Origin of the sequence: Pseudarthrobacter sp. YAF2, assembly GCF_052113345.1 — a bacterium.
Taxonomy (GTDB): domain Bacteria; phylum Actinomycetota; class Actinomycetes; order Actinomycetales; family Micrococcaceae; genus Arthrobacter.
Genome location: NZ_JBFRDA010000014.1, coordinates 55,992 through 229,372 on the forward strand (window position 1 = coordinate 55,992; position 173,381 = coordinate 229,372).

Annotated in this window: 153 protein-coding genes, 5 tRNA genes, 1 other RNA gene, 1 pseudogene and 1 riboswitch; of the genes and pseudogenes, 55 read left to right on the top strand and 105 right to left on the bottom strand. The window is 66.4% G+C overall.

All coding sequences use genetic code 11. The annotated features are described in order from the left end of the window. Positions 1–16 precede the first annotated feature (16 nt). Complete coding sequence (gene leuD, locus AB4Y79_RS15070) at positions 17–619, bottom strand: 3-isopropylmalate dehydratase small subunit (protein WP_441863353.1); 603 nt, start codon at positions 617–619, stop codon at positions 17–19. A gap of 8 nt (positions 620–627) precedes the next feature. Next, positions 628–2,100: a 3-isopropylmalate dehydratase large subunit gene (gene leuC, locus AB4Y79_RS15075; protein WP_308930641.1), complete on the bottom strand. Its 1,473-nt coding sequence runs from the start codon at positions 2,098–2,100 to the stop codon at positions 628–630. 113 nt (positions 2,101–2,213) lie between these two features. Between leuC and AB4Y79_RS15080 the strand changes: the two genes are divergently transcribed. Beyond that, a complete protein-coding gene (locus AB4Y79_RS15080) occupies positions 2,214–2,933 on the top strand; it encodes an IclR family transcriptional regulator (protein WP_009356552.1) in 720 nt (239 codons plus the stop codon). Positions 2,934–2,990: 57 nt separating this feature from the next. Then, positions 2,991–3,539 carry a DUF1697 domain-containing protein gene (locus AB4Y79_RS15085; protein WP_441863357.1) on the top strand — a complete coding sequence of 183 codons (549 nt, stop codon included), beginning with the start codon at positions 2,991–2,993 and terminating at the stop codon, positions 3,537–3,539. 141 nt (positions 3,540–3,680) lie between these two features. Here AB4Y79_RS15085 and AB4Y79_RS15090 read toward each other — a convergent pair. Together AB4Y79_RS15090 and AB4Y79_RS15095 are read right to left on the bottom strand one after the other, a co-directional pair. Further along, a tRNA-Glu gene (locus tag AB4Y79_RS15090) sits at positions 3,681–3,756 on the bottom strand. Positions 3,757–3,885: 129 nt separating this feature from the next. Continuing rightward, positions 3,886–3,957: transfer RNA gene (locus AB4Y79_RS15095), tRNA-Gln, on the bottom strand. Between the two features lie 298 nt (positions 3,958–4,255). Here AB4Y79_RS15095 and AB4Y79_RS15100 point away from each other — a divergent pair. After that, a complete protein-coding gene (locus AB4Y79_RS15100; RefSeq protein ID WP_441863360.1) occupies positions 4,256–5,860 on the top strand; it encodes a hypothetical protein in 1,605 nt (534 codons plus the stop codon). Between the two features lie 49 nt (positions 5,861–5,909). On the opposite strand, the gene AB4Y79_RS15105 is transcribed toward AB4Y79_RS15100, so the two are convergent. From AB4Y79_RS15105 to AB4Y79_RS15120, 4 genes are read right to left on the bottom strand one after another with little or no spacing between them, the layout of a single operon-like run. After that, positions 5,910–6,656, bottom strand: a complete 747-nt coding sequence (locus AB4Y79_RS15105) for an HAD family hydrolase (RefSeq protein ID WP_441863362.1) — start codon at positions 6,654–6,656, stop codon at positions 5,910–5,912. Beyond that, entirely contained in the window at positions 6,656–8,170 is a 1,515-nt protein-coding gene (gltX, locus tag AB4Y79_RS15110; RefSeq protein WP_441863365.1) for a glutamate--tRNA ligase, read from the bottom strand. The genes AB4Y79_RS15105 and gltX overlap by 1 nt, the downstream gene beginning before the upstream one ends. Positions 8,171–8,227: 57 nt before the next feature. Continuing rightward, a complete protein-coding gene (locus AB4Y79_RS15115) occupies positions 8,228–9,004 on the bottom strand; it encodes a fumarylacetoacetate hydrolase family protein (RefSeq protein ID WP_441863368.1) in 777 nt (258 codons plus the stop codon). A 10-nt stretch (positions 9,005–9,014) separates the two neighbouring features. Beyond that, the gene (locus AB4Y79_RS15120) at positions 9,015–9,836 is read right to left on the bottom strand and encodes an MBL fold metallo-hydrolase (protein ID WP_441863371.1); all 822 of its coding nucleotides are present in this window, start codon (positions 9,834–9,836) and stop codon (positions 9,015–9,017) included. Positions 9,837–9,978: 142 nt separating this feature from the next. Between AB4Y79_RS15120 and AB4Y79_RS15125 the strand changes: the two genes are divergently transcribed. Further along, positions 9,979–10,575: a hypothetical protein gene (locus tag AB4Y79_RS15125; protein ID WP_441863373.1), complete on the top strand. Its 597-nt coding sequence runs from the start codon at positions 9,979–9,981 to the stop codon at positions 10,573–10,575. A gap of 72 nt (positions 10,576–10,647) precedes the next feature. Here the strand turns inward: AB4Y79_RS15125 and AB4Y79_RS15130 are convergent, their stop codons facing one another. From AB4Y79_RS15130 to ilvD, 10 genes are all read right to left on the bottom strand, one after another. Continuing rightward, positions 10,648–11,760, bottom strand: coding sequence for a branched-chain amino acid aminotransferase (locus AB4Y79_RS15130; protein ID WP_441863376.1), 1,113 nt, complete (start codon positions 11,758–11,760; stop codon positions 10,648–10,650). 104 nt (positions 11,761–11,864) lie between these two features. Continuing rightward, a complete protein-coding gene (locus AB4Y79_RS15135) occupies positions 11,865–12,917 on the bottom strand; it encodes a 3-isopropylmalate dehydrogenase (RefSeq protein WP_308930632.1) in 1,053 nt (350 codons plus the stop codon). Positions 12,918–13,005: 88 nt separating this feature from the next. Continuing rightward, positions 13,006–14,559 (bottom strand): methionine--tRNA ligase, encoded by a 1,554-nt coding sequence (gene metG / locus AB4Y79_RS15140; RefSeq protein WP_441863379.1) that lies wholly within the window; start codon positions 14,557–14,559, stop codon positions 13,006–13,008. Positions 14,560–14,595: 36 nt separating this feature from the next. Continuing rightward, a complete protein-coding gene (locus AB4Y79_RS15145) occupies positions 14,596–15,351 on the bottom strand; it encodes an ABC transporter ATP-binding protein (protein ID WP_441863381.1) in 756 nt (251 codons plus the stop codon). Then, a complete protein-coding gene (locus AB4Y79_RS15150; protein ID WP_441863383.1) occupies positions 15,348–18,146 on the bottom strand; it encodes an ABC transporter permease in 2,799 nt (932 codons plus the stop codon). The genes AB4Y79_RS15145 and AB4Y79_RS15150 overlap by 4 nt, the downstream gene beginning before the upstream one ends. A 217-nt stretch (positions 18,147–18,363) precedes the next feature. Further along, a complete protein-coding gene (serA, locus tag AB4Y79_RS15155) occupies positions 18,364–19,953 on the bottom strand; it encodes a phosphoglycerate dehydrogenase (protein ID WP_109045023.1) in 1,590 nt (529 codons plus the stop codon). Positions 19,954–20,078: 125 nt separating this feature from the next. Then, entirely contained in the window at positions 20,079–21,104 is a 1,026-nt protein-coding gene (ilvC, locus tag AB4Y79_RS15160) for a ketol-acid reductoisomerase (RefSeq protein WP_285243951.1), read from the bottom strand. 83 nt (positions 21,105–21,187) lie between these two features. After that, complete coding sequence (ilvN, locus tag AB4Y79_RS15165; RefSeq protein WP_018760055.1) at positions 21,188–21,700, bottom strand: acetolactate synthase small subunit; 513 nt, start codon at positions 21,698–21,700, stop codon at positions 21,188–21,190. 2 nt (positions 21,701–21,702) lie between these two features. After that, the gene (locus AB4Y79_RS15170; protein ID WP_441863388.1) at positions 21,703–23,610 is read right to left on the bottom strand and encodes an acetolactate synthase large subunit; all 1,908 of its coding nucleotides are present in this window, start codon (positions 23,608–23,610) and stop codon (positions 21,703–21,705) included. Between the two features lie 386 nt (positions 23,611–23,996). Continuing rightward, the gene (gene ilvD, locus AB4Y79_RS15175) at positions 23,997–25,715 is read right to left on the bottom strand and encodes a dihydroxy-acid dehydratase (protein ID WP_441863390.1); all 1,719 of its coding nucleotides are present in this window, start codon (positions 25,713–25,715) and stop codon (positions 23,997–23,999) included. Between the two features lie 256 nt (positions 25,716–25,971). Between ilvD and AB4Y79_RS15180 the strand changes: the two genes are divergently transcribed. The 3 genes from AB4Y79_RS15180 to AB4Y79_RS15190 all read left to right on the top strand — a co-directional run bounded on the left by AB4Y79_RS15180 (position 25,972) and on the right by AB4Y79_RS15190 (position 28,230). After that, positions 25,972–26,964: a sunset domain-containing protein gene (locus AB4Y79_RS15180; protein WP_441863392.1), complete on the top strand. Its 993-nt coding sequence runs from the start codon at positions 25,972–25,974 to the stop codon at positions 26,962–26,964. A gap of 118 nt (positions 26,965–27,082) precedes the next feature. Next, entirely contained in the window at positions 27,083–28,039 is a 957-nt protein-coding gene (locus AB4Y79_RS15185; protein ID WP_441863679.1) for a PQQ-dependent sugar dehydrogenase, read from the top strand. Positions 28,040–28,154: 115 nt separating this feature from the next. Then, positions 28,155–28,230 (top strand) — tRNA-Lys (locus tag AB4Y79_RS15190). Positions 28,231–28,436: 206 nt separating this feature from the next. Here the strand turns inward: AB4Y79_RS15190 and AB4Y79_RS15195 are convergent. Then, positions 28,437–28,892, bottom strand: coding sequence for a MarR family winged helix-turn-helix transcriptional regulator (locus AB4Y79_RS15195; RefSeq protein ID WP_441863681.1), 456 nt, complete (start codon positions 28,890–28,892; stop codon positions 28,437–28,439). Between the two features lie 96 nt (positions 28,893–28,988). Between AB4Y79_RS15195 and bcp the strand changes: the two genes are divergently transcribed. From bcp to AB4Y79_RS15235, 8 genes are all read left to right on the top strand, one after another. Beyond that, entirely contained in the window at positions 28,989–29,462 is a 474-nt protein-coding gene (gene bcp / locus AB4Y79_RS15200) for a thioredoxin-dependent thiol peroxidase (RefSeq protein ID WP_441863394.1), read from the top strand. 100 nt (positions 29,463–29,562) lie between these two features. Next, positions 29,563–29,644, top strand: a tRNA-Leu gene (locus AB4Y79_RS15205). Positions 29,645–29,877: 233 nt separating this feature from the next. Next, complete coding sequence (locus AB4Y79_RS15210) at positions 29,878–30,570, top strand: fasciclin domain-containing protein (RefSeq protein WP_441863396.1); 693 nt, start codon at positions 29,878–29,880, stop codon at positions 30,568–30,570. Positions 30,571–30,733: 163 nt separating this feature from the next. After that, positions 30,734–32,401, top strand: coding sequence for an ABC transporter substrate-binding protein (locus tag AB4Y79_RS15215; RefSeq protein ID WP_441863399.1), 1,668 nt, complete (start codon positions 30,734–30,736; stop codon positions 32,399–32,401). Between the two features lie 79 nt (positions 32,402–32,480). Then, positions 32,481–33,983, top strand: coding sequence for a malate:quinone oxidoreductase (locus AB4Y79_RS15220; RefSeq protein WP_441863401.1), 1,503 nt, complete (start codon positions 32,481–32,483; stop codon positions 33,981–33,983). Positions 33,984–34,049: 66 nt separating this feature from the next. Beyond that, positions 34,050–37,283, top strand: a complete 3,234-nt coding sequence (locus AB4Y79_RS15225; RefSeq protein WP_441863404.1) for an efflux RND transporter permease subunit — start codon at positions 34,050–34,052, stop codon at positions 37,281–37,283. A 192-nt stretch (positions 37,284–37,475) separates the two neighbouring features. Continuing rightward, positions 37,476–38,585 (top strand): LLM class flavin-dependent oxidoreductase, encoded by a 1,110-nt coding sequence (locus tag AB4Y79_RS15230; RefSeq protein ID WP_441863406.1) that lies wholly within the window; start codon positions 37,476–37,478, stop codon positions 38,583–38,585. Further along, complete coding sequence (locus AB4Y79_RS15235; protein ID WP_441863408.1) at positions 38,585–39,052, top strand: MarR family winged helix-turn-helix transcriptional regulator; 468 nt, start codon at positions 38,585–38,587, stop codon at positions 39,050–39,052. The genes AB4Y79_RS15230 and AB4Y79_RS15235 overlap by 1 nt, the downstream gene beginning before the upstream one ends. A gap of 29 nt (positions 39,053–39,081) precedes the next feature. Here AB4Y79_RS15235 and AB4Y79_RS15240 read toward each other — a convergent pair whose 3' ends face one another. Both AB4Y79_RS15240 and AB4Y79_RS15245 read right to left on the bottom strand, forming a co-directional pair. Then, positions 39,082–39,888 (bottom strand): transglutaminase-like domain-containing protein, encoded by an 807-nt coding sequence (locus tag AB4Y79_RS15240; RefSeq protein ID WP_441863410.1) that lies wholly within the window; start codon positions 39,886–39,888, stop codon positions 39,082–39,084. 71 nt (positions 39,889–39,959) lie between these two features. Beyond that, a complete protein-coding gene (locus AB4Y79_RS15245; RefSeq protein WP_441863412.1) occupies positions 39,960–40,766 on the bottom strand; it encodes a hypothetical protein in 807 nt (268 codons plus the stop codon). 171 nt (positions 40,767–40,937) lie between these two features. On the opposite strand from AB4Y79_RS15245, the gene AB4Y79_RS15250 reads away from it, so the two are divergent. Both AB4Y79_RS15250 and AB4Y79_RS15255 read left to right on the top strand, forming a co-directional pair. After that, a complete protein-coding gene (locus AB4Y79_RS15250; protein WP_441863415.1) occupies positions 40,938–41,600 on the top strand; it encodes a DUF1684 domain-containing protein in 663 nt (220 codons plus the stop codon). A 100-nt stretch (positions 41,601–41,700) separates the two neighbouring features. Beyond that, positions 41,701–42,189 carry a GtrA family protein gene (locus AB4Y79_RS15255; RefSeq protein WP_441863417.1) on the top strand — a complete coding sequence of 163 codons (489 nt, stop codon included), beginning with the start codon at positions 41,701–41,703 and terminating at the stop codon, positions 42,187–42,189. Positions 42,190–42,246: 57 nt separating this feature from the next. Here AB4Y79_RS15255 and AB4Y79_RS15260 read toward each other — a convergent pair whose 3' ends face one another. The 5 genes from AB4Y79_RS15260 to AB4Y79_RS15280 are packed head-to-tail and all read right to left on the bottom strand — an operon-like array spanning position 42,247 to position 48,185. Next, a complete protein-coding gene (locus tag AB4Y79_RS15260) occupies positions 42,247–43,413 on the bottom strand; it encodes a cysteine desulfurase family protein (RefSeq protein ID WP_441863419.1) in 1,167 nt (388 codons plus the stop codon). A 3-nt stretch (positions 43,414–43,416) separates the two neighbouring features. Continuing rightward, complete coding sequence (nadC, locus tag AB4Y79_RS15265; RefSeq protein ID WP_441863422.1) at positions 43,417–44,334, bottom strand: carboxylating nicotinate-nucleotide diphosphorylase; 918 nt, start codon at positions 44,332–44,334, stop codon at positions 43,417–43,419. Further along, positions 44,327–46,156: an L-aspartate oxidase gene (locus tag AB4Y79_RS15270; protein WP_441863424.1), complete on the bottom strand. Its 1,830-nt coding sequence runs from the start codon at positions 46,154–46,156 to the stop codon at positions 44,327–44,329. The genes nadC and AB4Y79_RS15270 overlap by 8 nt, the downstream gene beginning before the upstream one ends. After that, positions 46,156–47,460, bottom strand: coding sequence for a quinolinate synthase NadA (gene nadA, locus AB4Y79_RS15275; RefSeq protein ID WP_441863426.1), 1,305 nt, complete (start codon positions 47,458–47,460; stop codon positions 46,156–46,158). The genes AB4Y79_RS15270 and nadA overlap by 1 nt, the downstream gene beginning before the upstream one ends. Beyond that, on the bottom strand, positions 47,457–48,185 hold the full coding sequence (locus AB4Y79_RS15280; protein ID WP_441863428.1) for an NUDIX hydrolase: 729 nt from the start codon (positions 48,183–48,185) through the stop codon (positions 47,457–47,459). Before AB4Y79_RS15280 ends, nadA begins: the two co-directional genes overlap by 4 nt. Positions 48,186–48,444: 259 nt before the next feature. Here AB4Y79_RS15280 and AB4Y79_RS15285 point away from each other — a divergent pair, with 259 nt between their 5' ends. The 3 genes from AB4Y79_RS15285 (at position 48,445) to AB4Y79_RS15295 (ending at position 51,499) form a co-directional block, all read left to right on the top strand. After that, positions 48,445–49,842: an amino acid permease gene (locus AB4Y79_RS15285; RefSeq protein WP_441863683.1), complete on the top strand. Its 1,398-nt coding sequence runs from the start codon at positions 48,445–48,447 to the stop codon at positions 49,840–49,842. 79 nt (positions 49,843–49,921) lie between these two features. Next, positions 49,922–50,749, top strand: a complete 828-nt coding sequence (locus AB4Y79_RS15290; protein ID WP_441863430.1) for an alpha/beta fold hydrolase — start codon at positions 49,922–49,924, stop codon at positions 50,747–50,749. Positions 50,750–50,818: 69 nt separating this feature from the next. Beyond that, entirely contained in the window at positions 50,819–51,499 is a 681-nt protein-coding gene (locus AB4Y79_RS15295) for a phosphoribosyltransferase (protein ID WP_441863432.1), read from the top strand. Between the two features lie 50 nt (positions 51,500–51,549). Here the strand turns inward: AB4Y79_RS15295 and AB4Y79_RS15300 are convergent, their stop codons facing one another. After that, on the bottom strand, positions 51,550–52,884 hold the full coding sequence (locus AB4Y79_RS15300; protein WP_441863434.1) for an MFS transporter: 1,335 nt from the start codon (positions 52,882–52,884) through the stop codon (positions 51,550–51,552). Positions 52,885–53,133: 249 nt separating this feature from the next. On the opposite strand from AB4Y79_RS15300, the gene AB4Y79_RS15305 reads away from it, so the two are divergent. Then, the gene (locus AB4Y79_RS15305) at positions 53,134–53,868 is read left to right on the top strand and encodes an IclR family transcriptional regulator (protein WP_441863436.1); all 735 of its coding nucleotides are present in this window, start codon (positions 53,134–53,136) and stop codon (positions 53,866–53,868) included. Positions 53,869–53,899: 31 nt separating this feature from the next. Here the strand turns inward: AB4Y79_RS15305 and AB4Y79_RS15310 are convergent, their stop codons facing one another. The 4 genes from AB4Y79_RS15310 to AB4Y79_RS15325 all read right to left on the bottom strand — a co-directional run bounded on the left by AB4Y79_RS15310 (position 53,900) and on the right by AB4Y79_RS15325 (position 60,683). Next, entirely contained in the window at positions 53,900–55,243 is a 1,344-nt protein-coding gene (locus AB4Y79_RS15310; protein WP_441863439.1) for an MFS transporter, read from the bottom strand. Positions 55,244–55,326: 83 nt separating this feature from the next. Continuing rightward, a complete protein-coding gene (locus AB4Y79_RS15315) occupies positions 55,327–58,428 on the bottom strand; it encodes an AAA family ATPase (protein ID WP_441863442.1) in 3,102 nt (1,033 codons plus the stop codon). Next, on the bottom strand, positions 58,425–59,603 hold the full coding sequence (locus AB4Y79_RS15320) for an exonuclease SbcCD subunit D (protein WP_441863444.1): 1,179 nt from the start codon (positions 59,601–59,603) through the stop codon (positions 58,425–58,427). Before AB4Y79_RS15320 ends, AB4Y79_RS15315 begins: the two co-directional genes overlap by 4 nt. A 57-nt stretch (positions 59,604–59,660) precedes the next feature. Further along, complete coding sequence (locus tag AB4Y79_RS15325; RefSeq protein ID WP_441863446.1) at positions 59,661–60,683, bottom strand: aquaporin; 1,023 nt, start codon at positions 60,681–60,683, stop codon at positions 59,661–59,663. A gap of 213 nt (positions 60,684–60,896) precedes the next feature. On the opposite strand from AB4Y79_RS15325, the gene AB4Y79_RS15330 reads away from it, so the two are divergent. Continuing rightward, on the top strand, positions 60,897–61,979 hold the full coding sequence (locus AB4Y79_RS15330) for an ADP-ribosylglycohydrolase family protein (protein ID WP_441863448.1): 1,083 nt from the start codon (positions 60,897–60,899) through the stop codon (positions 61,977–61,979). On the opposite strand, the gene AB4Y79_RS15335 is transcribed toward AB4Y79_RS15330, so the two are convergent. Together AB4Y79_RS15335 and AB4Y79_RS15340 are read right to left on the bottom strand one after the other, a co-directional pair. Continuing rightward, positions 61,960–62,439 carry a DUF4395 domain-containing protein gene (locus AB4Y79_RS15335; protein WP_441863450.1) on the bottom strand — a complete coding sequence of 160 codons (480 nt, stop codon included), beginning with the start codon at positions 62,437–62,439 and terminating at the stop codon, positions 61,960–61,962. The genes AB4Y79_RS15330 and AB4Y79_RS15335 overlap by 20 nt on opposite strands. Positions 62,440–62,518: 79 nt before the next feature. Next, positions 62,519–63,541, bottom strand: coding sequence for an exonuclease domain-containing protein (locus AB4Y79_RS15340; protein ID WP_441863452.1), 1,023 nt, complete (start codon positions 63,539–63,541; stop codon positions 62,519–62,521). 137 nt (positions 63,542–63,678) lie between these two features. Between AB4Y79_RS15340 and AB4Y79_RS15345 the strand changes: the two genes are divergently transcribed. Beyond that, positions 63,679–64,419, top strand: a complete 741-nt coding sequence (locus AB4Y79_RS15345; protein ID WP_441863686.1) for a DedA family protein — start codon at positions 63,679–63,681, stop codon at positions 64,417–64,419. A 60-nt stretch (positions 64,420–64,479) separates the two neighbouring features. Here AB4Y79_RS15345 and rdgB read toward each other — a convergent pair. The 6 genes and pseudogenes from rdgB to clpS form a co-directional block, all read right to left on the bottom strand. Next, positions 64,480–65,076, bottom strand: a pseudogene (rdgB, locus tag AB4Y79_RS15350) (RdgB/HAM1 family non-canonical purine NTP pyrophosphatase); the annotation flags it as partial. Next, a complete protein-coding gene (gene rph / locus AB4Y79_RS15355) occupies positions 65,073–65,831 on the bottom strand; it encodes a ribonuclease PH (RefSeq protein ID WP_441863454.1) in 759 nt (252 codons plus the stop codon). The pseudogene rdgB and the gene rph, both read right to left, overlap by 4 nt. A gap of 28 nt (positions 65,832–65,859) precedes the next feature. Continuing rightward, positions 65,860–66,657, bottom strand: a complete 798-nt coding sequence (locus tag AB4Y79_RS15360) for an MBL fold metallo-hydrolase (protein ID WP_441863456.1) — start codon at positions 66,655–66,657, stop codon at positions 65,860–65,862. Beyond that, positions 66,654–67,664, bottom strand: coding sequence for a glutamate racemase (gene murI / locus AB4Y79_RS15365; RefSeq protein ID WP_441863689.1), 1,011 nt, complete (start codon positions 67,662–67,664; stop codon positions 66,654–66,656). Before murI ends, AB4Y79_RS15360 begins: the two co-directional genes overlap by 4 nt. Positions 67,665–67,787: 123 nt before the next feature. Further along, positions 67,788–68,354: a DUF2017 domain-containing protein gene (locus AB4Y79_RS15370; RefSeq protein WP_308930593.1), complete on the bottom strand. Its 567-nt coding sequence runs from the start codon at positions 68,352–68,354 to the stop codon at positions 67,788–67,790. Further along, positions 68,347–68,730 carry an ATP-dependent Clp protease adapter ClpS gene (clpS, locus tag AB4Y79_RS15375; protein WP_441863458.1) on the bottom strand — a complete coding sequence of 128 codons (384 nt, stop codon included), beginning with the start codon at positions 68,728–68,730 and terminating at the stop codon, positions 68,347–68,349. The genes AB4Y79_RS15370 and clpS overlap by 8 nt, the downstream gene beginning before the upstream one ends. A gap of 38 nt (positions 68,731–68,768) precedes the next feature. On the opposite strand from clpS, the gene AB4Y79_RS15380 reads away from it, so the two are divergent. Beyond that, positions 68,769–70,097 (top strand): nicotinate phosphoribosyltransferase, encoded by a 1,329-nt coding sequence (locus tag AB4Y79_RS15380; protein ID WP_441863460.1) that lies wholly within the window; start codon positions 68,769–68,771, stop codon positions 70,095–70,097. Positions 70,098–70,106: 9 nt separating this feature from the next. Beyond that, on the top strand, positions 70,107–70,739 hold the full coding sequence (locus tag AB4Y79_RS15385) for an isochorismatase family protein (protein WP_441863462.1): 633 nt from the start codon (positions 70,107–70,109) through the stop codon (positions 70,737–70,739). Positions 70,740–70,742: 3 nt separating this feature from the next. Here the strand turns inward: AB4Y79_RS15385 and AB4Y79_RS15390 are convergent, their stop codons facing one another. The 5 genes from AB4Y79_RS15390 to AB4Y79_RS15410 all read right to left on the bottom strand — a co-directional run bounded on the left by AB4Y79_RS15390 (position 70,743) and on the right by AB4Y79_RS15410 (position 76,118). Further along, positions 70,743–72,521: a DEAD/DEAH box helicase gene (locus tag AB4Y79_RS15390; protein ID WP_441863464.1), complete on the bottom strand. Its 1,779-nt coding sequence runs from the start codon at positions 72,519–72,521 to the stop codon at positions 70,743–70,745. Continuing rightward, positions 72,521–72,859, bottom strand: a complete 339-nt coding sequence (locus AB4Y79_RS15395) for a DUF3039 domain-containing protein (RefSeq protein ID WP_110541018.1) — start codon at positions 72,857–72,859, stop codon at positions 72,521–72,523. The genes AB4Y79_RS15390 and AB4Y79_RS15395 overlap by 1 nt, the downstream gene beginning before the upstream one ends. Before the next feature lie 110 nt (positions 72,860–72,969). Continuing rightward, positions 72,970–73,749 carry a glucosamine-6-phosphate deaminase gene (gene nagB, locus AB4Y79_RS15400; RefSeq protein ID WP_441863466.1) on the bottom strand — a complete coding sequence of 260 codons (780 nt, stop codon included), beginning with the start codon at positions 73,747–73,749 and terminating at the stop codon, positions 72,970–72,972. Between the two features lie 21 nt (positions 73,750–73,770). Then, positions 73,771–75,342 (bottom strand): transporter, encoded by a 1,572-nt coding sequence (locus tag AB4Y79_RS15405; RefSeq protein WP_441863469.1) that lies wholly within the window; start codon positions 75,340–75,342, stop codon positions 73,771–73,773. Next, positions 75,324–76,118 (bottom strand): ABC transporter ATP-binding protein, encoded by a 795-nt coding sequence (locus AB4Y79_RS15410; RefSeq protein ID WP_441863471.1) that lies wholly within the window; start codon positions 76,116–76,118, stop codon positions 75,324–75,326. Before AB4Y79_RS15410 ends, AB4Y79_RS15405 begins: the two co-directional genes overlap by 19 nt. A gap of 52 nt (positions 76,119–76,170) precedes the next feature. Here AB4Y79_RS15410 and AB4Y79_RS15415 point away from each other — a divergent pair, with 52 nt between their 5' ends. Continuing rightward, on the top strand, positions 76,171–78,048 hold the full coding sequence (locus AB4Y79_RS15415; RefSeq protein ID WP_441863473.1) for a Na+/H+ antiporter: 1,878 nt from the start codon (positions 76,171–76,173) through the stop codon (positions 78,046–78,048). An 80-nt stretch (positions 78,049–78,128) separates the two neighbouring features. Here the strand turns inward: AB4Y79_RS15415 and AB4Y79_RS15420 are convergent, their stop codons facing one another. From AB4Y79_RS15420 to AB4Y79_RS15430, 3 genes are read right to left on the bottom strand one after another with little or no spacing between them, the layout of a single operon-like run. Then, on the bottom strand, positions 78,129–79,226 hold the full coding sequence (locus tag AB4Y79_RS15420; protein ID WP_441863475.1) for an NADH:flavin oxidoreductase/NADH oxidase: 1,098 nt from the start codon (positions 79,224–79,226) through the stop codon (positions 78,129–78,131). Beyond that, positions 79,226–80,230, bottom strand: coding sequence for a co-chaperone YbbN (locus tag AB4Y79_RS15425; protein WP_441863478.1), 1,005 nt, complete (start codon positions 80,228–80,230; stop codon positions 79,226–79,228). Before AB4Y79_RS15425 ends, AB4Y79_RS15420 begins: the two co-directional genes overlap by 1 nt. Before the next feature lie 52 nt (positions 80,231–80,282). Further along, positions 80,283–81,935, bottom strand: a complete 1,653-nt coding sequence (locus AB4Y79_RS15430; RefSeq protein WP_441863691.1) for a hypothetical protein — start codon at positions 81,933–81,935, stop codon at positions 80,283–80,285. Between the two features lie 234 nt (positions 81,936–82,169). Here AB4Y79_RS15430 and AB4Y79_RS15435 point away from each other — a divergent pair, with 234 nt between their 5' ends. After that, a complete protein-coding gene (locus tag AB4Y79_RS15435) occupies positions 82,170–83,483 on the top strand; it encodes an AI-2E family transporter (protein WP_441863481.1) in 1,314 nt (437 codons plus the stop codon). 35 nt (positions 83,484–83,518) lie between these two features. On the opposite strand, the gene AB4Y79_RS15440 is transcribed toward AB4Y79_RS15435, so the two are convergent. Further along, positions 83,519–84,316, bottom strand: coding sequence for an alpha/beta hydrolase (locus AB4Y79_RS15440; protein WP_441863484.1), 798 nt, complete (start codon positions 84,314–84,316; stop codon positions 83,519–83,521). A 66-nt stretch (positions 84,317–84,382) separates the two neighbouring features. After that, positions 84,383–84,730, bottom strand: a complete 348-nt coding sequence (locus AB4Y79_RS15445) for an ATP/GTP-binding protein (RefSeq protein ID WP_441863487.1) — start codon at positions 84,728–84,730, stop codon at positions 84,383–84,385. A gap of 102 nt (positions 84,731–84,832) precedes the next feature. Here AB4Y79_RS15445 and nucS point away from each other — a divergent pair, with 102 nt between their 5' ends. Together nucS and AB4Y79_RS15455 are read left to right on the top strand one after the other, a co-directional pair. Then, positions 84,833–85,528, top strand: coding sequence for an endonuclease NucS (nucS, locus tag AB4Y79_RS15450; protein WP_026264238.1), 696 nt, complete (start codon positions 84,833–84,835; stop codon positions 85,526–85,528). A gap of 307 nt (positions 85,529–85,835) precedes the next feature. Then, positions 85,836–86,039: a cold-shock protein gene (locus AB4Y79_RS15455; protein ID WP_011692441.1), complete on the top strand. Its 204-nt coding sequence runs from the start codon at positions 85,836–85,838 to the stop codon at positions 86,037–86,039. Positions 86,040–86,184: 145 nt separating this feature from the next. On the opposite strand, the gene AB4Y79_RS15460 is transcribed toward AB4Y79_RS15455, so the two are convergent. The 26 genes from AB4Y79_RS15460 to argS form a co-directional block, all read right to left on the bottom strand. Further along, positions 86,185–88,755: a bifunctional lysylphosphatidylglycerol flippase/synthetase MprF gene (locus tag AB4Y79_RS15460; protein WP_441863490.1), complete on the bottom strand. Its 2,571-nt coding sequence runs from the start codon at positions 88,753–88,755 to the stop codon at positions 86,185–86,187. Continuing rightward, a complete protein-coding gene (locus AB4Y79_RS15465; RefSeq protein WP_441863493.1) occupies positions 88,749–90,077 on the bottom strand; it encodes an alpha/beta hydrolase-fold protein in 1,329 nt (442 codons plus the stop codon). Before AB4Y79_RS15465 ends, AB4Y79_RS15460 begins: the two co-directional genes overlap by 7 nt. Before the next feature lie 4 nt (positions 90,078–90,081). Next, positions 90,082–90,513, bottom strand: a complete 432-nt coding sequence (locus AB4Y79_RS15470; RefSeq protein ID WP_109045054.1) for a DUF2550 domain-containing protein — start codon at positions 90,511–90,513, stop codon at positions 90,082–90,084. Between the two features lie 10 nt (positions 90,514–90,523). Then, positions 90,524–90,808, bottom strand: coding sequence for a F0F1 ATP synthase subunit epsilon (locus AB4Y79_RS15475; RefSeq protein WP_018760117.1), 285 nt, complete (start codon positions 90,806–90,808; stop codon positions 90,524–90,526). Position 90,809: 1 nt separating this feature from the next. Next, positions 90,810–92,264: a F0F1 ATP synthase subunit beta gene (atpD, locus tag AB4Y79_RS15480; protein ID WP_441863497.1), complete on the bottom strand. Its 1,455-nt coding sequence runs from the start codon at positions 92,262–92,264 to the stop codon at positions 90,810–90,812. Positions 92,265–92,346: 82 nt separating this feature from the next. Continuing rightward, positions 92,347–93,237 (bottom strand): F0F1 ATP synthase subunit gamma, encoded by an 891-nt coding sequence (locus AB4Y79_RS15485; RefSeq protein ID WP_308930579.1) that lies wholly within the window; start codon positions 93,235–93,237, stop codon positions 92,347–92,349. Between the two features lie 73 nt (positions 93,238–93,310). Further along, entirely contained in the window at positions 93,311–94,948 is a 1,638-nt protein-coding gene (gene atpA, locus AB4Y79_RS15490) for a F0F1 ATP synthase subunit alpha (protein WP_441863500.1), read from the bottom strand. A 78-nt stretch (positions 94,949–95,026) separates the two neighbouring features. Beyond that, on the bottom strand, positions 95,027–95,854 hold the full coding sequence (locus tag AB4Y79_RS15495) for a F0F1 ATP synthase subunit delta (RefSeq protein WP_441863503.1): 828 nt from the start codon (positions 95,852–95,854) through the stop codon (positions 95,027–95,029). Further along, positions 95,854–96,405 (bottom strand): F0F1 ATP synthase subunit B, encoded by a 552-nt coding sequence (locus tag AB4Y79_RS15500; protein WP_308930576.1) that lies wholly within the window; start codon positions 96,403–96,405, stop codon positions 95,854–95,856. Before AB4Y79_RS15500 ends, AB4Y79_RS15495 begins: the two co-directional genes overlap by 1 nt. Before the next feature lie 55 nt (positions 96,406–96,460). Beyond that, entirely contained in the window at positions 96,461–96,679 is a 219-nt protein-coding gene (gene atpE, locus AB4Y79_RS15505) for an ATP synthase F0 subunit C (protein ID WP_003804776.1), read from the bottom strand. 110 nt (positions 96,680–96,789) lie between these two features. Next, a complete protein-coding gene (atpB, locus tag AB4Y79_RS15510) occupies positions 96,790–97,590 on the bottom strand; it encodes a F0F1 ATP synthase subunit A (RefSeq protein WP_441863508.1) in 801 nt (266 codons plus the stop codon). Positions 97,591–97,671: 81 nt separating this feature from the next. Next, a complete protein-coding gene (locus AB4Y79_RS15515) occupies positions 97,672–98,010 on the bottom strand; it encodes an AtpZ/AtpI family protein (protein WP_441863511.1) in 339 nt (112 codons plus the stop codon). Beyond that, entirely contained in the window at positions 98,003–98,485 is a 483-nt protein-coding gene (locus AB4Y79_RS15520) for a hypothetical protein (protein WP_441863514.1), read from the bottom strand. The genes AB4Y79_RS15515 and AB4Y79_RS15520 overlap by 8 nt, the downstream gene beginning before the upstream one ends. 99 nt (positions 98,486–98,584) lie before the next feature. Then, entirely contained in the window at positions 98,585–99,610 is a 1,026-nt protein-coding gene (locus AB4Y79_RS15525) for an MraY family glycosyltransferase (protein ID WP_441863517.1), read from the bottom strand. Next, the gene (locus AB4Y79_RS15530; protein ID WP_441863520.1) at positions 99,607–101,475 is read right to left on the bottom strand and encodes a polysaccharide biosynthesis protein; all 1,869 of its coding nucleotides are present in this window, start codon (positions 101,473–101,475) and stop codon (positions 99,607–99,609) included. Before AB4Y79_RS15530 ends, AB4Y79_RS15525 begins: the two co-directional genes overlap by 4 nt. A gap of 99 nt (positions 101,476–101,574) precedes the next feature. After that, positions 101,575–102,537 carry a glycosyltransferase gene (locus AB4Y79_RS15535; RefSeq protein WP_441863523.1) on the bottom strand — a complete coding sequence of 321 codons (963 nt, stop codon included), beginning with the start codon at positions 102,535–102,537 and terminating at the stop codon, positions 101,575–101,577. Between the two features lie 7 nt (positions 102,538–102,544). Then, a complete protein-coding gene (locus AB4Y79_RS15540) occupies positions 102,545–103,456 on the bottom strand; it encodes a glycosyltransferase (protein ID WP_441863526.1) in 912 nt (303 codons plus the stop codon). Between the two features lies 1 nt (position 103,457). Next, the gene (locus AB4Y79_RS15545; protein WP_441863528.1) at positions 103,458–104,210 is read right to left on the bottom strand and encodes an L-threonylcarbamoyladenylate synthase; all 753 of its coding nucleotides are present in this window, start codon (positions 104,208–104,210) and stop codon (positions 103,458–103,460) included. Then, entirely contained in the window at positions 104,207–105,106 is a 900-nt protein-coding gene (gene prmC, locus AB4Y79_RS15550) for a peptide chain release factor N(5)-glutamine methyltransferase (RefSeq protein ID WP_441863531.1), read from the bottom strand. Before prmC ends, AB4Y79_RS15545 begins: the two co-directional genes overlap by 4 nt. Positions 105,107–105,122: 16 nt before the next feature. Continuing rightward, positions 105,123–106,196 carry a peptide chain release factor 1 gene (gene prfA / locus AB4Y79_RS15555; RefSeq protein WP_285242417.1) on the bottom strand — a complete coding sequence of 358 codons (1,074 nt, stop codon included), beginning with the start codon at positions 106,194–106,196 and terminating at the stop codon, positions 105,123–105,125. 261 nt (positions 106,197–106,457) lie between these two features. Continuing rightward, entirely contained in the window at positions 106,458–108,608 is a 2,151-nt protein-coding gene (gene rho, locus AB4Y79_RS15560) for a transcription termination factor Rho (RefSeq protein WP_441863535.1), read from the bottom strand. Between the two features lie 298 nt (positions 108,609–108,906). After that, positions 108,907–109,881 (bottom strand): homoserine kinase, encoded by a 975-nt coding sequence (gene thrB / locus AB4Y79_RS15565; protein WP_441863538.1) that lies wholly within the window; start codon positions 109,879–109,881, stop codon positions 108,907–108,909. Between the two features lie 2 nt (positions 109,882–109,883). Further along, the gene (thrC, locus tag AB4Y79_RS15570) at positions 109,884–110,990 is read right to left on the bottom strand and encodes a threonine synthase (RefSeq protein WP_441863541.1); all 1,107 of its coding nucleotides are present in this window, start codon (positions 110,988–110,990) and stop codon (positions 109,884–109,886) included. Beyond that, complete coding sequence (locus AB4Y79_RS15575) at positions 110,991–112,307, bottom strand: homoserine dehydrogenase (protein WP_441863544.1); 1,317 nt, start codon at positions 112,305–112,307, stop codon at positions 110,991–110,993. It abuts the gene before it with no gap. Further along, positions 112,308–113,786, bottom strand: a complete 1,479-nt coding sequence (lysA, locus tag AB4Y79_RS15580; RefSeq protein WP_441863547.1) for a diaminopimelate decarboxylase — start codon at positions 113,784–113,786, stop codon at positions 112,308–112,310. Beyond that, complete coding sequence (gene argS / locus AB4Y79_RS15585; protein ID WP_441863550.1) at positions 113,783–115,447, bottom strand: arginine--tRNA ligase; 1,665 nt, start codon at positions 115,445–115,447, stop codon at positions 113,783–113,785. The genes lysA and argS overlap by 4 nt, the downstream gene beginning before the upstream one ends. 139 nt (positions 115,448–115,586) lie before the next feature. Between argS and AB4Y79_RS15590 the strand changes: the two genes are divergently transcribed. From AB4Y79_RS15590 to AB4Y79_RS15605, 4 genes are all read left to right on the top strand, one after another. Beyond that, positions 115,587–116,105, top strand: coding sequence for an FMN-binding protein (locus tag AB4Y79_RS15590; protein ID WP_308930561.1), 519 nt, complete (start codon positions 115,587–115,589; stop codon positions 116,103–116,105). Between the two features lie 3 nt (positions 116,106–116,108). Beyond that, positions 116,109–116,981, top strand: a complete 873-nt coding sequence (locus AB4Y79_RS15595) for an FAD:protein FMN transferase (protein WP_441863553.1) — start codon at positions 116,109–116,111, stop codon at positions 116,979–116,981. Further along, complete coding sequence (locus AB4Y79_RS15600; protein WP_441863556.1) at positions 116,978–118,549, top strand: ferredoxin--NADP reductase; 1,572 nt, start codon at positions 116,978–116,980, stop codon at positions 118,547–118,549. Before AB4Y79_RS15595 ends, AB4Y79_RS15600 begins: the two co-directional genes overlap by 4 nt. A gap of 109 nt (positions 118,550–118,658) precedes the next feature. Continuing rightward, positions 118,659–118,734, top strand: a tRNA-Arg gene (locus AB4Y79_RS15605). Positions 118,735–118,752: 18 nt separating this feature from the next. Here the strand turns inward: AB4Y79_RS15605 and AB4Y79_RS15610 are convergent. Further along, positions 118,753–119,739, bottom strand: coding sequence for a cation diffusion facilitator family transporter (locus tag AB4Y79_RS15610; protein ID WP_441863558.1), 987 nt, complete (start codon positions 119,737–119,739; stop codon positions 118,753–118,755). Positions 119,740–119,865: 126 nt separating this feature from the next. Here AB4Y79_RS15610 and AB4Y79_RS15615 point away from each other — a divergent pair, with 126 nt between their 5' ends. The 4 genes from AB4Y79_RS15615 to AB4Y79_RS15630 all read left to right on the top strand — a co-directional run bounded on the left by AB4Y79_RS15615 (position 119,866) and on the right by AB4Y79_RS15630 (position 126,376). Next, entirely contained in the window at positions 119,866–120,915 is a 1,050-nt protein-coding gene (locus tag AB4Y79_RS15615) for a M4 family metallopeptidase (RefSeq protein WP_441863561.1), read from the top strand. Between the two features lie 61 nt (positions 120,916–120,976). Beyond that, the gene (locus tag AB4Y79_RS15620) at positions 120,977–121,315 is read left to right on the top strand and encodes a protealysin inhibitor emfourin (protein ID WP_441863564.1); all 339 of its coding nucleotides are present in this window, start codon (positions 120,977–120,979) and stop codon (positions 121,313–121,315) included. Between the two features lie 63 nt (positions 121,316–121,378). After that, the gene (gene hrpA / locus AB4Y79_RS15625; protein ID WP_441863567.1) at positions 121,379–125,365 is read left to right on the top strand and encodes an ATP-dependent RNA helicase HrpA; all 3,987 of its coding nucleotides are present in this window, start codon (positions 121,379–121,381) and stop codon (positions 125,363–125,365) included. A gap of 27 nt (positions 125,366–125,392) precedes the next feature. Continuing rightward, on the top strand, positions 125,393–126,376 hold the full coding sequence (locus tag AB4Y79_RS15630) for a beta-ketoacyl-ACP synthase III (RefSeq protein ID WP_441863570.1): 984 nt from the start codon (positions 125,393–125,395) through the stop codon (positions 126,374–126,376). A 2-nt stretch (positions 126,377–126,378) separates the two neighbouring features. Here the strand turns inward: AB4Y79_RS15630 and AB4Y79_RS15635 are convergent, their stop codons facing one another. The 3 genes from AB4Y79_RS15635 to AB4Y79_RS15645 are packed head-to-tail and all read right to left on the bottom strand — an operon-like array spanning position 126,379 to position 128,851. Further along, positions 126,379–126,807 carry an HIT family protein gene (locus AB4Y79_RS15635; protein ID WP_441863573.1) on the bottom strand — a complete coding sequence of 143 codons (429 nt, stop codon included), beginning with the start codon at positions 126,805–126,807 and terminating at the stop codon, positions 126,379–126,381. Continuing rightward, complete coding sequence (locus AB4Y79_RS15640) at positions 126,804–127,961, bottom strand: NAD(P)-dependent alcohol dehydrogenase (protein WP_441863576.1); 1,158 nt, start codon at positions 127,959–127,961, stop codon at positions 126,804–126,806. Before AB4Y79_RS15640 ends, AB4Y79_RS15635 begins: the two co-directional genes overlap by 4 nt. Continuing rightward, positions 127,958–128,851: a sulfurtransferase gene (locus tag AB4Y79_RS15645; protein ID WP_441863579.1), complete on the bottom strand. Its 894-nt coding sequence runs from the start codon at positions 128,849–128,851 to the stop codon at positions 127,958–127,960. The genes AB4Y79_RS15640 and AB4Y79_RS15645 overlap by 4 nt, the downstream gene beginning before the upstream one ends. A gap of 109 nt (positions 128,852–128,960) precedes the next feature. On the opposite strand from AB4Y79_RS15645, the gene AB4Y79_RS15650 reads away from it, so the two are divergent. Next, positions 128,961–130,076 carry a PLP-dependent cysteine synthase family protein gene (locus AB4Y79_RS15650; protein ID WP_441863582.1) on the top strand — a complete coding sequence of 372 codons (1,116 nt, stop codon included), beginning with the start codon at positions 128,961–128,963 and terminating at the stop codon, positions 130,074–130,076. Here AB4Y79_RS15650 and AB4Y79_RS15655 read toward each other — a convergent pair. Further along, entirely contained in the window at positions 130,073–130,729 is a 657-nt protein-coding gene (locus AB4Y79_RS15655) for an MBL fold metallo-hydrolase (RefSeq protein WP_441863584.1), read from the bottom strand. The genes AB4Y79_RS15650 and AB4Y79_RS15655 overlap by 4 nt on opposite strands. Before the next feature lie 90 nt (positions 130,730–130,819). On the opposite strand from AB4Y79_RS15655, the gene AB4Y79_RS15660 reads away from it, so the two are divergent. Then, positions 130,820–131,281 (top strand): Fur family transcriptional regulator, encoded by a 462-nt coding sequence (locus AB4Y79_RS15660; protein WP_441863694.1) that lies wholly within the window; start codon positions 130,820–130,822, stop codon positions 131,279–131,281. Here AB4Y79_RS15660 and AB4Y79_RS15665 read toward each other — a convergent pair. From AB4Y79_RS15665 to AB4Y79_RS15685, 5 genes are all read right to left on the bottom strand, one after another. Beyond that, on the bottom strand, positions 131,259–132,143 hold the full coding sequence (locus tag AB4Y79_RS15665; RefSeq protein WP_441863587.1) for a metal ABC transporter permease: 885 nt from the start codon (positions 132,141–132,143) through the stop codon (positions 131,259–131,261). The two genes, AB4Y79_RS15660 and AB4Y79_RS15665, sit on opposite strands and share 23 nt — an antisense overlap. Beyond that, complete coding sequence (locus AB4Y79_RS15670) at positions 132,143–132,961, bottom strand: metal ABC transporter ATP-binding protein (RefSeq protein ID WP_441863590.1); 819 nt, start codon at positions 132,959–132,961, stop codon at positions 132,143–132,145. Before AB4Y79_RS15670 ends, AB4Y79_RS15665 begins: the two co-directional genes overlap by 1 nt. Beyond that, positions 132,958–133,935: a metal ABC transporter solute-binding protein, Zn/Mn family gene (locus AB4Y79_RS15675; protein WP_441863593.1), complete on the bottom strand. Its 978-nt coding sequence runs from the start codon at positions 133,933–133,935 to the stop codon at positions 132,958–132,960. Before AB4Y79_RS15675 ends, AB4Y79_RS15670 begins: the two co-directional genes overlap by 4 nt. Positions 133,936–134,006: 71 nt before the next feature. Next, positions 134,007–135,086, bottom strand: coding sequence for a hemolysin family protein (locus tag AB4Y79_RS15680; protein WP_441863595.1), 1,080 nt, complete (start codon positions 135,084–135,086; stop codon positions 134,007–134,009). After that, entirely contained in the window at positions 135,083–136,417 is a 1,335-nt protein-coding gene (locus AB4Y79_RS15685) for a hemolysin family protein (RefSeq protein ID WP_441863598.1), read from the bottom strand. The genes AB4Y79_RS15680 and AB4Y79_RS15685 overlap by 4 nt, the downstream gene beginning before the upstream one ends. Before the next feature lie 549 nt (positions 136,418–136,966). On the opposite strand from AB4Y79_RS15685, the gene AB4Y79_RS15690 reads away from it, so the two are divergent. The 5 genes from AB4Y79_RS15690 to AB4Y79_RS15710 all read left to right on the top strand — a co-directional run bounded on the left by AB4Y79_RS15690 (position 136,967) and on the right by AB4Y79_RS15710 (position 143,073). Beyond that, a complete protein-coding gene (locus AB4Y79_RS15690; protein ID WP_441863601.1) occupies positions 136,967–140,767 on the top strand; it encodes a multifunctional oxoglutarate decarboxylase/oxoglutarate dehydrogenase thiamine pyrophosphate-binding subunit/dihydrolipoyllysine-residue succinyltransferase subunit in 3,801 nt (1,266 codons plus the stop codon). 142 nt (positions 140,768–140,909) lie between these two features. Further along, positions 140,910–141,509 carry a GDSL-type esterase/lipase family protein gene (locus tag AB4Y79_RS15695; RefSeq protein ID WP_308930545.1) on the top strand — a complete coding sequence of 200 codons (600 nt, stop codon included), beginning with the start codon at positions 140,910–140,912 and terminating at the stop codon, positions 141,507–141,509. 82 nt (positions 141,510–141,591) lie between these two features. Continuing rightward, positions 141,592–142,419, top strand: a complete 828-nt coding sequence (locus tag AB4Y79_RS15700) for a DUF4097 family beta strand repeat-containing protein (RefSeq protein WP_441863604.1) — start codon at positions 141,592–141,594, stop codon at positions 142,417–142,419. Beyond that, positions 142,419–142,880, top strand: a complete 462-nt coding sequence (locus AB4Y79_RS15705; RefSeq protein ID WP_441863607.1) for a PadR family transcriptional regulator — start codon at positions 142,419–142,421, stop codon at positions 142,878–142,880. The genes AB4Y79_RS15700 and AB4Y79_RS15705 overlap by 1 nt, the downstream gene beginning before the upstream one ends. Positions 142,881–142,998: 118 nt before the next feature. After that, complete coding sequence (locus AB4Y79_RS15710) at positions 142,999–143,073, top strand: 50S ribosomal protein bL37 (protein WP_369299106.1); 75 nt, start codon at positions 142,999–143,001, stop codon at positions 143,071–143,073. A gap of 119 nt (positions 143,074–143,192) precedes the next feature. On the opposite strand, the gene rsrA is transcribed toward AB4Y79_RS15710, so the two are convergent. Then, positions 143,193–143,453: a mycothiol system anti-sigma-R factor gene (rsrA, locus tag AB4Y79_RS15715; protein WP_441863610.1), complete on the bottom strand. Its 261-nt coding sequence runs from the start codon at positions 143,451–143,453 to the stop codon at positions 143,193–143,195. Further along, positions 143,450–144,223, bottom strand: coding sequence for a sigma-70 family RNA polymerase sigma factor (locus tag AB4Y79_RS15720; RefSeq protein WP_441863613.1), 774 nt, complete (start codon positions 144,221–144,223; stop codon positions 143,450–143,452). Before AB4Y79_RS15720 ends, rsrA begins: the two co-directional genes overlap by 4 nt. A 276-nt stretch (positions 144,224–144,499) precedes the next feature. Between AB4Y79_RS15720 and AB4Y79_RS15725 the strand changes: the two genes are divergently transcribed. The 8 genes from AB4Y79_RS15725 (at position 144,500) to AB4Y79_RS15760 (ending at position 152,160) form a co-directional block, all read left to right on the top strand. Beyond that, on the top strand, positions 144,500–145,048 hold the full coding sequence (locus AB4Y79_RS15725) for a DoxX family protein (RefSeq protein ID WP_441863616.1): 549 nt from the start codon (positions 144,500–144,502) through the stop codon (positions 145,046–145,048). 6 nt (positions 145,049–145,054) lie between these two features. Next, a complete protein-coding gene (gene aroA, locus AB4Y79_RS15730; protein ID WP_441863619.1) occupies positions 145,055–146,443 on the top strand; it encodes a 3-phosphoshikimate 1-carboxyvinyltransferase in 1,389 nt (462 codons plus the stop codon). Then, on the top strand, positions 146,427–147,542 hold the full coding sequence (gene rsgA, locus AB4Y79_RS15735) for a ribosome small subunit-dependent GTPase A (protein WP_308930538.1): 1,116 nt from the start codon (positions 146,427–146,429) through the stop codon (positions 147,540–147,542). Before aroA ends, rsgA begins: the two co-directional genes overlap by 17 nt. A gap of 44 nt (positions 147,543–147,586) precedes the next feature. Beyond that, positions 147,587–148,411, top strand: a complete 825-nt coding sequence (gene hisN, locus AB4Y79_RS15740; protein WP_308930537.1) for a histidinol-phosphatase — start codon at positions 147,587–147,589, stop codon at positions 148,409–148,411. A gap of 141 nt (positions 148,412–148,552) precedes the next feature. After that, positions 148,553–148,666: riboswitch (SAM riboswitch) on the top strand. Between the two features lie 37 nt (positions 148,667–148,703). Next, entirely contained in the window at positions 148,704–150,122 is a 1,419-nt protein-coding gene (locus AB4Y79_RS15745) for an aminotransferase class V-fold PLP-dependent enzyme (RefSeq protein ID WP_441863623.1), read from the top strand. Positions 150,123–150,219: 97 nt separating this feature from the next. After that, positions 150,220–150,978 (top strand): class I SAM-dependent methyltransferase, encoded by a 759-nt coding sequence (locus AB4Y79_RS15750; RefSeq protein ID WP_441863626.1) that lies wholly within the window; start codon positions 150,220–150,222, stop codon positions 150,976–150,978. 19 nt (positions 150,979–150,997) lie between these two features. After that, complete coding sequence (locus tag AB4Y79_RS15755) at positions 150,998–151,702, top strand: metal-dependent transcriptional regulator (protein ID WP_441863628.1); 705 nt, start codon at positions 150,998–151,000, stop codon at positions 151,700–151,702. A gap of 80 nt (positions 151,703–151,782) precedes the next feature. Continuing rightward, positions 151,783–152,160: a hypothetical protein gene (locus tag AB4Y79_RS15760; protein WP_441863631.1), complete on the top strand. Its 378-nt coding sequence runs from the start codon at positions 151,783–151,785 to the stop codon at positions 152,158–152,160. 41 nt (positions 152,161–152,201) lie between these two features. Here AB4Y79_RS15760 and AB4Y79_RS15765 read toward each other — a convergent pair whose 3' ends face one another. Further along, positions 152,202–153,185, bottom strand: coding sequence for a S1C family serine protease (locus tag AB4Y79_RS15765; protein WP_441863634.1), 984 nt, complete (start codon positions 153,183–153,185; stop codon positions 152,202–152,204). Between the two features lie 215 nt (positions 153,186–153,400). On the opposite strand from AB4Y79_RS15765, the gene AB4Y79_RS15770 reads away from it, so the two are divergent. From AB4Y79_RS15770 to AB4Y79_RS15780, 3 genes are all read left to right on the top strand, one after another. Next, positions 153,401–153,865, top strand: coding sequence for a pyridoxamine 5'-phosphate oxidase family protein (locus AB4Y79_RS15770; RefSeq protein ID WP_441863636.1), 465 nt, complete (start codon positions 153,401–153,403; stop codon positions 153,863–153,865). Positions 153,866–153,944: 79 nt separating this feature from the next. Beyond that, positions 153,945–154,415 carry a pyridoxamine 5'-phosphate oxidase family protein gene (locus AB4Y79_RS15775; RefSeq protein WP_441863639.1) on the top strand — a complete coding sequence of 157 codons (471 nt, stop codon included), beginning with the start codon at positions 153,945–153,947 and terminating at the stop codon, positions 154,413–154,415. 16 nt (positions 154,416–154,431) lie between these two features. After that, positions 154,432–155,448, top strand: a complete 1,017-nt coding sequence (locus AB4Y79_RS15780; protein ID WP_441863641.1) for a zinc-dependent alcohol dehydrogenase family protein — start codon at positions 154,432–154,434, stop codon at positions 155,446–155,448. A gap of 37 nt (positions 155,449–155,485) precedes the next feature. Here the strand turns inward: AB4Y79_RS15780 and AB4Y79_RS15785 are convergent, their stop codons facing one another. The 17 genes from AB4Y79_RS15785 to AB4Y79_RS15865 all read right to left on the bottom strand — a co-directional run bounded on the left by AB4Y79_RS15785 (position 155,486) and on the right by AB4Y79_RS15865 (position 172,452). Beyond that, positions 155,486–156,511, bottom strand: coding sequence for an ATP-dependent 6-phosphofructokinase (locus AB4Y79_RS15785; RefSeq protein WP_441863643.1), 1,026 nt, complete (start codon positions 156,509–156,511; stop codon positions 155,486–155,488). Further along, the gene (locus AB4Y79_RS15790; RefSeq protein WP_441863646.1) at positions 156,508–159,693 is read right to left on the bottom strand and encodes an HAD-IA family hydrolase; all 3,186 of its coding nucleotides are present in this window, start codon (positions 159,691–159,693) and stop codon (positions 156,508–156,510) included. Before AB4Y79_RS15790 ends, AB4Y79_RS15785 begins: the two co-directional genes overlap by 4 nt. Before the next feature lie 68 nt (positions 159,694–159,761). After that, complete coding sequence (locus AB4Y79_RS15795) at positions 159,762–160,226, bottom strand: pyridoxamine 5'-phosphate oxidase family protein (RefSeq protein WP_441863648.1); 465 nt, start codon at positions 160,224–160,226, stop codon at positions 159,762–159,764. Positions 160,227–160,384: 158 nt separating this feature from the next. Further along, positions 160,385–160,753: a transfer-messenger RNA gene (ssrA, locus tag AB4Y79_RS15800) on the bottom strand. A 73-nt stretch (positions 160,754–160,826) separates the two neighbouring features. Further along, on the bottom strand, positions 160,827–161,300 hold the full coding sequence (gene smpB, locus AB4Y79_RS15805) for an SsrA-binding protein SmpB (protein WP_050054575.1): 474 nt from the start codon (positions 161,298–161,300) through the stop codon (positions 160,827–160,829). A gap of 83 nt (positions 161,301–161,383) precedes the next feature. Then, entirely contained in the window at positions 161,384–162,814 is a 1,431-nt protein-coding gene (locus AB4Y79_RS15810) for a peptidoglycan DD-metalloendopeptidase family protein (protein WP_441863651.1), read from the bottom strand. Between the two features lie 27 nt (positions 162,815–162,841). Continuing rightward, the gene (gene ftsX / locus AB4Y79_RS15815; RefSeq protein ID WP_441863653.1) at positions 162,842–163,756 is read right to left on the bottom strand and encodes a permease-like cell division protein FtsX; all 915 of its coding nucleotides are present in this window, start codon (positions 163,754–163,756) and stop codon (positions 162,842–162,844) included. After that, positions 163,753–164,541, bottom strand: coding sequence for a cell division ATP-binding protein FtsE (gene ftsE / locus AB4Y79_RS15820; protein ID WP_441863656.1), 789 nt, complete (start codon positions 164,539–164,541; stop codon positions 163,753–163,755). The genes ftsX and ftsE overlap by 4 nt, the downstream gene beginning before the upstream one ends. A gap of 184 nt (positions 164,542–164,725) precedes the next feature. Then, positions 164,726–165,841 (bottom strand): peptide chain release factor 2, encoded by a 1,116-nt coding sequence (gene prfB / locus AB4Y79_RS15825; RefSeq protein ID WP_308930522.1) that lies wholly within the window; start codon positions 165,839–165,841, stop codon positions 164,726–164,728. Positions 165,842–165,920: 79 nt separating this feature from the next. Continuing rightward, complete coding sequence (locus AB4Y79_RS15830; RefSeq protein WP_308930521.1) at positions 165,921–166,331, bottom strand: pilus assembly protein TadG-related protein; 411 nt, start codon at positions 166,329–166,331, stop codon at positions 165,921–165,923. 35 nt (positions 166,332–166,366) lie between these two features. After that, the gene (locus AB4Y79_RS15835; protein WP_441863658.1) at positions 166,367–166,825 is read right to left on the bottom strand and encodes a TadE/TadG family type IV pilus assembly protein; all 459 of its coding nucleotides are present in this window, start codon (positions 166,823–166,825) and stop codon (positions 166,367–166,369) included. A gap of 124 nt (positions 166,826–166,949) precedes the next feature. Continuing rightward, the gene (locus AB4Y79_RS15840; protein ID WP_441863660.1) at positions 166,950–167,366 is read right to left on the bottom strand and encodes a TadE/TadG family type IV pilus assembly protein; all 417 of its coding nucleotides are present in this window, start codon (positions 167,364–167,366) and stop codon (positions 166,950–166,952) included. Between the two features lie 3 nt (positions 167,367–167,369). Then, positions 167,370–167,621, bottom strand: coding sequence for a hypothetical protein (locus tag AB4Y79_RS15845; RefSeq protein ID WP_441863662.1), 252 nt, complete (start codon positions 167,619–167,621; stop codon positions 167,370–167,372). A gap of 70 nt (positions 167,622–167,691) precedes the next feature. Further along, on the bottom strand, positions 167,692–168,633 hold the full coding sequence (locus tag AB4Y79_RS15850; protein ID WP_441863699.1) for a type II secretion system F family protein: 942 nt from the start codon (positions 168,631–168,633) through the stop codon (positions 167,692–167,694). Beyond that, on the bottom strand, positions 168,633–169,490 hold the full coding sequence (locus tag AB4Y79_RS15855; RefSeq protein ID WP_441863664.1) for a type II secretion system F family protein: 858 nt from the start codon (positions 169,488–169,490) through the stop codon (positions 168,633–168,635). Before AB4Y79_RS15855 ends, AB4Y79_RS15850 begins: the two co-directional genes overlap by 1 nt. Then, positions 169,487–170,710: a CpaF family protein gene (locus AB4Y79_RS15860; RefSeq protein WP_441863702.1), complete on the bottom strand. Its 1,224-nt coding sequence runs from the start codon at positions 170,708–170,710 to the stop codon at positions 169,487–169,489. The genes AB4Y79_RS15855 and AB4Y79_RS15860 overlap by 4 nt, the downstream gene beginning before the upstream one ends. A gap of 659 nt (positions 170,711–171,369) precedes the next feature. Next, positions 171,370–172,452: a hypothetical protein gene (locus tag AB4Y79_RS15865; RefSeq protein WP_441863666.1), complete on the bottom strand. Its 1,083-nt coding sequence runs from the start codon at positions 172,450–172,452 to the stop codon at positions 171,370–171,372. Between the last annotated feature and the right edge of the window lie 929 nt (positions 172,453–173,381).

Genomic DNA, 173,381 nt, shown 5'->3' on the forward strand with positions numbered 1-173,381 from the left:
GGCCCGTCCCCGCGCGCTAGGACAGCCGGGCGGGCAGCGTCTTCGGCTTGAAGCTGGGGCGGGTCGCCTCATAGGCCGTGATGTCGGCCTCATGCTGGAGGGTCAGCCCGATGTCGTCCAGGCCTTCCAGGAGCCGCCACCGGGTGTAGTCGTCGATCTCGAACGGCGCAACAATGTTGCCGCAGACTACGGTCTTGGACTCAAGGTCCACGGTGACCTCGGTTCCCGGCGCGTTTTCCAGCTCTTTCCAGATCAGTTCGATGTCGTCCTGCGCCACCTGGGCGGCCAGCAGGCCCTGCTTGCCGGAGTTGCCCCGGAAGATATCGGCAAAGCGGGATGACAGCACGGCCTTGAAACCATAGTCCTTCAGTGCCCAGACGGCGTGTTCGCGGGAGGAACCGGTACCGAAGTCCGGACCTGCCACGAGCACCGACCCGGCGGTGAAGGGCTCCTGGTTGAGGATGAACGAGGGATCCTTGCGCCACGCAGAGAACAAGGCGTCCTCGAACCCGGTGCGGGTGATGCGCTTGAGGTACACCGCCGGGATGATCTGGTCGGTGTCGACGTTGCTCTGGCGCAGCGGGACGCCGATTCCGGTGTGCTTGGTGAACTTTTCCATGGCTTGTCCTAGGCTGCGTGGCTTGCGGATGGGGTTTCGACAGGCTCAACCACCGGTTCGGGGGCCGGCTCAAGGTCCGACGGCGAGCTGAGCGTGCCGCGGACCGCTGTGGCTGCGGCCACCACCGGGGAAACCAGGTGGGTGCGGCCGCCCTTGCCCTGCCGTCCTTCGAAGTTGCGGTTGGACGTCGAGGCGCAGCGCTCCCCCACCTCCAGCTGGTCCGGGTTCATGCCCAGGCACATGGAGCAGCCGGCGAAGCGCCACTCGGCGCCGAAGTCCTTGAAGACCTTGTCCAGGCCCTCTGCTTCGGCTTCAAGCCGGACGCGTGCGGAACCGGGCACCACCAGCATCCGGATGTTGGGGTCCTTTTGGCGGCCTCGGATGATGTCGGCCGCTGCACGGAGGTCTTCCATCCGCGAGTTGGTGCAGGAGCCCAGGAAGACAGTGTCCACCCGGATCTCCTTCATCGGCGTGCCGGCGGTCAGGCCCATGTACTGCAGGGCCCGTTCAGCGGCGGCCTTGGCATTCTCGTCGCCGAAGTCCGCCGGGTTGGGGACGGACTGGGAGAGGGAGACGCCCTGGCCGGGGTTGGTGCCCCAGGTGACGAACGGCTCCAGCGTGTCGGCGTCCAGGTCCACCTCGACGTCGAACGTGGCGTCGTCGTCGGTGCGCAGGGTGTTCCAGTATTCGACGGCGGCATCCCATTCCGCTCCCTGCGGGGCGTGCGGGCGGCCATGCATGTAGTCGTAGGTGGTCTGGTCCGGCGCCACCATGCCGGCCCGGGCGCCGGCCTCGATGGACATGTTGCAGATGGTCATCCGCGCTTCCATGGAGAGCGCACGGATGGCGGAGCCGCGGTACTCCAGGACGTAGCCCTGGCCGCCGCCGGTGCCGATCTTGGCGATCACGGCGAGGATAATGTCCTTGGCAGTGACGCCGGGACGCAGCGTGCCCTCGACGTTGATGGCCATGGTCTTGAACGGCTTCAGGGACAGGGTCTGGGTGGCCATGACGTGCTCCACCTCAGAGGTGCCGATGCCCATGGCCAGGGCACCGAAGGCTCCGTGGGTGGAGGTGTGCGAGTCGCCGCAGACCACCGTCATTCCGGGCTGGGTCAGGCCCAGCTGCGGCCCAACCACGTGCACGATGCCCTGCTCGGCGTCGCCCAGGCTGTGCAGGCGGACGCCGAACTCGGCGCAGTTGTTGCGCAGGGTCTGGATCTGGGTGCGGCTGGTGAGGTCGGCAATGGGCTTGTCGATGTCCAGCGTGGGGGTGTTGTGGTCCTCTGTGGCGATCGTCAGGTCCGGCCGGCGCAGCGGGCGGCCGGCGAGCCGCAGGCCTTCGAATGCCTGCGGGGACGTGACTTCGTGGACCAGGTGGAGATCGATGAAGAGAAGGTCGGGCTGGGCGTTGGCGCCTTCGCCGTCCCCTTTGCGCACCACGTGCGCGTCCCAGACTTTCTCGGCCAATGTCTTTGCCATGGCCATCTCCCTTCACTGCTGTTTGGCTGATTAGTCCAACTGAATCAGGACGGCTCCGCACTGCGCCAGCCGAAAGATTTGCATCTCAGATATTGAGACGGCAATATCATTACATGGACAATTCTAGTGGAGTCGGCGTCATTGATAAAGCAGCCCAGGTGCTCGATGCACTTGAGGCCGGACCCACCACGCTGGCACAGCTTGTGGCCGCCACCGGCCTGGCCCGGCCCACCGTCCACCGGCTCGCCCTGGCACTCGTCCACCACCGACTGGTCAGCCGCGACATCCAGGGCCGGTTCGTCCTTGGCAGCAGGCTCGTGGAACTCGCCTCGGCCGCGGGCGAGGACCGCCTGATCGCCTCCGCCGGGCCCGTCCTCATGCAGCTGCGCGACGCCACCGGCGAAAGCGCTCAGATCTTCCGCCGGCAGGGCGACTGGCGTGTGTGCGTTGCATCCGCCGAACGCCCCATCGGCCTGCGCGACACCATCCCCGTAGGCACGCAGCTGTCCATGAAGGCAGGTTCCGCCGCCCAGGTGCTGCTCGCCTGGGAGGACCACGACAGGCTCCTCGAGGGCCTGCAGTCCGCGCGCTTCACACCCACCGTCCTGGCAGGCGTACGACGACGGGGCTGGGGCCAGAGCCTGGGCGAACGTGAGCCCGGGGTCGCCTCCGTCTCCGCACCGGTACGGGGACCGTCCGGCCGGGTGATCGCCGCCGTCTCCATTTCGGGCCCGATCGAGAGGCTGACCCGCCAGCCCGGACGCCTGCACGCAGAAGTGGTCTGCAACGCCGGCCGCATCCTGACCGAAGCGCTGCGCAAAAACAACGACTAAGGGGTTTCGGGGCCCGTTTTCCGCTCGTTCGGACGGCCCGGCCACTAGGCTTTCGCCATGGGCAGCTACGCAATGTTCCTCCGGGGAATCAATGTTGGCGGTATCAATATCAAGATGGCGGACCTCCGGGACGCACTGAAAGACGCGGGCTTCGCGGATGCCAAGACGTTGCTGGCAAGCGGGAACGTCGTCCTCTCCAGCAACCTGGGCGCAGCCGGCGTCAAACGCGAGTGCGAGAAATGCCTCCGCACGACCTTCGGCTATGAGGCGTGGGTCGTCGTCGTGCCAGCCGGACGGGTGGCGGAACTGGTGGACGCCTGCCCGTATCCGGAGGACGACAAGTCCACCCACACCTACATCACCTTCTCCTCCGATACCGCCGTCCTGGACGAGCTCGAAGCGGCCGGCGCAGCGATTGACGGGCAGGACCAGAAGCGCCTGGGACCGGAAGCGCTGGCATGGCTGGCCCCGGCGGGCGGCACCTTGGACAGTCCCTTCAGCAAGATCAGCTCGAAGCCCAGGTTCAAGGCCGCCACCACCACGCGCAACCTGCGCACGCTGATCAAGGTCCGGGAGGCAGCCGCCGCCCTGGCGCCGGCCTCCTAGGCGGTCCCAGCAGGACATTCCCCGCAACAAGGACCACTCCCCGCCGAACGGCGAGGGGTTTTGTCCATGTGGAGGGGATTGTCCGCGATCCGTTTCCGGAGAAACAAAAATGGCCCCGGGCTGATGCCCGGGACCATTTGATGGTGACCCCAGCGGGATTCGAACCCGCGTTACCGCCGTGAGAGGGCGGCGTACTAGGCCGCTATACGATGGGGCCGCGTACTTTCCGGCAGCGTTTCCGCTGCTCGGCTCAGTGAGTATTTCACACACTTTGCCGTGGTTTCAAATCGGCGAACCGAGTGGAAACCTCCTGTTTTGTGGCCCCCGAAGGGGCTTCAAACCAGAGCTGGGATACCAGGACTCGAACCTAGAATGACGGTACCAGAAACCGTAGTGTTGCCAATTACACCATATCCCAATGGCACTTTCGGGCCGGATTTCAGGGCGTTTTCCCTGCTCCGTGCGCCTCAGCACGAGAAATTACTTTACCCGAGACTTCGGGCTCGCACAAATCCACGGCGGGCCGGGCCCCCGATCCTCGAAAAAGGGAACCGCCCAAACCTTGCCCACCGTCCAACGTTATGGTTACCCTCGAGTAAGTTACCGATCGGTAACAAGTTCCCCGCCCTGTCACTACGGGCACCCACGAGGTCGAGGGACCGCCCTGCCAATCCCGGTTTCGCCACCGGACATCGCTGTCCGGTGGAAGTTAGGAAGTGTCAGCGTTGACAACCCGTATAGCAACCATTGAATCCGCAACCCGCAAACCCCGGCCACAGTTCATCGCCATCACGGCCCTCTCCCTCCTGTTGGTCCTCTTCCTTGCCTTTTACACATATCTCACGGGCCAGATCTCCAACGGCGCCGCTCAACTGATGGACGGGGCGGAACAGGCCGCGGCAGGCGCCGCCCAGCTCAAGGACGGGTCGGGCAAGCTGGCGGCGGGTGCGGGAGCGGCCAATAAGGGCGCCGCGCAAGTGCAGGACGGATCGATCAAGGTCAAGGACGGAACCAGCCAACTCAATACCGGTGCCCTCGCCCTGCAGTCGGGCGCGGGCAGGATCTACTCAGGCGTCCGGGACCAGCTCGCCCCGGGCGTGGACAAGCTTCATGCCGGCACCACCAAGCTGCAAAATGACGTCCTGAACAAACTCGTGCCGGGCGTTTACCAGGTGGATGACGGTGCCCGGAAGCTCCAGGCCGGCGCCGTGGCGCTCTCCGCCGCACTCACCCCAACGGCGGCCGGCAATGCACCGAACAACCTTGCCGACGGTGCCGGGCAGCTCGCGGCGGGGACCGGGCAGCTCGCCGCAGGCGCCGGCCAGCTGGACGCCGGCGCCACCAACCTGACGTCCGGGACGGCAGCACTCAAGAGTGGCGCGGACCAGCTTGCGGCCGGTGCGGGACAGCTCAAGGGATACCCCGGGGCCGGCAACGATCCCACGAAGGGCGATGGACTGGCTGCGCTCAGCCAGGGGCTGGACCAGCTGGAAGCCGCGGCGAACGGACCCCAGGGCCTGGTGCCCCTGGCTGTCCTGAAGGACCAGATCGCGAAACTGGCCGACGGCGGCCGCAGGGCCTATGCGGGTGCGGCCCAGCTCGACGCCGGGGCGGCAAAGCTCGACGCCGGGGCCGGCGCCTTGAACGACGGCGCCGGGCAACTGAAGGCCGGTACGGGGAGGCTGAACACGGGAGCCGGACAGGTGAATGACGGAGCCGGCCGGCTGAAAGCGGGCTTCGCTACCTTGGCGGAGAAGCTCAACGCCACGGATCCCCAGAACCCCGGCGTCGTCCTGGGTACCTCCATGCTGGCGGACGGCACGGCGAAAATCCGGACCGGAATGGACGGCGTCCCCGGCGATCCGGACAGCCCCGGCCTGATCTACGCCGCCAACAACCTCCAGGACGGCACCACCAAGCTCAGTGCGGGCGTCAACGGCGACGGGGACCCGGCCAGCCCGGGGCTCCTGGCCGGGACCGAGGCCCTGTCGGAGGGCACCACCACCTTGAGCCACGGCGCCGGGCAGCTGCAGTCGGGGTCCGCCCAGCTGGCGGATGGAACCGGGAAACTCGCCGACGGCAACGGGAAGCTTGATGACGGTTCGGGCAAGCTCGCCGACGGCGCCGGCAAGCTGGCCGAGGGCAATGCCAGAATCGCGGCCGGAACGCAGGAGCTGCACACGAAGGTGGCCGCCGTGTCGCCGTCGTCCTGGCTGGACAGCCCCGTCACAGCACTGCTGCTGATAGCGCTGCTGGTGGGAGCCGCCATCGGCGGATATCTCATCCTCCGCCGCCGCGCCGCCCGGCTGAAGACTGCCTGACAAAGACTGCCTGACGAAGACCCGCTGGCAAAGACTGCCTGACCAGGACCTACGCGAAGAGCGGGAGCAGATCCGCCAACGTGGTGACCGCGGTTCCACCAAAGTGGGCCGCGGTCTCCGCGTTCCGGTTAAGCCAGACGCCAACCAGGCCGGCCGCCGTCGAGCCTTCCGCGTCCAGCAGCCGGTTATCGCCTACGTACAGCGTCTCGGCAGGGACGGTGCCCAGGAGCCTGACGCCTTCCAGGTATATGGCTGGATCCGGCTTGGCCACACCCAGGGTGTCCGTCCCCACGAGGTGCTTCACGCGTTCAAGGCCGGCGCCGTCCAGCTTGGCCCGCTGGTAATCATGGACGTTGTTGCTGACGGCGCCGTACGGAATCCCCGCGGCGTCCAAAACGTCAAGAAGCGGCGCAACGTCCGGGAACGGCTTCACGTACGAGGGTTGCTTTTCCACGTACGCGGCCAGCCAGCGGTGCGAATCATCGCCATCTGCCAATTCCACGCCAAAGTGGCCCAGCGCGGCGCGGCCCCGGAGCAGGCGCTGTTCGTTGAACGTCAGCTCGCCGGCCAGGTAGCGGTCGTAATAGTGCGTGGTTTCATGCGTGAAAATCCGCCCGAACCGCTCCCACCCGGCCTGGTCCAGGCCGGGCAGGAGGTGTTCACTGACCTCGCGCAGGGCGGTGGTCATCGAGTATTCGAGGTCCACCAGGGTGTCGTCGATGTCGAACAGGACGCCCCTGACCACGCCATAAGGCGTGTGCGGGGCATCCGCCGGGGCTTCGCTTGGCGCCGTCATCAGCCGCGGAAGGCGCGGAGCCTGCGCAGGGAAGACTCCTTGCCCAGGATCACCATCGACTCGAACAGCGGCGGCGAGATCCGCCGGCCGGAAACCGCCGTACGAACGGGTCCGAACGCCAGCCGCGGCTTGATGCCGAGGTCCTCCACCAAGGCCTGCTTCAGGGCTGCCTGGATGCCCTCGGCTGTCCAGTCTGCCACCGGTTCCAGCGCGGTAAGTGCCGCATCCAGCACCTCGGAAAGGTTCTCCGGAAGGCCCTTGCGGGCGTCGTCGGCGACGTCGACGGCGTCGTCCGCCTTGAACAGGAAAGCCAGCATGTCCGGCGCCTCACCCAGCAGCGTGATGCGTTCCTGGATCAGCGGCGCGGCCTCGGTAAGGATCTCTTCCTCGCGGTCGGTGAGGATCTCCCCTACGAGGCCTGCGTCGCGCAGGTAGTGCGCCACCCGGTCGCGGAAGACCTTGGGCTCGAGCATCCGGACGTGCGTGCCGTTGATGGCCTCGGCCTTCTTCAGGTCGAAACGCGCGGGGTTGCCCAGGACGTCGTGGATGTCGAAGTGCTCCACGAGCTGTTCGACGGTGAAGATGTCCTCGTCGGCGCTCAGCGACCAGCCAAGCAGGGACAGGTAGTTCAGCAGACCTTCCGGGATGAAGCCCCGCTCCCGGTGCAGGAAAAGGCTGGACTCGGGGTCCCGCTTGGAGAGCTTCTTGTTGCCCTGGCCCATGACATACGGCAGGTGGCCGAACTCGGGCATGTATTCGGCAACCCCCACCGCGTACAGGGCCCGGTACAGGGCCACCTGGCGCGGTGTGGAGCTGAGCAGGTCCTCGCCGCGCAGCACATGTGTGATGCCCATGAGGGCGTCGTCCACCGGGTTGACCAGGGTGTACAACGGCGCGCCGTTGGCCCGCACCACGGCGAAGTCGGGAACGGATCCGGCCTTAAACGTGATCTCGCCGCGGACCAGGTCGGTGAACGTGATGTCCTCATCCGGCATGCGCAGTCGGAGGACAGCCTGCCGGCCCTCCGCCCGGTACTGTGCCAGCTGCTCCTCCGTCAGGTGCCGGTCAAAGCCGTCGTAGCCAAGCTTCGGGTCCCGGCCGGCGGCGCGGTGGCGTGCCTCGATCTCCTCGGGGGTGGAGAAGGACTCGTAGATGTATCCGGCGTCGTACAGTCGCTTGATGACGTCCTGGTAGATGTCGCCGCGCTGGGACTGCCGGTACGGCTCGTGCGGGCCGCCCACCTCGACGCCCTCGTCCCAGTCGATCCCCAGCCACTTCAGGGCGTCCAGGAGCTGGTGGTAGCTTTCCTCGCTGTCCCGCGCCGCGTCCGTGTCCTCGATCCGGAAGACCAGGGTGCCCTTGGTGTGGCGGGCATAGGCCCAGTTGAACAGGGCGGTCCGGATCAGTCCTACGTGCGGGGTGCCCGTGGGCGAGGGGCAAAACCGGACCCGGACGGGCGTCTCGGCAGTGACGGGCGGAATGGAGGCGGCAAGCGACGAAGAAGCGATAGTCATAGTGGCTTCAACTTTACCCGCCTGGCTGCCTTCCGGCCTTCCGGCCGCCAGCCGGGGTCAGCGGCGGACGATCGGGTTGGACAGCCGGCCGATTCCTTCGATTTCCACCTCAAAGCGGTCGCCTTCCTTGACCAGTCCGACGCCGGCCGGTGTTCCGGTCATGATGACGTCGCCGGGCAGCAGGGTGAACGCGTGCGAGACGACGGACACCAGTTCCCGGACGCCGCGGATCATCTGGCTGGTGCTGCCGTCCTGGCGAACTTCCCCGTTAAGCCGGCCCTGGATCTGCAGGTCTTCGGTGTCGAGGTCGGTCTCAATCCACGGGCCAAGCGGGGCGGAGGTGTCGAAGCCCTTGGCGCGGGTCCACTGCAGGTCGGTCTTCTGGACATCGCGGGCGGTGAGGTCGTTGCCGCAGGTATAGCCGAAGATGACGTCATCAACGCGGTCCTCGGGGACGTCCTTGCAGATCCTGCCGATTACCACGCACAGTTCGGCCTCGAAGGAGATCTCTTCCGAGAACTCGGGCAGCACCACGGGATCATTGGGCCCCACCACCGCGGTGTTGGGCTTCAGGAACAGCAGCGGCTGGGCCGGAACCTCGTTGCCGAGCTCATGCGCGTGCTCCACGAAGTTCCGGCCCACCCCGATGACCTTGCTGCGCGGGATGATGGGCGCCAGCAGCCGGACGTCTTCCAGCTTGTGGCGCACAGAGGTGCGCTCCACGCCGTTGAAGAACGGGTCGCCGTGGATGACAGTGATTTCTTCACTGCCGCTATCACCTTCCACAACGCCGTACAGGGGATCGGAATCGACAACAAACCTCGCAATACGCATGGTCCCTACCCTACCGTTTCGCCGGCACCGCCCCGCCTCCGCTTTCGTGGCCGCGCAGGTAGGAAAGCTGTGCGGCCACGGACAGTTCGGCAGCGCGCCGGACGGAAGGGTCGACGTCGGCATAGACGGCGTCCGTCACCTCACGCACGGATGCGTCCCGGCCCAGCCGGTCAAGCACGGCGCGGATTTGGGCAAGCCGTTCCTCCCGGTGCCGGCGGTAGCCCCGGACGGTGTCCTGCAGTGATGGCAGCACCGGGCCGTGCGCCGGGAGCACTGCTGTGGCCCCCAGCGACTCCAGCCGGTCCAGGGTGGCGAGGTAGTCGCCCAGCGTGCCGTCCGGGTAGTCCAGGACGGTGGTGCCCCTGCCCAGGACGGTGTCGCCGGTCAGCACTGAGCCGTGCTGACCGTCGGCGGCCAGGTGGAAGCAGACGGAATCGGAGGTATGCCCGGGCGTCGCCAGCACCGTGATATCCACTCCTGCGGCGTGGATCACTTCGCCGTCGGTCAACGGCGCTCCCCCGCCGTGGCAGTGGCCCGGGTCGGCGGCACGCACCGGCGCTCCGGTCAGCTCGTGCAGCCGGGCGGAACCCGCAGTGTGGTCCGCATGCCGGTGGGTCACGAGCACCAGTTCGACGACGCCGGACCGGGCAAGTGCGGCCAGGTGGGCTTCGTCCAGCGGGCCGGGATCCACCACGACGACGGACGGGTGGCCGGGGGCACGCAGGACATAGGAGTTGGTGCCGTCCAGGCTCATGGGGCCGGGGTTGGGTGCCAGGATGAATTGGGTGAGCCCGGAGCTGCGCTGCAGGCCGGGGCCGGTAACTGGGGTCACTGACCCATCCTTACATCCAGGTCCGCCACTCCCCCAGCACGTGCCGCTGGACGCCGCAAAATTGCCACAGCGGAATAGAACACCGGCGGCCCCGGGTTGGCACGAGTGACAACCCATCTCCCGAGGAAGCCGGATACCGCCAATGACCACCCCAACGCTCGCAGACCTTCTCGCCCAGGCGGACGCAGACGGCCACGACCACTCCGCGACCGAAAATGCCACCGGCCTCCTGCATATCCACAACCACGCGACCGGCAGCATCGTCTGGTTTCCCACGTGGAAGAAGTTCCGCGAAACAACCGACTGGACGGACGCTGTCACCGGCATCACGGCGGAACTGGCCGCCGCCCCCGCGCCCGCTGACCAGGCCGGCGCCGCGCTGATCGCCTCGGATCTGGAAATGCTGCTGGAGCAGGCCTCCCGCTCCGGTGATGCCACTGTCTTTGTGCAGGAAAACCTCACCCGCCACCTGACGCGGACCTGGGCTGTGGGCGACGCGGTGGCAAAGGCGGACGGCAAGGATTTGTTCACCAGCGGCCCGGCCCCCTCTGTCTTCGCCGGCTACCCCTACGACGTCTACGCCCAGGACGGCGGCGTTTTCGCCACCACGCTGTGGAACGACATCATCGACGCCCGGCGTCACCGGGCCCTGGCGGAGGAAGCTGCCCGCAAGGCACTCAAGCCGGTTTCGCGCAAAGCCATGAAGAACGCCGCCCGCAAGGCGTCATCCCGCCGCTAGGCAGCCGCGGCTGGAACGCAGAACGGCGCCTGCCGGACCTCAGTCCGGCAGGCGCCGTCGTACGTGCAGAGCCTAGGCCAGGCGGGTCAGCCAGCCATGGGTGTCCGGTTCGGCACCGGTCTGGATGCCCAGAAGCTTTTCGCGGATGGCCATGGTGGTTTCCCCGGCCTTGGCGTCCTCGGAGCCGATGAACTCGGTGGCGTCCTTGAGGACTCCTATGGGGGTGATGACGGCTGCGGTGCCGCAGGCGAAGACCTCCGCGATCTCACCGGAGGCAACGCCGTCGCGCCACTCGTCAAGGGTGATCTTGCGTTCGGAAACCTCGCGGCCCATGTCCTTGGCCACCTGGATCACGGACATCCGGGTGACGCCCTCAAGGATGGTGCCGGTGAGCGCCGGCGTAACCAGCGAACCGTCCTTCATGACGAAGAACACGTTCATGCCGCCCAACTCTTCCACGGCGTTGTCGTTGGCCTGGTCGAGGAACAGCACCTGCTTGCAGCCGTTGGCTTCAGCCTCCTGCTGCGCGATAAGTGAGGCTGCGTAGTTTCCGCCACACTTGGCGTCGCCGGTGCCACCGCGGCCGGCACGGGCGTACTGGCGCGAGATCCAGATGGAGACCGGCTTCAGCTCGCCGCCGAAGTAGTTGCCGGCGGGTGAGGCGATCACCCTGAATGACACTTCGCGGGCGGCGCGGACACCAAGGAACGCCTCGGTGGCGATCATGAAGGGCCGCAGGTAGAGGGCTTCGCCGTCGCCGGAGGGCACCCATTCCTTGTCGGCCGCCACCAGTTCGCGGATGGCACCGAGGAAGTATTCGGCCGGCAGTTCGGGCAGGGCCAGCCGGCGGGCCGACTTGTTCAGCCGCGCCGCGTTCGCCTCGGGCCGGAAGGTCCAGACGGAGCCGTCAGCGTGCCGGTAGGCCTTGAGTCCTTCGAAGATTTCCTGGCCGTAGTGGAAGACCGCCGCGGAGGGGTCAAGGACAATCGGTCCGTACGGCTCGATCCGGGCATCGTGCCAGCCGCCGTTGCCGTCCGCGTCCACGCTGTAGTCGACGATGGCGGTGTGGTCGGTGAAGTAGTTGCCGAATCCCGGGTTTGCCAGGATGGCTGCACGCTCTTCGGCGGACTTCGGGTTTGCCGAAGGCTGCCGGGTGAATTCGACGCCATGGGCGGTCTGAGTCATGGTTCCTCCACGATCGGCCGCCCCGGGGTTCAGCGCTGAACAGCGAGGCGGCATTTGGTGATTCGAGTCAAGCTTACGCCCGATGCCGGGGCCCCCGGCGTGGGCTAGAGTCCGGCGGCGATGGCGTCGCCGACGGCGCTGGTGCTGCGGGCGGTGCCGTCGCGCTTTTCGACGTCCGCAACCACAGCGGCTTCGATCCTGCGTGCGGCTTCGGCGTAGCCCAGGTGGTCCAGCAGGAGTGCCGCGGAGAGGATGGCAGCGGTGGGGTCCGCCTTGCCCTGGCCGGCGATGTCCGGCGCGGAACCGTGGACGGGCTCGAACATGGAGGGCGCGGTACGGTCCATGTTGATGTTGCCCGATGCCGCCAGGCCGATGCCGCCGGTTATGGCAGCGGCGAGGTCGGTGATGATGTCGCCGAACAGATTGTCAGTGACGATCACGTCGAAGCGGGACGGGTCCGTGACCATGAAGATGGTGGCGGCGTCAACATGCAGGTAGTCGTGGGTGACCCCGGGGAATTCCTTGGCGACGGCCTCGACGGTGCGCTTCCAGAGATGCCCGGCGAAGACCAGGACGTTGTGCTTGTGGACCAGGGTGACGTGCTTGCGTTCCCGAAGGCTGGCGCGGCGGAAGGCATCGCGGACCACGCGCTCCACACCGTGGGCGGTGTTCAGGGAGACTTCGGTGGCTACCTCGTGCGGGGTACCTGCCCGCAGCGTGCCGCCGTTGCCCACGTAGGGACCCTCGGTGCCTTCACGCACCACGATGAAGTCGATAGTTCCGGGGTTTGCCAGCGGACTGCCAACGGTTCCGTAGAGCCGCGAGGGCCGCAGGTTGACGTAGTGGTCCAGGCTGAAACGGAGCTTGAGGAGCAGTTCGCGCTCGATGATGCCGGACGGGATGCGGGTATCGCCCGGGGCGGCGCCGACAGCGCCGAAGAGGATGGCATCGCGCGTCTTCAGGTCCGCCAGGACGTGGTCCGGCAGGGTTTCGCCGGTGGCAAGCCAGTGCTCGGCGCCCAGGTCGTAATGCGTCGGTTTGAGCTGCACGCCCTCCGCGGCCACAGCCTTTTCGAGGACTTTGAGGGCCTCGGCAATGACTTCGGGGCCGATGCCGTCGCCGGGGATAACTGCAAGATCGATGGAGGATGCGCTCATGATTTCAGGGTAGCCAAGACATCCATATGCTGGTCAACCCATCCCAAAATGTGGACAGGGGCGAATCCTCCCCGAGTGTTTTGGCTCCCTATTCGGCCGGTTCCTCGAATTTGGGGAACACGGGCGCGGGAGCGGGCAACGCCGTGCCCGGAACGATCGGAGTCGCGATCGCGGCGAACTGGCGGGCGCCTTCGGGCTGGCCCAGTGCGTCCAGGAGCTTCGCGGTGGCGCCGGGCATGACCGGCTGGGCGAGGACCGCCACAATCCGGAGCACCTCCAGCGTCACGTACAGCACCGTGTTCATGCGCTCGACGTCGGTCTTCCGGAGCACCCAGGGCGCCTGCTCGGCAAAGTAGGCGTTGGTGTCCCCCAGCACGGCCCAGATGGCCTCCAGCGCACGGCTGAATTCCTGTTTGTCGAAGGCGGCGCGTGCGGCGTCGAGCAGGCCGTTGGCCTGGGCCAGGATGGCGGTGTCGGCCGCGGTGAACTCACCGGGTTCGGGTACGGCAGCACCGCAGTTCTTGGCCACCATGGACAGGGAGCGCTGGGCGAGGTTGCCGAAGTTGTTCGCCAGGTCAGAGTTCATCCGTCCCACGATGGCCTCGTGGTTGTAGCTGCCGTCCGCGCCGAACGGGACCTCCCGCAGGAAGAAGAACCTTACCTGGTCCAGGCCGTAGCGGGCCACGAAGTCGGCGGGGGCCACCACGTTGCCCAGGGACTTGGACATCTTGACCCCGTTGTTGTTCAGGAATCCGTGGATCATGACGCGCTTGGGCAGTTCCAGCCCGGCGCTCATCAGGAACGCCGGCCAGTAGATGGCGTGGAACCTGGAGATGTCCTTGCCAATCACGTGGACGTCGGCCGGCCAGAACCTGCGGAACTTCTCCGAGTCGACGTCCGGGTAGCCGACGCCGGTGAGGTAGTTGGTCAGCGCATCCACCCACACGTACATGACGTGCTTGTCGTTGCCCGGGACGGGGACACCCCAGTCGAAGGTGGTCCGGCTGATGGACAGGTCCTCCAGGCCTCGCTTGACGAAGCTGATGACCTCGTTGAACCGGTACTGCGGGGCGCCGAATTCGGGGTGCGCCTCGTACAGCGCCAGCAGTTTGTCCTGGTAGGCGGACAGCCGGAAGAAGTAGCTCTCCTCCGCCGTCCACGTCACCTCGGTGTCCGTCTCTTTCGAGTAACGCACGCCGTCGTCCTTCACCACGGTGTCATCCTCGCCGTAGAAGGATTCGTCCCGGACGGAGTACCAGCCTTCGTACTTGGAAAGGTAGATGTCGCCGTTCGCTTCCATCTTCTTCCAGATGGCCTGCGACGCGGTGTAGTGGTCCTCGTCCGTGGTCCGGATGAAGCGGTCGTAGCTGATGCCCAGGGCAGCGTGCGCCGCCTTGTAGATTTCGGCGTTCCGGTTCACCAGATCCTTGGGCGCGATGCCTTCCTTCTCCGCGGCCTGGGCGATCTTCATGCCGTGCTCGTCGGTGCCCGTCAGGAACATCACGTCATAGCCGTCCAGCCGCTTGAAGCGCGCCATGGCGTCGGTTGCTATGTACTCGTAGGCGTGGCCGATGTGCGGCACGCCGTTGGGGTAGGTGATGGCCGTGGTGATGTAGAACGGCGTTTTCTCTGAAGCAGTCACGGTCGGACGTTTACCTTCGGTGCGTAAGTGGGTGGGCTAGATCAGTTCTGTCAGGGTATCGCTGAGCCGGACCAGTTCGTGGTCGTGCGAGGCCACCAGGACGGCGATGCCGTCGGAGGTGGTGTCCTTCAGGATGCTGATGATGCGGTTGGCTGAGGCGCGGTCCAGGCTGGCGGTGGGTTCGTCCACCACCAGGACCCTGGTGCCGAGGATCAGGGCCCGCGCAATGGCCACGCGCTGCCGTTCACCACCGGACAGCTGGGCCGGGCGGTGCCGCATGCGGCGGCCCAGCCCCACCAGGTCCAGCAGGTCCTTGGCCATGTCCCGCCGCTGGTCCACCTCGCCGTCGGGGACGGCGGGCAGGAGGACGTTCTCGAGGGCGCTCATGCCGTCAATCAGGGCACCACCCTGGTCCACGTATCCGATGAGGGCACGGCGGCGGTCGGCGATTTCGTCGTCGCCCATGCTTTCGAGCGAGTCTCCTTCCCAGAACACCCGGCCCGACGTCGGCAAGGTGAGCCCCGCGCCGACGGTCAGGATGCTGGTCTTGCCCGAGCCGCTTCGGCCGGCAACGCAATGCATCTCCCCCGCGTGCAGGGTCAGGTCGAAGCCCTCCACCACGCTGACGGCGTCGGCGCCGCCCTTTCCGCCGCCGTAGCGGATGGTGATATCGCGCATCTCGAGCGGGGTGGCGTGATCGGCCGACTTGACGATGGTATTGGCCCGGGTCTGCAGGGGGACCTCATTGGAGCCGCCCCGGCGGCTGCGCTGGACATTCGTCGGGTTTGTCATTGGACCACTTTCGTTGCAATCGGTATCCAGCAAAGTACAGCCACCAGCCCGGCCACCGCTGCCCAGATGGCCGCGTAGGGTGCCAGCAGCAGGCCGATGCCCAAGGCGCCCAGCACGCCCAGCGGCAAGGCCACGGTTCCCACGAGCGCGTTTTCGAACAAACGCACCTGACGGAGCATGTCCGGGTTCCAGCCCATCGCCTCGAGGATCCCCAGGTATTGGCGCTTGGCGTTGAGCTCAAAGCGGCCGGTCACCAGGGTAAGCACCAGCCCCACAGCCACGCCGGCAAGAGCCAGCAGGATGCTCGGCAGCGTCACGCTCGCCGCGGCAAGGCCACTGAGGGCGCTGGCACCCGCGGCCCGTGGAATGTCGATCAGCAAGGAGATCAGGCCGCCGACCGCGGCACCGAAGACACCCACCGCCACGGCCAGCGACAACGTGTTGAACTTATTGGTGCCCAGCTGCCGGTTGGCGAAGGTCAGCGGCGAATCGACGGGGATGAGCCGTTCGTCATGCTGCGGTTCCTGGTCCACCACGTCGCGGTGGCGGAGCTGCTGCGCGGCGAACAGGGCCGCGCCGCAGTAGAGGACCACGACGGCGGCGCACACCAGGGCGGTCGGCAGGCTCCAGCTCAACAAGCTCAGCAGGATCCCGGCGGCGGCAAGCAGCACGGCGCCAACGCCGAACTCCTCAAGGACCCAGCTGCGGATCCGCCGCTGCGTCCAGCCCATGGCCCGCAGGGTTCCGGCCTCGCTGCGGCGTTTCCGGATGTAGCTGACAGTTGACGCCCCGGTCAGCAGGGCCGCGCCGCACAGGGTCAGGAACAGCAGGGTGACGTTGGTGCCGGACAGGGATCCGGCCACGGCGTCGGCTGCGTTCTGCCGGACCCAGGACTGCTGGACGGTTCCCAGCGGGGACTCCTTGCCCGCCCCGTCCTTGGAGTAGCCGGGGACGGCGATGCTGGTGTCCTCGCGGGCCGAACCTGCCACGATCGTGGCGTCCAGTCCCATGTCGCGGATTTCGGCGGCGAGCTTCTCCACCTCGGGCTGGGCTTCTTTCCAGCTGCCCGGAGCCTTGGCGCGGACGCGGACGGCATCGATTACTGCAGCGTTCTGCTTGTAGCCCCGGGCTGCGGCCAGGCCGTAGTAGTCGGTGATCGCACCGGCGGACTGGCTCGCCAGGCCGGTGGCACTCAGGGACGGCTTGAGTTCCGCGGCGGGGACGTCCTTGCCTGCGGCGTCCTTGACCAGGGTGAACGGCGTAGGGTCATAGCCGCCCAGCGGCAGCTTGTTGACGTCGCCGGAAGCGGCGGCCACGGCAGCGGGGTCGAACGTACCGTACACCATGGGCAGCGGCTGGGCCGGCTGCTGCTGGCCCGTGGACAGGTTGTCCCGGTAGGAGCGCTCGTCCACCGGGTCCCGCTGCGTCTGGTCGACGGGGGCGCCATTGGCTGCCTTGTCCGGCAAGCGGTTCACGGTGACCCAGTCACCGGGCACGGCAGTCTTGTCCACGGCACCGTTGGCCGCGGTGTCGCCATCGGTGTACTTGGGGGCGCCGGCGAAGTTGGTGCTCCACTTGGCGGGCGTGTACAGGCCCTGGTTGAAGTTGCCGTTGTTGCCCAGCAGGGACGAGTGGTCGGTGGAACCGGGCCACGACAGCACGAAGGGGTCCTTGGAAACGAACGGCAGGTAATCCTTGCCCAACGACTTCGAAACGGTGCCGACGTCCTTGACTACCTTGCCGGCGTCGTCGATCTCCTCGATCTTGACGTTGTACTTCAGGTCCAGCGACGTGCCGGAGCGCACGATCAGCGGAACGGCCTGCGAGCCGCCCGTCAACTGGCCGGTGCGCTTGGCCTGCTGGTATTGGGTCATCAGGGGCGCCCAGTACTTGAGCTTCACGCCGAGGAAGTCGGGTCCTTCCTTGAGCTGGTCCATGCTGATGCCGCTGGTGAAGAGCCCTTCCAGGTACCGGCCCACTGCGCCGGCGTCACGTGCGTCGGCGGGCGGCGCCTTTTCCAGCGGGGCCAGGAAGTCGCCCGCAGAACCCAGCAGGGCCCGTTCGGCGGCGGGGTCCACGGCCACGACGGATTCGGTGACCTCGGGGGCGAGTGGCAGGGCCACGGAGAGGTTGAAGAGGTTGTGTTCGGAGCCGCCGGCGGGGGCGGGGAACTTGATGCCTGTCTCGCCCGCAGGTGCGGCGATGCGGATGCTGCTGCCGCCCTGGGCCTTTTCCTCGACGAGGCGCGCCTTGCCCAGGGTGCCTTCGGCAGTGGTTTTGAAGAGGGTCTGCTCGGAGTTGCCGTCGGAGCTCACGGCGCTGGCGGTTAGGCGGTACTTCTTTGCACTGTCGCTGAGTACCGATTCGGCCGCCGGCCACTGGTTCGGGGCGGTGGCACCCGCGGCCTGGTCAGCCGTGGCAGTGCCGGCGAGCCCCGCGTTGTAGCCGAGGTAGTCCATGGCGTCGAGCCGGGGTGTTTCAAGGTTCTGGGTCACCCGCGAAACGAGGCTGATCGGGGCTGCCACTGACGTTCCGGAGAGTTTGCGGATGGAGTCCAGCTGGTCGAATCCAATGCCGCCGGCGCCATTGGCGATCTCGGGCTGGAGGAGTGCTCCGGAGGGCGCCTTGGCCTGGACCAGGATGTCGTAGAGCCCCCTCGAATTTTCGTCGATTGTCCGGTTGAGCGCGGCCTGTGACTGGCTTTGGACAACGACCGACAAGCACATGGCTGCGATCAAGATGGCCGCGGTCAACAGCAGCACCCTGCTTCTGATGAACCTCTGGACGGCGTTCATGGAACTCCCTGAAACCTGGATTGCGTGCGCACACTTCCAACCGCCCGGGCAGACGTGGGCAATGGCGGACGGATGTGCAAAAGGTATTGGCCGGTCTGCCGGCTACGGTCCTGAACCAGGACCAAGCCATTGTAAGCAGACCGGCCAATCATACGTGGCTGCGCCGGGGCGTGCCCGCGCGGAGGAGCGGCTACGGCGTTTCGGCCGGTGTGTCGCGTTAGTCTTCCAAGTCCACTTCCCGGACCATTTCAGCGCCGATACCGGCCTTGATGGCGTCCAGCACCTGCTGGGGAACGGAGCTGTCGATGGTCAGCAGGGCGAGCACCTGGCCGCCTTCGTCGGAACGGGCAACCTGCATGCCGGCGATGTTGATGTTGTTCATGCCCAGGATGTGGCCGATGGTGCCGATGACGCCGGGGCGGTCGGTGTAGGCCACCACCACCAGGTGCTCGCTGATGGGGATTTCAACTTCGAAGCCGTTGATGCCCACCAGCTTCTCCACCTGCTTGGGGCCGGTCAGGGTGCCGGCCACGGAGATCTGGCTGCCGTCGCTCAGGGCACCGCGGAGCGTCAGGACGTTGCGGTACGACTCGGTGTCCGGGGTGGTGATCAGGCGGACGTTGATGCCGCGCTGTTCGGCGATGACGGGTGCGTTGACGTAGGACACCTGCTCGGTCACGATGTCGGCGAAGATGCCCTTCAGCGCTGCCAGCTCCAGCACCTTGACGTCGAGGGACGAAATTTCGCCGGCCACTTCGACGTCGAACTGGGTCAGGGAGGCATGGGTCAGCGCGGTGAAGATGCGGCCCAGCTTTTCGATCAGCGGGATGCCCGGGCGAACGTCGGGTGCGATGACGCCGCCGGCAACGTTGACAGCGTCCGGCACCAGTTCGCCGGCGAGGGCCAGACGGACGGACTTGGCCACGGAGACGCCGGCCTTTTCCTGGGCTTCATCGGTCGAGGCGCCCAGGTGCGGGGTCACCACCACGTTGTCGAGCTTGAAGAACGGCAGGTCGGTGCTGGGTTCCTTGGCAAAGACATCGACGCCGGCACCGGCGATTTCGCCGTCCTGCAGGGCCGTGAACAGGGCTTCCTCGTCCACCAGTCCACCGCGGGCCACGTTGACCACGTAGGCCGTGCTCTTCATCTTCTTGAAGGCGTCTGCTCCGAGCATGCCCACGGTCTCGGGCGTCTTGGGCATGTGGATGGTAATGAAGTCGGACTGGGCAAGGAGTTCGTCCAGGGTGACCAGCTGCACGCCAAGCTGCGCTGCCCGGGCGGAGGTGATGTAGGGATCGTAGGCGAGGATCTTGGTGTCGAAGCCCTTGAGCCGGGCTGCCACGAGGGCACCGATCCGGCCGAGGCCAATGATGCCGATCTTCTTTTCGAACAGTTCGATACCGGTGTACTTGGAGCGCTTCCACTCGCCGTCCTTCAGGGCGGCGCTGGCCTGCGGAATGTGGCGGGCCAGGCTGAGGATGTGGCCCACGGTCAGTTCGGCCGCGGAAACGATGTTGGACGTCGGGGCGTTGACCACCATGACTCCGGCCTGGGTGGCGGCCTTGATGTCGACGTTGTCCAGGCCCACGCCAGCACGGGCGATGACCTTCAGGTTCTTGGCCGCGGCGATGGCTTCGGCGTCCACCTGGGTGGCGGAGCGGACCAGGATCGCGTCTACGTCACTGATCGCCGAGAGCAGCTGGGAACGGTCGGCGCCGTCAGTCTGGCGGATTTCAAAGTCCGGGCCGAGGGCCTCGACGGTGGCGGGGGAAAGTTCTTCGGCGAGCAGTACTACGGGTTTTGACACGGCTGATCCTCTGCGTTGCAGTCCTGGGGATGGAAACAAGTCTAGGCCGACGGAAAGGCCGGGCTCACATTGTTAAGTGTGAACCCGGCCTCACCATTGCGGTCCAAGTGGTTGGGCTTGCGGCCTTAGCGGGCTGCGGAGCCTTCCACGTAGTCAACGTCCTGCTGCTGCCAGGAGAACAGGGAGCGCAGCTCGCGGCCAACAGCCTCGATGGGGTGCTGTTCAGCCTTGGCGCGCAGTTCCTTGAACTCGACGCCGCCGTTGTCCTGGTCCTCGATGAAGCGCTTGGCGAATGCACCGGACTGGATGTCGGCCAGGACGGCCTTCATGTTTTCCTTCACCTCGGGGGTGATGACGCGCGGGCCGGACACGTAGTCACCGTACTCGGCGGTGTCGGAAACGCTCCAGCGCTGCTTGGCGATGCCGCCTTCCCACATGAGGTCAACGATGAGCTTGAGCTCGTGCAGCACCTCGAAGTAGGCGATCTGCGGCTGGTAGCCGGCTTCGGTGAGGGTTTCGAAGCCGTACTGGATCAGCTGGGACACGCCGCCGCAGAGCACGGACTGCTCGCCGAAAAGGTCTGTTTCGGTTTCTTCGGTGAAGGTGGTCTTGATGACGCCCGCACGGGTGCCGCCGATGGCCTTGGCGTAGGACTTGGCCAGTTCCCAGGCGGAACCGGAGGCGTCCTGCTCGACGGCGATGATGTCCGGGATGCCGCGGCCGGCTTCGAACTCGCGGCGGACGGTGTGGCCCGGAGCCTTCGGGGCGATCAGGATGACGTCGACGCCCTCGGGGGCCTGGATGTAACCGAAGCGGATGTTGAAGCCGTGGGCAAAGGCAAGGGCCTTGCCGGGGGTCAGCTTGTCCTTGATGGAGTCGTTGTAGATCGCGCGCTGGTGCTGGTCCGGCGCCAGGATCATGATGACGTCGGCCCATTCGGCGGCGTCGGCAACGTTCTTGACCGTGAAGCCGGCGTCTTCGGCCTTGGCGATCGACTTGGAGCCCTCCTTCAGGGCGATAACAACCTCGACGCCGGAATCGCGCAGGTTCAGCGCGTGGGCGTGGCCCTGCGAGCCGTAGCCAACAATGGCAACCTTGCGGCCCTGGATGATGGAAAGGTCGGCGTCGTCGTCGTAGAACATTTCAGTCACTTGCGTAACTCCTCTTGAGTGGTTGTAGATAGTGGTCTTGCGGTGCTGCGGTTACGGGCGCCAGGTCCCGCCCGGGCTGGTGCCTAGGCGGAACGGAGGGCCCGGTCACTCATGGAGCGGGATCCCCGTCCAACGGCCAGGGTGCCGGACTGCACGATTTCGCGGATACCGAAGGGCTCCAGCACTGAAAGCAGGGCTGTGAGCTTTTCCGGATGGCCGGTGGCCTCAATGACGACCGAGTCGGTGGAAACGTCCACCACTGAGGCGCGGAACAGGTCTGCGGCTTGGGTTACCTGCAGGCGTGTTGCGGCATCCGCACGTACCTTGACCAGGATGTGGTCGCGCTGTACGGAAGTTTCTGGGGTCAGCTCAACGATCTTGATCACGTTGACCAGTTTGTTGAGCTGCTTGGTGACCTGCTCGATGAGGTCGCCATCGGCGTCGACCACCACCGTCATGCGGGACACGCCCGGCACTTCGGTGGGGCCGACGGCCAGGGAGTTGATGTTGAAGGCGCGGCGGGCGAACAGGCTCGCCACGCGGGTCAGGACGCCGGGCTTGTCCTCAACCAGGACGGAAAGTGTGTGGCGGCTCATGCTCAGTCTTCCTCTTCCCATTCCGGGGTCATGTTTCGGGCGACCTGGATTTGGTCATTGCTCACTCCGGAGGGCACCATCGGCCACACCATGGAGTTGGGGCTCACCACGAAGTCGATGACCACGGGGCGGTCGTTGATCTCGAGTGCCTTCTGGATGGTGGCGTCGATGTCCTCTTCGCGTTCGACGCGGAACGAGGCACAACCATAGGCCTCCCCCAGCTTGACGAAGTCCGGGATCCGGACGGTGTCATGGCCGGTGTTGAGGTCGGTGTTGGAGTAGCGGCCCTCGTAGAAGAGGGTCTGCCACTGCCGCACCATGCCCAGCGATGAGTTGTTGATGACGGCAACCTTGATGGGGATCTTGTTGATGGCGCAGGTGGCCAGTTCCTGGTTGGTCATCTGGAAGCAGCCGTCGCCGTCGATGGCCCAGACCACCCGGTCAGGCTCGCCCACCTTGGCGCCCATGGCCGCCGGGACGGCGTAGCCCATGGTGCCGGCGCCGCCGGAGTTCAGCCAGGCGTGCGGGCGCTCGTACTTGATGAACTGGGCAGCCCACATCTGGTGCTGGCCAACGCCCGCCACGTAAACGCCTTCGGGGCCGGTTAGCTGGCCGATCCGCTCAATGACCTTCTGCGGGGCGATGAGGCCGTCATCCGGCTCGGTCCAGCCCAGCGGGTAGGTTTCCTTGAGGTTGTTCAGGAAGGCCCACCAGGTGGTCAGCTCAGGCGTGCCGGAAGCTTCGAACTGGCTGCGGACGGCCTCTGTCAGTTCCGGAATGATCTCCTTGACGGAGCCGACGATGGGCACGTCCGCGGTGCGGTTCTTGGAAATTTCGGCGGGATCGATGTCGGCGTGGATGACCTTGGCGTGGGGTGCGAAGGTCCGCAGCACGCCGGTAACGCGGTCATCGAAGCGGGCGCCGAGCGTGATCAGGAGGTCTGACTGCTGCAGGGCGGTCACGGCGGAAACACTGCCGTGCATGCCCGGCATGCCCACGTGCTGCGGGTGGGAATCCGGGAACGCGCCCTTTGCCATCAGGGTGGTCACCACGGGCGCACCCGTCGCTTCGGCGAGGGCGAGCAGTTCCGCCGAGGCATGCGCCTTGACCACGCCGCCGCCCACGTAGAGGACCGGCTTGGAGGCAGCAGCGATAAGTTTCGCCGCCTCGCGCACCTGCTTGTTGTGTCCCCGGGTTACGGGACGGTAGCCGGGCAGGTCGATCTTCGGCGGCCAGGAGAACGTCATCTGGCCCACCTGGGCGTCTTTGGCAACGTCAACCAGGACGGGGCCGGGGCGGCCGGTGGAGGCGAGGTGGAAGGCCTCGGCCATGACGTGCGGGATGTCGTTGGGGTCTGTCACCAGGAACGAGTGCTTGGTGATGGGCATGGTGATGCCCACGATGTCGGCTTCCTGGAAGGCATCGGTGCCGATGACGCCGCTGGCGACCTGGCCGGTGATGGCCACCAGGGGCACGGAGTCCATGTGGGCGTCCATGATGGCGGTAACGAGGTTGGTGGCGCCGGGGCCCGAGGTGGCGATGCAGACGCCAACCCGCCCGGTGACCATGGCGTAGCCTTGCGCGGCGTGGCCGGCTCCCTGTTCGTGACGGACCAGCACGTGGTTCATGGTGGAGGCCATCAAGGGGTCGTAGGTGGGCAGGATCGCGCCACCAGGCAAACCGAAAATGTCGTCGACGCCGAGTTCTTCGAGCGAGCGGACGATTGCTTGCGAGCCGGTCATCACCGTCGGGGGTACAACGTTGTTCGGCCCAAGGACAGGAGAGACGGCAGCAAGGTCGGCGACGACGGCGGCATGCTCGGCCGTCCGGTCGGCGCGTTCCGGAGCCTTGGCGGCTCCAGCGGACTTGGTGGCCATCAGCGAGGGGCTGATGGGCGATCCTTTGCTCATCGGACTCTTCCTTGTGGATCTTCTCTGGTGTTGGAACTTTGACTGGAAAGGCGGAAAATAAAAAAACCCCTCAGCCTGGTGGCTCTGTGAGGGGTTCGCGCGTGACGGTTCGTTACCAGTGGAGGCTAATGTGCCACGCGCTTGGTAAGGACGACGACGATGCCGGTAACGAAGGTCATGCGTTCAGTTTTCCCTCTTGGCAAGACGGGTGTCAACGAGCGAGCACCGTATCTCACCATGTGGACAACACTGTCCACTCTTTGATCCTATCTCGGAAGGACCAGCCGAAACCGAACCGCGGAGGGCAGCAGGGCTTAGTAAGGGGGATCCCGAGGGCCCCAAGTGATGCGGCGGCCCCGCCGCATCACTTGGGTAGGGATCACCCGTCAGCCTGTGTAAGCGCCCTGGCTGGCGCTGTGCACCAGCTTGGCGTACTTGGCGAGCACTCCCTTGGTGTAGCGGGCCGGGAGCGGCTCCCAGCCCACTTTGCGGGCCTCAAGCTCGGCGCCGTCCACCAGCAGGTCGAACGTCCGCGCGGCGATGTCCACCCTGATCCGGTCGCCGTCCTTGACGAGGGCGATGGGGCCGCCGTCGACCGCTTCCGGTGCAACGTGGCCGATGCACAGGCCGGTGGTTCCGCCGGAGAAGCGGCCGTCGGTCAGCAACAGGACGTCCTTGCCCAGGCCGGCGCCCTTGATGGCACCGGTGATCGCAAGCATTTCCCGCATGCCCGGGCCGCCCTTGGGACCTTCGTAACGGATGACGACGACGTCACCGGCCTTGATCTCACCGTTATCGAGCGCGTCCAGGGCACCCTTCTCGCGTTCGAAGACACGGGCCGAGCCCTCGAAGACGTCGGCGTCGAAGCCGGCACTCTTGACGACGGCGCCTTCCGGAGCCATCGAGCCGTGCAGGATGGTGATGCCGCCGGTTTTGTGGATCGGGTTGTCCAGTGCGCGCAGGATCTTGCCATCAACGTCCGGCGGGTTGATCGCCTCGAGGTTTTCAGCGACAGTCTTGCCCGTGACGGTGAGGCAGTCGCCGTGCAGCAGGCCGGCGTCGAGCAGGGCCTTCATGATCACCGGCACGCCGCCGATCCGGTCGACATCGGTCATCACGTAGCGGCCGAACGGCTTGAGGTCGCCCAGGTGCGGGATCTTGTCGCCGATGCGGTTGAAGTCGTCCAGGGTCAGCTCCACCTCGGCTTCGCGGGCGATGGCCAGCAGGTGCAGGACGGCGTTGGTGGAACCACCGAAGGCCATGGTGACGGCGATGGCGTTCTCGAAGGCCTCCTTGGTCATGATGTCGCGCGCAGTGATGCCCTTTCGCAGCAGGTTGACCACCGCTTCACCCGACTTGCGGGCGAATTCATCACGACGGCGGTCTGCCGAGGGCGGGGCGGCGGAGCCGGGCAGGGACATGCCAAGGGCTTCGCCGATGCAGGCCATGGTATTGGCCGTGTACATGCCGCCGCAGGCGCCCTCACCCGGGCAGATGGCCTTTTCGATCCGGGTGAGGTCCTCCATGCTCATCTTGCCGGCCGCGCATGCACCGACGGCCTCGAAGGCGTCGATGAGGGTGACTTCCTTTTCGGAGCCGTCTTCGAGCTTCACCCAGCCGGGCATGATGGAGCCGGCGTAGAGGAAGACGCTGGCCAGGTCCAGGCGGGCGGCAGCCATGAGCATGCCGGGCAGGGATTTGTCGCAGCCGGCCAGCAGGACCGAACCGTCGATCCGTTCCGCCTGCATGACGGTCTCAACGGAGTCGGCGATGACTTCGCGGGAGACCAGTGAGAAGTGCATTCCCTCGTGTCCCATGGAAATGCCGTCCGAGACTGAGATGGTGCCGAACTGCATGGGGAACCCCCCACCTGCGTGGACGCCTTCCTTGGCGCCCTGCGCGAGGCGGTTCAGCGAGAGGTTGCAGGGGGTGATCTCGTTCCATGAGCTCGCCACGCCAATCTGCGGTTTGGCGAAGTCGTCATCGCCCATGCCGACGGCCCGGAACATGCCGCGCGCGGGCGCCGCATGGATTCCATCGGTGACGACGCGGCTGCGGGGCTTGATATCAGGCGTGTTCTCAGTTGTGGTCTGGGCGTCACTCATAGGGGAAAGTCTAGGGCTCACGCCGTGGCCGGACGACCGTAAGTGCCGGTTCCCGGTGAAATAGCGGCAAAATCCAGCCAAATAGTGGACTGGGATCTCATATTCTGAGCCGCCCGGGGGCGCCGGGCGGGCTCTTGCCGCGCCGCGCCCACGGCCCGGGCCTCCGCGTTCCGCCTGCTGCATCTCTGGACAGCAGTGGCCGCCCGACGTAGCGTCGGGACAGGACACCCCCGCCGCCCGGATCGAGAGGCCTGCCATGGACATTCTTTTCTGGATCATCCTCATCGTCGTCATCGCGGCAGTCATTTGGTGGCTGCTGAACCGCAACAAATCGGCCAACGCGCCGGGCGCATCCGGCACGAGGTCGGACGGCGCACTGGAGGGAGGCAGCGCCGCAGCATCGGCTGACGCTGCCGCGACCACCGGCATACCCACGGCGGCCGGCTTCGGCGCGGCCGCCGGACCGGCCGCCCCCGCAACGGCAGAGGAGCCGGCGGACTCGTCGGCGTCACCACGGGCGACGCCCCCAACTGCCGAGGCACTCGACACCCCGGTCCGGGACTCTTCCGGCGCCGGTGATGGCACGGACTCTTCCCGTGCCGGCGATGAGCGCCGGCGGCAGGACGAAGCCGAGTGGGCAACCCAATGGTCCGAGGCCGGACCGTCCGGATCACGGCCCGCACCAGCCTCCACCGGCCCTGCACCGGCAACGGCCGCAGCACCGGTGGCAGCCGCGCCCACGGCCGGGGCTGCACCAGGGGAAACAGACACCGCGCAGCCGGCATCCGTGGAGCACGACTCCCCCACGCCCGTCCACCCCCGGCACCATGACGAATACACGGCACCCCACGCCCCGACGCTACCCGGCGCCGAAACCGCCGCGGTGGAAGAAACGGCAGCGGCCGAAATGATGGCCCGCGCAGAATCCTCCGCCCTGGTGGAGGAGGCGGGAGCGCAGTACCAGGAATTGGCCCCGCTGCAAGGTGAAGCGGCAGGAGAACCGACCGGGCACCTCGCGGCCGACGAACCCTACGGGGCAGGCTCGGCCTCGCCCGCCGCCGATGGAAGCGGGCCGGCGGACTACAGCGTCAAGGCGGACGCCGCTGCGATGGTCTACTACGAAGAAGGACATCCCGACTATGAGCAGACCCGGGCGGAAGTCTGGTTTGAGTCTGCAGCGCACGCCGAGGCCGCCGGTTTCCGCGCTCCGCGGCGCAGGCGGCTCCAGCAGGAGGACGGGCCGCTTTAAGGCCCCGCGCCAATGCTGGACGCTGTTCCTGGCGTTCCTGCTGGCGGCGTGCACCGGCACGCCGCCAGCCCCAACGCCTGGAAGCAGCGCCGGCACCACGACGGAACCGTCCGTCTCCATACCCGCGGTGCAGGAGAAACTCGAGCTGCAGCTGAATGTCCCCTGGGCAGCGGTCTTCCTTCCGGACGGCACGGCCGTCATCTCCGAGCGTGGAACCGCGTTGTTGAAGGCAGTCCGCAATGGACAGGCCACCACCGTGGGGAAAGTCCCGGGCGTGGTGCCCGGTGGCGAAGGAGGCCTGCTGGGCCTGGCTCTGTCTCCGCATTTTGATGTTGACCACTACCTCTACGCCTATGTGACAGGCCAGGAGGACAACCGCGTGGTCAGGCTGACCCTCGAAAGAGACGCTACCGGGACTCTGGTCCCCGGGCCGCCGCAAACCGTCTTTGCCGGCATACCGAAGGCCACGACGCACAACGGCGGAAGGATCCGGTTTGGACCGGACGGCTTTCTCTATGTGGGCACCGGCGATGCCCAGCACCGGGAACAGCCCCAGGACCCGAACGCTTTGGGCGGCAAGATCCTGCGGCTTGCCCAGGACGGCAGTCCCGCGCCCGGGAACCCGTTTGGAAATGCCGTTTACAGCCTTGGACACCGGAATGTCCAGGGGTTGGCCTGGGGCAGCGACGGCCGGCTGTGGGCCAGCGAATTCGGCCCCGACGTCAATGACGAGCTCAACCTGATCCTTCCCGGCGCCAACTACGGCTGGCCGGAAGTGACGGGCGCACCGCACCGGCCGGGATTCCAGGATGCAAAGGTCGTGTGGCCGGCCACAAGCGAATCGTCGCCCAGCGGCCTGGAAATAGCCGGCGGCACCGCGTACCTGGGAGCGCTTCGCGGGGAGAGGCTGTGGGCAGTCGCCCTCCACGGAACGGAGGCAGGCAATCCTGTGGCCTATTTCACAGGGATGTACGGGCGGATCAGGGATGTGATCCGGACCCCGGAGGGCGAATTGTGGCTGCTGACCAACAACGAAAACCCTGATTTCGTGCTGGTTTTGAGGCTGCGGAAGTGACGGGGACACGTCCCCCCGCGCCGATTTCACTTGCACCAAAAGTTCGTGTAGAGTTTCATGTCGTTGCGGAGATCAACGGGAAAGAAAAAGCCCGAAAGATTGAAGCAAAGAAGATGCACCTCTAGCTCAATTGGCAGAGCAATTGACTCTTAATCAATGGGTTCCGGGTTCAAGTCCCGGGGGGTGCACCACTGGGAAAACAGCCTCCGGCTCGCGGCAACGCGAGCCGGAGGCTGTTTTGTTTTGTCGGCTGAATTTATCGACTGCGAAGGCAATGGCCCAGCAACGGATGGAGCCGCGGGAACGTGCGACGGCCGGCGGGCCGCCGGGCACAAAAAAGCGTGGCCCCGTCAATTGATTGCCGGGGCCACGCTTTAAGGCCGAGAGAAAATGCCGGTTACTTGGCCGAGTCCACCAGGGCCGAGGCATTGCTGGGCGTTGTGGCGAACTGGCTGGCGAGTTCGCGGACCACAGCTTTAAGTTCCTGGCGCAGGACCTCGGGGTCGATCGATGCGGACGCCAATACGGAGCGCTCCATCTCCACTGCCTGGGCCACAGCTTCCTTGCCCCGCTCGGTCAGCGACACCACGTGGCTCCTGCGGTCCGAGGTGCTGCGCACCCGGACAATGTGGCCATGGGACTCAAGCCGGCTGAGCGTCTTGCCCATGGTCTGGGCCTGGACGCGGACGTACTGGGCAAGCTGGGCCTGGGTCATGGGACCTTGGGCGGCCAGCACTTCGATGGCGATGACACCGGCATGGGTGAGTCCGATGGCGCCAAGTTTTTCGTTCCAGGAGTGTTCAACGAGGCGCGCAGCAGTGGACAGGAGGCGCCCTGTGGGCCAGTGATCCATATCAGGCATAGCAGCAAGTATAGCCAAGTGCCGATTAGCACTCGCCCCACCTGCTTACTAGGCTGTTGTGTCCCGCCCGCAACAAGGAGAAAAACATTGGCTGAAAGACTCGTCACCGGCGACAAAGCACCCGCGTTCACCTTGCAGGATTCAAGCGGCAAGGAGGTCAGCCTGGCCCCGGCCTCCGGCCGCTCCACCATTGTCTACTTCTACCCGGCAGCGTCCACACCCGGCTGCACCAAGGAAGCCTGCGACTTCCGCGACAGCCTTGCCTCCCTGCAGGCCTCCGGATACGACGTCCTCGGCATTTCGCCTGACCCTGTGGAAAAGCTGGCAAAATTTGCCGCCAATGAAGCCCTGACATTCCCCCTGCTCTCGGATGAGGACCACGCAGTAGCCGAGGCTTATGGCGCCTGGGGCGAAAAAAAGAACTACGGAAAGACATACCAGGGCCTGATCCGCTCCACCATCGTGGTGGATCCCGACGGCACGGTGTCCCTGGCCCAGTACAACGTCAGGGCAACCGGCCACGTGGCCAAGCTGCGGCGGGACCTCAACCTGGACGCCTGACCGCGCCGCTGCGCCCGCCGGAACACCCTGCCGGAGCGACGCTACAATGGACACTGGCATCCCGCCGTCGAACGCTGTGCGTTCATGGCAGGAAGCCTGCGCGCGAGTGGTGAAATTGGCAGACACGCAGGATTTAGGTTCCTGTGCCTTCGGGCGTGGGGGTTCAAGTCCCCCCTTGCGCACATAGCGGATCCCCCGGCTTCGGCCGGGGGATCCTTCGCTTTAAGCCGTGCCCTCCCCTGCCGGTCCATGCCCCGAATCGAAAAACTCCAAAGATCCACCCATCCGCTTCCGCGCACCGGCCGAATAGCCAATGAGACACCAGCCAAGGGCAGGTGCTTACCCCCCAAGTCAGACTGCAAGCCGCGGACACAATTCCAAGGGCAGCAGGCGAAACGATCCAAGGAGAACTGAAATGCAGACCTTCAAGCGCACCACTTTCACCGTCGCAGGCGTTGCAGCGGCCGCTCTGCTCAGCCTCACCGCATGTGGCGGTTCAGGCAGCACGTCCGGGTCCTCGGCATCTTCGGCGCCGATGTCCTCCGCCCCCAGCTCCAGCATGGCCTCACCGTCCGCCAGCGCATCGGCAAAATCTTCCGCAAGCAGCATGGACCCGGCAGCAAACCTGGTCGGCCCCGGCTGCGCCGCCTACGCCCAGCAGGTTCCCACCGGCGCAGGTTCGGTAGCGGGCATGGCCCTGGATCCGGTGGCCGTCGCGGCTTCCAACAACCCCATCCTCACCACGCTCACCGCGTCGGTTTCCGGCAAGCTCAACCCCAAGGTCAACCTGGTTGACACCCTCAACGGCGGCGAATTCACCGTCTTCGCACCGGTGGATGACGCCTTCAAGAAGATTGACGCCGCCACCATCGACACCCTCAAGACGGACGATGCCCTGCTGAGCAAGATCCTGACCTACCACGTTGTTCCCGGCCAGATCACCCCCGACAAAATCGCCGGCACGCACGCCACCGTCGAGGGCGGCTCCGTCACCGTGACCGGCAGCGGCAACAACCTCAAGGTGGACAACGCCAACGTCATCTGCGGCGGCGTCAAGACCAAGAACGCCACGGTCTACCTGATCGACTCCGTGCTGATGCCCAAGTAGCCGACTCAGGCAACAGGCGTTCTTCGACCAAGCCGGGTTCCGCTGGTTTTCCAGGGGCCCGGCATTGGCGTGTCCGCCTCCAGGCAACGTTCAAGTCCTGTCCACTAGACTGGGTCCCGGCCCGCAAGCGGCGGAGCCGGCAGGATCCAGAGGTGATAAACGAGTGCCCAGCAGTACATCGCGGCGGACTGCCATCAAGGCCGGCGCCGTCCTCATGGCGCTGGGCGTCACATCATGCACAGGCACACCGTCGCCCTCTCCCGCGCCCGGCCAGAACAACTCCACACCGGCGGATCCGGCAGCAACGTTCAGCTTCGGTACGGCCGCCCAGCCATTGGGCCTTGACCCGGCGTTGTCCAACGACGTCGAATCCCAGCGCATCACGCGGCAAATCATGGAAGGCCTCGTGGGCGTGGACCAGACCACCGGCAAGCCCACACCACTGCTGGCCACCGAATGGAACGAATCCAACGAGGGCCGCACCTACACCTTTAAACTCCGGACCGGCGTCACCTTCCAGGATGGCACCCCGTTCAACGCCGACGCCGTCTGCACCAACTTCAACCGCTGGTTCGCCTTTCCCGCTGAACTGCGGAAGCAGGCACCGGGAAGCTCCTTCAAGGGCGTCTTCAAGGCACACTCGGACGAAGCAAGCCTCTCAATCTTCAAGAGTTGCACCGCGGTGGCAGCGGACACCGTGCAGATCGACCTCACCCAGCGCTTCACCGCGTTCCTCCAGGCGTTGACCCTGCCCGCCTTCGCCATCGCCTCCCCCGCAGCCCTCGCAGCCGGCAAGGCCGACGTGCTGGACCAAAACCGTGGCGGCCAGGCCTTGTCCGTTTTCGCCACCAACCCGGTGGGCACGGGCCCCTTCTCGTTCGCCGCGTGGGGCAGCGACAGTGTCACCCTCTCCAGCAACAAGACCTACTGGGGCGACCGCGGCCAGATCGCCACCATCAATTTCCTGGCCTACAACTACCCGCAAACCCGCCTCCAGGCCCTCCTGGACGGCAAGATCGACGGCTACGACGCCGTGACGGTGGGGAATTTCGACCAGCTGGTCAAGCGCGGCAAGCAGATCGTCCAGCGCGACCCCTTCTCCGTGATGTACGTGGGCATAAACCAGGACGTCCCGGTGCTCCAGAACCAGAAGATCCGGCAGGCGGTGGAGCTCGCGATCGACAAGGAAACCCTGATCCGGAAGTTCTTCATCGACAACACCGCCAAAGCCACGCAGTTCGTCCCGCCCAAGATCAGCGGCTTCAACAACGACGCCCCGGAGCTGGGACATGATCCGGAGAAGGCCAAGAGCTACCTCAAGGAGGCCGGTTACGCGGGCGAGGAACTGAAGTTCTACTATCCCTTGAACGTCACCCGCCCCTACCTTCCTACCCCCGAGAAGGTCTACGCCGAGCTCAGCCGCCAGCTCACCGCGGTCGGCTTCAACATCCGGCCCGTCCCGGTCGACTGGTCAGACGGCTACCTCCAGAAGGTCCAGTCCCCCGGCGACCACGCACTGCACATCCTCGGCTGGAACGGCTCCTACTCGGACGCCGACAACTTCGTCGGCCCGCTGTTCGGCGAGAAGAACGGCGAATTCGGGTACCAGGATCCGCAGGTGTTCTCGAAGATCAACAGGGCCCGCGGCCTGCCGGACGGCAAGGAGCGTGATGACTTGTATCACACCATCAACTCCCAGATCGCGGCGACCGTGCCGGCCGTTCCCATCGCCTTCCCCATCTCTGCCCTTGCCCTTTCAGACCGGGTCCTGAACTACCCGGCGTCACCGGTCTTAAATGAAGTTTTTACGAAGGTCCAACTAAAGCCTTGACGGGCCGGTCCAATTTCAGTATGTCGGCTGCGCGGGGATATTCTGTGACAGCCAGAGCCGCTGCAATCGGAGACTGATCGTGACCTTCATTTCCAAGACCCCACATGCCGACGTTGTCCTGATAGGCGGCGGCATCATGAGCGCAACGCTGGGGGCATTCCTCAAGCAGCTGGAGCCGGACTGGACCATCTCCTTGTTCGAACGGCTGGACCAGCCGGGGCTCGAAAGCTCAGATCCCTGGAACAACGCGGGAACGGGCCACGCGGCCCTCTGCGAACTGAACTACTCCCCCGCAGCCAAAGACGGCTCGGTCAGCCCCAACAAGGCGCTGCTCATCAATGAACAGTTCCAGCTTTCCCGCCAGTTCTGGTCCCATCTGGTGGACAACAGCCTGATCGGTTCCCCCAAGGGCTTCATCAACACCGTCCCGCACATGAGCTTCGTGATCGGCGAGGACCACACCCGGTTCCTGAAGACGCGGTACGAGGCCCTGAAGCCGCACACCCTGTTCCGGTCCATGGAGTACTCCGAGGACCACGCACAGATCGCCAAGTGGGCGCCGCTGATCGTCAAGGGCCGCGACCCCCAGCAGCGCGTTGCCGCCACCCGCGCCGCCGAGGGAACCGACGTCGACTTCGGGGCACTGACCCGTGAACTCACCGGCTACCTGGGGAACAACGGCGTCGAAATCAACTACGGCCATGACGTCACCGGCATCTCCCGCGCGTCCGACGGCGGCTGGGACCTGGCGCTGAAGCACCCGCGGTCAGGGGAGCACGGCAAGATCCACGCCAAGTTCGTTTTCGTCGGCGCCGGCGGCGGCGCTCTGCACCTGCTCCAGGCTTCCGGCATCCCCGAAAGCAAGGGCTACGGCGGATTCCCCGTCTCCGGGCAGTTCTTCCGCTGCACGGATGAGACGATTGCCGCCCAGCACAGCGCCAAGGTGTACGGCCAGGCCTCCGTCGGCGCCCCGCCGATGTCCGTACCGCACCTGGATACCCGCTATGTCAACGGCAAGCGCTCGCTCCTGTTCGGACCGTACGCCGGCTTCTCCACGAACTTCCTCAAGAACGGCTCCTACCTGGACCTGCCGCTGTCCATCCGGCCCAGCAACATCATCCCGATGCTCGCCGTGGCCAAGGACAACATGGACCTCACCGCATACCTGGTCAAGGAAGTGGCCAAGCGGCACGACCAGAAGGTCGGGGCACTGCGCGAGTACTACCCTGAGGCAAAGGGCGGAGACTGGGAACTTATCACCGCCGGCCAGCGTGTGCAGATCATCAAGAAAGATCCGCAAAAGGGCGGCGTCCTTCAGTTCGGAACCGAAGTGATCGCCGGCCGCGACGGCTCCATCGGCGCGCTCCTGGGCGCGTCGCCCGGAGCCTCCACCGCTGTCCCCATCATGATTGAACTGCTGCAGAAGACGTTCCCCAGGAACTTCAAGGGCTGGCAGTCCAAGCTCAAGGACATGATGCCCGGTTACGGGGTCAAGCTGGATGAAAATCCTGACCTGGCCGCGGAGCTGGAACGGGCCACGGCCAAGTCCCTCCAGCTGGAGAGCGTTTCCGCCAGCCATTGACCCTTCCGGGGCCAGCGGCTGGCACCCAGGGCATGTACCAGTCACTCGACCCCCAGGAGGGCACCCATGTTCCGGCTGGCGCACCTTTCCCTTGCCAACAGGGCCCTGATCGCGCTGATCACCGTCTTCGCCTCGGTGTTCGGCGTGATCACCATGTCCTCGCTGAAGCAGGAGCTCATCCCATCCATTGAGTTCCCGCAGATCACCGTGCTCAGCGCCATGCCCGGCGCCTCGCCCGAAGTGGTGGACAAGCAGGTCAGTGGCCCGCTGGAGAAGGCGCTGAACGGCGTGGAGGGGCTGGAATCCACCTCCTCCACGTCGCGCACGGGCGTCTCGCAGATCACCATGGTGTTCACCTATGGTTCGAACCTGGACCGCGCCCGGAACCAGATTGACCGCGCGATCTCCAATGCCAAGCGCACCCTCCCCAGCGACGTCCAGCCGCAGGCCATCGCTGGAAGCATCAGCGATTTCCCCATTGTTTTCCTGGCCGTCTCGTCGGACAAGCCGCTGAGCGAATTGAACGCCGACCTCCAGCGCCTCACGGTGCCCCGGCTGCAGAAGATCGACGGCGTCCGCAGCGCCGACGTTACCGGAGGGGCGTCGCAGCACATCGAAATCCTGCCCAGGGCCGATGCCGTTGCGGCCGCAGGCACAAGCCTCACGGCAATCCGCGATGCCCTGTCCAACAATGGGGCGCTGGTTCCGGCCGGAACACTCCAGGACCAGGGAAAGACCCTTTCGCTGCAGATCGGCAGCCCCGTCGATTCGCTCGACACCATCAAGGCCCTGCCGCTGGCCGGCGCCAAGAACGCAGCCACCATAGGTTCCGTTGCCGACGTATCGCTCAAGGACGACGAACGCACCTCCATCACCCGCACCAACGGGGTTGAGACCCTGGCCGTTTCGGTCACCAAGAAACCCGAGGGCGACACCGTGGGGATTTCCCACGCGGTGCGGGACTCCCTGCAGGATCTGCAGGCGGAACTGGGCTCAAACGCAAAGTTCACCCCCTTCTTCGACCAGGCACCGTTCATCGAAAAATCCATCAAGGACCTCACCACCGAAGGCCTGTTGGGGCTGGGATTCGCGGTCGCGGTCATCCTGCTCTTCCTGATGTCGGCCCGGTCCACCCTGGTCACCGCCGTGTCTATCCCGCTCTCGCTGCTCATCACGTTCATCGGCTTGTCGGGCACCGGCTACTCGCTGAACATCCTGACGCTTGGCGCGCTCACCATCGCAATCGGCCGCGTTGTGGACGATTCCATCGTGGTCATCGAAAACATCAAGCGGCACCTGAGCTACGGCGAGGAAAAGTCCGCGGCCATCCTCACCGCCATCAGGGAAGTGGCAGGGGCCATCACTGCATCCACCCTGACCACCGTGGCGGTCTTCCTGCCGATCGCTTTCGTGGGTGAACTGGCCGGCGAGCTCTTCCGGCCGTTCGCGCTGACGGTCACCATGGCGCTGCTCGCCTCGCTCCTGGTCTCCCTGACCATCGTCCCGGTTCTCGCCTACTGGTTCCTCAAGAACCCAGCAGGCGCGCCCGGCGGAGTTCTTGCCGGGTCCCCGGAGGCCCGCAGGATGGCCGACGAAGCAAAGGCAAAGGCCCACGACGCCGAGCAGCGCGGCCGGCTGCAGCGCGGCTACCTCCCGATCCTCCGGTCCACCCAGAAGCATCCGGTCATCACCCTGGTGGCCGCCGTCCTGGTGCTCGGCGCCACCGGCGCCATGACGCCGCTGCTGGCGACCAACCTGCTGGGGAATTCGGGACAGAACAGCCTGACCGTGCGCCAGGCGCTGCCGGCCGGGACCAGCCTGGCAGACACCAGCGCCGCCGCCATCCGCCTTGAGGAGGTCCTGCGCGGCATCGACGGCATCAAGGACGTCCAAGTGACCTCGGGCAACGCACAGGCCGGCTTCGCGGCACTCACCTCCAGCGGATCCTCGAACTCGACTTTCACCGTGGTCACCGACGAAAAGGCCAACCAGGAACGGCTCCAGGACACTGTCCGGTCCGAGCTGGCCAAGGTGCCTGGTTCCGGCAAGATCTCAGTGGGCACCCAGCAGGGCGGCTTCGGCACCTCATCCACGGTGGACGTCACCCTGAAGGCCGCCACCAGTGCCGACCTCCAAGCCGCCAGCGACACCATGGTTGCCGCCATGTCCGGCGTTCCCGGCACCAGCGAGGTGGCCAGCAACCTGGCCGCCAGCAACCCCGTGGTGCAGGTCAAGGTGGACCGGGCCAAAGCAGTGGCCGCCGGGCTGAATGAGGAACAGGTGGCCGGGGTCCTGGCTTCCACCATCAGCCCCATCCCTGCCGGGACGGTCCGCATCGACACCAATGACTACCCGGTCCGCATCGGCCAAGGCACCAAGTTCACCAGCATCGACGCGGTCCGCAACATCCCGTTGCCGGCCGGCGGCCGTCCTGTGACGCTGGGCAGCATCGCCTCCGTGGAGCAGGTGGATGTCCCCGTTTCCATTACGGCCAGCAATGGCGAGCGGACTGCCAAGGTGTCCATCACGCCGTCGGGCTCCAACCTGGGCGCGGTGAACACCGAAGTCCAGAAGCGCCTGGCGGACGTGCAGCTGCCGGCGGGCGTCACGGCCGAAATCGGCGGTGCCACCACCCAGCAGGCGGACTCGTTCCGGCAGCTGGGCCTGGCCCTGCTGGCTGCCATCGCCATCGTCTACGTGATCATGGTGGCCACCTTCAAATCCCTCATCCAGCCGCTGATCCTCCTGGTCTCCGTCCCGTTCGCGGCCACCGGAGCCGTGGCGCTCCTGCTGCTGACCGGGGTGCCGCTGGGCCTGCCGTCGCTGATCGGCATGCTGATGCTGGTGGGCATCGTGGTCACGAACGCAATCGTGCTGATCGATCTCATCAACCAGTACCGGCAGCCGCGGGACGGCAAGCCCGGAATGAATGTGGCGGACGCGATCACGAACGGCGCCCGGCAGCGCCTGCGGCCCATCCTCATGACGGCGCTGGCCACGGTCTTCGCGCTGACCCCTATGGCCCTTGGCCTCACCGGCGGCGGCGGCTTCATCTCCCAGCCGCTGGCTGTGGTGGTGATCGGCGGCCTGGTGTCCTCCACGGCGCTGACCCTGGTCCTGGTCCCCGTGCTGTACCGGCTGGTGGAGGGCCGCCGGGAGAAGAAGGCCCTGCTTCGGGATCTGCAGGCCCGTCCGGCGTTCGGGCCTGCGTCCGACGTCGACGCCGAGTTCAGGGATTGGACCACCGGTCAGATTCCCAAAGTCAGCGGCCGGCGCGCGGCCCCCGGCGGCGCTGAATAGGCTCCGTATTGCCCGCGATGCCCGTTCCGCCTCGGCGGTGCGGGCATCGCTGTGTTCCGGGGCTGTCGGGGCTTCCGTAGCTGTGGGAATATTCCGTCCAGCCGGGCGTTACAGCAGGCGATAGATGCAAATGCATCTAATTTGGTTTACACTTAAACCAAGCCAGCAAGTCCAGGAACGGAAAGGCACATCATGCAGATCGGTGTTTTCAGCGTCAGTGACATCACCACGGATCCCACCACGGGCCGTACCCCCACCGAGCACGAACGCATCAAGGCCTCGGTGGCCATCGCCAAGAAGGTCGAGGAAATCGGCATGGATGTCTACGCCCTGGGCGAGCACCACAACCGGCCCTTCTTCTCCTCCTCCCCCACCACCACGCTGGCCTACATCGCAGCGCAGACCGAGCGCATTATCCTCTCGACGGCCACCACGCTGATCACCACGAACGACCCCGTGAAAATCGCCGAGGACTTCGCAATGCTCCAGCACCTGTCCGACGGACGCGTGGACCTGGTCCTGGGCCGCGGCAACACCGCGCCCGTCTACCCCTGGTTCGGCAAGAACATCCAGGACGGCGTAGAGCTGGCCATCGAAAACTACAGCCTGCTGCGCAAGCTCTGGGACGAGGACACCGTGAACTGGTCCGGCAAGTTCCGCACCCCGCTGCAGAACTTCACGTCCACGCCGCGGCCGCTGGACGGCGTGGCCCCCTTCGTGTGGCACGGTTCCATCCGGACGCCGCAAATCGCCGAGGTGGCCGCCTACTTCGGCGACGGCTTCTTCGCCAACAACATCTTCTGGCCCAAGGAGCACTACCAGCAGCTGATCAGCCTCTACCGCGAGCGGTACGAGCACTACGGCCACGGCACAGCGGACCAGGCGATCGTTGGCCTGGGCGGCCAGTTCTTCATGCGGAAGAACTCCCAGGACGCGGTGAAGGAATTCCGCCCCTACTTCGACAACGCCCCCGTGTACGGGCACGGTCCGTCCCTGGAGGACTTCAGCTCGCAGACGCCGCTGACGGTGGGCAGCCCGCAGGAGGTCATCGAGAAGACCCTGACCTTCCGTGAATACTTCGGCGACTACCAGCGCCAGCTGTTCCTGATCGACCACGCGGGACTGCCGCTGAAGACCGTCCTGGAGCAGCTGGATCTGTTCGGCGAGGAAGTCCTGCCCACCCTGCGCAAGGAGTACGCGGCGCGGAAGCCCGCACAGGTTCCCGAGCCGCCCACCCACGCCGGGCGGGTCGCCGCTCTGCTGGCCGCCCAGGACGCCGAAAAAGCCGCCTCGGAGGCATGATGGCCGCGAAAGGATCCGACTCGCCGGTCCGGCTGGCGGCCGAAACATGGGAGTCGCTGTTCCGGGCCCAGGTTGCGGTGATGCGCAAACTGCAGTCCGGACCGGCGTTCCGCAAACTGGCCGTCAACGAATACGACGTCCTCTTCACGCTGTCCCGCTGCCCCTCGGGCTGGCTGCGGCTCAACGAGCTCAACGACAACGTCCTGCTCAGCCAGTCCAGCCTCAGCAGGCTGGTGGACCGGCTTGAAAAGCGCGGACTGGTAGCAAGGATGGCGGCACCCGAGGATGGCAGGGGCGTGCTGCTGCAGCTGACGGACGAGGGGCGGGAGCTCCAGAAGGAGATCGGCCGCGAGCACGTCCGCGATATCTCCGCGCTGGTGGCGCCCGCGCTGACGACGGCGGAACAAAAGGAACTCAAGAGGCTCACCGACAAGCTCCGCGCCTCACTGGGTACCGTTCCCCGGTAGGGCGGGCGGGTAGCCCGGCGTGCGCGGTGTCAGCCCAGCGCGACCAGCCGGGACGGGTCCTCAACGGGCAACCCGCCGTTGACCACTGCCGTGACGCGCAGCTGGGTCAGGGTCAGGCTGCCGCCTACCGTGGAAAGGAACGCCGTGTCCGATGAGTCCCGGCCGGCGGTGATCCTGAGCATCGATTCCCGCGGGGCAAGCCCGGTGGGGTCGATGACATGCCAGGCACCTTCAACGTAGGCTTCGGCCACCGCGTGGAAGTCCATGGGGCTCAGGCCGGGCGCATAGACGGCCGCAAGGCGTGCCGGAATGTCCTTGGAACGCAGCAGGGCGATGGCCAGGTGCGCGAAGTCCCGGCACACACCACGGCGGCTCAGCAGGGTCTCCACTGCCCCGTCCGTGCCGCGGGAGGAGCCGCTGATGTAGCGCAGCTCGCCGTTGACCCAGTTCCGGACCGCATGCAGCAGCCCGGCCCCGTGGATCCCGCCGAATTCGGCGTAGGCGGTAGGCAGCAGCCGGTCGGATTCGGCGTAACGGCTGGGGCGGACGTACCGGATCCGGTCCGCCAGCTCCGCCTCTTCCGGGACGGCGCGCCCGGTCACTGTAGCGGCGTATTCCACGGCAACCTCGGTGGGTTCGTCGAACTCCATGTAGTGGAGGCGGCCGCCGTGGTGATCGGATACCTCCGTGAGCGGCACGTCCGTTCCTCCTGCCATAACGGACAGGGATTCTTCAAAGGATGAGTAGCCACTGTTCCTCGCCGCGGCAATGGCCATGGCCACTTTGGTATGGGCTGTGGTCCTGAAGGCCAGGCGTGCGGAAACAGAGCGTTCCATGTCTCTCCGGGGGTGTTGGGGGCGGACGGACAGTCGCGGTCCCCGGCACCTGGTGGGTGCGGGCAGCGGGACTAGTTTTTGACCTTCAGCGACATTAGCATCCGCTGTACGTTGGCGAAGTCCGAACTCTCATTGACGTACTGGGCGGCCTGGGCGAGGGTATCGAACCCCATCGCCGGGGCCACTTTCTCGTCCGGCGAGAAGGCCTTCAGTGCAACCAGGTCGCCAAAGGAGTAGTCGCCCTTGCCGGCAGGCCCGCGCACCACGTTGCGCAGCTCGCACGCCTGCCCGTCGGTTCCGCCCACCAGGTTGGTGATGCCGTAGGAGCCGAAGTAGCGGTAGCCCTGGATCACCCGGTAGACCATCCGCGGCGGGATGGTTCCCTCCCCGCCTTGGGCGGCCAGGTCGAAGGGCACGCTGCTGATCACCGTGTAGGGGTGCCTGGCGTTGTCCGGGCAGTCGGTGGACGACGACGGCAGTCCGGTCCGCAGCGCGGCGACGAACGTTCCGTCGGGCTTCTTGACCTCGACCTTCAGGCCGCCGGGAAGGACACCCTCCTCGGGCGCCACCGACTGGGCTATCCAGTCCTGCGGCAGGTCGAAGCTCACTGCCTTGGCCGGATCCGAGTAGGTCTTCCAGGATGACGCCGTGGCGGCGGCCTGGGGTTCGGTGGCTGTGCCGGACGCCGAGGCGGGCGTGCTGCCGGACGCGCCCGGCGATGCCGTTGCCGCGCCGGATGCGACGGCTCCGGAGGCGTCCGGCTGTGCTGTCCAGCCCGGTCCGCTGCCGGCCTGGGGTCCCGAGCACCCCGCCAGCAGGACCGCGGCGGCGGCCAAGGACATCCGGGAAAGAACGGTCAATGTTGCCTTGCCTGTCATGGGAGCCAGCCTAACCGTGCCGGGCCGCCTTCCGGCGGCGGCCCGGCGGTGTTTCCGGGCCGCCGCCCCGGATGCCGCCCCGGGGTGCCACCTCGGTTCCGCGACCCGGGCGCCCTGCCGGCGTGTCGCCGTCGGACGCTCCTGCCCTGGCCGGGGACTAGGCTGGAGGCTATGGCGGAAGAGCAGCACGGCGCAGCCGAAGAGAACCCTGCGGAAATGTCCGCCCTTGACATCGCCGACTGGCGGCTGAGGACGTTTGCCCTCTATGACAACGTCCGCAAGATCTCCGCGGAGGACCCGGCCGAGGCGCACTCGTACTGGCGCCATCAACGCGACCTCATGTTCGCCACCCACCCTGCATCCGCCCTCACCGCGGCGGACAAGGCACGCTTCTCCGGGCTGAAGACGGCCGACTACGATCCGATCTACCGGTTCCACGTCCCGCTGACCAAGGAAGGCGCCGGCCGGCAGATGAGCGTGGACACCGGGACGGACGGCGTGGTCCACTTCGTCCGGCTGGGCACGTTCGACCTCCCCGAAATGGGCCAACTGGGGGTCTGGAAGATCCACGGATACGGCGGCGGCATCTTCGTCCCGTTCCGGGATGCGACCGCGGGCCAGCCGGGGGGAACCTACGGGGCCGGCCGCTACCTGCTGGATACCATCAAGGGTGCTTTCCACGGCGTCCAGGGCACCGGTCCGGACGCCACGTTCGTTGTGGACTTCAACTTCGCGTACAACCCCTCCTGCGCCTACAACGAGGCCTGGGCATGTCCGCTGCCCGGCCCGTCCAACCGGCTGGCCGTGGAAATTCCTGTGGGCGAGCTGTACTGACCATGGCCGGCTCCCCCACGAGCGCGCGGCACGCCGTGTCCCCGCTGGATCGCCCGCTGTCCCCGGCCCGAGGCGCCAACGGCGCCCCCGGTGGAACCGCGTGACGGACGGAACGTCCGCCCCCGCCATCCAGGAAACGCCGACCCGCCGCTTCCCCGCCACCCGGCACTACCGCGGAGTCCTGCGCTTCCCGGCCATCCGTCAACTGCTCCGCTTCACCGGCGTCGGCGTCATCTGCACGGCGGCCTCTCTTGGACTGTATGCCCTGCTTCGGCCATGGCTGGGCGCGCAGCTGGCCAACGCGGTGGCACTGGTCCTCACATCCCTGTTGAACACGGCCTTGAACCGGCGGCTGACGTTCAAGATTGCCGGCGGCCAGCGGCGGACCCGCGACCACCTCAACGGCCTGGTGGTGATCGCCGTGGCGCTGGTCATCACGGGCAGCAGCCTGGGCGTGCTGCACTGGTTCAACCCGGACGCCACGGTGGGGGATGAACTGGTGGCAACCACCCTGTCCGGCTTCCTGGCCACCGCCGTGCGGTTCTGCATGCTGCGGCACTGGATCTTCCGCCGCGCGCGCCACCGCTGATATGTAGGTTTCCGCGGATGTTCAGGCCGCGCGGCCGGCAGGTGCCGGGCGGCCCGGCTAGCGGCCCTGGCCGGCGCCGAGGTTCCTGACGCCGGCGACGGCGGCCCTGACGGCTGCCGCAGCCTGGTCCAGGTCCTGCCGGGCTACGGATGCGTCGAAACTGAAGCGGACAGCGGTCTGGGCAAGCTCCGCGGGCATCCCCAGGGCCGTGAGGACCGGCGACGGAGCATCGGAGCCGGCAGCGCAGGCCGAGCCGCTGGAGCAGACCACTCCGCGGCGTTCCAGCTCCAGGAGGACTGACTCGCCACTGGTTCCCGGGAAGCAGAACGACGCCACTGACGGCAGCCGTTCGGAGGGATGGCCGGTGAGGACGGCGTCCGGCACGCCCTCCAGCACCGCCCCGATGAACCGGTCGCGCAGGGCAGCCACCCTGTCACGCTGGTCCTCCTGCCCCGCATGGGCCAATGTCAGCGCGGTGGCCAGGCCCACCGCACCGGCCACGTTTTCGGTGCCCGAGCGGCGTCCCCGTTCCTGGCCCCCGCCGTGGATCACCGGTTCGACCCTGGTGCGGCTGCGGACGTAGAGCATCCCGCACCCCTTGGGGGCTCCCAGCTTGTGTCCGGAGATGCTCATTGCGTCCACGCCCAGCGCCCTGGTGTCCAGCGGCAGCCAGCCGGCCGCCTGGACGGCATCTGTGTGGAACGGGATGCCATGGCTGCGGGCCACTTCCGCCAGGGCGGCGATGGGCTGCACGGTGCCGATCTCGTTGTTGGCGTACATGACGCTGACCAGCGCTGTTTCCGGGCCGAGCACCGCGGCAAGCGCGTCCTGGCTGACCAGGCCGGACCCGTCGACGGGCACCACGTCCACCACGAAGCCGTGGAAGCGCTCAAGGTAGCTGGCGGATTCCTCCACCGCCGGGTGCTCGACGGCGCTGATCACCACGCGGTTAAGGCGTGGGTTCGCGGCCTGCCGGGCCAGGGCGATTCCTTTGACGGCGAGGTTGTCCGCTTCCGTACCGCCGGACGTGAAGACCACTTCCCCGGCCCGGCAGCCAAGGATGCCGGCCACGGCGGACCGTGCCCCGGCGAGTGCCGCTGCCGCCGCCTCACCGAGCGTGTGGTGGCTGGAGGGGTTCCCGAACCCGCCGGTGAGGTACGGCCACATGGCGTCCAGCACCTCGCGGCGGACGGGCGTGGTGGCGGCGGCATCAAGGAAGATCACGGGTCACCCGGCAGTCAGTTCGACATCCAGGCCCAGGTCCAGGGCGGCCACGGTGTGCGTGAGTGCCCCCACCGAGATGACGTCCACGCCGGTGGCGGCGATCGCCGCGACGGTTTCGAGGTTGACGTTGCCGCTGGCCTCCACCAGTGCCCGTCCGGAAACCAGGGCCACCCCGGCCCGCAGCTCCGGCACCGTGAAGTTGTCCAGCATGATGGTGTCCACCCCTGCTGCCAGGACGGGCTCGATCTGGTCCATCCGGTCGACTTCCACTTCGAAGTGGGTGGTGTGTCCCAGCTGTGCCTTGGCCGCCAGCAGGAGCCCGGTGAGTTTAGCCGGGTCACCGCCGGTCATCACGGCCAGGTGGTTGTCCTTGGCCAGGACAGCGTCAGACAGGCTGTACCGGTGGTTGGAGCCACCCCCGCACCGGACGGCGTAGCGTTCCAGGACACGCAGCCCCGGGGTGGTTTTGCGGGTGTCGGTGATGCGCGCCCGGGTACCCTCGGTGAGCCGCACGAACCCGGCGGTCTTGGTGGCGATCGCGGACATCCGCTGGACCAGGTTGAGCGCCACCCGTTCCGCCAGCAGCACCGAACGCGCGGTTCCGCTGACCCGGGCCAGGTGCGTGCCGGCGTCGAACGCCTGGCCGTCCGCCACGAGCAGTTCCACCTGCGTGGCGGGGTCCACCAGCTGCATGGCGTCCCGGAAGACGGTGGCCCCGCTGAGGATGCCCGGGACGCGGGCATTGAGGACGGCGGTGGCGCGTGCCCCGGCGGGGATCAACAGTTGGGAGGTGATATCGCCGGAGGGGGCGTCCTCGGCGAAGGCCCGTTCCAGGATGTCCCGCACGGGGGCCGCCGGAAGGGCCAGATCGAGGGAGGGTCGCACGGCAGCGGCCTGGTCGATTACGGCGGGTTCAGTCATGGAGCAGGCTCGCTTTCGGGCGCGGAGGGCAGGTGTTTTCAGGTTCGGCAGCTTCATCGCTGCGGTAATGGGCGCCCAGCGACTCGGTGCGGTTCAGCGCGGCAGCCACCAGCAGCCGGGCAGCCAGCAGGAGGTTCCGGTCCTCATGCACCACAGGATCACCCGAGGAGGTGTCACCGTCAGGACAAACGACGCCGGCCCACCGGTCAAGCGTCCGGGCAGCCCGAGCCAACAACTCCCCGGACCGCAAAACCCCGGCGTTGGCAGTCATCAGTGAGCGGAGCGCGTCACGGGAGAAGGGTTCCCCGGCATCCCCACCCCTACCGAAGCTGGACGGCCAACTCCCGCCCGGCGCACCTGAGCGACCCGCCGCGCCTTCTAAAGCAGCAGGGATGGTGACACGGGCACTTGCGTCTGGCGGCAGGGGTGCGGAAGCGTGCGTCAAGCGGAGGCCGCCCGCGGCCGAGGCAGCACGCGGAGCATCGCTGCCGCGGGACGCGTCCCAGCCCGGGACACCAGAGAGGAAGTCTTCAACAGCGCGGCGGCCGAAGACGAGTCCCTCCAGTAGGGAGTTGCTGGCCAACCGGTTTGCCCCTTGGACCCCGGTGCACGCAACCTCGCCGGCGGCGTAGAGGCCGGGGACGGTGGTGCGGGCGGAGAGGTCGGTGGCCACCCCGCCCATCCAGTAGTGGGCGGCGGGGGCGACGGGGACCAGTTCGCGGGTCCAGTCGATGCCGGCGTCGACGGTTTTCCGGGTGAGGGTGGGGAACCGCCGGCCCAGGAACCCCTCGCCTTTGGCCTGTTCGATGCCGCGGGCGTCGAGGTAGACGTGGCCGTTGGGGTCGCCGAGTTTGGCCAGGTGGAGCGCGATGCTGCGTGAGACGACGTCGCGGGGCGCCAGTTCGGCGTCGGGATGGTAGGCCTGCATGAAGCGCCTGCCGCCGGCGTCCAGCAGGGTGGCCCCTTCGCCGCGGACCGCCTCGGAGATCAGCAGCGGACCGTCCAGCCGGCCGGGGTGGGCGGTGGCGGAGCTGACCAGGCAGGTGGGGTGGAATTGGAAGAATTCGAGGTCTTTGACGGCTGCCCCGGCGCGGACGGCGAGCGCCAGCCCGTCGGCGGTGGCCACGCCGGGGTTGGTGGTTTGGGCGAACAGCTGACCTGCTCCGCCGCTGGCCAGCAGGACGGCATCGGCGGCCAGGCTGGACTGCCGGCCCGCCTGGAGGTAGTCGACTCCGCTGACGTTGCCGTTCGTGGTGACCAGGGCGGTCACCTGCGCCAGGGGAAGGAGCGTGAGCCTGCCCTGGTCGTGCCGGGAGAGCACGGCCTGGATGAGCGCGGCGGCCACCCGCGCACCCGTGGCGTCCCCGCCTGCGTGCAGGATGCGCGGGGCACTGTGTGCGGCTTCAAGCCCAAGCGCCGGGCCGTCGTCGTGCGTTCCGTCTCCGGCGTCGGTGCGTCCTGATCCGGCGGGCCGGGGTGTGCCCGGCGCGGCGTCGAAGGCGACCCCGTACCGTTGGAGCCCGGCGATATCCCGGCGCGCCTGGGTGCACATCAGCCGGACGGCGGCCTCGTTGCAGTGGCCTGCCCCGGCCCGGAGCGTGTCGGCGATGTGTGCGGCAACGGTGTCTCCGGGCGACGGTTCGCCGAGCACTGCCGAGATGCCGCCCTGGGCGTACCAGGTGTTGCTGTCCTCCAGTGCGCCTTTGGTCAGCAGCACCACGTCCGCACCGGCGTCGGCTGCAAGCAGCGCAGCATAAAGGCCGGCGATGCCGCTTCCGACGACGGCGAGGCGCCGGGCGGGCGCGACGGGCTGGCGGGTCATTACGGCCTCGCAGCGAGCATGCGCTCGAGGGCCGTCCTGGCGTTGGCCTGAACGTCCTCATCCACGGTGATGCGGTTGACGATCCTGCCGGCGACCAGTTCTTCCAGGACCCAGGCCAGGTAGCCGGGGTGAATGCGGTACATCGTGGAGCAGGGGCAGATGACCGGGTCCAGGCAGAAGATGGTGTGCTGCGGGTACTCGGCGGCGAGCCGGTTCACCATGTTGATCTCGGTTCCAATGGCGAACGTGGTGGGCTCGGTGGCGGCCGCGATGGCTTTCTTGATGAAGTCGGTGGAGCCGGCGGAATCGGCGGCGTCCACCACTTCCATGGGGCACTCGGGGTGCACGATCACCTGGACGCCGGGGTAGTCGGCGCGGGCCTTGTCGATCTGCGCCACGTTGAACCGCTTGTGGACGGAGCAGAATCCGTGCCAGAGGATGACGCGGGAGTCAAGGAGTTCCTGCTCCCCGTTGCCGCCGAGGTCCTTGCGCGGGTTCCACATGGGCATCTGCTCCAGGGGCACGCCGAGCGCCTTGGCGGTGTTGCGGCCCAGGTGCTGGTCCGGGAAGAACAGCACCCGCTGTGCCCGCTCGAAGGCCCACTCCAGGACGGTCCTGGCGTTGGAGGAGGTGCAGACGATGCCGCCGTGTTCGCCGCAGAACGCCTTCAGGGCTGCGGAGGAGTTCATGTAGGTGACGGGGATGACCGGAACCCGGCCGTCGGCGTCGGGCTCGGTGCCGAAGATTTCCGCCAGCTGGTCCCAGCATTCTTCAACGGAGTCCTCGTCCGCCATGTCCGCCATGGAGCAGCCGGCGGCAAGGTTGGGCAGGATGACTGCCTGCTCCGGGGTGGACAGGATATCCGCGGTCTCGGCCATGAAGTGGACCCCGCAGAAGATGATCGCTTCCGCCTCCGGCCGGGTCAGCGCTGCGTTGGCGAGCTGGAACGAGTCCCCCACGAAGTCGGCGTACTGGACCACCTCATCGCGCTGGTAGAAGTGTCCCAGGATGACGGCACGCTCACCGAGGGTGGCCTTTGCCGCCTTGATCCGTTCGCCCAGTTCGGCATCGCTGGCCAGCTTGTATTCCTCCGGCAGCTGACCCTGGCGTGGCGTGGAGGCGGGAGCGGGGTCGGCGCTTGATGCGCCGGGACCGTACGCCGGGATGCCTGCGAGCGCCTCGGCGAGGTCGTAGTCCCAGGGCCCCTTCGCCAGGGCCGGGCTGCAGGTGCTGGGTTCCGCGGCGGCGCCTTTTTCGGCCTGTTCGCGCGTGATCAGCTGGATTGCCGTGTTGACGCTGCTCATGGTGTGCTCCTGTTGTCTGGGTCAAGGCCTGGCCGGCCGGTGTAGCGGTAGAGGCGTGGCGGGCGGTGTTTGCCGCCCTGGAGGTATTCCCCGGTTTCTTCGATTTCCGGGGTGGACTTGAGTTGGCGGCGGAAATTGGCTGGATCCAGTTGGCGGTCCAGGACGGCTTCGTAGACTTCGCGGACCTGGGCCAGGGTGAAGTACTCCCCCAGCAGGTGGTAGGCGATGGAGCCGTAGGCGAGCTTGTTGCGCAGGCGCCAGAGGGCGTAGTCGACGATCGCATTGTGGTCGAAGGCCAGGTCCCCCAGGCGGTCGGCCCGGAACCATCTGACGTTCTCGGATTCATCCGCGAGCGCCGCCTCCGTGGGCTGGACCAGGGCCCAGTAGACGATCGAGACGACGCGCTGGGTGGGTGAGCGGTGCAGGCCGCCGAAAGCGTACAGCTGCTCGAGGTAGCTGGGGCTGAGGCCCGTGGTTTCCTGCAGGTTCCTGGACGCGGCGTCCTGCAACGACTCGTCGTGGCTCAGGGGGCCACCCGGCAAGGCCCAGAGTCCCTTGAAGGGTTCCCTGATACGGCGGACCAGCGGCAGCCACAGCGTGGGCCGGCCCGAGGTGGCGCTGGGGCGCAGGGCAAAGATCACCGTGGAGATGGCGAGCGACGGCGGCGCGGCCTGCCGCTCGGACACGTTGGCTGAGCTGTAGTACACCGTCACACCGCCTTTCATTACCCCGCCATCGGGGCCGCCCATCCTAGTTATAGTCACTCTGACCAAAACTAATTTTACGGCCAGCCGGACGGAAAGGGAAATGTTTCCGCGGCAGCGGCTGACGCACCGCCGCGGCGGCGGGAAGCTGCGGCCGGACGCCGGGACGGGCGTGCGTTTTTGGCCGGCTGCCGGACGCGGTAAATTCAAGTGGTCCCAAAAGGACCTCCGGACCCCCGGGACCGGACCCCGAACCAACCCCAAGAAGGTTTACCGCCCCATGACGATGAAGTCCGCCCCGGCCACATCCACCACAGCGCCACACAAGGCTCCGGCAGGCCACAGCATGAAGCCGCGCCAGCTCACCATGATGGGGCTCGGGAGCGCCATCGGTGCGGGATTGTTCCTGGGATCGGGCGCCGGAGTGCAGGCTGCAGGCCCGGCGGTCCTCATCTCTTACCTGGTGGCGGGCACGCTCATCATCCTGGTCATGTGGGCCCTGGGTGAGATGGCAGCCGCGAACCCGAACAGCGGAGCGTTCTCGGTCTACGCCGAGCGCGCGCTGGGCCGGACCGCGGGAGCCACCATCGGGTGGCTTTGGTGGCTGCAACTGGTGGTGGTGATCGCGGCCGAGGCCCTGGGCGCGGCCGGCCTGCTGTTCTCCGTCTGGCCCGTGGTTCCGGTCTGGGCGCTGGCACTGCTGTTCATGGTGGTGTTCACCGGCATCAACCTGGCAGGCGTCCGGAACTTCGGCGAATTCGAGTTCTGGTTCGCCATCCTCAAGGTGGCCGTCATCGTCCTGTTCCTGGCAGTTGGCGCTGCCTTGCTCCTTGGCCTCCTGCCCGGCGTCGATTCCCCCGGCGCGGGCAACCTCACGTCCAACTTTGCGCCGCAGGGACTTGGCGGGGTGGCCGCGGCCCTCTTCGTGGTGATCTTCGCGTTCGGCGGCACCGAGATCGTCTCCGTCGCCGCAGCCGAGACCGAGGATCCCGAGCGCAGCGTCGGCAAAGCCATCCGGACCGTGGTGTGGCGGATCCTGGTGTTCTACATCGGTTCCGTCTTCGTCATCGCGGCGGTCCTTCCCGCAACGTCCAAGGGCCTTGCCTCCCCCTTCGCCGGAGTGCTCGATGCCGCCCGGATCCCCGGCGCCTCCACCGCCATCACCCTGGTGGCCGTCGTCGCCCTCCTCTCGGCGCTGAACGCCAACCTCTATGGCGCGTCACGCATGGCGTACTCGCTGGCGCAGCGGGGTGAGGCGCCGCGCGTCCTTGCCCGCCTCACCGGCGCCGGTGTCCCCATGCTTGCCGTTGCGGTATCGGTGGCCTTCGGTTTCATCGCCACCGTGCTGGAACTGCTGTTCCCGGACCGGGTCCTGCCGGCACTGTTCCAGCTAGTGGGCTCCACCTGCCTGGTGGTGTGGGGCAGCGCGCTGGTCTCCCAGCTGATCCTGCGGCGCCGCGCCGACCGCGACGGGGTCCCGTTGCCGCTGCGAATGAAGGGCTTCCCCGGGCTGACCATCCTGGGCCTGGTCCTGCTGGGCCTGATCTTCGCCGTCGGCTTCAGCGCGGAAGCCAGCCGTGTCCAGCTCCTGAGCACCTTTGGCCTGATCGCCGGCATCGCGCTGGCCTGTGCTGCAGGCGCCCGGCTCACCCGTCGGAACCGGCCTGCCAACAGGTAGAGTGAAGCTACCTTTCCAAGGAAGACGCACCGACGCGCCGGGTCAGCCCGGGCGCCGTACCTGATGAGGAACTGACACCATGAGCGGCAGGCACACCGGACAGCAGCAGGCGCACACCGTCGAGGGAATCGACCCGCAACTCTACGTGGCGGTGCACCAGCCCGCCACGGACGCCGGGCTCCGGCCGGTGCTGCTGCTGCATGGCTTCTCCTCATCGTCCAAGCTCAACTGGGAGGACACCGGATGGGTGGCCGCGCTGCTCGAAGCCGGGCGCCGGGTCATCACCGTGGACCTGCCCGGCCACGGCCGTAGCGGCGCCCCGGAAGACCGGGACTCCTACTCCCCCAGCAGAATCAGAGCGGACCTGCTTCAGGCAGCGTTCGACGCCGGTGCGCGCCTGCTGCACGACGGCGACCCTTCCAGCGGGCTGGACGTGGTGGGATATTCCCTGGGTTCCCGGCTCGCCTGGGAGTTTGCCGCAACCCAACCGGAGCTCGTCCACAGGTTGGTGCTGGGTGGTCCCAACAACACCGATCCGCTGGCGGAGTTCGACCTTCGGGCCGCCCAGGACTACCTGGCGGACGGCACGCCGATCGCCGACGAATCAACGGCCCAGCTGTTGAAGATGGCGCTGCTGCTCCCGAGCAACAACATCTTCGCGCTGCTGTCGCTCGTGGAAGCCATCAAGGCAGAACCCTACGACCCCGCCGAGGCGGTGCCGCACGTTCCAATGCTCCTGGTTGCCGGGGACAAGGACGAACGGGCCGGCATATTGCCCCACCTCGCCGAGCTGGCGCGCGGTGCCGGGTCCATGGCCGAGCAATTGCTCCTCCCGGGCCGGAACCACACCAACGCCATCACCAGCAGGGCCTTCAAGCAGGCCGCGATTTCCTTCCTGGGTGTCTAGGGGCCGGCGGGCACCCGGCGGCCCCCAGGGCTTAAGCTGACCTCAGGCCGGACCGGCGGGAAGGGACAGATGGCTACGCGTTTCGAGGATCGCGCGGAGGCCGGCGGGCACCTGGCGGCCGCGCTTGCCACGTTCCGTGAACGGCCGGACGCCGTGGTCCTTGGCCTGGCCCGCGGCGGCATCCCGGTAGCGGCGGCCACTGCCAAAGCCCTCAGCCTTCCCCTGGGCACCGTCCTGGTGCGGAAGCTCGGCATCCCCGGCTACGAGGAAACGGCCTACGGCGCCCTGGCCTGGGCGCACGGACGGATCGTCCGGCTGATCAACAAGCCTCTGCTGGAGCGGGTGCTCCAACACGGCGTGCGCCAGGAGTGGCTGGACGACGTGGAGAACCGCGAACGCACCGAAATCCTGCGCCGGGCCGGCCTGTACCCGGGAACCATGACGGACCTGGCCGGCAAGGCCGTCCTGCTGGTGGATGACGGCCTGGCCACCGGCGCAACGATGCGGGCCGCCGTCGAGGCCGTGCGCGCCGATGGTGCGGCAACCGTGGTGGCCGCCGCTCCGGTGGGTTCCGTTGATGCCGAAGCCTCGCTGGAGCGCGTGTGTGACGCCGTCGTGTGCCTGCACCTGCCGGGCAAGTTCCGGGCCGTGGGCAGCTTCTACCGGCACTTCGGGCAACTCACCGACGACGACGCCGTCAACCTGCTGAACCAAGAGCAGCCCCTGCAGCACGACGCAGGCCCGGAGTAACGTCCGGGCCCGCGAGGCTGAGGAGAAGGCGGCCGGGTTGAGTGACGGCGCTAGTGGTGGCTGCTGACGCCCAGCGGCCGGCCCTTGGTTTCCTTGGCCAGCACCACGCCCACGGCCGAGATCACGCACAGGACCATGATGTAGATGCCGATCGAACCGGCCCACTTAGTGGACTGCAGCAGGGATTCGGCGATGGTGGCGGCAAAGGCTCCGCCGAGGATGGCGCCAAAGGCGTACCCGATGGAGATGCCGGAGTACCGCACGTTGGCGGGGAACATCTCGGCGTACATGGCGGACATGGGGCCGTAGGAGAGGCCCAGGCCGACGGTCAGGACAAACAGGGCCACGCCGTACAGGACGATGTCCTTGGTGTCGATCAGCGCGAACATGGGGATCATCCAGGCGAACACGATGGCGTAGCCAATCAGGAACGTCTTGACGCGGCCGATCCGGTCGGACAGCCAGCCCCCCACCAGCGTGAAGATCAGCCAGCCGAAGGACGCCAGGGTGGTGGCGAGGAGGATCTGCGGGGTGGGCATCTTCAGCGTCTTGGTGGCGTAGGAGATGAAGAATGCGATGAGCAGGTAGCCGGCCGCGTTGTTGCCGATGAAGATCATCGTTGAGTAAAGGACGGGCTTCTTGTGGTTGCGGACCAGTTCGCCCAGGGGCGCCTTGCTTTCCTTCTTCCGCAAGGCCATTTCCTGGAAGACCGGGCTCTCCGCCACGGCGCGGCGGATCAGGTAGCCCACCACGATCAGCACGATGGAGAGCAGGAACGGCACCCGCCAGCCCCAGGCAGCGAAGTCTTCCTTGGACATACCGGTGTTAAGGAAGAACAACAGGCCGGTGGCCAGAATCATGCCCACCGGGACACCGATCTGCGGGTAGGCGCCGAACAGGCCGCGGCGGTTCAACGGTGCGTGTTCAACGGCCATCAGCGCCGCCCCGCCCCATTCACCGCCGGCCGAGAAGCCCTGGATGATGCGAAGCACGATCAACAGGACTGGGGCCCAGGCGCCGATCTGCGCGTAGGTGGGCAGCACGCCGATCAGCGCGGTGGCAGCACCCATCATCACCAGGGTGAAGACCAGCATGGCTTTGCGGCCCAGGCGGTCGCCGAGGTGCCCGGCAACAACGGCGCCCAGGGGGCGGAACAGGAAGCTGATGCCGATGAGTGCGAAGGAGAGGATCTGCGCCAGGCCCGGGTTGGACTCGTTCAGCGGAGCCAGGAACAGCGGTGACAGCAGCGTTGCGGTCAGCTGGGCAAAGATGAAGAAGTCGTACCACTCGATAGTGGTGCCCACGAGGGTGCCTGCGAGGACTTTGCGCTCCTCCGCCCGGCTGCTGGGACCGGCGGGGGTGTCCACCTTGGAAGGTGTGGTCATTTAAAACTCCATTGTTTCTATTGGGCGGCGGTGCCGCCCGAACGCCTCAGAGATTACCGACAGAACGGTCAGTTAGTTAGCAGGGTACTACGGAAACGTGATGCGGAACACGGCATGCAGGGGGGAGGATCCCGCCGCGGACAATGTGTTCTATATTGGAACTAACTGTTCGTATAGAGGACAATACCCCCACGACGCGGCGAGGACAAGAGTCCTGTGCCCGCAGTTTCCGCAACCTAGGATGGACACATGACTCCTCCCGCCGCAGCGCAGGCCGGAGCGGCCCTGCCGCAGGCTTCCCCGTCCCAGACCCTGTCGCGCGGTATCCGTGCCCTTGAGATCCTGGCTGCTGCGCCGGGACCATTGACCATCGCAGAGCTTGCCGATGCCATGGGTGTCCACCGCTCTGTCGCATACCGGATCCTGCGGACCCTGGAAGACCATTCCCTCCTGGTGCGCGATGACGCGGGCCGGGTGCAGCCCGGCCCGGGACTCGCGGTCCTGGCCCGCGGCGTGTCTCGCAACCTGCAGAGCGCCGCGCTTCCGGAGCTGACCCAGCTGGCAAACTCACTGAATATGACAGCGTTTGTGGCTGTATGGGACCACCACGATTGCATCACGCTGGTAACAGTGGAGCCCCGGCACTCAGGAGCCACCGTCGCCCAGCACCCGGGGACCCGGCACCCCATCAACGCCGGCGCACCCGGGATCGCCATCCAGTCGGCCCTGACGGAGGCGGAGTGGAACAGGCTGGAGACCGGGATCCCCTACCGTCCGGAGGCCACGGAGGCGCGCCGGAAGGGATACTCGGCCAGCCATGACGAGGTCATCGCCGGAGTTTCCTCATTGGCGGCGCCGGTGCGGGTGCCCGGCGGCCGGCCGGCGGCCCTCGCCGTCGTCTATATCCGCTCGACCCACGACCCCGACGCCGTGGGCGCCGCCATCGCCGAGAGCGCGGCCAGGATCGAGAGCCAACTGGCCTAAGGCGTCGGACCGCCGGGCACAGGCGCGGGCGTCAGCGCCGCCGGCGGAGTACGACGGCGGTTCCCGCACCGAGCAGCGCCAGCGCTGCCGCCGCGCACACCGGGACCAGGAACGCCGCGCCGGACCCGTGGAGCTGTGCCAGCTGCCCGCCAACGGCTGAGCCGACCGCCGTTCCGGCGACAATGCCGCTGGCCAGGCCGGTCATGACAGTGCCGAGCCGGCCTGCGGGAGCCAACGTTCCGCCGACGGCAAACACGGTGACCATGACCGGCCCCACCGGAAGTCCAAGGACCAGCAGGACTGCCGCCATCATGGGCAGGGACGACGGCAACAACAACAGGACCGCCAACGCCGCCATGAGCACCGCGCACAGCACCCAGCGCAGTGCCAGGCCTGCCCTGCGCGGCCAGTAGGCAACCGAGAGCGCAGCGGCCGCCGAACTCAGGCCCATGACCGCGTACAGCAATCCCGCGATTTCCGCGCCCGCCAGGCCGGCGGAGAAGGCACTAAGGGCCGCCTGGGTGGAACCGAAGAACGTACCCATGCAGACCATCGCCATAACGGGCAGCGCCACGGCCAGGGGCAGCTTTCGGGATGTCGCAGCACCCTCGCCTTTCCTGCCCCGGGCATGGGTGACCGGCACGGCCCGGTGGGTAGGGTGCACGGCGAAGGCCGGGACAAGCGTGATGGTCATGGCCGCGGCCAGGGCCAGCGGCAACCAGGGCGCCACCAGGCTGGCAAGCACTCCCACCAGCGCCGGCCCGAGGACAAAGGTCACTTCGTCGGCCGTGCTTTCGTAGGAGAGCGCGGTGTCCAGATCGCGTGCGGCGCTGCCGGCAGAGGCGTCCGCGCCTCCACCGGCAGCTGTCAGCGACATCCATCGAACCCTGGCCAGCGGGCCCACCTGCGGGCATGTTGCACCGGCAGCAAAGGCCGCGGCCAGGACGGCCAGGGGGAATCCGCCGGTCCTTCCGGTGGCAAGGGCGGCCAGGACCAGCACCAGCACGGCCACCGTATTGAGGACTGCCGACACCAGCAGTACGGGGCGTTGCCCCTGCCTGTCGGCCAGTGACCCAAGGAGGGGGGCGCCCAGCGCGGAGCCGATGCCGACCGCGCCAGCGGCCGTCCCGCCAACCGCAAAGGAGCCGCTGACGGAGGTGACAAGGGTAAGTGTGCCGACCGTCAGCATGGCCAGCGGCAGCCGCGCGAAAAGTCCCAGCGGAAGAAATGCCCGGCCGGCGAGTTCGGGGAGGCGAGCGAATCGGCCCGCTGCTGCCGTTCGTCCGGCGTCCCTGGCGGCCTCTTCCCGGGCGGGAACGTCTTTGCCCCGGGCCGGGACGTCCTGGGTGGCTGAAGGGGTAGTTTGAGGTGTCAATTCCGGGCTCGTTCAGTAAGTGCGCATCGTCCCTCCTCCCGATGCGCGCAACCCGGTAACGCGGTCAAGTATATCCGCCGGGGTCAGGGAAGTGCGTCAACGCTTTCAGATATCCGCAGCGTGGAGCCGTTCCGGTTCTTGAGTACCTGGAGCTGGGTGCCGATCCGCTGTTTCATTTCGGCCACATGGCTGACCAGCCCCACTACCCTGCCGCCGTCGCGAAGGCTTTCCAGGGCGTCCATGACTTGCTCCAGGGACTGTTCGTCCAGGCTGCCAAAGCCCTCATCAACGAACAGGGTCTCGATTTCCACGCCGCCGGACTCCTGCTGGACCACGTCCGCCAGGCCCAGGGCCAGCGACAATGAGGCCATGAAGGATTCACCGCCGGACAGTGTGGAGGTGTCCCGGCGGTAGCCCGTCCACTGGTCCACCACTTCAAGGCCCAGTCCCGATTTGGCGCCGCGCGCCGCCTTGGCATCGGTATGCTGCAGCAGGTAGCGTCCATCGCTCATGGCCACGAGGCGCTCGGACGCGGCGAGGGCCACCTGCTCCAGCCGCGCGGCCAGGACATAGCTGTTCAGGCTCATCCGGTAGGTGTTCTCACCCCTGCCTGCTGCGGCTTCGGCCAGGCCGGCGAGCATTTGGGCCCGCTCCGCCGGCTCCCGGGACGAGGACACCAGGTCCTCGTATTCCGCCGCGATGGAGGTAAGTGCCGTCAGGCACCGGCGTGCCAGGCCTGCGGCGAGATCGGCCTCCCGGGCATCATTGTGCGCGGCGGAAGCTTCCGTGCGTAGTGCTTCCAGCCGTTCAGCATCGGCCACAAAACCGTCGCCGGCTTCGGCCATGGCCAGCACCAGGTCTTCGGACTCGAACAGTCCGGCCACCCGGGCAGCTTCATCCCGGGCCGCGCGGACGGCAGCTTCGAGTGCTGCCACGTCCACTGCTCCCAGGAGTTGGCTGCGCACGTCGCCGACTGTGGCGAAACCTGCCCCCGGCAGGGCCAGCTCAAGGTCCTCTCGCGCCTCCGCGGCCTGCGACCGGGCGGTCTCCAGCCGTGATTGCGCTTCAACGGCTTTGTCCAGAACTGCCACCGCGTCCTCAAGCATCCGCAGCCGCCGGTTCAAGCTGGGGTGGTTTCCCCGCAGGCCGGCCAGGGCATTGTCCAGGGCAGCAGCCTGGTCTGCGAGGTCGGCGAGCAGGACAGCGGTTTGGGACAGCTCCGCCTCTGCGTCTGACAGCGCGGCGCGGGCCTGTTCGATCCCGGCATCGAGTGTGTCCAGTCGTCGTCGCCTGTCCTGGAGCTCCTGCGCGGCCTGCTCGGCAGCACCTGCCGCAGCAAGTGCCTGCTCCGCGCCGGCCCGGGCCTCGGCCAAGGGTGTGGTCCCGCCCTGTCCGGCGAGGACGGCCACCGTTTGCTCCGCCTCGGCATGTTCGGCGCTGACCGCGCCATGGGCTGCCTCGGCGGCTTCATAGGCAGCGTGGGCGTCTTCCTCGGCCTGGGCCAGGGCCGGGCCTCCTGTGCCGGATCCTGCCGGTGCCGGATGATCCCCGCTTCCGCACACAGGACATGGCTCGCCGGCCACCAGTTTGGCAGCAAGCTCGGACGCCGCGTTGGCAAGGCGAACCTCCCGCAGGTCCAGCCAACGGCCTTTCGCCTCCAACAGGTTCTCCCGCGAGTCTTCGTGGCGGGCTTTGACGAGGTCCCGGCGCTCCACAGCCGCCCCATACCGCTGGACGACATCGAGCAATTCCGCAGCGGCAGCTGCCTCCTTGCGGCGGAGTGCGGCCTCGGCGGCACGGGACTCCAGCTGGTCCATGGTCCCGGCCAGCAGTTCCCGGTCCGGGAACAGCTGCCCTGCCCGGTTTTCCAGTGTCGCCACGTCAAGCCGGAGCCCGTCCTGCCTGCCGGCCAGGCCACGGTGGCGCTCACGCAGGTCCTGCAGCCTCTGCTCATCCGGGAGCCGTGCCTCGACGACGGCCAGCAGCGACCGCAGCCGGCCCAGCTCCTGGGCGGCCCCGGGCACGATCTCCCCCGCGTCGACGGTGCCGGCATAGCCGGTTTCGCCCGGCGCGGCAGCTGCGGCCTCAGTTGTTCCCAGGCCGAGCTGGGCGAGTTCGGTGCCGTCCGCGGCAGCCATCCTGAGCAGGGTCATGGCGGACTCAGCGGCGGCCTCGGCGCTGCGCACTTTGCCAGCCGCTGTGTCCACAGCCTGCAACTGCCCCTTGAGAACCTCCGCCTCGCGGTGCCGGCCGAGCCGGGCGGCGAGTTCTTCCTGCCGGGGCGCCCCGTCCTGCACGGCCTGTTGCCGTACGGTGGCCCCCTGGAGTTTCCGGGCCCGCTCGTACCGAGCGGTTTCCCGTTCCACGTCACTGCGGCGGTCCTGGCTGAGGGACGCCGCTGTTGCCGCGTGCTCCGTGAGCTCTGCCAGGCGCCCCGCAACAGCGGCCTGCAACCAGTCAAGCCGCCCGGTGGCGTCTTCCACCGCCGGGGCCCCCTCCTGCGGAAGCTGGAGCGGCGCGGCCTCGGCTTCGGCGCGGGAGGCAAGGATGCCCAGCTGGCCGCCCAGGGCCGCAACGTCTTCCTTGGCCGCGGCGGCTTGCCGTGACAGTTCCTGTTCGAGCGCTTCAAACCGCTGCGTCCCGAAGAGTTTCTGCAGCAGGTCAAGGCGGTCGGCAGCCTTGGACCTGAGGAAGGCGGCGAAATCGCCCTGCGGCAGCATGACTACCCGGGTGAACTGCTCACGGTCCATGCCCAGCAGGGCCATGATTTCCGCGCCGGCCTCGTCATTGCGGGCAGATTTTTCCACCCAGGTTCCGCCGATCCGTTCACGGAGCAGGGTTTTGGCCTGCTGGGTGGTGAAGCCGTTCCTGCCGCGGGCACTGGGCTTGTCCCATGCCGGCGAACGGGCCACCTCGAAGCGGCGCCCCTGGGCGGAAAATTCACAGGTGACGGCTGGTTCCTGGCCGGGCTCCGCATGGTCACTGCGGAGCCGTTTGCCGTCCTGCCGGGCACCGGGAACTGATCCGTACAGGGCAAAGCAGATGGCATCGAGAACGCTGGTCTTGCCGGCGCCCGTGGGGCCGTTCAGCAGGAACAGGCCGTGGGCGCTGAGGCGGTCGAAATCAATGTCTTCGGTTCCGGCGAACGGGCCGAAGCCGGAGATGCGCAGATGATGGATCCTCACCGCGAGGCCTCCAGCAGCCGGACGTTCTCCAACGCGGCGGCGAGCGCCGCTTTTTCGTCCTGGTCGGCGCTGCGTCCGCGCACGTGTTCCAGGAAGCCGCAGCAGACGGCGAGGTCGTCCGGGGCGTCTGCGAGCCTGCTGCTGTAGCTGGCCCGGGCCGCGTCATTGCCGCCCTGGGGATCGAACGCCAGGACCAGGGTGTCAGGGAACCGTGCGCGGAGCCGCTCCATGGCCCGCACGGGGCGCTGGGCATCGGTGAGGGTGACCTGGCAGTAGGCGGTTTCAGCCCAGGCGTGCCCGGGCTCTTCCAGGAGCTCGGTCAGGGTGCCGCGCAGCACGGCAAGGGTTCGCGGCGCCTCCCACGCGACGTCCGTCACCGACGTGACTCCGTCCGGCCCCAGGTCCACGAGCCAGGCACCTTTCCGGTGCGTGGACTCGGAGAAGGAGTAGGCCAGCGGGGATCCCGAATAGCGCACCCGGTCAGACAGCTCCTGCCGGCCGTGGAGGTGGCCGAGTGCGGTGTAGGTAAATCCGTCAAACAGGTCCAGGGGCACGGCACCCACGCCGCCGATGCTGAGGTCACGCTCGCTGTCCGAGCTGATGCCGCCGCTGGCGAAGGTGTGGGCCAGGATCACTGAATGGACGGTGACGGCGCCTGTGCGCCGTGCGACGTCAGCCCGGATAAGGCCGGTGGCCGCCCGGGTCACCTCGAAGTGGCTTGCCGTCTCCACACCAAGCTGGTCGGCAACGAGCCGGGGTTCAAGCCAGGGAATGCCGTACACGGCCAGAACCGCTTCCTGTCCGGCGGCGTCCGTTCCCAGCGGCAGCAGGAACGGTTGGTCGAGCTCGGCCACCTTGGTGCGCAGGTGCACTCCCCCGCGTTCCAGCAACCGGGAGGCGAAACCAAGCCGGATCGCCGAGTCGTGGTTGCCGCTGGTGAGGACCACCTTGGCTCCGGCGGAGGTGAGCCTGACCAAGGCGTCATCAAGCAGGTGGACGACGTCCACCCCGGGCAGTGCCCGGTCGTAGACGTCGCCGGCGATCAGGACGACGTCAATGCCCTCCCGTTCCACCGTTGCCACCAGCTGGTCGATGAAGGCCCGCTGGGCGTCCAGCATGCCAACGCCGTGGAAGGAACGGCCCAGGTGCCAGTCCGAGGTATGAAGTAACCGCATATTCCTACGCTATCGGCAGCCACTGACAGTGGAGGAAACCGCCGCGGCGCGGACTGCTCAGGATCGCTTGCCCTCGAAAAACTCCTGGGCCTCGCTGACGTTTCGCGCCGGCTTGTCCGGTGCGGCGGTGCGTGCCGCGGGGAGGTGCGGCTCCGCCCCCGAAGCCTCGCCGCCGTCGTCGTCCCCGGCCGGAACTGACGAAGCCCCGGCATCCGGGCCGGCTCCCCCGGCAGCTGTTCCGGCGCTTGCGGCGTCGTCGTACGCGGGGGCATCCGCCACCGCGGCGGCGTGCATGGGGTCAGCCGTGCCTGAAATCCGGAACACCAGCCCCGCGATGGCCGCGCCGGCCAGCGGCGCCACGAGGAAGACCCACAGCTGTTCCATGGCCGAGCCGGAGCTGAAGACTGCCGAGGCGAGGGCCCGGGCGGGGTTGAACGGCAGGTTGCCGACAGACTGGCCCACCTGGAGCAGGGCTGCGAAGGACAGGCCCACGGCAACAGCCGCCACCGTCCGGCTGTTGCCGTCACCGCCGGCGTTGTCCGGCAGGCCGTTGTCGCGGCCGGCGGCGCCAAGGAAGATGGCCACGATGATCGCGGCTCCCAGCAGTTCCAGGAGCACCACTGCGGCGAGGGGCGCCTGGATGATGGAGTGCTCGCCGAAGCCGGCGGACACCGTATCGAAGGCGGTCCGGCTGTCGGGAATGCTGGGCAGGGTGCGCAGGATGCCGAACAGGGCAAGGGCACCCACCAGAGCTCCCACCACCTGTGCGGCGGCGTACGCTGCTGCCGCACCCGCCCGGATCCGTCCGGCCAGGAGGTGGCCCAGGGTGATGGCCGGGTTGAAGTGGCCACCTGAAATATGTCCGAAGGCGAGCATGGCCGCGGTGATGGCGAGTCCGGCAGCCAGGGCGGCGGGCACCGGGCTGGACTGCGGAATGCTGAACAGCGGTACGCCCAGCCCGGCCACCGCCAGGAAGAGGCTGCCAAAAGCCTCGGCTGCCAGGCGGGGCAACAGGCCGCGGCGGGCGGAATCCGTGCCGCCGGGCTGCAGTGCGTCGCGGGCTGGGACAGGGGTGCTCATGGTGGGACCTTTGCTTGTTGGGTGCTTTGTTGGATTCCGGAACCGCCCCGGCCGGCGGGTGCGGCAAGTGCGGCGCCGGGGAACCCGAGCAGTATTCCAGCCCAGGCTGGGCGTTTGCTGGACAAGGGCTGTCCGTAACCCGCCGCCTGCGCGCGGCCCTGCGCGCGGCGGCCCCAACCGTTCGGAGCGCGTCGGGACGGTAAATTTGTCTCCATGAGCATCGACCACGGCACGTCCACGCCCTCTCCCAAGTCCCGGATCCATGGTTCCCTGCTGGGCGGGGCGCTGGGAGATGCGCTGGGCTACGCCGTGGAGTTCGATTCCATCGAGGAGATCCGCCGGCGTTTCGGCGCACATGGCCTGACAGGCTTTGAAGACCTCTCCGGCCCCTGCCACTTCTCCGACGACACACAATTGACCCTGTACACCGTGGACGGACTGGTGGAAGCACTGGAATGGGCCAACTCCGGTGTGGGCGCGGACGTCAATGCGTGCGTATGGCTGGCCTACCTGCGCTGGCTCGGCACGCAGGGTGCGGACGCCGGGCCGTCCGCACCGGCGCCCCAGCCCCGCTGGATAGACGGCAATGACGTGCTCCGGCAGCGGCGGCACCCGGAGCAGGACTGCATCAGCGGCCTGGCCACCGGCGAGATGGGAACCTCGGTGCGGCCCGTCAACCCGGACTCGAAAGGTGCCGGCACAGTGATGCGCTCGGCGCCGTTCGGGCTGATCCCGCACATCTCGCCCGAGGCCGCCTACAAGTTGAGCTCCGATGCCGCGTCACTGACGCACGGCCACCCGGCGGCGCGCCAAAGCTCCGGTGTCTTCAGCCTCCTGATCCACCGGCTGGTCGCCGGAGAGGACCTGCGGGAAGCCGCCGCCGTCATCGCCCACGCGGCCACCATGCCGCACGTGGCACCGGAGCTGCCCGAGCGGCTTGAGGCGGCCCTGCGGCTGGCAGACAAGGCGGTTGTTCCGCCCGAGGAACTGGTCCAGGCGCTCGGCGACGGCTGGTTCGCGGAGGAGGCCTTCGCCCTGGCGCTCTACGCCGTTCTCGCCACGCTTCCGGCAGACGGCGCACCTGTGCTGCCGGAACAGCATTTCCGGGACGCCGTGGCGGTGGCGGTGAACCACAGCGGCGGCAGCGACACCGCCGGGTCCCTGGCCGGCAACATCCTGGGCGGGTGGTACGGGGAGGGCTGCCTGCCCGCCCCGTGGCTGGCTGCCCTGGAAGGCGCGGAGGTGATCCGTGGGATGGCGGATCAGCTGGTGGGGGTCACGACCGGCGAAGGCTGATGTTGTTGCACGCCTCGCAGACGTCCTCGGGAATCACTCCGCGGCGCTGCAGGAACCCGAAAATCGTGCAGCCCAGGCAGAACCCGGCGAAGGCTTCAAGCGATGCCGCCACCACCAGGACCCCGAGCAGCAGCCATGCTCCCGGGCCCATGCCGGATGCGAACAGCAGCAGGGCGGCGGTGGATACGGCGGCGCCGATGCCCTGGGCAAAGCGCTTTGGCGGCCCGGGAACGAGCTTCACCTTTCCCAGCCGCGGGGTGATGACCTTCACGGAGAGGACCGCCAAGGGTGAGATCCGCGGGCCGAAGAGCAGCCGGAGCCAGAACCCGACGGCGATGGCCACCAGGCCCCACACCGAACCTGTCACGGCCGTGACCACCGCAAGCAGGACCACCAGGGCTGCGGTGGTGCGGGCCGCGAACTCGTTGACGGGGTTGGGAAAAGCGAACAAGGAGCTCATCACACAAGGCTAGGAAGGGCCGGCCCCGCGGCCAAGCTTTGTTGCGTCGGATGAACGCCGGCAGGCCGGCGCTGCTGGCTCAGGCGTTGACGGCCGGCGCGAACGAAACGTCCGCACTGCCCACCATCTGCAGGAACTCACCCTCGGACAACACCTCGATGGCCTGTCCGCGCTCATGGAGTTCCAGGACGCGCCGCGCCTTTCCGGTGAGCCGACCCGAGCGCAGGTCCGAGGCCACGAAGCCGTCCCCCACCACCAGGACGGTGGTGCGGCCGGTCACCCGGCTTTCAGTGCGGGCACCGTGGTGGGCCGAGCGGAGCTTGGCATCCGGGCGGCCGATGGAAAGCTGACCGGTGAAAACGACCGTCTGGCCATACAACGGATGGCCAGGCTCGGCGTCGATGTTTGGCTCAGGATTCAGCCCCTCCTCGGGCCAGCCGGACTGGAACCGCCGTACCAGCGCCGCGCCGTTGCCGGAAGCACCGGACATGGCCGCCAGGCTGGGCTTCGACAGTTCACCGGTGGCAGGATCGAAGGCCTGCTGGCGCGGCATGGTAAGGCCCAGGGAGAGATACAGTTCGGCGATGCTGTTTGCACCGTTGCGCGCGGCGATATCGATGAGGATGCCGGCGCAGGCGCGGGCATCCTCGGCGGCGTCGTGGTGGTTCACCAATGGCACGCCGGCTTCCTCCGCGGCAAAAGGCAGGGAGTTTGAGACCAAGGAGTAGCAGCGTCGCGACAACATGACTGTGCAGACGTAGTCGTAGGCCGGCCCGGGAAGCCCTGAGACTTCCAGGGCCGAGCGGATCACCCCAAGGTCGAAGGCGGCGTTGTGCGCGGCCAGCACGTCCTCGCCGATGAAGGCCCCGATTTCCGGGAACAGCTCACCGAAACGCGGCTGCACCGCCACGTCGGCAGGGGTGATTCCGTGGATCCGCACATTGTGGTGGTCAAAGTGGTCGTAGCCGGCCGGCGGCCGCATCAGCCAGGAGGCCTCGGCGACAATCTTCCCGCCCCTTACCTTCGTCAGGCCCACGGCGCACGGAGAGCCCCGGAAGCCGTTTGCTGTTTCGAAGTCGATCGCCGTAAAGTCCAAACCCACGGCCCCTACCTTACCGCCGCAGGCCGCCACGGCCCGGGAGGGACAGGCCCGTCAAGTACGCTTGAGGGGTGAACTTTCCTGTGACTAACCACCTCGCTGTGTCCCTGTTGGGCGGTGCGGGTCCGGTGCAGCCGGCAATGGCCTCCTTCCTGCCCGACTGGCTGAACCCCCAGGTCTTCCTTGCCGATCCCGCGCTCGCCCCGTGGGTGGTACTGCTGGTGTGCGGCATCGTGTTCGCCGAGACGGGCCTGCTGGTGGGATTCTTCCTTCCGGGTGACTCCATGCTGTTCACGGCAGGCTTGCTGGTGGCCACGGACACCATCAAGTTCAACATTTGGCTCCTGGCCCTGCTGATCATCGTCTCCGCCATCATCGGCAACCAGGCGGGCTACCTGATCGGTTCCAAAGCGGGCCCCGCCCTCTTCAACAAGCCCGACTCCAAACTCTTCAAGCGCGAGAACGTCGAAAGCGCACACGCCTTCTTCGAGAAGCACGGCGGCAAGGCGCTCATCCTGGCCCGTTTCGTTCCCATCATCCGGACGTTTGTCCCCGTGATCGTTGGCGTGGCGCAGATGAGCAAGCGCAAGTTCTTCATCTACAACGTCATCGGGGCGGTGCTCTGGGGCGGCGGGGTGACCCTGCTCGGTTTCCTGCTGGGGGACACGGTTCCGTGGGTCCGGGACAACCTGGACATCATCTTCATCGCCATCGTGCTGGTCTCAGTGGTGCCCATCGGCATTGAACTCCTGCGCGGCATGTCCGCCAAGCGCCAGGCCCAGGCTTACGGTACCGACACCGTCGACGAATACATCGAAGAGCACGAACCGGAGCAGGAGCAGAAGACTCCGCGCAAGCTCCCCGGCGGCCGGCAGGAGTAGGCAGGCCACACAGTCGAAAGAGGTGCGCCACCCCCCCGGGGGCCCCCCACACCCCGTCAGTGCCTTGCCGCGGTGGCTGATGGCGTTCTTTTCCTCTGCCGAGAGCTCTGCGCAGCTGCGGTCCTCGCCGGCGGGCTGCAGGACCGGGTCGTAGCCGAAGCCTCCGGCGCCGCGCGGCTCGCGCAGCAGGACGCCCTCCAGCTGGCCGTACTCCACCACTTCGCGGCCCGGGCCGTCCGCACCGTCCGGCATCGCCAGGGCGGCAGCGCAGACGAACGCTGCGCCGCGGTGCTCATCAGGAACGTCCGAAAGCTGGTTCAGCAGCAGTTCCAGGTTGGCGGCGTCGTCTCCGTGCCGTCCCGCCCAGCGGGCGGAGAAGATTCCCGGCGCCCCGCCCATGACATCCACGGCGAGCCCGGAGTCATCGGCGATGGCCACCAGGCCGGTCGCCCCCGCCACCGCACGCGCCTTCAGCAGCGAGTTCTCGGCGAAGGTCACGCCGGTTTCGACGACGTCCGGCGCACCTGCCGCCGCCGCGTCCACCACCTGGGTGTCGACGTCGAGCCCGGGCACTTGCCCGCGCAGCAGTTCACGGAGTTCGCGCAGTTTCCCTTTGTTGTGCGTGGCGAGCACGAGCCTTGGTGAGGGTGTGCTCACAGGGTGTCCGCCAGGGTTTCGCGCTGGATGGCGGCCAGCTGCGTGGTGCCCAGCAGGGCCAGGTCCAGGAGCTGGTTCAGCTCCTCCCGGTCAAACGGGGCACCTTCCGCGGTGCCCTGCACCTCAACGAACTTGCCGGAGCCGGTGACCACAACGTTCATGTCCGTTTCGGCCCGCACGTCCTCCACATACGGCAGGTCCAGCATGGGAACGCCGTCGATGATGCCCACGGAAACAGCAGCGATGGTATCCAGGAGGGGCTGGGCGTTCTTGGCGATCAGCTTGGTGTCGCGGGCGAACCGGATGGCGTCGGCCAGGGCCACGTAGGCGCCGGTGATCGCCGCGGTGCGTGTCCCGCCGTCGGCCTGCAGCACATCACAGTCCAGCACGATGGTGTTTTCGCCCAGCGCCTTGGTGTCGATGATGGAGCGCAGCGAACGCCCGATCAGGCGCGAGATCTCGTGCGTGCGGCCGCCGATCTTGCCCTTGACCGATTCCCGGTCCGAGCGCGTGTTGGTGGCGCGGGGCAGCATGGCGTACTCGGCGGTGACCCAGCCGCGGCCCTCGCCCTTGAGCCAGCGCGGGACGCCGGCAGTCAGGGAGGCCGTGCACAGCACCCGGGTGTTGCCGAACTCGATCAGCGCCGATCCCTCAGCCTGGTTGGACCATCCGCGGGTGATGCTGATGGGCCGGAGCTGGTCGGGGGCACGGCCGTCGGCGCGCACAATGGGCACTGCAGTTGCTTCAGATGTCATGCCTTTAGCTTATCCAGTGCCGCTGGTGCTAGATGGTGTAGTGGACACCGGCAACGGCCACGGCCACGTCGCCGGGAAACACCGGACGTGCCTCGGCCATGACGGTGGTCGGGGATGTCCAGACCGGAATGTGGGTCAGCAGGAGCCGGCGCGCCCCGGCGAGCGCCGCGGTCTCCCCCGCCCGTTTTCCGGTCAGGTGGACGTCCTTGATGCCGTCGTCGCGGCCTTCCTCGAAGGCTGCCTCGCACAGGAACAGGTCTGCGTCCTTGGCGGCTTCCTCAAGCCCGGCGCAGGAATCGGTGTCACCGGAATACGTCAGGGTCCGGGTTACGGGGACGCCGTCCTTGCCGGGTTCCACCACCTCCACCCGCAGGGCGTAGGCCTCCTCGATGGGGTGGTTGACGGCGAAGGGCGTGACCGTAAACGGCCCAACGGTCACGGCCTCGCGTTCGGTCCAGTTGGTGAAGTCGAATTCCTCGTGCATGCCGGGGTCCGGGTCCAGTCCGTAGGCGGTGGCCATCCGGTTGGCCGTCGCGGCCGGCCCCCAGACCGGGATGCGGCCGCGGCCCCAGCCGCCGGGTTTCCAGCGGATGGCGACGTGCAGGCCGCACAGGTCCATGCAGTGGTCCGGGTGCAGGTGGGTGAGGAAAATCGCGTCGATGTCCTCCAGGTCGGTGTAGCGCTGGATGGCGCCCAGCGCACCGCTGCCGAGGTCCATCACCACCTTCCACGTGCGGTCGCCGTCGGTGGCGGTCAGCAGGTAGCACGACGCCGGGGAGCCGGGCCCGGGAAACGAGCCCGTACACCCCACAATGGTCAGCTTCACGGGCGGGGTCCTCCGGTTCGGCCGGCGTCGGCGAATCCGCCGCCCACGAAGTTGGAGATCCTGGGGCGCCCGCGCGCTGCCTGCGCAGCGGCGATCATCTCGGGAGTAATGCGGGCCAGGCTGCCGGTGGGGTATTGCGCGGCGACGTGGTCCACGTGCCGGACCGAAAGGACCTCGGGCCCCAGGAACCTGCGGGCGAGCGCCTCAAACTGCCCGGCGTCACCCGTGGCCACGAAATGGTGCTCGGGCGGGGTTGCGGAGGGGCGTTGCAGGTTGTGGGTGGCCAGCGCACGATAGACGTCCTTGGCTGTTTCCTCGGCGCTGGAAACCAGGGTGACGTCCCCGCCCATCACGTAGGAGATGACGCCGGTCAGCAACGGGTAGTGTGTGCAGCCCAGGACCACCGTGTCCACCCCGGCCGCCTTGAGGGGCGCAAGGTATTCCTCCGCGACGGCCAGCAGAGCCGGCCCCGTGGTGATGCCGGCTTCGACGTAGCTGACGAATTCGGGGCATGCCACGGAGGTGATCTCCAGGTCCGGAGCCGCGGCGAAAGTGTCCTCGTAGGCGCGCGAACCCACCGTGGCGGAGGTACCGATCACGCCGACTCTTCCGCTGCGCGTGGCGGCGACGGCGCGCCGCACGGCAGGCTGGATGACCTCGATGACGGGAATGCCGTACTTGGCGGTGTACCGCTCGCGGGCATCCCGGAGGACCGCGGCCGACGCCGAGTTGCAGGCAATGGTGAGCAGCTTGACGCCGGAGTCCACCAGTTCGTCCATGACGCCCAGGGCGTTGGCCCGCACCTCGGCGATGGGCAGCGGCCCGTAGGGTCCGTTGGCGGTGTCCCCGACATAAAGAACTGATTCGTTGGGCAGCTGGTCGATGATGGAGCGGGCCACCGTGAGTCCGCCAACACCGGAATCGAAGATGCCGATGGGCCGGGTTTCCGGGGCGGCGGCCGGTAGGTCACCGTTGGCGGCAGGCTGCGCTTCCAACGGCGGGTCCATGCTCGAGGCTGTTGTCATGATTATTCGAGGATAGGTCTTCCCGGAAGGCTCAGCCATCATCTTGTGTCCAGCGACTCATGTCGAATGTGTCACAACCAACGGCCTCCCCCGGACCGCCACAGCTCACCGGCGGGTTTCCATCGACTGCAGCATGGCCTGGACCACGGACTCCTGCAGCCAGGTGGTGAAGTTGTAGACCAGGGCCAGGTAGCTTTCCACATCCTCGGCCTGGGACCAGTCCTGCATGCGGTGGACGTGCTCGGCGTCGGCCTCGTCGCGGATGTCCAGCCTCTCTGCCAGGACAAGCCGCACATCGTTCAGTGCCATGGACCAGTGCTTGGCACCCTCGGGTGTCAGGACGATCTCGTCCTTGTCCAGGTCCAAAGCCGCCGCGCGCAGTGCCCCGATCTTTGTTTCCCGCAGCGAGCGCTCGGTGAGCTGCCGGAACTCAAGGGACGCGGCGTCGTCGTTCTTCGTGACGTTGGGGAGGAGCCGCTTGACGGCGCGGTCCGTGGGTTCTGCAACGTCCATGTCCAGGCCAATGAGGGCGGCCAGCGGATCCTGGCCGTCACGATCCTCCGGCTCGAGCATGGAGATGACGTCGTCGATCAGGCTGCGCAGCAGGTCCCGTTCTGCAGGTTCCAGGAAGCCGGTGATGCCCTTAAGCCCGTATTTGAATGCCTTAGCCACGCTTCCCCTTACCCTGGCCCGAACCGCCGGACTTCCCGGCCTTGCCGCCCTGGCCGCCGCTGGCCTTTTCCACCGTGGCCCACAGCCCGAACCCGTGCATGGCCACCGCGTGGCGTTCCACCTGCTCCTTGCTGCCTGCGGCAACGATGGAGCGGCCCTTTTTGTGGACCTCCATCATGAGCTTGTTGGCTTTGGTCTCGGAGTAGCCAAAATAGCTTTGGAAGACGTAGCTGACGTAACTCATGAGATTGACGGGATCGTTCCAGATCACCAGGTTCCAGGGGATGTCCGGCGCGGTGAGGGAGTCGGTGGACTCCGCAGTGCCGGTCCGGACGCCCTCCCGTGTATCGGGGCCGGGCGCAACGCTTATGGTCATCTGTCCATTCTATGGGGCTGGCTACTAGAGTGACTTTCGTGAGCACCTCCGCCGGCTGGGACCATCCCCGCACGTCCTTTTACACCGACCACTACGAGCTGACCATGCTGCAGGCATCCCTCCATTCGGGGGCGGCGCACCGCAAGTCGGTGTTCGAGGCATTCGCCCGGCGGCTGCCGGACGGCCGCCGCTACGGCATCGTGGCGGGCACGGGACGCCTGCTGGAGGGCATCGCAAGCTTCCGGTTCGGCGAGGCCGAGCTGGACTTCCTGGAACGTACCCGGGTGGTTAATCAGGAGACGCTGGAGTACCTGGCCAACTACAGGTTCTCCGGGGACATCTGGGGCTACGCCGAGGGCGAAGCCTACTTCCCCAACTCCCCCATCCTGATCGTCGAGGCCTCGTTCGCGGAGGCCTGCATGCTGGAGACGTACTTGCTGTCCGTCCTGAACCACGACAGCGCGATTGCCTCCGCCGCGTCCCGGATGGTCAGTGCGGCCGGCGGCAGGCCCTGCATCGAAATGGGTTCGCGCCGGACGCACGAGGAAGCCGCAGCGTCCGCCGCCCGGGCTGCGGTGATCGCCGGCTTTGACAGCACCTCCAACCTGGAAGCGGGCGCACGCTACGGCATCCGCACGGTGGGTACGGCCGCCCACTCGTTCACGCTGCTGCACGATACCGAGCGCGAGGCTTTCGAAGCCCAGATTGCCTCGCTGGGTGAGGGCACGTCCCTGCTGGTGGACACCTACGACGTCGAAAAGGCTGTCCGCGCGGCCGTGGACCTGGCAGGGTCCCGGCTGGGGGCCGTCCGGCTGGACTCGGGCGACCTGGTGGCCCAGGCGCAGTGGGTGCGCCGGCTGCTGGACGACCTCGGCAACGAGCACACGAAAATCGTGGTCACGTCCGACCTCGATGAGTACGCCATCGCGGCGCTGCAGTCCGCCCCCGTCGATTCCTACGGGGTGGGGACCTCCCTGGTGACCGGCTCCGGGGCCCCCACCGCCAGCATGGTGTACAAACTGGTCAGCCGGACAGACGATGCCGGAAACTTCGTGTCCGTGGCCAAGGCGGCCAAGAACAAGGCCAGCGTGGGCGGCCGGAAATACGCGCTGCGGAAGCTGGACGAGCGCGGCATCGCCACCGCCGAGGTGGTGGGTGTGGGCCACCGGCCGGAGGATGACGGCAACGACCGGCCGCTGCTGCAGCAGTTCATGAAGAACGGCGAGCTGCTGCCGGGCTGGACCGGGCACGAAGGCGTGGTTCGCGCACGGCAGCGCCACGCGGACTCCATGGCGGAACTGCCTCCGGTGGTGAACCGCCTGCAGCGGGGCGAGCCCGCCATCCCCACTCTCTATGAAGACCACTGAGGAGCACTGATGTCCCGCGCACTGATCATCGTCGATGTCCAGAACGACTTCTGCGAAGGCGGCTCGCTCGCCGTTGAGGGCGGTGCTGCCGTGGCCGGCGCCATCAGCGAGTACCTGGACGCCCACCACGGCGAATTCGACCATGTGGTGGCCACCCAGGACTGGCATATCGATCCCGGCAGCCATTTCTCCGAGACGCCCGATTTCAAGGACAGCTGGCCCCGGCACTGCGTCGCCGGCACCCGCGGCGCCGAGCTCCACCCGGACCTGGACACCGAATACATCGACGCGTACTTCCGGAAGGGCCAGTTCGCGGCCGCCTACTCCGGCTTCGAGGGGCTGCTGGCGCCCGAGGATGCCGTTCCCACCGGGGAGCGCCAGGCCGGCGGAATGGCCGGGCCCGCGGACGGGTCCGGTGTCGACGAGGATGCGATTGGCCTGGATGACTGGCTGCAGAGCCACGACGTCGAGGACGTGGTGGTAGTGGGCATCGCCACCGACTACTGCGTGAAGGCAACCTCCCTCGACGCCGTCCAGGCGGGCTACGGCGTCACCGTAGTGCGGTCGCTGACGGCAGGGATTGCCGACGACCTCGAAGACGCGGCAGCCGAGATGGAACTGGGCGGCGTCGATTTCGCCTGAGCCCTATTTGCGGCCGATGAACCAGTCCTGAAGCTTCCGCAGCCTGGACTGCAACTGCTCCTCGTTGGCCTGCGCCACCGGGGGGCCGCCGCACACGGTGCGCAGCTTGGTGTGGACCACGCCGTGCGGGGTGCCGGTCCGGGCCGCCCAGGCGGCCACATTCTTGGCCAGCTCATTGCGCAGGTCCATCAGCATCCGGTGGTCCGGCACGGCCGGAGCCTGGCTTTCGGCGGCAGGGGCCTTCCGGTTCTTCCGGTTCAGTTGCTCGTGCTGGCGCTGGCGCAGGAGGGTCCCCACCTGCTCCGCGTCGAGCAGGCCGGGGATCCCCAAAAAGTCCATTTCGTCGTCGGACCCCACCTCGCCGCCGGTACCGAACTCGCCGCCGTCGAACAGGACACGGTCAAAGGAGGCCTGCGAGTCCAGGGCCTCGAATTTGCCCTTGGTGAGGCTGTCGGAGGCTTTGTCCTCGCGGTTGGCCTCCTCCATCAGCGAATCTTCCGGGTTGAAGAGGCCGTCACCGTCCTCTTTCTCGGGCCGGTCCAGCGCGTGGTCGCGTTCCATTTCCATGGAGTTGGCCAGGGCCATCAGCTGCGGCACGGAGGGCAGGAATACCGACGCCGTTTCGCCCCTCTTGCGGGCACGCACGAAGCGTCCCACGGCCTGGGCAAAGAACAGCGGGGTGGAGGTGGACGTCGCGTAGACACCCACGGAGAGCCGGGGCACGTCCACGCCTTCGGACACCATGCGGACGGCAACCATCCAGCGCTTGTCGCCGGCGGAAAATTCCTCGATCTTGCTCGAAGCCTTGGCGTCGTCGGACAGGATGACGGTGGGTGATTCACCGGTGATTTTCTTCAGCTGCCCGGCATAGGCGCGTGCATCCTCGTGGTCCGTGGCGATCACCAGGCCGCCGGCGTCCGGGACGGTGCGCCGGACCTCGCTGAGCCGTTTGTCAGCGCCGGCCAGGACGGCAGGGATCCACTCGCCTGCCGGGTTCAGCGCGGTCCGCCAGGCGTGGCTGGTGATGTCCTTGGTCACTGCCGCCTCACCGAGCGAGGCGGCCATCTCTTCGCCCGCGCTGGTGCGCCAGCGCATCTGGCCGGAGTAGGCCATGAACATCACAGGCCGGACCACGTGGTCCCGCAGGGCGTTGCCGTAACCGTAGGTGTAGTCCGCCTTGGAACGGCGGATGCCGTCGCGGTCCTCCGCGTACTCCACGAACGGGATGGGTGAGGTGTCCGAGCGGAAGGGGGTACCGGTCAGGGACAGCCGCCGGACGGCAGGGTCGAACGCCTCGCGCAGGCCATCGCCCCAGGACAGGGCTTCGCCGCCGTGGTGGATCTCATCAAGGATCACCAGCGTCCGGGCGGCCTCCGTCTTGGCGCGGTGCAGCATGGGCTTGCTGGCCACCTGCGCGTACGTTACGGCGACCCCGATGAACCCGCGCCCGTGCTGGCCGTCGGAGTTCTTGAAGTTGGGATCAATGGCGATGCCCACCTTGGCGGCGGCGTCGGCCCACTGCCGCTTCAGGTGGTCCGTGGGCGCCACGATGGTCACCCGGTTCACGGCTCCTGAATCGATCAGCGTCGAGGCAATCCGGAGTGCGAAGGTGGTTTTACCGGCACCTGGCGTTGCCACCGCGAGGAAGTCGCGGGGACTGTTCGCCAGGTAGAGATCGAGGGCTTGCTGCTGCCAGGCACGGAGTTTGGGAGCGGTTCCCCAGGCTGCACGTTCCGGATAAGCCGGAGGCAGGGTGGGGCCGCCAAAGAGCGTCTCCGTCACTACTTGTTGTTGCCCGAGTCTCCCGGACCCTTCCCGCCGTCGTTGCCCGGGCGGAGGCCCTCGTAGACTTCCTTGCACTCAGGGCACACCGGGAACTTCTGCGGGTCCCGGCCTGGGGTCCAGACCTTGCCGCACAGCGCGATGACGGGCTCGCCTGTCATGGCCGACTCCATGATCTTTTCCTTGCGCACGTAGTGGGCAAAGCGCTCCCGGTCGCCCGGTTCCACCTCTTGGCGCAGTTCCTCGCGTTCGATGGTGGCTGTGGACGTTCCAGCCCCGGAAAGCTCGCGCATCGGGTCGTTTTCGAGAGGGTCCGTCATGCTAGTCATGGCATCCATCTTAGCCGTTCCGGCGGCCGGACGTTCGACGGCGGCACGCCCGCGCCGGGCTACGGCACCGGCCGTCGTCGTCCCCTTTTAGCCATGCAAGGGATGGCACAGTACGCCGGCTACAGCCCCTGCCAGCCGGGCTTGTTCTCATAGGTGTGGCGGTAGAAATCCGCCAGTTTCAGGGCGGACGCGGCGGCCTCGTCCAGCAGGATCGTGGCATGCGGATGGAACTGCAGGATGGAGGCCGGACAGATGGCCGCCACCGGTCCTTCCACGAAGTCGCGGACAGCTTTGGCCTTTTGCGCCCCGGTGGCGAGGAGGATCACATGCCGTGCGGCCATGATGGTGCCCAGGCCCTGGGTGAGTACGTGGTGCGGGACGTCGGCGAGGCTGTCGAAGAACCTGGCGTTGTCCCGGCGTGTCTGTTCGATCAGGCTCTTGATCCGGGTCCGTGAGGCGAAGGACGAGCCCGGTTCGTTGAAACCGATATGGCCGTCAGTTCCCACCCCCAGCAGTTGCAGGTCCACTCCGCCGGCCGCGGCGATGGCGTGCTCATAAGCATCGCAGGCCGCCGGAATGTCCTGGGCGGTTCCATCCGGCCCGTGGACGTTGTCCGGCGCGATGTTCACCCGGCTGGTGAATTCGCGGCGGATCACCTCGCGGTAGGACTCCGGGTGGCCGGCCGGCAGGCCCACGTACTCATCCAGCGCGAACCCGGAGGCGCTGCTGAAATCCAGGCCCTGCTGGTGCCGGGCAGCGAGTTCGTCATAGACCGGCAACGGTGAGGACCCGGTGGCCAGCCCAAGCACCGCACCGGGTTTGCGCCGGACCAGTTTCTCGATCGCATCGGCCGCGAGTTTTCCAAGCTGCCTGCTGCCACCGAGGATGACGATTTCCATGCTCTTCCCTCCCGGGGTTTGTCAGCGGTTGACGGAAACTTGCGCCAGCAGTTCCGGGCCCCCGACGTCGAGCCATTTGCCGCCAAGGCGGACACCGGCCGCGAAGAGGCCCAGGCCCAGGAGGATGCCAACAGCCAGGTTGATCCACCCGAACAAGGCACTGCCCGTAACAGTTTGTGCCACCAGCAGGGCTGCCTCGGGGAGCACCAGGACCAGCAGGACCAGCATGCCCACGAACTGCACCGCCAGGGTCTGCCCGACGTTCCCGGGCGGCTTCTTGAACGGGCTGTCGCCGGGCAGCGGAACCGTAACCGTGTACCGGGCCGATACCACCGAGGACAAGCCCAGGCCGCTGAAGAGGATCCCCAGGCTGAGCCCCAACTGGCCGGGCAAGACAGCCCAGTCACGGCTCAGCGCAGCGGCCCCTGCCGCGAACACCAAGACCACCGGCAGGGCGAACACAAGGCAGGCAAGGGACCGGCCCAGCCTGTCCGCCAGGCCGCGGACCCCGATGGCCACGTGCAGGGCGAACGCGGTGTTGTCGTAGGACACGTCCGCGGAGATGGACCAGGCAAGGATAAAAGCCGACACCGGGGCAAGGAACGCCACGCTCCCGTAGTGTCCTGTCTGCGCACCCTGGAACAGCAGGATCACGGGCAGCAGCGGGATCACCACAAGGGAACCCGAGTACCGCGGGTCCCGGAGCCAGTAGGTGAGGGACCTCGCCATCACGGCGCCTGCCGGGGTGGGCGGAAGCACGCCGAGCAGCCCAAGGCGGCCGCCTTTCCGTTTGCCTGCACCGGCATACGGCGGGGTGACGAGCGCCCTCTCCAGCAGGAGCTTCCAGCACCAGGCCAGGCCGGCAAGGACCGCCACCGACACCAGCAGCTTCACGGCAGCCTCACCCGGGCGGCCGGCAGCGACGTCACCGCCAAGCGCCCACGGCGCGCCGAGCGGAGTCCAGGACAGGGTCCCGGCGAAATCGGGCAGGAATCCGGTGGAGGCAGAAATCCCGCGGCCGACGCCCGCCACGATGGGACCGAGCAGGACCAGCGGCACCATGAAGGCGATGGCGCTGATGTCCTTGAACCGCCGGGACGCGGCGAGGCCCGCCGTGGCGGTGGTGACAACCTTGGCCAGCACGACGCACGTCATCACGCCCAGGCACGCGCCGACGAGGGCCGCGAAGGCCGACAGGACACCGCGGGACCAGGTGGCCACGGTGGCCAGGGCAACGAGGGCGGTGGCAAGGCCCGGGATGCCGATCAGGCCACCCAGGGCAAGGCCAGCCAGGAGCTGCTTCATGGGGATTGCATAAGTAGTGAAGCGGGCCGGATCCAGGGTCATGTCCGTGGCGGAGGCCACCACAGGTATGACGCCCCAGCCGAGCACGGCGGCGGAGCCGCCCAGGACCACGGCCGTGTGGGCGGTTCCGATGCCGGCGTTTCGGAGCAGGACGAGGGCGATGACGAGCGTGGCCACCACGCCCAGCGCATAGAGCCCCGCGATGGCCATGCCCACCAGCTGCCACGGGCTGCGGCGCAGTCCGTTGCGCAGCAGCGTGAGCTTGAGCCTCAGAAGGTGCGCAACCATTCCAGCCCTTCCGTGTGGCTGTGGCCGCCCACCAGTTGCACGAACCGGTCCTCGAGGGACGCCCCTGCCCGGACCTCGTCCACCGTCCCAGCTGCCAGGAGCCGGCCGCGGGCCACCACGGCAACGTGGTCGCACATGCGCTGCACCAGGTCCATCACGTGGCTGGACACCATGACGGTGCCTCCCGACGCCACGTACCGGTCCAGGATGGAGCGGATATTGGCTGCGGAGATTGGGTCCACGGCTTCGAAGGGTTCGTCCAGGACCAGGACCCGCGGGGCGTGGATCATGGCGGAGGCAAGGGCGATTTTCTTGGTCATGCCGGCGGAGTAATCCACCACCAGGGTCCCGGCGTCCTGGGTCAGGTCCATTGCGGCGAGCAGCTCCCCCACCCGCGCAGCCACCACTGCCTTGTCCATGCCACGCAGCAACCCGGCGTAGGTAATGAGCTGCTCTCCGGTGAGCCGGTCAAAGAGCCGCACGCCGTCGGGCAGGATCCCCATCAGCCGCTTTGCCTCCAGCGGGTGCTGCCAGACGTCCACGCCATGGACCACCGCCGTGCCAAAGTCAGGGCGCAACAGGCCCGTGGCCATGGACAGTGTGGTGGTCTTGCCCGCGCCGTTGGGGCCCACGATGCCGAAGAATGAGCCTGCCGGAGCTTCCAGGCTGATGCCGTCCACCGCTATTTTTCCGCCGAACCTCTTGGCCAGCCCGCGGATGGAAAGGGCCGCAACGGGCCCTGGATTGGACACCTGGTCTGGGATCGGAGCAGTCATGGTGCCAGCCTAGCCCGCGGAGCGGCGCTGAGCGGGGTGGGAGACTATCGTCATGGACATCGCGTTGGGCCTGCTGGTGATCGTTGCCGTGGTGTGCGCCGGCAGCGCCATCGGCCGCAGATTCAATATCCCCGTGCCGCTGCTGCTGATCCTGGCCGGAGTGGCGGCCTCGTTCCTGCCTTTCATTCCACCCGTTGAGCTGAATCCCGAACTGGTGCTGGTGGGCTTGCTGCCTCCCCTGCTGTACGCGGCCTCGTTCCGGACGTCGCTGTTCGACTTCAGTTCGAACCGCCGTTCCATTGGCTTGTTGTCCGTGGGATACGTCATCTTCGGCACCGTGGCCGTCGGCTTGGTGGTGTGGTGGCTGTTTCCGGAAATCCCGCTGGCCGCAGCCATTGCCTTGGGCGCAGTGGTGGCACCCCCGGATGCCGTGGCCGCGACGGCGATCGCCCGGAAAGTGGGCATGCCCCGGCGGATCGTCAACATCCTCGAGGGTGAATCCCTACTCAACGATGCCACGGCGCTGGTATGCCTGCGCGCGGCCGTGGCTGCGATCGCCGGATCCGTCTCGGCCCTGGATGTGGCGGGGGGTTTCGTGCTGGCTGCCGGCGGCGGCCTGGTGGTGGGCCTCGCCGCAGCGTACCTCCTCACGGAAATCCGGAAGCGGATCAGCAACGTCGCCATCAACACCTCGGCGTCGCTGATGGCACCGTTCGTTGCGTTCCTCCCCGCCGAAGCCATCCACGCGTCCGGGGTGCTCGCCGTCGTCGTCACCGGCCTGGTCATGGGCACCAAAGCGCCATCCATGCCCAACGGCGCGGCGCGGCAAAGTGCCCGGAGCAACTGGGACACCGTGCAGTTCCTGCTGGAGAACTCTGTGTTCCTGCTCATCGGCCTGCAGGTACGGACCATCATCGACAGCGTCCAGGATGATTCGCTGGGTGCAGGCCGTGTGTGGCTCGGCTGCGCCGTGATCCTGCTGGCCGTGCTGGTGCTGCGCCCCATCTGGGTATTCCCCGCCACCTACCTGCCGCGCCTTATCCCTTCCGTGCGGCGGACCGATCCCGCACCGCCCTGGCAATTTCCCGCCATCGTGTCCTGGGCAGGCATGCGGGGCGTGGTCACCCTGGCCGCCGTCCTGACGCTGCCGGATGGCCTGGAGCACCGCAACGTCCTGGTCCTGGCGGCCATGGTAGTGGTGGCCGGTACCTTGGTGCTGCAGGGATTCACGCTGCCCGCCCTGGTCCGGGCCCTGCGCGTGCCCGGACCGGACAGGCGGGAGGATGCCTTGAACCAGGCCTCCCTGATGCAGCTCGCCACCGCCGCGGGGATGGAGCGGCTGGACCAATTGCGGCGCGAGAGCGATCCCCCGGAGGTCATGGACATGCTGCGGCGGCGGACGCAGGAGCGGGGCCTGGCAGCCTGGGAACGCCTGGGCCGGCCGACGGCGGAGTCAGCCACGCCCAGCCAGCGCTACGCCCAGCTGCGGATGGCAATGCTTGAAGCGGAACGGGACAAGGTCCTGGAGCTGCGCCGCGGCGGTGACTTCGCCCATGAAGTCCTCAGCGAAGTCCTCGAACGGCTGGATATTGAAGAGTCCATGCTGGACGCTTCCCTCAACGAGCTCGATTCCGCCACGGATTCCGGCGGCGGCGAGGGATTGGCCCAGCCAGGCGGCGTCTGCGACCATCTGACGGCGGCCATGCTGTCCCCGGTCCCCGGCAACCCGTCCTGCGCAGGCTGCGAACGGGAGGGGACAACACCGGTGCACCTGCGCATGTGCCTGGCGTGCGGGCAGGTGGGCTGCTGCGACTCGTCCGCGGGGCGGCACGCCAGCCGCCACTTCAAGGAAACCGGGCACCCGGTCATGCGTAGCATCGAACCCGGCGAACAGTGGCGTTGGTGCTACGTGGATGACCTGCTGGGCTGACCTGCGCAGGACCCGGGCTCGCGGTCAACGGAGGATGGCCCGTGGTGGCCCTGCCGGTTGTCCATTGGCTCTGGCGGCCATCAGAAGGAGCGCCGCGGCACTGCGCGCTCGTACTGGGGCGGCCAGGGGATGTCGTAGCCGAGTTCGAAGGCCGCGCGCAGCCACCAGTGCGGGTCCCGGAGGGCCGCCCGGGCGATGAAGACACCATCCGCCTGTCCGGTGGCAATGGCGTGCTCCGCCTGGCCCGGGGTGGTCAGGAGTCCCACCGTGCCGGTGGCCACTCCGGCCTCTTGCCTGATGGCCGCAGAAAATCCCGTTTGGTAGCCAAGCCCCGGTTTGATCTGCTGGTGCGCCACTGCCCCGCCGCTGGAAACATCCACCAGGTCCACGCCGTGAGCGGCGGCTTCACGGGCCAGGCGGACCGAAGCCGCCTGGTCCACCCCGCCGGGCGCCCAGTCGGTGGCCGAGATCCGCAGCAGCAACGGCATGGAATCGGGAATCACGGCCCGGACGGCGTCGACCACCGCAATTGTCAGCCGGTTTCGGCCGGCTTCGTCACCGCCCCATTCGTCGTCGCGCTCGTTGATCAGCGGGCTCTGGAACTGGTGCAGGAGATAGCCGTGCGCTGCGTGGATCTCCACGGTGTCAAAGCCGGCGTCCACGGCGCGTACCGCGGCGGCGGCGAAGTCGGAAATGACATCCTGGATTTGGTGGACGGTCATGGCGGCAGGGGCCGCGTAGCCCTCGAAGGCGGTTTCCGACGGGCCCAGGGTCGCCCAGCCGCCCTCAGGTTCCGGAACGCTGCCGTGCTTGCCGGAGAACGGCCAATACGTGGAGGCCTTCCGGCCGGCGTGGGCCAGCTGGACGCCGATTTTGGCATCGGAGGCGCCGTTCCGGTGGACGAAGGAGGTGATCCGCTGCCAGGCCCCGGCCTGCGCGTCGTTGTACAAGCCTGCATCGCGGGGGCTGATCCGGCCCTCGGCGTTGACGGCCGCCGCCTCCGTGAGGATCAGCGCCGCGCCACCGGTGGCAAAGCCGCCCAGGTGGACCAGGTGCCAGTCGTTTGGAACCCCCGGACCGTCGTCGGGATCGCAGCTGTACTGGCACATGGGCGAAACCCAGCCCCGGTGCTTCAGCTCCAGCGACCTCAACGTCAGCGGCTGGAACAGGGCGGGCACTAGAACAGCACCCGTGCGAGCGCCTGGCGCGCCTTGGCCACGCGCTCGTCTGCCGCGCCCACCACGTCGAACAGTTCCAGGAGCCGGACGCGCACTGTTTCCCGCTCCGGGCCGAAGTTCCTGCCGATGAACGCCACCAGGCGGTTCAGGGCATCCTCCACGTGGCCCCCGGCCACATCGAGGTCAGCAACGGCAAGCTGGGTGTCAAGATTGTCCGGTTCGTTCGCCGCCCGGGCGCGAAGCGCCTCGCTGTCCTGGGCGGACAACGGTTGCAGCCGGCCCATCAGTTCCACCTGCGCCAGCCCGGCCTTCGCCTCGTGGTCCGCTGGCATTTCCCGCAATGCCTGGCGGTAGGCCTCAGCGGCGGCGGCGTAGTCGCCGGCTTCAATGGCGTCGAAAGCGGCCTGGTGCAGCGGCGGCAGCGGCGCGGGTTCCTGTTCGCCGGCCGGTCCGCCGTCGAGGCTTCCGGTCACCCCGTTGGCGGCGGCCACTTTAAGGAGCTCGTCGAACAGGCTGCGCACCTGCTGTTCGTCCGCTGCGCCCTGGAAAAGCGGCACGGGCTGCCCTTTGAGGACGGCGACGGCGGTGGGGACGGCCTGCACCTGGAAGGCCTGGGCAAGCTGCGGGAAGGCTTCGATGTCCGCGGCGCCCAGGACCAGGCGGCCGCCGAAGGAGGCCACCACGCGCTCAAGGGTCTCCAGCATCCTGCCGGACTCCGGGGAATACGACGCCCACAAGGCAAACACCACGGGAACCTGGGCGGAGAGTTCCACCAGTTGCTGGAAGTTCGCTTCGGTGACGTTGACCGTAAGCTCCGGTCCGCCTTCCGGTGCCCCCTGGCCGGGCGCCGGCGCAGGGCTCGACGAGGCCGCCGGCGGTCCGGCAGGTGCCACAGGGCCGGCGGGAGCAGCGGGCCGCTTCAGTGCGGAAAGGTCGACGGCGCCGCGCAGGTTAAGCAGGTTGGCAGCGGCGGGAGGGACTGGGCGGGAAGCTGGCGAACTCATGTTTCCCACTCTAGCCACTCCGGCCGCTGCCGGTGGTAATACAGTCAGGGGCCTACTTGAAGCTGGCTCCCACCAGGCCGCGGGTGGCAGCCACGAGCTTCATCGGGTCCGTCGATCCGGCCGGCGGCACGTAGACGGCCATGGATTCAGCGAAGCTCAGGACCATGCCGGTGGTGGTTTCCTTGCCGCCGGCAAGGGCCGCGGCGTCGTCACCGATGCTGAGCTTGTCCCCGGCAGCCTTGGGGGTTCCTTCGAAGCCGAAATTGATCCGGCCAAGGACGAGTGCTCCGCCGTCAGAGGTACGGAATACGACGGTGCTTTCCGGCACCACCTTGTGGGTGAACGAGAAGTTGCCGTTCTCGCCGGCCTTCACCACCTCTGCCTGATAGGACAAGGTGTCAGTGATGTACGGAGAGGACGAGCCCTCCACCAGTTTGTCCTTGAAAGGCGAGTCCGCGGAGGTGAGCCTGTCGGCCAGGCCGGACATGGCTTCCTCACCGCTGTACAGCAGCCCGTACTTGTCAGATGGCGCCAAGGTCTGCGTACCGCCGCGGCCGAGGGTCGGGAGCGTCGTGCCCGGCTGCAGGGGGGTGGTCTCCATCAGCTTGTAGTTCTCGCGAGGGGACTTCTGGACCAGCGTCAGGATTTGCGGGACCACGTTGCCCTCGCCCTGGGTCACGGCCAGCACCGACCGCGGCCAGTCACGGCCGCTGGTGATCACCGTGGTCAGCAGCTTGGTGGAGCGGACAGGCATGCGGGGCTCGTACGAGCCGACCTGGGAGCGGATCTTGTAGTTCTGGGTCCGGATCTCAAGTTCGGGACCGGCCACGCGGTCGCCAAGCTTCGCCGCATCCTTGGCAGCATCGCCGGCATCGGTGGCGCTGGAGACCTGCTCAAGGATCCTGCGGAATTGGGCTTCAAGCACAACCGGAGAGCCGGTTCCGTCCTTGGCCGCCGGTGACGACGCACTGCCTGAAGGCTGCGGGCTGGGGCTGGCGGCCTGGGCCGCGGTGCCGGATCCTGCCAGGACCACCGCCGCCACACCTGCGGCCACCATGGTGGCCTTGGTTGAGGACTGCGCCTGGGAACGGGCGCGGGCACGCCGGGCGTAGCCGCTGCCGCCGCCTTCGCCGTCCTGCGTCCGCGCGGACATCAATCCCAGCACGATTCCGCCCACCACCAGCAATCCGCCGATGACCATCAGCGGAACCGCCCACGGGGTGGACGTATCGTTCGGGAAGGTCATGGACACCGAAGCGGGGGCCGCTTTGGTGCCGTCAGAGGCAAGCAGGAGGCTCCAGTCGCCGTCAGCAGGCGGGGTCCAGTTGTATTCCAGTTCGCCGCTGGCATTCTCGGTGGACACCCAGAGGTCCGAACCTGCCGGGTTGGGCGCGGTGGCGTCGCCGTCGGCGTGCTCGACCTGGAGGGACTTGCCGTCCTCGGAAACCCCGTTGATGGTGTTGTGGGCCGTCTGGCCGACCCAGGCGCTGACGTCATCTGGCCGGCCGGTTGCCAGCATGAAGTTGCCATCGCCCTGGACCGAGATCTTGACGGTTCCGCCGTGCAGTGTGCGCAGCTTCTGGTCAATGACAGTCAGCGGCGCCGCAGCGGCGTCTGCCGGGGCGGACGCCGTGAACGTCTCGGACGGAGCCCAGATGGTTCGCTGGCCGATACCGGCCAAAAGTGTCAGGAGGCCGAGCAGCACAAGTGCGGCTGCAGTCTTTAAACGCAAGGGAAACACCTATCATCAGCGGGGGTTTACCTTCAATAGTAACCTTTTTGTTACCACGGGCCCCGAATCCACCGTCCCGCCCGGCAGCCCGCGGGCCCGCCGGCGGCGCCTTCGGCGGTTGTTGACAAGCCTGCTGATAGTGTTTGCGATGATGATCACACCGGCCCGCGAAGGCGGTGCCACGCACGGAACAGGCCCCAAAAACCAGTGACTGACAAGACGGACCCGTCCTCCCCGGCAGCCGAAAATTCCGGGATTCCGGGCAGGCCTGTCCCAGCCCCGGCTCCCCAGGGCATGGCAGCCGCCCGACGCCGGGGCACCGCCGCGGCAGCTCTTGGCCAGGTGGTCCGCAGGCTCCGCCAGCCGTTGCCCGGCGCGCAGCCCAGGCTCCGATTCGAAATGCCGCCCGAGTACGGCGGCCAGGCTCCCGAGACGGAGTACGACGGCGAGGACGAGCCGCAGTTCGGGCATCCCGGGCCGCGCATGTCCCCCCAGCACCCGTTGTACATGGGGTTCATGGGAACGGTGGGCGTGGGCCTGGCGCTGCTGGTCTACTGGATTGGTTCCCACACCACGCAACTGCTGCTGTGGATTGTTGCCGCCCTGTTCATCGCCCTCGGCCTGGAACCGGTGGTGGGCTGGCTCGAGAACCGGAAGATCCCGCGGCCCGCCGGAATCCTCGTGTCCGTGGCCGTCCTGATGGGCGCCGTCGTCGGATTCTTCGCCACCCTGATTCCCACCATCGTTGAACAGGTGTCAGAGATCGTGCGCCAGGCACCGGACTGGGTGCGCACCTTCATGGATTCGGATTTCTTCCGCAGCGTCGATGACCAGTTCGGCGTCAGGGACCGCATTACAGAGGAACTCAACAAGTTCGTTAACGATCCCGCGGCCATGGGCGGAATTTTCGGCGGCGTTGTCGGGTTCGGTTCAACCCTGGCCAACAGCCTTTTCGGTACCCTCATCGTGCTGGTCCTGAGCCTGTACTTCCTGGCGGCCCTGCCGGCCATGAAGAAGTGGGGCTACCGCCTGGCCCCGCGGTCGCGCCGGAAGCGGGTGGCCGCCCTTTCGGAGGAAATCACCCGGTCGGTGGGCAACTATGTCATCGGCCAGGCCTGCGTGGCCCTGCTCAACGCAACCTTCGCGTTCATCGTGATGTCCATTGTCGGCGTACCGTTCGCCCTGCTCCTGGCCTTCGTGGTGGTTTTGCTCGCCTTCATTCCCCTGGTGGGCGGCATGATCGCGGGCATCGTGGTGACCCTGGTGTCCCTCACCCAGGGCTGGCAGACGGCCGCGGTCTACGCGATCTGCTACTTCGCCTACCTGCAGTTCGAGGCCTACTTCATCTCGCCGCGCATTATGCAGAAGGCAGTGGCGGTCCCGGGCGCCGTGGCGGTGATTTCGGTCATCGCCGGCGGCAGCCTGCTGGGCGTCCTGGGCGCCCTGATCGCGATCCCCACCGCGGCAGCCGTGCTGCTCCTGCTCCGGGAAATCTACATCGCACGCCAGGACCAGCACTAAGGAGGGCCCGGCGCCGGGATCAACCCGGCGCGCCCTCAAGCCCCGGCAGCCGCCGTCGGGCCGTCCCATTCCTGCGGAAGCGGTGTTGCCGCCCCACCGGAGGTGACCGTGGCGACGATATCGTTCAGGACCCGTGCGGCGTACTTCTCCCCCACCCACAGATGCTTGGCGCCGGCCACGCCCGCGACGTGCGCCTGCGGCACCAGGCTGAAGCGCTCAGCGGCCTCGGCCGGCTGCAGGAAATCATCGTGCTCCGGCACCAGGACGGTGAGGGGCTTGCCGGATTCCGCCCATTGCTGCAGGTGCTTGTCGGTGGCGCGGTGCAGCGGGGGCGACAGCAGCACTGCACCCTCGATCTGGCCGGCCACCGGCTCAACAGCCCCGTACATCAGCGCCAGTTCCGTTCCAAAGGACCAGCCCACCAGCCAGCGGTTGGGCAACCCGCGCTCGACGGCGAAACGCACGGCCGCCTCGACGTCGTTCCGTTCTCCAATACCTTCCTCGAAGCCGCCGCTGCTGGTGCCGCGGGGGGAGGCGGTGCCGCGGGTGTTGAACCGGAGGACGGCGATGCCGGCCAGCGCCGGAAGCCGGTAGGAGGCCTTGCGGTAGACGTGGGAATCCATGAATCCGCCGTGCGTGGGCAGCGGGTGCAGGGTAATGAGCGTGGCCTTGACCGGCCCGGTCTCGGGAAGGGCAAGTTCGCCCACCAGGGTGTGGCCGTCCTCCGTCTGCAACTCGATGTTCTCCCGCCGGGCGGGCAGGACGGTGGAGGCCCGGATGGGAGCGGGCCCCTGGGCCTGGGTGAACTGGAACGACGCCGGATCAAAAGTCATGATTTCCAGCTTAGCGACCACCGGGCTCCCGGACGGGTCGGATGCGCGGGGCCGGCGCCGGCGCGCTCAGCGGTAACGGTAGCTGCGGGACATCCAGCAGTTGGTGTGCCAGTGCCGCCGCTCGGCGAGGCCGGCCGCCGCCCCGAAAAGGTGGTCATCCTTCCAGACCACCAGGTGCGCAACGCCGGGCAGGACGGCGGTGGAGCACTCAGGGCAAATGTAGGTCTTCTCCGCGTTTTTGGCGGTCATGGTACGGACCATCCATTCCCCATCCGGGGCGCTCTCACGGCGTGCGATGCCCGCCCGGGCCCGTTCCAGGTCGAGTTCGGGGACCTCCTGGCCGTTGCGCCCCGTTCCCCGTCCAGATGAGCCCTTTCCGGAAACTGGACGGCGGGGACGGTTCGAACGCGGCATGCATCCATTCTGCCCCAGCCACCCGCCCGCTGCCGCCTCCGCACGGGCCTGGCCGGCCGTCGTCGGCATGGCCACTGCGGTCCACGCGATAGTCTGTACGGCGTGCGACTTGTCATAGCCCATTGCTCCGTTGATTACGTTGGCCGGCTCAAAGCCCACCTTCCCCTCGCCACCAGGCTCCTGCTGGTCAAGGCAGACGGCTCGGTGCTGGTGCATTCCGACGGCGGTTCCTACAAGCCGCTGAACTGGATGAGCCCGCCGGCCACGCTCCGGGTTTCATCCCCCGACGAGGTGGACCTGGAACTTGGCGTGGTGGAGCAATGGACCGTGCAGTCGGCTAAAACCGATGACCGGCTCATCATCAACATCCACGAGAAGATCACCGAATCCTCCCACGACCTCGGGGTGGACCCCGGGCTGATCAAGGACGGGGTCGAGGCCGACCTGCAGCGGCTGCTCGCCGAGCAGATAGAGACGCTGGGCGAGGGATATTCGCTGATCCGGCGCGAGTACTTCACGGCGATCGGACCGGTGGACATCCTGGCCCGTGACGCGGACGGCGCCACCGTGGCCGTGGAACTGAAGCGGCGCGGTGATATCGACGGCGTGGAGCAGCTGACGAGGTACCTGGAACTGCTCAACCGCGATCCCCTGCTGGCACCGGTCCGCGGGATTTTTGCGGCCCAGCAGATCAAGCCACAGGCCAAAGTCCTCGCCAACGACCGCGGCATTGCCTGCGTCACGCTGGACTATGACGCCATGCGCGGCGTGGACGACAGCGAATCCCGGCTTTTCTGACCTAATGTCCCGTTGCTTCGGGCACCTAATGAATGGTGTGAAAACCTTGGGCCTCATTGTCACGTGGTTTTTACCCAAAATTTTATGGAATTTGCTGTTCAGCCCGTTGACCTGCGGGAATGGGCATGAAATTCTTGTCTCAGTCTTTGTGTAGGTGTTTTTCATGCTCGCAAGACATGTTGCGAGCGCGAAGCTCCTGCAGCGCCGGACCTTTTCGGGCAAGGCAATCCAGGATTCTTCTCGCGGAGTGACCAAGGTCGGCACGAGGTGTGCCGGTCTTAAAAAGTTCCACAATGAGGAGAAATAAATGGCACAGGGAACCGTGAAGTGGTTCAACGCTGAAAAGGGCTTCGGCTTCATCACCCCGGATGACTCCGACGGCGATGTCTTCGTTCACTACTCCGAGATCCAGACCGGCGGCTTCAAGACCCTCGACGAGAACCAGCGCGTTCAGTTCGAGATCGGCCAGGGCGCCAAGGGTCCCCAGGCTACCGGCGTAACGCTGGTCTAGTCAGCCTGCCCGGCCGCCCCGCGGCCGTCAGCGGCATAATGATCCCCGGCAGGAATGCCGGGGATCATTTTTTGTCTGCGCCTTTTTTGTTCAGCAGGACCGGCGCCTTTTGTTCAGCAGGACCGGCGCCGGCTGGCTCCCTCTCTCAGGTGACCAGTTTGCGGACCAGGCGTGCGCCCTGGGCAAGCGAGAGGCCGGGGAGGTAGGCCCGGGTCAGGGCCCTGCCAATGGCCGGCAGGTGGAGCGGATCCTGGTAATACAGATAAAGCGCACGGTACTCCGGCTTGAACCGGGATTTGAACGCTGCCAGCGAGCGGAAGCCGTAGACCGGCTCAAGCGCGTGACCCACCAGGTCCAGGATGCGCACCAGGTTTTGTGCCCCTTCGTCCGTAGTGCCGGCGTCCTCCCCTGCGTCGCCCGGCCCGGTCTCTTCCTCCGGCCGGCTGGCCAACGGCGACCCGGACAGGGAGATCACGTCCACCGAGTCCTTGAGCTCCAGGACAGCGGAAGCAATCAGGAATTCCATTACGCCCGGGAATCCCTCGCTGCCGCGGCGCATTACGTCAAGCGTCCTGCTGACCAGCCGCCCGCCGTCGTACACGGGAAGCCAACTGGTCACCCCGTGGACGGTACCGGCGCCGTCCACGGCCAGGCAGCACAGCACCTCTTCGTCGTCGAGCTCGTCCACTCCGCCAAGCGTGAAGCCCATTTCCGGAACGGACTTCCCAGCCGCCCATTCCTCCGACACTTCGTTGAGCCGGGATCGCAGGGCCGCAGGCAGTGAATGGTAAGAGCCCCACACGGCCTGGACGCCAAGCTTCGACGCACGGTTCAGGGCTGTCCGGACGTTCTGCCACTCCTTGCCCTTGAACTCGAGTTCATTAAGCCTCAGCCGTGTCTCCTGTGCCACTGCCACCCGCGAGAAGCCCCGCTCCCGCAACGCCGGCCAGAGGGTGTCGTCACAAGAATAGAGCGCCGGGATCAGCGCCTGGGCGCGGCAGTAGTCAAGGAATCCTTCGGTCACCCGTTGCTCGGCGCGGCGGTCGCCCAGGGCGCCGCCCAGGGTCAGGGCCACGGTCCCGTGCTGCTGGAACGCCATGGCGCCGTCGCCGTCCGGGCTGAACCAGTACGTGTTGGGCTCCCACAGCGCCATCCAGGACAGGGGGCCGCCGCCCCGGTGAAGCAGCTCGCGGGCACGGACCCGGTCCTGGCGGCCGAAGTCGAGGCCGTGATGCCGCCCGACGAGAACCCACCACACAGCCACCAGGGCGACAATCCAGAACACCGGGCCGGAGTAGGCGAAGAGCAGCGTCTCTGCGCTGTCCCGTTCCGCGAAGACACGGCGGAAATGCTGCGGGATAGGTACCGGCACGTACTGCCGCGCCAATTCGGCGAAGAGCCCCAGCAGCCCGCCGTCCCGGGCAAGGCCGCCGGACAGGAACCACGCCACGGTGTAGGAGCTGGCCAGGACAAGCCAGGTGCCGCAGACCACCGCCCCGAGCGTCCGCCGTGCGCCGGGCCGGGTCTGGACGCGGAACTGGCGGCGGTTGAGCCACAGGATGACCGCCAGCAGCAGCGGGACGATCACCAGCGGAAGTACGTGGGCGAAGGCCGAGGACAGCGGTGTCGAATGCGTACCCTGCAGGCGTGAGGGGACCAGGGCGAACAGGGCCAGGTAGACAGCCGCGAGTGCCGTCACGGCCAGCTGGATGGCCAGGGCGATGTTGAGGGCCAGGCGGCGGCCGCGGCGCATGCCGTCCGCGCAGATCAGCAGCAGGATGACCGGCACCACTGCCAGCGCCAGGCCGAACGGCCCGGCAAACCCGGCCCTGCCGGTTTCCAGGCACGAAGCGTCCACCGTTGCCCCGCAGTTGAACACCAGCTGGCTGAGCGTCGGCATCGGGCTGAGGACGACGTCGCGCAGCAGCGCCAGCGGGCCGGTGGGGGCCCGGGTGATTCCGGTCAGGATCGGCCCGACGGCGAAGACGGCAACAGTGAGGGCCAGGAGATTCCTGGTCTCACGCCCGGTGGAGCGATGGCGGTGCAGCCGCCCCTGGTCGCCCTGGATCCACCAGCCCGCCAGGAGGCCAAGAAGGGCGCCGATGAGGCCGATCACGGTTTCCGCGTGCCCAACATAGAGGACCAGCAGGATCGACACGGACAGCACCGCGGTCCGGAGCCGCCGCTGCCACAGAAGCGTGATCCGGGCACTGGCCGCCAGGCCCGCGGTCAGGATCGGGGCGTAGGGACCTATCAGGATGTCATCGGCCATTTGATCCAGCCAGCCGTCGCCAACGTACACGGCCACCTGGGTGACCAGGAGGAAGACGGTGACAGCGGCGAACTGGCCGCCGAAAAAGAGTCCGACGGCGGCGCGGCGCCCCAGCTTTCGCTCGGCCAGGCCCAGCAGCAGAATCATCATCAACGAGGCCGTGAGGTAGGCGAGCGGGTTGGTGGCAAAGAACATGCTGGTGAAAAGCGACCACCACTGCCCGGCGCGAAGACCGGGCCCGCTGACCGAGGCAAGTCCCAGGAGGTGCTCCGGCGGCCCGTCCAGGAAGCTGCCCGTCACGGCGGCTGCCGCAAGGAACACCGCCACCACGCCCAGGGTGAACGGCATCGATTTGAGCGCGTCAAGGGTTTGGTGCACTGCCGGACGGCCAACGGTGGCCCACATCAACGCAACCGTGCGGTCCGGTTTTCGGGCGGTCACCATTGCAGCCCCCACTGGCTGCCAAGGAATTGCAGGGCATCCCCGAAGCGCTTTGACGAAGTGTCCCAGGAGTGCCCGGTGCGTTCAACCTCGTGCGCCTGCACCGTGAAGCCGGCGTCCTTGGCGGCGGCGGCGAGCGTATGGAGGTTCCTTACGAACTCCGGATCGTTCTGGCCCGCGGTCAGGTACATGCCGCTGGTATCAAACCGTTGGTGTTTCATGATCTCCAGTGGAGTCTGCTTGATGAAGTCGTCCGGGTTTCCGGGGAAGGCTGCGTCGATGGTCTTTTGCCGCTCCTTGGCGATGGCGGGTTCGGCTTCGCTGGAAAATCCGAGCACGTCCGCATAGATGTCCGGGTGCCTGGTTCCCATCTGGATGGCGCACGTGCCGCCGAAGGAGAATCCACCCACGGCCCAGTGGCGGTGGTTGGTGTCAACGGCCAATGTGGAACTGATCCACCGCGGCACATCCTGCGACAGGTACGTGTCGGCTTTCGCGATCTTGCTGTCCATGCACATGGTGTTGGCGGACTGTGATCCGTTGGGATCCGGGATGACCACCACAGGGGCCACTCCCCCGTGCGCCGCGGCAAACGAATCCATGTGGCCGCGGATTGAACCGCCGGTAAGCCAGTCCGCGGGGCCGCCGGGCTGGCCGGCCACCAGGACGAGCACCGGAAGGGCGGGACGGTTGGCGGCGAAATAGGCCGGCGGGAGGTAGATGTAGGCGTCGCGGTTGCTCATCCCGGACAAGGTTCCCGGGATGGCTGTCTTCCGCAGGACACCGCCGGCGGGCAGGTCCCCGGCGGGCTTCCAGCCCTGGAGCGGCACGCCATCGGATTCGCCGGGGTGCCGCATCAGCTGCTGTTCCAGGACGGGTATCCGGGCAAGCGCGGTTCCCAGCAAGTCGCTGACGGTCCGGTTCAGGCCGAAGTAGGCATTGATTTGGATGGTTGAGAGCAGCATCACCAGCAGCGCCGCAACAATGCCTGTGCTACGGCGGGTCCAGCTGGTCCGCGGCATCCGGAGCAGAGCCAGTACGAGGGCGCTCAGGCCCGGCACCAGCCACAGCAGGACCGTATTCGGGATGTCCTCGGGGAAGACGGTGAGGACGTTGATCAGGATCCAATGGACGGTTGCCACCACGACGAAAGCGGTCGCGACGCCCGCAAGGACCCGGACCGCCCAGGCGCGCACCGGGTAGGCAGGACCATCGCACGCGCGCCAAGGTGGTACCAGGAGGTAGGCCGCACCGCCCAATCCCAATACCAGGACAGTCCCAAACAGGGGGCCGTCCGTAAGCCGGATGTCTGAAAGCCAGTCCACGTGGCTAGCGCCAGGTCCCCACGCCGATAACCGGACCGGCTTCGAGCCACGAGGAAAGACCCGTATAGGCGTCGAACTTCATGGCCAGGTGGAGGTCCTGTCCCTCGTAGCGGAGTTCGACGATTACCACGTCCGGCTGAACCTTCACGGCTTCGGCTTCAGTGGGCTTGCGCCGGCCCAGGAGCTCCAGCGAACTGCGCTTGAAGGTGTACTTCGGCCGGACGCTCAGGGAGATCAACCGGAACCACTCGAGGTCATTGTCCTGATAACGACAAACCCCCATTTGCCAGCTGTTACCAGCAACGCAAATGGAGGCGTCCACCGTGCCGAGGGCACGCCGCAAGTTGAAGCGGCGCACCCCCGAAAGGCACAGTGCAAAAATCAGCAATCCGAACACGATTGCCAGTGCGATGAACGAAATACCCGGCGCGTCCATCAAGGTCGTGCTAGCGGATCCCAGCGGTAGCCGAGCCGCCCAGCTGGGCGTTGTCAGCAACGATGACCACGCGGTTGTTGTCCACGGAGAAGAACCCACCGTCAACATCTACCGCGATGCGGTCCCCTGACACTGGCTGGATGGCCAGTTCACCTTCGGCCAGGATCGCCAGCAGGGGCGAGTGGCCGGGCAGGATTCCGATTTCACCATCGCTGGTGCGGGCCTTGACCATCTTGGCCGCTCCGGACCACACGAAGTGGTCCGCTGCGACAATCTCAACCTCAAGCTCAGCCATATTACTTGGTCTGTTCCTGGATCTTGGCCCACTGGCGCTCAACGTCATCGAGGCCACCGACGTTGAAGAACGCTTGCTCCGCGATGTGGTCGAGTTCGCCGTCGCAGATCGCCGAGAAGCCTTCGACGGTGTCCTTGATGGACACCGTGGAGCCCTCGACGCCGGTGAACTGCTTGGCGGTGTAGGTGTTCTGCGAGAGGAACTGCTGGATGCGGCGTGCACGCGACACGACGATCTTGTCTTCTTCGGAGAGCTCATCGACACCGAGGATGGCGATGATGTCCTGGAGTTCCTTGTTCTTCTGCAGGATCTGCTTCACGCGGACAGCCGTGTTGTAGTGGTCCTTGCCGATGTACTGGGGATCCAGGATTCGGGACGTGGACGTCAGCGGGTCAACGGCCGGGTACAGGCCACGGGAGGCGATTTCACGGGAAAGTTCCGTGGTCGCATCCAGGTGGGCGAAGGTCGTGGCCGGAGCCGGGTCGGTGTAGTCATCTGCGGGAACGTAGATGGCCTGCATCGAGGTGATGGAGTGGCCCTTGGTGGACGTGATGCGCTCCTGGAGGAGGCCCATCTCATCGGCAAGGTTGGGCTGGTAGCCCACGGCCGAAGGCATGCGGCCCAGAAGGGTCGACACCTCGGAGCCGGCCTGGGTGAAGCGGAAGATATTGTCGATGAAGAGCAGCACGTCCTGGTTCTGCACATCGCGGAAGTACTCCGCCATGGTCAGCGCGGACAGGGCCACGCGCAGACGCGTTCCCGGCGGCTCATCCATCTGGCCGAATACAAGGGCGGTGTCCTTGAGGACGCCTGCCTCTTCCATTTCAACCCAGAGGTCGTTGCCCTCACGGGTACGCTCGCCAACACCGGCGAACACGGAAGTACCACCGAAGTTGCGGGCAACACGGGTGATCATTTCCTGGATCAGAACGGTCTTGCCCACGCCGGCGCCGCCGAAGAGGCCGATCTTTCCACCCTTGATGTACGGGGTGAGGAGGTCGATGACCTTGATGCCGGTCTCCAGCATCTCGGTGGAGCCCTCAAGCGAGGCGAAGTTCGGGGCCTTGCGGTGGATCGGCCAGCGTTCGGTGATGTCCAGTTCCGACTCCGCAACGTCCAGGGGCTGGCCCAGGACGTTGAAGATGTGGCCCTTGACGCCGTCGCCGACGGGCACGGAAATGGGGGCACCGGTGTCCACTACGTTGGTGCCGCGGACCAGGCCGTCGGTCGCCTGCAGCGAGATCGCGCGGATGAGGTTGTCGCCGAGGTGCAGCGCAACTTCGAACGTGATGGTCTTGGTGACACCGTTGAGGGTGATCTCGGTGGTGAGGGCGTTATAAATCGACGGGATTGCGTCAGCCGGGAATTCGACGTCGACAACCGGGCCGATTACGCGCGCAATACGGCCGGTTGCACCGGACGTTGCGGCTACGTGTTCGGTAGCAGTGGCAGTCATCTCTCTCACTTCATTCAGTAGATGGCGTGGGGTTAAGTTTATCTGTGGTGGTGCTGGTTACACGGCACCGAGGCGGTGCAGGCTACGACGCTAGGGCGTCGGCACCGGCAACAATCTCGGAGAGTTCCTGCGTAATTTCGGCCTGGCGGGCCGTGTTGCGCAGACGCGTGTACTTCTTGATCAGGTCCGTTGCGTTGTCGCCTGCGGACTTCATCGCCCGCTGGCGGGCTGCAAGCTCGGAAGCTGCTGCCTGCAACATGGCTGCGAAGATACGGGATTCGATGTAGCGAGGCAGCAGGGCGTCAAGGACACGCTCCGCTTCCGGTTCGAACTCGTACAGCGGCAGGAGATCCGATTCAGATTCAGCCTGCTCTTCCACTACTTCAAGCGGGAGCAGGCGGATGACCGTCGGCTCCTGGGTGACCATGGACTTGAAGCGGGTGTAGACAACATGGATCTCGTCCACGCCGCCCTCTTCGAAGTCGGTCGCGAATTCTGCCAGCAACGCTGCGCCGATTTCACGGGCAGTAGCGAACTCGGGTGCGTCGGTTCCCCCGGTCCAGACCCGCGCGTACTCGCGGTTCCGGAAATCGAAGTAGGCCTGGGCCTTGCGGCCCACGACATAGGTCTTGACTTCCTTGCCTTCGGCCCGGAGCAGCTCGTTGAGACCTTCCGCCTGCTTGAGGACGCTGGCCGAGTACGAACCTGCCAGGCCGCGGTCCGAGGTGATTACCAGGACGGCGGCGCGGCGGATCTGCTCCGGCTCAGTGGTCAGCGGGTGGTCGATTTCGCTTTGGCTGGCGACAGCAGAAACGGCGCGCGTGATCGCGTTCGCGTAAGGCAGTGAAGCTGCTACGCGCGCACGGGCCTTCCCGATGCGCGAGGTAGCGATCAGTTCCATCGCCTTGAAGATCTTGCGCATCGACGTGGTCGAGCTGATCTTCTGGCGGTAGACCCGGATCTGGGCTCCCATACTTATCCTTTCCTAACATTCCGTCGCCGGGTGTGCCRGACCTTTGCGGTCCGGCACACCCGGCGGTGCGGAACTAGCGCTTCTGCTTGACGATCTTTTCCTGGTCGACTTCGCCCTCGGAGATAGCGTCATGCTCCTCGTGGCCGGCGCCTACCAGGTGGTTGTCACCTTGGCCGAAGAAGCCCTTCTTGAAGTCCACGATCGAGGACTTCAGAGCTACAACGGTGTCGTCGTCCAGGACGTTGGTCTGTGCCAGCGTGGTCAGGATCGAGGACTTGTGGCGCAAGTGCTCCAGGAACTCAGCCTCGAACCGGCTGATGTCCTCAACCGGAACGTCATCCAGGTAGCCGTTGGTTCCGGCCCAGATGGAGACAACCTGGTCCTCAACCGGGAACGGAGAGTACTGGCCCTGCTTCAGCAGTTCCATCAGGCGCGCACCACGGGTCAGCTGTTGGCGGGATGCAGCGTCCAGGTCCGATGCGAACATGGCGAATGCCTGCATGTCGCGGTACTGGGCCAGGTCCAGCTTCAAAGTACCGGAGACCTTCTTCATGGACTTGACCTGGGCGGCGCCGCCAACGCGGGACACCGACACACCAACGTCGACGGCAGGCCGCTGGTTGGCGTTGAAGAGGTCCGACTGGAGGAAGATCTGGCCGTCAGTAATGGAGATGACGTTGGTCGGGATGTAGGCGGACACATCGTTCGCCTTGGTCTCGATCAACGGCAGGCCCGTCATGGAGCCGGCACCGAGCTCGTCGGAGAGCTTCGCGCAACGCTCCAGCAGGCGGGAGTGCAGGTAGAAGACGTCGCCCGGGTAGGCTTCGCGTCCCGGCGGCCGGCGCAGCAGAAGTGACACTGCACGGTAGGCCTCGGCCTGCTTGGACAGGTCATCGAACACAATGAGGACGTGCTTGCCGCCGTACATCCAGTGCTGGCCGATGGCTGAACCGGCATACGGTGCCAGGTATTTGAAGCCTGCAGGGTCGGATGCGGGAGAAGCCACGATGGTGGTGTACTCCAGCGCGCCGTTGTCTTCGAGGGTCTGCCGGATGGCAGCAATCGTGGACGCCTTCTGGCCGATGGCGACGTAGATGCAGCGGACCTGCTTGGTGACATCGCCGGAAGCCCAGTTGGCCTTCTGGTTGATGATGGTGTCGATCGCGATGGCCGACTTGCCGGTCTGGCGGTCACCAATGATCAGCTGGCGCTGGCCGCGGCCGATCGGGATCATCGCGTCGATGGCCTTCAGCCCGGTCTGCATCGGCTCGTGGACGGACTTGCGCTGGGTCACGCCGGGAGCCTGGAGCTCCAGGGCACGGGTGGTCTCCGCCTTGATTTCGCCGAGGTCGTCGATGGGCATGCCCAGCGGGTCGACAACGCGGCCGAGGAAGGCGTCGCCAACGGGAACGGACAGAACCTGTCCGGTCCGGTGGACTTCCTGGCCTTCCTCGATGCCGGTGAAGTCACCGAGGATGATGACGCCGATCTCGCGCACGTCAAGGTTCTGGGCCAGGCCCAGGGTGCCGTCTTCAAAGCGAAGCAGCTCGTTCGCCATGACCGAGGGAAGGCCCTCAACACGGGCGATGCCGTCACCTGCGGTTGTTACACGGCCAACCTCTACGCGCTCTGCGTTTCCGGGTTCGTAGGACGCCGCGAACTCGTTCAACGCATTACGGACGTCGTCGGCGTTGATGGTCAATTCGGCCATCTGCAGTCCCTGCTCTCCTGTTTGTGATCACCGCACACGGTGACCGGGGTTTCTATCAGTTTGGTTGTGCTTGTCCGGCTAGCCGGCCAGCTGGCGTTGCAGCTCGCCCAGCTTGGTAACGACCGAAGCGTCAAGCACTTCGTCACCAATCTGGACGCGGATGCCGCCAATGAGTGCCGGGTCAACATTGAGGTTGACCTTCAGTTCCCGCCCGTACATGGCGTTCAGGCCAGCCTGCAGGCGGGCAAGCTGTGTCTGCGTCAAAGGACGGGTCACGCTGACCGTTGCAATCCAGCGCTGCTGCCGCTTGGCCGCCAGTTCAGCGAACCGCTGCACCAGCCGGGTCGGCTTAATGCCGCGGGGCTGGGTCACGGCCTGGGCAATGAGGACTTTCGCTTCCTCACTGGCCCCTGGCACAAGCCTCTCGGCAAGTACAACCTTCGCTGCACTGCTGGCCTGTGGTTCGGACAGAGCACGTTGTAACTCGTGGCTGGAGGCAACAGCCTGGTTGAAGGAAAACAGATCGTTTTCCAATTCTTCCAGGCCAGTGATTCCGGAGGCAGAAACGGCCGACTTGTTTTCAGCAACGGAAATGACCACCGTTGCGGCAAGAGTCTCGAGTGCATCGCCGATGTCGCGCGCCGATGCCCAACGTGAGCTGGCCAGTCCGCCCGCGATCTCAGCCGCATCAGCGGAGACTTTTCCGCCAACCAGCTGCCTGACCAACGCCGATTTCTCGTCGCCGCTGCGGGAAGGGTCAGTCAGGGCACGGCGCAAACCAGCCGAGCTGTCCACCATTTCCAGAATTCCGAAGAGTTCCTTTGCCAGCTGCAGCGACGCCGTGGGAAGCTTCGCTTCCAGGGCGGCCAGGGCTTTCGCCAGCGATTCGCTCGATACGCCTGCCATTACTTAGCCGCACCTGCGTTCTGGGACTCCAGATCTGCCAGGAAGCGGTCCACAACCCGTGCCGCCCGGGCGTCGTCGTCGAGGGCTTCGCCCACGATGCGCCCCGCCAGGGTAGTGGCCAGGGTGCCTACCTCCGCACGCAGGGACACAACGGCCGCCTGGCGCTCGGATTCGATCTGTGCGTGGGCCTGCGCGGTGATGCGGGCAGACTCTGCTGCCGCCTTCTCCTTAAGATCCGCGAGGATCTGGGCACCTTCGGCGCGGGCTTCCTCACGGATGCGGTTTGCTTCGGTGCGGGCGTCGGTCAGCTGCTGCTTGTACTCTTCGAGTGCAGCAGACGCCTCAGCCTGGGCCTTTTCAGCCTTGGCGATGCCGCCTTCAATGGCCTCGGCACGCTCGGCGAAGGTCTTCTCGAACATCGGGACAACGTACTTGACCACGATGAAAAAGAGGATGGCAAAGCCAACGAAGACAACCAGCATTTCCCAGCCATTGGGAACAAGGGGGTTGACGTCGCCCTCAGCGGCGGCTGAGATGATCAGCTGATGCATATTTCACCCGTCCTTTATCTACTCGGTTCTGAATGTTCGCTGAAGTTCTAAGGGTTTACTTGAGAACGAAAGCGAAGACCAGGCCCAGGATGGCGAGTGCTTCGGTCAGCGCCAGGCCAAGGAATGCGATGGGCTGCAGGACGCGCTGGGCTTCCGGCTGGCGTGCAACGCCGTTGATGTAGGCAGCGAACACGAGACCCACACCGATACCACCGCCGATAGCCGAGAGGCCATAGCCGATGAGGTTGAGGGAGCCGTTGATGGAGCCTTCCATTTTTTTTCCTTTCAAGATGCCGCTTGTGCGGCAGGTTGTTTGGGTTGCTTCATCCCCGCGAGGGGAATTCTGTGGTGTGCCGTCAGGGCGTTGGCGCCCCGGAGGCGTGCCTAGTGGGCGTCGGCGTGGAGTGCGCCTTCGATGTAGATCGCGGTCAGCAGCGTGAAGACGTACGCCTGCAGAACCATGATCAAGGCTTCAAGCATGTACATTGCGATGGCGCCCGCCAGGACCAGGACCGACGTTCCTTTCAGCAGGAAGTTCTCCTGCATGATCAGGTATTCGATTCCGGAGCCGGCGATCATCACGATGAGGTGGCCGGCGAGCATGGTCGCGAACAGACGGAGGCTGTGCGTGACGGGCCGGACCGCAAAGTTGGAAATGATCTCGATCGGGATGACGATCGGCAGGATGTACCACGGAACACCGGAGGGGACGGTGGCCAGCTTGAAGTAGCGAAGGCCGTTCTTCTTGACGCCGATGGAGATCCACGTAATGTAGACCAGCCCAGCCAGAACGTAGGCTCCACCCACGTGCGAGAACGTGGGGAGCTGGAACACCGGGATGGCGCCGTAGATGTTGTTGACAAGGATGAAGAAGAACAGGCTGAACAGCAGCGGGACGTACTTCATGAAGTCCCTGCCGCCGATGATGTCCTTGGCGATTCCGTTGCGGACGAAGCCGTAGGCGGCCTCGCCGGCGAACTGGAGCTTGCCGGGTACCAACTGCTGCTTCCGTGCGGCCAGCACGAAGAAGACCGCGATAAAGACGACAGAGAGGAGGACCAGCAGCATCTGCTTGGAAAATCCTTCTGCGGCACCCCACGGCAGGATTGCCGGCAAATGCATTTCGTTAATACCAGGAGGAGTAAACTCTCCTGAATCTTGGGCCGGGAGCGCAAGCGCGATCAACGCGTTTCCTCTCTGCAGTGTCCATCATTGGGCGTTGGGCGGGGTCCGGCAGCCTGACAGCCTGCTATTCCCCCTGTGAAATTATTTGGCATTAGTGTTGCCGTCCTGGGACGGCCCGCTGGCAGCATGGCGATCACCAGCGTTTGTGCGAGAACTGGTAAGGCCATGCATATGGGAAAGGTAAAAACCTCCGACGGCTCCAAGCAGAGCGCCTGCGAGCACGATCCAGCGCGTTCCCCACACGTAATCCAGTCCCCACCCTATCAAACTCCAGACGATGATTCCGCCAATGATGTAGCTGAACACAGCCATTCCAGCGTTGTAACCGCCGTCCGTCGAAGCCTCGGAATCAACGGGCGCGGGGCCGCTCGATCGGCGCTTGGCGTTTGCGGCAGCGTCGGATTTCTTCTGGTTACGCATCGGTGGTTCCCTTCTCTTCTGGATCGTTATAGATCTGGAGGCGGGCTTTGCCGAAGCCGTGGATCTCGGCGGCCTGCCAAAGCACGACGGCGACCACGGCACCGATGACGAACCAGCGGCCGTGAAGCCACGCCGGAGCCCCGACAATGAACAGGACGACCGCGAAGCCAACCACTTTGATGAAGTAGGTGGCCACGAACACGCCAATCGCGCCGGACGGATTGCGGCGTCCCACGAAGTGGCCAATCAGCAGGCTGATTCCGAAGAACAGCATCACCAGCAGGCCGCCGAGGAAACTGGACACTGCCCCGCTTGCTCCGTTGAGGAGGGCGGCAGGAACAGCGCACAGCGCAAGCCCGGCCGTGGCGGCAATCGAACTGCGCTTGAGCAGGTTCAGCCAGAGGGAGCGGGTGGGACCCGAAGAGCCAACGTGTCCGTTGCCGGACGCAGGTCCGGACGCGGCGTTGGAGGTCATTCGATCCCAATCGTCGGCGCCCCATGGCTGAACGCCAGGAGGCAAAGGGTGGAGGAACAGCTTGGGCTGCCCCTAAATTCTACACGAGATAGAACATGGCTAGGTCACCGGCAGCCGTGTGACTTTGGACCTGCGCCGCCGCCGCCCGATCAGGTCCGGGCTGGCCAGGTACAGGGCGAGAACCAGGACGGTGCCGGCTACGCACAGGGCCACTACTGGCAACGACGCGGTCGCGGCGACGAAGCCGAGGATGATGACGGCGACCGTGCAAGCAGTGACGGCAGCGGCCGACTGCAGGTGCGAGAAGCCAACGTCCGTGAGCCGCTGATAGACGTGCTCGCGGTGGGATGCGTACCAGCGTTCGCCCGCCTTGATCCGGCGAAGCAGTGTGTAACCGGTGTCCGCTGCATACACCAGGATGGGCGAGAGGACATACTCCACGTAGACACCGCCGAGGAACCCCGCCACCGCAAGGGCGGCCACCGATGCCCCCAGCATGTAGCTGCCGACGTCGCCCAGGAAGACCGAGCCCCGGCCCAGGTTCCATGGCAGGAACCCGAGGAAGGACATTGCAAGCACGGCCCCGCCGGCCGTGAGCCACGGTTGTTCCGTCAGCGTGCCGGCCAGCGCGTAGGCCCCGCCGGCGGTCACCCCGTGGAGGCCTGAGATGCCGTTGACGCCGTCCATGAAGTTGGCAATGTTGACGTACGCGGCGATCGCCAGCGCGGCGAGCGGCAGCCACCAGAAGGACTGGCCCGTCAGCACGATCAGGACCACGGAGCCGGCGGCGCCGATACCGAGCTGGGCAGCTGCTCGTCCGCGGATGGACAGGCCGCGCAGGTCCTCGATCCAGCCGACGACGGCGCAGGCCAGGATGATTGCCAGGACGACCCCGGACACGGACCGGTCAACGGTGACGACGCCCAGCAGCACAGCCGCCGCGTACCCGATCACGGTGGCGAGGGCGGCAGCGACCCCCATGCCACGGATGGTGGCTTTGACGTGCGATGAACGGGCGGACGGAACGTCCACCACCCCCATCCGCACCAGCCACGGCTTCACCGCGAACGGGAGAAGGAGGCTCGCCAGCAGGGTTGCCACTGCCACCAATAGCAGCGGCGTCATGACGCAACCCTGATGGCGCCCGCGTCGTCGGCCTCGTCGTCGGGAATGTCACTGATGCTGACGCCCTGTTCCGCTTCACAGCGGGCCAGCCAGACATTGAGGTCGAGCTTGTCCGGATCCTGCTCGGTTGCGCGGGTGTGTGAAATTTTGGGGTGCAGCGGGCGTTGGTCCAGTTCGCCGGTGCCCACCAGTTCCTCATGCAGCTTCTCCCCCGGCCGCAGTCCGGTGTAGATGATCTCCACGTCCTTGCCGGACATGGCGATCATGCGTTGTGCCACGTCGAGGATCCTGACCGGTTCGCCCATGTCCAGGATCAGGACATCGCCGCCGGCACCGATCGCACCGGCTTGGATGACCAGCTGGCAGGCCTCGGGAATGGTCATGAAGAACCGCGTCACATCGGGGTCGGTGACGGTGACGGGACCGCCGACGCGGATCTGTTCGGTGAAGAGCGGCAGCATGGAGCCGCGGCTGCCCATGACGTTTCCGAAGCGGACGGAGACGAACTTCCGCTGCGTCTGCCCGGCCATCCAGGCGGTCAGCTTTTCGGCAACCCGCTTGGAGTGGCCAAGGGCGGTAGTGGGGTTGGCGGCTTTGTCGGTGGAAATGTTGACGAAGTGCGAGACGCCTGACCGGCGGGCAGCGCGCAGCACGTTCAGCGTGCCGCACACGTTCGTCTTCCAGGCCTCGACGGGGTACTGCTGGAGCAACGGCGCATGCTTGAGTGCTGCCGCGTGGAACACCACTTCCGGCCGCCGGTCGGCAAAGATCTCCTGGAGGGCATCGCCGTCGCGAATGTTGGCCAGCACGGTGTCGCGGCCGGCCAGCAGGCCGCGGCCGGTGATGGAGATCTGGGTCTGCTGCAGCCCTGTTTCGTCGTGGTCCAGCATGATCAGTTCCGCGGGATCGAACTGTACGATCTGACGGCAGAGTTCGGAGCCGATGGATCCGCCGGCGCCGGTCACCAGCACCCGCTTGCCGGTAATGTAACCGGCAATCTCGTCAACCTTGATGTCCACCGGCCGCCGGCCGATCAGGTCTTCAACCGCCACATCGCGGAAATCCGAGAACCCTGCGGGTGCGCCGCTGCCGAGCATGTCCCGCAGCGGTGGCAGGACCAGGACGCGGACGTTGAGTCCGGCCACGGCGTCGGAGATGCGGCGCACCAGGCCGGCCTCGACGTTGGCGAAGGCCACCACCAGGACGGTCGCCCGGGTTCGCCGGATGATGGCGGGCAGGTCATCTCCGCGGCCCTGCACCTGGACACCGGAGAGGCGCAGGTGCTTTTTGGCGGGGTCGTCATCCACCAGGCCCACGGGGAAGTAGGGCGAGTCCGGATCCTGCAGCATCCGGGTCACCAGGGAGTTGCCCAGGAAACCCGCGCCGTAGACCAGGGTGTTTTGCGCCCCGTCCCCGGGCCGGGTCTTGCTTTCGGCGTAGAGCCGCTTGGCGTAACGGGCGGCGCCCATGAACAGGCAGGCGAACGGGAACGCGATCAGTCCGACGCTGCGGCCGATGTTGATGGCCTCGTAGAGCACCAGCAGGCTGGCCGTGATGGAGGCGGCCACGATAACCGTGACGAACACCAGTGCCCTGGCTTCCTGGAAGCTGCCGAATGGATAGCGGCCCCGGTACAAGGCGAGCGAGTAGCCTGCCAGCATCTGGATGACGACGGCGATGGCGGCGATGGCGAAGGCACCGGCGAATTGCTCCACCCGGATGCCCATCTCGTAGCGCAGCAGCAGCGCCAGGACGATGGCCACGACCCACGACATGGAGTCGAGGAAGATCTGGATCCAGATCCAGAGGGCGGGCTTCTCGTCCCGTACTGCGGCAGGTGCGCGCGTTTCAGATTTTGTACTCAACAGAAGATGCAACCGACTTCCACTACCACGGCGGCCAGCGCCTTTTTCAAAATGCCCCGCCGCAAAAACCGTCGGACGGCGCCGGGACCTAGAACGATACTAATCTCTTCGGCTTCCACTTCCCGGATGCGCGGGCACCGGAGGCATGGGTTTCCACCCGGTGTCCGCGAGGATCGTGCGTGATTCGCGCCATCCGCGCCACAGCGCGCCGGCTCCCTTGAGGGTGCGTTCCACCAGGACCAGCCGGGCCATTTCCTTGAGGAAGGTCAGCGCGGTCCCGGCCGCGAAGCCTGCCCGGTTGTACTTGCCGTACGCCTTCAGGTACTGCGCAACGTGTCCGCGGTTGCGCATCACGTAGCGGCGGCTGAGGTCGGAGGAATCATTGAGGTGGCGCAGTCCCAGGTCCACCTGCCGCTGGGCACGGACCTTCTTGATGACGAAGGCGTTCACGTACACCACCGGGGTCCGCTGTGCGGCGAGCCAGCCGTAGATGAGGTCGTCCCAGGTGATGAAAAAGCGCGGGTCCGGCAGTCCGATGTCCCGGGCCACCGAGGCCGTGACCAGCATGCCCTCGAAATTTCCCACGTTGGTGCCGAACACGTCCGCATGCTTGAACACGTCCCGCGACACCGGCAGGAAGATGCCCAGCGATTCCACGAAATGGTGCTGCCAAAAGAAGGGCTTGCCGTTGGCGTCGTACCGGCGTCCGATCATGCAGGAGTAGTCGGCGGCGAATTTGTCCAGGGCGTCCACGGCGCCGGGGAGGACCTCGACGTCGTCGTCCATCAGCCACAGCCACTCGGCACCCGCCTCCAGCGCCAGTTCGACGCCGCGGGAAAATCCGCCGGCGCCACCCACGTTCCGGTCCAGCCTCTCGTACCGGATGGGAGGTCCGCCGGCGGACATTGCCTGCGCCACGACGTCGGCGGTGTGGTCCGTGCTGGCGTTGTCCACCACCAGGACCTGCGCGGGAGCGCTGCCCGGCCCGGTGAAAGAGTGAAGCAGGTTGCGCAGGAAGTCGGCCCGGTTATACGTGACGACGACGGCGTACAGGTTGTCCACGAGCGGCCTAGTTCCTGGCGGACATCAGTTCCGCGGGCGAGCCGAAGCCCTTACCGCGGAAGCCGGTGGAGTAGGCGCCGAACCAGTGCGCCAAGCCCTTGAAGTCGCCGGACTTCAGGAAGTAGTACGGGAAACCGACGATGTCGGCGCTGAACCAGCGCAGGTTGCGGTATTTCCGCGTCAGGTAGCCGCGGTTGCGGAAGTAGCAGTAGCGCTTGAACTCACCCTCCGGAATAACGGGGGTGATGAAGCCGCCGAACACCGGCTTCATCTCGGTCCACGTGGCGGGGTGCTGCACGGCGACGGTGGCCAGCGTGCCGTATTTCAGGCCTGCCTTCTTCACCCGGGAGAGGAAATCCACCTCATCCCCGCGGATAAAGAACTTCACGTCGGGTATGCCGATCTTGTAGAACACCTCGGTCCGGATCAGCGCACCGTTGAAGAAGTGCACCATGTCCGGGAGGTAGCCCATGGGCTCCAGCCGGGACCTGTCGTTGGTCAGCAGGCCGTTGATGCGGAAATTGAAGGAGAGCCGGTTGGGATCCGCGGTGGCGGCAACCAGGGGGCTGATGATGTCCAGCTGGTGCTCATCGGCCGTGCGGAGCAGTTCGGCCAGGCAGCTGGCGTCCTCCGGATGGCCGTCGTCGTCCATCATCCAGATCCACTCCGCACCGCTGGCCATGGCGGCCAGGATGGCGTAGGCGAATCCCCCGGCACCGCCGAGGTTTGCCTCGGAGCGCAGGTAGTTGATGTTGTCCGCTCCCCCGGCGTTGACGACGTCGGTGGCGGGGACGGTGCCGGAGTCCACCAGGGCGATGGAATGGATGGGAGCGGTTTGGGCGGCCAGGCCTTTCAGGAGCAGGGCCAGCTCCTCGTGGCGGTCGAAGGTGACGGCTGCTACGGCGACTTTGGGCTGCATGTCAGTTTTCCGGAACGGTGTCGGGGTTGCCCGCAACGCCGGCGTCCGGTTCACTGGCTGTTTCGGTTTCCGGTTCTTCCGCTGCCATGGGGATTTCGCCGAGCCCCAGGACGCCGGGGACGTGCTCGCGCAGGCGGTCCAGGCTGACGGCCCCGTTACGGACTACCCGGAGGATGGGGCCGGTGGCGTCCACGATGGTTGACGATACGCCGGCTTCACCGTCCAGCGGACGCGGGCCGCCTTCCAGGTACACCTCGACGGAGTCTGCCAACTGTTCGCGCGCCGCTGCGGCGGTCTGCGCCGGTGCCTGGCCGGTTCGGTTGGCAGAGGAGACGGCGAGCGGGCCGGTCAGCGTCAGCAGTTCCAGGGCCACCTCGTCGGCGGGCATCCGCAGCGCCACGGTGCCCTTGGTTTCGCCGAGGTCCCAGTCGAGCGAGGGCTGGGCGTGCAGGATCAGGGTGAGTCCGCCGGGCCAGAAAGCCTCGGCGAGTTTGCGCGCGTCAGCTGATACTTCGGTGGCCAGGCCGTCCAGTGCGTTGATGCGTGGAATCAGGACGGGAGGCGGCATGGTCCGGCTGCGGCCTTTTGACACCAGCAGCATGGTGACGGCCTGCGGCGAGAATGCGTCTGCGCCGATCCCGTACACCGTGTCCGTGGGAAGAACCACGCACTTCTTTTCGCTGATGGCACGCTGGGCGTGTTCCAGGCCCTGTGCCCGCTCGTCGTCGATGGTGCAGTTGTAGGTTGTGGTCACTGGCCCATTCTTTCATTCCGTGTGGTCTGGTCCGCGAGCACGGCGCTGGTGGCGCGCTCCTTGCCGTTGAGGTCCAGGTGCGTTCTGATGCTTGTCCAGGCGCCGGTGCGGTCGAGCATGGCGGCAATCCAGGCGGCCTGGACTTCGGCGTGTTCCATGACGAAGTAGCCCCCGGGACGCAGGAGCCGGGCAGCCGAGGCCGCTGCCGCCGTCGGAAGTTCCATGCCGTCCGCTCCCCCGCCGTACAACGCCTCCGGCGGGTCATGCAGGGCGACTTCGGGTTCATTGGGGATGGCGGCAGCCGGGATGTAGGGCGGGTTGGAGATGACGACGTCGACTGTTCCGTTGAGTTCCGGCAGCGCGTTGCGCAGGTCCCCCAGGACGAGGTTGACGTCGAGGGGCGCCAGGTTTTTCGCCGCCCAGGCGTGCGCGAACGGGCTGAACTCAACAGCGTGCACCTCGGCCGCGGGCACTTCGTGCGCGATTGAGCCGGCGATCGCGCCCGAGCCCGTGCCCAGGTCCACGATCCGGGGTGCCTGCATGCCCTTGACGTGGTCAATGACCAGCTGGACCACGGATTCGGTTTCCGGACGCGGGATGAACACGCCGGGACCGACCGCCAGTTCAAGGTAGCGGAAGTGCGCCACCCCGGTGATGTGCTGCAGCGGTGTGCGGCGGACCCGTTCGGCCACCAGCTCGGCGTAGCCCTCGGGTGCAGGCGTGTCGCCGAGCATGAGGGCGCGCAGGCGTCCCAGCCCGACGTTGAGGAGGTGGTCCGCCAGCAGCTCTGCGTCGGCCCGGGGACTGGGGACGCCGGCCTCGGCCAGGCGTTCGGCTGCCTCGCGGACCGCCGCGGCCAGGGACTGGGCAGGCACCGCCTGGGTGGGCTCAATCATGGGTTGGGGCTTCCGGTCAGTCGCCGATGGCGTCCAGCCGCGCCTGTTCGTCCATCTCGATAGCGGACTGGATGACGGGTTCGAGATCGCCGTTCATCACCTGGTCCAGGTTGTAGGCCTTGTAGCCGGTGCGGTGGTCCGCGATCCGGTTTTCGGGGTAGTTGTAGGTGCGGATGCGCTCGGAGCGGTCCATGGTGCGGATCTGCGACTTGCGCTGGGCCGAGTTCTCGGCATCGATCTGCTCCTGCTGGTGGGCCAGGATGCGGGCGCGGAGAACGCGCATGCCGGCTTCGCGGTTCTGCAGCTGGGATTTCTCGTTCTGCATGGCCACTACGATGCCCGTGGGAAGGTGCGTGATGCGGACCGCCGAGTCCGTGGTGTTGACGGACTGGCCGCCGGGACCGGAGGAACGGTAGACGTCGATTTTGAGGTCGTTCTGGTTGATTTCGAGCTCTTCGGGCTCATCGACCTCGGGCAGTACCAGCACACCGGCAGCAGAGGTGTGGATCCGGCCCTGCGATTCGGTCACGGGCACGCGCTGCACGCGGTGCACGCCGCCTTCGAACTTGAGCCGGGCGTACACACCCTCTGCGGGGTCGTTGGAGTTGCCCTTGACGGCCACCTGGACGTCCTTGTACCCGCCAAGGTCGGATTCGGTGGCGGAAATGATTTCGGTTTTCCAGCCGCGGGACTCCGCGTACCGGGTATACATGCGCAGCAGGTCGCCGGCGAACAGGGCAGCCTCGTCGCCGCCTTCACCACCTTTGACTTCAAGGATCACGTTGCGGGCGTCGTCGGGATCGCGCGGAATGAGCAGGCGCCGCAGCTTGGCGGCAGCAGTTTCCAGCGAGGCTTCCAGTTCAGGCACCTCGGCAGCGAACTCGGGATCCTCGGCAGCCATTTCCTTGGCCGCGGCAAGATCGTCCCGGATCCCCTCCCACCGGTGGTATGCCTCGACAATGCCATTAAGCTGAGCCGACCGCCGCCCCAGCTTCCGGGCAAGCCGCTGGTCAGCATAAACAGCAGGATCCCCCAGCTGCGCCTGGATAGCGTCATGCTCATCAAGCAGGCCCTGTACGGACTCAAACATTTTTCAAAACCTCTTTCGACTTGTACAAGTCTAGTAACCCGGGTGCGAAGGTAGACAAACCGGAAGGTGACCGTGCTGGGAGGCGTTCGGTTTTGCCGCCCCGGGAGTGGCATCGGGCCTGCCGGAGCTGGGAGGCTGACGATCGAAGATCGAAAGCCTCCCAGCGTAGGGGCGGGGGCGGCAAAACCGAACGACGAAGGCGGGGCCGGACAACCCGCGCGGCGAACCACGCGAGGCATCCACACCCCGCCCGTAACTCAGCTATTTGTCGTTATCCGACTTCGCACCAAGCGTCGTCTTCTGGACCTGCATGAGGAACTCAACGTTGCTCTGGGTTTCCCGGATCTTGTTGGTGAGCAGTTCAAGGCTCTGCTGGGTCTCGAGTCCGGAGAGGACGCGGCGCAGCTTCCACATGATCTTGACTTCCTCAGGCGAGAGCAGGTTCTCCTCGCGCCGGGTGCCGGAGGCGTTCACATCCACGGCGGGGAAGATGCGCTTGTCAGCCAGCTGGCGGGACAGGCGCAGTTCCATGTTGCCGGTGCCCTTGAACTCTTCGAAGATGACCTCGTCCATCTTGGAGCCGGTCTCGACGAGCGCGGTGGCCAGGATGGTGAGCGAGCCGCCGTTTTCGATGTTGCGGGCTGCACCGAAGAAGCGCTTGGGCGGGTAGAGGGCGGCGGAGTCGACACCACCGGACAGGATGCGGCCGGAGGCCGGTGCTGCCAGGTTGTAGGCGCGGCCCAGGCGGGTCATGGAGTCCAGGAGGACCACCACGTCCATGCCCATTTCCACGAGGCGCTTGGCGCGTTCGATGGAGAGTTCGGCCACGGTGGTGTGGTCGTCTGCGGGACGGTCGAAGGTGGAGGCAATGACCTCGCCCTTGACGGTGCGCTGCATGTCCGTTACTTCTTCAGGACGTTCGTCAACGAGCACCATCATGAGGTGGACCTCAGGGTTGTTGGTGGTGATGGCGTTGGCGATGGACTGCAGGATGAGCGTCTTGCCGGCCTTGGGCGGGGAGACGATCAGGCCGCGCTGGCCCTTGCCGATCGGGGCCACGAGGTCGATGACGCGGGGACCGATCTTCTTGGGGTCGGTCTCGAGGCGCAGGCGCTCCGACGGGTAGAGCGGCACGAGCTTGGCAAACTCGACGCGGTCCTTGAGTTCTTCGGCGGTCTTGCCGTTGACGGAGGTGACGCGGACCAGGGCGTTGAACTTCTGGCGGGTGGACTGCTGGTTGCGGTCTTCGCCGTCGCGCGGGGCGCGGATTGCGCCGACGACGGCGTCACCCTTGCGCAGGTTGTACTTCTTGACCTGGGCGAGCGAGACGTAGACGTCGTTGGGGCCGGGCAGGTAGCCGGAGGTGCGGATGAACGCGTAGTTCTCCAGTACGTCCAGGATGCCGGCGACCGGGAGCAGCACGTCGTCTTCGGTGACCTCGACGTCGTCGACGTCCGGGCCCTGGTTGCGGCCGCGGCGGCGGTCGTTGCGGTCGCGGAAACGGTCGTTGCGGGAATTGTCGCGCTCCTGGCCGCCGGAGCGGTCGTTGCGGTCATTCCGGTCGCGGCGGTTCCGGCGGTTCCGGCGGCTGCCGCCGTCGGCGTCGTCGTTTTCGCGGTTGTCCCGGCCGCCGTCGCGCTGGCCGTCACGCTGCCCGGCGTCGCGGCTGCCGGCGTTGTCCCGGCCGCCGTCGGAATCGCGGGCAGTGTTCTCACGGCCGCCGCGGGTGCGGCCGCCGTCACGGCGCTCGGTGCGCTGGCCGGCGTCGCCGGCTTCGGTTGCCGGAGCTTCGGTGCGCTGCTCGCCTGCACGCTGTTCCGTGGCCGGCTGCTCCGCCGGGGTTTCCACCGGGGCTTCCTGCACGGACGCCGCAGCGGCCTCACTGCGGCGTCGGTTGCGGGTGCGCGGCTGGCGGCGCTCAGCGGCGCCGTCCGCGGCTTCGGTGGTTTCGGTGGTTTCGGCGGGAACGGCCGACGGCGCCTCGGCGGCAGGCGCAGCAGCGGTTTCGGCAACGGGAGCCGCGGCAACCACGCCGTCACTGACAGCGCGGCGGCTGCGGCCACGGCCACGGGCCCGGGTGCCTTCTGCGGCGGGGGCTTCTGCGGCGGGAGCTTCCGGAGCGGACGCCGGGGCAGCTGCGGTGGCCGGGGCCACGGTGCTCTCGGGGGCCTTTACGGCTGCCTTGGCCGGAGCCTTGGCGGTGAGGGTTCCGGCACGGTGGGCGGAAATGGCCGAGACCAGGTCCCCCTTCCGCATGCGGGAGCCGCCGGAGATACCGAGCTGGCTGGCGAGGGCCTGCAGCTGGGCGAGCTTCAGGCCGGCAAGGCCACTGCTCTTGGCGGGTGCTGCCGATGATTCGGCAGCAGAAGTTGTGTGTTCCACAGCTGGTGACAGCTCAGTGGTTTCGGTCACGAAGGATCCTTCCCCCTCGACGGCGTCCAGACGAGGAGCTGGACGCGATGATTTGATCTGGGCTGCAGTTCAGATCTGCAGCCGGGATTTTTCGGCCTTGCCGGTTGGATTTCGGCCAGCAGGGCCGGATACTGATTCACCTTGCGCTGCACTCTGTGGAGCAACGCCGGGCTGACGGTTCAGGGGCAGTTGGATGCTGCAATTTCCTGCGACAGACCAAGCAGGCGGCACCGGAATACATTCACAGTCGGAAGATCAAAACAGCAACTGAATGCACGAGCAGATCAGATAGGCGGAATTACCGCCGGTGCAAGTCCACCTTAGCACCTTCAACGTCCACTGCGAGCTTCAGCACGCGCCAGCCAACCTCCGGCGTGTTGCTTGCCGTGAAGGACTCGATGAAGGCAAGGGCACCGGCGGCCTGGGCCTCGCCGTTCGCCAGCACCAGGACGGTGGGGCCGGCACCGGAGACCACTGCGGCGTAGCCCGCTTTGCGCAGCGCGCCAATCAGCGCAGCACTGGGCCGCATGGCCTCTGCGCGGTAGCTCTGGTGCAGGTAGTCCTCGGTGCCCGGCAACAGGAATTCAGGTTTTTGGGTGAGCGCATGGATCAACAGCGCTGCCCGGCCGGAATTCATCGCGGCAGCGTGGTGTCCCACCGACGCCGGGAGCAGGGCCCGGGCCGCTTCCGTGGCCAGTTCGAAGTCCGGCACCGCCACGATGGGAATAACATCGCCGGCCACTGTGGCACTGGTGCTGCTGTACTGCTCACTGTCCTGCCATGACAGCGCCAGTCCGCCGAATATGGCGGGTGCGACGTTGTCCGGGTGGCCTTCCAGTTCGCTGGTGAGCTGGAGGATCCAGTCCTTTCCGCGCCGGCTGCCGGCAGGAACCATGGCGTTGGCGGCAGAGACGGCGGCCACCACGGCAGACGCGGAGGAACCGAGCCCGCGCCCGTGCGGGTTCACGTTCTCGGCAGTCACCTTCAGGCCGCCGTGGCGGTACCCCAGCCGCTCGAACGCTGCGTCCATGGCGCGGATGACCAGGTGGCTGGCATCCCGGGGCAGCGTTTCGGCACCCTCGCCGCGGAGCTCGAACAGGAGTTCGTCCGTGTCCAGGCTTTCCACGGTGAGGGTGTCGTGCAGGGCCAGGGCAAGCCCCAGGCTGTCGTAGCCGGGGCCAAGGTTGGCCGACGTCGCGGGGACGCGGACGGTGACGCGCTGGCCCGGCTCGATGAGGTGCAGCCCGACGGCGGCCTGCGAGGTGGTGTCCAAGGCTACTTTTCTTCCAGTCCCAGCTCAGCGGCTACGGTGACGACGTCGTTGGGCACCTTGACCGGCTGCACGTCGCTGCCGTTCTCGGTGCGCAGGGCCCACTGCGGGTCCTTGAGCCCGTGCCCGGTGACGGTGATGACGATGGTTTTTCCACTGGGGACTTCACCTGCGGCGTGCTTCTTGAGCAGGCCTGCCACGCCGGCTGCGGAGCCGGGCTCCACGAAGACGCCTTCCTTTGCCGACAGCCAGCGGTGCGCGTGCAGGATTTCCTCGTCCGTGACGGCGTCGATGAGTCCGCCGGACTCGTCACGTGCTCCCACTGCCCCGTCCCAGGACGCGGGGTTTCCAATGCGGATGGCCGTGGCGATGGTGTCCGGCTCCGTGATGGGGTGGCCGGCCACGAACGGGGCGGCACCGGCTGCCTGGAAACCCCACATGACGGGCGTCTTGGTGGAGACGGCGGGAAGGGTGCCGGCCGTGTCGGACTCGAAGGGAGCCGAGTACTCCTTGTAGCCCTTCCAGTAGGCCGTGATGTTGCCGGCGTTGCCGACCGGCAGCACGTGGATGTCCGGGGCGTCGCCCAGGGCATCGACCACTTCGAACGCTCCGGTCTTCTGGCCCTGGATGCGGGCCGGGTTGACGGAGTTGACCAGGAAGACGGGGTAGGACTCCCCCAGCTTGCGGGCGATGTCCAGGCAGTTGTCGAAGTTGCCGTCTACCTGCAGCAAGGTGGCCCCGTGCGCGATGGCCTGGCTGAGCTTGCCCATCGAAATCTTGCCTTCGGGCACCAGGACGGCGCACTTCAGGCCGGCGGCGGTGGCGTAGGCGGCAGCGGAGGCGGAGGTGTTGCCGGTGGAGGCGCACACCACGGCCTTGGCACCGGAGGCCACCGCAGCCGTCATGGCCATGGTCATGCCGCGATCCTTGAAGGATCCGGTGGGGTTCATCCCCTCCACCTTCAGGTAGACCTGGGAACCGGTGAGTTCGGAGAGCTTCTGCGCGTGCACCAGCGGGGTGCCGCCCTCGCCCAGGGTGATGACCCTGGTGGACTCCGTCACGGGCAGACGGTCAGCGTATTCGCGGATAACGCCGCGCCATTGGTGAGCCACTTAGACTCCTTCTACCCGCAGAACGGATGTAACTGAATTGATGACGTCCAGGCCCTTCACGGCCTCGACGGTGGCTGCGAGGGCAGCCTCTGACGCGCGGTGGGTGACAATCCGCAGCTCGGCCGACTCCACGTTGGATTCGGCATCGCGGTGGATGGTTTGCCGCATGATTTCGATGGACACACCCTGCTCGGCAAAGAGCTGGGCGATCCGTGCCAGGACGCCAGGCTGGTCAGCGACGTCCAGGCCGATGTAGTAGCTGGTGGTTGCCGCCTCGATGGGCAGCGCCGGGACATGGCCGGTAGTGGTCTCGGTGCGCTGCGGTCCGCCCAGGACCAGGCGGCGTGCCGCGGAAACGAGGTCACCCATCACGGCGGACGCGGTGGGCGTGCCGCCGGCGCCCTGGCCGTAGAACATCAGCTCACCGGCGTTTTCAGCCTCGATGAAGACGGCGTTGAAAGCGCCGCGGACGGCGGCCAGCGGGTGTTCCCGCGGCAGGAGGGTGGGGTGGACGCGGACGGACACGCCTTCCTTGCCGTCGGCACCGGACAGTTTCTCCGCGATGGCCAGCAGCTTGATGACAAAGCCGGCGTCCTTTGCCGCGGCGATGTCCGAGGCAGTGACGGACGAAATGCCCTCGCAGTGGACGTTCTCCAGCGCGAACCGGGTGTGGAATGACAATGACGCCAGGATGGCGGCCTTCGCCGCGGCGTCGTGCCCTTCGACGTCGGCCGTGGGGTCCGCTTCGGCGTAGCCGAGCCGCTGGGCTTCGGCGAGGGCGTCCGCGAACTGGGCGCCGGTGCTGTCCATCTGGTCAAGGATGAAGTTCGTGGTGCCGTTGACGATGCCCAGCACCCGGGTGATCCGGTCGCCGGAGAGGCTGTCGCGGATGGGGCGGAGGATGGGGATGGCTCCGGCGACGGCGGCCTCGTAGGAGAGCTGCACGCCGGCTTTGTCCGCCTCTTCGTAGAGAGTGGGGCCGTCCTGCGCCAGCAGTGCCTTGTTGCCGGTCACCACGCAGGCGCCGTTGCGGAGTGCGGAGAGGATCAGCGTGCGCGCCGGTTCGATGCCGCCCATCAGTTCAATGACCAGGTCCGCGTCCTTGACCAGGGTCTCGGCGTCGGTGGTGAAGAGTTCCTGCGGCAGTTCAACGTCACGGTGGGCACTGACGTTGCGCACGGCGATGCCGCTGAGCTGAAGTCGTGCCCCGGCACGGGCGGCAAGGGCATCGGCGTCCTCAAGCAGGATCCGCGCAACCTGGGCCCCTACGTTGCCACAGCCCAGCAGGGCCACTTTCAGGGTTCGCATTTCCGTCATTCAGGCTCCCATGTCGCGGTTCAAAAGATCTTCTTCGGTTTCCCCGCGGACAATCAGCCGGGCAGATCCGTCGCGCACCGCGACAACGCCCGGCCGGGCCAGATAGTTGTAGTTGCTCGAGAGGGCCCAGCAATAGGCGCCGGTCCCCGGTACGGCAAGCAGATCACCGGCTGCCACGTCCCCGGGCAGATATACATCTCTAACAACTATGTCGCCGCTCTCGCAATGTTTGCCCACCACGCGGGACAGCTGCGGGGCCGCGCCGGAGGTGCGGGAGGCCAGGACAGCCGAATAATCCGCGTCGTACAGCACCGGGCGGGCGTTATCGCTCATGCCACCGTCCACCGAAACATACCGGCGCGGATACGTAACGTTGTCGCCGGCGTCACCGCCGGACCCGGCAGGCGCGTCCACGCGAACGGTCTTGAGCGTGCCCACCTCGTACAGGGTGAAGGTGGTGCTGCCCACGATGGCGCGGCCGGGTTCGATCGAGATGCGCGGCGCGTCGATGCCCAGCTCGGCGCAGGTGGAACGCACGACGGCGGCCATCGCCGTCGCGATCTCCGCTGCGGGGCGGGGGGTGTCCACCGGCGTGTAGGCGATCCCGTAGCCGCCGCCGAGGTCAAGCTCCGGCATGGTGATGGAGTATTTTTCCTGCATGGCTGCCAGGAAACGCAGCAGTTTCTCGGCGGCCAGCGCGAAGCCGTCGGGCTCGAAGATCTGCGACCCGATGTGGCAGTGCAGGCCCAGCAACTCGATGCCGGGGTGGGCTGCCGCCGCGGCCACTGCTTCTTCGGCTGCGGAGACGCCTGCTTCCGCAGTGGTGTCCGCAGCCATGGAGAGGCCGAATTTCTGGTCCTCGTGCGCGGTGGCGATGAACTCGTGCGTGTGGGCGTGTACGCCGGGGGTGAGCCGGAGCATGACTTTGGCCTGTTCACCGCGGGCTTGCGCGAGGGCCCCGACGCGGACCAGCTCATCCAGGCTGTCCACCACGATGCGGCCGAGGCCCATGTCCAGCGCCCGGTGGATCTCGGCATCGGATTTGTTGTTGCCGTGCAGCGCCACCCGTTCGCCGGGAATTCCGGCGCGTGCTGCCACCGCCAGTTCACCGCCCGATGCCGTATCGAGGCGAAGCCCTTCCTCCTCCACCCACTTCACCACTGCGGTGCACAGGAAGGACTTCCCGGCGTAGTAGACGTCCACGCCGCCGCAGATATCGGCAAAGGCGGCGTCGAAGGAATCCTTGAAGGCCCGGGCGCGGGAGCGGAAGTCGGCCTCGTCCATGACGAACAGCGGCGTACCGAACTGTTCCTTCAGGGCGTGGACGTCCACTCCCCCGACGGTGAGGGCGCCGGCGCCGTTCCGGACCACGCTGCCGGCCCACATGGGCTGGTGGAGCGCGTTCAGGTCGTCAGGGACCTGCAGCCATTCGGGGGCCAGCGGGGATGCGCTGATTGAGGATACTGACACGGTGCTCACATCCGTTCCGGCGCCGAAACGCCCAGCAGGTCAAGGCCGTTGGCGAGCACCTGGCTGGTGGCGTCGTTGAGCCACAGCCGGGTGCGGTTGAGGTCGGTCACCGGTTCCTCGCCCATGGGCGCAATCCGGCACGCGTCATACCACCGGTGGTAGGCCCCTGCGATGGCTTCGAGGTGCCGTGCCACGCGGTGCGGTTCACGCAGTTCCGCCGCCTTGGCCACGATGGAGGGGTAGCTGCCCAGGTAGGAGAGCAGTTCGTTCTCCGTGGCGTGGTCCAGCAGCGAGGCCTCGAAGCTGTCCCGGCCGTCCACCTCGCGTTCGACGCCGGCGGCCACGGCGTTGCGCGCGGCACCACGGGAACGGGCATGGGCGTACTGGACGTAGAACACCGGGTTTTCGTTGCTGTGCTTCTTCAGCAGCTCCGGGTCCAGGGTCAGCGGTGAATCGGCCGGGAACCGGGCCAGCGAGTAGCGGACCGCGTCCTTGCCCAGCCATTCGATCAGGTCCTTGAGCTCGATGATGTTGCCCGCGCGCTTGGAGAGCTTGGCTCCATTGACGGAGACCAGCTGGCCGATCAAGACCTCGATGTTCACCTCGGGATCGTCGCCGGCGGCCGCGGCGATCGCCTTGAGCCGGTTGATGTAGCCGTGGTGGTCGGCACCGAGCAGGTAGATCTTCTCGGTGAAGCCGCGGTCCTTCTTGGACAGGTAGTAGGCGGCGTCGGCGGCGAAGTAGGTGGGCTCGCCGTTGGCGCGGACCATGACCCGGTCCTTGTCATCACCAAAGTCCGTGGTACGCAGCCAGACCGCACCGCCGTCGTCGAACACGTGGCCTTGTTCGCGCAGCCGCGCAACGGCACTCTCGATCGCGCCGGCGTCGTGCAGCTCCTGCTCGGAAAAGAAGACGTCGAACTCGACGCCGAAGTCCGCCAGCGTGGCCTGGATGTCCTTCATCTGGGCTTCGTAGGCCGCGGCGCGGATGACGGGCAGCGCGGCCACCTCGGTGAGCTCGCGGATGTCCGGATGCGCCGAGAGGACCTCGTGGCCGAGATCGGCGATGTACTCCCCGGGGTAGCCGCCGTCGGGCACCGGAAGGCCGTGCAGGCGCGAGTAGACCGACGTGGCGAAGGTGTTCATCTGGGAACCGGCATCGTTGATGTAGTACTCGGCCGTAACATCGGCGCCGGAAGCCCGGAGCACGCGTGCAATGGCATCCCCCAGCGCTGCCCAGCGGGTGTGGCCGATGTGCAGCGGCCCGGTGGGGTTGGCGGACACGAACTCCATGTTGACGGTGTGACCGGCGAGCGCGGTGTTGGTGCCATAGCTCCTGCCGGCCTCAACGATGGCCTTGGCCAGGGCCCCGGCGGCCGCGGCGTCGACGGTGATGTTCAGGAAGCCCGGGCCCGCGATGTCCACCGCGGAAACACCGTTGATGGACTTCAGCCGGGTGCTGAGGATGGCGGCGAGTTCGCGCGGATTGGTCCCGGCCTGCTTGGCGAGCTGGAGGGCGATGTTGGCGGCCCAGTCGCCGTGGTCCCGGTTCTTGGGTCGCTCCACGCGCACCTCAGCAGGAATTGCTGATTCCGCAAGGGCGATTTCGCCGGCGGCAACGGCGTCCTTGAGGCAGGCGGATATGGCGAGGGAAAGTTCTTCGGGAGTCACCCCTCTAGCCTACCGGGGGCCAGTGACAGCAAAGAATCTGACGCCGCCTTTGGCACCGGGTGAACCTTTCGGGCTGATCCGGCGTTGTCCAGAGCGTAGCCACTGCCCGCACGGCATGACCCGAGAGATGAGAGCCTTCATGAGACCCTCCCCCCGCCAAAGCCCGTCCGTACCCGCAGGCCCATCGGCACGCAGCGGAGCCGTCCGCCGGACCCTCTATGCCGGAATTGCCGGTTTGTCACTGGCCGGAACCGTCGCCGGCTGCGCACCATCGGCGGCCGAAGCCCCGCCGGCCAACACCGGCGCAGCCGGCAGCACGGCCGCCGCGCCCTCGGGCGGCTCCACCGCCCTGGCCGGCAGCGGCGGTTACAAGGACGGCACGTACAGTGCGGACGGAAACTATGTCTCGCCCAACGGCACCGAGACCGTCGGCGTGCAACTGACGGTGGCGGCGGGAAAAGTCACCGATGTGAAGATCACCCAACACCCTTCCAATCCGAATACCCGCAAGTTCCAGGGCGAGTTCGCCGGCGGCATCGCAGCGCAGGTGGTGGGCAGGAACCTCGACGAACTCAACGTGTCCAAGGTTGCCGGCTCATCACTGACCAGCGGAGGTTTCAACCAGGCCGTGGGGAAGATCAAGTCGGAGGCGCAGTAGGCAGTGCCCGTCACGGGTTGGGAGGGCTTTCCGTTCCTGGGGATCGGCACCGAGTGGGAGATCTCCACTCCCCTGCCCTTGACGGCGCCGCTGCGGGTGCGCCTCCTGGACCGCGTTGCAAGGTTCGACGCCGCGTGGTCCCGGTTCAGGGCCGACTCCCTGGTCGCAGAGATGGCACGCAAGCCGGGGCGTTACCGGTTTCCCGACGAAGCCGCAGCGCTCGGCCGGCTGTATTCCACACTGTACGGATTGACCGGTGGTGCCATGACGCCGCTGATCGGCGCCAGCCTGGAGCGCCTGGGCTACGATCCTGCCTATTCGCTCCGGCCCGCAGGTCCGCCACTCCCGGCGCCGGCCTGGGAGTCGGTCCTCAGCTGGTCAGGGGCTGACGTGGCTGCCAGCGCGCCGGTGGTGCTGGACATCGGCGCCGCAGGCAAGGGTTTGCTGGTGGACCTGCTGGCTGCCGAACTGGAGGCCGCCGGGGCCGGCTCCTTCATTATCGATGCCAGCGGCGATCTCCTGGTCCGCGGCCCGGACCCCATCAGCGTTGCGCTCGAACACCCCTACAACCCGGCCCAGGCCATCGGCGTCGTGCAGCTGGCCGGGCGCGCCCTCTGTGCCTCCGCGGCCAACCGGCGCGCCTGGGGCGACGGACTGCACCACGTTCTCGACGGAACAACCGGGCAGCCGGTGCGGACCGCCGTCGCCACCTGGGCACTGGCGGACACCGCGATGCTGGCCGACGCCCTGGCGACGGCGCTTTTCTTCGTTCCCGGCCCCGTGCTCCAGGAAGAGTTCGACTTTTCGTGGCTGACCGTCTTTTCCGACGGCAGCGCAGCCTATTCAGCCGCCTTCGAAGGGACACTGTTCTCATGAACCCCGTGGAAACACCGCAAGCCGGCCTGCTTCCCTCCCTGGCCGGCCGGGTGGGCACGGCCGTGGGCAAACTCACCATGTACCGGCTGATCCTGCTGGTCCTGGCCGTCCTTGCCGCCTACAGCCTGCTCCTTGACGTGCTGGGCTGGTTGACGTTCGGCATTTTGCCGATGCTGGCGCACCTGGCACTGTGCCTGGTGCTGACCTACGCCACCAACCGTGGACTGGCGGCGGTATTCCGGGTGAATCCCCATTCGGAGTCGTCGCTGATCACGGGGCTCCTGCTGTATTTCCTCTTCTGGCCGTCCCAGCAACTGATGGATGCGGCAGGGGTGGCGCTGGCGTGTGTCCTGGCGTCGGCGTCGAAATATGCTTTGGCGTGGCGCGGGCGGCACATCTTTAATCCGGCCGCGGCGGGGGCCTTCATCACCGGACTCACCGGGCTGAACATCGCCACCTGGTGGGCCGCCACTCCTGCCATGCTGTGGCTGGTGGTTCCGGGCGTGGTGTTGGTCTTGTACCGGACGCGCAAGGTCCTGATGGCTTCGGTGTTCACTGCGGTGGCCACAGCCATCATCACCGTTGAACTGCTCCGTGCGGGCATGACAGCCGGCATGGGCGTCTACCAGGCCCTGGCCCAGCGGCCGGTGCTGTTCTTCGTGGGATTCATGCTCACCGAACCCCTCACCCTGCCTCCGCGCCGTTGGCAGCAACTTGCCCTGGCCGCCGTGGTGGGGATCCTGTTTGCCGTCCCCTACAACCTGGGGATCTTTGCCAATTCGCCGGAAGCGGCCCTGTTGGCCGGCAACCTCCTTGCCTTCATGGCCGGCCAGCGCGGCGCGGTGAAGCTTCGGCTGGTTGGCACCCGGCCGTTGACGCCCAGCACCACCGAATTCTCGTTTGAACCGTCCCGGCTGGTCCGGTTCGTGCCCGGGCAGTACATGGAACTGGATCTTCCGCACGGGAAGCGTGACGGCAAAGGACGGCGCCGGGTGTTCAGCCTGACGGGCTCCCCGCGCGACCGGCTGCTGCGGTTCGGGGTGCAGACGGCCGGGCCCATGTCCGCGGCCAAAAAAACGCTGCTGGAGCTGCGGCCGGGCGATGAAGTCACGGCCACATCCGTGGGCGGCGACTTCGTCCTTCCCCGCGATCCCCGCCGGCCCGTGCTGCTGATCGCGGCGGGCATCGGCATCACGCCCTTCGTTTCGCACCTGTCCGCCGGCGGCCTGCGGGACCGGGACGCCGTGCTCCTGCTGCTGGCCCGGAGCGCCGGTGAGGTGGCGTACGCCGACGAACTCCGGAACTCAGGCATCCGGGTGCTGGTGCGGGTCGCAGACGGGTCCGGGCCGCCGCCGGGACTGGCTCCCGCTTCCTCCCGTCCCGAAGGTGCCGGCCCCGACACACCGGGTCAAAGGCTGGACGGAGCGATGCTCACCGCGCTGGTCCCGGATATCGCCGGCCGGGAGGTCTACGTGTCCGGTTCCCCGGCGAGCGTTGCCGCGCTGCGCCGCGAAGCCCGAAGGGCAGGCGCGCGCCGCGTCCACACCGACTCCTTTTCCGGCTACTGAGCGGCCCACCGCGTGCTGACGGCATGCTGCCGACGACGGTTTTCCCTTGCGGGCCACCTTCCTGCTAAGCTCTAGGACGTCCCGCCGGGAACGGCAGGAAATCCGGATTGCCCTCGTAGCTCAGGGGATAGAGCGTCTGCCTCCGGAGCAGAAGGTCGTAGGTTCGAATCCTATCGAGGGCACCATAGGAAACCCCCGCCGCTTCACTGAAGCGGCGGGGGTTTTTCGGTTTCGGTCGCCTGGAAACGCAGGGCGGCCTCGTCCGGGGTCGCCAGGGTCAGCACGGCTTCTTCCACCGTCTCGTGGTCCTCGAGTTCGCGCTCGATCCGGCGCAGGGCCACCGCCACCTCGTGCTCAGGGTGGTCGCCCTGCAGGTCCACTGCCGCAACGAGGTACAGCTTCCGCGGCCCGACAAATTCAAGGTGCAGATACGTGAGCCTGGCAATGTCCTGGTGCTCCAGCATCCGCGTGGCCATGGACCGTTCGATGTCTGGAGTGACGCCCTGGCCCACGAGGAAGCGCCTGTTGCGGTCGATCAGGAGGACGGCGACGACGGCGAGCAGCACCCCCACGACGATCGAACCGATGGCATCGGGCAGCGGCGACCCGGTGACCTGGTGCAGGAACACGCCAACAAACGCCACGACAAGGCCGATCAGCGCGGCCGCATCCTCCGCGAAGACCGCCCGCAGGGTGGGGTCGGAGCTGATGAGCACCTGCTCCAATGTGTGCCGTTCCAACTCATGTGCCGCCTTCCGGGTTTCGCGGAAGGCCTGGATGAAGGAAATCCCTTCAAAAACGAATGCGACGGCCAGGACCACGTAGGCCACCATGAAGTCGGCCGCGGGTTCGGGCTGAATAATCTCCTGGATCCCGTGCATGATGGAAACCACCGCGCCGGCCGTGAAGAGACCAAAAGCTGCGAACATCGACCATACGTAGGCTTCCCGCCCGTAGCCCATGGGATGGCCCTTGTCGCGGGGCCGGGCGGACCGCCGCTCCGCGAAGAACAGGAACACCTGGTTTCCCGTATCCGCCCAGGAATGCGCTGCCTCCGCTGCCATCGAGGCCGACCCGGACAGCACGGCTGCCACCGACTTCGCCGCCGCCACAAGGATATTGGCCACGAACGCGATGACGACCGTCAGCAGCGTGGAACTGGGCTTGGATCGCTTTTCGGTATGCGCCATGCGCCTACCGTACCCAACCGGCCCGCTCCCGGCCGCCGGCACGGCCGAACAACTCCGGGTGCCGTGCTGCCGCCGATTGTCAGTGCCCGCTCGTAGGCTGAAAAGACCTAACTGAGGGGGTACGCCATGCATGTTCCGTTCTGTTCCATCGTTCCGCCATACCTGTTGCGGCGGCTGGCCCGGCAGGCTGCACCGGAATATTCTTCCGCGGCGAGCGCCGCCAGGAAAGCCTTGGGACATGTCGAATCGTTCCAGGCTGCACGTGCACAGGGCGTGCCCGTCGTCCCGGAGGGCTTGCGCCAGGCAACGCCGGAACCGGTGAACCGCACCATATATGACGCCGGAGGCGCCGAAACACTGCCAGGCACCCTGGTACGCACAGAAGGTGCCGCACCCACCGGCGACGCCGCCGATGAGGCCTATGACGGGCTGGGGCATACGCACCGGCTGTATGCCGAAGCATTCGGGCGGGACTCAGTGGACGGACGCGGCATGAAGCTTGATGCCACGGTGCACTTCGGCAAGCTGTACGACAATGCCTTTTGGAACGGCAGCCAGATGGTGTTCGGTGATGGCGACGGCGAGGTTTTCGAACGCTTCACCAAATCCGTCAGTGTCATCGGGCACGAGCTTGCCCACGGCGTGACCCAGTACTCCGCCGGGCTCGCCTACCGGAACCAGGCAGGTGCCCTGAACGAATCGATGTCCGACGTCTTCGGCGCGCTCGTTGAACAGTTCATCAGGAAACAGTCCGCCGCCCAGGCAAGCTGGTTGATCGGGGAAGGCCTCTTCACGCCCCAGGTGCAAGGAGCGGCCCTCCGCTCCATGAAAGCGCCCGGAACAGCGTACGACGACGACGTGCTCGGCAAGGACCCGCAGCCGGACTCGATGGACTCCTACGTTCGGACCAGCGCGGACAACGGTGGCGTCCACATCAACTCCGGCATCCCCAACCGCGCCTTCTACCTGGTCGCCAGCGCACTCGGCGGTAATGCCTGGGACGCGCCCGGCCGGATCTGGTACGAGGCACTGACCAACGGGTCCCTGCCGGCCACAGCCACGTTCACCGTCTTTGCCCGTGCCACGATGCGCGCCGCCGCGGACTTGTTCGGTTCCGGAACCAAGGAGCATGACGCCGTACGCGGTGCATGGGAAACTGTGAGGGTCAAAGTTTAGCCACTGTTCCGCCGTGCCGGCCTCCGGCCGCCGGAATGTCCATAAAGCCCAGGGGCCTGCAATGAAGATCAAGGTGGAGCGCAGCGGCGGGCTCGCGGCCGTCACCAGGGTGTGGACCGTCGACGCGCGGACGGACAGCGACCTCAGCCATTGGCAGCCCATTCTTGAGGCCTGCCCGTGGGATACGGTTCCCAGCACCAGGCGGGCGGCGGACGCCGCCATCGAGTCACCCCAGCCGGACCGCTTCATCTACGCCATCACTGCCGGCCGGCGCAGGGCGGCGCTTCCGGAACAGGCCCTCACCGGTCCTTGGCGGATCCTGGTGGACACTGCGCGGGCCGCCGCGGAGAAGTCCACTGGTGGTGCAGGTGCCGCGGACGGGCCGGAAGCTCCGGCCTGACGGCAGGCAACGGGGCGGCCCCTGCCGGGAGCTCCGCCGGGCCGCAGTAGACTGTCTGCAGCCATGACTTTTCATATTTCCTATCCCGCCGAGCTGCCGGTTTCCGAGCGCCGCGAGGACCTGATGGCCGCGATCGCCGCCAACCAGGTGACCATCATCGCCGGCGAGACCGGCTCCGGCAAGACCACCCAGATCCCGAAGATGTGCTTGGAACTGGGCTTGGGCGAGAAGGGCCTGATCGGGCACACCCAGCCCCGCCGGCTGGCCGCCCGCACCGTGGCCGAGCGCATCGCGGAAGAAGTGGGCGTGGAGATAGGCCAGGAGATCGGCTTCCAGGTCAGGTTCACCGGCGAGGTCAGCAAGGAAACCAAGGTCAAGCTGATGACCGACGGCATCCTGCTTGCCGAGATCCAGCGCGACAAACTGCTGCGCAAATACAGCACCATCATCATCGATGAGGCCCACGAACGAAGCCTGAACATCGACTTCATCCTGGGTTACCTCAAGCGGATCCTCCCCCAGCGGCCGGACCTGAAGGTCATCATCACCTCGGCCACCATCGATCCCGAGCGGTTCGCCAACCACTTCGGCAGTCCGGACAAACCGGCTCCCATCATCGAAGTTTCGGGCCGCACGTACCCCGTTGAGGTGCGTTACCGCCCGCTGTCACAGCCGAAATCGGATGAGGACGACGCTTCGGACGACGAGCTCGAGGAAGACCGCGATCCCCTGGACGCCGTGTGCGACGCCGTCGACGAACTGGCCGCGGAGGCCCCCGGAGACATCCTGGTGTTCTTTTCCGGCGAGCGCGAAATCCGTGATGCGGCCGAGGCACTGCAGCCACGCATCCAGGCCAACCGCAGATTGGCCAACACCGAGATCCTCCCCCTGTTCGCCCGCCTCAGCCTGCAGGAGCAGCACAAAGTGTTCCACCCGGGCAGCAAGCGCCGGATCATCCTGGCCACCAACGTGGCCGAAACATCGCTGACGGTTCCGGGCATCAAATATGTCGTGGATACGGGCACTGCACGCATTTCCCGGTATTCGCACCGCACCAAGGTCCAGCGCCTTCCCATCGAGCGGGTCTCGCAAGCGTCGGCCAACCAGCGCTCCGGCCGGTGTGGACGCGTGTCCGATGGCATCGCCATCCGCCTCTACTCCGAGGAAGACTTCGAGTCCCGGCCAAAGTTCACGGATCCGGAAATCCTGCGGACCAACCTTGCCGCCGTCATCCTGCAAATGACCGCCATGGGCGTGGCCAAGAGCCCCAAGGATATCGAGGACTTCCCCTTCGTGGAGCCCCCGGAAACGAGGGCCATCAACGACGGCGTCACCCTGCTCCGAGAACTGGGCGCCCTGGCCCCGCCCCGGCCCCAGCACGCAGCCGGCGGCCCGGAAGCCGGCGCCAGGGGCGGGACGAGGGGCAGCGGCCTGACCGCCGTCGGGCAAAAACTCGCCCAGCTGCCGGTAGACCCCCGGCTGGGCCGGATGATCGTGGAAGCAGGGAAACGCGGCTGTGTCCGGGAAGTCATGGTCCTGGCCGCCGCCCTCACCATCCAGGATCCGCGGGAGCGGCCCACGGACAAGCAGCAGCTGGCTGCGGAAAGGCACAACCGTTTCCGCGACGAAAACTCCGACTTCACCGGCTTCCTGAACCTCTGGAATTACCTGCAGGAGAAGCAGCAGGAACTGTCGTCGTCGGCGTTCCGCCGCCTCTGCCGTGCCGAGTTCATCAACTACCTCCGGGTCAGGGAATGGCAGGATCTCTTCGGCCAGCTCCGCCAGCTGGCCCGGCCGCTGGGCATCAGCCTGGACAACAAGCGCCTCACGGATCCGGTGGGCAACCACGACGGGATCCACATCAGCCTGCTCTCCGGGCTCCTGAGCCACATCGGAATCCTGGACGAACGCAAGAGGGAATACGCCGGCGCCCGCGGCAGCCGGTTCGCCATCTTCCCCGGCTCTGCACTGTTCAAGAAGTCCCCCACGTTCGTGATGGCAGCGGAGCTGGTGGAGACCAGCAGGCTGTGGGCGAGGGTGGCCGCGAAGTTCGATCCCCTGTGGGCAGAGCAGGTGGCACCGGACCTGGTCAAGCGCAGCTACAGCGAACCGCACTGGTCCACCAAGCAGGGCGCCGTGATGGCCTACGAAAAGGTCACCCTTTACGGCGTTCCGATCATCGCCCAGCGCCGGATCAACTACGGCCGCGTGGACCCCGTGGTGGCACGGGAACTGTTCATCCGGCATGCGCTGGTTGAAGGCGACTGGCGCACCCACCACAAGTTCTTCCACCGGAACCGGGCGCTGCTGCACGAGGTCGAGGAACTCGAAGCGCGCATGCGGCGCCGCGACCTGATGGTGGACGATGAGACGCTGTTCGATTTCTATGACGCCAGGATCGGCCCCGACGTGGTTTCCGAGCGGCACTTCGACAAGTGGTGGAAGGACGCCCGGCGGGACAACCCTGACCTCCTGGACTACGACAAGTCGCTGCTGCTCAGTGATGACGCCGGGAACCTTGACGAATCCGCCTACCCCAAGACCTGGCTGCACAAGGGCTTCGACCTCCCCCTGACGTACGAGTTCCATCCGGTGGCTCCGGGCGCATCGCCAGACCCGTCCGACGGCGTCACGGCCGAGGTCCCTGTCCTGTTCCTGAACCAGCTCGACGACGCCCCGTTCCGCTGGCTGATCCCGGGCCAGCGGGTGGAGCTCGTGACAGCCCTGATCAAGTCGCTGCCCAAGCAGGTCCGGAAGAATTTCGTTCCGGCCCCGGACGTTGCCCGGCAGGCGGTGGCCCTCCTCGAGTCGGACTTCAACCCCGCAACGGATGAGCTGGAGCCATCGCTGGAGCTGGCGCTCCGGCGCCTCCGCGGCGCCATCATCCCGCCCGGCTCCTGGAACTGGGATGCCGTGCCTCCGCATTTGCGCGTCAGTTTCAAGGTGGTCGACAGCAAGGGGAAGGTGCTGGGCGACGGCAAGGACCTGGCCGGCCTGCAGGAGGAACTCGCCCCCGCAACGCGCCGCGCCATCGCCGAATCCCTCGGCGCCACCCCCGCGTCCACCGCACCCGGTGCCAGGAGCCAGGCGCATCGCCGCGGCGGCAAAGCGTCCGACGACGGCTCCGCGGCACCGCAGCAGGCCTCCGGAGTGCCGGGACAGCAAGCCACGGCCGGGTTCGTGGAGCAGGACGGCCTGACGGAGTGGAGCTTCGGCACCATCGGGCGCCAGGTCAGCAGCATGGTCAAAGGACACACCGTCACCGGCTACCCGGCGCTGGTGGACCAGGGTAAGTCCGTGTCACTGCGCGTCTTCCAAACCCCGGAGGAACAGCTCGAGGCGATGCGCGGCGGCGTCATCAGGTTGCTGGCCCTGCGTGTCCCCGCCCCGGACCGCTATGTCCTGGAGCACCTGAGCAACACGGAGAAGCTGACCTTCAGCCAGAACCCGCACGGTTCGGTCCCCGCCTTGATCGCGGACTGTGCGCTGGCGGCCATCGACAAGCTCACGCCGGTGGACCTGCCCTGGGACCGCAGGGCATTCGACGCCCTCTACGAAGTGGTGCGCGCCGAACTGATCGACACCGTGTTCACCGTCACCGCGGTCGTCGAGCGCGTCCTGGCCAGCACCCGCAGGATTGAAAAGCAGCTCAAGGGCACCACCAGCGTGGCCCTGATCAGCGCGTTGAACGACATCAAGAGCCAGCTGGAACAACTGGTGTACCCGGGGTTTGTAGCACGCACGGGCTACGCACAGCTCAGCCAGCTGCCGCGGTACCTGGCCGCCATCGAAAAGCGGCTGGAACGGCTGCCCGGGAACGTCCAGCGCGACGCCGTCCACATGTCCGTGGTCCAGCGGCTCGAAGACGACTACGACGACGCCGTCTCAGCGCTGCTGCCCGGCCGCCGCGCCGGCCGGGAGTTAACCCAGGTGCGCTGGATGCTCGAGGAGCTCCGGGTGAGCCTGTTCGCCGTCGAGCTCGGCACCGCATACTCGGTGTCCGAGAAACGCATTCGCGCCGTGCTCAACAAGGCCCTGGCACCGGCCTAGCGGCGCCGCCCAGAGAAGAGGAACCGAATGAAGATCACGCTTGCCCAGGGTCCTGCCGGAACTGAGCTCGCCGGCCTGGGCCACGCCCAGCCCGCGCACGTCATGGACAACCATGAACTCGAAGGCATGATGGACACGAGCGACGAGTGGATCCGCCAGCGCACGGGCATCGTCACGAGGCATATTGCGGCCGAAGGCGAAACCGTGGTGGACCTCGCGGTTCCGGCGGCGCGCATGGCCCTCGCTGATTCCGGGATCGCCGCGGCGGACATCGATCTTGTGGTGGTCGCCACAACGACTGCGGCGGAGCGGTCCCCCAACACGGCAGGGCGCATCGCCGAGGCACTGGGCCTGGGCCGGGACGGCCGCGGCCCGGGGATCATGGACATCAATACAGCCTGCTCCGGCTTCGAGTACGCGCTGGGCGTGGCTGACCAGGCCATCCGGACGGGAAGCGCCACGCACGCGATCGTGGTCGGGGCGGAAACCCTCTCGGCCGTCACGGACTGGACGGACCGCGCGACGGCGGTGCTCACCGCCGACGGTGCCGGCGCCGCCGTCGTACGTCCGTCCGCCACACCGCGCATTGGCCCGGTGGTCTGGGGTTCGGAGGCCGGCATGGCGGACGCCGTCCGTATCTCCCCGCCGTCAGGCAGGTTTTCGCAGAACGGCCGGGAGGTCCTCCGGTGGGCGTTGACCAGGGCGCCGGAGCGCGCCCGCGAGGTGGTGGCCCGTGCCGGTCTGGCGATGGACGACATCCAGGTCCTCGCCGCCCACCAGGCCAACCTGCGCATCATTGAACCGCTCGCGGAGGCTCTGGGCCTGACGGACCGGATCGTGATCACCGACGTCACCGAGTCCGGGAACACGTCCGCCGCCAGTGTGCCGCTCGGCTTGAGCAAGTGGTGGCATGCCGGGCGGATCCCGGCGGATGTCCCGGCGCTGTTGTTCGGGTTCGGCGGCGGCTTCACCTACGCCGGCATGGTGGCGATGACTCCCCGCCAGGGCTGAACCTAACTCCCGGGCACGAACTCCCCGTAGCCCGCCGCGCGGAGGCCTTCACGGAGCTTTTCCGCGTTGGCGTCCAGGACCGCGGGGTCCGGGTTCTGGTCTGCCGAGCCGAAGTCGAAGTCGGCCATGCTTTGGGACGGCCAGACGTGGACGTGCAGGTGGTTGACCTCGTAACCGGCCACGATCAGGCCGGCCCGCCGGGCCCCGAACGTCTCCACTTGCACGGCCCCGATGCGCCGGGCGACTTCCATGACCCGGGCCAGGGTAGCCGGCGATGCGTCGGTCCAGCGGTCCACTTCCTCGGTGGGAACCACCAGCGTGTGGCCATCGGCGAGCGGACCGGTGGTGAGGAACGCGGACACATCGTCCTCGCGCCACACGAACCGGCCGGGGATCTCGCCCTTCAGGATCCTGGTGAAAAGTGTACTCATGCGTCTGCCTCCTCGGCGGCTGCCTGCAGCGTGCCGGCGTCCAGCACGAACCGGTATTTTACGTCTCCCGCAACCATGCGGTCGTAGGCTTCATTCAGTTCCCCGGCCCCGACCACTTCAATGTCGGCCACCACGCCGTGGTCGGCGCAGAAGTCCAGCATTTCCTGGGTTTCGGCGATGCCGCCGATCAGTGATCCCGCGTAGGCGATCCGTCGTCGGATCAGGGCACCCGGGTTGACCGGCGGCATGGCCTTGGACGGCAGTCCGAGCTGGAACAGCGCCCCGTCGACCCGCAGGGTCCGGAAGTAGGGGTTCAGGTCGTGCGGGGCGGCGACGGTATCGATAATGAGGTCGATGCTCCGGTCCGCGCCGGCCATGGCCGCCTCGTCCCTCGAAAGCACAACCCGGTCCGCTCCCAGCTCCAGCGCGGCGGCAGTTTTCGCCTCGGACGTCGTAAAGACCACCACGGTGGCGCCCATGGCCTTGGCGAGCTTGACGGCCATGTGGCCCAGTCCGCCGAGGCCCACCACACCGACGACGTCGCCTTCCTCCACATCGAAGTGCCGCAGCGGAGAGAACGTGGTGACCCCGGCGCACAGCAGGGGCGCGACGGCGGCCGGGTCCAGGGACCCGGGGACCCGGAGGACATACCGCCGGTCCACCACGATGGACGAGGAGTATCCGCCCTGGGTGATGGCGTCGCCGTTCCTCCGGTCCTTGGCCCCATAAGTGCCGGTCATCCCGTTTTCGCAGTATTGCTCAAGGCCGTCCAGGCAGCTCGCGCATTCGCGGCAGGAGTCCACCATGCAGCCCACGCCCACGCGGTCACCGACGGCGAAGTCGGTGACATTTGTACCAACCCGGCTGACCGTTCCCACGATCTCGTGCCCGGGAACCAGGGGGTAGGCCTGCGAGCCCCATTCGCCGCGGGTGGCGTGCACATCAGAGTGGCAGAGCCCGCAATATTCAATGGCGATCTCGACGTCGTCCGGCTTGGGAGCGCGCCGGGCCACCGTCAGCGGCACCAGCCCGCTGTCGCCGGAGGTTGCGCCGTAGGCCGCGGCCAGCCGGCCGCCGGCGGCCGCCGGCGTCGCGTCGGCGGCGGGGGCAATGGGTTGGGCGAGGGGCGGCGGCACAGGGCGTCCAGGTGTCATGGTTCGACGCTACCCTTGCCCTCGGCGAAGTTTCCAGCCGGTGCGCCGGGGCCTCCCGGTTCCGGGCCGGTTGCCACCGGCAGTTCGGGGCGGTTGGACCATTCCGAGAAGGAGCCGGGGTAGAGCGCGGCGCTGAAGCCGGCCAGTTCCAGCGCAGCCACCTGGTGGGCCGCTGTGACGCCAGACCCGCAGTAAACCGCAACGGGAACGTCGTCCTTGGCGCCGAGGGACTCGAACCTCCGGCGCAGCTCCGCCGGCGGCAGGAAGTGCCCGGCGTCGTCCACGTTGTCCGCCGTGGGCGCACTGACCGCTCCGGGAATGTGTCCGGCACGCGGATCGACGGGTTCAACCTCTCCCCGGTACCTCTCCCCCGCCCGCGCATCAAGCAACACGCCGTGCCCGGACCAGGTGGCGGCAGCACCGGCGTCGAGCACCGGCATCCCGCCGCCGGCCAGGTCCACATCACCACGCGCGGGCCGGACGGGCCCGGACTCAAGCGGCATGCCGGCCTTTCGCCAGGCGGCCAGGCCGCCGTCGAGCATGTATGCCTCGGCGAACCCGGCGTTGCGCAGCATCCACCACAGCCTGGCGGCCGCCATGTTGGCGCTGTCATCGTAGGCAACCACGACGTCGCCGTTCCGGATCCCCCACCGGCGGGCGGCTTCCTGGAATTGCCCGGCGTCAGGCAGCGGGTGCCGTCCGCGGTCCCGGATGGCAGGGTCCGCAAGCTCGGTGGCCAGGTCAACGAACACAGCTCCCGGCAGATGCTCCCGCAGGTAATGCTCGTGCCCGCGGGGGTCCCCGAGCACCCAACGGACATCCAGCAGGACCGTGCGCTGGCCGGCGGCAAGCCGCGACTCAAGGCCTGAAACATCCATCAGCGGGTTCATTGCACTCCTTCTGCGGATCCGGGCCGCGGGGTCAAGGTGGGCATGCGGGTCATGCCAACGGAATCCACTCTAGGGGCGCCGCGGCTGCCGGCGCGGGTAGGCTGGTCCGGTGAAGATCGAGGGCAGCGGAAACGCGGAAGGCAGCCGCCGCAGCGGGGCGGACCGGGAATGGGCGGACAACGCCATTCGCACCATCAGGGCAGAAAACAACCGATCGGCAGACACCCATCTCTACGCGGTGCCTTTGCCGGAGCAATGGGGCATCCAGCTCTACCTCAAGGACGAGTCGACCCACCGTTCCGGCAGCCTCAAGCACCGGCTGGCGCGGTCCCTGTTCCTGTTCGGACTGGTCAACGGCTGGATCCGGGAGGACACCACCATCGTGGAGGCCTCCAGCGGCAGCACGGCGGTATCGGAGGCATATTTCGCCCGGCTGCTGGGGCTCCCGTTCATCGCGGTGATGGCACGCACCACGAGCCCTGAAAAGATCGCCCTGATCGAACAGTTCGGCGGCGCCTGCCTGCTGGTGGAAAACGCGTCGGACGTCTACGCGGCGGCAGAAGAAGTTGCTGCCACCTGTAACGGCCACTACATGGACCAGTTCACGTATGCGGAGCGGGCAACCGACTGGCGCGGCAACAACAACATCGCCGAGTCGATCTTCGGCCAGCTCAGCATGGAACAGCACCCGGTGCCGGACTGGGTGGTGGTGGGCGCGGGTACGGGCGGAACCAGCGCCACGATCGGCCGCTACCTGCGCTACCACAGCCATCCCACCCGGCTGCTGGTGGTGGACCCGGAAAACTCGGCGTTCTACCCCGGCTGGCTGGGGGAAACGGCAGGACAGCCCACCGGCCTGCCGTCACGGATCGAGGGCATCGGCCGGGCCCGGATGGAGCCAAGCTTCGTCCCCTCGGTCATCGACCGGATGGTCCAGGTGCCCGATGCCGCTTCCGTAGCCGCCATGCGCCACCTGAACTCCTATGCCGGCCTGCATGCCGGCCCATCCACCGGCACCAACCTTTGGGGTGTCTGGCAAACAGTCGCCCGGATGCTGTCCGACGGCCGGCAGGGCAGCGTTGTGTCCTTGATGTGCGACGGCGGCGAACGCTACGCGGGCAATTACTACAACCCGGACTGGCTTGCGTCGCAGGGGTTGGATCCGGCGCCGTACGAGGCCGTGGTCTCGAGGTTCCTCGACACGGGCGAGTGGACCGCGGACTAAATCTCCACGGACTCGCGGGCAGCCAGATGCCGGTACTCGGTGCCGTACTTCGCGCCGATCCGCTTCACGTGGCCTTCGACGATGCCCAGCCCGATCTCATTAAGCAGGCCGTCGTGGATCTGGAACGCGTGCGGCGCCCGGACTCCGATGACGAAATCCACCACCTCAGCTGACTTGCTCCACGGTGCGTGCAGCGGGACCAGCAGTGTCCTCACGTTGATGCCGTCCGGGATGATGAAGGAATCTCCGGGGTGGTAGACGTTGTGGTCCACCAGGTATCCAATGTTCGCCACCATGGGGATCTGGGGGTGGATCAGGGCGTGCTGTCCGCCGAAGCTGCGGATCTCGAAGCCGGCCGCCTGGAACGAGGACCCGGGTTCAACGGTGTGGATCCGGTCGGCGGCGCCGGTGGCTTCCCCGCGCAACCGGGTGGCCACGGACCCGGGCGCGTACAGTGCCAGGTCCTTGTTGCCGGTGAGGGCATCCACCACGGCTTTGGTGTCCAGGTGGTCCTGGTGCTCATGGGTCACCAGGACGGCGTGGGCCCCGGCAAGGGCCTCGGCTGATTCTGAGAAGGCGCCGGGGTCCAGGACCAGGACCCCGGATTCCTTCTCGAGCCGGACACAGGAGTGGGTGTACTTGGTCAGCTTCATGGCGCCAGCCTAGGGCGCGTTCCGGAACCGTGTCCACGAGCCGCCGGCTGGTAATCTTGATGTTTGCCCCCCACGGAAGCGAGTTTGTCCATGCCGATCGGCGTCAAGGCTGATTCCGCCGCCCCGTCCCCGGCAGGAGGCGGCAAGGAACAGCGGGTCACCAAGCAGCGCAAGGCCGTCAGCGCGGCCCTCGACGACCTTGATGACTTCGTCAGCACTCAGGAGCTCTACCGGATCCTGCACAGCCAAGGCGTCTCCGTATCCCTCGCCACCGCCTACCGGATCCTCCAGTCCCTCGCGGACGAGGGCCTGGTCGATGTACTGCGCAATGGCGACGGCGAGGCCGTGTACCGGCGTTGCAACGTAACCGCGCACCACCATCACCTGCTCTGCCGGAACTGCGGCAAGGCCGTGGAGGTGGAGGCGCCTGCGGTAGAGACCTGGGCAGCGCGGACTGCGGCCGAACACGGCTTCACGGCGGTTGACCACACCGTGGAAATTTTCGGGCTGTGCCCGGACTGCACCGCCCTTAAGGCCGCCGGGCAGCTGTAAGGACCCTGCCGTTGATTCCGCGCGAGGCCAGCACCGAACCGATGACGCGGCACACGACGTAGATCAGGAATGACAACGTGGTGACGTAGGGACTGATCGGGATCCGACCACCCAGGGCCAGCAGGATTCCGCCCACCGTTGCGGTCACGGCGAAGACGACGCTCAGGACCACCACCAGCACCGGTGATGACGTGACCCGCAGTGCAGCGGCGGCAGGGGTGATCAGCAGCGCAAGGACCAGGAGGGCCCCCACCACCTGGATGGACAGTGCCACGCTGACCCCCAGCAGGATCATGAACACGATGGCCAGGGTGCGCACCGGAACTCCCCGCGCCTCGGCGAGCTCCGGGTCGATGCTGGCGAAGTTCAGGGGCCGCCAAATGGCCACCAGTGCGAGCATGACCACCAGCGCGGCTCCGGCCAGCGCCTGGAGCTGGACGGTGTCCACCGAGACGATTTGGCCGGTGAGCAGCCCGAACTTGTTCGCTGCACGGCCTTGGTACAGGGACAGGAACAGGATTCCCAGTCCCAGCCCGAACGGCATGATCACCCCGATGATGGAGTTCTTGTCCCGGGCGCGGACCCCCATCAGGCCCAGCAGCAGGGCTGCCGCCACGGATCCGATCAGCGAGCCGAAGACCACGTCCGCGCCGATGAGCAGGGCAAAGGCCGCGCCTGCGAAGGAGAGTTCGGAAATGCCATGGACTGCAAAGGCAAGATCGCGCTTCATGACGAAGGTGCCCACCAGGCCGCCGAGGAGTCCGAGGACTGCACCGGCCCAGATCGAATTCTGGACCAGGACGAGCAGCTCGCCGTAGTTGTCGAAGTTGAAGATGGCCCCCAGGATGCTGTTGGCGTCCATCACGCCACCTCCCCGGCCAGGGCGTCCGCATCGGCATGGTGGTGGTGGGTGGTGGCGTCCGGCAGGCCGACGACGACGATCCTGCCGTTGGCGTGGATCACCTCCACATGGCTGCCGTACAGGTCCGAGAGCACCTCCGTGGTCATGACTTCTTCCGGCGTCCCCACGCGAAAACGTCCGCCGGCCAGGTACAGCACCCGGTCAACGTAGTCGATGATCGGGTTGATCTCATGGGTGACGAAGACGACGGCGCTGTTCTTCTCGTGGCTTTGTTTGTTGATCAGCGCGCTGACCGCCTGCTGATGATGCAGGTCAAGGGAAAGCAGCGGCTCGTCGCACAGCAGCACCTGGGGATCCGTCGCGAGTGCCTGCGCCACCCGGAGCCGTTGCTGCTCGCCACCGGAGAGCTGGCCCACCGGCACCTTGGCGTAGTCGGAGGCTCCCACCAGTTCAAGGAGCTGGTCCACGCGCCGGTTGGTCTTCCCGGCGGAGAGCCGAACACCCCAGCGGTGGCCGTCCACGCCCAGGCCCACCAGGTCGCGGGCGCGCATGGGTGTATCCACGGGAAAGGATTTTTGCTGCGGAATGTAGCCGATCAGGCTGCTGCCGCGTTCCACGGGGCGGCCGCCCAGCGTGGCGTGCCCGGCGTGCAGCTTTTGCAGGCCGAGGAGGACTTTCAGGAAGCTGGTCTTGCCGCTGCCGTTCGGGCCCAGCACGGCGAAGAACTCACCCGGCCGGATCTCCAGGTCAAGGTCGGACCAGAGCGTCCGCTGGCCGAACGCAAGCCCGGCGCCCTTGAGGCTGACAACGGAATTCACCGGTTGGCCTCCACGACTTTGCTGATGTTGTTCACGTTGTCCGTCATCCACTGCAGGTAGGTCTTGCCTTCGGGCAGGGTCTCGTTGAAATCCACCACCGGAACGCCAGCGGCCTCGGCTGCCTTCTTGAGCGCCTCGGTCTGCGGCCCTTCGGTCTGGGCGTTGTAAGCCAGCAGGCGCACGCTCTTGGACGCCACCAGGTCAGTGGCTTCCTTCAGGACGGCAGGCGGAACATCGCTTCCCTCTTCGATCGCAGCAGTGTATTGCTCCGGCGTGGCGTTCTCCAAGCCCGCGTCCTTCAGCAGGTAGAGCGGAACCGGCTCGGTGACGGCCACCTCGCCGCCTGCCGCGGCAGCTTTCACGGAGTCCAGCCGGCTGTGCAAGGCGGACAACGCCGATTTGAACGAGTCCGCGTTGGAGGTGAAGGTGGCGGCGGAGGCTGGATCAAGCGTGCCGAGTTTTCCGGCGATGCTGTCTGCCATCCGCTCCATGGCAGGCAGGCTGTACCAGACGTGTTCGTTGAAGTCGCCGTGATCGTGGGTATCTGTGGCGGCAGGACCGGACGCCGCGGCCTGGGCCGTGGCGTCTTCCGGGTGGGCCAGGCCGGAGACCTCGACGGCGGTGAGGACAGCGGAGCTGTCCAGCTTGCTCCCCTCCACCAGGGTGTGGAGGAAGTCGTCATAGCCGCCGCCGTTCTCGATGACCAGTTGGGCTTTTGAGACGGCGAGCCGGTCCTGCGCGGTTGCCTCATAGGAGTGCGGGTCCTGGGCCGTGTTGCTGATGATGGCCGTGACCTTCACCTTGTCGCCGCCGATCGTCCTGGCGATGTCCCCGTAGACGTTCGTTGACGCTACGACGTTGATGCCCGCCGCCGGGTCCGGCGTCTGCGAGGGCTGCGTGCTGCAGGCACTGAGCATGACGCCAAGCCCGGCGAGGGCGGCAACGAAGGAGCTGGCAGCGGCTTTACGGCGCACGGGAGAAACCTCAGTTCACAGGAGGGGAAGTCTACAATCCCACCCTATACCTAAATGCGAATGATTCCTATTTAGCCTTTCGGGCTTCCGTTGGGTTGGCCCAGCCGGCGGATCCCGGTGGCCTGCGTGGCGTCCCGGATTTCACCAACGAGCTGTTCGATCACATCCTCAAGGAACAGGACACCCCGCGTCCTGCCGTCCGGGCCGATCACCCTGGCAAGGTGGGATCCCGTGCGCTGCATGACGGACATGGCCGTTTCAATCTCATCGCCCAGGGCAAGGTTGGCCAGCGACCGGACACGGCCTTCGGGGATCGGCAGCTCATAGCCGGACTCCGGAATGGACAACACGTCCTTCACGTGGAGGTAGCCGTACAGCATGTCCTCGTCATCCAGCATGGGGAACCGGGAGAACCCCGTCCGGCTGACCGCCTTCTCAAACTCCACGGGGGTGGTGGTTGCGCCGAGCATGACCAGGTGCTCCAGCGGCACCATGATGTCCTCGGCGGTGTGCTCGGAAAACTCGAGCGCACCGTTGATGAGCCCGGCGTCGTCGTCCACCAGGCCGTGGCGGGTAGACTCCTGGACGATCGATTGGACTTCCTCAAGGGTGAATGAGGACGTTACCTCGTCCTTGGGCTCGATCCGCATGAGCTTGAGGATGTGGTTGGCGGACCAGTTCAGTGCTGAAATCACCGGGTGCACCAGCCGCGCAACGAAGAGCAGCGGCGGCGCCAGGATCAGCGCGGCTTTGTCCGCCACGGAGACGGAAATGTTTTTCGGCACCATCTCGCCGAACGTGACATGCAGGAAAGTCACCAGCAGCAGCGCCACCGCGAAGGCCGCAACGCCCGCCGCCTCAGCCGGCAGGCCAACCGTCTCGAGGGGAACAGCCAGCAGATGGTGGATGGCGGGTTCGGCCACCAGCAGGATCAGCAGTGAGCAAACCGTAATGCCCAGCTGCGCGCACGCCAGCATCAGTGAGACATTCTCCATGGCCCGCAGGGTGGTCTGCGCCCGCTTGGACCCGGCATCGGCCAGCGGTTCTATCTGGCTGCGGCGGGCGGACATGATGGCGAACTCCGCAGCCACGAAGAAGGCGTTGCCCAGCAGGAGCAGGCCCAGCCACAGGATTCCGGCCCAGTCGTTCATGGCTTGCTCCTGTCACTGGCATCCGGCGTTCCGGGCTCCTTCGCGGGCCGGAAGCAGATGCGGTCGATCCTGCGGCCGTCCATCCTGGTCACGCTGAGTGTTCCGCCACCGACGGGAACGGTGTCCCCCACCGCCGCGATCCTGCCCAGCTTGCTCATCACATAGCCGCCCACCGTCTCGTAGGCAGCTTCGTCCGGAACGCTCAGCCCCGGAATCTGTTCGGACAACTCATCCGGACGCAGGAGGCCCGGGAAGTACCAGTCGCCGGAGGCGCTTTGCAGGAGCCCGGGGCGGACCTTGTCATGCTCGTCCGCCACTTCCCCGACAATCTCCTCCACGAGGTCCTCCAGCGTGGCGATACCGGCGGTTCCGCCGTATTCGTCCAGCACGACTGCCAGCTGGAGGTTTCCCTCCCGCAGCTCGGCCAGCAGGGCATCGAGGTGGATGGTCTCAGGCACCCGCAGGACATCGGTCATGATCGCGCCCGCTTCGAGGTTCTGCCGGCGTTCCCACGGAACCGCGACTGCCTTCTTAACGTGTACCAGCCCGCGGATGTCATCGGCCGAATCACCGATCACGGGGAACCGGGAGTATCCGGTCCGGCGCGCGGCATCCACGACGTCGGACACCGGCTGGTCGGCGTCGATCGTCTCCACCCGGATGCGTGGCGTCATCACATCCGCAGCCGTCCGGGTGGAAAAGTCCAGGGTGCGGGCAATGAAGTTGGCGGTTCCGGCGTCGAGCGTTCCCATCGCCGCGGAACGGCGGACCAGGGAGGCAAGCTCTGCCGGTGTCCGCGCGCCGGAAATCTCCTCTTTGGCTTCCAGCCCGAACACGTGCAGGATCCGGTTGGAGAATCCGTTGAGGACCAGGATGGCCGGCTTGAAGATGGTGGTGAAGACCAGCTGCGGGCCGGCCAGTGCGCGGCCCACCGGAAACGCCAGGGCGATCGCCATGTTCTTGGGCACCAGCTCACCCAGGAGCATGGAGAGCAGGGTGGCCAGGACCATGGCCAGGACGAGCGAGGCCGATTCGACCACCACGGGGGGCAGTCCGACGGCGGCCAGCGGGCCCGTGAGGATATGGCCTACAGAGGGTTCCATGACGTAGCCGGTCAGGAGGGTCGTCAAGGTGATGCCCAGCTGGCAGCTTGAGAGCTGGGTGGACAGTGACTTCAGGCAGGTGAGCAGCGGTACCGCGCCGGCGTCGCCGTCGTCAATGGCGCGTTGAACGGTGGGCTGGTCCAGCGCGATGAGGGAGAACTCGACGGCCACGAAGAAGCCCGTGCCCGCGATCAGCAGCAAACCTGCTGCGAGGAGGAGCCACTCCATTCAGCATCCCGCCCAATGCGCGGGAAAAGCAGTCAACGGTGGAGTGGGGAAGATATATCGTCCCGGCGGAGGATGATCGGCCGAAACCGACGCCTGGTCCGTGCGGGTTGCGGCAAGCTGGGCCGTCTTCTGGTGATGGGCGCGTTGTCGGGGTTTGCCGGCTCTGGGGGCGGACTGCGCAGCGCTTCTCTTCGAGCTCCGCTGACAGCGCCCAGGCCGGCACCTAGATTTACTGTCCATAAGAATTTCAGTCTACAGGAGCGGCCCCGGTCAACGACGTGGCGCCAGGCAGTCCCCCGGGCACCGAATCGCGGCTGCCAGCAGTTCTCCCCGGTGTTTCGGCGGCTCTCCTGCGCCATCGGCGGACCTCTCGTTTGGCCCGTCGAATGTCACGTCATGATTTGGGTCACCCTTATTGGCAGTTAACACACGATGCTCACTAGACTTGCAAAGGTCTGGGTTCAGAGGACGCAGAGACTGGTTCGATCGCAGTGCTGAAGCACCGGGGGGCCGGAGAGAAATCAAACTCATGGAAGAGGCGTATTTCAAGTGCCAGAGCAGCCAAGCCACCGTCTACCAGAGGAATTTGGCGGAAACGAGTGGCTCGTTGACGAACTGTACGAGCAGTACCAGCAGGACAAGAACGCCGTGGATGCCAAGTGGTGGCCGCTGTTTGAATCCTTCGACTCGGGCAACGGTTCTTCTTCCAATGGAAATACCGCACACGCAGCACACCCCGCCACCCGGGAACTCCCGGTCGTGAAGGCGGCTCCCGCCGCGCCGGCACCGTCGCCGGCAGCAGCCCCCGCCGCTCCCCCTGCTGCTGCCGCGCCCGCGGCAGCCCCGGCACCGGTCAAGAAGGCCCCTGCCACCGAGGCCCGCGACGGCGGCACGAAGACCGGCGCAGGCACCGGCGCCCAGCCCATCCCGGCCCAGCTGCCCAAGAACGTCAAGGCCCCCACGGCTCCCGAAGAGGACGTCGTCTCAATCCTTCGCGGTCCCGCCAAGGCCATCGCCACCAACATGGTGACCAGCCTGGAAGTGCCCACCGCAACCAGCGTGCGCGCCATCCCCGCCAAGCTGCTGATCGACAACCGCGTAGTCATCAACTCCAACCTTGCACGCGCCCGTGGCGGCAAGGTTTCCTTCACACACCTGATCGGCTACGCCGTCATCCGCGCGCTCTCCCAGTTCCCGTCCATGAACGTGTACTACGACGAAGTGGACGGCAAGCCCGTCGCCGTCCAGCCCGCGCACGTCAACTTCGGCATCGCCATCGACATGCCCAAGCCGGACGGCACCCGCCTGCTGATGGTCCCGAACATCAAGAAGGCCGAAACCCTCAACTTCGCCGAGTTCTGGCACACCTACGAGGACCTCATCAAGCGCGCCCGCAACGGCAAGCTGACGGCAGAGGACCACCAGGGCACCACGGTCTCCCTCACCAACCCGGGCGGCATTGGTACCGTCCACTCCGTACCCCGCCTTTCCAAGGGCCAGGCCGCCATCATCGGCGTCGGCGCCCTCGACTACCCGGCCGAGTTCCAGGGCGCCAGCGAAAAGATCATCGCGCAGAACGCCATCAGCAAGGTCCTCACCCTGACCTCCACCTACGATCACCGCGTGATCCAGGGCGCCGGCAGCGGCGAGTTCCTCAAGCTGGTCCACCAGCTCCTGCTCGGGGCGCAGAACTTCTACGACGAAATCTTCGAAGCCCTGCGCATCCCGTACGAGCCCGTGCGTTGGAGCCCCGATCTCCAGGTGGACCCCGCCGACGAGATCAACAAGGTGGCCCGGATCCAGCAGCTGATCCATTCGTACCGCGTCCGCGGACACCTGATGGCGGACACCGATCCGCTCGAATACGTCCAGCGCAAGCACCCCGACCTCGACGTCCTCACCTACGGGTTGACCCTGTGGGACCTGGACCGCGAATGGCCCACCGGCGGTTTCGGCGGCAAGTCGATGCTGAAGTTCCGCGACATCCTCGGTGTCCTGCGCGACGCCTATTGCCGCACCACCGGCATCGAGTACATGCACATCCAGGAGCCGGCCGAGCGCAAGTGGTTCCAGGACCAGCTCGAACACCCCTACTCCAAGCCCAGCCGCGAAGAACAGATCCGGATCGTTTCCAAGCTGAACGCCGCAGAGGCCTTCGAGACGTTCCTCCAGACCAAGTTCGTCGGCCAGAAGCGCTTCTCCCTCGAGGGCGGCGAATCGCTGATCCCGCTGCTGGACGCCATCATGTCGGACGCAGCCGACGACGGCCTGGACGAAGTTGCCATCGGCATGGCCCACCGTGGCCGCCTCAACGTCCTGACGAACATCGCCGGCAAGACCTACGCCCAGGTGTTCCGCGAATTTGAAGGCACCCAGGATCCGCGCTCCGTCCAGGGCTCGGGCGATGTCAAGTACCACCTTGGCACCGAGGGCACCTTCACGTCGGACAACGGCAAGGAAACCAAGGTCTACCTCGCCGCCAACCCCTCGCACCTGGAAGCCGTCGACTCCGTCCTTGAGGGAATCGTCCGCGCCAAGCAGGACCGGCTGGACCAGGGCGAATCGTTCCCCGTATTGCCCATCATGGTCCACGGCGACGCCGCCTTCGCCGGCCAGGGCGTCGTGGCCGAAACGCTCAACCTGTCCCAGCTCCGGGGCTACCGCACCGGTGGCACCATCCACGTGGTGGTCAACAACCAGGTGGGCTTCACCACGGCTCCGTCATCCTCGCGCTCGTCCACGTACTCCACCGACGTCGCCAAGATGATCCAGGCGCCGGTCTTCCACGTGAACGGCGACGACCCCGAGGCAGTGGTCCGCATCGGCCAGCTCGCCTACGAATTCCGGCAGCGCTTCCACAAGGACGTTGTCATCGACATGGTGTGCTACCGCCGCCGCGGCCACAACGAGGGCGATGACCCCTCGATGACCCAGCCGCTGATGTACAACCTGATCGAAGCCAAGCGCTCCGTTCGCAAGCTGTACACCGAGTCGTTGATCGGCCGCGGGGACATCACCGAGGAAGAAGCCGAGCAGTTGCTCCGCGACTACCAGGAACGGCTGGAACGGGTCTTCGCCGAGACCCACGCCGCGCAGACCTCACCGATCCCGATCGTGACCGCAGACTCCGCTGCTGTGTCCGATATCGAGCGCCCCATGGCCCAGCAGTCTGACTCCAACGTCAGCGCACCGGTCTCCACCGCCATCAGCGCCGAGACCCTGGCCCGGATCGGCAAGGCCCACGTCGAAGTTCCCGAGGGCTTTACCGTCCACGCCAAGCTCAAGCAGTTGCTGGAGAAGCGCGAGCAGATGTCCCGCGAAGGCGGCATCGACTGGGGCTTCGGCGAGATCGCGGCCTTCGGCTCCCTGATCATGGAAGGCGTCCCCGTCCGCCTCGCCGGCCAGGATTCGCGCCGGGGCACGTTCGTCCAGCGCCACGCCGTCTTCCACGACCGTGCCAACGGCAAGGAATGGCTGCCGCTGGGCAACCTCTCCGATGACCAGGCCAAGCTGTGGATCTACGACTCCCTGTTGTCCGAATACGCCGCCATGGGCTTCGAATACGGCTACTCAGTGGAACGGCCGGACGCCTTGGTCCTCTGGGAAGCCCAGTTCGGTGACTTCGTCAACGGTGCGCAGACCATCATCGACGAGTTCATCTCCTCGGCCGAGCAGAAATGGGGCCAGCGCTCCTCGCTGGTCCTGATGCTCCCGCACGGCTACGAAGGCCAGGGCCCGGACCACTCTTCGGCGAGGATCGAGCGCTTCCTCCAGCTGTGCGCCGAGGACAACATGGTCGTGGCGAACCCCACCACGGCGGCGTCGCACTTCCACTTGCTGCGCCGCCAGGCATACAGCCGTCCGCGCAAGCCGCTGATCATCTTCACGCCCAAGCAGCTGCTGCGCCTGAAGGCTGCCGCTTCGTCCGTGGAGGACTTCACCACCGGCGCCTTCCGCCCGGTCATCGGTGAGCATGAGCAACTGCCCGCCACCGCCGTCGAACGCGTCATCCTCGTCTCCGGCCGCCTCTACTACGATCTCCTGTCCACCCGCCAGAAGACCGGCGACAAGACCACCGCGATCGTCCGCGTGGAGCAGCTCTACCCGCTGCCGCATGCCGAGATCGCCGCGGAACTTGCCAAGTACCCCAACGCCGAGGTCGTGTGGGCCCAGGACGAGCCCGCCAACCAGGGTCCGTGGCCGTTTATCGGCCTGAACCTGCCGGAGGCCCTGGACCGCCGGGTGCGCCTGGTGTCCCGGCCGGCATCCGCCTCCACGGCTGCAGGTTCCATGAAGCGGCACGCCGCAGAACAGGATCTGCTCCTGAAGCAGGCATTTGCACGGAAGTAATCCGTAAGGCTGCCCGGCCGGACGTCGAAATACCAGACTCCGGCCGGGCAGTTCTGTTTAATGGTTGGACAGCGCCGCCCCGTACCTCCGCAGCCGCGGCGGCCACGGAGGCTGCGGCCGGTTCGGAAGTGAAGAGGAACGCGTGGAAGACAGGAAGCTGCGGATTGCAGCTGTAGGAGACGAACTGCTGGCCGGACTGGGCGACCCCCGGGCGCTGGGCTGGCTTGGCCGCGTCCTGGCCCGCACTCCCCAGGACGGCATGCTGCTGGAAAGCTATGCCCTCCCCTGTCCGCAGGAAGGTACCGAGGGGCTTGCAGCCAGGTGGCTGGACGAAGCCGGACGGCGTTTCAGCGACCAGGCCGAGAACAGGCTGGTCATCGGGCTGTCCGGGCGTGACATCGAATTCGGCCTTTCAACCGCACGGAGCAGGCTGAACCTGGCCAATATCCTGGATTCGGCGTCGCAGAACCGTATCGAGGTCTTCGTCGTCGGACCGCCGCCCACGCTCGATCCGGCCCACAACCGAAGGCTGGACGAGCTGAACACCGCCTTCGCCGACGTGACCACCCGGCGCAAGCACCTTTACGTCGATACCTTCTCGCCCCTGCTGAACCATGAACAGTGGCGCCAGGACCTCGCCGCAAACGGGGGCACGCCGGGCCAGGCCGGGTATGGCCTCATGGCGTGGCTGGTGCTGCACCGGGGCTGGTTCCAGTGGCTTCGAATGGACGCGCCGCAGTAGGCCTTCACCGGGTGCCTTGACCGGTCCAGGCCGGCGGGGCTAGGTTGATGGCCAACGCGATATATCGTCTCTGGAGGGGACCATGGCTGACGGAAGCTGGAGTGTGCAAGGACCGCAAACCATCGAGACCGGGGATGCCACCGTCCTCAAGCTGGGCATGGTGCGCGGCAAGTTCACCGTAGTCCAGCACGACGAGCCTGTGGTCCGGGTGGAGATCTCGGAGGTACACGGCGATCCCGTGGCCGTCTCGGCCAACGGTGGCCGGGTGGAAGTCCGGCACCAGCTGAACGGTCCGCAGGGCTGGTTCAAGAATCTGATGGAAACCGTCAACCACAGCAGCGACAACTCGGCAGTGATCAGCATTTCCGTTCCCCGCGGCGTGGAGGTGGAGGTTGGCACCGTCAGCGGTGAGGGACTGGTCTCCGGCGTCGCCGCCCATATCCGCCTCAATACTGTGTCGGGCTCCGTCGTGGCGGACGGCACCTCCGGCGGGCTGCAGGTCAACACTGTCAGCGGCACGGCCGCCGTCCGGAACCACCGCGGCGTCCTCACGGTGAAAACCGTCTCCGGGGCGGTCACCGCGTCCGGACACTTCACCAACGTGCGTTCGAACACCGTCAGCGGCCACCTCAGTTTCGAACTGTTTGGTTTCACTCACGATTTCGGTTCCAACTCCGTCTCCGGGGACCTCACCATCCGGCTGCCCCACGACGTGGGTGTTGACATCGTGGCCAAGTCGGCCGGCGGAGCGGTGGTCCTTGACGGCCAGCAGTGCTTCCTGGCCAACGGAAAAGTGGAGACGATTGCCGGGCCGGACGGGCAGCTGATGCTGGTCAGGACCAATTCGGTGTCCGGAAGGACGTCGATCGTCCACGCTCCCGCATCCGACGGCGGGGAAGCGACAGGCTGATGCCTCCCGTCTTCGCACACGGTGCGTTGCGCTTGTACCTGCTTTCCCTCCTCGAAGGCGGCCCCAAGCACGGGTACGAGCTCATCAAAGCGCTCAAGGACCGGTTCGGAGGCGCCTACTCACCCAGTGCCGGAACGATCTACCCCAGGCTGGGAAAACTTGAGGCGGACGGCCTGGTGGCCACTGAACCATCCGGACGACGCACGACGTACCGCATCACGGCAGCGGGCCTTGCCGAGCTGAACCACCGCCGCGTGGACCTCGCAGCAGTGGAAAAGGGCATCGCCGCTTCCATGCAGCGGCTTGCCCTGGAGCTGATGCTGCAGCAGTTCCGTGATGGCATCCGCGCTGATCTGCAAGGGCAGGCCCCGCGCCGGCCGCTCAACCCGGTGGCACTGGAAAATGTCCGGACCGTCCTGGAACAAGCCCGCGTGGCGATCAGCAACACGCTCCAGCACTAGGACCGTCGCCCTGGGCGCACCGCCGCAGGTCATCCGCCGGTTCCGGTTCGCGGGCCGCCGCATCATGTGGGAGACTGGAGGGCAGCTCTTTTGAGTACCAACAGTAAGGAGGCCAGCTATGAGCAAGCGTGCACGCAAACGTCGTGACCGTAAGCGTGGCGGCGCGAACCACGGGAAGCGCCCCAACACCTAGGCAAATGCCAGGGACTACGGTTCAAGCAAAGGACCCCGCAAGCCATTCGGCTTCCGGGGTCCTTCGCTGTCTGCGGACGTTGCCCGCGGGCGCGGCGCGGTCCTGGGCCTCCCGCGTTCCTAGGCCTCCACGGGGCGGATGGCGTGGATCCGGTCCAGGATGGCGTTCTTCAGGTTGTCCGGAGCGGACTCCGTGCACGAGCGCTTGACCATGTTGCGGATAACGCACTCAAGGTCATACTGCTGCGCGCACTCGGGGCAGTCGTCAAGGTGGTTCTTGATTTCGGTAAGGTCCTCGCGGGTCAGCGCCCCGTCAAGGTACTCGTAGATGCGTTGCATCCGGGCGTCGTCGCAATCGCCCAATCCCTGGCAGTCGCTCATTTCCTGTTCTCCTGTGATTTGCTTCCTGCCGCATCCGATGCATCTGCGGCTGTTTTGAATCCTCGCTCGGCGGCGTATTCCGCGAGCATGTCCCGCAACATTCTCCGGCCGCGGTGGAGCCGGGACATCACGGTGCCGATGGGCGTATTCATGATGTCTGAGATTTCCTTGTAGGCGTAGCCCTCCACGTCGGCGAAGTACACCGCCAATCGGAATTCCTCCGGAATGTCCTGGAGCGCCCGCTTGACGTCCGAATCCGGGAGGTGGTCCAACGCCTCTGCCTCGGCCGATCGAAGTCCGCTTGAGGTATGTGACTCCGCACGCGCGAGCTGCCAATCCTCGATCGTGTCCGAGTTGGACTGAAGCGGCTCGCGCTGCCTCTTGCGGTAGAGGTTGATGTAGGTGTTGGTCAGGATCCGGTACAGCCACGCTTTGAGGTTCGTGCCCGGCTTGTACTGGTGGAACGCCGAAAACGCCTTGGTGTAGGCCTCCTGGACCAGGTCCTCGGCATCTGAGGGGTTCCGTGCCATGCGCATCGCAGCCGAGTACAGCTGGTCGACGTACTGCATAGCGTCCCGTTCGAAGCGCTGGCGGCGTTCTTCGACGCTCTCCGCGGCGACGTCAAGGGCGGCGTCTTCGGTGTCCGCCCCAGCGGCAGTGGTACGCACCTCCGGCTCCGTTGCGGATGCGGGCGGCGCCCCTGCCGAGCCATTCGCTGCGCCAGGTGTTGCCTCATACATGGCCGCGATGGCCGGATCCAGGGTGCTCATTGCCTTCAAGTCTACTGTCAGGCTGCCCGCCCGGGGCGTGCCGTACTCCAGCGGCTCGGCAGCCAGCGCTTCCGCTGCCACCGGACCCGCCGGCCTCGTCCCGTCCAACACCTTCGCCAAGGGCCAACTCCGCTCTGTATCGGGTGAATGATCGTTTGGCCGCGTGTCAGCGACCCGTCAGCCATAACCCCTTCCCGCAGGCAAATATTCCCCAAAAGTGCAAGACTAGGACCGACTCCGCCGCGTTCCGCGGTCCGTCCAGCCAGGAGGAAATCCATGTCCTTTGTCCGCACGCTCGCACGGCCCATGCTCGCTTCCAGTTTTGTCATTGCCGGGCTGGATAAGCTCAGGAACTCCGACGATACTGCGCAGCAGCTCTCACCCTTATTGCGCAAGGCCGCGGCATCGCTTCCCTTCCAGGCCAGCGAGAAGACCCTTGCCCGTGTGATCGGCGGAACCCAGGTGGGCGCCGGCGTCCTGTTTGGCCTCGGAAAGTTTTCCAGGCTCTCCGCATCCCTGCTGATGGTGGTTTCCCTGCTGAACACATTCGTTGAATGGCGCAGCGCGGACATCAGCAGCAAGGAAGGGCGCGAGAACCGCCGGAACCAGCTGCTCAAGAACCTGTCCCTCAGCGGCGGTGCATTGCTCGCATCGGTGGACACCGCAGGCAAGCCGGGCCTGGCCTGGCGCGCCGAGCACCTGGCCGCAGGCGCCCGCCGGAACGCATCGCACCTGGCCGCAGACGCGCGCAAGACCACGAACAAGAAGCTGCACAAAGCAGACAAGGCCGTACGCCGCGCCGTCGATCACGCCACGGGAGCATAAGCACGAATGACCGCAGCAACTGCCGCCCGGGACGCTTCCGCAACACCCGTCCAGCACTGGGACGCACCTTTCGCATCCCGGCCCATCAATGCCACCGTGACGGTGCCCGGCTCAAAATCCCTGACCAACAGGTACCTGGTACTGGCAGCGTTGGCGGATGGACCGTCCCGCCTGCGGGCGCCCTTGCACTCCAGGGATTCCGCGCTGATGATCGATGCACTCCGGCAGCTTGGCGCCACCATCACGGAGGTCCCCGGCGACGGAACCTTCGGCCCTGACCTCGAAGTGGTTCCACTGCCTGCGTCCGCGCCGGCAACCCTAACCAGGATCGACTGCGGGCTGGCAGGCACGGTCATGCGGTTCGTCCCGCCGCTCGCTGCGCTCCGCAACGGCGCCAGCGTGTTCGACGGCGACCCGCACGCCCGCAAGCGTCCCATGGGGACCATCATCGAGGCCCTCAGGGCCCTGGGCGTCGCTGTCTCAGCCGAAGACGGCACCGCCCCGTCCTCCCTCCCCTTCGTCGTGGAGGGCACGGGCTCAGTCCGCGGCGGACACCTGGTGATCGACGCCAGCGCCTCGTCCCAGTTTGTCTCCGCGCTCCTGCTCGTGGGGGCAAGGTTCGACGACGGCCTGCACCTTGAGCACGTCGGCAAGCCGGTTCCCAGCCTGGACCACATCAACATGACGGTCGCGGTCCTGCGCGGCGCAGGCGTTTCCGTGGACGACTCCGTGCCCAACCACTGGGTGGTGGCTCCCGGACCCATCCGCGCCTTCGACCAGCGGATCGAACAGGACCTGTCCAATGCGGGGCCCTTCCTTGCGGCTGCCCTGGCCTCGCGGGGAACAGTCCGGATCCCCAACTGGCCGGAGGAAACCCAACAGGTGGGCGACCTGTGGCGCAGCATCCTTACCAGCATGGGCGCCACCGTGACGCTGGCCGGCGGCGTCCTGACCGTCACCGGCGGCCCGGAGATCAAGGGCGGCGACTTCGCGGACACGAGCGAGCTCGCCCCGACTGTCGCTGCGCTGTGCGCCTTGGCTGCGGGACCCTCCCGGCTCACCGGGATCGCGCACCTGCGCGGACACGAAACAGACAGGCTCGCCGCGCTGGTGGCGGAGATCAACCGGCTTGGCGGTGACGCCGAGGAAACCCCCGACGGACTGCGCATCCGCCCCGCCCGGCTGCACGCCGGCGTCGTGCACAGCTACGCGGACCACCGCATGGCCACGGCCGGTGCAATCCTGGGCCTGGCGGTGCAGGGCGTCCAAGTGGAGGACATTGCCACTACCGCCAAGACCATGCCCGATTTTCCGCAGCTTTGGGCAGGCATGCTCGCCCAGGAAGGCACGTCCGCAGCCGGACCGGAAGGGCGCGGCAGTGGCGCGGAGCACTGATTCCTGGGACGAATCGGACGTCCGGATCCGCCCCAGCAAGAAAGGCTCAAGGCCGCGCACCAAAGACCGTCCCAGCCACGACGACGCCGTGACCGGCCGGATCATCACCGTGGACCGTGGCCGGTACACCGCGGTGGTGGGCGAGGACTCGGAGAATGAGCGCGTGGTCATCGCTGCACGGGCCCGCGAGCTTCGCCGCAATCCTGTCGTGGCAGGCGACTTCGTCTCCCTGGTGGGCGACGTCTCCGGAGCCCCGGACACGCTGGCACGACTGGTGAAGATCCAGGACCGCCGCACCCTCCTTCGCCGCAGCGCCGACGATACCGATCCCATAGAGCGGGCCGTCGTCGCGAACGCCGACCAACTGGTGATCGTGGTGGCAGCAGCCAACCCCGAGCCACGCACCGGGTTCATCGACCGCGCCCTGGTGGCCGCCTACGACGCCGGGATCGAGCCGATCCTGCTGGTGACCAAGGCCGACGTCAAGGACCCAGCGGAGCTGCTCTCCAACTACACGCACCTGGACTTCCCGGTGATCATCAGCAAGACCGCGGACGCGCAGGCTTCGGGGATCGACGCCAGGTCCGACGACGGCCTTTCGGCCCGGCTGGACAGCGCCGCGGTGGCAGCCCTTCGCGCCCACCTCGACGGCACGGTCACTGTCATGCTCGGGCACTCCGGCGTCGGCAAGTCCACCATGGTCAACGCGCTGACGGGTGCGGAGCGGGCCACCGGCGGGGTGAACGCGGTCACCGGGCGCGGCCGGCACACGTCGTCGTCGGCGCTGGCGCTGCGGCTGGCGGACGCGCCGCCCGGCAGCTGGATCATTGACACCCCGGGTATCCGTTCCTTTGGCCTGGCACACGTGGATCCGGACAGGATCCTGCGCTCATTCCCGGACCTCTCCCCCGGCATCGAAAACTGCGAGCGCGGCTGCAAACACACGGCAACGGCGGTTAACTGCGGGCTGGATGATTGGGTGAACGGCGGGCACGCCGGCCCCACGGGACCGGCCCGGCTGGCGTCCCTAAGGAGGCTGCTCGGCGCGGACCCGAGGATGGAAGCACAGGAAACCAAGGAGCTCGGCAGCGTCAACTGACGCGTTCTCCCGGCAGAAACGCCCGCAGACGGTAGTTTGGAACCATGATCCAACCCGCTTCGAGTTACAACGATGACCTGCGCCTGGCCCATGTCCTGGCCGACTCCGTGGATGACCAGACAATGAGCCGCTTCAAGGCCCTGGACCTCCACGTCGAGACCAAGCCGGACCTGACGCCGGTCACCGACGCCGACAAGGCGGCCGAGGAGGCCATCCGCGGCCAGCTCTCCCGCTCCCGGCCCCGCGATGCAGTCCTGGGCGAGGAATTCGGCAGCACCGGCCACGGCTCGCGGCGCTGGATCATTGATCCCATCGACGGGACCAAGAACTTCGTCCGCGGCGTCCCGGTGTGGGCCACGCTGATCGCCCTGGTGGACGAGGGCGAGCCCGTGGTGGGCGTCGTCAGCGCACCGGCACTGGGCAAGCGCTGGTGGGCGGCCAAAGGCATGGGCGCCTACATGGGCAGGTCCCTGGCCGCCGCCACCCGGCTCCGGGTCTCCAACGTCTCCAACCTGTCCGACGCCTCCCTCTCCTACTCCAGCCTGGGCGGCTGGAAGGAACGCGGAAACCTTGACGAGTTCCTGGGCCTGACGGAGGACGTCTGGCGGACCCGGGCGTACGGGGACTTCTGGTCCTACTGCATGGTGGCCGAAGGCTCGGTGGACATCGCCTGCGAACCCGAACTGAACTTGTACGACATGGCTGCCCTGGTGCCGATCGTGGTGGAGGCCGGCGGCCGCTTCACCTCCCTCGAAGGCGAGGACGGCCCGTTCGGCGGCAATGCCCTGGCCACGAACTCGATCCTGCACTCAGAGGTGCTGCACCGACTGAACCCGGAACTCGACGACCTCCTGCAGCAGGCTCCCTGACCGCGGAAGAATCGAATAATACGACGCCGGACGCCTCCTTTTGGGGGCGTCCGCGGCCGTTTCTTCGGCAGGACGTAACAAAGGCCTTAACAATTGCCGCGGCTTTAGTCCTGGCCACCCCATGTTCTACGCTTTTATCCAGGTCACGAGTGCCAGCGCAAAACCCCGGTTTGCTGGCCGGCAACCCTCCATTCGCGGTGGGGTGCCCCGGGTGACGACCAGGCCGGTCCGGAGCGGATACGGCAAGCGCGGATTCCAGCATGCCGGAGTCCTGTATCCAAGTGAGGTCTCTGTGACAACTGCCACCGTCTCCCCCCAGTCCGCCATCGACAACTTAGCCGCGCCGGATCCGCGCCAGGCCATCGCCGGCCGGCCCCTCGCCGCGGTGACCGGCGCCGAGATCCAGGCGCCCCTGATTTCCGGCGGCCACGTCCGCTACGCAAACCTCGACTACGGCGCATCCGCCCCGGCACTGTCCGTGGTGTCCGCATACCTGAACGAGATCCTTCCCTACTACGCGAGTGTCCACCGCGGCGCAGGGTATGCATCCCAGATCAGCACCTCGGTGTATGAAAACGCCCGCAGCATTGTCCGCGACTTCGTGGGCGGCCGCCCCGACGATTCGGTCATCTTCACCCGCAACACCACCGATTCGCTGAACCTGCTGGCCGGCTGCCTGCCGTTGGCCGGCGGCCACCCCGCCGGAGATGTCCTGTACCTGGACATCGAACACCACGCCAACCTCCTGCCGTGGCAGGGCGTCCCGCACCGCAGCATCGTCGCCGCCGACACCATCAGCGGAACGCTGGAGGCCGTCCGCGCTGAACTGGAGCAGGGCGGGGTCAGCCTGCTGGCCGTCACCGGCGCCGCCAACGTCACCGGCGAGATCCTCCCCATCCGGGCATTGGCCGCACTGGCGCACCAGCACGGCGCACGGATTGTGGTGGACGCCGCCCAGCTCGCCCCGCACCGGCGGGTGGACATCAGCACGGACGACGTCGATTACCTTGCGTTCTCCGGCCATAAGCTTTACGCACCGTTCGGCGCAGGCGTCCTGGTGGGACGTCCGGACTGGCTGGACGCCGGTGTCCCCCACCTTGCCGGCGGCGGCGCCGTCAAGGAAGCAAGGCTCGACGGCGTCAGCTGGGCCACCGGCCCGGCCCGCCACGAGGGCGGCTCACCCAACGTGCTTGGCGCAGCCACCCTGGCGCGCGCCACCCAGGTGATCGCCGAACTGGACCAGGCCCGGTGGCATGCCCACGAATCGGCCATCCGTTCGTTCCTGGTGGAGGGCCTGCAGGGCATCGACGGCGTGACGGTCCACCAGATCTTCAAGGACACCAATCCGGAAACGGACACCATCGGTGTGGTCAATTTCTCGGTTGCGGGTTACGACGCCGGGCTGGTGGCCGCTTACCTTGCGGCGGAGCACGGCGTGGGCCTGCGTGACGGACGCTTCTGCGCCCACCCGCTGCTGAAGCGCCTGGGCCTGCCGAACGGATCCCTTCGGGCGAGCTTCGGCCTCGGATCCCGGCTGGAGGATGCCGAACGCCTCCTGGCCGGCATCCGCGCGCTGCGCGGCAACGGACTGGGCTGGGACTACGTGGTGGACGCAGGCCGCTGGGTGCCCGCCAACGATTCCCGCACCTACCCGCACTGGGCACCCAATACACCGGGCACGGCCGGCGCCGCCCCCTGCATCGACGACTAAGCCAAAGCCTTCCGTTCCTGGTCCGTGTGCACGGCCCCTGGCCGGGCGTGCGGTAAATTCGAGGGACATCAACAGGCGGAATCGAAGGAGTCCACGCGTGATTCGGGGTGGCCCCAAGCTTGATCGTGGTCGCCGGCGGGAACTTGGCCAGAGTTTCCAGGATGGCGGGAGGCACTACCAGCGCGTCAGGCCTGGATACCCCGCGGACTCAGCCCGATGGCTGGTTCCTGCCCACGCCCGGGATGCCCTCGACGTCGGCGCCGGTACCGGAAAGTTCACTGCCTTGCTGCTGGACCTGGGCCTGGAGGTAACCGCCGTCGACCCCTCCACGGACATGCTCACCCAACTGGCGGCGCACTGCCCTGCTGCAACGGCTGTGAGCGGGACCGCGGAGGCGACGGGCCTGCCCGCCGCCCGCTTCGACGTCGTCACCGTGGCCCAGGCCTGGCACTGGTGCGACCCGTTGGCCGCGAGCACCGAACTTGCCCGCGTCCTGCGTCCGCACGGAACACTCGGCCTCATCTGGAACCAACTGGATACCTCGGTGCCGTGGGTGCACAGGCTATCCAGGATCATGCACGCCGGCGATGTCTACCGCCCGGGTCACAGGCCGGTGGTGGGACCCGAATTCGCCGGGCTCGAAGGCCAGGTAACCCACTGGCAGGACCGGGTAACCACCACAGACCTAATGGAACTCACCAAGTCGCGAAGCTACTACCTCCGGGCCGGCGAGGCGACCCGCGCCAAGGTCCTGGCGAACCTGGACTGGTACCTGCACGAACATCTGGCCTACGGTCAGGACCAGGAACTCGAGCTTCCCTACCTCACCCTGGCGTGGCGCGCCGTGAAGGCATGAAGCCGGTAGGCTTGGACGCGTGAAGACCAGCCCGACATCCTCCTCCATCGAGGACTACGTCAAGGTCATCTATTCATTCACTGAATGGCAGGACAAGCCCATCACGTCCTCCCAACTGGCCCAGCGGCTCGGAGTGGCCAATTCTTCGGTTTCCGAGATGGTCCGCAAGCTCAAGGACCAGGGCCTGGTGGACCACAAACCGTACAGCGCGGTGACCCTGACCGATTCCGGCCTGCGGCTTGCCCTGGCAATGGTGCGGCGCCACCGGCTGATCGAAACCTACCTTGTGCAGCGCCTTGGCTACAGCTGGGACGAAGTGCACGATGAGGCTGAACAACTGGAACACGCGGTATCGGACACGTTCATAGAGCGCGTCGCTGCCAAGCTCGGCGACCCCAGCCGGGATCCGCACGGCGATCCCATTCCCACGGCGGACGGCCAGGTGCTGATGCCGCGCGCCCATCTCCTCGCGGAACTGGACGAGGGCCATACCGGCAGGATCACCCGGATCAGTGACGACAACCCTGAGCTGCTGCGGTACCTCGCCTCACAGGACATCGAGCTTGATGCCGGCGTGGAAGTGCTGGGACGGCGGCCCTTCGGCGGCGCCCTGGTGGTGCGGATCGGCGACTCGCGCGAGTACGACCTCGCCGATGAAATCGCGTCGGCGCTGTGGGTTTCCAGCGATGCCCCGCACCCCGGCTGCATCCTGGGCCTGCCCTGACCTGCGGCGTTGCCGGGATGGCCGGCTGACACGCTTTTGCCATGGGCCCGATTTGGCCGGCTCCCGTATGGTGGACTGTGATGATCAGCAGACGTGACGCCGCAATAGCACTGGACGTACCCCTTGAAATGGCACAGCGCCATGGCCTGCCAAAGTGGATGCCCGAGGCCGAGCTCCGCGGCATCCTGGACAATCCTCCGCCGTGGCTGGTGCAGTCACGTGCCAACCGGACAGGCAAGCGGCCGGTGTGGGTCCATCTGGAGTGCGCCGTCTGCGGCTACGAGGAGGCGGCACGGCCCAAGAAGTGGTGGCCGGACTTCACCTATGTGGTGTGCGAGCACCATTCGCCGGAAGAAATACCGCCGGTCCAACCGGGCTGGGTCCGGGGCGAGTACGACGGCGTGGGGACGCGTTTCACAGGCATCGCGGACGTCGAGGCGCCGGCCCGCGGAGTGTAGGGCTGCCGGACAGGCTTCCGGAAGGGACGCGCCTCCGGATCCTACGGGACTCCGTTGCCCGTCATTTCCTCCGGAACGGCGGTGAGGTGCACTTCGGCACCGTCACGCAGCACGGCGACGTCGAGCGGTTGGCCGATGGCGTCAACGAAGAGGAGCCGCTGCAGGCTCTCGGCGTTGCTGACAGGACGGCCTCCCGCCGTCAACAGGATGTCCCCGGCCGCCAGCCCTGCCTTGTCCGCCGGAGAAGCGGGCAGCACCTCCACGACGCGGAGCCCCTCGCGCAGCCCGGTGCGGATGACGGCACTGGGAGTGAGCTGGATAGGCGTGCTCACCAAACCCAGGTAGGCACGGCGCACCCTTCCGTCCGCCAGCAGCGCCGCGATGATCCGGCGGGTGGTGGCGTTGATCGGGATGGCCAGCCCCAGCCCTGCTCCCGCCACTGCCGTATTAATGCCAACGATTCTGGAGTGAGTGTCTGCCAGCGCTCCACCCGAATTGCCGGGGTTCAAGGCTGCATCCGTTTGGATGACGTCTTCGATGACGCGCCTGTTGCCCCCGGACCAGACCGGAATGGCCCTGCCCAGGCCGCTGACCACACCGGCGGTCACTGAGCCGGCCAGCCCCAGCGGGTTTCCGACCGCCACCACCAGTTGTCCCACCCGGAGGGATTCGGCCGCACCGAACTGAGCGGGTGGGACCTTGGGCCGCGAACCGTGGACCACTGCGAGGTCGGACAACGGGTCCGCGCCCACGAGTTCCAACTCCATCCTGCTGCCGTCGCCGAAGACGGCAAAACCCCGGTGCGTTCCGGCCACCACATGGGAATTCGTGAGCAGGTAGCCGTCTTCGGTGAAGAGCACCGCGGAGCCGGCCCCCACCCGGGGCCGCCCGTTGCGGCGCTGCGCAGTCATTTCGATAGCCGCCACGTGGGGCGTAACGGCGGCCGCCACGCGCATGACCGTCTGCGAGTACGAGTCCAGGATGTCGTCGTCCTCCGGTGGCATGAATTCCCGCGCCTGCTCCATGGCGCACCTCCAACCCTCGTGCCGGTTCACCCGGTGCAGTCCCATGGCCGTTGCCGGCGGTGATACCTTCCCATCGGGATCCTTACGGAAGACAACGACGGACTGGCCGATTCAAGTCCCGGCGCTGCTACGCCGTCGGTGAACACTCCCCGGCGCCGCCCGGCATTCCCTTTCCACCGGTGCGCTGGCGCTGCCCAGGCTCTAGGATCGGTACCATGACTGGTTCCCCCGCAGGGTCTCCCACGGAAATATTGGATGCTGATGAGTGCTGGCAGTATCTGAGGTCTTCCTATATTGGCCGGCTGGCGGTCATCAATGGCGACATTCCAGAGATCTTTCCGGTGAATTTCTCCGTGGCCGGCGAAACGCTGTTCTTTCGGACGGCTCCGGGAACCAAGCTTCGTGCGTTGCTCAGCGGCGCGGTGGCGGCGCTGGAGGTCGACGGGCTCAACCCCTACGCCACAGAGGTGTGGAGCGTGGTTGCCAAGGGCAAGCCTGAACCGTTCGATGAAACCCGCATGACCCTGCCAGCAGACGGTGCCGGCAGGGAACCGTGGGAGGCAGGGATCAAGGACCACCTGATCGCCATCTCCCCCACCGAACTCACGGGCCGCCGGTTCGCGGTCACGTCGCCGACCCGGTGGTGGCCGCCCGTGGATTTCTCCGCCGATTGGCTGTAGCCGCAGCACATCCCCCGTTCTTCCAGGCCGGGCCTTTGTGCCCTTTCCGGACGCGGGCGACTTCCCTACGCTGTGCCCTATGACAGAGAACACAAACATACCCGCAGCAGAAGTCCTCGCTGAGGAAGAGTGCTGGGCGCTTCTTTCCCAAACCGGTGTGGGGCGCCTTGCCGTCATCGCGGATGGCCATCCTGACGTCTTTCCCGTCAATTACAAGGTGGACGGCCGGACGCTTGTCTTCCGCACTGGCACCGGCACCAAGCAGCAGGCCATCGAGTCTGACGCCGTCGTGGCCCTGGAAGCAGACGCGGTCAGTTCCCAGTTCGGCCTTGCATGGAGCGTCGTGGCCAAGGGCAAAGCCGCAGAGGAAACGCCCACGGGAACGGACCTCGACGACATCCGACGGGCGCTGTTTCCCTGGCAGGGAGTGGGCCAGGAATACTTCATCCGCATCACGCCCGTGTCCATCACGGGCAGGCGTTTCACCGTGACAGCACCGCTGCTGTGGCAGACACCGCTGGACGACGCTACCCGCGCCGGCTTCGAGTAGCCGCGGCGAACGCAAAGTGCGTGCATGGTGGGTAGGCACCCCGGGCCCCATAGCCACGCATCCTTTGGTACAGGGCCATCGTGACTCGCCGACGCCGGGGCCGCACGAGCTCCTGGTGGAGGTCAGTGTCTGCGGTGTTTGCCGTACCGACCTCCATCTCGCTGAAGGAGACCTGGCACCCCACCATCCGCGCGTGGTCCCCGGGCACGAGGCGGTCGGCGTCGTCATGGAAACTGGCGCCGACTGCTCACGGTTCCATGCAGGCGACAGGGTAGGCGTCGCCTGGCTTGGCGGTGTTTGCGGCCGCTGCGATTACTGCCGCCGCGGCGATGAAAACCTGTGCTCATCACCTGTGTTTACCGGGTGGGACACGGACGGTGGCTTTGCCGAACGGCTCGCAGTCGCCGAGGACTTTGCCTACCCCATCCCGCCTGCCTTTTCCGATGAACAGGCCGCGCCGTTGCTGTGCTCCGGCATCATCGGGTACCGCGCGCTGAAGCGCGCTGCGTTGCCAATTGGTGGCCGCCTTGGCATCTATGGCTTTGGCAGCTCCGCCCACATCACCGCGCAACTGGCCATCAGGCAGGGCGCCTCCGTGTTCGTTATGACCAGGTCCGAGCAAGCCCGTTCACTCGCGCTGGAGCTGGGCGCCGAGTACGCAGGCGACGCCTATGACCGGCCGCCCGTCCCGTTGGATTCAGCCATCCTCTTTGCGCCGGTGGGCGATCTTGTCCCGGTGGCGCTGGCGGCCCTCGACCGCGGCGGGACACTTGCCGTTGCCGGGATCCACTTGAGCGAAATTCCGGCCCTGAATTACAACAGGGAGCTTTTCTACGAACGCCAGCTCCGCAGCGTCACGGCCAATACCCGGGCGGACGGGCGGGAGTTCCTGGCACTGGCAGCCCGGCTGTCGCTGGCCCTGACCACGACTGCCTACCCGTTCGAGGCCGCCGACAAGGCACTGGAAGACCTGGCTGCGGACAGGATCACCGGGTCTGCCGTCCTGCGCGTCCGCCCGGAGCCACCTAAGTAGGCCCGCCGGTGGCGGCACGTTGGAGCCACCGGCTGCATCACCCGAACAGGACCGCGGCCTCCCGGTAGCGGGCCTCCGGGACCCGCTTAAGTTCCCCGAGGGCCTCATCCAGGCCGACGTTCACGACGTCCGTCCCGCGGAGCGAAACCATGGTGCCCCATCGTCCGGCAGTTGCCGATCTGACGGCGGCCAGGCCCAGCCTGGTGGCAAGCACGCGGTCAAAACCCGTGGGCTCGCCGCCGCGTTGGATATGGCCCAGCACGGTGGCGCGGGTTTCGATTCCGGTCCGTTCCTGCAACTGTTCTTCCAGCAGCAGCCCGATTCCGCCCAGGCGCGGCCGGCCGAAGGTATCAAGTCCCCGGGGTGCATACGGTGCCTGGTTTCCCTCCGGCGCGAAAGCCTCGGCCACCACCACCAGCGGAGCCCTGCCGCGGTCGCGTGCCGAGAGAACCCAGGCGGAGATCTGCTCGATGGAGACGGGATGTTCCGGTATCAGGATGGCATGCGCACCGGAAGCCATTCCGGAATGCAGTGCTATCCAGCCCGCGTTCCGGCCCATGACCTCGGCGATCATGCACCGGTGGTGCGATTCGCCCGTCGTCCGCAACCGGTCAATGGCCTCGGTGGCCGTCTGGACGGCGGTGTCGAAGCCAAAGGTGTAATCCGTGGCGCCCAGGTCGTTGTCGATGGTTTTTGGGACACCCAGTACGTTGAGGCCCTGTCCGCACAATTCCCGGGCGGCCGCCAGGGTGCCTTCTCCCCCAATGGCGATGAGGCCTTCCAGCTGGTTGCGCTGGAAACCGGCACGCACTGCGTCGATGCCGCCCCCGGCGAGCGGGTTGGTCCGCGATGTCCCCAGGATGGTCCCGCCCAGGCGCGAGATCCCGCGGACAGCGGTTCTGGGCAGCGGGACGAAATCATCCTCCAGCACACCCCGCCACCCGTCGCGGAAACCCACGAATTCGTAACCGTGGGCGACGTCGCCGCCCAGCACCGCACCACGGATGACTGCGTTCGTCCCGGGGCAGTCACCACCGCTCGTCAAGATCCCCAACCGCTTCATGATGCCGCCGCCCTCGGGGCTTTCACAGGCAACGGGAAATGACGGGTGTGGCCGGCAGGCAGGACCACGTCGGTGCCATCCACATGCACCGTGATAGGGCCGGCGTCCCCGGGGGCGGAGGCGATGCTCATCTGCCCGTCCTTGAGGTGGACCCGCAGCCGATGTCCCCGGTAGAGGACCTCGAAGGCAACGGCGCGGAGCCGTGTTGGCAGGTTGGGGGCGAACAGGATGCTGTCCCCGCTGAAGCGCAACCCGGCAAAGCTGCGTTGAACCACGTCGATGGTTCCTGCCATGGCGCCCAAATGGATACCAGCGCGCGTGGTGCCGTGCTGGGTGTCGTCGAGGTCGGCGTCGAGCGCTTCCCGGAAACTGTCCCAGGCACGGTCGGCGTCCACCCCGGCCAGGACGGATGCGTGGGCCACCCGGCTCAACGTGGAGCCGTGCGCCGTCCTGGACAGGTAGTACTCAATGGTCCGGTTGAGTTGCTCCCTTGTGAAACCGTAGTCCAGGCGCTGGAGGATATTGAGAAGGCCTTCGTGGCCCAGGAGATAGGGAAGCATCAGGACGTCGGCCTGCTTTGCCAGCTTGTAGCCGTTCGTTCGGTCCCCTTCGGCTTCGAGGATCAGGTCCAGCCGCTCTATGTCGCCGTACGTGTCGCGGTAGTGCTCCCAGTCCAGTTCCCTGAGTTGTTCATATCCCTCGAACTGGCTGATGACGCCGTCGCCGTGGAACGGGACGTACATCGCGGCGCCCATGGCTTCCCAGCCGGCTGACTCCTCTTCGGAGACGTCGAGTGATTCCATCAGCACGGCACGCTCGCTGCCTTGCAGGAACCGAAGGATTTCCGCCGCCTGCAAGCACACCCACGCCGCCATCACGTTGGTATAGGCGTTGTCGTCCAGGCCCGGTTCGGCCCGGCCGGGATAGCCCGTGTGGTATTCATCCGGGCCCACAACACCACGCAGGTGATACCTGCCATCCAGTGGGTCGTAGTCCGCCAGGGACCGGAAGAAACGGGCCACTTCGATCACCAGCTCCGCTCCCTTTTGGAGGAGCCAGATCCTGTCGCCGGTGGCCTGGAAGTACTGCCAGGTGTTGAAAGCCACCGCGAGGCCTGCGTGGACCTGGAGATGGGAGTAGTCCCTGACCCACCTGCCTGACCTGTCGTTGTACAACCACTTTGGCGTCTCCTCGGTCCCGTCACTGCCGCTCTGCCACGGAAACTTCGCCCCCGCCAGCCCTTCCGCGGCTGCGGCGTGCCGGGCGGCGGGCAGCCGCCGCCATCTGTACTCGATCACGGAGCGGGCCACCACGGGAGTCCTTGACGTGAGCACCGGCAGGACGAACAGCTCGTCCCAGAAGACGTGTCCGCGATATCCTTCGCCGTGCAGCCCACGCGCGGTGACGCCGGCGTCCAGTTCGGCCGTGTGATGCGTCAGTGTCTGCAGGAGATGGAAGATGTGCAGGTTGAGGACCAGGCGTACCTGGACCGGGGCGTCGATCTCCACGAGGAACGGGCGGAGTTCCCGCCGCCAGGCTTCCTCGTGGGACGCCAGGAGTTGCGGGAAGGGATCGGCGGCGCGTTCCAGCACTGCGCGGGCACCGGTTTCCGGGGAGGAAATGGCCCGGTCACGGGACGTCACCACCGCTACCGTCTTGGTCAGCCTTACAGGGGTACCCGACGTGAGGGAGAGCCGGAAAGTCCGGTAGTGGTAGGGCCCGCTGCCGCCGTCCTCAACCACGTCCGCGTCCACGGACATGCGCATACGGTACGCGGCAGCGATGCGGATATGGCTTTGGATGGTCTCCACTTCGACGACGGAGGGCGCATCCGGGGGCAGCACGACGGCGGTGCCCCGCGGTTGTGTCCGGTCTGCCAGGTGGATATCAGAGCCTTGGGCGCGTTCGGGCAGGTTTGCGTTGCGGACGCCTGCGTTGACGCCGCTGCGCACCTCCACGGCGCCGCTCCACCCCAGGGCGGTGATGGTGGTCTCGAGGGCCACCAGGTGGGGTTCTGCCATGGATACGAAGCGGATCTGGACCACCTCCATGCGACGGCGGTCCGCGCCTTCGAGCAGCAGGCGCCGTTCCAGCACGGCCCGCCTGAGGTCCAGGACCCGGCGCTCACGCACCACCGTCAGGCCGCCGTCCGACCACCACTGCAGCCCGTCGATCCGGAGGTCCAGCGGAAGGCAGTCGGGCGCGTTGACCATGTGCTCTTCGAGCAGCGTCTCGTCGGCAGCCTTGACAGTGACCCGGTTGTATACGCCGGCCAGGTACATGCCCGCGTAACTGAAAGGGCCACCTTCGGGTGCCGCCCCCCGGACGCCCATGTAGCCGTTACCCAGGGTGGTGAGGGCTTCACGGTGTCCCTCGTGCCCGGCGTCGGCTCCTTCATAAACGAGATGCCAGGCGTTGCCGATGACCAGTCCCAGGTCCAGCTCACCCACATCATTCAGGACGGTACTGGCGCCGGCGGCGTCCAATTCGCGGCGGCTGACGCTGCGGTCGATTCCGACCACCAAGCCGAAGCCGCCCCTGCGGCCGGCTTCCACCCCCGCCGCCGAATCCTCGATCACCACGGCGTGTGGCGGTGCGACGCCCAGCCTGGCGGCGGCGGCGAGGAAGACGTCCGGTGCCGGTTTTCCCCGCAGACCGAGCCCTGCCGCCGTCGTACCATCCATGACCACCGTGAACTGGTCCTGGATGCCTGCGGCTTCCAGGACCAGTGCGGCGTTGCGGCTTGAGGTGACCACAGCAGTGGGGACGGCCGCACCGGCCAGCCGCTTCAGCAACTGCAGCGTTCCCGGGTAGCTTTGCACCCCGTCCTGGCGCAGGCGCTGGAGGAACAGTTCGTTTTTCCAGGCACCCAGGCCAAAGCCCGTCCAGGCTCCCGGTTCATCGGTCCCCGCTCCCCTGCCGATCTCCACCCCCCTCGCGGCAAGGAACCGGACCACTCCTTCCTCCCGCGGCATGCCATCGATGAAGGTGAGGTACTCTGCCCGGGTAAGCGGAGCGCGGTTGGCGCCGGCGGGCATCCGGGGGTCCTGGAAGATACGGTCGAACGCATCTTTCCATGCAGCCTGGTGGAGCAGCGCCGTGTTGGTGACCACCCCATCCAGGTCGAAGATGACGGCGTCGAATGGGGGCTTGGCGGCAGCGGCGGTTGGCGACCCGATCATAGGTCAGTGGTACCAGCACGCACGGTATTCCGGACAGGGCCGTTGGGCCCGCCCGCGGTTTCGGCGGCCTATGCGGTGTCCTGCCGGGTGCCGTGCCCCATGTGGTTCCACCAGGTCAGCGGCGACGTGATGGTGAAGCGCCTGCCGGTCACCGAGGTGGGCACGATCCGGACGAAGTGGTCCTTCCCGCCCGCCTGCCAGGGAAACAGGGTGAGGCCCGCTCCGGCGAGGAGTTCATCTGAGGGTTCCAGGATGACGGCTTTTCCCTTGACCAGGACGCTCCAGGCTTTGGCTTCGTCGTGGCCGTCGGCTTCAAGCGCGACGGCGAGTGGCCCACCGGCGGCGCGCAGCTTGGTACCTTCGCCCGTGCGGAAGACGAGCGACTGCTGGTCCACCTTGTAGTTGACCGGAAAGACCTCCGGGTAGCCATTGACGAACACGGCAAGGTGGCCAACCGAGACACCGCGGAGGAGGTCCCAGCAACTGCCTGCGTCCAGGAGTTCAGTGGGCGTCTGCGGCGGATCGTTGTGCATACAGTCGAAGGTACCGGCGTGCCTGGGTATGCCGGTAGAGCATTTAGGCCCGGGCGCCCCGCCCTGGTGGCGGGAGGGCAACGAAAAACGCCCCGGTCCTGGGACCGGGGCGTTGCAGAAAAGGCCGGGACATCCGTGGATGTCCCGGCCTTTTCCGTGGGTGGAGATGGGGGGAATTGAACCCCCGTCCGATGTCGTGTTGTCAGGGCTTCTCCGGGCGCAGTTTGCGTCGGATTTTCTCGGCCCCAGCCATGCTGCAAACAGCTGGCTGATCCGGGCCCAGTCACCTAAAAGTCCCGTTTACTCCGGTGACGGGAGTAAACAGCAGTGGCTATCTAAATGACGCCAGGATCCGGGGCGATAGCAGCCTCGGGCTGACGGACTGTCTTACTGCTTAGGCAGCAAGAGCGAAGTCAGTGCGCTTAGAATTGGCACTTATTGGTTTGCAGACAGCGTTTACGAGATAATTCTGCATCCTCGGCCCGCTTCACCTGTCGCGACTAACATCGTCGAAACCGATCATCCCCGTATTTTGTTACCAAACCGGCTGGCAAGCCTGCCGGACTACCAATACTAACGCATGCCCTGCGGAAATAATTCCTAACGGCGCCGGTTGCGTTCGCGCATCTCGCGTTGGGCTTCGCGGTTGTCCTGCTGCTCCCGCAGCGTCTGCCGCTTGTCGTATTCGCGCTTGCCGCGGGCCACTCCGATTTCGACCTTTGCGCGCCCGTCCACGAAGTACAACTGCAGCGGAACAATGGTGTACCCCGATTCCCGCACCTTGTGGGAAATCTTGATGAGCTCCTCGCGGTGCAGCAGCAACTTGCGCCGGCGGCGGGCAGCGTGGTTGGTCCAGCTTCCCTGGTTGTACTCGGGAATGTGGATGGCTTCCATCCACAGTTCGTCGTTGTAGAATGTGCAGAATCCGTCCACCATGGAGGCGTGGCCCTCCCGGAGGGACTTGACTTCTGTGCCCATCAGGGCGATGCCGGCCTCGTAGGTGTCCAGCACGTGGTAGTCATGCCGGGCCTTGCGATTGGTGGCCACCACCTTACGGCCACTTTCTTTAGGCACGGGGAAACTCCTCAGGTTCAGGTTTGGCTGCTCCGCGCCCGCGGCACGGAGCTATACCAGTCTACGGCAGGGCATGGACGCCCTTAGAGCAGCCCCATGGGGTCAACGGCGCGGCCGTTAAGCCAGGTTTCAAAGTGGGCGTGGCAGCCGGTGGAGTTGCCGGTGCTGCCGGAATAGGCGATCAGCTGTCCTTGCGCGACCCGTTGTCCATTCGAAACCACGATGCTGGAGTTGTGGTAGTAGATGGTGGTCAGGGTGTTGCCCTGCACCACGCCGTGGTCGATCTTGACGCGCCAGCCGCCGCCGTCGGCGGAGTTCCAGCCTGAGCTGAAGACTTCCCCGGCAGCCGCAGCGTAAACGGGGGTACCGCAGGCGGCGCCGAAGTCGATGCCGGTGTGCATATATCCGCCGGTCCCGTAAAAGTCGATGGTGCCCGGCGGGGTGGTGCGGTAGCCAAAGCCTGAGGTGATGGGGATGCTGCCGTCGAAGGGATGGCGGAGGCCAAAGGCCGACGGCGATCCTGCTGCGGGCGGAACGTACGGCTGGGCGGGCGGGGCAGGCCGGTTCGCTGCCGCCGCTGCGGCGGCAGCGGCGGCTGCGGCAGCCTCGGCTTGCCTGCGTTGTTCCGCTTCCCATGCCTCGCGGGCCTTCCGGTCGCGTTCAGCGATTTCGTTGGCCACCTGGTTCTGGTTGGCCTGGACGCCCGCGAGCTGGGCCTGGATGCCAGGTTTGGCCGCCTGCAGCTCCGCATCGAGGCGGGAGGTGTCGGCGATCAGCTGGTCAACCTGGGCTTTCTTGGCCGCGGCTTCGTCACGGGCGGCCTTCTCGCGTTCCAAGGCGGCGTCGGCCTTGGCCTTGAGGTCCTTGATCTCCGCTTCCACAGCCTGCAGCCGGGCCTCGGAATTGACGTTGGTGGCGTTCTGCTGGCTGAGCTTGTCCATGGCCGCATTCTGGCTGCGCATGGCCTGGTCGGCGAGGTCCATGGTGTCGGTCAGGCTGCCGCCGCCGTTGGACCCGAAGAAGAGCGAGAGGTTGGAGGGGACGCCACCGGACTTGTAGGCCTGGGTGGCGATCTGGCCGATCAGCTTCTTGGTGTCGGCGATCTTCTGCTTGTCAGTTTCGAGCTGCTGGGTGATCTTGGCCTTGTTCTGCTGTGCCATGTCAACCCGGGCAGCCAGGGCTTCCGATTCTTTCACCGCGCTGGCCACGCGGCCTTGCGCGTCAAGGAGGGCCTGCTGCGCGCCTGGCAGCTGGCCCTGGTAGATCACCAGGTCGCCGGCGGCCTTGGCGATCCTGGAATCGACGAACTCAAGGGAGGCCTGGACACGGGCAGCTTCGGCCTCGAGCGCGGCCTTGCGGTCTTCAAGGTCGTCCGCGAAGGCCACGGGAGTCGCCACGGCCATCCCGGCGGAAAGGATGACGGCCAGTACACCGCTGACGATCCCCATGCGGCGGGCAGCCGCCCGCCCCCGGCGGAACCCACGGCGTGGAGAGGTTTGATCGGTTACGTTCATGAGCATTCCTTGGTCGGTTTGCATAGCCTAAACGCGCAAATATCTGCGAAGGGTCAAGAGAGACGAAATTCCTGCCAAGGATCCGCCAAGGACCAGCAGCGCCGGAGCGAGGATCAGTGTCTGGCCGGAGGAAATGAAGGCGGTGTCCGGGTACTGGCGGGACATGTAGTCACCCAGGAAGAACTGCGCCACTGCCCAGAGCGTACCGGAGGCCAGCGCAGCGCCGATGACCGCGGCGATGACCCCTTCGAGGATGAAGGGCAGCTGGATCACGGTCTTTGACGCGCCCACGAGCCGCATGATCCCGGTTTCCCGGCGCCTGCTGAAGGCGGAGAGCCGGATGGTGGTGGCGATCAGCAGGATCGCGCAGACGATCATCACGCCGGCGATGCTTACCGCTACGAGGGAGGCGCCGTTCATCACCGAGAAGAGGCGTTCGAGGAGCTGTCGCTGGTCGATCACGGTCTCCACGCCCGGCTGGGAGGAGAAGGTCTCGCTGATGATCTGGTATTTTTCCGGGTCCTTCATGTTGATTCGGAATGACGCCGGCAGCTGGTCCGGGGTTACGGAGTCAACAATCGGCGAGTTCGAGAACTGGTCCTTGAAGTGTTTGTAGGCCTCGTCCCGGGATTCGAACTGGAAGTCGTTGATGTACTGCGCCACGGCAGGTGACTCCAGGAGCGCGTTCAGGCCCTGCTGCTGCTCGGGGGTCACCGGGCCGGACACGCAACCCGGCGCCGTCGAACCGTCGCTGCACAGGAAGATGGCCACCTGGACCTTGTCGTACCAGTACCCCTTCATCTGGTTGATCTGCATCTGGAGCATTCCGGCCGCGCCCACAAACGTGAGGGACACGAACGTCACCAGGATGACCGAGACCACCATGGAAAGGTTGCGGCGCAGGCCGCTGCCGATCTCCGAGAGGATGAACGCAAGCCTCATCGCCGTGCCTCACCTTCGGCACCGTTGCCCGGCAGGCCGTCGTCGGGCGCTTCCCTGCCGCTGGCGTCCTTGAGCCGCCTGGACTGGCCGACGACGGGGATCATCGAGGTGTACAGGGCCTTGGCTTCGTCGCGGATCACCACGCCGTTCTTGAGTTCGACAACCCGCTTGCGCATCTCGTTGACGATGTCGTCGTCGTGGGTGGCCATCACCACGGTGGTTCCGTTTTGGTTGATTTTGTCCAGCACGCCCATGATGCCCATGGATGTGGTGGGGTCCAGGTTTCCGGTGGGTTCGTCGGCCAGGAGGATTCCGGGGCGGTTGACCACGGCCCGCGCTATGGCTACGCGCTGCTGCTCGCCGCCGGACAGTTCGTGCGGCATGCGGTGTTCCTTGCCTTCGAGGCCAACCGTCTTGAGGACCTCGGGGACGGTGTCGCGGATGACACTGCGGCTCTTGCCGATGACCTGCATGGCGAACGCGACGTTGGCGAAGACATTCTTTTGCGGCAGGAGGCGGAAGTCCTGGAAGACGACGCCGATGCCGCGGCGCAGGCGCGGCACGCGCCAACTCGAAATCCTGGCAACGTTTTGGCCGGCGACGTAGACGGCGCCTTCTGTTGCACGGTCTTCCTTCAGCACCAGCCGGAGGAAGGTGGACTTTCCGGAGCCGGAGGCACCCACCAGGAAGGCGAATTCGCCCCGATCAATCTCAAGGTTGACGGAGTCCAGCGCAGGCCGGGCTTTTTGGTCGTAGACCTTGGTGACATTTTCGAATCGGATCATGGCCCTAAGTACCCTGCAGGGCATGGCTGATTGTTCTGATGCAGCCCAGTTCTGCAGCCGGTGCACGGGTTTTCGTTTGGGGGAAGTAGGGCCCCGGCCCCTCGACTATACGCAGGATACCCGGTGCTTTGGCGGGCTTTCGGGGGCGTGTCGCCGGATCCGATAGCGGCAGGCAGGCCGTCCGCTACTTTTCGGCGTTGCGGTTGTCAGTGCGCCAGCGGATGCCGGCGTCGATGAAATCGTCGATCTCGCCGTCAAACACTGCCGACGTGTTGCCCACCTCGTGTTCGGTGCGCAGGTCTTTGACCATCTGGTACGGGTTGAGGACGTAGGAACGCATCTGGTCGCCCCAGGAGGCTTTGACGTCCCCGGCCAAGGCCTTCTTCTCCGCGTCCTCCTGTTCCTTCTTGAGGAGGAGGAGCCGGGATTGCAGCACGCGCATGGCGGCGGCCCGGTTTTGGAGCTGGGACTTCTCGTTCTGCATGGAGACGACGGTGCCGGTAGGGATGTGGGTAAGGCGCACCGCGGAGTCGGTGGTGTTGACCGACTGGCCACCGGGGCCGGACGAGCGGAACACATCGACCCTGATTTCGTTGTCCGGGATGTCGATGGAATCGGTCTGTTCGATCAGCGGGATGACTTCCACGGCCGCGAACGATGTCTGGCGCCGGCCCTGGTTGTCGAAGGGGCTGATGCGGACCAGGCGGTGGGTTCCGGCTTCAACGCTGAGGGTGCCAAAGGCGTAGGGCGCCTTGACCTCGAAGGTGGCCGATTTCAAGCCGGCTTCCTCCGCGTACGAGGTGTCCATGACGGTCGTCGGGTAGCCGTGCCGCTCGGCCCAGCGAAGGTACATGCGCATCAGCATCTCGGCGAAATCTGCCGCGTCCACTCCGCCCGCGCCTGCACGAATGGAAACCACGGCTTCGCGCTCGTCGTACTCGCCGGACAGCAGGGTGACCACTTCCAGGTCCTTGAGGGCCTTCTTGATGGATTCGAGTTCGGCTGCCGCCTCTCCCATCGAGTCGGCGTCGTCCTCGTCCTGGCCGAGTTCCACGAGGACTTCAAGATCGTCGATCCGGGCGGCCAGGGAGGTGAGGCGTTCCAGCTCGGACTGTCGGTGGGAGAGCCTGGAGGTAATCTTCTGCGCGGCTGCGGGGTCGTCCCACAGGTTCGGCTCCCCTGCCCGCTCGCTGAGTTCGGCGATGTCTTCACGGAGTGCATCCACCTCGGAGACACGTTCGATCGACTCATAGGTGGCTCGAAGGGCGCGGATTTCAGCGGAAAAATCAATATTGGCCATGGTGGTTTAACCCTACGCTATCGGGGCCACACGGCCCGGCCGCTGCCGGTAGGCGGAGACTGGATCACGGGGTCAGGCATCAGCGGCTCAGCCGGGAGCGTGCCGTGGACGTCGCCTCGATGCGGATTCCGTCGGGCATCAGGAAGTTCACCACGGGCGGGTGCACGGCGGCGGTGAGGACTACGACGGCGGTCGAACCATCCGGCGAGCCCGTCCCGCCGGCGACGGCAAGGCTGGAGAACCGTTGCGAGGCGGGGCTCCTGTCGAGGAAGTCGACTGCGACGTTCCGGACACGGGCGGGGTTGAGGACAGCAGATGGGGTTCCACCCTGTGATGAGACATCGCCGAGTGTGTAGCTGTCGGCTGCGGCCAGCGATGCTCCGTCCGCCAGCGACAGAAGCCGCTTGTGCTCCACGTAGACGGCGGATATTCCGATGACGACCGTTGCCACCAGCAAGGCCAGGGCTACGTAGCCGACGATCATCACCATCAGCTGGCCGCTCTCGCCATTTTGCTTTCCGGGCGTCAACGGTACCGCCCCACCAGTTGGGTGGCGGAGGCCTGCACTTCCGCGGCAGAGAGCCCGTCCGCAAAGGGGAGGAACGGCAGCGGCACGTTGAGGCTGACCGTCACCGTGACGGCACTGCCTGCAGCGTTGCAGTCTGCCGGTTCACAGCTTGTCGTCATGTTTGCCCGCCCTGGTTCATGCCCAAAATCGGAAAGAGCCAGGAATACTGCCCGCTCTGCGGCCGCCTGCGCGGTGCCGGCGTCGGGCTGGGCATTGTACACCTTTGCTGCCTGGTCTGCGGCGCCGACCACGGCGAAGGAGCCGCTCTGGATCTGACCCACGGTGATGACGAAATACACCAGCGGGACCATCAGCAGGAGTGCCAGGAATGTGAACTCGACGACCGCACTCCCCCGTTCGTGCTCGCTGTAGTGCCGCTGCATGCGCTCTCGGTGCAGCCGCTGCTGGATCACCACCAGGCCCGAGGCGTTTGTATTTCCCGGGCCCTGCCCGTCCTCCCTGGCCGGTTCCCGACAGAGAGCTTCCGCGAGCCTCCTCCTGATGCGGAACCTGATGGGCGGCCTAACAGGGGCAGACGAATCACGGCTGGATGGCGGCATGCCCTTTCACCTCCAACATTTCCTGCGGGCCGATCAGGCCGATCACAGGCAGTGGTGACCGGACGGTGACTTCCAGCGTGCGCATCCCCTGCAGATTCACTTCCCGGCTGCTGACCTGCTCCGCAAATCCGGGGTTCAGGGCTATCCCGATGAGGCTGCGGGTCCGTTCCTCCGCGTCTGCGGCGTTGCGGTCTGCCAAGGTCCCGTACCGGGCGCCCGACGCGGCAGCATCGATAAGTGTGTTTCGGACGTGAAGTACCAGGGTCAGTTGGATGATCGCGAGGAAGAACATCGTGAGCAGCCCGCCGACCAGGACGAAGTCCACGACGGCCGAGCCCCGCTCCCCCTCACGGGGCAGCCCGGGCTGCACCTCGGGCCCTGGAGCGGATCGCGCCATGGATCAGTTCCCCACTTTGTCCATTGCCTGATTGAACATGGCTTCGAGGGCCGGGCCGGCGAGCGCCAGGAGAGCCGCCACGAGGACGGCGGACATCAGCGTAATCATTACCCATCCGGGCACGTCCCCACGCTCGGGGTTATCGCCCTTGGCCCCCTTGGATCGGTGCCGGCTCCCCGGACGGGAAATCCTAAACTGCCACAGAGCAGCCATTCCGATAAACAACACCACGAGCCGGTTTCCCATAGTTTTCATGTTGCGTCCTTTCCTGGTTAGTACGGTGTTTTTTGCCGGAGCTGCTGCACTGTGCATTTGCCCGCAGCCCTCAGAAGCCCAAATTGATCGCCGCAATACCGGGGAATACGGCGAATACCACCGTCAGCGGGAGTACCCCGAAGACCAGTGGCACCATCATTGCTATTTCCTTTTTGCCCGCCGCTTCCATCAGGTCCCGCTTGGCCGAATCACGGACATCCTGGGCCTGGGCACGGAGCACTTCCGCGAGAGGGGTTCCCCTATCCACTGCGACGATGATGCCGTCAACGAACCTGACCAGCGGCGCGAGGTCAGTGCGTGCCGAAAACTCCTCCAGGGCGAGGATGAGGGGTTTTCCTGCCCTGGTCTCCGCGAGGATCTTCGCAAATTCCTTGGACAGCTCCCCGTTGGCGCTCCTGCAGACCCGGTCCAGTGCACCCGTCGCGCTTTCTCCTGCGCTGACGGCCAGGGCCATCAGCTCCGCCAGGCTGGGAAATTCGGCCATCATACGTGCCTCCCGGCGCCGGACCTGGGCGCCCAGCCAGTAGTCCCGCAGTACAAAGCCTCCCGCTGCGCTGCCAATAATTGCGACGGCGGCAAAGATCGGGCTGAACCTGCCGGCGGCGGCTCCCACGAGTATGGCTGTCAGGGCGATGGCAAAACCGGCCGCTGCCCACAGCAGCTGTTCCGCTCGGAAGTCAATGGGAGACTTGGTGATCCCCGCCTGGGCCAGCCGCCGCTCCGTGGCTCCCGGGGAGGGATTCAGACGGCCCAGCGCGGAGAACCAGTCGCGGAAGACTGGACGGAGAATCCGTTCCAGTGGGCCAAATGGGGTCAGGTTCTGTTCTCCCGCGTTCAAGAGCCGCGATTCAAGGTTCTGCGATTTGAGTTGTGGGTCGATTCGTTCAGAGAGCGTCATGGCGCGCATCGGCGGAGACCTGAAGAGCACCAGACACAATCCGAGGCCCAGGCCGATCCCACAGACCACGGCTGCGGGCGGGACCACCATCATCATCGGAGCACCCTTTCGTCCTGTGGCAGGGCGCCGATCTTCAACATGACGGTGTAGCAAATGAGTGAGACGATCAGACCCCCAAGCAGGACTGCCGCGCCCACCGGCGTGTTGTAGGCCTGGATCGCTTCGGGCCTGGTTGCCAGGAGGATCATCACGATCCACGGTGCGGCCACAGCAAGCCGGGCCGCGTTGATCGTCCAGGACTGCCGCGCTTCCAGCTCACTGCGTGTGCGAGCGCTTTCACGGAGGAATTCTCCCAACGTGCCGAGCAGCCGGCCCAAGTCGGAGCCACCCACTTCCCGGGTGAGGCGCAGGGCTTCGACGATGCGGTCTGCGACAGGATCGGCAAGCCGGTGTTTGAGCTTGTTCAGGGAGCCGTCGAATTGGCCGCCAGCACGGTAATCGGCCCCGAACTCGCGAAACAGTGGCCGGAGTTCCTCGGGTCCTTTGTCGCCCAGTTGGATCAGTGCCTCAGGCAGCGGGAGGCCCGCGCGGATTGCCGAACGAAGGTGATCAACGACGTCGGGCCAGAGCTGGCGGAGCAGCGCCGTCCTTTTTCGTGCCCGCCAGCGGAGCAGCGTGATGGGCAGCCATGCTCCGAAAAGGCCGAAACATCCGGCAATTGGCCATGAACGGCTGAGCGCGAAAAAGACCAGGGCAACGAACAGTCCCAGACCCAGGCAGGTCCCGACCAAACCCCGGACAGATACTTTTTCGACGCCGGCGGCAGCGAGCAGGTCCCCCATCCGCCCGGGCTTTCGCACCCGAAGCCTTGGGTCAGGGGTCTCCCAGCAGGACCACCAGATGAGGAAGAAGCCTACCCCGGCCGCGGCTCCCAACAACGCGGAAATCATCGTGCATCCAAGAGTGCGGCGACGTCGTATCCTGCCCGGGAGAATTTATCCGCGGCAGGCATCGCGTTTGCCCTGGGCTGCAGGACGCCGTTCTCCACGGAGAAGACCAGAGAGGATTCTATGATGCCGTTTTCCACACGGCGCCCCAGCGAGAGGATCTGCGTGACCTGCCGCCGTCCGTCGGCCTGTCTGCTGCAGTGCACGACGAGATCGATGCAGGACGCGACGGTGGGCACCACGAAGGCGCTGGAGATGTTCTCCCCGGCCAGCAACGGCAGCGTGCAAATCTTGGTGACGGCGTCGTGGGCGGAGTTTGCGTGGACGGTACACATCCCCGGAAGGCCGCTATTTAGTGCAATGAGCATGTCCAGGCTTTCGGCTTCGCGGACCTCCCCCACCACCAGCCGGTCGGGCCGCATGCGAAGGGCTTCCTTAACAAGGCGCCGGAGCGGGATTTCGCCTTCGCCCTCCAGGTTGGGTTGCCGGCACTGGAGCCCGACGACATCGCGCAACGGGAACCGGAGTTCGAAGATTTCTTCAACCGTGATCACGCGCTCCCGGCTGCCGATACTGGCCGCCAAGCAGTTCAACATGGTGGTCTTGCCGGCCTGTGTTGCACCGGAGACCAGGATGTTCAGGCCACTGGATACCGCCGCCCCGAGGAACCGCGCAGATTGGTGCGTCAGCGTTCCGAGCTCAACAAGGTGCTCGAGCCGGCTCGCCTTCACCACGAATTTTCGAATGTTGACCGCCCAGTGGCGGCGGGTGACGTCTGGGATGACGACGTGAAGCCTGGACCCGTCAGGCAGGGCAGCATCCACAAAGGGCGAGGACATGTCCAGCCGCCGGCCGGAGCTCTTCAGCATTCGCTCCACAAGGTCACGCACCTGCTGCTCCGTAAGGCTCAGCGAGGTCAGCTCGGACTCGCCATTGCGCGCAACAAATATCTCGTTTGGCGCGTTGAGCCAAATCTCTTCGATCGACGGATCATCGAGCAACGGCTGGAGTACACCGAACCCTGCAACCGCATCGAACAGGAATCTGCGCGCTGCATCCAGCGGCCCGATGGGCGGAAGCGGGCCCATTAGTGCCCGCTCGTCGTAATCGGTGACCGCAGCCTCCACCAGGCGCCGGACCTCACCCGCTTGCCGCAGCGGATCCAATCCGCGGCGGCGGATAAGTTCGCGGACCTCGTCCTCGACTATTCCCAGCGCGTCCATATGTTCCCCCATACAAATGCCGCCTCCGTCGGAGGCAGTGCGACTGGGTACAGCCTAGGGAGCGTACACCACGCTGCCAAGTCATATGGGTGGGCCTGTGGACAAGCCCGCGACATGCACACAGGGTTGTCTCTGCCCTGCGAGTAAGGTGGTCATTTCAACGCCCAGAGTCTTTGACTTTCGCGGTCCTGCCGTCAATATGAGCGAGCATCGATCCTTGCGCAAACCGTCTATGGCACCGTTGCCCTAAATTGCTAACGCTACGTGTCTCCGTGACTGACATCACGAGCTGATACGCAGCACGAAGGTGCAGAGCCGGGCAACGGGACGTCGAGACAAAAAGCACCGTTGTCGGAATCCAGCACGGCGAAGCCGCTGACGCACGGGTGGAACACCGGCCTGCGTTCGGAAGCCGCCGCTATACGTGCAGGCTACCCCAGATCCCCTCTACGATGAGCGCGAGTGACGGCGCATTTCCGACCTTAGGGGCTCCTGTACCGCTCATGCTGGCGGGTCATACGACGATGGCGCTACTCGTTCCCCGTTATGCGTTGAGACGAAAACTGCAGTGATCTGCCTACGCCTGCTTTCGACGATCAAACGTCTAGGGGTCAATTGCTAGAGCTCGCTCCCAGCCAAGCGAGTTCTAGCAACAAACCCTAGGGGAACAGGAGGACAGATGCCGCAGCATGGCTGCTCCTGTCCTGCTCGAGCAGCGCGCAGGGAAGTCTTACCTGGGTGAACTTCCAACGGGCGGGGGCCACCGACACAGTACTTTCCGTCAGTGACTTATCGGAACTGCATGCGGCCCGAGCCGTAACGACTTGGGCTGCCCATTCGGGGCCGGCTTCCCTCAATGTGCTGCCTTGGAAGAAATTAGGCAGCATAACCAGTGTGAATACCAGCAACGCAGCGAAGGACCACTTTTTCGTTCCTGGTTGGCTATCGTAGGTAGGTCGATCGTTAAGGCTCGCGAGAGCAATGGGAATGAGTGTAAGGAGGAGCATGCCAGGGGCGACCGCATAGCGGCTGAATTGAAAATTTTGCCGCCAATCCTGGTTATTGAAGTATGCGTAATTGAACACGGGATTAGCGTTGATGAGAACTGATGCAGTCCAGCATGTTGCGGCCGAACTTACCGCGTAAATAGCGGCCACCTTTAACTTCGTCCTGCCGAACATAAGAATTAAAATGAAAAATATCGCCAAGACTATTGCTGGGAGAAAGACAGTCAGCGTTCCGGTATTTGCTAGATCGGCAGCAACGGCGTGGCTGTCGGTCCACACCAGTGAAGCGATGGGCTGGACGAAGAAGCCAATTGCGACGGAGCGGAGACCAACACTGTTATCCACTCGAAGGGACTCCCCTCGAGGACTAACAAGTGTTGTCAGCAGCTGAAGGCCGACCCCCACGATGAGGCCGATCGGCGCGCAGTAGTTCTTCCGTTTCAATATCATCCATGCTGCCAGCGGGAGAAAAATCACTGTTATGACCTCACTGGCCGAGATAGCCAAAGCAATAAGAAACAGTCCTGCGCGGCCCCCGCGTGAGACAGGCCGATAAATGAGTAACCAGGGCGAGAGCCACAGAAAGTACCAGTGAAGGTTTGCAGCGTTGCCCAGCACTTCCACCGGAGCAAGAGGTAGCAGGACGGGGATAGCAGCGAATATTGTGCGTAACCACGGAGATTGAATTAGGGGCTTGGCGAGTACGAAAACACCCAACCCTACGCCCGCAGCCACTGCGCAACTCAGAAAAGATACCCATACGGCAAAAGCGTCGATAGGGGCAAGGACGTACACAACGCCAACAAGAGCGCGGGGAATTACGTGAATATATCCATCGTAGGGTTTAAGAAGGGTTTCCCATCCGTTGCTGGAGAGAACATCCCGTAGAAAGACTCCCCCATCCTCGGCCCAGACCGTTTGTCTAGCGGTTCGCGAAAGCCTGCACCAAGCTATAAGAGTCAACACAAGCCAAGCCAAGGCCAACCACAAGGGGGTTAATAACTTACGCAACTGCGGTACCGCAAAGGCCACCCAGGCACTCCCCAATCGATGCAAAGTCGTAGCGGATTATGAACGTGCCCGAGTTGGGTCGCCGATGCCCAACCACATCCAGTGCAAGAACTGGAATCTCCATACTTCGAACCAACGCCGCTTGTCCGTGTACGCACCTGGAGCCACCTCTCGACTGCACCCACTACTGGTGGGATCTTAGCCTAGGAACGCATCGGCCTAGACCAGCCTGCCTTTATCTGGATGGCGGTTAGCAGTATTTTCCAGCGAGCGAGTCGCGTCGGCATCTTCCTCACCTAACACTATCGACATCCGGAGTCCTCCCTCGCGACAACATCGCAGAGAATGACCCGTTATCACAAACACCCTCATCCGCCTGGCGAAGGCGCTGCCTGCACGTCAACTCAAATCAAGTGAAGACAACTTGTGACCGCGAAAGTGAACAACTATTCTAACTAGTGCGTCTCTTCATGGCACACATCATGGCAGCGCCAGAGGACCCCGAAGCGCTGATATGTAGGCTCTGTTGTCAAGAGTGCATGGATGAGCGACTCCTGGGTTTATTTTCAGGGGTCGCTCATCGTGTACCGGCCGGTCGTGATGCTGTGGGGGGTAGCTGGTCGTTTTTCGGCTGGCAGTGTCAGGCTGATATT

What these genes read in the sequence shown, in the direction of transcription:
- AB4Y79_RS15765 (WP_441863634.1), bottom strand. Translation starts at nt 153,185, where the DNA reads ATGGAGCAGGCGCGGGAATTCATGCCACCGGAGGACGACGACATCCTG.
- AB4Y79_RS15665 (WP_441863587.1), bottom strand. Translation starts at nt 132,143, where the DNA reads ATGGACGCCAACAGCATCCTGGGGGCCATCTTCAACTTCGACAACTAC.
- AB4Y79_RS15850 (WP_441863699.1), bottom strand. Translation starts at nt 168,633, where the DNA reads ATGATGGTGGTCCCGCCCGCAGCCGTGGTCTGTGGGATCGGCCTGGGC.
- AB4Y79_RS15290 (WP_441863430.1), top strand. Translation starts at nt 49,922, where the DNA reads ATGAGCGGCAGGCACACCGGACAGCAGCAGGCGCACACCGTCGAGGGA.
- AB4Y79_RS15845 (WP_441863662.1), bottom strand. Translation starts at nt 167,621, where the DNA reads ATGAAAACTATGGGAAACCGGCTCGTGGTGTTGTTTATCGGAATGGCT.
- AB4Y79_RS15635 (WP_441863573.1), bottom strand. Translation starts at nt 126,807, where the DNA reads ATGAGTACACTTTTCACCAGGATCCTGAAGGGCGAGATCCCCGGCCGG.
- AB4Y79_RS15630 (WP_441863570.1), top strand. Translation starts at nt 125,393, where the DNA reads ATGAAGATCACGCTTGCCCAGGGTCCTGCCGGAACTGAGCTCGCCGGC.
- AB4Y79_RS15640 (WP_441863576.1), bottom strand. Translation starts at nt 127,961, where the DNA reads ATGACACCTGGACGCCCTGTGCCGCCGCCCCTCGCCCAACCCATTGCC.
- AB4Y79_RS15760 (WP_441863631.1), top strand. Translation starts at nt 151,783, where the DNA reads ATGATCAGCAGACGTGACGCCGCAATAGCACTGGACGTACCCCTTGAA.
- AB4Y79_RS15080 (WP_009356552.1), top strand. Translation starts at nt 2,214, where the DNA reads ATGGACAATTCTAGTGGAGTCGGCGTCATTGATAAAGCAGCCCAGGTG.
- AB4Y79_RS15405 (WP_441863469.1), bottom strand. Translation starts at nt 75,342, where the DNA reads ATGGTTGCGCACCTTCTGAGGCTCAAGCTCACGCTGCTGCGCAACGGA.
- AB4Y79_RS15590 (WP_308930561.1), top strand. Translation starts at nt 115,587, where the DNA reads ATGAGACCCTCCCCCCGCCAAAGCCCGTCCGTACCCGCAGGCCCATCG.
- AB4Y79_RS15105 (WP_441863362.1), bottom strand. Translation starts at nt 6,656, where the DNA reads ATGACGGCGCCAAGCGAAGCCCCGGCGGATGCCCCGCACACGCCTTAT.
- AB4Y79_RS15085 (WP_441863357.1), top strand. Translation starts at nt 2,991, where the DNA reads ATGGGCAGCTACGCAATGTTCCTCCGGGGAATCAATGTTGGCGGTATC.
- AB4Y79_RS15235 (WP_441863408.1), top strand. Translation starts at nt 38,585, where the DNA reads ATGGCCGCGAAAGGATCCGACTCGCCGGTCCGGCTGGCGGCCGAAACA.
- AB4Y79_RS15145 (WP_441863381.1), bottom strand. Translation starts at nt 15,351, where the DNA reads ATGACAAACCCGACGAATGTCCAGCGCAGCCGCCGGGGCGGCTCCAAT.
- AB4Y79_RS15620 (WP_441863564.1), top strand. Translation starts at nt 120,977, where the DNA reads ATGAAGATCAAGGTGGAGCGCAGCGGCGGGCTCGCGGCCGTCACCAGG.
- AB4Y79_RS15245 (WP_441863412.1), bottom strand. Translation starts at nt 40,766, where the DNA reads ATGACAGGCAAGGCAACATTGACCGTTCTTTCCCGGATGTCCTTGGCC.
- atpA (WP_441863500.1), bottom strand. Translation starts at nt 94,948, where the DNA reads ATGGCCGAATTGACCATCAACGCCGACGACGTCCGTAATGCGTTGAAC.
- AB4Y79_RS15320 (WP_441863444.1), bottom strand. Translation starts at nt 59,603, where the DNA reads ATGCGGTTACTTCATACCTCGGACTGGCACCTGGGCCGTTCCTTCCAC.
- atpD (WP_441863497.1), bottom strand. Translation starts at nt 92,264, where the DNA reads ATGACTGCCACTGCTACCGAACACGTAGCCGCAACGTCCGGTGCAACC.
- nadA (WP_441863426.1), bottom strand. Translation starts at nt 47,460, where the DNA reads ATGAGCAGCGTCAACACGGCAATCCAGCTGATCACGCGCGAACAGGCC.
- AB4Y79_RS15455 (WP_011692441.1), top strand. Translation starts at nt 85,836, where the DNA reads ATGGCACAGGGAACCGTGAAGTGGTTCAACGCTGAAAAGGGCTTCGGC.
- AB4Y79_RS15785 (WP_441863643.1), bottom strand. Translation starts at nt 156,511, where the DNA reads ATGAAGCGGTTGGGGATCTTGACGAGCGGTGGTGACTGCCCCGGGACG.
- AB4Y79_RS15425 (WP_441863478.1), bottom strand. Translation starts at nt 80,230, where the DNA reads ATGAGTTCGCCAGCTTCCCGCCCAGTCCCTCCCGCCGCTGCCAACCTG.
- gltX (WP_441863365.1), bottom strand. Translation starts at nt 8,170, where the DNA reads ATGACTATCGCTTCTTCGTCGCTTGCCGCCTCCATTCCGCCCGTCACT.
- AB4Y79_RS15440 (WP_441863484.1), bottom strand. Translation starts at nt 84,316, where the DNA reads ATGACTTTTGATCCGGCGTCGTTCCAGTTCACCCAGGCCCAGGGGCCC.
- AB4Y79_RS15460 (WP_441863490.1), bottom strand. Translation starts at nt 88,755, where the DNA reads ATGGTGACCGCCCGAAAACCGGACCGCACGGTTGCGTTGATGTGGGCC.
- AB4Y79_RS15285 (WP_441863683.1), top strand. Translation starts at nt 48,445, where the DNA reads ATGACGATGAAGTCCGCCCCGGCCACATCCACCACAGCGCCACACAAG.
- murI (WP_441863689.1), bottom strand. Translation starts at nt 67,664, where the DNA reads ATGGACCCGCCGTTGGAAGCGCAGCCTGCCGCCAACGGTGACCTACCG.
- prmC (WP_441863531.1), bottom strand. Translation starts at nt 105,106, where the DNA reads ATGATTGAGCCCACCCAGGCGGTGCCTGCCCAGTCCCTGGCCGCGGCG.
- AB4Y79_RS15395 (WP_110541018.1), bottom strand. Translation starts at nt 72,859, where the DNA reads ATGGATGCCATGACTAGCATGACGGACCCTCTCGAAAACGACCCGATG.
- ilvD (WP_441863390.1), bottom strand. Translation starts at nt 25,715, where the DNA reads ATGAGTGACGCCCAGACCACAACTGAGAACACGCCTGATATCAAGCCC.
- ftsX (WP_441863653.1), bottom strand. Translation starts at nt 163,756, where the DNA reads ATGAGGCTTGCGTTCATCCTCTCGGAGATCGGCAGCGGCCTGCGCCGC.
- AB4Y79_RS15500 (WP_308930576.1), bottom strand. Translation starts at nt 96,405, where the DNA reads ATGCATCAGCTGATCATCTCAGCCGCCGCTGAGGGCGACGTCAACCCC.
- AB4Y79_RS15855 (WP_441863664.1), bottom strand. Translation starts at nt 169,490, where the DNA reads ATGATTTCCGCGTTGTTGGGAGCCGCGGCCGGGGTAGGCTTCTTCCTC.
- AB4Y79_RS15325 (WP_441863446.1), bottom strand. Translation starts at nt 60,683, where the DNA reads ATGAGCACCCCTGTCCCAGCCCGCGACGCACTGCAGCCCGGCGGCACG.
- AB4Y79_RS15305 (WP_441863436.1), top strand. Translation starts at nt 53,134, where the DNA reads ATGACTCCTCCCGCCGCAGCGCAGGCCGGAGCGGCCCTGCCGCAGGCT.
- AB4Y79_RS15115 (WP_441863368.1), bottom strand. Translation starts at nt 9,004, where the DNA reads ATGCGTATTGCGAGGTTTGTTGTCGATTCCGATCCCCTGTACGGCGTT.
- rsrA (WP_441863610.1), bottom strand. Translation starts at nt 143,453, where the DNA reads ATGAGCGACTGCCAGGGATTGGGCGATTGCGACGACGCCCGGATGCAA.
- AB4Y79_RS15680 (WP_441863595.1), bottom strand. Translation starts at nt 135,086, where the DNA reads ATGAACGACTGGGCCGGAATCCTGTGGCTGGGCCTGCTCCTGCTGGGC.
- AB4Y79_RS15385 (WP_441863462.1), top strand. Translation starts at nt 70,107, where the DNA reads ATGTCCCGCGCACTGATCATCGTCGATGTCCAGAACGACTTCTGCGAA.
- AB4Y79_RS15790 (WP_441863646.1), bottom strand. Translation starts at nt 159,693, where the DNA reads ATGATCGGGTCGCCAACCGCCGCTGCCGCCAAGCCCCCATTCGACGCC.
- AB4Y79_RS15660 (WP_441863694.1), top strand. Translation starts at nt 130,820, where the DNA reads ATGCCGATCGGCGTCAAGGCTGATTCCGCCGCCCCGTCCCCGGCAGGA.
- AB4Y79_RS15775 (WP_441863639.1), top strand. Translation starts at nt 153,945, where the DNA reads ATGACAGAGAACACAAACATACCCGCAGCAGAAGTCCTCGCTGAGGAA.
- AB4Y79_RS15610 (WP_441863558.1), bottom strand. Translation starts at nt 119,739, where the DNA reads ATGGCGCATACCGAAAAGCGATCCAAGCCCAGTTCCACGCTGCTGACG.
- AB4Y79_RS15250 (WP_441863415.1), top strand. Translation starts at nt 40,938, where the DNA reads ATGGCGGAAGAGCAGCACGGCGCAGCCGAAGAGAACCCTGCGGAAATG.
- AB4Y79_RS15415 (WP_441863473.1), top strand. Translation starts at nt 76,171, where the DNA reads ATGGACATCGCGTTGGGCCTGCTGGTGATCGTTGCCGTGGTGTGCGCC.
- aroA (WP_441863619.1), top strand. Translation starts at nt 145,055, where the DNA reads ATGACCGCAGCAACTGCCGCCCGGGACGCTTCCGCAACACCCGTCCAG.
- AB4Y79_RS15540 (WP_441863526.1), bottom strand. Translation starts at nt 103,456, where the DNA reads ATGCAGCCCAAAGTCGCCGTAGCAGCCGTCACCTTCGACCGCCACGAG.
- AB4Y79_RS15280 (WP_441863428.1), bottom strand. Translation starts at nt 48,185, where the DNA reads ATGAAAGGCGGTGTGACGGTGTACTACAGCTCAGCCAACGTGTCCGAG.
- AB4Y79_RS15520 (WP_441863514.1), bottom strand. Translation starts at nt 98,485, where the DNA reads ATGACCTCCAACGCCGCGTCCGGACCTGCGTCCGGCAACGGACACGTT.
- prfB (WP_308930522.1), bottom strand. Translation starts at nt 165,841, where the DNA reads ATGGCCAATATTGATTTTTCCGCTGAAATCCGCGCCCTTCGAGCCACC.
- AB4Y79_RS15830 (WP_308930521.1), bottom strand. Translation starts at nt 166,331, where the DNA reads ATGGTGATGATCGTCGGCTACGTAGCCCTGGCCTTGCTGGTGGCAACG.
- rph (WP_441863454.1), bottom strand. Translation starts at nt 65,831, where the DNA reads ATGACATCTGAAGCAACTGCAGTGCCCATTGTGCGCGCCGACGGCCGT.
- AB4Y79_RS15210 (WP_441863396.1), top strand. Translation starts at nt 29,878, where the DNA reads ATGCAGACCTTCAAGCGCACCACTTTCACCGTCGCAGGCGTTGCAGCG.
- AB4Y79_RS15525 (WP_441863517.1), bottom strand. Translation starts at nt 99,610, where the DNA reads ATGACGCCGCTGCTATTGGTGGCAGTGGCAACCCTGCTGGCGAGCCTC.
- AB4Y79_RS15485 (WP_308930579.1), bottom strand. Translation starts at nt 93,237, where the DNA reads ATGGGAGCCCAGATCCGGGTCTACCGCCAGAAGATCAGCTCGACCACG.
- AB4Y79_RS15700 (WP_441863604.1), top strand. Translation starts at nt 141,592, where the DNA reads ATGGCTGACGGAAGCTGGAGTGTGCAAGGACCGCAAACCATCGAGACC.
- AB4Y79_RS15270 (WP_441863424.1), bottom strand. Translation starts at nt 46,156, where the DNA reads ATGACCCGCCAGCCCGTCGCGCCCGCCCGGCGCCTCGCCGTCGTCGGA.
- AB4Y79_RS15195 (WP_441863681.1), bottom strand. Translation starts at nt 28,892, where the DNA reads ATGGATCACTGGCCCACAGGGCGCCTCCTGTCCACTGCTGCGCGCCTC.
- AB4Y79_RS15410 (WP_441863471.1), bottom strand. Translation starts at nt 76,118, where the DNA reads ATGACTGCTCCGATCCCAGACCAGGTGTCCAATCCAGGGCCCGTTGCG.
- AB4Y79_RS15135 (WP_308930632.1), bottom strand. Translation starts at nt 12,917, where the DNA reads ATGAGCGCATCCTCCATCGATCTTGCAGTTATCCCCGGCGACGGCATC.
- AB4Y79_RS15240 (WP_441863410.1), bottom strand. Translation starts at nt 39,888, where the DNA reads ATGGAACGCTCTGTTTCCGCACGCCTGGCCTTCAGGACCACAGCCCAT.
- atpE (WP_003804776.1), bottom strand. Translation starts at nt 96,679, where the DNA reads ATGGAAGGCTCCATCAACGGCTCCCTCAACCTCATCGGCTATGGCCTC.
- ftsE (WP_441863656.1), bottom strand. Translation starts at nt 164,541, where the DNA reads ATGATCCGATTCGAAAATGTCACCAAGGTCTACGACCAAAAAGCCCGG.
- AB4Y79_RS15600 (WP_441863556.1), top strand. Translation starts at nt 116,978, where the DNA reads ATGAACCCCGTGGAAACACCGCAAGCCGGCCTGCTTCCCTCCCTGGCC.
- AB4Y79_RS15475 (WP_018760117.1), bottom strand. Translation starts at nt 90,808, where the DNA reads ATGGCTGAGCTTGAGGTTGAGATTGTCGCAGCGGACCACTTCGTGTGG.
- AB4Y79_RS15170 (WP_441863388.1), bottom strand. Translation starts at nt 23,610, where the DNA reads ATGAGCAAAGGATCGCCCATCAGCCCCTCGCTGATGGCCACCAAGTCC.
- AB4Y79_RS15345 (WP_441863686.1), top strand. Translation starts at nt 63,679, where the DNA reads ATGGCCTCCTTCCTGCCCGACTGGCTGAACCCCCAGGTCTTCCTTGCC.
- AB4Y79_RS15615 (WP_441863561.1), top strand. Translation starts at nt 119,866, where the DNA reads ATGCATGTTCCGTTCTGTTCCATCGTTCCGCCATACCTGTTGCGGCGG.
- AB4Y79_RS15725 (WP_441863616.1), top strand. Translation starts at nt 144,500, where the DNA reads ATGTCCTTTGTCCGCACGCTCGCACGGCCCATGCTCGCTTCCAGTTTT.
- nagB (WP_441863466.1), bottom strand. Translation starts at nt 73,749, where the DNA reads ATGGAAATCGTCATCCTCGGTGGCAGCAGGCAGCTTGGAAAACTCGCG.
- AB4Y79_RS15470 (WP_109045054.1), bottom strand. Translation starts at nt 90,513, where the DNA reads ATGGACGCGCCGGGTATTTCGTTCATCGCACTGGCAATCGTGTTCGGA.
- AB4Y79_RS15295 (WP_441863432.1), top strand. Translation starts at nt 50,819, where the DNA reads ATGGCTACGCGTTTCGAGGATCGCGCGGAGGCCGGCGGGCACCTGGCG.
- hisN (WP_308930537.1), top strand. Translation starts at nt 147,587, where the DNA reads ATGATCCAACCCGCTTCGAGTTACAACGATGACCTGCGCCTGGCCCAT.
- AB4Y79_RS15810 (WP_441863651.1), bottom strand. Translation starts at nt 162,814, where the DNA reads ATGAACGTAACCGATCAAACCTCTCCACGCCGTGGGTTCCGCCGGGGG.
- AB4Y79_RS15705 (WP_441863607.1), top strand. Translation starts at nt 142,419, where the DNA reads ATGCCTCCCGTCTTCGCACACGGTGCGTTGCGCTTGTACCTGCTTTCC.
- nadC (WP_441863422.1), bottom strand. Translation starts at nt 44,334, where the DNA reads ATGACTGAACCCGCCGTAATCGACCAGGCCGCTGCCGTGCGACCCTCC.
- AB4Y79_RS15770 (WP_441863636.1), top strand. Translation starts at nt 153,401, where the DNA reads ATGACTGGTTCCCCCGCAGGGTCTCCCACGGAAATATTGGATGCTGAT.
- AB4Y79_RS15130 (WP_441863376.1), bottom strand. Translation starts at nt 11,760, where the DNA reads ATGACTCAGACCGCCCATGGCGTCGAATTCACCCGGCAGCCTTCGGCA.
- AB4Y79_RS15860 (WP_441863702.1), bottom strand. Translation starts at nt 170,710, where the DNA reads ATGGACGCGCTGGGAATAGTCGAGGACGAGGTCCGCGAACTTATCCGC.
- AB4Y79_RS15655 (WP_441863584.1), bottom strand. Translation starts at nt 130,729, where the DNA reads ATGAAGCTGACCAAGTACACCCACTCCTGTGTCCGGCTCGAGAAGGAA.
- AB4Y79_RS15575 (WP_441863544.1), bottom strand. Translation starts at nt 112,307, where the DNA reads ATGACGGAAATGCGAACCCTGAAAGTGGCCCTGCTGGGCTGTGGCAAC.
- AB4Y79_RS15150 (WP_441863383.1), bottom strand. Translation starts at nt 18,146, where the DNA reads ATGAACGCCGTCCAGAGGTTCATCAGAAGCAGGGTGCTGCTGTTGACC.
- AB4Y79_RS15795 (WP_441863648.1), bottom strand. Translation starts at nt 160,226, where the DNA reads ATGCACAACGATCCGCCGCAGACGCCCACTGAACTCCTGGACGCAGGC.
- AB4Y79_RS15685 (WP_441863598.1), bottom strand. Translation starts at nt 136,417, where the DNA reads ATGGAGTGGCTCCTCCTCGCAGCAGGTTTGCTGCTGATCGCGGGCACG.
- AB4Y79_RS15300 (WP_441863434.1), bottom strand. Translation starts at nt 52,884, where the DNA reads ATGACCACACCTTCCAAGGTGGACACCCCCGCCGGTCCCAGCAGCCGG.
- AB4Y79_RS15330 (WP_441863448.1), top strand. Translation starts at nt 60,897, where the DNA reads ATGAGCATCGACCACGGCACGTCCACGCCCTCTCCCAAGTCCCGGATC.
- ilvN (WP_018760055.1), bottom strand. Translation starts at nt 21,700, where the DNA reads ATGAGCCGCCACACACTTTCCGTCCTGGTTGAGGACAAGCCCGGCGTC.
- AB4Y79_RS15230 (WP_441863406.1), top strand. Translation starts at nt 37,476, where the DNA reads ATGCAGATCGGTGTTTTCAGCGTCAGTGACATCACCACGGATCCCACC.
- leuC (WP_308930641.1), bottom strand. Translation starts at nt 2,100, where the DNA reads ATGGCAAAGACATTGGCCGAGAAAGTCTGGGACGCGCACGTGGTGCGC.
- hrpA (WP_441863567.1), top strand. Translation starts at nt 121,379, where the DNA reads ATGACTTTTCATATTTCCTATCCCGCCGAGCTGCCGGTTTCCGAGCGC.
- AB4Y79_RS15720 (WP_441863613.1), bottom strand. Translation starts at nt 144,223, where the DNA reads ATGAGCACCCTGGATCCGGCCATCGCGGCCATGTATGAGGCAACACCT.
- AB4Y79_RS15180 (WP_441863392.1), top strand. Translation starts at nt 25,972, where the DNA reads ATGGACATTCTTTTCTGGATCATCCTCATCGTCGTCATCGCGGCAGTC.
- clpS (WP_441863458.1), bottom strand. Translation starts at nt 68,730, where the DNA reads ATGACCATAAGCGTTGCGCCCGGCCCCGATACACGGGAGGGCGTCCGG.
- AB4Y79_RS15335 (WP_441863450.1), bottom strand. Translation starts at nt 62,439, where the DNA reads ATGAGCTCCTTGTTCGCTTTTCCCAACCCCGTCAACGAGTTCGCGGCC.
- AB4Y79_RS15225 (WP_441863404.1), top strand. Translation starts at nt 34,050, where the DNA reads ATGTTCCGGCTGGCGCACCTTTCCCTTGCCAACAGGGCCCTGATCGCG.
- AB4Y79_RS15445 (WP_441863487.1), bottom strand. Translation starts at nt 84,730, where the DNA reads ATGCCGCGTTCGAACCGTCCCCGCCGTCCAGTTTCCGGAAAGGGCTCA.
- AB4Y79_RS15515 (WP_441863511.1), bottom strand. Translation starts at nt 98,010, where the DNA reads ATGCGTAACCAGAAGAAATCCGACGCTGCCGCAAACGCCAAGCGCCGA.
- prfA (WP_285242417.1), bottom strand. Translation starts at nt 106,196, where the DNA reads ATGTTTGAGTCCGTACAGGGCCTGCTTGATGAGCATGACGCTATCCAG.
- AB4Y79_RS15840 (WP_441863660.1), bottom strand. Translation starts at nt 167,366, where the DNA reads ATGGCGCGATCCGCTCCAGGGCCCGAGGTGCAGCCCGGGCTGCCCCGT.
- AB4Y79_RS15645 (WP_441863579.1), bottom strand. Translation starts at nt 128,851, where the DNA reads ATGAACCCGCTGATGGATGTTTCAGGCCTTGAGTCGCGGCTTGCCGCC.
- AB4Y79_RS15125 (WP_441863373.1), top strand. Translation starts at nt 9,979, where the DNA reads ATGACCACCCCAACGCTCGCAGACCTTCTCGCCCAGGCGGACGCAGAC.
- AB4Y79_RS15495 (WP_441863503.1), bottom strand. Translation starts at nt 95,854, where the DNA reads ATGGCAGGCGTATCGAGCGAATCGCTGGCGAAAGCCCTGGCCGCCCTG.
- leuD (WP_441863353.1), bottom strand. Translation starts at nt 619, where the DNA reads ATGGAAAAGTTCACCAAGCACACCGGAATCGGCGTCCCGCTGCGCCAG.